This window comes from Pseudomonas sp. UBA5706, from assembly GCF_002419965.1.
Classification (GTDB): domain Bacteria; phylum Pseudomonadota; class Gammaproteobacteria; order Pseudomonadales; family Pseudomonadaceae; genus Aquipseudomonas.
In genome coordinates, this window is the sequence record NZ_DIHC01000007.1 from 1 (window position 1) to 229,592 (window position 229,592).

At 60.2% G+C, this 229,592-nt stretch carries 213 protein-coding genes, 7 tRNA genes, 2 pseudogenes and 1 riboswitch (1 of these 223 running past the window's edge); of the genes and pseudogenes, 87 read left to right on the plus strand and 135 right to left on the minus strand.

Features of this window, described 5'->3' with window-relative positions:
- Positions 1-368 precede the first annotated feature (368 nt).
- The 33 genes and pseudogenes from B3I26_RS03415 to B3I26_RS03575 all read right to left on the minus strand — a co-directional run bounded on the left by B3I26_RS03415 (position 369) and on the right by B3I26_RS03575 (position 30,595).
- Positions 369-1,220, minus strand: coding sequence for a DUF2242 domain-containing protein (locus tag B3I26_RS03415; RefSeq protein WP_296255087.1), 852 nt, complete (start codon positions 1,218-1,220; stop codon positions 369-371).
- A 254-nt stretch (positions 1,221-1,474) separates the two neighbouring features.
- Complete coding sequence (aroA, locus tag B3I26_RS03420; RefSeq protein WP_296255089.1) at positions 1,475-2,740, minus strand: 3-phosphoshikimate 1-carboxyvinyltransferase; 1,266 nt, start codon at positions 2,738-2,740, stop codon at positions 1,475-1,477.
- A 112-nt stretch (positions 2,741-2,852) separates the two neighbouring features.
- Entirely contained in the window at positions 2,853-3,806 is a 954-nt protein-coding gene (locus B3I26_RS03425) for an NAD-dependent epimerase/dehydratase family protein (RefSeq protein ID WP_296255090.1), read from the minus strand.
- A 139-nt stretch (positions 3,807-3,945) separates the two neighbouring features.
- Positions 3,946-4,022 (minus strand) — tRNA-Asp (locus B3I26_RS03430).
- Between the two features lie 129 nt (positions 4,023-4,151).
- Positions 4,152-4,228 (minus strand) — tRNA-Asp (locus B3I26_RS03435).
- Between the two features lie 72 nt (positions 4,229-4,300).
- Positions 4,301-4,376: transfer RNA gene (locus B3I26_RS03440), tRNA-Val, on the minus strand.
- A 186-nt stretch (positions 4,377-4,562) separates the two neighbouring features.
- Positions 4,563-5,327, minus strand: coding sequence for an SDR family oxidoreductase (locus B3I26_RS03445; RefSeq protein WP_296255092.1), 765 nt, complete (start codon positions 5,325-5,327; stop codon positions 4,563-4,565).
- Between the two features lie 24 nt (positions 5,328-5,351).
- Complete coding sequence (locus B3I26_RS03450; protein ID WP_296255093.1) at positions 5,352-6,563, minus strand: O-succinylhomoserine sulfhydrylase; 1,212 nt, start codon at positions 6,561-6,563, stop codon at positions 5,352-5,354.
- A gap of 21 nt (positions 6,564-6,584) precedes the next feature.
- Positions 6,585-8,093: an amidophosphoribosyltransferase gene (gene purF, locus B3I26_RS03455; RefSeq protein ID WP_110950616.1), complete on the minus strand. Its 1,509-nt coding sequence runs from the start codon at positions 8,091-8,093 to the stop codon at positions 6,585-6,587.
- 12 nt (positions 8,094-8,105) lie between these two features.
- A complete protein-coding gene (locus B3I26_RS03460; protein WP_296255096.1) occupies positions 8,106-8,693 on the minus strand; it encodes a CvpA family protein in 588 nt (195 codons plus the stop codon).
- Between the two features lie 236 nt (positions 8,694-8,929).
- Positions 8,930-9,619 (minus strand): SPOR domain-containing protein, encoded by a 690-nt coding sequence (locus tag B3I26_RS03465; RefSeq protein WP_296255098.1) that lies wholly within the window; start codon positions 9,617-9,619, stop codon positions 8,930-8,932.
- A pseudogene (gene folC, locus B3I26_RS03470) lies at positions 9,603-10,909 on the minus strand (bifunctional tetrahydrofolate synthase/dihydrofolate synthase). Before folC ends, B3I26_RS03465 begins: the two are co-directional and overlap by 17 nt.
- A complete protein-coding gene (gene accD / locus B3I26_RS03475; RefSeq protein ID WP_296255520.1) occupies positions 10,906-11,826 on the minus strand; it encodes an acetyl-CoA carboxylase, carboxyltransferase subunit beta in 921 nt (306 codons plus the stop codon). The pseudogene folC and the gene accD overlap by 4 nt, the downstream one beginning before the upstream one ends.
- Before the next feature lie 298 nt (positions 11,827-12,124).
- A complete protein-coding gene (locus tag B3I26_RS03480) occupies positions 12,125-12,745 on the minus strand; it encodes a phosphoribosylanthranilate isomerase (RefSeq protein WP_296255099.1) in 621 nt (206 codons plus the stop codon).
- A 59-nt stretch (positions 12,746-12,804) separates the two neighbouring features.
- A complete protein-coding gene (gene truA, locus B3I26_RS03485) occupies positions 12,805-13,629 on the minus strand; it encodes a tRNA pseudouridine(38-40) synthase TruA (protein WP_296255522.1) in 825 nt (274 codons plus the stop codon).
- 264 nt (positions 13,630-13,893) lie between these two features.
- Complete coding sequence (locus tag B3I26_RS03490; RefSeq protein WP_296255100.1) at positions 13,894-16,668, minus strand: FimV/HubP family polar landmark protein; 2,775 nt, start codon at positions 16,666-16,668, stop codon at positions 13,894-13,896.
- Positions 16,669-16,784: 116 nt separating this feature from the next.
- The gene (locus B3I26_RS03495) at positions 16,785-17,795 is read right to left on the minus strand and encodes an aspartate-semialdehyde dehydrogenase (RefSeq protein ID WP_296255101.1); all 1,011 of its coding nucleotides are present in this window, start codon (positions 17,793-17,795) and stop codon (positions 16,785-16,787) included.
- Between the two features lie 100 nt (positions 17,796-17,895).
- The gene (locus tag B3I26_RS03500) at positions 17,896-18,459 is read right to left on the minus strand and encodes a DUF1285 domain-containing protein (protein WP_296255103.1); all 564 of its coding nucleotides are present in this window, start codon (positions 18,457-18,459) and stop codon (positions 17,896-17,898) included.
- 10 nt (positions 18,460-18,469) lie between these two features.
- Positions 18,470-19,075, minus strand: coding sequence for a DUF4823 domain-containing protein (locus tag B3I26_RS03505; protein WP_296255104.1), 606 nt, complete (start codon positions 19,073-19,075; stop codon positions 18,470-18,472).
- Between the two features lie 182 nt (positions 19,076-19,257).
- A complete protein-coding gene (locus B3I26_RS03510; protein ID WP_296255106.1) occupies positions 19,258-19,926 on the minus strand; it encodes a TetR/AcrR family transcriptional regulator in 669 nt (222 codons plus the stop codon).
- Positions 19,927-20,333: 407 nt separating this feature from the next.
- A complete protein-coding gene (locus B3I26_RS03515) occupies positions 20,334-21,119 on the minus strand; it encodes a TatD family hydrolase (RefSeq protein WP_296255108.1) in 786 nt (261 codons plus the stop codon).
- A 15-nt stretch (positions 21,120-21,134) separates the two neighbouring features.
- Positions 21,135-21,491 carry a PilZ domain-containing protein gene (locus B3I26_RS03520; RefSeq protein WP_037011754.1) on the minus strand — a complete coding sequence of 119 codons (357 nt, stop codon included), beginning with the start codon at positions 21,489-21,491 and terminating at the stop codon, positions 21,135-21,137.
- 42 nt (positions 21,492-21,533) lie between these two features.
- Positions 21,534-22,520, minus strand: coding sequence for a DNA polymerase III subunit delta' (locus B3I26_RS03525; protein WP_296255112.1), 987 nt, complete (start codon positions 22,518-22,520; stop codon positions 21,534-21,536).
- A complete protein-coding gene (gene tmk, locus B3I26_RS03530; protein WP_296255115.1) occupies positions 22,513-23,157 on the minus strand; it encodes a dTMP kinase in 645 nt (214 codons plus the stop codon). The genes B3I26_RS03525 and tmk overlap by 8 nt, the downstream gene beginning before the upstream one ends.
- A 19-nt stretch (positions 23,158-23,176) precedes the next feature.
- A complete protein-coding gene (gene mltG, locus B3I26_RS03535; RefSeq protein ID WP_296255116.1) occupies positions 23,177-24,445 on the minus strand; it encodes an endolytic transglycosylase MltG in 1,269 nt (422 codons plus the stop codon).
- A 3-nt stretch (positions 24,446-24,448) separates the two neighbouring features.
- The gene (pabC, locus tag B3I26_RS03540; protein ID WP_296255117.1) at positions 24,449-25,267 is read right to left on the minus strand and encodes an aminodeoxychorismate lyase; all 819 of its coding nucleotides are present in this window, start codon (positions 25,265-25,267) and stop codon (positions 24,449-24,451) included.
- On the minus strand, positions 25,264-26,508 hold the full coding sequence (gene fabF, locus B3I26_RS03545; protein ID WP_296255119.1) for a beta-ketoacyl-ACP synthase II: 1,245 nt from the start codon (positions 26,506-26,508) through the stop codon (positions 25,264-25,266). Before fabF (B3I26_RS03545) ends, pabC begins: the two co-directional genes overlap by 4 nt.
- 106 nt (positions 26,509-26,614) lie before the next feature.
- Positions 26,615-26,851 carry an acyl carrier protein gene (gene acpP / locus B3I26_RS03550; protein WP_007253394.1) on the minus strand — a complete coding sequence of 79 codons (237 nt, stop codon included), beginning with the start codon at positions 26,849-26,851 and terminating at the stop codon, positions 26,615-26,617.
- A 185-nt stretch (positions 26,852-27,036) separates the two neighbouring features.
- A complete protein-coding gene (gene fabG, locus B3I26_RS03555) occupies positions 27,037-27,777 on the minus strand; it encodes a 3-oxoacyl-ACP reductase FabG (protein ID WP_296255524.1) in 741 nt (246 codons plus the stop codon).
- Between the two features lie 10 nt (positions 27,778-27,787).
- Complete coding sequence (gene fabD / locus B3I26_RS03560) at positions 27,788-28,726, minus strand: ACP S-malonyltransferase (protein WP_296255123.1); 939 nt, start codon at positions 28,724-28,726, stop codon at positions 27,788-27,790.
- A gap of 133 nt (positions 28,727-28,859) precedes the next feature.
- Positions 28,860-29,867 (minus strand): phosphate acyltransferase PlsX, encoded by a 1,008-nt coding sequence (plsX, locus tag B3I26_RS03565; protein WP_296255124.1) that lies wholly within the window; start codon positions 29,865-29,867, stop codon positions 28,860-28,862.
- Positions 29,868-29,871: 4 nt separating this feature from the next.
- A complete protein-coding gene (rpmF, locus tag B3I26_RS03570; protein ID WP_003179396.1) occupies positions 29,872-30,054 on the minus strand; it encodes a 50S ribosomal protein L32 in 183 nt (60 codons plus the stop codon).
- A gap of 13 nt (positions 30,055-30,067) precedes the next feature.
- Positions 30,068-30,595, minus strand: coding sequence for a YceD family protein (locus tag B3I26_RS03575; protein WP_110950850.1), 528 nt, complete (start codon positions 30,593-30,595; stop codon positions 30,068-30,070).
- 106 nt (positions 30,596-30,701) lie between these two features.
- Here B3I26_RS03575 and B3I26_RS03580 point away from each other — a divergent pair, with 106 nt between their 5' ends.
- A complete protein-coding gene (locus tag B3I26_RS03580; RefSeq protein WP_296255125.1) occupies positions 30,702-31,280 on the plus strand; it encodes a Maf family protein in 579 nt (192 codons plus the stop codon).
- Positions 31,281-31,345: 65 nt separating this feature from the next.
- Here B3I26_RS03580 and sppA read toward each other — a convergent pair whose 3' ends face one another.
- Genes sppA through rluC form a run of 3 tightly spaced genes read right to left on the minus strand, consistent with a single transcriptional unit; the run spans position 31,346 to position 33,975 of the window.
- Positions 31,346-32,338: a signal peptide peptidase SppA gene (sppA, locus tag B3I26_RS03585; RefSeq protein ID WP_296255127.1), complete on the minus strand. Its 993-nt coding sequence runs from the start codon at positions 32,336-32,338 to the stop codon at positions 31,346-31,348.
- A 7-nt stretch (positions 32,339-32,345) separates the two neighbouring features.
- Positions 32,346-33,026 (minus strand): HAD-IA family hydrolase, encoded by a 681-nt coding sequence (locus B3I26_RS03590; RefSeq protein WP_296255129.1) that lies wholly within the window; start codon positions 33,024-33,026, stop codon positions 32,346-32,348.
- Positions 33,016-33,975, minus strand: a complete 960-nt coding sequence (gene rluC, locus B3I26_RS03595) for a 23S rRNA pseudouridine(955/2504/2580) synthase RluC (protein WP_296255130.1) — start codon at positions 33,973-33,975, stop codon at positions 33,016-33,018. The genes B3I26_RS03590 and rluC overlap by 11 nt, the downstream gene beginning before the upstream one ends.
- Positions 33,976-34,691: 716 nt before the next feature.
- Here rluC and rne point away from each other — a divergent pair.
- Positions 34,692-37,916 carry a ribonuclease E gene (gene rne, locus B3I26_RS03600; protein WP_296255132.1) on the plus strand — a complete coding sequence of 1,075 codons (3,225 nt, stop codon included), beginning with the start codon at positions 34,692-34,694 and terminating at the stop codon, positions 37,914-37,916.
- A gap of 82 nt (positions 37,917-37,998) precedes the next feature.
- Here the strand turns inward: rne and B3I26_RS03605 are convergent, their stop codons facing one another.
- From B3I26_RS03605 to B3I26_RS03640, 8 genes are all read right to left on the minus strand, one after another.
- A complete protein-coding gene (locus B3I26_RS03605; protein WP_296255134.1) occupies positions 37,999-38,592 on the minus strand; it encodes a nucleotidyltransferase family protein in 594 nt (197 codons plus the stop codon).
- A 62-nt stretch (positions 38,593-38,654) separates the two neighbouring features.
- Positions 38,655-39,674, minus strand: coding sequence for a UDP-N-acetylmuramate dehydrogenase (murB, locus tag B3I26_RS03610; protein ID WP_296255135.1), 1,020 nt, complete (start codon positions 39,672-39,674; stop codon positions 38,655-38,657).
- A gap of 46 nt (positions 39,675-39,720) precedes the next feature.
- On the minus strand, positions 39,721-40,485 hold the full coding sequence (gene kdsB / locus B3I26_RS03615) for a 3-deoxy-manno-octulosonate cytidylyltransferase (protein WP_296255136.1): 765 nt from the start codon (positions 40,483-40,485) through the stop codon (positions 39,721-39,723).
- Positions 40,482-40,667, minus strand: coding sequence for a Trm112 family protein (locus B3I26_RS03620; RefSeq protein ID WP_003174668.1), 186 nt, complete (start codon positions 40,665-40,667; stop codon positions 40,482-40,484). Before B3I26_RS03620 ends, kdsB begins: the two co-directional genes overlap by 4 nt.
- Positions 40,668-40,684: 17 nt before the next feature.
- Positions 40,685-41,680 (minus strand): tetraacyldisaccharide 4'-kinase, encoded by a 996-nt coding sequence (gene lpxK, locus B3I26_RS03625; RefSeq protein ID WP_296255137.1) that lies wholly within the window; start codon positions 41,678-41,680, stop codon positions 40,685-40,687.
- Positions 41,680-42,111, minus strand: a complete 432-nt coding sequence (locus tag B3I26_RS03630; protein ID WP_296255139.1) for an ExbD/TolR family protein — start codon at positions 42,109-42,111, stop codon at positions 41,680-41,682. The genes lpxK and B3I26_RS03630 overlap by 1 nt, the downstream gene beginning before the upstream one ends.
- Positions 42,108-42,782, minus strand: a complete 675-nt coding sequence (locus tag B3I26_RS03635; RefSeq protein ID WP_296255141.1) for a MotA/TolQ/ExbB proton channel family protein — start codon at positions 42,780-42,782, stop codon at positions 42,108-42,110. Before B3I26_RS03635 ends, B3I26_RS03630 begins: the two co-directional genes overlap by 4 nt.
- 93 nt (positions 42,783-42,875) lie before the next feature.
- Positions 42,876-45,092 (minus strand): DNA internalization-related competence protein ComEC/Rec2, encoded by a 2,217-nt coding sequence (locus tag B3I26_RS03640; protein WP_296255143.1) that lies wholly within the window; start codon positions 45,090-45,092, stop codon positions 42,876-42,878.
- Between the two features lie 154 nt (positions 45,093-45,246).
- Here B3I26_RS03640 and B3I26_RS03645 point away from each other — a divergent pair, with 154 nt between their 5' ends.
- The gene (locus tag B3I26_RS03645) at positions 45,247-45,768 is read left to right on the plus strand and encodes a DUF2062 domain-containing protein (protein ID WP_296255144.1); all 522 of its coding nucleotides are present in this window, start codon (positions 45,247-45,249) and stop codon (positions 45,766-45,768) included.
- 106 nt (positions 45,769-45,874) lie between these two features.
- Here the strand turns inward: B3I26_RS03645 and B3I26_RS03650 are convergent, their stop codons facing one another.
- The 3 genes from B3I26_RS03650 to B3I26_RS03660 all read right to left on the minus strand — a co-directional run bounded on the left by B3I26_RS03650 (position 45,875) and on the right by B3I26_RS03660 (position 48,032).
- Positions 45,875-46,654, minus strand: a complete 780-nt coding sequence (locus tag B3I26_RS03650; protein WP_296255146.1) for an ABC transporter permease — start codon at positions 46,652-46,654, stop codon at positions 45,875-45,877.
- Positions 46,651-47,583, minus strand: a complete 933-nt coding sequence (locus tag B3I26_RS03655; protein ID WP_296255147.1) for an ABC transporter ATP-binding protein — start codon at positions 47,581-47,583, stop codon at positions 46,651-46,653. The genes B3I26_RS03650 and B3I26_RS03655 overlap by 4 nt, the downstream gene beginning before the upstream one ends.
- A 299-nt stretch (positions 47,584-47,882) precedes the next feature.
- On the minus strand, positions 47,883-48,032 hold the full coding sequence (locus B3I26_RS03660) for a hypothetical protein (protein WP_296255148.1): 150 nt from the start codon (positions 48,030-48,032) through the stop codon (positions 47,883-47,885).
- A gap of 15 nt (positions 48,033-48,047) precedes the next feature.
- Between B3I26_RS03660 and B3I26_RS03665 the strand changes: the two genes are divergently transcribed.
- The 3 genes from B3I26_RS03665 to B3I26_RS03675 all read left to right on the plus strand — a co-directional run bounded on the left by B3I26_RS03665 (position 48,048) and on the right by B3I26_RS03675 (position 51,419).
- Positions 48,048-50,492: an acyl-CoA dehydrogenase gene (locus B3I26_RS03665; protein WP_296255150.1), complete on the plus strand. Its 2,445-nt coding sequence runs from the start codon at positions 48,048-48,050 to the stop codon at positions 50,490-50,492.
- Positions 50,493-50,684: 192 nt separating this feature from the next.
- Complete coding sequence (locus B3I26_RS03670; RefSeq protein WP_296255151.1) at positions 50,685-50,900, plus strand: hypothetical protein; 216 nt, start codon at positions 50,685-50,687, stop codon at positions 50,898-50,900.
- A gap of 108 nt (positions 50,901-51,008) precedes the next feature.
- Positions 51,009-51,419 (plus strand): PA2817 family protein, encoded by a 411-nt coding sequence (locus tag B3I26_RS03675; RefSeq protein WP_296255152.1) that lies wholly within the window; start codon positions 51,009-51,011, stop codon positions 51,417-51,419.
- A gap of 103 nt (positions 51,420-51,522) precedes the next feature.
- Here the strand turns inward: B3I26_RS03675 and B3I26_RS03680 are convergent, their stop codons facing one another.
- Positions 51,523-52,545 (minus strand): ABC transporter substrate-binding protein, encoded by a 1,023-nt coding sequence (locus B3I26_RS03680; protein WP_409522077.1) that lies wholly within the window; start codon positions 52,543-52,545, stop codon positions 51,523-51,525.
- A 288-nt stretch (positions 52,546-52,833) separates the two neighbouring features.
- On the opposite strand from B3I26_RS03680, the gene B3I26_RS03685 reads away from it, so the two are divergent.
- Positions 52,834-53,922: an LLM class flavin-dependent oxidoreductase gene (locus tag B3I26_RS03685; protein ID WP_296255154.1), complete on the plus strand. Its 1,089-nt coding sequence runs from the start codon at positions 52,834-52,836 to the stop codon at positions 53,920-53,922.
- A gap of 217 nt (positions 53,923-54,139) precedes the next feature.
- Here B3I26_RS03685 and B3I26_RS03690 read toward each other — a convergent pair whose 3' ends face one another.
- Both B3I26_RS03690 and B3I26_RS03695 read right to left on the minus strand, forming a co-directional pair.
- Complete coding sequence (locus B3I26_RS03690) at positions 54,140-54,940, minus strand: class II aldolase/adducin family protein (RefSeq protein ID WP_296255155.1); 801 nt, start codon at positions 54,938-54,940, stop codon at positions 54,140-54,142.
- 122 nt (positions 54,941-55,062) lie between these two features.
- Entirely contained in the window at positions 55,063-55,968 is a 906-nt protein-coding gene (locus tag B3I26_RS03695; RefSeq protein WP_296255156.1) for a LysR family transcriptional regulator, read from the minus strand.
- A gap of 202 nt (positions 55,969-56,170) precedes the next feature.
- Here B3I26_RS03695 and B3I26_RS03700 point away from each other — a divergent pair, with 202 nt between their 5' ends.
- From B3I26_RS03700 to B3I26_RS03730, 7 genes are all read left to right on the plus strand, one after another.
- Positions 56,171-56,776 (plus strand): cysteine dioxygenase, encoded by a 606-nt coding sequence (locus tag B3I26_RS03700; protein ID WP_296255158.1) that lies wholly within the window; start codon positions 56,171-56,173, stop codon positions 56,774-56,776.
- Positions 56,776-58,356, plus strand: coding sequence for a rhodanese-related sulfurtransferase (locus B3I26_RS03705; RefSeq protein WP_296255159.1), 1,581 nt, complete (start codon positions 56,776-56,778; stop codon positions 58,354-58,356). The genes B3I26_RS03700 and B3I26_RS03705 overlap by 1 nt, the downstream gene beginning before the upstream one ends.
- Before the next feature lie 281 nt (positions 58,357-58,637).
- Entirely contained in the window at positions 58,638-59,648 is a 1,011-nt protein-coding gene (locus tag B3I26_RS03710) for an ABC transporter substrate-binding protein (protein ID WP_296255160.1), read from the plus strand.
- 24 nt (positions 59,649-59,672) lie between these two features.
- Positions 59,673-61,010 (plus strand): LLM class flavin-dependent oxidoreductase, encoded by a 1,338-nt coding sequence (locus tag B3I26_RS03715; protein WP_296255161.1) that lies wholly within the window; start codon positions 59,673-59,675, stop codon positions 61,008-61,010.
- A 194-nt stretch (positions 61,011-61,204) separates the two neighbouring features.
- On the plus strand, positions 61,205-65,293 hold the full coding sequence (locus B3I26_RS03720) for a DEAD/DEAH box helicase (protein ID WP_296255163.1): 4,089 nt from the start codon (positions 61,205-61,207) through the stop codon (positions 65,291-65,293).
- Positions 65,294-65,635: 342 nt separating this feature from the next.
- Positions 65,636-66,835, plus strand: coding sequence for a phosphotransferase (locus B3I26_RS03725; protein WP_296255165.1), 1,200 nt, complete (start codon positions 65,636-65,638; stop codon positions 66,833-66,835).
- A gap of 4 nt (positions 66,836-66,839) precedes the next feature.
- The gene (locus tag B3I26_RS03730; RefSeq protein WP_296255166.1) at positions 66,840-67,223 is read left to right on the plus strand and encodes a nuclear transport factor 2 family protein; all 384 of its coding nucleotides are present in this window, start codon (positions 66,840-66,842) and stop codon (positions 67,221-67,223) included.
- 37 nt (positions 67,224-67,260) lie between these two features.
- Here B3I26_RS03730 and B3I26_RS03735 read toward each other — a convergent pair whose 3' ends face one another.
- The 4 genes from B3I26_RS03735 to B3I26_RS03750 are packed head-to-tail and all read right to left on the minus strand — an operon-like array spanning position 67,261 to position 72,519.
- Entirely contained in the window at positions 67,261-68,583 is a 1,323-nt protein-coding gene (locus tag B3I26_RS03735; protein ID WP_296255167.1) for an MFS transporter, read from the minus strand.
- On the minus strand, positions 68,567-70,309 hold the full coding sequence (locus tag B3I26_RS03740) for an FAD-dependent oxidoreductase (protein WP_296255169.1): 1,743 nt from the start codon (positions 70,307-70,309) through the stop codon (positions 68,567-68,569). Before B3I26_RS03740 ends, B3I26_RS03735 begins: the two co-directional genes overlap by 17 nt.
- Entirely contained in the window at positions 70,306-71,115 is an 810-nt protein-coding gene (locus tag B3I26_RS03745; RefSeq protein WP_296255171.1) for an SDR family NAD(P)-dependent oxidoreductase, read from the minus strand. The genes B3I26_RS03740 and B3I26_RS03745 overlap by 4 nt, the downstream gene beginning before the upstream one ends.
- A gap of 42 nt (positions 71,116-71,157) precedes the next feature.
- Positions 71,158-72,519 (minus strand): DUF1329 domain-containing protein, encoded by a 1,362-nt coding sequence (locus B3I26_RS03750; RefSeq protein WP_296255172.1) that lies wholly within the window; start codon positions 72,517-72,519, stop codon positions 71,158-71,160.
- Positions 72,520-72,722: 203 nt separating this feature from the next.
- On the opposite strand from B3I26_RS03750, the gene B3I26_RS03755 reads away from it, so the two are divergent.
- Positions 72,723-73,547 (plus strand): tyrosine-protein phosphatase, encoded by an 825-nt coding sequence (locus tag B3I26_RS03755; RefSeq protein WP_296255174.1) that lies wholly within the window; start codon positions 72,723-72,725, stop codon positions 73,545-73,547.
- Here the strand turns inward: B3I26_RS03755 and B3I26_RS03760 are convergent.
- The 5 genes from B3I26_RS03760 to B3I26_RS03780 all read right to left on the minus strand — a co-directional run bounded on the left by B3I26_RS03760 (position 73,531) and on the right by B3I26_RS03780 (position 74,876).
- Positions 73,531-74,166, minus strand: coding sequence for a TetR/AcrR family transcriptional regulator (locus B3I26_RS03760; RefSeq protein ID WP_296255176.1), 636 nt, complete (start codon positions 74,164-74,166; stop codon positions 73,531-73,533). The two genes, B3I26_RS03755 and B3I26_RS03760, sit on opposite strands and share 17 nt — an antisense overlap.
- A gap of 286 nt (positions 74,167-74,452) precedes the next feature.
- Positions 74,453-74,528 (minus strand) — tRNA-Gly (locus B3I26_RS03765).
- A 4-nt stretch (positions 74,529-74,532) separates the two neighbouring features.
- Positions 74,533-74,608: transfer RNA gene (locus B3I26_RS03770), tRNA-Glu, on the minus strand.
- A 114-nt stretch (positions 74,609-74,722) separates the two neighbouring features.
- Positions 74,723-74,798: transfer RNA gene (locus B3I26_RS03775), tRNA-Gly, on the minus strand.
- 2 nt (positions 74,799-74,800) lie between these two features.
- Positions 74,801-74,876 (minus strand) — tRNA-Glu (locus tag B3I26_RS03780).
- A 264-nt stretch (positions 74,877-75,140) separates the two neighbouring features.
- Here B3I26_RS03780 and B3I26_RS03785 point away from each other — a divergent pair.
- Positions 75,141-75,914, plus strand: a complete 774-nt coding sequence (locus tag B3I26_RS03785; protein ID WP_296255178.1) for a hypothetical protein — start codon at positions 75,141-75,143, stop codon at positions 75,912-75,914.
- 106 nt (positions 75,915-76,020) lie between these two features.
- Here B3I26_RS03785 and B3I26_RS03790 read toward each other — a convergent pair whose 3' ends face one another.
- Both B3I26_RS03790 and B3I26_RS03795 read right to left on the minus strand, forming a co-directional pair.
- Positions 76,021-76,503 (minus strand): GAF domain-containing protein, encoded by a 483-nt coding sequence (locus tag B3I26_RS03790; protein WP_296255180.1) that lies wholly within the window; start codon positions 76,501-76,503, stop codon positions 76,021-76,023.
- The gene (locus tag B3I26_RS03795; RefSeq protein WP_296255182.1) at positions 76,500-77,393 is read right to left on the minus strand and encodes an ATP-binding protein; all 894 of its coding nucleotides are present in this window, start codon (positions 77,391-77,393) and stop codon (positions 76,500-76,502) included. The genes B3I26_RS03790 and B3I26_RS03795 overlap by 4 nt, the downstream gene beginning before the upstream one ends.
- A gap of 102 nt (positions 77,394-77,495) precedes the next feature.
- Here B3I26_RS03795 and B3I26_RS03800 point away from each other — a divergent pair, with 102 nt between their 5' ends.
- Positions 77,496-79,820: a hybrid sensor histidine kinase/response regulator gene (locus tag B3I26_RS03800; protein WP_296255184.1), complete on the plus strand. Its 2,325-nt coding sequence runs from the start codon at positions 77,496-77,498 to the stop codon at positions 79,818-79,820.
- 58 nt (positions 79,821-79,878) lie between these two features.
- Here the strand turns inward: B3I26_RS03800 and B3I26_RS03805 are convergent, their stop codons facing one another.
- Positions 79,879-80,364, minus strand: a complete 486-nt coding sequence (locus tag B3I26_RS03805) for a glutathione peroxidase (protein WP_296255186.1) — start codon at positions 80,362-80,364, stop codon at positions 79,879-79,881.
- A gap of 86 nt (positions 80,365-80,450) precedes the next feature.
- Complete coding sequence (gene msrB / locus B3I26_RS03810) at positions 80,451-80,849, minus strand: peptide-methionine (R)-S-oxide reductase MsrB (protein WP_296255188.1); 399 nt, start codon at positions 80,847-80,849, stop codon at positions 80,451-80,453.
- A 193-nt stretch (positions 80,850-81,042) separates the two neighbouring features.
- On the opposite strand from msrB, the gene B3I26_RS03815 reads away from it, so the two are divergent.
- Both B3I26_RS03815 and htpX read left to right on the plus strand, forming a co-directional pair.
- Positions 81,043-82,254 (plus strand): pyridoxal phosphate-dependent aminotransferase, encoded by a 1,212-nt coding sequence (locus B3I26_RS03815; RefSeq protein ID WP_296255190.1) that lies wholly within the window; start codon positions 81,043-81,045, stop codon positions 82,252-82,254.
- 263 nt (positions 82,255-82,517) lie between these two features.
- Positions 82,518-83,405 carry a protease HtpX gene (htpX, locus tag B3I26_RS03820; protein WP_296255191.1) on the plus strand — a complete coding sequence of 296 codons (888 nt, stop codon included), beginning with the start codon at positions 82,518-82,520 and terminating at the stop codon, positions 83,403-83,405.
- Positions 83,406-83,516: 111 nt separating this feature from the next.
- Here the strand turns inward: htpX and B3I26_RS03825 are convergent, their stop codons facing one another.
- The gene (locus B3I26_RS03825; RefSeq protein ID WP_296255193.1) at positions 83,517-84,173 is read right to left on the minus strand and encodes a thiopurine S-methyltransferase; all 657 of its coding nucleotides are present in this window, start codon (positions 84,171-84,173) and stop codon (positions 83,517-83,519) included.
- 104 nt (positions 84,174-84,277) lie between these two features.
- Between B3I26_RS03825 and B3I26_RS03830 the strand changes: the two genes are divergently transcribed.
- Positions 84,278-85,045 (plus strand): DODA-type extradiol aromatic ring-opening family dioxygenase, encoded by a 768-nt coding sequence (locus B3I26_RS03830; protein ID WP_296255527.1) that lies wholly within the window; start codon positions 84,278-84,280, stop codon positions 85,043-85,045.
- Positions 85,046-85,557: 512 nt separating this feature from the next.
- Here B3I26_RS03830 and B3I26_RS03835 read toward each other — a convergent pair.
- Together B3I26_RS03835 and B3I26_RS03840 are read right to left on the minus strand one after the other, a co-directional pair.
- Entirely contained in the window at positions 85,558-87,234 is a 1,677-nt protein-coding gene (locus B3I26_RS03835) for a DEAD/DEAH box helicase (protein WP_296255195.1), read from the minus strand.
- 418 nt (positions 87,235-87,652) lie between these two features.
- Positions 87,653-88,408: a spermidine synthase gene (locus tag B3I26_RS03840; RefSeq protein ID WP_296255197.1), complete on the minus strand. Its 756-nt coding sequence runs from the start codon at positions 88,406-88,408 to the stop codon at positions 87,653-87,655.
- Positions 88,409-88,534: 126 nt separating this feature from the next.
- Between B3I26_RS03840 and B3I26_RS03845 the strand changes: the two genes are divergently transcribed.
- Positions 88,535-89,881, plus strand: a complete 1,347-nt coding sequence (locus B3I26_RS03845; protein ID WP_296255198.1) for a class II 3-deoxy-7-phosphoheptulonate synthase — start codon at positions 88,535-88,537, stop codon at positions 89,879-89,881.
- 90 nt (positions 89,882-89,971) lie between these two features.
- On the opposite strand, the gene B3I26_RS03850 is transcribed toward B3I26_RS03845, so the two are convergent.
- Positions 89,972-91,213, minus strand: a complete 1,242-nt coding sequence (locus B3I26_RS03850) for a winged helix-turn-helix domain-containing protein (protein WP_296255200.1) — start codon at positions 91,211-91,213, stop codon at positions 89,972-89,974.
- Positions 91,214-91,400: 187 nt separating this feature from the next.
- On the minus strand, positions 91,401-91,634 hold the full coding sequence (locus B3I26_RS03855; RefSeq protein WP_296255529.1) for a DUF1127 domain-containing protein: 234 nt from the start codon (positions 91,632-91,634) through the stop codon (positions 91,401-91,403).
- Between the two features lie 98 nt (positions 91,635-91,732).
- Here B3I26_RS03855 and B3I26_RS03860 point away from each other — a divergent pair, with 98 nt between their 5' ends.
- On the plus strand, positions 91,733-92,587 hold the full coding sequence (locus tag B3I26_RS03860; protein WP_296255202.1) for a LysR substrate-binding domain-containing protein: 855 nt from the start codon (positions 91,733-91,735) through the stop codon (positions 92,585-92,587).
- Between the two features lie 6 nt (positions 92,588-92,593).
- On the opposite strand, the gene B3I26_RS03865 is transcribed toward B3I26_RS03860, so the two are convergent.
- Complete coding sequence (locus B3I26_RS03865; protein ID WP_296255531.1) at positions 92,594-93,325, minus strand: sulfite exporter TauE/SafE family protein; 732 nt, start codon at positions 93,323-93,325, stop codon at positions 92,594-92,596.
- 261 nt (positions 93,326-93,586) lie between these two features.
- Here B3I26_RS03865 and B3I26_RS03870 point away from each other — a divergent pair, with 261 nt between their 5' ends.
- The 3 genes from B3I26_RS03870 to B3I26_RS03880 all read left to right on the plus strand — a co-directional run bounded on the left by B3I26_RS03870 (position 93,587) and on the right by B3I26_RS03880 (position 95,884).
- Positions 93,587-94,060 carry a MarR family winged helix-turn-helix transcriptional regulator gene (locus B3I26_RS03870; RefSeq protein ID WP_296255204.1) on the plus strand — a complete coding sequence of 158 codons (474 nt, stop codon included), beginning with the start codon at positions 93,587-93,589 and terminating at the stop codon, positions 94,058-94,060.
- A gap of 341 nt (positions 94,061-94,401) precedes the next feature.
- Complete coding sequence (locus B3I26_RS03875; RefSeq protein ID WP_296255206.1) at positions 94,402-94,821, plus strand: organic hydroperoxide resistance protein; 420 nt, start codon at positions 94,402-94,404, stop codon at positions 94,819-94,821.
- 43 nt (positions 94,822-94,864) lie between these two features.
- Complete coding sequence (locus tag B3I26_RS03880; RefSeq protein WP_296255207.1) at positions 94,865-95,884, plus strand: alpha/beta hydrolase; 1,020 nt, start codon at positions 94,865-94,867, stop codon at positions 95,882-95,884.
- Positions 95,885-96,063: 179 nt separating this feature from the next.
- Here B3I26_RS03880 and B3I26_RS03885 read toward each other — a convergent pair whose 3' ends face one another.
- Both B3I26_RS03885 and earP read right to left on the minus strand, forming a co-directional pair.
- Positions 96,064-96,633, minus strand: a complete 570-nt coding sequence (locus B3I26_RS03885; RefSeq protein WP_296255209.1) for an elongation factor P — start codon at positions 96,631-96,633, stop codon at positions 96,064-96,066.
- A gap of 87 nt (positions 96,634-96,720) precedes the next feature.
- Entirely contained in the window at positions 96,721-97,854 is a 1,134-nt protein-coding gene (gene earP / locus B3I26_RS03890; RefSeq protein ID WP_296255211.1) for an elongation factor P maturation arginine rhamnosyltransferase EarP, read from the minus strand.
- A gap of 116 nt (positions 97,855-97,970) precedes the next feature.
- On the opposite strand from earP, the gene B3I26_RS03895 reads away from it, so the two are divergent.
- The 12 genes from B3I26_RS03895 (at position 97,971) to B3I26_RS03950 (ending at position 109,433) form a co-directional block, all read left to right on the plus strand.
- Positions 97,971-98,366, plus strand: coding sequence for a hypothetical protein (locus B3I26_RS03895; protein ID WP_296255213.1), 396 nt, complete (start codon positions 97,971-97,973; stop codon positions 98,364-98,366).
- A 27-nt stretch (positions 98,367-98,393) separates the two neighbouring features.
- Positions 98,394-98,876, plus strand: a complete 483-nt coding sequence (locus tag B3I26_RS03900) for a GreA/GreB family elongation factor (RefSeq protein ID WP_296255214.1) — start codon at positions 98,394-98,396, stop codon at positions 98,874-98,876.
- Between the two features lie 121 nt (positions 98,877-98,997).
- Positions 98,998-99,204 (plus strand): hypothetical protein, encoded by a 207-nt coding sequence (locus tag B3I26_RS03905; protein ID WP_296255215.1) that lies wholly within the window; start codon positions 98,998-99,000, stop codon positions 99,202-99,204.
- Between the two features lie 173 nt (positions 99,205-99,377).
- Positions 99,378-99,866 (plus strand): DUF1003 domain-containing protein, encoded by a 489-nt coding sequence (locus B3I26_RS03910; RefSeq protein ID WP_296255533.1) that lies wholly within the window; start codon positions 99,378-99,380, stop codon positions 99,864-99,866.
- A gap of 359 nt (positions 99,867-100,225) precedes the next feature.
- Positions 100,226-101,029 carry a 2,5-didehydrogluconate reductase DkgB gene (gene dkgB, locus B3I26_RS03915; protein WP_296255217.1) on the plus strand — a complete coding sequence of 268 codons (804 nt, stop codon included), beginning with the start codon at positions 100,226-100,228 and terminating at the stop codon, positions 101,027-101,029.
- 510 nt (positions 101,030-101,539) lie between these two features.
- On the plus strand, positions 101,540-102,277 hold the full coding sequence (locus B3I26_RS03920; protein ID WP_296255219.1) for a FadR/GntR family transcriptional regulator: 738 nt from the start codon (positions 101,540-101,542) through the stop codon (positions 102,275-102,277).
- Positions 102,274-103,281, plus strand: coding sequence for an ABC transporter ATP-binding protein (locus tag B3I26_RS03925; RefSeq protein WP_296255221.1), 1,008 nt, complete (start codon positions 102,274-102,276; stop codon positions 103,279-103,281). The genes B3I26_RS03920 and B3I26_RS03925 overlap by 4 nt, the downstream gene beginning before the upstream one ends.
- Positions 103,278-104,399 (plus strand): ABC transporter ATP-binding protein, encoded by a 1,122-nt coding sequence (locus tag B3I26_RS03930; protein WP_296255223.1) that lies wholly within the window; start codon positions 103,278-103,280, stop codon positions 104,397-104,399. The genes B3I26_RS03925 and B3I26_RS03930 overlap by 4 nt, the downstream gene beginning before the upstream one ends.
- Positions 104,396-105,895, plus strand: coding sequence for an ABC transporter substrate-binding protein (locus B3I26_RS03935; protein ID WP_296255225.1), 1,500 nt, complete (start codon positions 104,396-104,398; stop codon positions 105,893-105,895). Before B3I26_RS03930 ends, B3I26_RS03935 begins: the two co-directional genes overlap by 4 nt.
- A gap of 43 nt (positions 105,896-105,938) precedes the next feature.
- Positions 105,939-106,883, plus strand: a complete 945-nt coding sequence (locus tag B3I26_RS03940) for an ABC transporter permease (protein ID WP_296255227.1) — start codon at positions 105,939-105,941, stop codon at positions 106,881-106,883.
- A complete protein-coding gene (locus B3I26_RS03945) occupies positions 106,883-107,767 on the plus strand; it encodes an ABC transporter permease (RefSeq protein ID WP_296255228.1) in 885 nt (294 codons plus the stop codon). The genes B3I26_RS03940 and B3I26_RS03945 overlap by 1 nt, the downstream gene beginning before the upstream one ends.
- 70 nt (positions 107,768-107,837) lie before the next feature.
- Positions 107,838-109,433: a gamma-glutamyltransferase family protein gene (locus tag B3I26_RS03950; protein WP_296255230.1), complete on the plus strand. Its 1,596-nt coding sequence runs from the start codon at positions 107,838-107,840 to the stop codon at positions 109,431-109,433.
- Positions 109,434-109,564: 131 nt separating this feature from the next.
- Here B3I26_RS03950 and B3I26_RS03955 read toward each other — a convergent pair whose 3' ends face one another.
- The 3 genes from B3I26_RS03955 to B3I26_RS03965 all read right to left on the minus strand — a co-directional run bounded on the left by B3I26_RS03955 (position 109,565) and on the right by B3I26_RS03965 (position 111,823).
- On the minus strand, positions 109,565-109,903 hold the full coding sequence (locus B3I26_RS03955; protein WP_296255231.1) for a DUF202 domain-containing protein: 339 nt from the start codon (positions 109,901-109,903) through the stop codon (positions 109,565-109,567).
- The gene (locus tag B3I26_RS03960; protein WP_296255233.1) at positions 109,900-110,319 is read right to left on the minus strand and encodes a YidH family protein; all 420 of its coding nucleotides are present in this window, start codon (positions 110,317-110,319) and stop codon (positions 109,900-109,902) included. Before B3I26_RS03960 ends, B3I26_RS03955 begins: the two co-directional genes overlap by 4 nt.
- Before the next feature lie 190 nt (positions 110,320-110,509).
- Positions 110,510-111,823, minus strand: a complete 1,314-nt coding sequence (locus B3I26_RS03965; protein WP_296255235.1) for an L-fuconate dehydratase — start codon at positions 111,821-111,823, stop codon at positions 110,510-110,512.
- Positions 111,824-111,954: 131 nt separating this feature from the next.
- Between B3I26_RS03965 and B3I26_RS03970 the strand changes: the two genes are divergently transcribed.
- The 4 genes from B3I26_RS03970 to B3I26_RS03985 all read left to right on the plus strand — a co-directional run bounded on the left by B3I26_RS03970 (position 111,955) and on the right by B3I26_RS03985 (position 117,954).
- Positions 111,955-112,890, plus strand: a complete 936-nt coding sequence (locus B3I26_RS03970) for a LysR family transcriptional regulator (protein WP_296255237.1) — start codon at positions 111,955-111,957, stop codon at positions 112,888-112,890.
- Positions 112,891-113,091: 201 nt separating this feature from the next.
- Positions 113,092-114,645 carry a UxaA family hydrolase gene (locus B3I26_RS03975; protein WP_296255238.1) on the plus strand — a complete coding sequence of 518 codons (1,554 nt, stop codon included), beginning with the start codon at positions 113,092-113,094 and terminating at the stop codon, positions 114,643-114,645.
- Positions 114,646-114,765: 120 nt separating this feature from the next.
- A complete protein-coding gene (locus tag B3I26_RS03980) occupies positions 114,766-116,100 on the plus strand; it encodes an MFS transporter (protein WP_296255240.1) in 1,335 nt (444 codons plus the stop codon).
- 378 nt (positions 116,101-116,478) lie between these two features.
- Complete coding sequence (locus B3I26_RS03985; protein WP_296255241.1) at positions 116,479-117,954, plus strand: sensor domain-containing diguanylate cyclase; 1,476 nt, start codon at positions 116,479-116,481, stop codon at positions 117,952-117,954.
- Positions 117,955-117,994: 40 nt separating this feature from the next.
- On the opposite strand, the gene B3I26_RS03990 is transcribed toward B3I26_RS03985, so the two are convergent.
- The 3 genes from B3I26_RS03990 to B3I26_RS04000 all read right to left on the minus strand — a co-directional run bounded on the left by B3I26_RS03990 (position 117,995) and on the right by B3I26_RS04000 (position 119,407).
- Entirely contained in the window at positions 117,995-118,147 is a 153-nt protein-coding gene (locus B3I26_RS03990) for a hypothetical protein (RefSeq protein WP_296255243.1), read from the minus strand.
- Positions 118,148-118,149: 2 nt separating this feature from the next.
- Positions 118,150-118,761 (minus strand): DeoR/GlpR family DNA-binding transcription regulator, encoded by a 612-nt coding sequence (locus B3I26_RS03995; protein ID WP_296255245.1) that lies wholly within the window; start codon positions 118,759-118,761, stop codon positions 118,150-118,152.
- A gap of 112 nt (positions 118,762-118,873) precedes the next feature.
- Positions 118,874-119,407, minus strand: coding sequence for a GNAT family N-acetyltransferase (locus tag B3I26_RS04000; RefSeq protein WP_296255247.1), 534 nt, complete (start codon positions 119,405-119,407; stop codon positions 118,874-118,876).
- Positions 119,408-119,528: 121 nt separating this feature from the next.
- Here B3I26_RS04000 and B3I26_RS04005 point away from each other — a divergent pair, with 121 nt between their 5' ends.
- Complete coding sequence (locus tag B3I26_RS04005) at positions 119,529-120,323, plus strand: SDR family NAD(P)-dependent oxidoreductase (protein WP_296255249.1); 795 nt, start codon at positions 119,529-119,531, stop codon at positions 120,321-120,323.
- 144 nt (positions 120,324-120,467) lie between these two features.
- Here the strand turns inward: B3I26_RS04005 and B3I26_RS04010 are convergent, their stop codons facing one another.
- The 3 genes from B3I26_RS04010 to B3I26_RS04020 all read right to left on the minus strand — a co-directional run bounded on the left by B3I26_RS04010 (position 120,468) and on the right by B3I26_RS04020 (position 124,022).
- The gene (locus B3I26_RS04010; RefSeq protein WP_296255251.1) at positions 120,468-121,757 is read right to left on the minus strand and encodes a serine/threonine transporter; all 1,290 of its coding nucleotides are present in this window, start codon (positions 121,755-121,757) and stop codon (positions 120,468-120,470) included.
- A 262-nt stretch (positions 121,758-122,019) separates the two neighbouring features.
- Positions 122,020-123,345: an ATP-binding protein gene (locus B3I26_RS04015; protein WP_296255253.1), complete on the minus strand. Its 1,326-nt coding sequence runs from the start codon at positions 123,343-123,345 to the stop codon at positions 122,020-122,022.
- On the minus strand, positions 123,342-124,022 hold the full coding sequence (locus tag B3I26_RS04020) for a response regulator (RefSeq protein ID WP_296255255.1): 681 nt from the start codon (positions 124,020-124,022) through the stop codon (positions 123,342-123,344). Before B3I26_RS04020 ends, B3I26_RS04015 begins: the two co-directional genes overlap by 4 nt.
- A gap of 218 nt (positions 124,023-124,240) precedes the next feature.
- Here B3I26_RS04020 and dsbD point away from each other — a divergent pair, with 218 nt between their 5' ends.
- From dsbD to B3I26_RS04040, 4 genes are all read left to right on the plus strand, one after another.
- Positions 124,241-125,971 (plus strand): protein-disulfide reductase DsbD, encoded by a 1,731-nt coding sequence (gene dsbD / locus B3I26_RS04025; protein ID WP_296255257.1) that lies wholly within the window; start codon positions 124,241-124,243, stop codon positions 125,969-125,971.
- Entirely contained in the window at positions 125,971-126,837 is an 867-nt protein-coding gene (locus B3I26_RS04030) for a TlpA family protein disulfide reductase (protein WP_296255260.1), read from the plus strand. Before dsbD ends, B3I26_RS04030 begins: the two co-directional genes overlap by 1 nt.
- Complete coding sequence (gene dsbG, locus B3I26_RS04035; RefSeq protein ID WP_409522032.1) at positions 126,834-127,601, plus strand: thiol:disulfide interchange protein DsbG; 768 nt, start codon at positions 126,834-126,836, stop codon at positions 127,599-127,601. Before B3I26_RS04030 ends, dsbG begins: the two co-directional genes overlap by 4 nt.
- A gap of 195 nt (positions 127,602-127,796) precedes the next feature.
- Entirely contained in the window at positions 127,797-128,363 is a 567-nt protein-coding gene (locus B3I26_RS04040; protein ID WP_296255262.1) for a TetR/AcrR family transcriptional regulator, read from the plus strand.
- Between the two features lie 44 nt (positions 128,364-128,407).
- On the opposite strand, the gene fabF (B3I26_RS04045) is transcribed toward B3I26_RS04040, so the two are convergent.
- The 16 genes from fabF (B3I26_RS04045) to mtnA all read right to left on the minus strand — a co-directional run bounded on the left by fabF (B3I26_RS04045) (position 128,408) and on the right by mtnA (position 149,564).
- A complete protein-coding gene (gene fabF, locus B3I26_RS04045) occupies positions 128,408-129,682 on the minus strand; it encodes a beta-ketoacyl-ACP synthase II (RefSeq protein WP_296255264.1) in 1,275 nt (424 codons plus the stop codon).
- Complete coding sequence (locus B3I26_RS04050; protein ID WP_296255266.1) at positions 129,679-130,530, minus strand: SDR family NAD(P)-dependent oxidoreductase; 852 nt, start codon at positions 130,528-130,530, stop codon at positions 129,679-129,681. Before B3I26_RS04050 ends, fabF (B3I26_RS04045) begins: the two co-directional genes overlap by 4 nt.
- 179 nt (positions 130,531-130,709) lie before the next feature.
- On the minus strand, positions 130,710-131,039 hold the full coding sequence (locus B3I26_RS04055; RefSeq protein WP_296255269.1) for a ComEA family DNA-binding protein: 330 nt from the start codon (positions 131,037-131,039) through the stop codon (positions 130,710-130,712).
- A gap of 186 nt (positions 131,040-131,225) precedes the next feature.
- Positions 131,226-133,220, minus strand: coding sequence for a polysaccharide biosynthesis protein (locus B3I26_RS04060; RefSeq protein ID WP_296255272.1), 1,995 nt, complete (start codon positions 133,218-133,220; stop codon positions 131,226-131,228).
- Positions 133,221-133,319: 99 nt separating this feature from the next.
- Complete coding sequence (locus B3I26_RS04065; RefSeq protein ID WP_296255273.1) at positions 133,320-134,336, minus strand: MraY family glycosyltransferase; 1,017 nt, start codon at positions 134,334-134,336, stop codon at positions 133,320-133,322.
- A gap of 115 nt (positions 134,337-134,451) precedes the next feature.
- Positions 134,452-135,825, minus strand: coding sequence for a phosphomannomutase (locus B3I26_RS04070; protein ID WP_296255275.1), 1,374 nt, complete (start codon positions 135,823-135,825; stop codon positions 134,452-134,454).
- Between the two features lie 448 nt (positions 135,826-136,273).
- Positions 136,274-136,513, minus strand: a complete 240-nt coding sequence (locus B3I26_RS04075) for a LapA family protein (protein ID WP_296255277.1) — start codon at positions 136,511-136,513, stop codon at positions 136,274-136,276.
- An 18-nt stretch (positions 136,514-136,531) separates the two neighbouring features.
- Positions 136,532-136,831: an integration host factor subunit beta gene (gene ihfB / locus B3I26_RS04080; protein WP_296255280.1), complete on the minus strand. Its 300-nt coding sequence runs from the start codon at positions 136,829-136,831 to the stop codon at positions 136,532-136,534.
- Between the two features lie 260 nt (positions 136,832-137,091).
- Positions 137,092-138,786, minus strand: a complete 1,695-nt coding sequence (gene rpsA / locus B3I26_RS04085) for a 30S ribosomal protein S1 (protein ID WP_296255283.1) — start codon at positions 138,784-138,786, stop codon at positions 137,092-137,094.
- Between the two features lie 121 nt (positions 138,787-138,907).
- The gene (gene cmk, locus B3I26_RS04090) at positions 138,908-139,597 is read right to left on the minus strand and encodes a (d)CMP kinase (RefSeq protein ID WP_296255286.1); all 690 of its coding nucleotides are present in this window, start codon (positions 139,595-139,597) and stop codon (positions 138,908-138,910) included.
- Positions 139,594-141,828 (minus strand): bifunctional prephenate dehydrogenase/3-phosphoshikimate 1-carboxyvinyltransferase, encoded by a 2,235-nt coding sequence (locus B3I26_RS04095; RefSeq protein ID WP_296255287.1) that lies wholly within the window; start codon positions 141,826-141,828, stop codon positions 139,594-139,596. The genes cmk and B3I26_RS04095 overlap by 4 nt, the downstream gene beginning before the upstream one ends.
- 13 nt (positions 141,829-141,841) lie before the next feature.
- Positions 141,842-142,954 carry a histidinol-phosphate transaminase gene (gene hisC, locus B3I26_RS04100; RefSeq protein ID WP_296255291.1) on the minus strand — a complete coding sequence of 371 codons (1,113 nt, stop codon included), beginning with the start codon at positions 142,952-142,954 and terminating at the stop codon, positions 141,842-141,844.
- Positions 142,955-143,088: 134 nt separating this feature from the next.
- A complete protein-coding gene (pheA, locus tag B3I26_RS04105) occupies positions 143,089-144,183 on the minus strand; it encodes a prephenate dehydratase (RefSeq protein WP_296255293.1) in 1,095 nt (364 codons plus the stop codon).
- Complete coding sequence (serC, locus tag B3I26_RS04110; RefSeq protein WP_296255294.1) at positions 144,183-145,268, minus strand: 3-phosphoserine/phosphohydroxythreonine transaminase; 1,086 nt, start codon at positions 145,266-145,268, stop codon at positions 144,183-144,185. Before serC ends, pheA begins: the two co-directional genes overlap by 1 nt.
- Before the next feature lie 118 nt (positions 145,269-145,386).
- A complete protein-coding gene (gene gyrA, locus B3I26_RS04115) occupies positions 145,387-148,182 on the minus strand; it encodes a DNA gyrase subunit A (RefSeq protein WP_296255296.1) in 2,796 nt (931 codons plus the stop codon).
- A gap of 305 nt (positions 148,183-148,487) precedes the next feature.
- Positions 148,488-149,564 carry an S-methyl-5-thioribose-1-phosphate isomerase gene (gene mtnA, locus B3I26_RS04120; RefSeq protein WP_296255299.1) on the minus strand — a complete coding sequence of 359 codons (1,077 nt, stop codon included), beginning with the start codon at positions 149,562-149,564 and terminating at the stop codon, positions 148,488-148,490.
- 227 nt (positions 149,565-149,791) lie between these two features.
- Between mtnA and B3I26_RS04125 the strand changes: the two genes are divergently transcribed.
- From B3I26_RS04125 to B3I26_RS04140, 4 genes are all read left to right on the plus strand, one after another.
- Entirely contained in the window at positions 149,792-151,120 is a 1,329-nt protein-coding gene (locus B3I26_RS04125) for a TRZ/ATZ family hydrolase (protein ID WP_296255301.1), read from the plus strand.
- Between the two features lie 107 nt (positions 151,121-151,227).
- On the plus strand, positions 151,228-151,926 hold the full coding sequence (gene ubiG / locus B3I26_RS04130) for a bifunctional 2-polyprenyl-6-hydroxyphenol methylase/3-demethylubiquinol 3-O-methyltransferase UbiG (RefSeq protein WP_296255304.1): 699 nt from the start codon (positions 151,228-151,230) through the stop codon (positions 151,924-151,926).
- A gap of 3 nt (positions 151,927-151,929) precedes the next feature.
- Positions 151,930-152,601 carry an N-acetylmuramic acid 6-phosphate phosphatase MupP gene (gene mupP, locus B3I26_RS04135; RefSeq protein ID WP_296255306.1) on the plus strand — a complete coding sequence of 224 codons (672 nt, stop codon included), beginning with the start codon at positions 151,930-151,932 and terminating at the stop codon, positions 152,599-152,601.
- A 130-nt stretch (positions 152,602-152,731) separates the two neighbouring features.
- The gene (locus tag B3I26_RS04140) at positions 152,732-153,478 is read left to right on the plus strand and encodes a YciK family oxidoreductase (RefSeq protein WP_296255308.1); all 747 of its coding nucleotides are present in this window, start codon (positions 152,732-152,734) and stop codon (positions 153,476-153,478) included.
- Positions 153,479-153,728: 250 nt separating this feature from the next.
- On the opposite strand, the gene B3I26_RS04145 is transcribed toward B3I26_RS04140, so the two are convergent.
- The 7 genes from B3I26_RS04145 to B3I26_RS04175 form a co-directional block, all read right to left on the minus strand.
- Complete coding sequence (locus B3I26_RS04145) at positions 153,729-154,526, minus strand: TenA family transcriptional regulator (protein WP_296255310.1); 798 nt, start codon at positions 154,524-154,526, stop codon at positions 153,729-153,731.
- Between the two features lie 35 nt (positions 154,527-154,561).
- Complete coding sequence (locus B3I26_RS04150; RefSeq protein ID WP_296255313.1) at positions 154,562-157,021, minus strand: EAL domain-containing protein; 2,460 nt, start codon at positions 157,019-157,021, stop codon at positions 154,562-154,564.
- A 267-nt stretch (positions 157,022-157,288) separates the two neighbouring features.
- Positions 157,289-159,193 carry an ABC transporter ATP-binding protein gene (locus B3I26_RS04155; RefSeq protein ID WP_296255316.1) on the minus strand — a complete coding sequence of 635 codons (1,905 nt, stop codon included), beginning with the start codon at positions 159,191-159,193 and terminating at the stop codon, positions 157,289-157,291.
- Positions 159,123-159,725, minus strand: a complete 603-nt coding sequence (locus B3I26_RS04160; RefSeq protein WP_296255537.1) for a DsbA family protein — start codon at positions 159,723-159,725, stop codon at positions 159,123-159,125. The genes B3I26_RS04155 and B3I26_RS04160 overlap by 71 nt, the downstream gene beginning before the upstream one ends.
- Positions 159,726-159,761: 36 nt before the next feature.
- The gene (locus B3I26_RS04165) at positions 159,762-160,748 is read right to left on the minus strand and encodes a rhodanese-related sulfurtransferase (RefSeq protein ID WP_296255319.1); all 987 of its coding nucleotides are present in this window, start codon (positions 160,746-160,748) and stop codon (positions 159,762-159,764) included.
- A 329-nt stretch (positions 160,749-161,077) separates the two neighbouring features.
- A complete protein-coding gene (locus B3I26_RS04170; RefSeq protein ID WP_296255322.1) occupies positions 161,078-161,374 on the minus strand; it encodes a BolA family protein in 297 nt (98 codons plus the stop codon).
- Positions 161,375-161,393: 19 nt separating this feature from the next.
- Positions 161,394-161,927 (minus strand): DUF2059 domain-containing protein, encoded by a 534-nt coding sequence (locus B3I26_RS04175; RefSeq protein ID WP_296255324.1) that lies wholly within the window; start codon positions 161,925-161,927, stop codon positions 161,394-161,396.
- Between the two features lie 261 nt (positions 161,928-162,188).
- Between B3I26_RS04175 and B3I26_RS04180 the strand changes: the two genes are divergently transcribed.
- The 3 genes from B3I26_RS04180 (at position 162,189) to B3I26_RS04190 (ending at position 164,692) form a co-directional block, all read left to right on the plus strand.
- On the plus strand, positions 162,189-163,583 hold the full coding sequence (locus B3I26_RS04180) for a class II fumarate hydratase (RefSeq protein ID WP_296255327.1): 1,395 nt from the start codon (positions 162,189-162,191) through the stop codon (positions 163,581-163,583).
- A complete protein-coding gene (locus B3I26_RS04185; protein ID WP_296255331.1) occupies positions 163,576-164,190 on the plus strand; it encodes an NAD(P)H-dependent oxidoreductase in 615 nt (204 codons plus the stop codon). The genes B3I26_RS04180 and B3I26_RS04185 overlap by 8 nt, the downstream gene beginning before the upstream one ends.
- Positions 164,191-164,470: 280 nt before the next feature.
- Complete coding sequence (locus tag B3I26_RS04190; protein WP_296255334.1) at positions 164,471-164,692, plus strand: DUF6316 family protein; 222 nt, start codon at positions 164,471-164,473, stop codon at positions 164,690-164,692.
- Between the two features lie 15 nt (positions 164,693-164,707).
- Here the strand turns inward: B3I26_RS04190 and B3I26_RS04195 are convergent, their stop codons facing one another.
- Together B3I26_RS04195 and B3I26_RS04200 are read right to left on the minus strand one after the other, a co-directional pair.
- Entirely contained in the window at positions 164,708-165,298 is a 591-nt protein-coding gene (locus B3I26_RS04195; protein WP_296255336.1) for a tRNA-uridine aminocarboxypropyltransferase, read from the minus strand.
- Between the two features lie 11 nt (positions 165,299-165,309).
- Positions 165,310-166,203 (minus strand): LysR family transcriptional regulator, encoded by an 894-nt coding sequence (locus tag B3I26_RS04200; RefSeq protein WP_296255339.1) that lies wholly within the window; start codon positions 166,201-166,203, stop codon positions 165,310-165,312.
- 265 nt (positions 166,204-166,468) lie between these two features.
- Between B3I26_RS04200 and speB the strand changes: the two genes are divergently transcribed.
- The 3 genes from speB (at position 166,469) to B3I26_RS04215 (ending at position 169,572) form a co-directional block, all read left to right on the plus strand.
- A complete protein-coding gene (gene speB, locus B3I26_RS04205) occupies positions 166,469-167,419 on the plus strand; it encodes an agmatinase (RefSeq protein WP_296255342.1) in 951 nt (316 codons plus the stop codon).
- 222 nt (positions 167,420-167,641) lie between these two features.
- Entirely contained in the window at positions 167,642-169,021 is a 1,380-nt protein-coding gene (locus tag B3I26_RS04210; protein WP_296255343.1) for a sodium:solute symporter, read from the plus strand.
- A gap of 260 nt (positions 169,022-169,281) precedes the next feature.
- On the plus strand, positions 169,282-169,572 hold the full coding sequence (locus B3I26_RS04215; protein ID WP_296255346.1) for a hypothetical protein: 291 nt from the start codon (positions 169,282-169,284) through the stop codon (positions 169,570-169,572).
- A 154-nt stretch (positions 169,573-169,726) separates the two neighbouring features.
- Here B3I26_RS04215 and B3I26_RS04220 read toward each other — a convergent pair whose 3' ends face one another.
- The 3 genes from B3I26_RS04220 to rmuC form a co-directional block, all read right to left on the minus strand.
- A complete protein-coding gene (locus B3I26_RS04220) occupies positions 169,727-169,849 on the minus strand; it encodes a PA1414 family protein (RefSeq protein ID WP_296255348.1) in 123 nt (40 codons plus the stop codon).
- A gap of 194 nt (positions 169,850-170,043) precedes the next feature.
- Positions 170,044-171,492 (minus strand): NCS1 family nucleobase:cation symporter-1, encoded by a 1,449-nt coding sequence (locus B3I26_RS04225; protein ID WP_296255351.1) that lies wholly within the window; start codon positions 171,490-171,492, stop codon positions 170,044-170,046.
- A 401-nt stretch (positions 171,493-171,893) separates the two neighbouring features.
- Positions 171,894-173,258, minus strand: coding sequence for a DNA recombination protein RmuC (gene rmuC / locus B3I26_RS04230; protein WP_296255539.1), 1,365 nt, complete (start codon positions 173,256-173,258; stop codon positions 171,894-171,896).
- A gap of 698 nt (positions 173,259-173,956) precedes the next feature.
- On the opposite strand from rmuC, the gene B3I26_RS04235 reads away from it, so the two are divergent.
- The 4 genes from B3I26_RS04235 to B3I26_RS04250 all read left to right on the plus strand — a co-directional run bounded on the left by B3I26_RS04235 (position 173,957) and on the right by B3I26_RS04250 (position 176,703).
- Positions 173,957-174,178: a hypothetical protein gene (locus B3I26_RS04235; RefSeq protein ID WP_296255353.1), complete on the plus strand. Its 222-nt coding sequence runs from the start codon at positions 173,957-173,959 to the stop codon at positions 174,176-174,178.
- An 87-nt stretch (positions 174,179-174,265) separates the two neighbouring features.
- Positions 174,266-174,490, plus strand: coding sequence for a hypothetical protein (locus B3I26_RS04240; RefSeq protein WP_296255541.1), 225 nt, complete (start codon positions 174,266-174,268; stop codon positions 174,488-174,490).
- A 276-nt stretch (positions 174,491-174,766) separates the two neighbouring features.
- On the plus strand, positions 174,767-175,258 hold the full coding sequence (locus tag B3I26_RS04245) for a hypothetical protein (RefSeq protein WP_296255356.1): 492 nt from the start codon (positions 174,767-174,769) through the stop codon (positions 175,256-175,258).
- A 140-nt stretch (positions 175,259-175,398) separates the two neighbouring features.
- Positions 175,399-176,703 carry an OmpP1/FadL family transporter gene (locus B3I26_RS04250; protein ID WP_296255357.1) on the plus strand — a complete coding sequence of 435 codons (1,305 nt, stop codon included), beginning with the start codon at positions 175,399-175,401 and terminating at the stop codon, positions 176,701-176,703.
- 201 nt (positions 176,704-176,904) lie between these two features.
- Here B3I26_RS04250 and B3I26_RS04255 read toward each other — a convergent pair whose 3' ends face one another.
- The 10 genes from B3I26_RS04255 to cobO all read right to left on the minus strand — a co-directional run bounded on the left by B3I26_RS04255 (position 176,905) and on the right by cobO (position 185,832).
- Positions 176,905-177,636, minus strand: coding sequence for an adenosylcobinamide-GDP ribazoletransferase (locus B3I26_RS04255; RefSeq protein WP_296255359.1), 732 nt, complete (start codon positions 177,634-177,636; stop codon positions 176,905-176,907).
- The gene (gene cobC, locus B3I26_RS04260) at positions 177,637-178,209 is read right to left on the minus strand and encodes an alpha-ribazole phosphatase family protein (RefSeq protein WP_296255360.1); all 573 of its coding nucleotides are present in this window, start codon (positions 178,207-178,209) and stop codon (positions 177,637-177,639) included. It lies immediately after the preceding gene.
- Positions 178,206-179,258, minus strand: a complete 1,053-nt coding sequence (gene cobT / locus B3I26_RS04265; protein ID WP_296255364.1) for a nicotinate-nucleotide--dimethylbenzimidazole phosphoribosyltransferase — start codon at positions 179,256-179,258, stop codon at positions 178,206-178,208. The genes cobC and cobT overlap by 4 nt, the downstream gene beginning before the upstream one ends.
- Positions 179,255-179,776 carry a bifunctional adenosylcobinamide kinase/adenosylcobinamide-phosphate guanylyltransferase gene (gene cobU, locus B3I26_RS04270; RefSeq protein ID WP_296255366.1) on the minus strand — a complete coding sequence of 174 codons (522 nt, stop codon included), beginning with the start codon at positions 179,774-179,776 and terminating at the stop codon, positions 179,255-179,257. Before cobU ends, cobT begins: the two co-directional genes overlap by 4 nt.
- Positions 179,776-181,254, minus strand: coding sequence for a cobyric acid synthase (locus B3I26_RS04275; RefSeq protein WP_296255368.1), 1,479 nt, complete (start codon positions 181,252-181,254; stop codon positions 179,776-179,778). Before B3I26_RS04275 ends, cobU begins: the two co-directional genes overlap by 1 nt.
- A complete protein-coding gene (cobD, locus tag B3I26_RS04280; protein WP_296255371.1) occupies positions 181,251-182,255 on the minus strand; it encodes a threonine-phosphate decarboxylase CobD in 1,005 nt (334 codons plus the stop codon). The genes B3I26_RS04275 and cobD overlap by 4 nt, the downstream gene beginning before the upstream one ends.
- Positions 182,248-183,156: an adenosylcobinamide-phosphate synthase CbiB gene (gene cbiB / locus B3I26_RS04285; RefSeq protein WP_296255373.1), complete on the minus strand. Its 909-nt coding sequence runs from the start codon at positions 183,154-183,156 to the stop codon at positions 182,248-182,250. The genes cobD and cbiB overlap by 8 nt, the downstream gene beginning before the upstream one ends.
- Entirely contained in the window at positions 183,153-183,803 is a 651-nt protein-coding gene (gene bluB / locus B3I26_RS04290; protein ID WP_296255376.1) for a 5,6-dimethylbenzimidazole synthase, read from the minus strand. Before bluB ends, cbiB begins: the two co-directional genes overlap by 4 nt.
- A gap of 111 nt (positions 183,804-183,914) precedes the next feature.
- Positions 183,915-185,210, minus strand: a complete 1,296-nt coding sequence (locus B3I26_RS04295; RefSeq protein WP_296255378.1) for a cobyrinate a,c-diamide synthase — start codon at positions 185,208-185,210, stop codon at positions 183,915-183,917.
- A 10-nt stretch (positions 185,211-185,220) separates the two neighbouring features.
- Positions 185,221-185,832, minus strand: a complete 612-nt coding sequence (gene cobO, locus B3I26_RS04300; protein ID WP_296255381.1) for a cob(I)yrinic acid a,c-diamide adenosyltransferase — start codon at positions 185,830-185,832, stop codon at positions 185,221-185,223.
- Between the two features lie 103 nt (positions 185,833-185,935).
- A riboswitch (cobalamin riboswitch) is annotated at positions 185,936-186,154 on the minus strand.
- A 121-nt stretch (positions 186,155-186,275) separates the two neighbouring features.
- Between cobO and B3I26_RS04305 the strand changes: the two are divergent.
- Positions 186,276-186,566: pseudogene (locus B3I26_RS04305) on the plus strand (sorbosone dehydrogenase family protein); the annotation flags it as partial.
- Positions 186,567-186,697: 131 nt separating this feature from the next.
- Here the strand turns inward: B3I26_RS04305 and B3I26_RS04310 are convergent.
- The 6 genes from B3I26_RS04310 to B3I26_RS04335 all read right to left on the minus strand — a co-directional run bounded on the left by B3I26_RS04310 (position 186,698) and on the right by B3I26_RS04335 (position 192,117).
- A complete protein-coding gene (locus B3I26_RS04310; protein WP_296255384.1) occupies positions 186,698-187,234 on the minus strand; it encodes an NlpC/P60 family protein in 537 nt (178 codons plus the stop codon).
- Between the two features lie 148 nt (positions 187,235-187,382).
- Positions 187,383-188,069, minus strand: a complete 687-nt coding sequence (locus tag B3I26_RS04315; RefSeq protein WP_296255387.1) for a C40 family peptidase — start codon at positions 188,067-188,069, stop codon at positions 187,383-187,385.
- Between the two features lie 75 nt (positions 188,070-188,144).
- The gene (locus tag B3I26_RS04320; RefSeq protein WP_296255390.1) at positions 188,145-188,921 is read right to left on the minus strand and encodes an NAD-dependent deacylase; all 777 of its coding nucleotides are present in this window, start codon (positions 188,919-188,921) and stop codon (positions 188,145-188,147) included.
- Positions 188,918-189,622: a DnaA regulatory inactivator Hda gene (hda, locus tag B3I26_RS04325; protein ID WP_296255392.1), complete on the minus strand. Its 705-nt coding sequence runs from the start codon at positions 189,620-189,622 to the stop codon at positions 188,918-188,920. The genes B3I26_RS04320 and hda overlap by 4 nt, the downstream gene beginning before the upstream one ends.
- A 304-nt stretch (positions 189,623-189,926) precedes the next feature.
- Positions 189,927-191,000: an AI-2E family transporter gene (locus tag B3I26_RS04330; RefSeq protein ID WP_296255395.1), complete on the minus strand. Its 1,074-nt coding sequence runs from the start codon at positions 190,998-191,000 to the stop codon at positions 189,927-189,929.
- Between the two features lie 55 nt (positions 191,001-191,055).
- Complete coding sequence (locus tag B3I26_RS04335) at positions 191,056-192,117, minus strand: DUF2066 domain-containing protein (RefSeq protein ID WP_296255397.1); 1,062 nt, start codon at positions 192,115-192,117, stop codon at positions 191,056-191,058.
- A gap of 311 nt (positions 192,118-192,428) precedes the next feature.
- Between B3I26_RS04335 and purM the strand changes: the two genes are divergently transcribed.
- From purM to B3I26_RS04355, 4 genes are all read left to right on the plus strand, one after another.
- The gene (gene purM, locus B3I26_RS04340) at positions 192,429-193,487 is read left to right on the plus strand and encodes a phosphoribosylformylglycinamidine cyclo-ligase (protein WP_296255399.1); all 1,059 of its coding nucleotides are present in this window, start codon (positions 192,429-192,431) and stop codon (positions 193,485-193,487) included.
- Entirely contained in the window at positions 193,487-194,164 is a 678-nt protein-coding gene (gene purN, locus B3I26_RS04345; protein WP_296255402.1) for a phosphoribosylglycinamide formyltransferase, read from the plus strand. The genes purM and purN overlap by 1 nt, the downstream gene beginning before the upstream one ends.
- A 20-nt stretch (positions 194,165-194,184) precedes the next feature.
- Entirely contained in the window at positions 194,185-194,898 is a 714-nt protein-coding gene (locus B3I26_RS04350; protein ID WP_296255404.1) for a DUF3108 domain-containing protein, read from the plus strand.
- A gap of 437 nt (positions 194,899-195,335) precedes the next feature.
- The gene (locus B3I26_RS04355; protein WP_133749978.1) at positions 195,336-195,524 is read left to right on the plus strand and encodes a hypothetical protein; all 189 of its coding nucleotides are present in this window, start codon (positions 195,336-195,338) and stop codon (positions 195,522-195,524) included.
- A gap of 55 nt (positions 195,525-195,579) precedes the next feature.
- Here the strand turns inward: B3I26_RS04355 and B3I26_RS04360 are convergent, their stop codons facing one another.
- The 7 genes from B3I26_RS04360 to B3I26_RS04390 form a co-directional block, all read right to left on the minus strand.
- Positions 195,580-196,122 (minus strand): DUF2058 domain-containing protein, encoded by a 543-nt coding sequence (locus tag B3I26_RS04360; RefSeq protein ID WP_296255410.1) that lies wholly within the window; start codon positions 196,120-196,122, stop codon positions 195,580-195,582.
- Between the two features lie 26 nt (positions 196,123-196,148).
- On the minus strand, positions 196,149-196,982 hold the full coding sequence (gene mazG / locus B3I26_RS04365) for a nucleoside triphosphate pyrophosphohydrolase (RefSeq protein ID WP_296255412.1): 834 nt from the start codon (positions 196,980-196,982) through the stop codon (positions 196,149-196,151).
- Positions 196,983-197,079: 97 nt separating this feature from the next.
- Positions 197,080-199,323, minus strand: a complete 2,244-nt coding sequence (relA, locus tag B3I26_RS04370) for a GTP diphosphokinase (protein WP_296255415.1) — start codon at positions 199,321-199,323, stop codon at positions 197,080-197,082.
- A 161-nt stretch (positions 199,324-199,484) separates the two neighbouring features.
- Entirely contained in the window at positions 199,485-200,840 is a 1,356-nt protein-coding gene (gene rlmD / locus B3I26_RS04375) for a 23S rRNA (uracil(1939)-C(5))-methyltransferase RlmD (protein WP_296255417.1), read from the minus strand.
- Positions 200,840-201,742: a cysteine synthase CysM gene (gene cysM, locus B3I26_RS04380; protein WP_296255418.1), complete on the minus strand. Its 903-nt coding sequence runs from the start codon at positions 201,740-201,742 to the stop codon at positions 200,840-200,842. Before cysM ends, rlmD begins: the two co-directional genes overlap by 1 nt.
- A 223-nt stretch (positions 201,743-201,965) precedes the next feature.
- Positions 201,966-203,351 (minus strand): sensor histidine kinase, encoded by a 1,386-nt coding sequence (locus B3I26_RS04385; RefSeq protein WP_296255420.1) that lies wholly within the window; start codon positions 203,349-203,351, stop codon positions 201,966-201,968.
- 4 nt (positions 203,352-203,355) lie between these two features.
- Positions 203,356-204,048 carry a response regulator transcription factor gene (locus B3I26_RS04390; protein ID WP_296255422.1) on the minus strand — a complete coding sequence of 231 codons (693 nt, stop codon included), beginning with the start codon at positions 204,046-204,048 and terminating at the stop codon, positions 203,356-203,358.
- Between B3I26_RS04390 and B3I26_RS04395 the strand changes: the two genes are divergently transcribed.
- The 5 genes from B3I26_RS04395 to B3I26_RS04415 all read left to right on the plus strand — a co-directional run bounded on the left by B3I26_RS04395 (position 203,953) and on the right by B3I26_RS04415 (position 209,240).
- Complete coding sequence (locus B3I26_RS04395; protein WP_296255545.1) at positions 203,953-204,210, plus strand: hypothetical protein; 258 nt, start codon at positions 203,953-203,955, stop codon at positions 204,208-204,210. The genes B3I26_RS04390 and B3I26_RS04395 overlap by 96 nt on opposite strands.
- Before the next feature lie 150 nt (positions 204,211-204,360).
- Positions 204,361-207,114, plus strand: a complete 2,754-nt coding sequence (locus tag B3I26_RS04400) for a response regulator (RefSeq protein WP_296255423.1) — start codon at positions 204,361-204,363, stop codon at positions 207,112-207,114.
- Between the two features lie 181 nt (positions 207,115-207,295).
- Positions 207,296-208,279 (plus strand): 2-hydroxyacid dehydrogenase, encoded by a 984-nt coding sequence (locus tag B3I26_RS04405; RefSeq protein ID WP_296255425.1) that lies wholly within the window; start codon positions 207,296-207,298, stop codon positions 208,277-208,279.
- A gap of 122 nt (positions 208,280-208,401) precedes the next feature.
- The gene (locus tag B3I26_RS04410) at positions 208,402-208,839 is read left to right on the plus strand and encodes a hypothetical protein (RefSeq protein ID WP_296255427.1); all 438 of its coding nucleotides are present in this window, start codon (positions 208,402-208,404) and stop codon (positions 208,837-208,839) included.
- Entirely contained in the window at positions 208,836-209,240 is a 405-nt protein-coding gene (locus tag B3I26_RS04415; protein WP_296255429.1) for an META domain-containing protein, read from the plus strand. The genes B3I26_RS04410 and B3I26_RS04415 overlap by 4 nt, the downstream gene beginning before the upstream one ends.
- Positions 209,241-209,327: 87 nt before the next feature.
- On the opposite strand, the gene B3I26_RS04420 is transcribed toward B3I26_RS04415, so the two are convergent.
- Positions 209,328-209,795, minus strand: a complete 468-nt coding sequence (locus tag B3I26_RS04420) for a TlpA family protein disulfide reductase (protein WP_296255462.1) — start codon at positions 209,793-209,795, stop codon at positions 209,328-209,330.
- 101 nt (positions 209,796-209,896) lie between these two features.
- Between B3I26_RS04420 and arsC the strand changes: the two genes are divergently transcribed.
- From arsC to B3I26_RS04500, 16 genes are all read left to right on the plus strand, one after another.
- On the plus strand, positions 209,897-210,250 hold the full coding sequence (gene arsC / locus B3I26_RS04425) for an arsenate reductase (glutaredoxin) (protein WP_296255464.1): 354 nt from the start codon (positions 209,897-209,899) through the stop codon (positions 210,248-210,250).
- Positions 210,247-210,852: an NAD(P)H:quinone oxidoreductase gene (gene wrbA / locus B3I26_RS04430; RefSeq protein WP_296255465.1), complete on the plus strand. Its 606-nt coding sequence runs from the start codon at positions 210,247-210,249 to the stop codon at positions 210,850-210,852. The genes arsC and wrbA overlap by 4 nt, the downstream gene beginning before the upstream one ends.
- 140 nt (positions 210,853-210,992) lie before the next feature.
- Positions 210,993-211,664, plus strand: a complete 672-nt coding sequence (locus B3I26_RS04435; protein WP_296255466.1) for a DNA-3-methyladenine glycosylase I — start codon at positions 210,993-210,995, stop codon at positions 211,662-211,664.
- A 92-nt stretch (positions 211,665-211,756) separates the two neighbouring features.
- Positions 211,757-212,440, plus strand: a complete 684-nt coding sequence (locus B3I26_RS04440) for a GntR family transcriptional regulator (protein WP_296255467.1) — start codon at positions 211,757-211,759, stop codon at positions 212,438-212,440.
- A 223-nt stretch (positions 212,441-212,663) separates the two neighbouring features.
- On the plus strand, positions 212,664-213,614 hold the full coding sequence (locus B3I26_RS04445) for a 4-hydroxyproline epimerase (RefSeq protein ID WP_296255470.1): 951 nt from the start codon (positions 212,664-212,666) through the stop codon (positions 213,612-213,614).
- Positions 213,611-214,732 (plus strand): NAD(P)/FAD-dependent oxidoreductase, encoded by a 1,122-nt coding sequence (locus tag B3I26_RS04450; RefSeq protein ID WP_296255473.1) that lies wholly within the window; start codon positions 213,611-213,613, stop codon positions 214,730-214,732. Before B3I26_RS04445 ends, B3I26_RS04450 begins: the two co-directional genes overlap by 4 nt.
- Positions 214,733-214,736: 4 nt before the next feature.
- On the plus strand, positions 214,737-214,973 hold the full coding sequence (locus B3I26_RS04455) for a (2Fe-2S)-binding protein (protein ID WP_296255475.1): 237 nt from the start codon (positions 214,737-214,739) through the stop codon (positions 214,971-214,973).
- The gene (locus B3I26_RS04460; protein WP_296255477.1) at positions 214,970-216,229 is read left to right on the plus strand and encodes an NAD(P)/FAD-dependent oxidoreductase; all 1,260 of its coding nucleotides are present in this window, start codon (positions 214,970-214,972) and stop codon (positions 216,227-216,229) included. Before B3I26_RS04455 ends, B3I26_RS04460 begins: the two co-directional genes overlap by 4 nt.
- Positions 216,230-216,476: 247 nt before the next feature.
- Positions 216,477-217,226 carry an AraC family transcriptional regulator gene (locus tag B3I26_RS04465; protein WP_296255479.1) on the plus strand — a complete coding sequence of 250 codons (750 nt, stop codon included), beginning with the start codon at positions 216,477-216,479 and terminating at the stop codon, positions 217,224-217,226.
- A gap of 391 nt (positions 217,227-217,617) precedes the next feature.
- A complete protein-coding gene (locus B3I26_RS04470; protein WP_296255481.1) occupies positions 217,618-218,436 on the plus strand; it encodes a transporter substrate-binding domain-containing protein in 819 nt (272 codons plus the stop codon).
- Positions 218,437-218,581: 145 nt separating this feature from the next.
- Positions 218,582-220,354 carry an aconitase family protein gene (locus B3I26_RS04475; protein WP_296255483.1) on the plus strand — a complete coding sequence of 591 codons (1,773 nt, stop codon included), beginning with the start codon at positions 218,582-218,584 and terminating at the stop codon, positions 220,352-220,354.
- Entirely contained in the window at positions 220,347-221,012 is a 666-nt protein-coding gene (locus tag B3I26_RS04480) for an amino acid ABC transporter permease (protein ID WP_296255486.1), read from the plus strand. The genes B3I26_RS04475 and B3I26_RS04480 overlap by 8 nt, the downstream gene beginning before the upstream one ends.
- Before the next feature lie 9 nt (positions 221,013-221,021).
- A complete protein-coding gene (locus B3I26_RS04485) occupies positions 221,022-221,672 on the plus strand; it encodes an amino acid ABC transporter permease (RefSeq protein WP_296255489.1) in 651 nt (216 codons plus the stop codon).
- Positions 221,665-222,387: an amino acid ABC transporter ATP-binding protein gene (locus B3I26_RS04490; RefSeq protein ID WP_296255492.1), complete on the plus strand. Its 723-nt coding sequence runs from the start codon at positions 221,665-221,667 to the stop codon at positions 222,385-222,387. Before B3I26_RS04485 ends, B3I26_RS04490 begins: the two co-directional genes overlap by 8 nt.
- Before the next feature lie 125 nt (positions 222,388-222,512).
- A complete protein-coding gene (locus tag B3I26_RS04495; RefSeq protein WP_296255494.1) occupies positions 222,513-223,550 on the plus strand; it encodes a trans-3-hydroxy-L-proline dehydratase in 1,038 nt (345 codons plus the stop codon).
- A gap of 291 nt (positions 223,551-223,841) precedes the next feature.
- Positions 223,842-224,759, plus strand: coding sequence for a dihydrodipicolinate synthase family protein (locus tag B3I26_RS04500; protein ID WP_296255495.1), 918 nt, complete (start codon positions 223,842-223,844; stop codon positions 224,757-224,759).
- A 123-nt stretch (positions 224,760-224,882) separates the two neighbouring features.
- Here the strand turns inward: B3I26_RS04500 and ttcA are convergent, their stop codons facing one another.
- A complete protein-coding gene (gene ttcA / locus B3I26_RS04505; protein WP_296255498.1) occupies positions 224,883-225,707 on the minus strand; it encodes a tRNA 2-thiocytidine(32) synthetase TtcA in 825 nt (274 codons plus the stop codon).
- A 298-nt stretch (positions 225,708-226,005) separates the two neighbouring features.
- Here ttcA and B3I26_RS04510 point away from each other — a divergent pair, with 298 nt between their 5' ends.
- The gene (locus tag B3I26_RS04510) at positions 226,006-226,500 is read left to right on the plus strand and encodes a SprT family zinc-dependent metalloprotease (protein WP_296255501.1); all 495 of its coding nucleotides are present in this window, start codon (positions 226,006-226,008) and stop codon (positions 226,498-226,500) included.
- A 165-nt stretch (positions 226,501-226,665) separates the two neighbouring features.
- Here the strand turns inward: B3I26_RS04510 and B3I26_RS04515 are convergent, their stop codons facing one another.
- Together B3I26_RS04515 and B3I26_RS04520 are read right to left on the minus strand one after the other, a co-directional pair.
- The gene (locus tag B3I26_RS04515; RefSeq protein ID WP_296255502.1) at positions 226,666-228,000 is read right to left on the minus strand and encodes a dicarboxylate/amino acid:cation symporter; all 1,335 of its coding nucleotides are present in this window, start codon (positions 227,998-228,000) and stop codon (positions 226,666-226,668) included.
- 445 nt (positions 228,001-228,445) lie between these two features.
- A protein-coding gene (locus B3I26_RS04520) for an ATP-binding protein (RefSeq protein ID WP_296255504.1) crosses the window boundary here: on the minus strand, positions 228,446-229,592 show its 3' portion. The gene runs 197 nt beyond the window's last position; the window shows 1,147 of its 1,344 coding nt (coding positions 198-1,344); the start codon falls outside the window, past its right edge — the gene reads right to left on this strand; its stop codon occupies positions 228,446-228,448.

Consider the following 229,592-nt stretch of genomic DNA (forward strand, 5'->3'; position numbering starts at 1 on the left):
GGCCGCCGGCCGCGCAAACTTGTGACCATGATTCTGGCCGTGGGTACGCAGACCCACGGCTACTGATTCTGGTCCTGGCCGCCAACCTCTCGCTTTTGACTCTGGCCTTAGGCCGCCAACCTCTATGGCTGTTGATCCTGGCCATAGGTCCGCAAACCTATAGCTTTGATTCTGGCCACAGGCCGGTAAACCTCCATGGCTTCTGATTCTGGCCGCAGGCCGTGGGAGCAAGCTTGCTCGCGATCTGGCGCGAAGCGGCAGCAAAACCTGAGACTTGGTGTATCAGAAAGAAGGCGATTCAAATTCCGCTGCCGCTTCTTTCAGCACAGAGGCGAAATCGCGAATCACCCGACTTGCGTACGCCCATATCACTGCGCAGGCGTGACCTCAGGCGCAGTTGTCGGGGTGGTTTCTGATTCAGCGGCTGGAGTCGGTGCCGGAGCAGAATCTGCAGGGGCAGCAGACTCGGTTTTTACCGGTTCCGGTTCGGCAGGCGCTGGCATTGGCTCACTGCTTTGCTCGGTCGTCGGTGTAGTCGGTGTAGTCGGTGTCGCCAATGGCGCCGCAGCCGGTGTAACAGCAGGCATCTCGGCGGGCTTTTGCTCTGTCGAAGCAGCTGCCTTGGCGGGCGCCGGCTCGGGCATACCTAGATCCGTCTTCGGCTTTTCTTTGATGTGCGCAGCCTTCTTCACCTCGGGCGGCAGGAAATTCTCCACCAGCGCAAAGAAGCGGTCATAGAACTTGGAAGATGCCACCGTTTCACTGGCCACCTTGACCATGGAGTCGTCCGTCGAGCCGATAGGCATCGACACCGAGCCCAGGACACCAACCCCCAGGCTGGCCGAGTTATTCACTTTTTTCAGCGCATAGCGATCCTGCAATGCGTTGGCGAACATGGTGGTTTTGCCATTGGCACTGCCATCAGCAGCGCACACCACGTTAAAGCTGATTTCCATGTGGGTTTCGCCGGTTTGCTGGAAACTCTTGTGACCGGCGATCGACTTCGGATCGCTGCTGGTGATGATGTAGCCTTGACTCAGCAATGCCCGGCGGCCAGCCTCGCAGGTGGCCGCGTCGGAGACAGGGTAGTTACGTGAGAAGGTCCCAGCGTCGTCAAAGTTTTCGTGCTCGTAGACTGTCTGCTTCTTGGACGAGCAGCCTGCGGCAGCCAGCAAGGCGAGCGCCCAGCATGCGGTACGAAAGCTTAGTAATTTAGGCATCAAACATCCCGGGGATAAAGGTCGACAGAACAGTGGACCGAAGAAAACGCCGGTAAGTCTGCTACAAGCCTTAAATAGGATCAACGCAGAGTTTGCAACCACATGGATACATCAGGTTTTTCACGCACATTCGACCGAGCATAGAGCGCGCCTGACGGGCGTTTGCAGCTCGGTCGCTGACCTTGAAGCACGACGCTGTGGCGTCATCGAGTGGCGGCAAGAATCGACTGACGGTCGTCTCCTGCAAGACGGCGTCAGACTCCGCCATGCTCCAGGCGCACCCCGAGGAACTCCAGCGCGCGCCAATAACCCGGATAGGTCTTGCCAACGCAGTCGGGGTCCTGAATACGCACGCCAGAGACCTTCAGACCAGCCAATGCAAAGCACATGGCGATGCGGTGGTCGGAGTGAGTATCGATCAGCGCGTGACTGCTGGTGCCCGCCAGCCCGGGATCGGATGCCACCAGCAGGTCATCGCCCTCTACCGTCGCAAGACCTGCACGCACCTGATTCAAGCCGTCATGGAGCGCCTGAACCCGATCGCACTCCTTGACCCGCAGATTGGCCAGGTCAACGAAGCGCACCGGCGTTTCATTGAAGGCCGACAGCACCGCCAGCGTCGGGATCGCATCCTGCATTTGCGAGCCGTTAATCAGCGCGGGCATGTTCGGAAACTGCGCGATGATTTCCATCGCCCTGGCATCGGGCTGGGTGAAGGTTTCAGACGCGACGCCAAGATCGATCTTGCCAGCGGTAAGCGCCTCTGCAGCCCACAGGTAGGTGGCCGCGGAAGCATCCGGTTCGATGTGATAATCACAGGCGGTGTAGCCCGTCGGGGAAACGCGCCACAACGCTTCGTCGACAATTTCTACCTGGGCGCCAAAGGCACGCATGCAGGCGAGGGTCAAATCAATATAACCACGTGCACCGATTTCCTTGCCCGTGAGCGCGACTTCGATGGGGGCATCACCACAGGCAGCGACCATGAGCAGAGCAGAAACGTACTGGCTGGATAGGCCGCCGTCGATTTCAAAGCGCGCGGCCTTGATCGAGCCGGTGCCCTGAATGATCACTGGCGGGCATCCGCTGGCGCTCTCGGCGCTCAGGCCGCCTTGGCGCAGGGATTCGAGCAGAGGACCGATCGGACGCTTTTGCATGTAGTGGTCGCCGTCCAGGGTGACCGTGCCATTAACCGTAGCGACCGCCGCTGTCAGAAAACGCACGGCGGTCCCGGCGTTGCCCAGGAACAACGGCCCTTCAGGGGCCTGCAGGCTGCCGCTGCTGGTGACCACGAAACTGGTGTCGTCCGGCTCATCGATGATGACGCCCATTTGCCGAAGGGCATTGGACATATGGCGGGTGTCGTCGCTTTTCAAGGCACCACGCAAATGGCTGGTGCCCTTTGCCAGAGCCGCCAGCAGCAACGCACGGTTGGTAATCGACTTGGAGCCCGGTGGCGCGACATGCCCCGTCAACGGTATACCCGGTGGGATCACAGTGATGGTTTGGTTCATGCCCATGGTCCAGCTCTCCAAATTCGAAATCAGCGCCGCTTCAACAAGCCGCCAATCATGGCATTTATCGTCACGATCTGCAGCAGCGCATTGCTTTGCCTCGTGGCAAAGTCAGCGGCTACGAGCGCTTCTGGCGACCGATCCGGTACTGGTTGCCGACCCTAACCAACGATTGCAGGGTATCGACGTCTGGCTGATAACCCAGCACACGCCGTGCCTTGGCGCAATCCACCGTCAACGAACCACACAACTGCGTGTATAGATCGCCTTTGCCGACCCATCTAAGCAGCGCTGCCAACAGCAACGGCGGCACCGGCACCGACCAGCGTCGCTTCTGCATCCCCTGGGCCAGCGCTGCGAGTATCTGATCGGTCGAGACGTCCATGCCGTCGCTGGCTAAAAACAACTGCCCGGCCGCGGCGGGGTGTTGCGCCGCCAACGAAATCAGTGACGCCAGGTTCTCCACCGAGACGATACTGCGGGCATTGCGCACCAGGGCGAAAGGATTGGGAATACCCTTGTCGACCACCTTGAGCAGGGTCCTGAAGTTGCCCGGCGCATCGGCTCCGTAGACAAGCGGCGGGCGGATGATCACCAGCTGCATGCCCGAAATGTGCAGCAGCGCTTTCAGCCCCTCCTCTGCCTCCAGCTTCGACCGCGCGTAAGCGGCGGCCGGTGCAGGCACGGAGTCCTCGGTGAAGCGCTGTTGCGCCGATTCGTTGCCATTGACCCCTATGGAGCTAACAAAGACAAAACGTCTAACGCCAGCTGCCAGCGCCAGACGCGCCAGTTGTAACGTGGCGTCGCGGTTTACCGCTCGGTACAGGTCGGGCGAGTCACCTTGCTTGTTCAGCACATGGGCCCGGCCCGCCAGGTGCACGATGCAATCGATATCGCGCAGGCTCTCGCTGATTGACGGGGCATCGGTGAAGTCTCTCGCCTGATAATCAACCCCGGCAATTGCCCCACCCCCGCTTCTGGAAATGCCCCGAACCTCATGCGCCTGACTGACGAGCCGCTCGCACAGCCGTGTGCCGATGAAGCCAGTGGCTCCCGTGACAAGAATCCGCATGACTCGCTCCCCGTGATTTGGCCAAATGATAAAGCGCACACTGCGCCTGAGGACGGCGGTTTTTCGCAGGCAAAAAAAAACGACCCTAAGGTCGCTTTTTTTGTCGCTTCAAGGAGTTCAAGGGCCTTGAAGCTATGTATGGCGCAGCGGACGGGACTCGAACCCGCGACCCCCGGCGTGACAGGCCGGTATTCTAACCGACTGAACTACCGCTGCGTGTCGCACAGATTTGCACCTGTTTAACTCTTTTGAAACAAACTTCGAATGCCTGTTTCGTATAACACTGATCGATCGCTGGAATGCTTTCAATCTAACATCGGATTGCAAAACCCGATCTGGAAAATATGGCGCAGCGGACGGGACTCGAACCCGCGACCCCCGGCGTGACAGGCCGGTATTCTAACCGACTGAACTACCGCTGCGCAGTGGTGGACTTGCGTCCTGCTGAATCTCAGTAGCCTTCAGCGTGCATTACAACTTGAAGCGCTCAACGATGGTGGGTGATGACGGGATCGAACCGCCGACATTCTGCTTGTAAGGCAGACGCTCTCCCGGCTGAGCTAATCACCCTTTGCTTCGCTGAGGCCGCGAAATTTACGCAGGTGCCGAACCTAAGTCAATAGCCTGCTTGAAGTTTTTTTAAAAAAGCCGTTTTTAGCGGGAAGCTGCAAGCTACAAGGCAGGAACGAAAAAGCGAGCCATAAGGCTCGCTCTGTGTGTCACTTGCTGCTGGCAACTTGACGCTCGCAGCTGGGTTTACTCGACGTAGATCATCCTCTTGCTCATGCCGCCGTCGACCACAAATTCCTGTCCAGTGACGAAGCCGGCGTTCTTCGATAGCAGCCAGGCCACGATAGCGGCAACGTCTTCGACAACCCCTACCCTGCCCGTCGGGTGCTGCGCATGATCGGCGTCGGACAAGGGTTCGGTTCGACGCTGAGAAGGGTCGCGAGCGTCAATCCAGCCGGGGCTCACGGCGTTCACACGCACCTGCGGCCCAAGGCTAATCGCCAGCGCATGAGTCAGCGCCAGAAGCCCGCCCTTGCTGGCGGCATAGGCTTCAGTGTCGGGCTCGGACTGCCGCGCCCGGGTCGAACTCAAATTGACGATGCTGCCGCCGTGCGCACGCAAATAGGGTGCGCAATGCTTGGCCAGCAGCATGGGCCCGCTGAGGTTGACCGCCAGCACACGGTTCCAATGCGCCAGATCGAGGCTCTCCAGCACCGTATGATGAGGATCGGTCACCGCGGCATTGCAGACCAGCGCGTCCAGACGGCCGAACATGCCGAGTACTTCCGCAACGCCGCTGGAAACCTGCCCTTCATTGGACACGTCCATGGCGATGAAAGAAGCGTTTTCCCCCAGCACTCCGGCAACCACTTCACCGCGCTGGCGGTCCACATCGGTCAAAACCACTTGCCAGCCTTCGGTAATCAGCCAGGCAGCGATGCCCAGCCCGATCCCCCGCGCAGCGCCGGTCACCAGCGCAACGCGGCCGTTGTGCACACCGACAGCGTCCATCACCCACTCATTCACAGGCAATGCTCACAATGCGGCCAGGCCACGCGCCAGATCGGCCTTGAGATCGGCAATGTCCTCCAGCCCCACCGCAACCCGGATCAGGCTATCGCGGATACCGGCCGCCTCACGCTCCTGTGGCGAAAGGCGTCCGTGGGACGTAGTGCCCGGATGCGTAATGGTGGTCTTGGTATCACCCAGGTTGGCAGTGATGGAGATCAGTCGAGTGGCATCGATAAAGCGCCATGCGCCATCCTTGCCGCCCTTGACCTCGAAGCTGACCACCGCGCCAAAGGCCTTTTGCTGCCGCTTGGCCAGATCGTGCTGCGGGTGGCTTTGCAAACCGGCGTAATGCACTTTCTCGATGCCATCCTGGTGCTCGAGCCATTGCGCCAGTTCAAGGGCGTTCTGGCAGTGGGCGCGCATGCGGATGTTCAGGGTTTCGAGGCCCTTGAGGAACAGCCAGGCATTGAACGGGCTGAGGCTTGGACCAGCAGTACGCAGAAAGCCGACGACTTCCTTCATCTGCTCGCTGCGACCCACCACCACACCGCCCATGGCGCGACCCTGGCCGTCGATAAACTTGGTCGCTGAATGCACGACCACATCGGCTCCCATGCGCAGCGGTTGCTGCAGCGCCGGGGTACAGAAGCAATTGTCGACCACCAGCATCGCACCCTTGGCGTGAGCGATCTCGGCCAGCGCGGCGATATCGACCAGCTCGGCCAGTGGATTGGAAGGCGACTCGACGAATAGCAGTTTGGTATTGGGCTTGATCGCCGCATCCCAACCCGACAACTCGGCCAGGGCAACGTAGTCGACCTGCACGCCAAATCGCTTGAAGTATTTCTCGAACAGGCTGATGGTCGAGCCGAACACACTTTTTGACACCAGCACGTGATCGCCGGCGCTGCATAGGCTCATCACGGTCGCCAGGATCGCCGACATACCGGTAGACGTCGCTACGGCCTGCTCGCCTCCCTCCAGCGCCGCGATACGCTCTTCGAATGCGTGCACGGTCGGGTTGGTGTAGCGCGAATAGACGTTACCCGGCTGCTCGCCGGCAAACGTGGCAGCCGCATCAGCCGCCGTGCGGAACACGTAACTGGAGGTGAAAAACAGTGGATCGCTGTGTTCGCTCTCCGGCGTACGGTGCTGGCCGGCGCGCACGGCGAGGGTGTCGAAACCCACGCCATCCAGGTCGCTGTCCAGTCGACCGGCATCCCATTGCTGAGTCATGCCGCCTACTCCTTGTCTGAATTAGTTGTTGTACAGATCGATGATCGCACTGACGGCCTGAGTCTTGACCTTGGAGGCATCATTGCGCGCCTGCTCGATCTTGTTCAGGTAATGCTCGTCGATATCACCGGTCACGTACTTGCCGTCGAAGACCGAGCAATCGAAGTTGTCGATCTTGATCTTTTTGCTGCCGCTGACCGCCTCGATCAGGTCGTTCAGATCCTGATAGACCAGCCAGTCGGCACCGATAAGGTCGGCCACGTCCTGAGTGGAGCGGTTGTGAGCGATCAGCTCGTGAGCACTCGGCATGTCGATGCCGTAGACGTTAGGAAAGCGTACGGCCGGAGCCGCGGAACAGAAATATACATTTTTGGCGCCAGCTTCGCGGGCCATCTGGATGATCTGCTTGCAGGTGGTGCCGCGCACGATGGAGTCGTCGACCAGCATTACGTTCTTGCCACGGAACTCAAGCTCGATGGCATTGAGCTTCTGGCGCACGGATTTTTTCCGCGCAGCCTGCCCCGGCATGATGAAAGTACGACCGATGTAGCGGTTCTTGACGAAACCTTCGCGGAACTTGACGCCCAGATGGTTGGCCAGTTCGAGGGCCGCTGTGCGGCTGGTGTCCGGAATTGGAATGACCACGTCGATGTCATGATCAGGACGCTCGCGCAGGATTTTGTCGGCGAGCTTCTCACCCATGCGCAGACGCGCCTTGTACACCGAAATGCCGTCGATGATCGAATCCGGGCGCGCCAGGTAGACGTGTTCGAAGATGCAAGGGGCATACTTCGGGTTGGCGGCGCACTGGCGGGTATGCAGCTTGCCGTCTTCGGTGATGTACACCGCTTCGCCAGGCGCAAGGTCGCGAATCAAGGTGAAACCCAGCACGTCCAGGGAGACGCTTTCGGAGGCAATCATGTACTCGACGCCTTCGTCGGTATGACGCTGCCCGAAGACGATCGGACGAATCGCATCCGGGTCGCGGAAACCGACGATGCCGTAACCGGTGATCATCGCCACCACCGCGTAGCCACCACGGCAACGGTTATGCACGTCGGTGACGGCCGCGAAAATGTCCTCTTCGGTTGGCTGCAGCTTGCCGCGCACCGCCAGTTCGTGGGCGAAGACATTGAGCAACACTTCCGAGTCGGAATTGGTGTTCACATGGCGCAAATCAGATTCGTAGATCTCCTTGGCCAGTTGCTCGACGTTGGTCAGGTTGCCGTTGTGCGCCAGAGTGATGCCGTATGGCGAGTTGACGTAGAACGGCTGGGCCTCGGCGGATGTGGAACTGCCCGCTGTTGGATAACGCACGTGACCAATGCCCATGTGCCCGACCAGACGCTGCATATGGCGCTGATGGAACACATCACGGACCAGACCGTTGTCCTTGCGCAGGAATAGGCGGCCGTCATGGCTGGTTACGATACCGGCAGCGTCCTGGCCGCGGTGCTGGAGGACGGTAAGCGCGTCATACAGCGCCTGATTGACGTTCGACTTGCCGACGATACCGACGATGCCACACATGCGACACAACCCCTACTTAGTGGAACTGGATTTACCGACCCCATCCTGCGGCGTCACCGACGGCAGGAGATGATCCTTGAACGGGATATCAACGGGTACGCTGATCCCGCTGGCGAGCCACTTGCTGGACATCCCGAGAATCAGGTTTTTCGACCAGTCAGCGACCATTACGAACTGCGGCAGCAATCGGGACTGCTGCCACCATTGATCCTGTTGTACCGGGCCCAGGCTCAACAGCCCTACCGCAACGACAACCAGCAGCCCCCCCCGCGCGGCACCGAAGACCATGCCCAGAAAACGATCGGTCCCGGACAGCCCGGTGACGCGAATCAGTTCCCCGATAAGAAAGTTGACCATGGCGCCAACCAACAGCGTGGCGACGAAAAGAATGGTGCAGCCCGCAATCACGCGCGCCGAAGGTGTTTCGATGTAGTTGACCAGGTACTGGGCCAGCGAACCGCCAAACATCCAGGCGACGGCACCTGCGATGATCCACGTCAGCAAGGACAGCGCTTCTTTGACGAAGCCGCGCTTGAGACTGATCAAAGCGGAGATGGCGACGATCGCGACGATCGCCCAGTCAACCGGAGTAAATGACACGTTGCAGCCTACAGACTGTTAAGGCGGCGCATTTTAGCAGAGCGCTGGCCCGGCGGTAAGCAGGGATTGTGCCTGAGCGGCAATTAAGGCGAACGACTGTGAGTGCGGGGATCCAGCAGGTCTTGGCGGGAAAAATGATGTTCGACCCTCTGGCCGCATAGCCTGCAAGCGGTAGCATCATCACAATCGCCACCGCCGGCAGGCCGTGCTGCAGAAATGGAGTCAGCGGCTGCGCACTATTTACGCTCCGGCTGGAAGCGCACGACGATGCCTTTGAGTTTCTGCTGCTTGTCGAGCTGGTCGCGCAGCCGGTCGGCCTCTGCGCGCTCGATCAGCGGACCAACGAACACCCGGTTTACCCCGTCCGAGCTACGGATATAGGCGTTGTAGCCCTGGGTGCGCAGAGTTTTCTGCAAGGCGTCGGCATTTGCTCGGTTCGATAGGCTAGCCAGTTGCACCGCCCAGGTAATCGACAGGCCGTTGGCGTCCACACGGTTCGTATCGGTTGCCAACGCCGGAGGCGTCGAGGCCGTGGTCGGCTTTGCCGGAGCGGGTGCAGGTGCGACAGGCGCGGGTTTGGCGGGTACCTGGGTAGCCCTGGCTTGGGACGCCGGTGCCGCAGGCTTGACAGGTGCGGGGGCGATTGGCATCGACGGCGGCTGCTGGTTGACCGGCTGAGCGGGCTGCGTCAGCTCTTCGTCGGTCGGAACCGGCTCTTGCGGCAGCGGTTGCTGCTCGGGCACCGCCACCGGATCGACCTTGATCTGCGAAACGGCGGGCGCTTGCGGAGCGGCAGGCGCGTCCACCCGTACATGGCGTGCTTCGTCCTGACGCGAAAAGAGCATCGGCAGGAAGATTACCGCAATGGCGACCAGTACCAGGGCACCAACCATGCGCTGCTTGTACGCCTTATCCAGCAAAGCCATGTGTCACTTCCTCCGTGACGCGCCAGCAAGCCATTCCAGGGCCTCGGCTACGCAATAAAAAGATCCGAACAGAACGATTTCGTCGTCGGATGTCGCCTGAGCGCATTGGGCTTCGAGCGCCAGCGCAACACTGGGGTAGGACGTCACGGCTGCACCAAGGTTCTGCAAGCCTTGGGCAATCTCTTTTTCGGAGCGACTGCGCGGGGTCGGCAACGGCGCGACTGCCCAATGGCTGAAGCAATCGCGCAGCTCATTCAAAACGCCTTCCAGATCTTTGTCATTGAGCAGACCGAACACCGCCAGCCGTTGACCGCTGACTGGGCGCTGATGCAGCCGCTGCGCCAAAAACGCCGCCGCGTGGGGGTTGTGACCCACATCCAGCAGGATATGCAGCGGCTTGCCATGCCATTCGAACGTTCGGCGATCCAGCCGTCCGGTCACGCGAGTGTCCAGCAGCGCCTGACGCACCGATGCTTCCCGCCAGGGCAGATCCAGCTGCAGATAGGCCTGAAGAGCCAGCGCCGCATTCTGCATCGGCAAATCCAGCAACGGCAGGTCGCGCAACTCGACACGCGCGCCAGCACAGTCGGTGCCGAACCAGCTCCAGTCGTTGGAACCAATGATCAAGTCGAAGTCAGCGCCGCGCAGCGAGAGAGGACAATTCAACGCACGGGCCTGATCCAGCAACGGCTGCGGCGGGTCGATGTCGCCACATAAGGCCGGCCGACCCTCGCGGAAAATACCGGCCTTCTCGATGGCGACCGATTCGCGGGTATCGCCCAGCCAGTCCGCGTGATCGACTCCGACGCTGGTTACCAGCGCCAGGTCAGCATCGATCAGGTTCACCGCATCCAGACGTCCTCCAAGCCCGACCTCCAGCACCACTGCATCCAGCGCAGCCTGCTCGAACAGCCAGAACGCTGCCAGCGTGCCCATTTCAAAATAGGTCAGGGAAATCTCGCCACGGGCCTTCTCGATGACTTCGAACGCCTTGCACAACTGCTCGTCGGTGGCTTCGACACCCCGTACCTGCACCCGCTCGTTATAACGAACCAGATGCGGTGAGCTGTAGACACCGACCCTGAGGCCATGCGCCTGCAGCAAAGCAGCGATGAACGCACAGGTCGAGCCCTTGCCGTTGGTGCCGGTAACCGTGATCACCCGTGGCGCAGGGCGTCGCAGCCCGATCTGCGACGCAACCTGTCGCGACCGATCCAGGCCCATGTCGATGGCCGAAGGATGCAGTTGCTCCAGGTAGCTGAGCCAATCGCTCAGGGAGCGTGCGGTCATATGTTGGCCGGAGCAGGTGGGACCACGATCGGCTCGACGTTCGGCGCGACGAACTTAGGGGTTGGCTGGCCCATCATCTGTGCCAGCAGGTTACCCAGGCGCTGACGCAGTTGCTGACGATGGATGATCATGTCGATCGCGCCGTGATCCAGCAGGAACTCACTGCGCTGGAAACCTTCCGGCAGCTTTTCGCGGACGGTCTGCTCAATCACGCGCGGACCGGCAAAGCCGATCAGAGCTTTGGGTTCAGCAACGATCACATCGCCCAACATAGCCAGACTGGCCGAAACACCGCCATAAACCGGGTCGGTCAGTACGGAAATGAACGGTAGGCCTTCTTCACGCAGCCGTGCCAGCACCGCCGAGGTCTTGGCCATCTGCATCAGGGAGATCAGCGCTTCCTGCATCCGCGCACCGCCGGAAGCTGCGAAGCAGATCATCGGGCAGCGCTTTTCCAGCGCGTAATTGGCCGCCTGAACGAAGCGCTCGCCGACAATGGCGCCCATGGAACCGCCCATGAACGAGAACTCGAACGCGCTGCACACCACTGGCATGCCAAGCAACGTACCGCTCATGGAAATCAAGGCGTCTTTCTCACCGGTCTGCTTCTGCGACGCCGTCAGGCGATCCTTGTATTTCTTGCTATCGCGAAATTTCAGGCGGTCGACCGGCTCAAGGTCAGCACCGAGTTCCTGCCGGCCTTCTGCGTCCAGGAAGATATTGAGGCGCGCCCGCGCGCCGATGCGCATGTGATGGTTGCACTTGGGACAGACGTCCAGGGTCTTTTCCAGTTCTGGCCGATAAAGGACCGCCTCGCAAGACGGGCACTTGTGCCAGAGGCCTTCAGGTACCGAGCTTTTCTTGACCTCGGAACGCATGATCGAAGGGATCAGTTTGTCTACCAACCAGTTGCTCATGCTGTCTTTCTCCAGTACCGGTGGCCAGAACGCGATGGCGATCAATGCCACGCGCATGCCTTTAAACTAAATTCATGTGCATTGCCGTCAGTCGCCCGCAACGATCGGCGCCTACGCCTGACCTGCTGCCGCGACAGTTGCTCGACACTGCCCTCGACTTTTTGCAGCGAGACGTCCTTGCGTCGTCGCCTGCTAAATTTTGGTGATTCACACACCCGCAAAATGCAGTCGCAGGGTAGTGGACGGCGACCGCCTGCCTGCCGTCACATCGACGGTGCAAGCGGCTGGAAAAACACGCTCAGGCCCCGTGAACCGCGCTCATGAATGCACGAATCTTGTCGTGATCCTTAAGCCCTTTGGACCTTTCCACGCCACCACTGACATCTACGGCGTATGGCCGTACCTGCGCAATCGCCTGGGACACGTTAGCTGAGGTGAGGCCACCGGCCAGAATGATCGGTTTGCTCAGCTGTTTTGGAATCAGGGCCCAGTCGAAAGTTTCACCCGTGCCGCCGGGAGTGCCTGCCACATAGGTATCGAGAAGAATGCCGCAGGCTTTGTCGTAGCGGGCGAAGCTGGCGGCAATGTCGTCACCGGCCCGCACCCGCAGCGCTTTGACCCAGGGACGCTGAAAGCCCTCGCACTGCTGCGGGGTTTCATCGCCGTGAAACTGGATCAGGTCCAGCGGCACGATGTCGAGCAACGCCTTGAGAACTTCCCGCTCGGCGTTAACGAACAGCCCGACAGTGCTCACGAACGGCGGTAACTGGGCAACGATGGCCTGGGCCTGCTCGATGGTGACGGCGCGGGGGCTTTTGGGGTAGAACACGAAGCCTATGGCGTCGGCTCCCGCATCGACAGCGGCCAGCGCATCTTCTATGCAGGTAATCCCGCAGATCTTGCTGCGAACGGCTGACATGTAGTGCATACCTCAAGCCTGGCGAAAGTCACGGATGGTAGCAAATGCTGTTCCGGGCGTCAGCCGCCAAGTTCCGTGAAACCCGTAAGAAAATGCGGTCCGACATAGCGCGCCGGCAACGGGAATTCATCGCGGTACTCAACCTGCACCAGATAAAGGCCGAACGGGTGCGCGGTCACCCCGCCCGTGCGCCGAACCCGGCTCTCCAGCACCTCGCTAGCCCACTCTACAGGCCGCTCCTCTGCCCCAATGGTCATCAGGACCCCGGCGATGTTGCGCACCATGTGGTGCAGGAAGGCATTGGCGCGGATGTCGATGACGATCATTTTGCCGTGGCGGGTAACGCGCAGGTGGTGGATGTGTTTGATCGGTGACTTGGCCTGGCACTGGCCGGCACGAAATGCGCTGAAGTCGTGGGTCCCGACCAGATAGTCCGCCGCCAGTGCCATACGTTCAACATCGAGCGGCCGGTGATTCCAGGTAACTTCCTGCCCAAGATGCGCCGGGCGGATCGGGTCGTTGTAGATCACGTAACGGTAACGCCGGGCGATGGCCTTGAAACGCGCGTGGAAATGCGCGGGCATGACCTTGGCCCAGGTCACGCTGATGTCGTGGGGCAGATTGATATTGGCACCCATGGTCCAGGCTTTCATGGTACGGACAGCCTGGGTATCAAAATGCACGACCTGGCCGCAGGCATGCACGCCCGCGTCGGTACGCCCGGCGCACATCAGCGACACCGGTGAATCGGCAACCCTGGACAAGGCATTTTCCAGGGTTTCCTGAACCGTCAGGACGCCGGTGGACTGGCGCTGCCAGCCGCTGTAACGTGAGCCTTTGTATTCCACGCCCAGTGCGATCCTGGAAAAACCTTCGGCGGCCATTTCGGTCGCCGCTGTCTCTGCCCCGGTGTCTGTAATTGCCAAGTGCTTAAAGCCTGTCGATATGCGCGAGGGCGGCCATTATACGGATGGCGACAAAAGACGCCATTGGCAAAGTCCGACGCCGCTCCGGCAGACCGATTCCGGTAGCAGCCAGGCCGGCTGGAAGCCGCAACCATAAGGGCGCTGCAACATGCCTCACGGTTAAATCGCCAGAAATGAAAACGACCGCCGAAGCGGTCGTTTCAATACGCCATCAAGCTCGGTTCAAACCAGCCTTGACAGCATGTCGCGTGCTTGTGTTTTCTGCCCGTCGTCACCTTCGGCCACGACCTCTCCAAGAATGTCGCGCGCGCCATCGGCGTCGCCCATCTCGATATAAGCCCGAGCCAGATCCAGCTTGGTGGCCGCCTCATCGGTGCCCGACAGAAAGTCGAACTCCGGCTCATCGTCGGCCAGCAGCGCATCGTCTTCGGTAAAGGTGGGCTCATTATCGAACGGTTTGGCGATCGGCGGCTGTTCCAGGCTTTGCGACAGACGTTCAAGCTCGGCATTTACGTCATCGATCTCGGAGGCAAATGCGTCGGAAGCCTGGTCGGTTTCAATCTCATCGGCCAGGGACAGGTCGAAATCGTCCGGCAGTTCCAGATCGTCGTCACGAGTTGGCGTGCCAATGGGCGAAGCCCCAGCCTGCTGGCTTGGTTCGTCTTCCAGTCCCAGCAGATAATCATCTTCAGCCTTCAGGGCTGGCTGATCTTCCGCAAGATTCAGGTCAAAATCCGCGAGGTCGTCCGGCCGGGCATTATTGGCCTCGGTTTGCTCACGCAGAATCGCGTCGAAGTCCAGATCATCGGCTGTTGCCCCACCGAACGGCGCATCCAGATCAAGATCGTCGAGACCGGCATCGTCCCGCGGCGCGCTGTGATCCTTCACCTCAGCCGGCGATGCAGCTTCCAGATCATCAAGACTCAGATCGAAAGCGGTGTCGAAGTCATCAGGTTCTTCGGCTACGGGATCAGCCGCAGGCTTCGGCTCAGGTTCGACAACCGGCTCAGGCTCGGACGTATCGGTCAGCAAATCTTCAACGTACTTCGCATCCATTTGCGCTGCCAAAGCCGCCGCAGCCGCTACACCCGCAGCCGCCGCGGCAGCCGTTGCCATCGCCGGATAACGGGATTTGAGCTGCTCGACTTCAGCGTGGTTCTTTCCCGTGGCCACCAGTTGCCGCTCCTGCGCCACGAAAGCCTCCTGGTTACCTTGCTGAGCATAGATTTCCATGAGCTTGAGGCGCAATTCGCTGCGCTGCGGCTCCAGCTTGACCGCTTCTTCGAGCAACGCTACTGCTTGGTTGATGCGGCCATAAGCAATATGAATTTCAGCCTGCACCAACACGTCAGCCGGACGTTCTCGAGCCGGCTCGATGATCACGGCCGACAGCGGTGCCGGCTTTGCGGCAGGCGGCGGGACCTCCAGGCCCTCGAAACTGCTTTCAGGGAGGTCCATGTCGGAGGTGAAGTCGGACTCTTCCGACAGCGCCCGCGCCATTTGCCGATGCCGTTCAGCCTCCAGAATTGCGTTGCGACGACGCACCAGGAGCAAGCCCAGCAACAACAGGATCAGCAGAGCGCCACCACCGATCAGCCCCAGGAGTGTCGGGTTTGCGAGAATCTTGTCCAGTGTGTTCCGGTCATCCGCCGGGGTGGCGGCATCGGGCTGTATGGCCAGCGGCTGGTCAGGGGTTGCCCCGGTAACCTTGGCACCATCGACCGGCAGCGCGTCCTCCGGAGCGATTTCATCGGGCGGCTTGCCCGCGGCGTCGGGAGCGCCCACGGGCGGTACGATTTGCGCCCCCATGGCCGGGTTCGCTGCATTGTTCGGGTTGGTGACGCTGTTGGGGCTAACGGCACTGTTGGCATCATCGACCGGCGGCGGGACGGCAACTCCGGCGGCCTGCATTTTGGCCAACTGATTGTTCTTTAGCTCGATCAGCCGTTGCAGTTTGTCCAGTTGACTCTGCAGGTCGCCCATGCGGCTTTTCAGCTCGGCATTGTCACGACGGGTGCTGTCCAGACTTTCCTGCGCCACCGCCAGCTTATTGCTGAGTTCGGCATCACCGGCCGCCCCCTTTGCGCCCGGCTGGTTGGCCGACACCAGGCTCAGGTTATCCTTGGCGTCGATCTGGGCGGGCGCAGCGCCCGTGCGATCGCGGCGGGTGGCATCTATCTGACGGGTGCCCGACGGCAGGCGGCGACCTTCACGCCAGGCGCGATTCTGTTCGGCCACCTCGGCCACCGCGCGCGGCTGCGGCGTGGCGCTGGCTTCTTGCGGCGATGGCAGGCGCAACACCTGGCCTTTCTTCAGACGATTGATGTTGCCGCCGATGAACGCATCCGGGTTGAGCGCCTGAATCGCCAGCATGGTCTGCTGGACCGTGCCGCCGTTACGCACGCGCTGGGCAATTTCCCACAGCGTGTCGTTGTTGGCGGTAGTGTATTGGGTGACCTTCGGCTCCTGGGGTACTGCAGGAGCAGGAGCAGTAGGTGGAGTGGCAGGTGCTTCGGCGACAGGTGCCTGGGCAGGTGCCGCAGCGGGCGCCGTGGACGGCAACTGCGCGGTGGCGGCAGCGGCTGCCTGGGGCGACACTTTTGGTGGATCGAGCAACAGACTGTATTCACGCAGCACACGGCCACTTGGCCAGAGCACCTGCACGAGAAATTTTACATAGGGATCACGGATAGGCTTGCTGGAGGTGATGCGCAGAACGCTTTTGCCGCCGGGATTGACCACAGGAGTGAAGGTCAGATCATCCAGAACCGCCGTTCGCCCCACGCCCGCTTGTGCGAACTCGGCGGAGCTGGCCAGGCTAGGAACGACCTGCGCAGCGTTGAGGTCCTGCACCTGCGTGAGTTCGATCTCGGCGAGCAACGGCTGATTCAGGCTCGACTTGACGGTCAAACCACCGAGGCCAAGCGCCTGTGCCATCCCCGATGACAGCGCCGAAGCTGCAGCGATTGCTAAAACCAGTTTCCGAACCTGAACCATAGCCCATCCCTTGTTTAAAATTTCCCCGGCGACCGAGAAGATAAAGCCTGCTAGGGCGTAGGGCGTTTATAAACGCCGCAGCTAGAATGATTCTTTAAATTGTTGGCAAGTATCTTTTACGCAACATCTTTTATCAACAATTCAGCGACCTGCACAGCGTTCAACGCCGCGCCCTTGCGAACGTTGTCTGACGTCACCCAAAAGTTCAGCTCGCAGGCGTCGTCGACACCGGCACGCATCCGTCCTACATAAACAGCGTCCTGCCCTACCGCGTCGCCCACCGGTGTCGGGTAATCGTCGGCTTCCACCCGATCAATACCGTGAGCGGCATCCAGCACAGCTGTGACAGCGGCGAGGTCCACCGGGGCCAGTGTCTGCACCGACACACTTAAGCTATCGCCGAAAAACACCGGCACCTGGATACAGCTCGCGCCGACCTTGATTAAAGGCAGCGACAGCAACTCGCGCAACTCGCTGACCATACGTTTTTCCAGTGGTACATGCCCCTGCGCATCCGGAGTGCCTACTTGAGCGAGCACATTAAACGCCATTTGCCTATCAAAAACGCGTGGTTCCAAAGGACGTACATTGAGCAACTCGGCAGTCTGCCGAGCCAGCTCGGTCACACCTTCGCGACCCAGACTTGAAACCGCCATGCACGCTGTAACGCTGACACGCTGTATGTCCAGCAGTTCACGCAACGGGCCCAAAACCATCGCCAGCGCCGTCGCACCCGGGCTTGGGCAGGCCACTTGATACGGTTTAGGGAGGCTGGTCAGGCGCGCGCCATTGACTTCCGGAACGAGATTGGGCGCCTGTTCGACCGGCAGACCAGCGGACAGATCGATGACCGCGCAGCCGGCGGCGGTCGCGCGCGTCGCGTAGCTGCGCGTGACGGCCGGACCTGCCGCGAAGAAAGCGATTTGCGCCTTGCTGAAGTCAAACGCGTCGACTTCACGCACACGCACGTTCTTGCCGCGATAGGCGACCGAACTGCCAGCGGATTCTGCACTGGCCAGCAGGTGCAGTTCACCGATGGGGAAATCGCGCTCTTCAAGGATCTGGACGATGGTTTCGCCGACAGTACCGGTGGCGCCGATCACGGCGATATCAAAGGACTGGCTCATGCAAAAACCTCAGCAAAATCGGGGGTCGGCACTTTAACCGCGGGATAAGAGCCAGGCAATCAACCTGGCTGAATCAGGCAGGCGAGCGCATTGAATCGAATCAGGGCTCAACGTCTATCGGAAAAAACTCACCGTGGCTCCAGACACCCAGCCAGCGTTGCCCGTCAATTTCGCAGGGGACAGCCATATCAACCAACTGATAGAAGACGTTGCGATGGAGCAGCGCCTCCAGGTTGTTGCGCACATGAACGTACGGGGCAGGTTCCTGGGTAGCGGAATCGATGCTGATCCGCAGAGGATGCTCGGCACTGGCTTCTATCACCTCTTCGACGTTGGTAGTGAAGCGAAGCACCTGGGACTCGCCCTCGCCTTCTGCCTCCAGCAGCACCGCCACAAATGGCGCATCGTCGACCGTGATCCCGACTTTTTCCACCGGGGTGATCAGGAAGTAATCATCGCCCTCCCGACGGATGATGCTGGAGAACAGCCGCACCATCGGTTTGCGACCGATGGGCGTGCCCAGGTAAAACCAGGTGCCATCGCGGGCGATACGCATGTCGATATCGCCGCAGAAATCAGGGTTCCACAGATGCACAGGTGGCAAACCCTTGCCGGTCTTGGGGAGTTGCGCCAACAAGTCATTGGCTTTACCCGGACCACTCATACGCTGCTCCTTAACGGGCCTCAACGCCCAACAAACTGCGAGCGTAATCCTCCATGGGCGGACCTAGCAAATCTTCGGGCCGGGTGTCATGCAGGGTGAGCAGCCCCCCGCGGCTGTGAATGCGCGCGGTGTCGATCAGATAGCGGGTATTGGTTTCGATCAACATCAGTTGAATGACGCCGCTGTCGACACCCAGCCGGTCGACCGCCTCCTGATCGGACCAATCGTCAAAGCTGCCGATGCGGTCGTCCGCCTTGGCAAACCGGGTATAGAGCAGATAATGCGCGCCGGCGGCCCGGGCTTCGGTCATCGCTTCGTCCAGGCCTTCCGGCGAACGGGCACGGCGGACCATCGGAAAGTATTCGATGAAGCCGTTAAAGGCCTCCTCGGCAACGACATTGGGACGTGGATAGGCGCCACCGGGCGGCGCGAAAGCGCCTTGCGCGATAAAGATGAAGGAATCGGGCTGCAGACGGAAATTGTTAATCCGCCGCGTGGAACTGTGATCCAGTAGACCTGCGTCACTGAGCTCGTCATGAGCGCCCTGTGCAAGATCGCTGACGTGCATGCAGCCACTGAGTGCCAACAACGTCAGCAGTAAAACCAGGCTACGCATTATTTCCTCCAAGGTCCGGCGACGGAAAACCGGCGAATGGCGGTGTAATGCAGCTTTTGCGCCATGTCGCACATCTGGAGATAAACACCGATCAGGCCATCATGAGCGGGCGTTATTCGCGCAGGGGGGATGTTAAGGCGTTGGCGAAGCCCGAAAGGCATTCGCCAGGACATGCAAAGGAATCAGTCCGAGGTCTCGGAGGTTTCAGGCTTGAGATCGTGACCCGCTTCAGGATCGCGCTTGCGTTTGTTGCCCATGCGCACGCCAATGTCCATGAGGAACTGAAAGAAGCCCTCCTGATCTTCCAGCACGTTGCTCCAGAATGGCGAGTGGTAGAGCGCCACTGCGCCGTGCACCAACGCCCAAGCGGCGCAGTAATGGAAGTACGGCGGCACATCCTCCAGCTTGCCTTCGCTGATTCGGCCCTTGATCAGCAGGGTCAAGTGTTCGAAGTTCGAGGCGCGGATCTTGTGCAGTTGCTCGACCATCTCAGGGACCTGATTGCCTTTGACCACCTTCTCTTCCAGCCGATCGAACAGGCGATAACGCTGCGGATCACGCATGCGAAATTCAAAGTACGCGCGCGAGAGCGCTTCCTTGTCCTTGTCGACGTCGGCAGAGTGAAGCAGCTCGTTCAAATCCCGCTCGTAATCGAGCATCAGGCGCAGATAGATTTCCGCCTTGGATTTGAAGTGCTTATAGATCGTGCCTTTGCCGATACCCACGGCATCAGCAATCATCTCGACGGTGACACTGTCTTCACCCTGTTCGAGAAACAGCTTTAACGCGGTATCGAGAATTTCCTGCTCACGGCGACGAAACTCACGGACCTTACGAGGTTCTTTGTGCATGGGAAGAGGCTATGGGTTCAAAAGTCGAAGTGACACATTATGCCTAAGTCGCCGACAATTGCACGAATCATCCAACCCTGTTCACGCACAAGACCCAATCAACCCGATTATTCACATTTTCGACCCGGATTAACATTCTGGTACGGCTGTAAACGCGTCGGTCATGTATTGAGGTATCAGCAGAAGGACGGGTATTCCAAAACTGTTTAAAAAACGTACAGCGACTGCTGGACGTCAGGCGAATATGACCAATACTTAACTTCGCTGATACGGCATCTCCCCCAAGTGCCGGCATCGGTAAAGACACCAACGGACAGTGTGTCTTTGTTTTACTCCTAATGGTCTTAACCCGGATTCACCCCCCCAGAACCCGGGTTTTTTTTGCCCGCGATTTCGTTGGCCAAGTGTCAGCTTTTGACCCGGGCGAGCGGAAACAGCCGCTTGAAGTTTTCCGTCGTCTGCTCGGCAAAGCGCTCGTAGCTCTCGCCACGCAGCACCGCCAGGAACTCAGCCACTTCGCGTACGTACTGTGGCAGATTGGGTTTGCCACGATAGGGAATAGGCGCCAGATACGGCGAGTCGGTCTCGACCAGAAGGCGGTCCGCCGGAACCTTGCTTGCGACATCGCGCAGCGCGTCGGCGTTGCGGAAGGTCACGATGCCGGACAGCGAAATATAGAAACCCAGGTCCAGGGCAGCCTTGGCCATCTCCCAATCTTCAGTGAAGCAATGCAGTACCCCCGCCTGCGGCAGCGCCGCTGCGCGCAGCAACTCGAGCGTGTCTGCCTTCGCTCCACGGGTGTGAACGATTACCGGTTTGCCCGTGCTGCTGGCCGCTTGCAGATGCAAACGAAACGATGCTTGCTGCAGCTCAGCCGCCTCCGGCTCGTAGTGGTAATCCAGGCCCGTTTCACCGATCGCGACCACACACGGATGATTCAGCTCGCCAAGCAGCCAGCCTAGCGCAGGCGCTTCACCCGGCTTGAGATCCAGTGGGTGAATGCCAACGGAGCAGTCAACGTCTTCATAGCGGTCGGCCAGCGCTCTCACCGCGTTCGCGTTGTCGGCGCTGACACCGATGCACAAAAAATGACCCACTCCCCGTCCGCGCGCAGCGTCCAGAGCTGCGTCCAGAGAGCCTGCGTGTTCAGTGAGGTCAAGACGATCGAGGTGACAATGGGAATCTACGAGCATGGGAACCGGAGCAACTTACATTGTGTGGGTCGGACGGTCGGACTTCAGAGCACCGGCCAGATAGTTTTCAATCATGTTGCGAGCGGTATTGTCGCCGTCGTTGAACTGCACGCCGACGCCCGCAGCACGGTTACCCTGAGCACCTTTGGGAGTAATCCAGGTGACCTTGCCCGCAACCGGGATCTTTTCGGGCTCATCCATCAGGTTGAGCAGCATGAACACCTCATCGCCGAGCTTGTAGCTTTTGCTGGTCGGGATGAACAGGCCGCCATTCTTGATGAACGGCATGTAGGCAGCATAAAGGACAGACTTGTCCTTGATGGTCAGTGACAGGATGCCGTTACGTGGGCCCGGGCTAAGGGGGACGCTCATCTCAACTTCCTCGTGGATACTGATGTCATGCAGGTGGCCAGTCTAACCCTGTCCGGTCAGCGATGCCCACTGCACCAATAATGCTTCGAGCAACAAAACACGATTCAGGTTCGCCTTGGACAGTACCTTCTGGCGCTGCATGAGCACCCAGTCCTGCATGGCCAACACCTTTCTTTGCGGCGATTTCTGCGCCAGGTACTGCAATACCTTGCGCATGTCAGCCAGCCCCAGTCCGCTTTCATCGTTGGTGAGCTGGTAGCGCAGAATGAGATTGGACCAGTCACAAAACCAATCGAAAAGCAGCAACAGCGCAATGTCTTTCCAGCCCTCGGCCAACTGGGTAGGCGACTGCTGACCCTTAAGCAGCTTCTTGACGCCCTCCACGACCAGCGCTCGCTGCTCACGGACGCCTTGAGCCTGGAGACCGATCGCAGCCAATGGCGATCCGGCCGCCAGAGTCAGAAGCTCGGCGCGCTCATCCTCGGTGCACTCGGGCAGCGCGCCAGCAAGCCAAGCCACACTCATCGCTTCGCTCGGCAGTGGGCAGGCCTGCTGCACGCAACGGCTCTTGATGGTGGGCAGCAGCCGGCTGGGCTGGTGGCTGACCAACAACAGAACAGTGTTACCGGAAGGCTCTTCGAGGCTTTTCAGCAAAGCGTTGGCAGCGTTGATATTCATCGACTCGACAGGCTCGATCAGTACCACCTTGCGCCCCCCCATCTGCGCGGTCTGCACCACGAAACTGACCAGATCGCGAACCTGATCAACCTTGATCGCCTTATCGGCTTCTTCCGGTTCCAATATGTAGTTGTCGGGGTGACTGCCAGCGGTCAATAGCGAGCACGACTTGCACCGCCCGCATGCTTCAAGCCCTTGTGGCTGCTGGCACAGCAGCAGGTACATCAGGCGTTCGGCCAGCGCCCGCTTACCAATCCCCGCAGGCCCATGCAGCAGATAGGCGTGGGCATGCTGAGTGCGACCGGCTAATTGCTGCCAGAGGCTCGCCTGCCAGGGATAAGCCTCAGCCATGCCGGCGGTCCGCCAGCCGTTGCATCAGTTCCGGCACCAACAGGTCGAGGTTCGCTTGCACCTGATCCAGCGGCAAGGCAGCCTCCACAAGACGATAGCGTTCGGGCGTTGCTGCGGCTCGACTCAAATAGGTATTTCGTACTGCGTCGAAGAACATACGGCCTTCCTGCTCGAAGCGATCCAGACGACCACGGGCGCTGGCCCTGGCCAGGCCGATTTCTACGGGCAGGTCGAACACCAGCGTCAGATCCGGGCGCAGGTCTGCCTGGACGAACGACTCGAGCATGGCAATACGTTCGATCGAAAGACCGCGGCCGCCCCCTTGGTAAGCGTATGTGGCGTCAGTAAACCTGTCGCACAAAACCACCGCGCCTCGGGCCAGCGCCGGGCGGATCACCCTCGCCAAGTGCTGGGCACGGGCGGCGAACACCAGCAACAATTCGGTATCGGCGTCCATCGTTTCATCACTGGGTGCCAGCAGCAATTCACGAATGCGCTCGGCCAGAGGCGTGCCACCCGGCTCGCGGGTCATCACCACATCGACGCCATGGCTGCGCAGGCGCTCGGCCAGGTATTCGCGGTTGGTACTTTTACCGGCACCTTCCGGACCTTCCAGGGTAATAAACAAACCAGTCACAGACAGTCCTTCATTAGATTCATTGCGGGCTCGAATCGTCTTTTTCGGCCTTACCGCTGGCCTCGGAGGATGGCTCGACGCCTGCTTTTTCAGGTGCAGGCTTGGCAGCTTCAGGCTTTGCCGCGCCCGATGGCTCAGGCTCCGGCTGCTCACCAGACCTCTTAGGCTCGGAAGCATCCTGCTCTGGCGCTTTCAGCTCCGGCGCTGACTCATCGATCCTCGGCACTGGATCGACTCCCGGCGTCGGCACCGTGACGGGCGCGGGGCTTGAACGATAGTCGGCCCGGCGCGTGAGCTGGAACTGCTTGACCGCCGCATTGTGTGCGTCCAGATCGGCGGAAAACACATGGCTGCCATCGCCACGCGCCACGAAATACAGGCTGTTGCCCGGCATCGGATTCATCGCCGCGTGAATGGCTTCACGCCCGACCATGGCGATCGGGGTAGGCGGCAGCCCGGAGATCACGTAGGTGTTGTAGGGCGTTGCCTCTTTCAGAAAAGCCCGGGTGATCTTGCCGTTGTAACGTTCGCCCAGACCGTAGATGACCGTCGGGTCGGTCTGCAGCAACATGCCTTGCTGCAGGCGTCGTACAAAGACCCCTGCGATCTGCCCGCGCTCCTGCGGCACACCGGTTTCCTTTTCCACCAGCGAAGCCATGATCAGCGCCTGATACGGGTCGACATAGGGTACATCGGCGGCGCGCTTGTTCCATTCATCCTGCAGCACCTCATCCAGCCGGTTGTACGCCTGCTTGAGCAACTCGACGTCGGTCATGCCGCGCACGTAGCGATAGGTATCAGGGAAAAAGCGCCCTTCAGGGAAAACGTTCGGATGACCGATCCTGGCCATTAGCTCGCTATCACTGAGGTTGACAAGGGTCTGTTCCAACTTCGCCTGCTTGCCCAATGCGGCACGAACCTGCCGGAAATTCCAGCCCTCGACCAGCGTCAGGCTGTATTGCACGACCTCGCCTTTCTCCCACAGAGCCAATAAAGATCTGGCATTCATCCCTGGCGTCATGCGGTATTCGCCACTGTGCAGGGACTGGCCGGAAAGGTTGAAGCGCCAATACAGACGCAGCCAGAAGGCATCCTTGATCACACCCTCTAACTGCAGGCGGTTGAGTACGCCGGTAGGCGATGCGCCCGATGGCACGTCGAGCATTTGCTCCTGGTTCAGCTTAAGGGGCTGGCGCAGCGCGTTACTTTGCTGCCAGAAAGCCAGACCCAGTAGCAGTCCTGCCAGAACCACGCCCGTTTCCAGCAAGACAAATAATTTTCGGATCACGAATCAGATATCCAGAAGCTGGCGAACAAGGTTTTGCAGTTTACGGGTGACGGGGCCAACCGGCCAGTTCAGTTGCTCGAGCGCGCGCACCGGCCAGATGCCGTAAACGCTGTTGCAGACGAAGACCTCCTCGGCTCGCTGCAAATCTGACATGCGCAGCTCCAGCGCGCGTACCGGCATGTTCATCTGCTCGGCCATGTCCAGCAGTTCAGCGCGCATGACGCCTTCCACGCCGCAACGGCTCAGGTCCGGGGTCAGCAACATGCCGCCCTTGACCAGAAACAGGTTGCTGTAGACAGCTTCGACCAAGCGACCCGTGGTGTCGCGCATGAGGCCCTCGGCGTATTCAGGATCACTCCACTCACTGCGTGCGACCACCTGCTCCAGTCGATTGAGATGCTTGAGGCCAGCGAGCAGCGGTTGCTCGGCAAGGCGCGTACGACACGGGAAAAGGCGAATGCCCTGTACGGAATTGGCGGGCGGATACGCGGGCAGCGGGCTGGCCTGCAGAATGCGCCGGGCCGGGGCGCCGGGGGTTGGCGCGTAACCACGCTGGCCGTCGCCACGGGTGACAATCAGCTTCATCACCCCTTCGCCCAACTGCGCCGCAAACGCCCGGCACTCGCGTTCGATCAGTGGCAGCTCCAACGCCAGCGCCAGACGGTTGCCGCCTGACGCCAGACGTTGCAGATGACGCTCGAACAACAACGGCACGCCAGTCTTGACCAGAATGGTCTCGAAGAGGCCGTCACCGTAGGCCAGCCCCCGATCTGTCAAGGACAGGGAGTCGGCCGGCGCGCCATCGATCCAGCTCAGGGTCATTCCGCGAACCGGCGGAACACCAGCGAGCCATTGGTGCCGCCAAATCCGAACGAGTTGGACACCACGACATCGATGGGCATGTTGCGCGGCTCGTGGGGCACGAAGTCGAGGTCGCATCCTTCGCTAGGCTCATCGAGGTTGATCGTCGGTGGCGCGACCTGACCGTTGATTGCCAGCACGCTGAAGATCGCTTCAATGGCACCGGCCGCGCCCAGCAGGTGACCGGTCATGGACTTGGTTGAGCTGACCGCCAGTTTATAGGCATGCTCGCCGAACACCGACTTAATCGCGCGGACTTCCGCCAGATCGCCTGCCGGGGTCGAGGTGCCGTGAGCGTTGATGTACTGGACCTCTTCGGGACGCACCTTGGCGTCGCGCAACGCATTGGTGATACAGCGCGCAGCACCGGCGCCGTCCTCCGGTGGAGAGGTCATGTGGAAGGCATCGCCGCTCATGCCGAAACCGATCAGCTCGGCGTAAATGGTCGCACCGCGCGCTCTGGCGTGCTCCAGCTCTTCGAGCACCAGCGCGCCAGCGCCGTCGGACAGCACGAAACCATCACGGCCCTTGTCCCACGGACGGCTGGCACGGGTCGGTTCGTCATTGCGGGTCGACAGCGCGCGGGATGCGCCGAACCCCCCCATGCCCAGACCGCAGGCCGCCATTTCGGCGCCACCGGCGATCATCACATCGGCTTCGTCATAAGCGATGTTGCGTGCGGCCATGCCAATACAGTGCGTACTCGTGGTACAGGCGGTGGTGATCGCATAGTTGGGCCCCTGTGCGCCCAGATGGATCGACAGGAAGCCGGAAATCATGTTGATGATCGAACCCGGCACGAAGAACGGGGAGATCTTGCCTGGCCCCTGCTCGTGCAGCAGTCGGCTGGTGTTTTCGATGTTGGTCAGGCCACCGATACCCGAGCCCATGGCGACGCCGATGCGCTCGCGATTGGCATCCGTGATCTCGATGCCGGCATTGCGTACCGCCTGAAAGCTGGCTGCCAGCCCGTACTGAATGAACAGATCCAGACGCCGCGCCTCTTTGGGCGACAGGTAATCCTCGACCTTGAATCCTTTGACCGAACCGCCAAAGCGAGTCGTGTAAGCCGAAAGGTCCGTGTGTTCGATAAGGCCAATGCCACTCCGGCCAGCCAGAATGCCTTGCCAGGTGCTGGGCACATCATTGCCCAGTGGCGTCAGCATACCCATACCGGTGACCACGACGCGTCTACGCGACACAGGACTCTCCTTTTTTCTATTGACGAAACGCTGCCCTGTTAAAGAAAAAACCGCACGCCTGAGGCAGTGCGGTTTTTCCATGACAGCGAGCAACGATTACAAAAGCTTACGCCTGATGGGCAGTAACGTAATCGATAGCAGCTTGAACGGTGGTGATTTTTTCAGCTTCTTCGTCAGGAATTTCGGTTTCGAATTCCTCTTCTAGAGCCATCACCAGCTCAACGGTGTCAAGGGAGTCGGCACCCAGGTCTTCAACGAAAGAAGCGGTGTTGACCACTTCCTCTTGCTTGACGCCAAGTTGCTCGGCAACGATTTTCTTGACGCGCTCTTCGATGGTGCTCATACCGTGTTTTAACTCCTAGTGGACAAATTCAGGCAGCTGGCCGATGGGTAAGTGTATAGAAGAGGTTTTGCGCATTTCAAGCTAAACGCAATTCCCGCAACGCCCATCACCCTCTGCCCATTAATAGATTTCAGCTTTATAACGGATTTTAGACAGCCCGTATGACATTTTTTCGATACGGGAAGTCACATGTACATGCCGCCGTTGACGGGGATTGTAGCCCCGGTAACGTAGCCTGCACCTTCGGAGGCAAGAAAAGCGACCACGTGCGCGATCTCTTCGGCCTGCCCCAGTCGGCCCAGAGGAATCTGCGCCGTCAGGGAATCACGTTGTGCTTCTGGTAGCTCACGGGTCATATCGGTGTCGATAAAACCGGGCGTTACCGAGTTCACGGTCACTGCCCGCGAACCGACCTCGCGCGCCAGCGCGCGACTGAAACCTTCCAGACCCGCTTTCGCGGCGGCATAGTTTACTTGACCAGCGTTACCCATGGCACCCACTACCGAACCAATGCTGATGATCCGGCCCCAACGCGCCTTGGTCATTCCGCGCAGAACGCCCTTGGTCAAGCGATACAGACTGCTCAGGTTGGTGTTGATCACGTCATGCCACTCGTCATCCTTCATGCGCAGCATCAGGTTGTCACGAGTGATGCCAGCGTTATTGACCAGGATCAACGGCGCGCCAACACGCTCGGTAATCTGCGCCAGCGCGGCGCTGACGGATTCGTCGCTGCCGACATCCAGCGCCAGACCGAAGCCTTCCACACCGTTTTCCTTGAAGTAGGCGGTGATTTTCTCGGCACCGGCCTCGGACGTTGCCGTGCCCACGACGACTGCGCCGTTACGACCCAGTTCCAGAGCGATAGCCCGGCCGATGCCACGGCTCGCGCCGGTGACCAGTGCAACTTTACCCTGACTCATGATGTTCTCCTTATCAGGCCAGCGCCGCACGGGTGGCGGCGAAAGCTTCCGGGGTATTGAGGTTATGAGTGACCACGCCGTCGGCGCAACGCTTGTTCAGACCAGCCAGTACCTTGCCTGGGCCGCACTCGACCAACTGCAAAGCGCTGTTGGCAGCCAGGGTCTGGACCGACTCCACCCAGCGCACCGGCTTGTACAGCTGCTGCAGCAAATCACTTTTAAGGGTGTCCAGGTCCGAGACCACGCTGGCGCTGACGTTCTGCACCAGCGGGATTTGCGGCGTCTGCCAGTCGATGGCGGCAATGGACTCGGCAAAACGTTCGGCAGCCGGTCGCATCAGCTCACAGTGCGAAGGAACACTGACCGGTAGCGGCAGTGCACGCTTGGCGCCCTTGGCCTTGCATACTTCGATTGCACGATCGACCGCAGCCTTGGCACCGGCGATGACTACCTGCCCTGGCGAGTTGAAGTTGACCGCGCTAACCACTTCGTCCTGAGCGGCTTCAGCGCAAGCTGCAATGACGTCAGCATCTTCCAGACCGAGAATCGCTGCCATCGCACCCTGCCCCGCAGGCACGGCTTGCTGCATCAACTGTCCGCGACGCTCCACCAGCCTGACCGCATCAGTCAGCAACAGGCTACCAGCGGCAACCAGTGCGCTGTATTCACCCAGGCTGTGGCCAGCGACAAAGGCCGGACGCGCGCCACCCTCTGCCTGCCAAAGGCGCCACAGGGCGATTGAAGCGGTCAGGATGGCCGGCTGGGTTTTGTCGGTCTGGTTAAGGCTTTCTTCCGGGCCCTGCTGGGTCAGCGCCCATAGGTCATAACCCAAAGCGTCGGAGGCTTCTTTGAATGTGTCCAGGATCGATGGAAACTGCGCGCCCAACTCGGCCAGCATGCCGAGGGACTGCGAGCCTTGGCCCGGAAAGACGAATGCGACGGAAGCAGACATTGACAAGCCCCTGATTATTGTCGTCAAAAAATACGTTCGGCAATGCCGAACGCGAGATAATTCAAAGTGTTGCGGATGGTGGTCAGTAGGATGACCCTGCAGTCACAGGGGTCACATTCTAGCGCAAGACACTCTAAAGCAACGCCTCCAACCGGCCATGAAGGCGCTCTGGCAGATTCTCCTGTATTTCGATGAGAGCACGCTGGATCGCACTCTGGAATCCCTGCGCGCCTGCCGAGCCATGACTCTTGACCACGATACCCTGCAAGCCGAGAAAACTCGCCCCGTTATGCCGCGCCGGCGCCAGATCGGCCTTGAGCCGCTTGAGCAGCGGCATCGCCAGCGCACCGACTACCCTGGACAGCATATTCTGCTGGAACAGGAGTTCGATTCGCTCACCGATCATGGTCGCCAGACCTTCGCTTGACTTGAGCAGGATATTGCCCACGAATCCATCGCAGACCACCACATCCGCTTCGCCGCGATACAGCCCATCGCCCTCCACGAAGCCGATGTAATTAAGACCTGGCGCCGCCTGCAGCAAGCTGGAAGCCAGCTTGACCTGCTGATTGCCCTTAATATCTTCGGTGCCGACGTTGAGTAATGCGACCTTTGGCCGCGTCACCCCCAGCGCTTCCGCGGCGACCGAGCCCATCACCGCGAATTGATAGAGGTTCTCCGCGCTGCAATCGACGTTGGCTCCCAAGTCCAACAGTTGGCAATAGCCACGCTGAGTAGGGATAGCGGCCACCATTGCAGGTCGATCAATGCCGGGCAGGGTCTTGAGCACGAAACGCGACAGCGCCATTAACGCGCCGGTATTGCCGGCACTCACACAGGCCTGAGCCTCGCCTTCGGCCAACAGACGCAACGCCACGCGCATGGAAGAGTCTGGCTTGCCACGCAACGCCTGAGCCGGCCGGTCTTCCATGCTGATGACTTCACTGGCATTGGCGACAAGCAGGCGCGACCGATCGACACCGGAATGGCGTTCGATGAGCTCTTCGAGAAGGGAAGCTTGACCGACGAGGGTCAGATGAAGCGAGGGCGTAGCGAGCAGGCAGGCAATGCTGGCCTGAACAATGCTGCGGGGACCGAAGTCCCCGCCCATTGCGTCGATCGCGATGACCGGAGCGGACAAGAAATTACTCGTCAGCGCCCTTGTCGATCACTTTACGGCCACGGTATACGCCTTCTGGCGACACGTGGTGACGCAGGTGAACTTCACCAGTGGTTTTTTCTACAGACAGAGTGCTAGCCTCGAGAGCGTCGTGCGAACGGCGCATGTCACGGGCAGAGCGGGATTTTTTGTTCTGCTGAACAGCCATAATTGATTAACTCCTAAACGTTTGGGTCACGCTTTAACTGCGCCAATACACTGAACGGGTTGGACCGCGTTACCTCGTCCACGCTCGGTTCGGGCTCATCGGCGCCCGCCGGCTGCTGGCATTCTTTCGGATCATGAACAGGCACGATGGGCAAGGCGAGCAGAAGCTCCTCCTCAATCAACGCCTTCAGATCCAATGGATCTTCGCCGAGTTCCAGCACGTCATAGCCTTGCGGCAACGACTGGGTATTTGCACCCTCCTTCACCACGGCGTAACTGCATTCGCTGTGGATCGGCAGGGTGACCAGCTCAAGACAACGCTGGCAAACCATTTTGACTTCGACGTCGATTTCGCTGTGGATAACCACGGCGCGTCGCTCGTCTTTCTCAAAAACGAATTTCGCCTGCACTGTACCGAGATTGTCAGCAAGCGGGTCGCAGAGTCTCTCCAAATCAGCCAGCAGCAGCTCTCCCTGAAGAGTAGTGCCACGATCAGCTAATTTGCGCGGGTCAACGTGAGGTGGAATCGGGTCATTCAACATAGGCGCAGCATTCTAGGGACGACCCCGGCGGCTGTCAAAGGAAATTCAGGGCTGTTCGCAGGCTGACCCGCTGATTACACTCGACTTTCACGTTTCGGAGAACCCCATGCTGCCTTTGCTCCTCGCCTCAAGCTCGCCTTATCGCCGGGAATTGCTCGGTCGACTGCGCCTGCCGTTCGTCTGCGCGTCGCCAGACATTGATGAAAGCCACCGCCTGAACGAGGCAGCCCCGGCCCTGGTGAAGCGTCTTGCCAAGGAAAAAGCCATGGCCTTGGCGGAGCAGTTTCCCAACCACCTGATCATTGGCTCCGACCAGGTTGCGGTGCTGGGTGAACAGATTCTCGGCAAGCCCCATACCTTCGAGCGCGCCTTGCAACAACTCAGCGCCAGCAGCGGCAAGAGCGTAAGTTTTTTGGCGGGCATTGCGCTGTACAACAGCCACACTGGCGATTGCCAGGTCGATTGCGTGCCCTTCACCGTGCACATGCGCACGCTGGATCAGGCGTGCATCCGCCGTTACCTGGATGCCGAACAGCCCTATGATTGCGCTGGCAGCTTCAAGGCCGAAGGGCTGGGGGTTAGCCTGTTTCGCAGCACCGAGGGGCCTGACGCCACTAGCCTGATCGGTCTTCCTTTAATAACACTGGTGGATATGCTGAAGGCAGAAGGTGTGGACGTGCCGTAACTTGCTCATGAGACCATAAAAAAACCCGACCAATGGCCGGGTTTATTATTAAGCGGGAACGTAAATCAGCGTAGAGACGGCCCATTGAAGCCTGCCCACATGGCGATCTGCTCGGCGACACTGGAGCCCAGCTTTTTGGAGAAGCGATCGAACGGCGACTCCTGCACGGTGTAGTCGACCATCTCTTTCTCGCCAATCACGTCGCGAGCTACAGAGCTGGCGCTACCCAATCCATCGACCAGGCCCAGCGCTACTGCCTGCTCGCCGGTCCACACCAGACCGGAAAAAAGCTCCGGATGATCCTTATCCTTCAGACGGTCGCCGCGACCGGCCTTTACACTGGCAATGAATTGCTTGTGGGTCGTGTCCAGCACGTTTTGCCAGAACGCCGTTTCATCAGGCTTCGGAGGCTGGAACGGGTCAAGAAACGCCTTGTGCTCACCCGACGTATAAGTGCGACGATCGACACCCAGCTTCTCCATGGTGCCCACGAAACCGAAACCGGCTGCGGTGACGCCAATGGAGCCCACCAGGCTCGCCTTGTCGGCATAGATCTGATCGGCAGCGCTGGCGATATAGTAAGCACCAGAAGCGCCTAGATCGGTAATGACCGCATACACCTTGATATCCGGTTTCTTCGCGCGCAAACGGCGAATCTCATCGTAAATGTAACCGGACTGAACAGGACTGCCACCCGGGCTATTAATACGCAGGATCACGCCCTTGGTTTTCTCGTCATCGAACGCTGCACGCAAACTGCCGACAATGTTATCGGCGCTCGCCGCCTCGGTGTCCGCAATCATGCCCTTGACTTCGATCAACGCTGTGTGACTGGCCTTGCGCGAAGCGCTTTTGCCGAAGTCCATCAGCGGCGAGAACATCACCAGCGCCGCAAACAAATAGATAAAGGTCAGGGCTTTGAAAAAAATCCCCCAGCGACGGGAGCGACGATGCTCTTGAACATTGGCCAGCAGCGTTTTTTCCAGCAACGTCCAGCTTTTTGCGTTACCTGCGTCCTCGCGCTCCTGCGAAGACGGTGACTTCCATTCATCCGACATAGATCAATTACCCCAACAACGAAGATTCGGCAGTACGCACATCCAGCCATGTACGCAGTTCGGAAAAATGCTCGATCGCCAGCCGCGGCTCGTATTGCAATAGAGAGTCCAGCGCCTGGGCACCGTAACCCACAGCCACCGAATCCATGCCTGCATTGCGCGCCATCAGCAGATCGAACGAGGCATCGCCGATCATCAGCGCCTTTTGCGGCGCAACACCACAGTGCTGCAGGATTTCATTAAGCATCAGCGGGTCTGGCTTGCTGGCGGTTTCATCGGCAGCACGAGTAGCGTCGAAATAATCGATCCAGCCGTGAGCATTAAGCACGCGATCCAGCCCGCGTCGAGCCTTGCCGGTTGCCACCGCCATGCGATAGCCCTGGGCACGAAACGCCTCCAGCGACTCCAACACACCATCGAACAGTGCCGAGGGCTCTGCATCCATGGACATGTAGCTGTCGACATAGTGCTGGCGAAAATCTATCAGGTCATTGCTCGTGATATCCGGGTAGAGCGTACGAATCGCCTCAGGTAGTCCCAGACCGATAATGCCTTTGATAGCAAGATCGTCGCATACGGGGCGCCCGGCAAGCCTGGCGGCCTGGTGCATCGCATCGACGATACGACCAATGGAATCGGACAGCGTGCCATCCCAATCGAATATCAGCAATTGGTAATCAGGGCGCACTCAACAGTCGCTCCACGGTCTTGGCCCACATCTCATCGACGGGCGCTTCCAGTTTCAGCTCGCCACCATCAGGCAGCGGCACGGTCAGGGCATAAGCGTGCAGGAATAGCCGTTTGCCACCCAGGTCGCGAATTTCGCGAGTGAAGTCTTCATCGCCGTATTTGCTGTCACCGGCGATGCTATGGCCAGCGTGCAATGCGTGCACACGAATCTGATGGGTACGCCCGGTGATCGGACGCGCCTCCACCATGGTCGCGAAATCGCCGAAGCGGCGCAGCACCTTGAACAGGGTCAGCGCTTCCTTGCCTTCTTCATTGACTTCGACCATGCGCTCGCCAGAGCGCAGGTTGCTCTTGAGCAGTGGCGCGCGAACCTGCTTCTGCGAGGTCGGCCAGTTGCCACGAACCAGCGCCATGTAACGCTTGTCGACGCCATCGCCGCGCAATTGCTCGTGCAGATGACGCAGCATGCTGCGTTTCTTGGCGATCATCAGCAGACCGGAGGTATCGCGGTCCAGGCGGTGGACCAGCTCCAGCTCTTTTGCGTCCGGACGCAACTGACGAAAGGCTTCGATGACACCGAAACTCAGGCCACTGCCGCCATGAACCGCGATACCCGCGGGTTTGTTGAGCACAATCAGGCCTTTGTCTTCATGCACGATGGCTGCCTCCAGACGCTGCAGCAAGCCTTGGGCGACTGGCACAGGCTCGTCCCGCTCAGGCACCCGGACAGGTGGAACGCGCACGATGTCGCCAGCCTGAAGCTTGTACTCGGGCTTGATCCGCCCTTTGTTCACACGCACCTCGCCTTTGCGCAATATGCGGTAAATCAAGGTCTTGGGAACGCCCTTGAGGTACGTGATCAGAAAATTATCGATGCGTTGACCGGCAAGTTCCGGCGCAACCTCTACCAGCTGAACGCCGGGGGTTGGGGGGGTGATATTCGTCATGGCGCAAATCATAACAATTTTTTATGGATTTGAAGCACTTAATGATTGCTGCTATAGTCGCGAACGCCGCCAAAAGCGGCCTGGGCAGAGGATAAACGGTATGACAGCCGGCCCTGACCAACGCAATTCACGAGGGCGCGAGGCCGTCCTACGAGGCTTTCGGTGACAACGGAAGATCAGTGAGCGTAACGAGCGCAGGTGACATGAGGCCTGAAACAAGCCCGATCGCAGAGTGAATCACTCGCCATCGAGGCCCACGTTCAAGGCCAGTTCACAAAGTGCAGTCGCTGGCGATCGCTCCGGGCGAATGTTTCGGAAACCACGCCTTAATTTGAGCCATGAGGCGCGAACTTCCCACCGAAGCTCGCGTAAATGCAAACCCGCTGCGGATTCAGCGCGCGGCAGCACCCGAATTATCAGGGATACGTGTGGGGTGGAGACGCACAACCGTCGGACTGTGTAGCAAAAGGTTTTATTCAAGACGCTTCATATCGTCCGCTACCGATGGTTGATTCCTCCTCCTGACAAAGCTTTTGCTGACAGGGTGTCATTTGTCACCACAGCAAGCAGGAAACGTCGTCGCGACTACGGCCCCGCTGGCCGGATATCGCTAGACACTGGAGTGTCCAAGCACTCCTGACGCGCCCTGACACCGACCGTGAGAAGTCGTGTGTGCCGAACGCCGTTTCCGGCAGCCCGGAAACCGACGGTACTACATGAAAAGAATGCTGATTAACGCAACTCAACCCGAAGAGTTGCGTGTTGCGCTGGTAGACGGCCAGCGCCTATACGACCTGGACATCGAATCCGGGGCCCGCGAGCAGAAGAAGGCCAACATCTATAAAGGCCGGATTACGCGTATCGAGCCGAGCCTTGAAGCGGCCTTCGTCGACTTCGGCTCCGAGCGCCATGGTTTTCTGCCGCTGAAAGAAATCTCCCGCGAATACTTCAAGAAATCCCCGGAAGGTCGCGTCAATATCAAGGACGTCCTGAGCGAAGGCCAGGAAGTCATCGTCCAGGTCGAGAAAGAAGAGCGTGGCAACAAGGGCGCAGCCCTGACCACCTTCATCAGCCTGGCCGGTCGTTACCTGGTGCTGATGCCGAACAATCCGCGCGCCGGCGGCATCTCCCGGCGCATCGAAGGCGAAGAGCGCAACGAACTGCGTGAAGCGCTCAATGGCCTGATCGCCCCGGCGGACATGGGCCTGATCGTGCGCACTGCCGGCCTTGGCCGCAGCAGCGAAGAAATGCAGTGGGACCTCGATTACCTGCTGCAACTGTGGACCGCCATCAAGGAAGCGTCCCTGGATCGCGCTGCTCCGTTCCTGATCTACCAGGAAAGCAACGTCATCATTCGCGCCATCCGCGACTACCTGCGCCAGGACATCGGCGAAGTGCTGATCGACAGCGTCGAAGCCCAGGAAGAAGCCCTGACCTTCATCCGCCAGGTAATGCCGCAGTACGCCAGCAAGATCAAGCTCTACGAAGACAGCGTTCCGCTGTTCAACCGCTTCCAGATCGAAAGCCAGATCGAAACCGCCTTCCAGCGTGTGGTCGAACTGCCTTCCGGTGGTTCCATCGTCATCGATCCGACCGAAGCCCTGGTGTCCATCGACATCAACTCGGCGCGCGCCACCAAAGGCAGCGACATCGAAGAGACCGCGCTGCAGACCAACCTTGAAGCGGCTGAGGAAATCGCCCGTCAATTGCGTCTGCGTGACATCGGCGGCCTGATCGTCATCGACTTCATCGACATGACTCCTGCCAAGAACCAGCGCGCGGTGGAAGAGAAAGTCCGCGAAAGCCTGGAAGCTGACCGCGCCCGCGTGCAGGTGGGTCGCATTTCACGCTTCGGCCTGCTGGAAATGTCCCGTCAACGCCTGCGCCCCTCCTTGGGCGAGAGCAGCGGCATTGTCTGCCCGCGTTGCAACGGTACCGGGATCATCCGTGACGTCGAGTCGCTGTCGCTGGCGATCCTGCGCCTGATCGAAGAAGAAGCCCTGAAAGACCGCACCGCTGAAGTACGCGCTCAGGTGCCGATCCCGGTCGCCGCATTCCTGCTCAACGAAAAACGCAACTCGATCACCAAGATCGAACTGCGCACTCGTGCACGTATCATCATTCTGCCGAACGATCACCTCGAAACGCCGCATTTCGAAGTGCAGCGTCTGCGCGATGACAGCCCGGAAGCCCACAGCCTGCAGTCCAGCTACGAAATCGCCGCGGCCGCAGCCGAAGTCGAAGAAGTGCAGCCAGCTGCCGCCACCCGCACCCTGGTTCGCCAGGAAGCTGCAGTCAAGACCGCCCCTGCACGCGCCAACGCTCCAGTACCGACCGAAATCGCCGCCGCACCGGTGGCACCGGCGCCTGTGGCCCATGAGCCAAGCCTGTTCAAAGGACTGGTTAAATCCTTGGTCAGCCTGTTCGCGACCAAGGAGGAGCCTATCGCCCCGGCCGTCGTGGTTGAGAAACCGGCCGCCGAGCGCCCTGCCCGCAACGAAGAGCGTCGCAACGGTCGCCAGCAGAGCCGCAGCCGTAACGGTCGCCGCGATGAAGAGCGCAAGCCACGTGAAGAGCGTGCACCGCGTGAAGAACGTGCTGCCCGTGAACCACGTGAAAACCGTGACGAAACGGTTGCGCCGCGCGAAGAGCGTCCGGCACGTGCCGAACGCGCCCCTCGCGCTGGCCGTGAGGATCGCAAGCCTCGCGAAGAACGCGTACGTGAACTGCGCGAACCACTGGACGCGGCTCCGGCTGTCAATGTGCCTCGTGAAGAACGTCCAGAGCGCGCACCGCGTGAAGAACGCCAGCCGCGTCCACCACGTGAAGAACGTCAACCACGTGCCGAACAGGTTGCAGCCATCGCCGATGACGAAACACTGCTGAACAACGAAGAGCAGCAGGATGACAATCAGGAGCATGCCGAAGGTGATCGTCCTCGTCGTCGTTCCCGTGGGCAGCGTCGTCGCAGCAACCGCCGTGAACGCCAGCGTGATGCCAACGGTGACGTCATCGAAGGCGCGGAAGGTGAAGATGCGCAAGAGGCTCTGGAACCGTCGAACGAAGGTGCTAGCAGCGAAGGTAGCAGCGTAGAGATCGCAGCGGGCGTAGCTGTCACTGCTGCTGTCGCGCATACCGCGATCAGCGCCCCTGCAGAAGCTGACGCTAATCGTCAGGCCGAGCGCGCCACCGCATCGATCGATGCCCCTGCACCGGAAGCAGCCCCTGCCGAAACGGCTGAAACGCCAGTGGTACAAACACCGGTCGAGACGCCGGCCGTCGAGAGCCCGGTTGCGGAAGAGCAAGCTGCCACCACCCAACGTTCGGTTATGCCGGAGGTTGAGGTGGCGCAGTTTGACGCTTCTCTGAGCCCGTTCGAGCGTCAGGTGAAAGCTGCAGCCGAAGCTGAGCAAACCGACGTCCCGGCTGCGGAACAGGCGCCTGTTGTCGTTGAGGCTCCAACTGCCACTCACGCTCCTGTAGAAGTACCAGCTCCAGCTGCCGTAGCCGAAGCGCCATTAGCGTCTACAGAAACGCCGAAAGCTGCTGAGCCGGTTGCAGAGCCAGTCGCCGAACATCCGGTGGTGAAAACTCCGGTCGTCGAGGCACCTGCCCAGACTGCCGCGCCGGAAATCGTCGCAGCCCCGGTGGCGCTCGAAGCTGCTGCGGCCCCAGCGCCAGAGACGATTGAAAAGCCTGCCCAGCCAAAAGCCAGCAACGGTCGCGCGCCGAACGACCCTCGTGAGGTTCGCCGCCGTCGACTGGAGGCCGAGCGCTTGCAGAAAGAAGCGCAAGCCAACACCGCCACACCGCCAGAGTTCGACACCCCCGTCGCCACTCACGCCCCGGTCGCCGACGAGTCTGTCGCGCCGGTGCAGCATGCGGTTGCCGAGCACGCTGAAAAAGTCGAAGAGAACCAAGAGCCTAAGCCTCTTTCGTAATCTTCGGTAAATGAAAAGCCCCACCTGTGTGAGCAGGTGGGGCTTTTTTATGCCTGTCAGATGCTGTGCACGACGTCAGTGGCTAAGGCTTGAAATTCAAAGCCGATGGCACGTCCACATCCCACAACACGCCGGGGTCGACAACCATGATTTCTTTCACCGCGGCCCCTTGGAATAGGCGCTTCGCACCCTTCTCTCCCGCCAGGCCCATCAGTGCAGGACCGAATCGGCGACCAAACCCGACGGGATGTCCGAATTGCCCACGATGCACAGGCACGCTGATCGCGTCAGGCTCAATAGAGTCGGCCACGCGTTTGAGTGTATCCACATGAATAAAAGGCATGTCGCCTAGCACGATCAGCCAACCACTCTGGTCGGGCTCCGCCGAAACGGCAGTCGCAATACTGTCGCCCATGCCTGGCGAACCCAGCACCACCACCTTGCAGCCATGACGCAAGCCAAGCTCTGCAACGCTGGAGTAATGAGGACGCGTCAACAGCACGATCTTGTCGACCACCGGATGCACACTAAGCAGAACATGTTCGAGCACCGAGCGCTCGACGCCGTCACGCCCCGTGCATTGCGCCAGGAGCTTGTTGCAATGAGCACCTGCCACGCTTCGATAGCGGCTTCCCTGACCGGCGGCGAGGACAATGGCGCATAGGGTCTGACTCATGCTCTGCCTCTATTCGGGATCGTTCTTACGGCGCAGCGGCAAAGGCGACATTTTACAGCCGCTCAGTAGAGGTTAGGTTCCATTTCCAGCGAGACCCCGAAACGTTCGGAAATATCGACTTGAATCCGTTTTGCCAGGTTGAGCAAGTCACGCCCGGACGCTCCGCCGTAATTGACCAACACCAGCGACTGCTGCGCGTGGACACCGGCATCGCCGTCACGAAAACCCTTCCAGCCGGCCTGCTCGATGAGCCATCCCGCAGCCAGCTTCACCTGGCCGTCGGCTTGCGGATAAGCCACCACGCCGGGATAGGTTTCTCGGATGCGGGCTGCGACGTCGGCTGACACCAAGGGATTTTTGAAAAAACTACCGGCATTGCCCAGCACCGCTGGATCGGGCAGTTTCTCGCCGCGAATGGCGCAGATCGCCCGGCTGACGTGGATCGGCGTCGGCTCCTTGATCCCCTGCTGTTCAAGGCGCTGACGCACCGGACCGTAATCCAGCTTTAGGTGTGCGGTGAAGCTCAAACGAAAGCGCACTCGCAGGATCAGCCAGCGGCCAATCGAATGCTTGAACACGCTGTCGCGATAGCCGAAGGCACAGTCGGCCAGGGAAAACTCCCGCGTTTCACCGGTCTGTCGATCCAGCGCAATCAGGCTGTCGAAGACATCCTTCAACTCGACGCCATAAGCGCCGATATTCTGCATCGGTGCAGCGCCGACGGTACCTGGGATCAGGCTGAGGTTTTCCAGTCCCGACAATCCCCGCGCCAACATGTCCTGTACGAATGGATGCCAAGGCTCGCCGGCCTCCGCTTCGACGACCGCCATGCTGCAGTCTTCGCGGATGATGCGAATGCCACGACTGGCCATGCGTAGCACCAGCGCGTCGATGTCCTGAGTGAGCAGCAGGTTGCTGCCGCCGCCGATCACCAGCACCTCGACCTCGTGCTCCGCCGCATAGGCCAGAGCCTCTCGGACGTCCGCGTCGGTGTGGGCCTCGGCGAACAACCGAGCGCGTACATTCACACCGAAGGTATTGAACGGCTGGAGCGAAACGTGGGGTTGGACCTGCAGGCTCATGGGAGAACCTGCGCGAAAACGATGTGAATCCAGAGAGCCATGGCGTTCAGGCCTCCAGCAAGCGCCGGACGCGCTCCAGGTCTTCAGCGGTGTCGACACCGGCCGGTGGGGCTTCCAGTGCATCGGCGACGTGAATTCGTACGCCATGCCATAGGGCACGCAGCTGTTCGAGGTTCTCGGTGTTTTCCAGTGAGCATGGGCCCCAGCTGACGAAGTCATGCAGGAAACCGGCGCGATAGGCGTAGATGCCGATATGCCGCCGATATGGCACGCCTTCGGGCAACTGATCGCGGCTTTTGGCCAGGGCATCTCGCGCCCACGGCAGCGGTGCGCGGCTGAAGGTCAGGGCCAGACCATTGATGTCCGAGCTGACCTTGACCACGTTGGGGTTGAATAACGCGGTGACGTCGTCGATAGGCTCGGCCAATGTGGACATTCGTGCTTCAGGGTGCAAGGCCAGATTATCGGCCACTTGATCAATCACCGCTGGCGGAATCATCGGCTCGTCGCCTTGCACGTTAACCACGATGGCGTCATGGGCCAACCCTAGCAGCGACGCGACTTCGGCCAGACGATCGGTGCCGGAGTTGTGGTCGTCACGGGTCATCAGCACGTCGGCGCCGAACGCCTGGCAGGCCTTGACGATGCGCTGATCATCAGTGGCCACCACAACGCGCTGGGCACTGCTCTTGCGTGCCTGTTCCCAGACGTGCTGGATCATCGGCTTGCCGGCGATGGTTTCCAGCGGCTTGCCTGGAAAGCGGCTGGAGCCATAGCGTGCAGGGATGACGACGGTGAACGCTGCTGTCATTTGTCCAGACGCTCGTCAGTGGTCAGGGTGCGCGCTTCGCTTTCCAGCATCACTGGAATGCCGTCGCGAATTGGATAAGCCAAGCCTGCGCCTTTGCTGATCAGCTCGGTTTTGTCGGCGCTGAGCTTGAGCGGACCTTTGCAGATCGGGCAAGCGAGAATGTCGAGCAATTTGGTGTCCATAAAAAATCCTGAGCGAGTCATGGCAGAAGCCGGGTTAACTGCGAATCGAACCAACTGACGAACGCCGCGGACGGCACGGCCTCAACGGCCAGGTACCACCAGTCGGGCGCCGCGAAGGAGGTGCATTTTACGGCGTCTTTTTCGGTCATGACCAACGGCAGGGTCGGCGTGAACGCTAACGCCGATGCGCTGAACTGGGCATGATCGGCGAACGCATGGGGAACAGGCCGCCAGTGTAGTCCTTCGAGGGTGTTGAAGAAACGTTGCGGATTACCGATTCCAGCCACTGCATGCAGCGCCTGCCCGGCCGGAAAATAACTCACGGGTTGACGCTCGCCAGTGAGCACGTTCACCAGCGCAGCGGGCTGTAATGTGAAGGCGTAACCATCGTCGCGGTCTTTGCTGGCGCCGTTGTACAGCAGGGCATCTACGCTGCGCAGGCGCTCTACGGGCTCGCGCAACGGCCCGGCAGGCAGGCATCGGCGATTTCCCAGTCCTCGGGCGGCGTCGATCAGCACCAGCTCCAGGTCCCGGGCGAGGCGATAGTGCTGCAGGCCATCGTCAGACAGAATCAGATCCAGTGGCTCTTCGGCCAGCAGCGCGCGCACGGCCTGGGAACGATCAGGATCGATCATCAGCGGCACCCCGGTGCGCTTGACGATCAACAGGGGCTCGTCACCGGCCTGATCGGCGCTTTGCCGTGCCAGCACGCGCCACGGCAGGCTTGGCGGCTCGGCGCCATAGCCGCGACTGACCACGCCGACCCGCAGGCCCTGCTTGCGACAATGTTCGATCATCCACAGGATCAGCGGCGTCTTTCCGGTGCCGCCAACCGTGATGTTGCCGACGACGATGACCGGCACCGGAGCTCGGTAGATAGTGCCCTGCCCGGCAACGAAACGCGCCCGCTTGCCCATGACCACGCGGCGATACAAGGCTTCCGCCGGCCGCAACAGCGTCAGCGCCGGATGGCCGTTGTACCAGGCGTCAAGCAAGCGGTCAGTCAGTGCCATCAGTTAGCCGATGCGGCCTCGACGGTGGTCATGCGCAAATGGGCGAAACCCAGCTTGCCCGCGGCATCCATCGCCGTGATCACGGCCTGGTGCGGGGTCTTGCCGTCGGCGCTGATGGATAATGGCAGGCTGGTGTCGCCAGCCGACTCTTTCTGCAGCGCGTCGATCAGGGTTTGCAGCTTGCTGTCGCCCAGCAGCGTGTTGTTTACCGAGTAGACGCCGTCGGCATCGATGGTGATGTCCAAGTGCTTTTTATCGACATCGTCGGCCGAGGCCCCTGTTACCGCTTGCGGCAGATCCACCCGCAGCTGGGTCTCGCGGGTAAAGGTGGTGGTCACCACGAAGAACAGCAACAGAATGAACACCACGTCGATCAGCGACACCAGATTGATGTCGATGGTCTCCCGTGGTTTGCGACGACGGAATTTCACTTCTTGCGACCCTCGCCCCGGGCGGCGGCCTTGAGGTCAGGCTTGGCGTCGGTCAGGTCGACATCGCGATCGCCCTGCACGACTTCTACAAGCTTGATCGCTTCCTGTTCCATGCCAACCACCAGTTCGTCGACGCGGCTTTGCAGGTAACGATGGAAGAAGATGGTCGGAATGGCGACGGTCAGGCCCGACGCGGTACAGATCAGCGCCTTGGCGATACCGCCAGCCAGCATGCCTGCGTTGCCGGTCATGCCGGTGCTGGTGAACGAGCTGAAGATGTCGATCATGCCCAGCACGGTGCCCAGCAGCCCCAGCAGCGGTGCCATTGCGGCGATGGTGCCGAGCGCAGGCAGGTAGCGTTCCAGTTCGTGGATGACTCGCGCCGCGGCCTCTTCAATGCACTCTTTCATGATTTCGCGACCATGACGGGAGTTGGCCAGGCCTGCAGCAAGGATTTCACCCAACGGCGAATCGGCGCGCAGTTCCTTGAGTTTGTCGCTGCTCAGTTGCTTGTCCTGAATCCAGCGCCACACCTGGCCGAGCAGATGCGGTGGCGTGATGCGGCTGGCGCGCAGGGTCCATAGACGCTCGATTATGATCCCGACGGCGGCGATGGAACTCAAAATGATCGGCAGCATCATCCAGCCACCCGATTTGACCAGCTCCCACACAGCGACCACCCCCCGTAAAAAAGTGGCGCTACTCTAACATACGGTCGGCGCCTCGCATCGCCGACTCGTCAACGCCGATGAATAACCGCCCTTTCATTCGCGCCAGAAGCGGCGCACGGCGCGCTCGCTGCGCACTTCGCCGAACGTCCCTAATTGCAAGGTAATGGCGCCGACTTCGGCACTGTCGTGCACCTCCAGGTCCAGCCAGCGATAACGCGACATGACCAGCGGATGCGGATGGCCGAACGCGTTGTTGCGGCCCCGGGAAATCAGCACCCCACGAGGAGAAACGGCCTGCAGGAATCGCTTCGACGATGAGCTACGGCTACCGTGATGGGGCGACTGCAACCAATGGGCGCGCACGTCGAACCCCTGCTCCAGCATTGCGCGCTCGGCGTGGACGTCGATGTCACCGGTCAACAACAGACGCTCGCCGCCCGCGTCGACACTCAGCACGCATGACGCCTGGTTGCCTGGCGCGGCATCCTCCCAGATCCAGGTGGCGAAGGTCACTTGGTCCCACGTCCAGGTCTCGCCATTTCGACACCGCTGCACCGCCAATGCTGGCGGCATTCGCTCGGTATCACCGCCCAGGACCCGCGTCACCGGTAACGCCTGCCGGATCGCTGACGCCCCTCCGGCATGGTCGGCATCGGCGTGGCTGAGCAGCATGAGGTCCAACTGCCTGACGCCTGCGCGACGAATCGCCGGCAGTACCACGCGCTCGCCAATGTCAAAATCGCCGAAGCGCGGACCGGCGTCATACAGCAGTGTGTGATCGCGGGTACGCAGCAGGATTGCCAGGCCCTGGCCCACGTCCAGTTGCAGCACCTCGACTTCGCCCAAGGGGATATTTTTTTGCGGTGCGAACACGCACAGCAGCAGCATCGGCCAACCCAGCGGGCGCAACGGCACGCCAGTGGGCAGCAATAACATGAGCGTGCCGAGCAGGCTCAGCGGCCAAACCCAGGCCGGCACGGCAGGGCCGGTCCACGCGGGGACGAAGCCCGCCATGACGCTTAGAAAGTGGAACAGACCATGCATCGAACCGCCGGCAAGCCAGAGCAATGTTTCGCCAATGGGAGCCAGTGCCAGCAAAAGCGTGCCGAACAGCGCCAGCGGCAGGATGAAGACGCTGACCCAGGGCACCGCGATCAAATTCACCAGTGGGCCGCTCAGGCTGACGGGCAGGCTCAGTGCCAGCAGTACCGGCAGCAACCCCAGTGCGATCAGCCATTGCGCCCGCGTCCAACTGCGCAGCCAGCTCCAGGCGCCCAGGCGGGCGCTGAAAATCAGCATCAGAATCGCCACCGCGCCGAAGGACAGCCAGAAACCCGGACGCAGGGTAATCAGGGGTTCGGCGACCAGCACCAGATTCAGCGCGATCAACAACGGCATAACCACGCCAAGATGGCGAAAACGTACGCGCCAGAGAAGTACCAGCCCAAGCATCACACAGGCACGCTGCACCGGCACTTCAAACCCGGCGAGAAAGCCGTAAGCCAATGCGCCGCTCAACGCCAGCGCGCACGCACAGGGCAGCCAGGGCAGCCACCGCGGCCAAAGGCCCCAGCGTGCCAATCCCGCGACCAAGCCATAGAGCAGACCGGCGAGCAGACCAATGTGGGTGCCGGAAATCACCAGGAGATGCACGGTCCCGGTGTCCTGTAACACCTGCCAATCAGCAGGACTCAAGCCCGAATCATCACCCAGCACCAGCGCCGTCAGCCCGCCTTCATACCCCTGTGCGTCGACAGCCAATATGCGTTGCCGGATCCGCTCACGCCAAGGCTGTTCGGCCGGTTTGAGCAATTGCCCGTCGACCACCGTACCCGTTGCACCGATACGTTGCGCCAGCAGCCAGGCTTCATAATCGAAGGCGCCGGGATTGACCAAGCCGCCCGGGCGCTTGAGCTTGACCGCCAGGCGCCAGTGCTCGCCACTGCTCAGCGTCGGGCCGCCATACCAGGCAATGCGCATCCGCTGGGGCAAGCGGGTGCGACGCGAGACCGGGTCTTGCAGCTGAAAACGCACCACACCGTTGACGTTTTGAGGCAAGCCCACGACCTTGCCTTCAAGCCAAAGCGTCTTACCGTCGAATCGTTCGGGCAGGCGGTCGTCCAATGCGGACTTGGCCGACACACAGGCCCAGGTCAACCCGAACAGGAACAACGCCAGCGGGTAGCTGCGAAACGGCAGCAGCATCAGCGCGACCACCGGCATCATCAGCATCAACCAGACCGGCGGCAATACCGGCAAAAAGCGCATGGCCAGCATTCCCAGTGCAAGCGCCACCATCCCTGTGCGCATGAGACTTCCCTTATCGACCGATGAAATTCACCCTCATGACTTAGCGCATTGATCGGGGCGCGCATTTATTAATTGTCACAATGTCTGAATTTCCATCCGCGCCTATCCATGCATACTTGCCCGAACTCCCCGCCCAAAGCCCCGGATTTCCTGTATGCCACGTCACCTGATCAAGCGATACATGCCCGATCCGAAGCGCATCAGGGAACATAAATCCTTACGTTTTCTCGGCACACTGCTGCACGACCCCAACCTGTGGCACCTCAATCGTCGTTCGGTGGCCAGGGCCATGGGCATCGGTCTGTTCGCAGCCCTGATGCCGATGCCCTTGCAGATGTTGTTGGCCGCTCTTCTGGCGATCCGGGTGCGCGCCAATATGCCGATTGCCGTGAGCCTATGCTGGCTGACCAACCCGCTAACCATGCCGCCGGTGTTCTATTGCACCTACAAACTCGGCGCGTTGCTGATGGGCGTGCCACCGCGCGCCTTTGCGCAGGAGCTGAATTGGGACTGGATCAGCGGACAGCTGGCGACGCTGTGGCAGCCGCTTCTGCTGGGCTCGGTGGTTGCGGGCGTTGTGCTGGGCCTGGTGGGATATTTTGGAACAATGGCGTACTGGCGCTGGTGGGTGGGGCGGCAGTGGAAAGCGCGCAGGCAAGCTCGCAAGCGCTTGTAAAGGTCGGCTTGCCGACGATGCGTCCTGGTCACCGTCAACAAGCCGGACTGTGCTACAGCTCATGCGGCGCGCCGGACATCGAGCAGGCCGCAGTCGGTGCGTTCGGCTATTGCCGCATGCCGCGCCCGCTGACCAACAACCGTGCGCAGCCCAAATACAGGACGATGGTCGCGATGACCATGAACGCCAAGGCTACGCTGATCTTGATATCCGATACGCCCAGAATGCCGAATCGGAAGGCGTTCACCATGTGCAGCACCGGGTTGGCCAGCGACACGGTCTGCCAGAACGGCGGCAGCAGGTTGATCGAGTAAAACACCCCGCCCAGATAGGTCAGCGGCGTCAACACGAAGGTCGGGATGATCGAGATGTCGTCGAAATTACGTGCAAACACGGCGTTGATGAAGCCCAGCAGCGAGAAGATCGTCGCCGTCAACACCACCACCACAATGGTGACGCCCAAATGATGAACCTGCAGATCAGTGAAAAACATCGACAGGAGGGTAACGATGACCCCTACCATCAAGCCGCGCAGCATGCCGCCCAAGGCGTAACCGATCAAGATCGTGTGCGGGGATACCGGCGAAACCATCAGTTCCTCCACCGAACGTTGGAACTTGGCACCGAAGAAGCTGGACACCACGTTGCCGTAGGAGTTGGTGATGACCGACATCATGATCAGCCCCGGCACGATGTACTGCATGTAGGTGAAACCACCCATGTCGCCAATCTGCCGGCCAATCAGGTTGCCGAAGATCACGAAGTACAGAACCATGGTGATCGCCGGCGGCAGCAGGGTCTGCGGCCAGATCCGCACGAAACGGCGGACTTCACGGTAGACAATGGTATTCAAGGCGACCAGGTTGGGGCGCAGTTCCGAACTCATATCGCCACCTTCGCCAGATTTTTCTCGACCAGGCCCACGAACAACTCCTCAAGCCGATTGGTTTTATTGCGCAGGCTTAGCACCTGAACGTTCTGCAGCGCCAGTTGTGCGAACAGCGCGGTGATGCCAATGGTCTTATCGACCTGCACTTCCAGCGTGTGCTCATCTACCAGCCGTGACGGGTAGCCTGCCAGCTGCGGCGCGCTGTGCATCGGATCTTTCAGGTCCAGCAAGAAGGTCTCGACGTACAGCTTGTTGAGCAGGGTCTTCATGCCGGTGTTTTCGATGATGGTGCCGTGATCGATGATGCCGATATTGCGGCACAGCTGCTCAGCCTCTTCCAGATAGTGCGTGGTGAGGATGATGGTGATGCCCTTCTCGTTCAGCTCGGTGAGAAAGGTCCACATCGAACGGCGCAGTTCGATATCAACGCCTGCGGTCGGTTCGTCGAGGATCAACAGGCGCGGCTCGTGGATGAGTGCGCGGGCGATCATCAAACGCCGCTTCATGCCGCCGGACAACGAACGCGACGGCACATCGCGTTTGTCCCACAACCCCAACTGGGTCAGGTACTGCTCGGCGCGCTCCTTGGCGATCTTTGGCGGGATGCCGTAGTAGCCCGCCTGCGTCACGACGATGTCGAAGGTCTTCTCGAACTGGTTGAAGTTGAATTCCTGGGGCACCACGCCGATCGAGCGCTTGAGCTGCGCAGGATTGCGATCCAGGTCATGACCGAAGATGTTCACCGTGCCCGTGGTTTTGTTGACCAGGGTCGAAATGATCCCGATGGTGGTGGATTTGCCGGCACCGTTGGGGCCGAGCAAAGCGAAGAAATCACCCTCGGCGACGTCCAGATCGATGCCCTTGAGGGCCTGGAAACCGTTGCCGTAGGTCTTGGTTAGCTGCCGGATGGACAAAGCTGAACTCATGACTGAAAACACACCAATAATGAAAGAAGGGAAAAGACAAATACAAAGTCGGGCAGTCGCACTGACCTATCACGCAAACCGCTATTGCCGAAACGATCCGTTGCAAGCGGCGAAGAGGAACAATGTTGCGTGCCAGCGCCGTGCAAGTACAGCGAGTTCTATTGATAGTCGTTATTAATCTAACGCGGTCAGCGCCGTTCTCGTTCGACCGCAGCGTATCGCGAATGTTGAAGGAATATCATGCTGCTTGATTTGCATGCGCTGGCGGCGCTTGCAGGCATATACCTGCGGTCCGCAGTCTAACCCGACAGCAGCGCCCGGGGGTATTCGAGCCACATGTAAAAGCGCATCGGCCAGCGCTCGAACTCCTCCACAGCCACGGGGTCACTATCGATGCGCGGGCCAGAGCGGCTGCTCGCGATGTCGATGGCGTTCAATTTCGCCATCATCCTGGAGGGATTCTTATGCTGGTGTTGTGGATCGTGGTTTTGGTAATCGGCGTGGCCTGGCTGGCCCATCGGCGCGTTGCCGCTTTTCCTGCCTTGGGCATCGTGGCGGTGTACCTGCTGGCGATGGGTACGTTCAGTCATGCCCATGGCTGGATGATCATCCCGTGGCTGCTGTGGCTGTCCGTTGCGCTGCCCCTGGCCTTGCCTGATCTGCGGCGCAAATATTTCAGCACGCCGATGTTCGCCTGGTTTCAGAAAGTGCTGCCGCCGATGTCCGCTACCGAGCGCGATGCCATCGATGCAGGCACGGTGTGGTGGGACGGCGAACTGTTCAGCGGTCGGCCCAATTGGGACACCCTGCTTGCCTACCCGAAGAGCCAACTGACCGAGGAAGAACAAGCCTTTATCGACGGGCCGACCAATGAACTTTGCGCGCTGGTCAGCGACTGGGAAATCGGTCAGGCCATGGACCTTCCACCCCAAGCCTGGGCACACATCAAGGAACACGGCTTTTTCGCCCTGATCATTCCCAAGGAATACGGCGGCAAGGGTTTTTCAGCCTACGCCCACTCCCAGGTGGCGATGAAACTGGCGACCCGCAGCGGCGACCTCGCCTCCACCGTGATGGTGCCCAACTCTCTGGGCCCTGCTGAGCTGTTGCTGCATTACGGCACCGACGCGCAACGCAACCATTACCTGCCGCGCCTGGCACGTGGGGACGATATCCCCTGCTTTGCCCTTACCGGACCACTGGCGGGTTCGGATGCCGGTGCAATGCCTGACACCGGTATTATCTGCAAGGGCCAGTGGCAGGGCGAAGAAGTCATCGGCCTGCGCCTGAATTGGGAAAAGCGCTACATCACCCTTGGCCCGGTCGCGACCCTGCTCGGCCTGGCCTTTAAGGCGTTCGACCCTGAGCATCTGTTAGGCGAGCAGGAAGACCTGGGCATCAGCCTGGCGCTGATCCCGACCGACACGCCCGGCGTGGAAATCGGTCGTCGTCACCTGCCGTTGGGGGCGGCCTTCATGAACGGCCCCAACGCTGGCAAGGACGTGTTCATCCCTCTGGACTACCTGATCGGGGGTCAGGACATGCTGGGCAAGGGCTGGATGATGCTGATGAATTGCCTGTCAGTGGGTCGTTCGATTTCCCTTCCGGCGGTCGGCACCGGCGCCGCCAAATACACCAGTCTGGTGACCGGCCAGTACACCCGGATTCGCGAACAATTCAACGTACCGCTGGCCGCTTTCGAAGGCATTCAGGAGTCCTTGGCACGCATTGGCGGCAACGCTTGGTTGATGGACAGCGCTCGAATGTTGACGGCCAATGCCGTGGACCTGGGCGAGAAACCCTCGGTGTTGTCGGCGATTTTGAAATACCACCTCACCGAACGTGGTCGCGAGTGCATCACCCACGCGATGGATGTGCACGGCGGCAAGGGCATCATCATGGGCCCGAACAATTATCTGGGTCGTTCGTGGCAAGGCGCGCCGATCTTCATTACGGTCGAAGGCGCGAACATTCTGTCGCGCAACCTAATGATCTTCGGTCAAGGCGCCATCCGCTGCCATCCCTTCGTGCTGAAGGAAATGGCCTTGGCGGGACGTGAGGATCATGACCGCGCGGTGGTTGAGTTCGATGACCTGCTGCTGCAACACATCGGCTTTGCGGTGCGCAACGCGGCCAGCACACTGGTTCTCAACCTGGGGCTCGGTCATTTCGAACGCATGCCAGGGGACAGCCTGAGCCAGGGCTATTTCCGCGCGCTCAACCGTCAGGCGGCGGCTTTCGCCATGCTCGCCGACTTGAGCATGATGCTGCTGGGCGGCGAACTGAAACGCCGCGAGCGACTGTCGGCCCGGCTTGGCGATGTGTTGAGCCATCTGTACCTGGCGTCAGCGGCCCTCAAGCGTTTCCATGATCTTGACTATCCCGAAGCACTGATTCCGCTGTTTCGCTGGTCCATGGAGGAGGCGCTCGGCGAGTCGGAGCGCGCATTGGACGAACTGCTCACCAACTTCCCGAACCGGATTTTCGGCACTCTGCTGCGGGTCATCGTGTTCCCGCTGGGCCGTCGGCACAAAGGCCCGTCGGATGCGCTGGATGCCCAGGTTGCGGAAATCATCGGCCACAGCAAGGGCGACCCGGCACTGGAGTCGGTGCTCACGGGCTGCTATCGCCCGACCTCGGCAAGCGATCCGGTGGGCGCGCTGCAGCATGCAGCGGATCTGCTGGGTGATGCCAAGGCCCTGCATACCAAGCTGCATCAGGGCATCAAGAGCGGTCAGGTGAAGGCCACTGGAGGCGAGCACCTGATCGATGCGGCGCTCAATGCAGGCGTGCTTCAGCCGGCCGAGGCCGAGAAATTACGCACCGCCGAAGCGGCGCGACGCAAAGTGATCGATGTCGATGATTTTGATAAACAGGCATTGACCGCCACTGAAGGCAAGATTCGCTGACGGACGACAGCAGCACCTGTGCAACAGTAAGGCCAGTCGGCGACAGTGCCCGCAAGGACGCCACCGCCGGCAAGCCGTGCTGCTACAGGTAAAACGACGCTCGCACCCTCCAATACCGCTCTAGCGTGCACATCCGCCGAAGACTGTCCTACACTCCCTGATAACAACAAGAAAACACCAAGGGGACGCATCATGATCGACCAACGCATGACTCACCGCTGCCTGCTCGCTGAAATTGCCTCGGGGGAAAATCGTTACAGTGGCAAACCTGCCCAGACTCTGCAGACTCTGTTGCTCATCGGTTTCGTCACGCGCCAACCCTGCCCTGACTACAGCTGCGGCCTGGCCTTCACTCAGTTGGCCTTGACCGAGGCCGGGCATCGTTATCTGGCCGGTTTATGGCATTGAGCTGACGCGGCGAGCGCGACGGCCATCACCGCAGTCCTCATTGGGGTATCGGTGCCCTGCTCCGGGATCTATACTCTCGCGCCTGTTTTTGTCTCTAAGGACTTCATCATGGCCGACGCCAATCTCGACCGCACTCTCAACCTGCTAACGCACCTGCGCGGCATTCTGGTCGCGCTGGGTGAAGCCGAACAGGTGCCCGAAGAAAGTCACTCGCTGTTCCTGGAACGTTATGACGAGCTGATCGAGCTGCTGCCACGCGAACCGATCGAAAGCCAGTACCTGGGTCAGGACCTGCTGTGCCAGGTTATCCAGCGCTACCCGCAGATCGCCCATCTAGTGCCGCGCGACCTGCTCTGGTACTTCGGCGGCGACTGCCTGCACTTCATGCCCGACGAAGAAATCGACCTGTACACCGCGCTGGAGGAGCGCCGTTTCGAGGCCCAGGAGAACGAAGAACCGTTCGATTGGGATCAAGAGAAGCAGTTGCTGGCCATGGGGCAGGATGAGCCGCGACATTGATCCAGCGATGCCTGGCTCTGCGCTGAACCTGCACGACGCGCCGGCGGCAGCGATGTTAACGGCGCCACCGCAAGGCGGCACAAGCCAGTAAGCCCAGCAGTGGCTACTTCAACAACACCCCGTGCGCACTCGGGAATACCTCTCTATCCACCAGCCCTGAAACCTGTACCGCCTGCGGGAATATTTTCTTCGCCACGAACAGGTCATCGACCCCTTGCAACGCCGTGACGTCTGACGCCTCGACGGGCTGCAGCGACTCCACCCCCCAACCCTGCAAGCGCTGCGACACCGGCAAGGGCACGGTGTTGGCGCTGGAAAACACTTGGGCGTACTGCTCCGGATTGGCCTTGGCCCAGTCAAACGCCTTGGCCAGACGCTGCAGGACATCGTTGAGGGCCTGACGCTTGAGCGGGTCTGCCAGCGCCTCGTCCGACGCGGTTATAAAGGTCAGCCCCGTATTAATCCCCTCCCCGCTCAACAACAGCCGTGCGCCATTTTCCTCGGCGAACGCCTGATAGATGCCGAAGGTCGCCCAGGCGTCGATTTTGCCTGCGTGGAAGGCCGACAATGCATCGGTCGGCATGACGAAGCCAATATTGACCTCGGATTCCTTGACACCGGCATCTTCCAGCGCGCGAATCAGCAGGTACTGCGAGATGCTGCCCCGAGCCGAAGAAATCGAAACGCTACGGCCTTTGAGATCAGCCACGGTTCTGATGTCCGACTCAGGCGGCACCAGAATCCCGACGCTGCGTCCCTGACCGCGGCGCACGGCGACGATGCGCAGTGGCGTGCCTCCGGTCGCGGCCGCAAGTACCGGTGTATCACCAGCAGGGGCCAGATCCACCGCTCCGGCCCGTAACGCTTCGAATAGCGGCGCCGCGCCCTGGAAGTTGGCCCATTGGACCTGGTAGGGAATACCCTCCAAGGCTTTGGACGCGTCGACCACCGTGCGTAACCCCTTGGCCTGGTCACCGAGGATCAGCGTGACCTTCGACCAATCGACCGCCTCAGCGGCTGACACCTGTTGATTGCCCGTGTTATCGCAGCCGACCAGCGTCAGCGTGGTGAACCACAACAAAGCAGCGACACTCTGACGAGCCAAATTGCGACTGATAGAACCCATGCGCCGACATCCTTGTAGAACCCGTTGGAAAGCAGAAACGAACCCGCTCAAATAGCGCGCCCAAAGATGGGACTCATCCTAAGCGCATAAAAAAGCCTCGTGAAATGCCCAGTGGAAATAAGCTAATACTCAGCTTATTTGATATTTTTATCTTTTTTAATGCGTTGTTTTTATAATTAGCTTAGCGCCAGATCGAATTTCACAGCGCCGCGCCATACCCCTATGTTGCTGACAGGTCTCGGGCGACAGCCCGCGCTTCTTCGGTCCATAAAAGACAAGGTATTGCCCATGAGCGTTGAATTCATCGGTTACATCGCCACCCAGCCTTTCTCGGAAATTCACCCACGCAGTGGTCAGACGGTCCAACCTGAATACGTTGAAAAGGTCGCGCGTGCCCATGAAGAAGCCGGTTTTGATCGCGCGCTGGTGGCTTATCATTCCAACAGTCCGGACAGCGCATTCATTGCCGCCCATGCGGTCAGCGTGACCACGAAATTGAAGTTTCTGATCGCCCACCGTCCGGGTTTCATTTCGCCGACCGTAGCGGCCCGTCAATTCGCCACGCTGGACGTATTCAGTGGCGGGCGTACCGCCGTGCACATCATTACCGGCGGCGACGACCAAGAGCTGCGGGCCGACGGCAGCTTCATCGGCAAGGACGAACGCTATGCCCGTACCGACGAATATTTAAGCGTGGTACGTCAGGAATGGACGGCGCAAAAGCCGTTCGATCATCACGGCACCTATTACCAGGTCCAAGGCGCGCATTCACTGGTCAAATCGCCCCAGCAGCCACACATTCCGCTGTACTTCGGCGGCGCATCACAGGCGGCCATCGAGGTCGCGGGCAAGCACGCCGATGTGTATGCCTTGTGGGGTGAAACCTATGAGCAGGTCAGGGATATCGTCAAACAGGTTCGCGCCGAAGCGGCCAAGCATGGGCGCACGGTACGTTTCAGCCTGTCACTGCGGCCGATTCTGGCCGAGACCGAAGAACTGGCCTGGGCCCGCGCCGAGAACATTCTGGAGCGTGCCAAGGCGCTGGCGCAGGCGTCCGGAATTCCGCGTCGGGAACCCGCCAACGAGGGCTCCAAGCGTTTGCTTGCGGCGGCGGCCCAAGGGACACGTCTGGACAAACGTCTTTGGACAGGCATCGCCGGGCTGCTGGGCGCCAAAGGCAACTCGACCTCGCTGGTAGGCACTGCCGAGCAAGTGGCCGAGGCGTTGCTCGACTATTACGACCTGGGGATTACCACCTTTCTGATTCGGGGTTTCGACCCGTTGGAAGATGCGATCGATTACGGCAAGCAGCTTATCCCCTTGACCCGAGAACGGGTGGCCAGACGCGAGCGGGAAAGAAGTGAGAAAGTGGCCTGAGCAACGCAGCAATGGCAGCTAACGCTTTCGATTCTGGCCAACGGTCGTAGGTGCAAGCTTGCCTGTGACCTGCCGGGAACCGGCAACAAACCAGACACCTTGAATATGTGAGGCAAAAAGCATGCGGGATTTGCTGGTGCGGCGCGGCAGATCACGAGCCAGCGCGCGCCTGCGCCCTCCGGGCAGTAGCCAGATCGTGATCCGCTGAAAACGGTCTCTATTGCTGATACCCGGTGCCCTGCCGGTCCAGCTCGCGGATCAACGCATTCCAGTGCCGGGTCACGCCCGGCCCGGTGCCGCTTTTGAAGACCTTGGCCTGTTCTTCGACTTTGCTCACCACTTCCTGCGGCGGAAAGATCAGTTCGGCGTTGCCTGCCGCTTGCGCGGCGATCTGGATGTTGCAGGCGTATTCCAGGTTGTGCAGCAATTGAAAAGCGTGCTCCACGCTAAGCCCCGCAGTGAGCAGGCCATGGTTGCGCAGGATCATCACATGCTTGTCGCCCAGATCCGCCACCAGCCGCTCGCGCTCACCCAGGTCTTGGGCGATGCCTTCATAACCGTGATAGGCCACGCGCCCTGAAAAACCGAGGGAATGCTGAGAGATCAGGAGCAGGCCGTTCTTCTGCGCCGACACCGCGACGCCATCGCGGGTATGCGTGTGCAGCACGGCTTGCAGGTCGGGTCGCGCTGCGTGAATGGCGCTGTGGATGACGTAGCCTGCATGGTTGATGCCCAGGCCGGTCGGGTCGTCGACGAGGGTGCCGTCGATGTCGACCTTGACCAGGTTGGACGCCGTGATTTCGTCGAACAGCAGCCCGAAGGCGTTGATCAGGAAGTGCTCTTCAGGGCCGGGCACGCGTGCCGAAAAGTGAGTGTAGATGTGGTCGGTCCAGCGCTTGTGCGCAGCGATGCGGTAGGCCGCTGCAAGCTTGACCCGTACCTCCCACTCTTCGGGGCTGACTCGATCACGCACATCGCTGGAACTGGTTTGAACGGGCAAAGCACTGACATGGCTCATGCATGACTCCCTGTGGGTGGTGACTAGACGTGTCAAGGGAGCCTATGCGCGTCGGAAAACGTTTAACAATCACATTTTCTTCTAAGCTAATTATCAATATTTTTCATTTCCACAGGGCCGGTTCACGCCGCCTGCCGCGCCTGCTTCAACGCATTGGCCACCAACGCACCGAAGCAAGCGACAGGAGCCTGGAGGTTGCCGAGAAACCGGGGATAGATCAGCCACAGATCCATCACCGGCTTGAAGTCCTTAAGAGGCACTATCGCCAGCAGTTCGCGGTGCGCGCTGCGCTCGAACAACGGACGCGGCACCAGACCCAGGCCCATGCCGTCAGCCACCAGCCCCAACTGCAGTTCAGTGCCAAAGGTTTCCAGATTAACCTTCATGCCCAGGCCTTGATCGGCCAGCGTACGCTGCAAGCCGGCCCGGAAGCCGCAGCCGTCCGGGTTCAGCACGAAGCCTTGGTCGTAACATTCAGCCAGCTTGATAGTTTTCTTCGGCAACCGGTCTTTTGCACAGACCACCACCAGCTCCATCTTGCCGATGGACTGACCAATGATGCCTTCGGGAAAAATCTTGCCGGCCGGGAATAATGCCGCCGCGGCATCGAGCTCGCCGTTTTCGATCTTGCCGATCAGATGACTGCCCCAGCCCGTGACCACCTGCGCCCGCAGATCTGGAAACTCCCCACGCAAGTGCTTTAGCGCATCGAGGAGCACCACATCACCTATGGTTTGCGGCACTCCCAGGCGCAGCAGGCCGCTGGGCGGGGTATCGCTCGCCACCAGTTCACGTAGCGAGTCCATTTCCCGCAGGATGGCCAAGCACTTCTGATAGACCTGCAGTCCCATCGCTGTGGGCTTGAGCGGCTTGGTATTGCGGTCGAACAATTCGACGCCCAATGCTTGCTCGAAATTCTGCACGCGGCGGGTAATCGCCGGCTGCGTCAGGTCCAGTGACTCGGCCGCGTGGCTGATCGACTGGCAGCGAATCACCGCCACGAAGGCATCGATTTCATCAATTTTCATTCGGTTCGCACATGGAAAAAGAGGGACAAGATAGGCAAAAAGCATAATTCCAAAACCGCTGGCTGGATACCCCGGTCACCTGCCCGAACGTTATGAAATGCGTTTTCGTTATAACCTAATCATCAATAAATAGCATATTAACTGCCGCCACTATGCTTATATTCATTTATCGAATCTGCCTTGGCGTTGATACGGAATGGACATGACCTCACCCCGACACCCTGAAAGACTCCGGGCTTTCATCGGCGCATTGGCCGAATTGATCGACAGCCATCCGCGCGAAGGTGATCTGCTGCATCGCGGGGGCAAATTGCTGGGGCAACTGGTGCGCTACGACGACTGGCTGCCCGAGCAATATGCCATCGCCGACGCTGCCCGATATCAGCAGTTTCTGCTGCACGCCGATTCGCGCCAGCGCTTCTCGATCGTCAGCTTTGTCTGGGGACCGGGGCAACGAACGCCTATTCACGATCATCGCGTCTGGGGACTGATCGGCATGTTGCGCGGCGCCGAGTATTCCCAAGGCTTTGCCCGAAGTGCTGACGGTCGCCTGGAGCCGGAAGGGGCAGCCGTGCGCCTTGAGCCCGGGCACGTCGAAGCGCTGTCACCGAGCAGCAATGACATCCATCAGGTCAGCAACGCCTACGATGACCAGGTATCGATCAGCATTCATGTCTACGGTGCCAATATCGGCGCGGTGGAGCGTGCCGTTTATCAACCCGACGGCAGCGAAAAACGATTCATCTCCGGCTATTCGAACGCCTACCTCCCGAACATCTGGGACCTGTCCAAAGAGAACCAAGCCTAATGACTCAAAGCACACGATCATTCGCCGATATTCGCAACGCGTTGCTGGCCGGTGAGGAAGTGGCTTTGGTGGACGTGCGTGAAGAAGCGCCGTTCGCCGAAGCCCACCCGCTGTTCGCTGCCAATATCCCGCTGTCGAAACTGGAGCTGGAAGTGCTGTCGCGCATCCCCCGCCGCGATACCGCCATCACGCTTTATGACAACGGCGAGGGCCTGGTTCAGCCAGCGCTGGCGCGCCTTGCGGATCTGGGTTACAGCGACGTCAAGGCGCTCGAAGGTGGCTTGCAGGGCTGGCGTGAGGCAGGTGGTGAACTGTTCATCGACGTCAACGTGCCGAGCAAGGCGTTTGGTGAGCTGGTGGAACACCATCGCCATACCCCGTCGCTGGCCGCCGAGGACGTAAAGCAACTGCTCGACAGCAAAGCCGATGTCGTGGTGCTCGACGCCCGGCGCTTCGACGAATACCAGACCATGAGTATTCCCACCGGCGTCAGCGTCCCCGGCGCCGAACTGGTATTGCGTGCCCGTGAGCTGGCGCCCGACCCCAAGACGCGCATCATCGTCAACTGCGCAGGCCGCACGCGCAGCATCATCGGCACGCAGTCATTGGTTAACGCCGGCCTGCCCAACCCGATCTGCGCCTTGCGCAATGGCACCATCGGCTGGTTGCTGGCAGGCCAGACGCTGGACCATGGCCAGGCGCGGCGCTTCCCTGCCGTCAGCGACAAGACGCTGGCGATTGCTCGTGCCGATGCCCGGAACGTGGCTGACAAGGCCGGAGTGAAACGCGGCAAGCGCAACGACCTGCATGCCTGGCAGGCCGAGACGACGCGCACCACATACCTGTTCGATGTGCGTACGCCGGAGGAGTTCGAAGCCGGCCATTTGCCCGGGGCTCGCTCAACACCAGGCGGCCAGTTGGTGCAGGAAACCGATCATTACGCCAGCGTGCGCGGCGCGCGGATTGCCTTGGCCGACGATGATGGGGTGCGGGCCAATATGTCAGCCTCGTGGTTGGCGCAGCTGGGTTGGGAAGTGTTTGTGCTTGACGACCTGCGGCGCCAGGACTTCAGCGAAAAAGGCCCATGGAATGCGCCCACGCCAACGCCGTGGCAAGTGGAGGAAATCAGCGCCGATACGCTGCGTCACTGGCAACAGCACGGCAGTGTGGCGGTTCTGGATTTCACCACCAGCGCCAACTACGTGAAGCAGCATATTCCCGGTGCCTGGTGGACCCTGCGCGCGGACCTGTCCAGCGCCTTGCGCAAAATCCCCGCCGCCGAGCAGTACGTGCTGACGTGTGGTAGCAGCAAGCTGGCGCGGCTGGCAGTGCCGGAAGTGGAGGCGCTGACGGGCAAACCGGTGTTTCTGCTCAAGGACGGCACGGCCAGCTGGATCGACGCCGGGTTGGCGCTGGAAAGCGGCGAAACCCACCTGGCCTCCCCGCGCATCGATCGCTACCGCCGTCCCTATGAAGGCACCGACGCCCCACGCGAAGCGATGCAGGCGTATCTGGACTGGGAGTTTGGGCTGGTGAAACAACTGGCTCGAGACGGCACCCACGGGTTCAACGTGATCTAGCCATTGCAGTACCAACTCATGGCTGCGCGGCGTGCAGACCGTGGCGACTGCAGATACGTCTGCGGCTGCCAGCCGCGTAGCCCTATCACACAAGGCGGCACAGCGGATTAGATGCAATAAATTCATATTATAGATTATTAAAAATTATTTATTAACATAATTAGCATATAACCAAAAGATACTTCTGCTGCGTTCCGTATAGGCTTAAGGTCATAAACCTAGGCCGCCCCCTCGCCAGGTGGAGGCCATGAATCCAATGTCCTAGCCTGGAGACACGCGTCATGTCTGCCCCATTTTTCAAACCGCTTCGCGTCAAGCATCTGCTGCTGGGCGCAGTGCTGGCGTTGTCGTTCGGTCAATACAGCCACGCAGCCCAAACGCTGCAACCACTGCTGGTCGCCAACCAGAAATCGGCGCTTAAGGTCTTGCTTGAGGTCTCCGGCGAATTGAAAGACGCGCCCTACGAGATCAAGTTCTCCGAATTCCCATCCGCCTCCCCACTGGGTGAAGCGTTGAACGCAGGCGCTGTCGATGTCGGCGCGCTAGGGGATGCACCGTATGTGTTTGCCTTGGGCGCTGGCGCTTCGCTTAAGGTGATCAGTATCACTCACATCAGTGGCCGCTATACCACGGCGCTGATCGTGCGCAATGATTCGCCGATCAAGTCGGTGGCCGATCTCAAAGGCAAGCGAATCGTGACAGGCCGTGGCTCGATCGGTCATTACTTGGCCATCCGCGCGCTCAACGAAGCCGGCCTTACCACCGGCGATGTGAAGTTCGTTTATCTACTGCCGAGCGAATCGCGCCTGATCCTCGACAACGGCGACGCGGACGCCTGGGCCACCTGGGCGCCTTACACCACCGTTGCGACCCAAAGCGGCGCACGCATCCTGCCTAACGGGCCGGACCTGCTGACCAACCACTCCTACCTCGCCGCGACCAGCAAGGCGATCGCCGAGAAACGTGCACAACTGGATGACTTCGTCGTACGCCTGGACCGCGCCTATCGCTGGGTCAACGCCCATCCCAAGGAGTATGCCGCTGCCCAGGCCAAGGTCACCGGCCTGCCCCTTGAGGTGCATCTGGAGGTCAACCGTGACACTAAAATGGAGCGCGTGAGCATTGATGACAGCGTGGTGAAAGGTCTGCAGAACACCGCCGATATCTACGAACGCGAAGGCATCCTCAACAAGCATGTCGATGTCTCCCATGGCTTCGATCCGCAGTTCAATGCCATCCGCCTGGCCGCCGAGCAAGCGGCAGTGACGTCCGACTCACAAGCTGCGCGCTAAGCGACCGACCCAGGAGAGCGACCCATGAGCACACCCCGTCAACTCAAACTCGGCGCCATGGTCCACGGCGTCGGCCACGGCTGGGGTGAATGGCGCCACCCGCAGGCGCAGGCCGATGCCAGCACCAACTTTGAATGGTACAAGGAGCAGGCGCGGTTGGCCGAAGCCGCAAAGTTCGACTTCGTGTTCATTGCCGACAGCCTGCACATCCATGAGAAATCCAGCCCGCATTACCTCAACCGTTTCGAACCGCTGACAATACTCTCGGCGCTGGCAGCCACGACCTCGAAGATCGGCTTGGTGGCGACCGTCACGGTCAGCTACACCGAACCCTTTCAGGTCGCACGCCAGCTTTCCTCGCTGGATCACATCAGCGGCGGCCGCGCGGGCTGGAATATCGTCACGTCCTGGCTCAGCGGCACGGCGGAGAATTTCAGCAAAGCAGAACACCCGCCCCATGCCGTGCGCTATCGCATCGCCAAGGAGCACGTGGCGACCGTCAAAGGGTTGTGGGACTCCTGGGAAGACGACGCCTTCACCCGCAACAAGCAGACCGGCGAATTCTTCGATCGCGACAAGCTGCACCCGCTGAACCACAGGGGCGAGTTCTTTCAGGTCAAGGGGCCACTGAATATCGCCCGCTCCCGCCAAGGCCAGCCGGTGCTGTTCCAGGCTGGCACTTCGGAGGATGGACGTAACTTTGCAGCTGAATATTCCGATGCGATTTTCGTCCACGCTGAATCGTTCGAAGAATCCAAAGCCTACTACGCGGACCTCAAGCGTCGGGCCGAGGGCCTGGGTCGCAACCCGGATGAGCTGTCGATCCTGCCAGGCATTCGCCCCATCGTTGGCCGCAATGTCGAGGAAGTGGAGCACCGTTATCAGCAAGCTGTGGCGCTGGTGAGCATCGAGGATGCCATCGTCGCACTGGGTCGCCCGTTCAACGACCATGACTTCTCCCGGTATCCGCTGGACGAGCCGTTTCCAGAGTTGGGCGACCTGGGCGCCAATAGCCAGAAAGGCGGCTCGGACCGCATCAAGCGCCACGCGCGGGACAATGCTTTGACCCTGCGTCAGGTGGCACTGGATTTCTCGCGCCCGCGTCGTGAGTTCGTCGGCACACCCCAGCAGGTGGCCGATCAGATTCAGCATTGGTTCGAGAACGGCGCCAGCGATGGTTTCATCATCAATTCACTGCTGCCCGACGGCCTGAAATACTTCACCGAACTGGTAATACCGGTGCTGCAGCAGCGTGGATTGCAGCGCGCGGGGTATGCCGGCTCGACCTTGCGCGAGCACTTCGGCCTGGCGTATCCGGTCAACCGTTACACCGCCGCCAGAGAGGCTGATGTCGAGGCCTAGCAGCGGCCGACAGTGAAGTCGACGTCGCACAACAACGTGATGCTGCAGGGAGTGGAAAGCGCCGCTGGCGGTGAGCAAGGTGCGCGGATGCCACATCGGAGGTCGACAGGTCGGCTGCTCTGGTGAAAAATGCGCCTTTTGCCGCGGCACGAGACGTTCTCGTGCCGACTGGCTGAACGCGCCATGAGGTCAAAATGCTCACCCAGTCAACCGCTCCCGACCGCTTGCCCGATCACTGCATGGCGGTCCTGTACGGCCTGGTGACGTCGGTTCCCGGCAAGGGCAAGACCTCGCTGCTCAAACTGCTGCACACGATGGGCGTTGGTTACACCAATGAAAAATTGCTGGACACCGACTCCTTGGCTGCGCTTCTGGAGTCGCTGCAGGCAGATGGGTGGATCACGCTGGAAGAACGGCCCGAGGGCACATATTTCTGTGTCGCGCCCCAGCGACGTAACCGGGTGCTGCTGAGCCTGCTGCTGTCGGCGGAGGGTGAGCACTGGCTGCATGAGATCAAGACTGCCCTGCCCCCGCTCAGCGAATGGCAAACCCCGTCCCGGTCGCGAATCTTGCAGGACCTATGGCTTAGTTTACTCAGCGGCGAGCTGGGCGGGCTGGCGCGTGCGCTGCGCATGGCAAGCTCGCTTTTCACCCACTCGCAATCGCCGATCGAACACCCCATGGGCCTGCTGCAGGCCGACCCGGCGGGCCTTGAGGTTTTCGCTCGTCTGGAAGATGACGTGCGCGTGTTGCTGGTGGAGGACCACCTCAATCTGCTCAACATCCTGCTCGGCCCCGCCGGCCACAGTTACCCGCTGGCGCTGCGCGAGATGGAGGCTCGGCCACACCGGGCACTGGCGATGGAGGTATCGCTTCAAGCCTTGTGGCGCGGCGACTGGGGCACCCTTGAGCACATCGAGGTAGAGGAGCTGGGTTTACTGCAACACACCTTCCATTTGCTGCTGCGAGGCCAGGTCAGGGAGACGCTGGTGATGCTGCGCGGCTGGCTCGCCGAGACGCGCAAGCTCACCAAAAAACGCAGAATTGACCTGCCTGCTGTGCTGAACGGTTTTTACTGCCTGGCGCTGATCGCCGAAAACGACCCCAAGCACCGGGCATCGCTCAAGCAAGCCATCGCCTTGGGCGAGAAGGAACGCTACGGCCGTGCCTATGAGGTTTTTGCTTATCTGCTGCAACAGCTGCAAGGTGAGAAGTCTTCGCTCTCGTCCTCCTTTCTACCCGCCACATTAAATGGCCTGGACGGCTTGATGCTGGCCCTGGCCCTGTATTGGTTGGATGCGCCTCAAGTACGCCAGGAAAAATGGCGCACCCTCTTGCAGGATTACCGTGATCAATTGGCTCGGGATCACTACCTCTGGCTGGCGGCAGAGTTCGACGCGTTGCTCGCCGTGCAATTCGGTCAGCCCCGGCAATATGCCGACGTGCATCAGCGCGCTGGACTGCAGCCACTGGTCGCACTTTGTCACCGGCAGGAAGCCTGGGAGCATGCCCTCAACGCGTTAAGCCAACTCAGGCCTGGCAAGGTGCCGACCACCCCCCTGACCGAGGAGAAAAATACCCGACTGGCCTGGACCCTTCTGCTCACCGATTACTGGAAAAAGGTCGAGCCTCGCGAGCAGAAGCGCAATGCAAAGGGCCAGTGGAGCAAGGGACGCACGGTGGCGCTCAAGCGTCTGGTGGAGGACGGCGATTTGATGGATTTCCTCTGCGAGCAGGATCGGCAAACGATCAGCGCCATCCAGGTCAGCTATCACTACAGCAGCCCCGAGTACGAACTGCCCGCCGTCCACGCCCTGCCCCGGCTGGTCGGCCACCCTGCGCTCTACTGGCAGGACGCGCCGGACGTGCGTATCGATCTGCAAGCGGGCCAGGCCGCGCTGCACCTGCAGGCCCACGCTGAGCAGATTCGTGTGCACCTTGAACCTGAAGGCCTGCTCGACGCCGACGAGACCTATGTACACAAGGAGACCCCGACTCGCCTGCTGGTCTACCCGGTCAGCCGGGAGCTGCGCAAGATTGCAGAAATCGTCGGCCACGGCCTGAACGTTCCGACCTCGGCAAAGGCGCAGTTGATCGAGGCCGTCAGCGCCATCGCCCCGCTTTTGCCTATCCACTCGGACATTCCTGAACTCACCGGGCATCTGGACCGCGAGCCCGCCGACACTCGTTTGTATGCGCATTTGCTGCCTCTGGCTGAAGGGGTGCGCCTGCAATTGCTAGTGCGTCCCCTGGCGGATGGCAGCTGGTTCCGCCCGGGACAGGGCGCGGAAAATCTGCTGGGCGAGCGCGACGGCAAAGCATTGCAGGTCTGCCGCGATCTGGCCGCTGAACGACACGCCCTGCAACAGGTATTGCAGAGTTGCCCAGGGCTCGCCTACGCCGACATGGACGGCCAGGAATGGCAGCTGGACCAGCCGCAGCATGCCCTGCAACTGCTCAGTGAATTGCATGCACTGGACGGCGCGCAACTGCACTGCATCTGGCCGGAAGGCGAACGCATGCGGATCAACGCGCGTCCCGGCCTAACCCAGCTCAGGCTCGGGCTTCGCCAGCAAGGCGACTGGTTCGTGCTGCAAGGGAATATCACCCTGGACGACGGCAAGGTCATGCAGCTCAAGGAATTGATGGCGTTGCTTAACGCAAGCCCCGGACGCTTTCTGAGACTCAACGAACGTGATTGGCTGGCGCTGGACGACAGCCTGCGCAAGCGCCTCGATGAACTGGCGCACCTGGCCGACCGAATCAGCGACGAAGGACTGCGCCTGAGCCCGCTCACCTCGCCGCTGCTCGCCAGCCTGGCAGAGGAAGTGGGGCAATTCGACGCCGACGCAAGCTGGCAGGCGCACCTCGACAAGCTACAGTCGTTGCGCCATTACCAACCGCAGGTGCCCGCCACGCTGCAAGCTGAGCTGCGCGATTACCAACACGATGGCTTCGTCTGGCTGTCGCGCCTTGCCCATTGGGGCGTCGGCGCCTGCCTGGCGGACGACATGGGCCTGGGCAAGACCGTACAGACCCTGGCCGTACTGCTGCAACGCGCCAGCCTGGGCCCACAACTGGTCGTGGCGCCGACGTCGGTCACGCTCAATTGGCAAGCCGAAAGCGCGCGCTTTGCTCCGGTTCTGAAGCTGCGGCTCTACCAACAGCAGCGCAGCTTGAGTGAGCTGGGCCCTGGCGATCTGGTCGTGGTCAGCTATGGTCTGCTGCAACTCGACACCGCAGCCTTCACCGAGCAACACTGGACCAGCGTGGTGCTGGACGAAGCGCAAGCGATCAAGAATGCACAGACCAAACGCTCCCAGACCGTCATGGCGCTGCAGGCTGACTTTCGCATGGTCGCCACCGGAACGCCGCTGGAGAATCATCTGGGCGAGTTGTGGAATCTGTTCCGGTTTATCAACCCGGGCCTGCTGGGCAGCCAGGAAGGCTTCGCCGCCCGCTTCGCAACGCCCATCGAGCAAGGCGACGTGGCGGCGCGCCGAGCCCTCAAGGCACTGATCCAGCCGTTTATCCTGCGTCGCCTGAAAAGCCAGGTGCTCGCAGAATTGCCGGCGCGCACCGAGATCACCTACAAGGTGCCGCTGTCGGATGAGGAAGCCCACCAGTACGAAGCCCTGCGCCAGCAGGCAGTAGATACGCTCTCGCGACTCGATCCGCAGCAAGGAAAATCGATGCAGGTGCTGGCGGAGATCACTCGACTGCGACGCTTCTGCTGCCACCCCTCCCTCGTTTTGCCAGGCTCGACGCTGCAGAGCAGCAAGTTGCAGGCGTTCTCGGAAATCGTCGGTGAACTGCTGGAAAACCGGCACAAGGCGCTGGTCTTCAGCCAATTCGTCGACCATTTGAACATCGTCCGCGCCTGGCTCGACCAGCAGGGCATCGCGTATCAATACCTCGACGGCGCGACGCCCGCCAAGGAACGGCTGAACCGGGTCAATGCCTTTCAAGCCGGGGTCGGCGACATCTTCCTGATCAGCCTCAAGGCCGGCGGCAGCGGACTCAACCTGACGGCTGCGGACTATGTGATTCACCTGGACCCCTGGTGGAACCCGGCGGTTGAAGATCAAGCCAGTGACCGTGCGCATCGCATGGGTCAACGACGGCCCGTGACGATCTACCGATTGGTGACTGAAAACAGCATCGAAGAGCAGATCGTCGGCTTGCACGGCCGTAAACGCGACCTGGCCGACAGCCTGCTGGACGGTGGGGAAATCAGCGCGAAACTGGATGCCGATGCACTGCTGGAACTGCTCAAGGGTTAGAGGCCAGCCCAACGCACCCAGCCCCCCCGGACCTTGTGCAAGGCATTTATGCCAGAGCAGGAATCAAAAGGGCACGCCGTCCGACCAGGTCCAAACGTCGGCTTAATGGACATCGCCCGTTAGAGCCCCGATTCCCTCGGAATAAGGGGCTATAAGTCGTCACCGCAGCGATCGCTAATCACCACCGCACGCGCTGGCGCGTTTGACTCTTGGTCAAACAACTCAAGGGGTTACGGGCCGATTTTATCTTGTTGGGCGCCGGGCGCTGGCTGACACTCAGGGGCGGTTCCGGGTTTCAGGCCCGGATCACTGCTCCTTCGCCGAACAGAGATAATTAAAACAATGACCAATATCCAAACTTCGCTGGCAGAGCGTTTGTACCCTGCAAGAGTTGGCAGACTGCCACGCCACCTGGACGATGTTACCCCGCAATGGCTCACAGGACTGTTGGCCAATCGCTACCCGGGCATCGTGGTCCATGACTTCAAGACGGTCGAGGTGCGTAATGGGCATACGACCAAATTGCGCCTTGCCCTGGAACTGAACGATGTCGGCGTCGCTGCTGGGATTGCGCGGCATGTCTGCCTCAAATCCAATTGGTCGGAAGGCTTCGAAAGTGGCGAGATTTGTGAGTTGGAAGCTCGCTTCTATCACTTCGTGCGCGGCCAGCTGCATGTGCCCGTTGCCCAATCGTATTTTTCCGACTGGGACGGCGACGGCGGCGGTCGCGGCGTGGTGATGATGGAAGACCTGGCCTTGGCTCCCGGCGAGTTTGGTCACAGCACCCACCACCTTGGCATCGACGGGGTCGCCGCAGGCCTGGAGTCGCTGGCGACGCTGCATGCGGCGCATTGGAACAGCCCTCAATTGAAAGCGCAGAGCTGGTTGTCTGCATCGATGGCGCACCCGGTGGATTACGACCAGTTTCTGCGCATGTACAACTACATGAGATTGAACCTGCGCAAAGCCGAATATCAGGCGATTTTGCCGCGATGGATGTACGACACACCCGAACTGTTCTCCCACGCATTCGATGAACTGAGCGCCTTCGAGCTGGAGCAAAAGCAACCTATTTGCCTGGTGCACGGCGATTCGCATCAGGGCAACAGCTTTTTGCGGCATAACGGCGAGCGCGTGTGGCTGGACTGGCAGTTAGTGCGCAAAGGTACGCCTTGGCGTGACATCGCTTATTTCATGCTCGGCGCGTTGACCATTGACGAGCGGCGCAGCAGCGCCTGGGATCTGGTCAGGGTCTACCGGGAAAAACTGATCAGCCTCGGCGCTGAAGGTGTCCTGAATCAGGATGCCGCATGGGAACAGTTCCGTCGGTGGCCCCTCTACGGGATGCAAGCGTGGCTGGCCAATGTCGATGAGTGGGGCCAACAGAACGGGGTCGAAATCGTCGACCGTTTCTTTACCGCAGCCGAAGATTTTGAGTCGGTGAAGCTGCTGACCCTGGGCAAAAAGCCGCGGCGCACGCCAAGGCTTGGGGAAGACGCGCGGCAGGTGGTTGCGCATTTGCAGCATTTATTGGAGGACTGAGGCGATGGACACCACCACTCTCGAAGCGAATAAAGCCTTGGTGCGCCGCTATTCACAGGCCGTGATGGACGGCGACATGGACACACTGCTGGCGTTACAACATGCCGACGTCAAATGGTGGGTACTGGGTCGTGGCGATCTCAGCCGCGAGGCCTTCAACAATGCCGTGCGCAATGGGCTGTTAAGCGCGAAGAAACGCGTAGTGGTCATCACCGGGCTGACGGCCGAAGGCGATCGCGTGGCCTATGAGGCGCAGGGTGAGATGACGTTCGAAGACCGGGTGTATCGCAACACCTACCACAACCTGTTGATCATCCGTGACGGGCTGATCGTGGAGGGTCGTGAGTACATGGACACCTTGGCGTCGACCCAGGCGCGCCTGCGCTGAAAACCGCGACGCGCTTGGTGCGCCCTTTAACCCTGACTCAGCCGATAGACACCGCTTGCGCGCCCTCGGTTTGTGGGCGCTGCGGTTGTTTATCCGCCACCCACACCGGATAGCGCCCCATCGCCAATAGCAGCAACGCGCCCATGGCGAACCCGACCATGCAGAACGTCAGCATCGCGTGGTAGGAGCCTGTTCTCTCGAACAAGGCGCCGAACAGCAACGGCGAAATCGTGCTGCCGATGGCGGTAAAGCTCATGTGCAGGGCAAAGATCCGGCTGTAGTCGCGCAAGCCAAAGTAGCGCGCCATCAGATAAGACGCCACGTCCATCTCCGCACCCGCCCCCAGCCCGGCAAACACACATGCCAGAATCAGCAGCGGGATGCGCGCGCCCACGGCGATAAACAGCAGGCAACCGACCGCGGGCAGCATCAATACGAAGAACGCCACGCCCGGCGCCCATAACCGGTCCACCAGATAACCGATGAACAAACGCCCGACGATCAGCGACATGCCGAACGCTCCGAAGACGCTGGCTGCCTCGGCGGCGGACAAGCCGCTGTCGCGCATCAGCGGCACAGCATTGGTGATCATCCCCATCATCCCGAGCACAGCCAGAAAGAACGCGCAGTTAGCGATCCAGAAGCGCGCCGATCGCAGCGCTTCACGCAAGCTCAAACCACTCACCTGTCGCGTTTGCGGCGCGTCGGCCAGTGCACTCGACCGGGCTGTCGGAACCGGGACCGACGCACGCATCCATAGCAGCGACAGGGGCAGCGTGATCAGCAGCGGCAACAGTGCAAGTCCCCAGAACCAGGCGCGCCAGCCCCACTGGCTGATCGCCCAACTCAATAACGAGGGCAAGATCAGCGCAGTCAGCCCGGTACCGCAGAGGATGACCGCCAGCGCCAGCCCTCGATTTTTCTCAAACCAGAGGCACGTCAACTGCGTCCAGGTGACGTGCAGCGTGCCCACGCCAGCGAACGCCAGTAACGCAAACCCCAGGTTCAGTTGCCAAAGATGACCGGTATTGAACGTCATCATGACGTACGCCAGCGCAAGCGCCAGCAGGGAGCCGAGGGTGATTGGCCGCAGGCCGTATCGTTTGTTCAGCCAGCCTGCCAGCTGGAAAGCCAGCACGGAACTGGCGTACTGAAACGCCGCAGCGGACTGAATCTCGCCGCGTGACCAGCCAAACGCTTCTTGCAGCGGCAGCACCAAGGTGCCAAAGGCATAGATCGGCGCAACGCCCACGGAGGTCGCAATGCCGATCAACGAGAGAATCAGCACCCGCCAGCCCTGTGCGAACTCGGTCCAGTCGACCGCAAGCGACACCTTGGGTTTATCAGCGAACGTGGCCATCGAGCGACTCCCTTTCTTGTGATTGCGACGCTGGCTCAGCGGATGCGGCCTTGTCGTGCGACGCCAGATACATGGCCGCCAGATAACCGAAGGTCAGGCTCAAGGTGTTGTTCGCGCCATTGCCCGGTGCACGGCCTCGCCATAATGAGTTCATGTCCAGCCCGACTGCATGCAGGCCCGGTATCGGCCGATCATCGGCGTCGAGCACTCGGGCGTTCTGGTCGATGCGCAGACCGACGGTGGTGGTCGAATCACCGGGAAAAATCTTCACTGCGTAAAACGGCGCGTGACCGAGTACGCCCAGGCAGGGATTGGGGCGATGCGCCGGATCACCGAGCGGCAGATCGCCCTTGTCACGACCGCGATGAAAATCGTCATCCACGCCCGCTAACGCCTGCGCATTAAAGCGGGTCACGCTTGCCTGCAAGTTATCGGGGTTGACACCCATGCGCACCGCGAGGGCTTGCAGCGTCGGCGCGGTCAGGATGTAACCCTCACCTATCAAGCGCTGGAGCCCCCAACCGCCGGGACGCACCAGCCCCAGGCCGTATTTCTTGATGAAGCGGTGATCACAAATCAAGTGCGCGGGCACCGAGCCGGTGCGGTGCATGGGTTCAACCAGATTGGTCGCCGCTTCGTTGCCGAACCGCCGGCCGTGTTGATTGACGGCGATGCATCCCGGCTTGCCCCTATCCAGGTACAGGTGCGGAAACTTGCGCACCTTGCCATTGGCTTGACGTAGCACCGATACCACGACCCACCCGGCATTGCTCAGGTTCTCCCCATCGAAGCGACCTCCGGCCCGTTGAGCGTGCTGCAGGCCGTCGCCGGTATTGCCTTCGGGCACCAGCGAAACGTGATGCTCGGCAAACGGGAAATATTCCCGACGCATCACCTCATTGGCCGAAAACCCGCCTGTGGCCAGCACCACTGCGCGTCGCGCGCGTATCTCGATAGGCCTTCCCTCGCGCAGCGCCACGACACCCTTGATGGCCCCACCTTCATTGATCAACTCCAGCATTGGCGTGTCTTTGCACAACGTCACGCCGGCATCCACTGCTGATTGCAACAGCCTCGCAGCCATCGCATTACCCATGGTCAAGCGCGTGCCACGTGGATGACGTAGCCGGTCGAAAGCAAAGCGCAACGCCAGCCGCGCGATGTGCCTGAAGGATTTGAATGACTGGGTGAAACGGGCGATATGCGGCATGTCGGCAATTGAGAACATCATCCCGCCCGGCGCGTTGAACTCCTTGAGCGGCGGCCTCAAAAGCGCAAACCAATCTCCCAGCTCACGCCCGTCGAACTCGACCGGGCACAGCAATCGCCCCTCGCTCGAAGCCCCTTGCAATTGTGGATGCCAATCGGCAAAGCCGCGCTGCACGGCGAACTGCACCTGCGTATGAGCGTGCAGGTAATCGACCATGCGTGGCGCGGCATCGATAAATGCGCGCAATAAATCCTTGCGCACGGTCGGCCCTACCACCGCCTCGGCATACTGCAACGCTAACTGCGGGTCATCCTCAAGCCCGGCCTCGGCGGCAAGGCGGTTACAGGGCACCCAAATGCCGCCGCCGGAAAGCGCCGTGGTGCCGCCGAAGTACTCGGTTTTTTCCAGCAGCAGCACGCGCAACCCCTGAGTGGCGGCAACCACCGCAGCGGTGAGCCCCGCGCCGCCTGAGCCAATCACCACCACATCGGTTTCAATTGCATTGGGGTCGCTCATGACATCGACTCCTCACCGACGGCACGCAGATTCGCCTCGGCGTAATGCGGCTGGCAGCTGTTTTTCCCGCCATTGATTTCGATGCATTCACCGGTGATGTAACCCGACTCGTCCGAGGCCAGAAACGCCGTCAACGCGGCAATGTCTTCGGGCGTACCCAAGCGCGGGGTGAGCACGTAATGGCTGGCGATCGCCAGGATATCCGGGGCCGTGGCGCGCATCGCCGGCGTGACGATGACCCCCGGCGCGATGGCATTGCAGCGCACACCCTGGCGACCATATTGGGCGGCGATATAACGGGTCATATTGATGATGGCCGCCTTGCTGGTGCCATAGGCGATGCGCACCCTGTCACCGCGCAAGCCCGAGCCGGACGCGGTGTTGATGATCGAACCGCCTCCGGTCTCCATCATGCGCGCGATGGCGAATCGACAACTGAGCATGTAGCCGGTCAGGTTCACGTCGAGCGTTTTCTGCCAGACCTCCAGCGGGATCTCCAGCAGGTTCAGGTCTTGTCCATGTGTGGCAGGGTCGGTGACGGCGGTGTTGTTGTGCAGGATGTCGAGCCTGCCGAAATGCTGCACCGTCCGATCGACCATGGCCTCGATGCTCGCGCCGTCGGCCGCATCGAACCAGACGGCCAGGCCGTTATCGCCCAGCGCGGCCGCCGCCCGTTCGGCGGCCTGCAGATTGATATCGGCGCACACCACCTTCGCACCTTCACTTGCCAGTCGCAGGGCCGTTGCCGAACCAATCCCCCCGCCGCCACCGGTGACGATCGCCACCTTGCCTTCAAGTCGTTTCATCGTAGGTCCTCATGCGTTCCAGTTTCGTCGGTCAGGTGCGGCTCAACGCTGGGTCACCCTGCCAACGATGGCTTCAGGGTTCATCTGCACGTTGGGTGGCGCTTGTGTGACGAAGGTCATGCTGCCGATGAGGAAGTCATTGATGACGCCGTACATGTTCTTGTTGAAGTCGAAAATGGCGTTCTTCGTCGCGTAAGGAATGTCCTTGTCGTAGATTTGCACCCCGGCCATGTACATCGTCCGGTACAGGTGATCCTGCTGATCCCAGGCGTCATACAGCCCGGCGCCGAAGGTGTCTTCGTCGATGTAGTAGCGACGCTTGCTATAGACGTGCCGCATACCCGGCTTGAGGGTCGCCTCCACGACATAAACGCGGTGCAACTCCCAGCGCTCGACTGCGGGGTTGACATGGTTTTTCATGAATTGCTCGGACGGCTTGATCCCGAAGTACCATTTGTAGGCGTTGTAGGGGATGTACATTTCCTGGCGGCCTACCAGTTTGAAATCGAAACGGTCCTGGCTGCCGCAGAACATCTGCAGTTCGTCGAACAGGGTCACGCCGCCCTGGCTTGCCACGGGCGTGTCATAGGCAAACTCCGGTGCCAGCTTGACCCGTCGTTGGCCCGGAGAATAGCTCCAGGCACGGCGTGGTTTCTGGGTCGGGTCGAGGAAATCGGAAATCCCGCTCATCTCACCTGCACGACGCGCAGGCTCCGTATTGACCGTCCATACCCGGGTGTAGATGCCGGGGTCTCGATCACTGAGTTGAGTCTGGTAGTAAGGGGATTCTTCGTAGCCCTCCTGCTGCGCGGCCTTGGTGACGCCACCGTTGGAATCAACGATCCAGCTGGTGTGGCGGTCCGCCATGCCGGTAGGGCCGGTCTTGTAGCGCAGCAACTGGTTCCACATCATTTCATTGCCGGTCCTGGCGATCGGGAACGGCAATCCTCCGCGACATGCCGTATCCACCGACAGACCGCCATTGTTGGTATTGCAGCCGGTGGCGTTGCGCACGGTGGCCTTGAGCACGTCTTGCGGATAGGCCGCTGTGCGATGGCTAGGGTAGACATCCATATACCAGGTGTCCGGGTATTTGCTGAGCAAGAGCTTTTGTCCTGCGCTCAACTTGTCGGCATATTGCCCGACATTCTTCGCGGTAATCCGAAAGAGCGGCTTTTCATCACGGAAGGGATCGGTCCAGAAACTGCCCGGCTTGTAGTCTGCAGGCGAGGTGCGTAGGCCGCCTTCATAGGGCGGAATCGTGCCTTGGGCGTTACCTGCCTTAATGGCGCCAAATTCGGTCAGGGTGGTGCCCAGTTGTTTCGCTTCGTCAGGGGATACGGCGGCAACAGCGAACGTTGACGCACTGCTCAAGGCAATACACAAGGCAAGGGGAAATCTCATAAGACAGGCTCCGTTTATTGGATTTATAAGGAGTTTTATCTGCGCAGGATGCAGTTGCATCGCCAGCTAACTTAGCCAATAAACGTCACCGCGACCGTTCAAGCGTTTTACCAACGGTGAAACGAATACAGCCTGATGGGCCTTCTCTTGACGGCGCTCGGCGGTCATCTTCAGGCTGTCTGCTCAATCAGGAATCATCAGCGATGGACACTCCCTGCAACCGCACTCAATCGAACGCCCGCCCAGTCCAAACGCTGCACCTGTCTGGCACCGACAACTTCCGCAGCCTCAAGGGCATGCCGACCAGCAGTGGGCAATGGATCGCAGAACACGCGCTGTTGCGTTCGGACCAGTTGCATCAGCTGGATGCAGGCGCCTGGCGGACACTGGAGCGCCTCGGCGTAAAAACGGTGTGCGACCTGCGCAGCGCGGGCGAGCGTCAGCGCTATCCCAATCGCCTGCCTGAGCAAGGGCCGCGCCAGTTAGTACTCGAGGTGATCGCCGACGTGCGCGCCGAGCCGGGGTTTGTCGAACGACTGGCGGAAAACCCCAGCGTTGAGAATGCCGAAAACATGATGCTGGATATCTACCGCCGGTTTCCGTCCATGCTCGCGCCGCACCTGCCTGCTTTATTCGGGTTATTCGAGTCAGGCGATGTGCCGGTGTTGATCCATTGCGCGGCGGGCAAGGACCGCACGGGATTCGCCGTGGCCATGCTGCTGCACGCCTTTGGTGTGTCGCAGGCAGACATTATCGATGACTACCGGCTCTCTGGACGGCGCTTCGATGACCTTGATGCGCTGCGTCAGGAGGCTATGGCCCATGGCGTCTTCCGGTTGGCAAAGCAACCGGTCAGCGAGCTCGCCATGGATGCAGTACTGGATGCGCGACCTGCCTACCTGATGGCGGCGTTCGACGCCATCCAGCGCCAGTACGGCTCAGTGAATCGATACCTGCAGGAGCATGCCGGTCTCGATGAAGACGGCCTGAGAAAATTGCGAGCGCGCTGGCTTACGCCGCCGGGCTAGAGATACTGGCCAGAATGAAGTCCGCAGAATAGCGGCGCCAGGTCGCCAAGCCCTCAGCCGACGTGGTGTCCATGCCCGCCAGCGCTGAGGTTGAGTACCCGTTGGTGAACCAGCCGGTGGTCAACAGCGCCGCGGCGGCGAGAAATAATCGGGGCTCGATGCCCGGCTTGAAATCCCCGGATTCGGCTCCACGCTGTAATATCTTGCCCGCCTTGTCGATCATCAAGGGCGTCGATTCCAGAAAACGATTGCGTGGCGTGTCATGTCCGCCGTGATAACGAATACCCTCCTGGGCCAGCTTGCCCAGCAGCGGGTCGTTACAGTACTGATCGAAAAACTGGTTGAGCACCGCGCGCAAGGCCTCTGGAGGGGTGAGGTGGTCAATCTCAAGGCGTGCCAGCTCGGCATGTATGCCCTGCGAGGTTTCGTCGAGTACGGCAACGAACAAGCCTTCCTTGGAGCCGTAATAGTGATAGACCAATTGCTTGGTGACCCCGACTTCCTTGGCGATGTCTTCCACCCTTGCGCCCGCTAACCCTTTGGCAGAGAACTCTTCGCGGGCTGCCGCCAGTACCCGGTTCATGGTGTTGCGCTTGCCCGATTCAACGGTTTTTTTCATTTTATTATTCTCGGTGAACACAGTGACTGCGGTGTTATTAACCGAAAAAACCAAGCGCGTCACTCTGTTTGGGGAGCCCTGCTGATTCAGACACCGGTTCCGGCACAGGCCGCCGTCGACAAGAATACCCCGATAGCCAGGCGATGCTTGAGGCACTTAAAACGTGAGGGAGATAAGAGCACTTGAAAGCGTGGATTTCGAGAGATTTGGCCGAAACAAAAAAAAGGACCCGAAGGTCCTTTTTTCGACGTCCACAGAGTCCAGTTGAACTCCGCAGCGCAATATTTGGAGCGGGAAACGAGACTCGAACTCGCGACCCCGACCTTGGCAAGGTCGTGCTCTACCAACTGAGCTATTCCCGCAATATGGCGTCCCCTAGGGGACTCGAACCCCTGTTACCGCCGTGAAAGGGCGGTGTCCTAGGCCACTAGACGAAGGGGACACTGCCTGAAACACCATGGTGTGTGTTCCAGTTCCAGAAACACATCCAAAGATGCTTCCTGGTTTCACTCAGCCTTACTTCAGGTCAAAGCCCATGAGCAAAGCTGCTTAAAATTGGAGCGGGAAACGAGACTCGAACTCGCGACCCCGACCTTGGCAAGGTCGTGCTCTACCAACTGAGCTATTCCCGCAATGGCGTCCCCTAGGGGACTCGAACCCCTGTTACCGCCGTGAAAGGGCGGTGTCCTAGGCCACTAGACGAAGGGGACACGCTACAACATTCACTCCCTGCCACGCTTCGCTGTGTGCTTTACGCTGCAAGTGGCGCGCATTCTATGGATGGTTTGAAGGGTCGTCAACCCCCCAATGAAAATTTATTCAAATCAATGACTTCGCCCTCTAATTCCGCCATTGATGGCCGATACCGATGCAGGTCAAAGCGCTTCTATATAGAGTGACACGACCAGCGCCCTTTCCGTGCCAGTGCATAGCCACTACACTCGGCGCAAAATTAACTGATCGAGGTTTGTACGGTGACCCCACTTATTATCACCCTGTTGGTTGTAGCAGGCATCGTACTCCTGATCGCAATCGGCTATCTCAATCACGTTGCCGAAGCCAGGAAAGTGGAGCGCGCACGCACGCTGGTCGAGCTCAATGATCGTCTGCGCCGTTGCAGCGAGTTGTCGGAGACCTTCCCTGGCCAGTTGATGACCCCGGCACTCAAGCTGCTGCTGTTGCGCCTGGAGCTGAACGTTATCAAGCGCCTGGTTGCGCTTGAGAGAAGAAACAATCCCGCCGTACAGGAACGCGCAACCGAACTCGAAGCGCTGCTCGCTCAGGGTGACAACATTCAGGTCAACAATCCGCCCAGCCCGATCCAGACCGAAGCCAAGGCCAAGGACGTGCGCTTTCTGCTGGAGGCGATGCATGGCCAGGTGACCCGCGCGGCCCATGACGGTTTTCTGCAGGCTGCCGAAGCCAAGCACTGGGTTCGCGAGATCCGCAATCTGCTGGTGCTGCTGCACATCGAGTTCTTCAACAATCTGGGCCAGCAGGCGCTCAACCAGCAACAGCCCGGTCAGGCACGGCTGGCTTTTGAACGAGGCGTTCAATACCTGAAGAACCAGGCCGAACCTGCGCCGTGGAAGACTCATCTACAAGCCATGGAGCGTCAATTGGCGCGGGCCAATGCCATGGTGCTGGATACCATCGCCCCGACCGAAGACGACAACAACGAACTGACTGAAGGCCTGAAAGTGGTCGAAGCGGACGCCGAATGGAAGAAAAAAGCCATCTACGATTGATGGCTTCTGCACTGCTCCGGTCTGTGCACCTGTAGCGGCACGGCCTGTCGGCAAGTCGGGCCGCTGCAGGTGATCGCGATCAAGCGAGCGCCCACCCTGCGTTATCTCAGCAATCGGTGGCCTTGAGAAAAATCTGCGCCAATGCCTCTATCCCCGCCTGATCCGCTTCGCTGAAACGCGCAAGACTCGGACTGTCCAGGTCCAGCACGCCGATCAAACGACCTTCCTTGACCAATGGGACCACCAGTTCGCTATTGGACGCGCTGTCGCAGGCGATGTGGCCCGGGAACGCGTGCACATCCAAAACGCGCTGGGTTTCGCGGCGCTGGGCCGCCGTGCCGCAAACGCCCTTGCCGAATGGAATGCGCACGCAGGCGATCTGTCCCTGAAACGGCCCCAGCACCAGTTCGTCGTCGCGATTTAGGTAGAACCCGGCCCAGTTGAGGTCATCGAGCTGAGTGTAAAGAAACGCTGAAAACTGCGCTGCGTTGGCGATGAAGTCGCGCTCGTGCGCCAGCAACGACTCAAGCTGTGCGGCCAGCAGGCGATAACCATCAAGGCCCTGACCTGCGGCTTGCAAATCGATCATGGTTGCTGCTCCAGCATTTTCAAACCCACCCAGTAACGAGCGAACTGATACGCACAGCGACCGTTGCGGTTGCCGCGCCCGGTTGCCCAACGCACCGCGAGGATGTCGAAAGCCGGATCACGCTGCCACTGTAAACCTGCCTTGCCGGCCAGCTCACCGACCCAGTGCTCCACGACCTCCAGAAAGTGCTCCTGCGTGAAGGGGTAGAAGGACAGCCACAGACCGAAACGGTCAGACAGGGCGATCTTGTCCTCGACCGCCTCGCTTGGATGGATCTCGCCGTCGTCGCCGCGCTGCCAGTGGGCGTTGTCGCTTTCCTTTTCCGGCACCAGATGACGGCGGTTTGAGGTGGCGTACAACAGCACATTGTCCGGGGCCTGCTCCAGCGAGCCGTCGAGCACGCTTTTGAGCACGCGGTAATCGCCTTCGCCCGAATCGAATGACAGGTCGTCGCAAAACAGCACGAAGCGTTGCGGCAACTTTTGCAATTGCTCGACCACCCGCGGCAGGTCGCCCAGATGATCGCGTTCGATCTCGATCAGCCGAAGCCCGGCCTTGGCGTGCTCAGCCAGCAATGCCCGAACCAAGGACGATTTGCCGGTGCCGCGCGACCCCCAGAGCAAAGCATGATTGGCAGGCAGGCCATCGATGAACTGCTGGGTGTTGCGCCCCAATTGAGCACGCTGTTGATCGACACCGATCAGGTCGGACAGGCGCATGTCCAGGGTCACCTCCAAGGGCATCAAATAACCGACGCGCCCTTCGCGTACCCAGCGTGCGGCCAGCGATTTGTCCCAGTCCACCGGCTCACGCAGGGCGGGCAAAAGGGGCTCAAGTCGCGCCAGTACCGACTCGGCGCGTTCCAGAAATGCGTTCAATCGGGAATCCACGATTTCTCCTTGATTTAACTGGTTAAAGCCGGTGTGCGATCAGCTATGCTTGGCCGGCGATGGACACAAGAAGTGCCAGTGCCCCACGGATCAAGCGCCCTTATGGATATTCGAATCACCCACCGACTGTCGTACAAACAGGCCCGTTTGACCGTGCTGCTCGGTTTCCTGTTAGGGACCCTGTTCAGCCTGGTGCAAATTGCGATCGATTATGCCAGCGAAGACGCCTCGATCGATCGTGAAATTCGCTCTTTGCTGCAAATCAGTCACAACCCGGCCTCCCGGATCGCCTACAACATTGATGCCGAGCTCGCGCAGGAACTGACATCGGGCCTGCTGCACTCCCCCGCCGTGGTCGGCGCGCGAATGGTCGACAACAATAACGTGCTGCTTGCCGCCGTGTCGCGCCCGCGGGTGGAAAGTCCGTACCGCATGCTCAGCGACTCGATGTTCGGCAAAAGCCGTCAGTTCGTGGACGTCCTGCACCTGGACCATATGCCCAATGAAGCCATCGGCATGCTGCAACTGGACGTCGATACCTTTGCCTTCGGCAGCCATTTCCTGCAGCGTGCCCAAATCACCCTGCTCAGCGGCTTTTTCCGCAGCCTGGTATTTGCCGGGATTCTCATGGGCCTGTTTTACCTGACACTGACCAAGCCCCTGACCGACGTGATTCGAGCACTGTCGGCCCGAGATTCGAGCAGCTCTGCGCAGGCGCCGCTGCCCTGCCCGCGCAGGCATGAAAACGATGAGATCGGCGTGCTGGTTCAGGTCGCCAATCAGCAGTTCGATAACGTCGCTTGCGAATTCGGTCGCCGCCGCGATGCTGAAAACCGCCTGACCGAGCACCTCAACGAGCTGGAAAACGTGGTGCACGCCCGGACCCAGGAACTGCAGGCCAGCAATGCCCGGCTCAGCCAGTCCAACGAAGAGCTGCAGATCGCACGCAGCACGGCACTGGATATGGCCCATGCCCGATCAGCGTTTCTGGCGCATATGAGTCACGAGATCCGCACACCGCTCAACGGGCTACTGGGCATGCTCGCGCTGTCGCTGGATGGGCCGCTCAGTGCCGAACAGCGTCAGCAACTGTCCATCGCTCACGACTCGGGCAAGGTGCTGGTCGAACTGCTCAACGATATCCTTGACCTGTCTAAATTCGACGCCGGGCAACTGGAGCTCGAGCGTATCCCGTTCGATCTGGCCACCTTGATCGAGGACACCGCTAACCTGTTGTCGCAGAACGCCGCGCCCAGCGTCGAACTGACCTGCCTGATCGATCCGCGCTTTCCCGCGCTGGTGCTGGGCGACCCGACGCGGGTAAGGCAGATCGTCAGCAACCTGCTGTCCAACGCGCTCAAGTTTACCCGGGCCGGGCGTGTCGACCTTCGGCTAAGCCTGCACGACGACAAGGTGCGCATCGAGGTGTGCGACACCGGCATCGGTATTGCCCAGGATGCCCAGGCGAAAATCTTCCAACCGTTTACCCAAGCCGAAGCGGCCATCACCCGCCAGTACGGCGGCACCGGGTTGGGCCTGACACTGACGCACAACCTGTGCGAGGCGATGAACGGGCAGTTGAACATCGAGTCCACGCCGGGCGTCGGCAGCCGTTTCTACGCAGACCTGCCGCTGCCTGTCCACACGCCGGCTCCGGTCTGGCCGGCGCTCAAGGGTAGCGTAGTGGTAGTCAGTGCCAAGGGCAGCGGGCTGTCGGAGATGCTCAGCCGATTGCTCCCGGAATGGGGCATCGACTGTCGGCATTGTTCAATCAACGACCCGCAGCCGGCTATCCAGCCTGACCTGCTGATCACCGACTGCCCCGAGTGCCTGGCCGGCATCCGTCCTGCTTCGCGCATGCCTATCCTGCTGGTAACGGCCTACGGCAACTTCATGCCTGGCGAACAGGTGCTCGCACTGGCACCGGTGCACCAACAGGCGCGACCGATGTCACGCAGTGTCCTGCATCAGGTGCTCAAGGGTATCCTGAAAATCGACGGCGCTCACGGCAATGCCAGGCTGCCGGGCGTGGAGCCGACGGCCCACCGGGCGAGGATCCTGTTGGTGGAAGACAACCCGGTGAACCAACTGGTGGCCAAAGGCATGCTCAGCAAACTGGGCTGTGAGGTGGTGGTCAGCAGTCACGGTGCCGAGGCGTTGCAGCAGTTGGAACGTAGCCGTTTCGACTTGGTATTGATGGACTGCAACATGCCCGTGATGGACGGGTACGAAGCCACCCGACTGATCCGTCAGAGCGGCAAATGGCCCGACCTGCCGATCATCGCCCTGACGGCCAACGCCATGCCCGAAGAACGCGAACACTGCAAGCAGGCGGGGATGAACGACTATCTGGCCAAACCGTTTCATCGGGAAGAATTGGTCAGCCTGTTGGACCAGTGGACGGCAGCGACAAGCGTCAGGTCCTAGGCTACAAGCGAATTGGCGTCGCAGGCTTGCCGCTGGCGATTGAAATTTGCCGATACCGTTACTTGAGCAACGCTTCGATATCCGACTTCAGGTCCTGCGGCTTGGTCAACGGCGCATAGCGCTTGATCAGCGAGCCATCTTTGCCAATAAGGAATTTGGTGAAGTTCCACTTGATGCGTTCCGATCCCAGCAAGCCGGGGGCCTGTTTCTTCAACTGCACGAACAACGGATGGGCGTCGCTGCCGTTGACATCGATCTTTTTGAACAACGGGAAGCTCACCCCGTAGTTCAACTCACAAAACTCGGAAATCGCGCTCTCGTTGCCCGGTTCCTGCTTGCCAAACTGGTTGCACGGAAAGCCCAACACCACCAAGCCGCGGTCCTTGTAGCTCTGCCACAGCTCTTCGAGACCTTTGTATTGAGGGGTGAAGCCACACCTGCTCGCGGTGTTGACCACCAATACCGCCTTGCCAGCGTAGTCAGCGAGGGTCTTTTGCTCGCCCTTGATGGTTTGCACCGGAATGTTCAGAAGATTTTCGCTCATGGCGATGCCTCGGGAAGGATCAAGTCGGCAAATTAGCGCGCCGTCGACTGGCGCGCCATTCAATTGAACGCGGTGATGGCGACGCATCAGGCCTGGCGAGGCACCAGGTCCAGGCACACGGAGTTGATGCAGTAGCGCAAGCCCGTTGGTGGTGGACCATCCGGGAAGACGTGTCCCAGGTGAGCATCGCACTTGGCGCAGACGACTTCGGTGCGAATCATGCCATGGCTGACGTCGCGCACCTCAACCACCGCACTGCCCTCGATGGGCGCATAGAAGCTTGGCCAGCCGCAACCTGAATCGAACTTGGTGGTGGAATCGAACAGTGCCTCATTGCAGCAGATGCAGTGATACACACCATCGGTTTTGGTGCTGTTGTACTTGCCGGTGAAGGGTCGCTCGGTGGCCTTGAGGCGACAAACGTTGTACTGCTCGGGATCGAGCATCTGCTTCCATTCTTCGAGGGTTTTTTCCAGCTTTTCCACGGGTACACCTCCACAACTGAAAAAGCCCGAACTGTGTCTTTTCCACGGATCGGGTGGCACGTATGATTGCGCCTTCGTTAGACGCCAGTCTGTCACCCGCGTTTCTCGCATACAAACCCATTTTGATGGCGTTGTACTCAGCGGTCCGTCTTTTCAGCACACGGCGGATCGTCCATTTTCGGGATCAATCACCATGCAGTTCAGCAAATCGAACAAGCTCGCCAACGTCTGTTACGACATTCGCGGGCCCGTGCTCAAGCACGCCAAGCGCCTGGAAGAGGAAGGCCATCGCATCCTCAAGCTGAACATCGGCAACCCGGCGCCATTCGGTTTCGAGGCGCCGGACGAAATCCTGCAGGATGTGATCCGCAACCTGCCTACCGCACAGGGCTACAGCGACTCCAAGGGCCTGTTCAGCGCGCGCAAGGCGGTGATGCAGTACTACCAGCAAAAGCAGGTCGAAGGTGTCGGCATCGAAGACATCTATTTGGGCAACGGCGTTTCCGAACTGATCGTGATGTCGATGCAGGCGCTGCTTAACAACGGTGACGAAGTGCTGGTGCCAGCGCCCGACTATCCGCTGTGGACGGCCGCCGTGGCGCTGTCCGGCGGTAGTCCGGTGCACTATCTGTGTGACGAACAGGCCAACTGGTGGCCGGACCTGAACGACATCAAGGCCAGGATCACCCCGAACACCAAGGCCATGGTGATCATCAATCCGAACAACCCGACCGGCGCCGTGTACTCCAAAGAGGTGCTGCTGGGCATGCTGGAAATCGCTCGCCAGCACAACCTGGTGGTTTTCTCCGACGAGATCTACGACAAGATCCTGTACGACGACGCGGTGCACCTCTGCACCGCGTCGCTGGCCCCGGATCTGCTCTGCCTGACCTTCAACGGCCTGTCCAAATCCTACCGCGTGGCAGGCTTCCGCTCTGGCTGGGTGGCCATTTCCGGCCCCAAACACAACGCCCAGAGCTACATCGAAGGCATCGACATCCTGGCCAACATGCGCCTGTGCGCCAACGTACCGAGCCAGCACGCGATTCAGACCGCCCTGGGCGGCTACCAGAGCATCAACGACCTGATCCTGCCGCCGGGCCGTCTGCTGGAACAACGCAACCGCACCTGGGAATTGCTCAACGACATCCCGGGCGTCAGTTGCGTGAAACCGATGGGAGCGCTCTATGCTTTCCCGCGGATCGACCCGAAAATCTGCCCGATTCATAACGACGAGAAATTCGCCCTGGATCTGCTGTTATCCGAAAAGCTGCTGATCGTTCAGGGCACGGCCTTCAACTGGCCGTGGCCGGACCATTTCCGCGTAGTGACCCTACCGCGGGTGGACGATCTGGAGCAGGCGATCGGCCGGATCGGCAATTTCCTGAAGACGTACAGGCAGTAATGCTGCTTGCTGTAGCAGCACGGCTTGCTGGCGGTGGCGTATTAGAAATCGTCACCGCCGGCGAAACGGGCTGCCGCAGCCACTGGGCCATCGTTCGAATCCCCCGTCATCACTCCGCCTCGCCGCCCCGCCCAGCCTGATTAATCACTTCGACCACGCAAAACGACACAGTTTGAAATAGTCGCCCGGTTGAATACCCACCGACATCACCTTATATACCCCGCAACACGTTACACATTCTTCACGAGGAGAACTTCCACACCATGATGCGCATCTTGCTGTTTTTGGCCACTAACCTTGCGGTCGTGCTGATTGCCAGCATCACCTTGAGCCTGTTTGGCTTCAATGGGTTCATGGCGGCCAACGGGGTTGATCTCAACCTCAATCAGCTGCTGATTTTCTGCGCCATATTCGGTTTCGCCGGCTCGCTGTTCTCGCTGTTCATCTCCAAGTGGATGGCAAAGATGAGCACCGGTACCCAGATCATCACTCAACCCCGTACCCGCCATGAGCAGTGGCTGCTGCACACAGTAGAACAACTGTCCCGCGAGGCAGGCATAAAGATGCCGGAAGTCGGGATCTTCCCGGCGTACGAGGCCAACGCATTCGCTACCGGCTGGAACAAGAATGACGCGCTGGTGGCTGTCAGCCAGGGCCTGCTGGAGCGTTTCTCGCCCGATGAGGTGAAAGCGGTTCTGGCCCACGAGATTGGCCACGTTGCCAACGGTGACATGGTTACCCTGGCGCTGGTCCAGGGCGTGGTGAACACCTTCGTCATGTTCTTCGCCCGAATCGTCGGCAACTTCGTCGATAAGGTGATTTTCAAGAACGAAGAAGGCCGGGGCATTGCGTTCTACATTGCGACCATTTTTGCCGAGATCGTGCTGGGCTTTCTCGCGAGCGCCATCGTCATGTGGTTTTCGCGCAAGCGCGAATACCGTGCCGACGACGCCGGTGCTCGTCTGGCTGGAACCGGAGCGATGATCAGTGCCCTGCAACGCCTGCGCTCGGAACAGGGCGTTCCGGTGCAGATGCCCGAAAGCCTGACGGCTTTCGGCATTAATGGCGGTCTGAAGCATGGCCTGGCAGGGCTGTTCATGAGCCATCCGCCGCTGGAAGAACGTATCGAGGCGCTGCGCCGTCGCGGTTGATACTGCAAGGGTGTCAAAAGTAGGGCGACGTCGGTCGCCCTTTTCTTTGTCTGAAAAACCTACGTGGTGACTAATCGATCTTGCTACTGAAAGCGGTCGCCAGGATCAACGTCAACGTCGAAACATACGATAAGCGCCCTCCATCAGGCGTACAGCCCCAGCCTTTTTGAATTTCGCGCTCTGCTCAAGCACGTCCCATTCACCCGCTTTTCTCAGTCGCCACTGCACAGACAACAACTGATGTACCTCATCTTCATCCACTGAAAAAGGGGGCCCGGCGACTTCCGTTTGTTCGTACTCCAATGTAATCAACAGCCCGCAGGCGTCCTCGGCCATCAACTGGTTGAGCTGTTCGACATACTGCCAGCGCATTTCCGGGGGCAATGCGATCAACGCCGCCCGGTCATAGAAAGCGCTGCATTCGCCAATGTCACGGGCCTTGAGCGCGAAGAAATCACCACACCAGATCTCGCAGGCCTCATGGCGGTAGACCTGGAAGCTGCCACGCTCCTCGATAGAGGGCGTCAAGCCACTTTCGCTAAACCACGCAGCGACGGCCTTTTCTGAAAGCTCAACGCCAACCACCTGCAGACCTTGACGCAGAAGCCAGTGCAGGTCGATGGTTTTGCCGCACAAGGGTACGAACACCCGCGCACCCGGTTGCACCTTCAACTCGGGCCACTGCACCACCAGATACGGATTCACCTCTGATTGATTGAAGCCGATCTGATTGATCGCCCATCGCTCGTGCCAAAACTCTGGCTCCATAAAAACTCCTGATATTTCGATTAAAGGGCACGAAAACTTATATTAGATTACGATCAATGATCTGCCTGATCATGACTCGTATCTTAATGCTCAGGACAACCAACATGTTCCCCAGCCTGTTCATATCTCATGGCTCACCGATGCTCGCGCTGGAACCCGGCCCGAGTGGCCCTGCACTGGCACATCTGGCCGCCGAACTGCCTCGACCGAAGGCGATCGTGATCGTTTCGGCGCACTGGGAGAGTAATGAGCTGCTGGTCAACGGCAACCCGCAGCCGGAAACCTGGCACGACTTCGGCGGCTTCCCCGCAGCGCTGTTTGCCGTCCAATACCCTGCGCCGGGCGAACCGGACATGACACGACGTGTGATGGAACTGCTGGCAGTTGCCGAGCTGCCCGCCCGCACGGATAGCCGCCGGCCTTTCGACCACGGGGTTTGGGTGCCACTTTCCTTGATGTACCCCACTGCCGATATTCCAATCGTGCAGATTTCGCTGCCGTCGGGCATGGGGCCTGCCTTGCAGACACGTGTAGGTCATGCACTGCGCAGCTTGCGCGAGGAAGACGTGTTGATCATCGGCTCCGGCAGTATCACCCACAACCTGCGTGAGCTGGACTGGCACGCCGGGCCGGAAAGCGTCGAGCCGTGGGCGCTGGCATTTCGCAACTGGATGGTTGAGAAACTTGCCGCTGACGACGAGCAGGCTCTGCACGACTATCGCCGCCAAGCGCCGCAAGCCGCACGCAATCATCCGTCCGACGAGCATCTGGCGCCGCTGTACTTCGCGCGTGGTGCCGGTGGCACGTTCAGCGTGGCGCACCAGGGTTTCACCATGGGCGCACTGGGGATGGACATTTACCGTTTTGGTTGAGCGGGGATGCGGCTGAGGCTCATAGCCACTCTACCAGCGGCTTGAAGCGCTGCAATATCGGGTTATCGCAGCATCGTTAACCATGCCTCATGCGCACGGCAATGTCCCGACCCTAAGCCGGATGACGCAAGGAGTGCGATATTCAAGAGAGACAAAAAAGATCCGTTCGATGACGACTGACCTTTTTTCAAAAAAAGGCTTCCCAATGGCTCCGGCTCATGGGCGGGGTGGACGAAATCCCGCGAACCCGAGCCGGTGCGTATCACCAAACCCAACGCTTTTCGACCATCATCCTTTTTTTCAACTTACCTGCAATGTGATCGGTTCAAGGGCATGGGTAGCAACTCTCGTCTTGTCAGATCGCTTCAGTTTTTCTCTCTCTTGCAGGCTCGCGCCGACAGGTTTACAAAAGCTCGCTAGGGTCTTAGCTCAATAAACAACCAAATCCCGGCCAAAAAAAATCCCCGAGCCAGTCGGGGATTTTTTTGTTCAGACGATCAACTCAACGCCGATCAGTCTTCGCGGTAGCGACGCAGTTTCAGCTGCTTACCGGCAACGCGGGTGTCTTTCAACTTAGCCAGCAGACGCTCGAGGCCATCTTCCGGCAATTCGACGAGACTGAAGCTATCACGTACCTGGATGCGACCGATGGCCTCACGAGCCAGACCGCCTTCGTTGAGGATCGCGCCCAGCAGGTTCTTGGCAGCGATGCCGTCGCGAGCACCCAGCGCGGTACGGCAGCGAGCGCGACCTTCAGCCAGCGGCATCGGTGCGCGACGCTCACGGTCACCACGATCAGGACGGTCACCCGATGGACGATCGGCACGATCGCCACGTGGTGCGCTGTTCGGTACCAGTGGACGTTCCTTTTCGATGGCCGCCAGGGTCAGTGCCTGACCATTCGTAGCCTTGCGCAGCAGCGCAGCAGCCAATGCACGCGGGGTGCAACCGATGTCGGCAGTCAGACGATCCAGCAGATCACCGTGGCTGGCTTCGGCATCGGCCACCAGCGGCGCGAGGCTATTGGTCAGCTTCTTGATGCGTGCGTCGAGAACGGCTTGCGAGTCCGGCAGGCGAACTTCAGCCACCTTCTGACCGGTCACGCGCTCGATCACCTGCAGCATGCGGCGCTCGCGCGGCGTCACCAGCAGCAGCGCACGACCTTCGCGACCGGCACGACCGGTACGGCCGATACGGTGAACGTAGGATTCAGGGTCGTAAGGCATGTCCACGTTGAACACGTGGGTGATACGCGGAACGTCCAGACCACGGGCAGCGACGTCAGTTGCGACCACGATGTCCAGACGGCCATCCTTGAGCGAGTCGATGACGCGCTCACGCTGGTTTTGTGCGATGTCGCCGTTCAGCGCAGCGGCCTTGTAGCCTTTGGCTTCCAGCGCGCTTGCCAGGTCCAGGGTGGCCTGCTTGGTCCGGACGAACATGATCAGGGCGTCGAAATCTTCGACTTCCAGCAGGCTCAGAACGGCAGAGGTTTTCTGGTCAGCGTGAACCAGCAGGTGAGCCTGCTCGATCGCAGTGACGGTCTGGGTCTTGGTCTGGATCTTGACGTGCTGCGGATCACGCAGATGGCGCTCGGCAATCGCCCGGATCGACTGCGGCAAGGTGGCCGAGAACAAAACGGTCTGACGGGTTGCTGGCAGTGCCTTGAAGATGACTTCAAGGTCGTCCATGAAACCAAGCTTGAGCATTTCGTCGGCTTCGTCGAGAACCAGATGGTTCACGGTCGCCAGGACTTTTTCGTCACGACGCAGGTGGTCGCACAGACGGCCTGGGGTGGCGACGACGATCTGCGCGCCGTTACGGATGGCTTTCAGCTGCGGGCCCATGGGCGCGCCGCCGTAGACAGCCACGACGGTAACGCCTGGCATTTGCTTGGCGTAGGTTTCGAAAGCAGTTGCGACTTGCAACGCCAACTCACGAGTTGGCGCCAGGATCAAGGCTTGCGGCTCGCGTTTGGTTGGGTCGATGCGGTGCAGGATCGGCAGGGCGAACGCGGCGGTTTTACCGGTACCGGTCTGCGCCTGGCCAATCATGTCCTGGCCAGCCATGATGATCGGGATCGACTGCTGCTGAATAGCAGAAGGCTCCTCGTAACCAGTCGCGGCGACGGCTGCAAGAATATTTGGATTAAGATTAAAAGCGGCGAAGCCGCCGGTTTCCTGGGTCATGGGTCTGCCTCTGAGTGCATCCGCAAAGACCCATGCTTCAAAGCTGCGCGTGCCGTGTAAGACCCTAGAGTCACCCTGGCTGCTTTGTCGGCGGGGATTTGCGAAAACGTATTGATGAATGGATCGTCAAGGGTGGTTCGTTTGGGAACCAGCTTGCGAAGAAGGCTTCGCAAACCCATACCGTGACGAGGGCCCTATGAAAGGCCGGCGCGCACTATACCGGAATTGCTGGAAAAAGTGAGGCTTTTTTTCAGTTAAAGAACACCTTACGCCCTTCTGATATCGCCTTTGCGCAAACCTGTGGCGCAGTTTATCGCTCAACAGCCCGGGTTTACCGGCGACAGGAGCTTAAACGATTCACCCGAAGAGTCATCCAGCGTGCCGGTCATTCCACCCCAGGACACGTCAAAAGTGCGGCTCAGGTCGCGGGGCGCAGGGTCTTTATCAGTGGCATCAGCGAGTAACCCAACTGCGGCGCGAGCTGTTCGGCACGCTGGATCAGCGCCTGCATGTCCAGGGTCTGCTCGAGATCGGCGGGCACGATGAGGATCACATTGCCCTCCTTCACCGGCAGCTCCCAATAATGGCGATGATAAAGCCCGCGTAGCAGCGCTGCACCGAGCGGCTTGCCATCGTCCGAGGCCCACTGGTTGATGATCAGCCAGCCGCCCGGGTTCAGGCGCTGCTGGCACCTCTCCAGAAACCCCCACGCCAGATGCCCCACGGCGGGGCCGGTATCGGTATACAGATCGACGAAGATCAGATCGGCGTCTTCGGCCGTCGGCAGCAAGTCCAGCGCATCGCCGATGCGCACGTACAGCCGCGGATCGTCCGTCAGCCCCATGTATTCCATGGCCAGGCGCGGCACGTCGGGGCGAAGTTCGATGGCTTCTACGTCGTCCAGCGGCAGGAACTTGAGGCAGGCCTGGGTCAGCGTGCCTGCGCCAAGCCCCATGAACAGGGCGCTTTCGGGGGCCGCATGGCACAGCGCGCCGATCAGCATGGCGCGGGTATAGTCGTACTCCAGCCACGCCGGGTCGGCCGTGAACGTGCAGCTTTGCTCGATGGCATCGCCGAATTCCAGAAAGCGGTAGTCGTCCACTTCCAGCACGCGGATCATGCCGAAGTCATCGTGAACTTCAGCCAGCACGCGCTCTACACGCTCCTCGGTCATTACGGCTCTCTTGATAAGCAACATTTGGGCGTGCAGATTGTCGGCGATGCAGCCCCGGCAGGTCACGCAAATTATCCGGATGAGCTGCTACCATGACCGCCCGATTGCCCTGACCTAGAGTTCACAATGAGCCAACCCTGGAGCCCCGAAAGCTGGCGCAGCCTGCCTATCCAGCAACAACCCCGGTACCCCGACGCTGAACATGTAAGGCGTGTCGAACAGACCCTGGCCAGCTATCCGCCACTGGTATTTGCCGGCGAGGCCCGCGAGCTGCGTCGCCAGTTCGCCGAGGTCACCCAGGGGCGGGCGTTCCTGTTGCAAGGTGGCGATTGCGCCGAGAGCTTCTTCGAGTTCTCCGCGGCGAAAATCCGCGACACCTTCAAGGTGCTGCTGCAAATGGCGATCGTCATGACCTTCGCGGCGGGCTGCCCGGTGGTCAAGGTCGGGCGCATGGCCGGCCAGTTCGCCAAGCCGCGCTCCGCCGATGACGAAACCGTGGACGGCGTGACCCTGCCGGCGTATCGCGGCGATATCGTCAACGGCATCGGTTTTGACGAGAAAAGCCGCGTGCCAGACCCTGATCGTCTGCTGCAGGCCTATCATCAGTCCACTGCGACCCTGAACCTGCTGCGCGCGTTCGCCCAGGGCGGTTTTGCCGATCTGCATCAAGTGCATAAGTGGAACCTGGATTTCATTGCTGGCTCCGCCCTTTCAGAGAAATACAGTCACCTGGCCGACCGCATCGATGAAACCCTGGCATTCATGCGCGCCTGTGGCATGGACACCTCGCCGCAGCTGCGCGAGACCAGCTTCTTTACCGCCCACGAAGCCCTGCTGCTCAGTTACGAAGAAGCGTTCGTGCGCCGCGACAGCCTGACCAACGACTTCTACGACTGCTCGGCGCACATGCTGTGGATCGGCGACCGCACACGTCAGCTGGACGGCGCCCATGTCGAGTTTCTGCGCGGGGTGAAAAACCCGATCGGCGTGAAGGTCGGCCCAAGCATGAATACCGACGATCTGATTCGGCTGATCGACATCCTCAACCCCGAAAACGACCCGGGGCGCCTGAACCTGATCGCGCGGATGGGTGCCACCAAGGTCGGCGAACACTTGCCGGGCCTGATTCGTGCGGTGGAACGCGAAGGCAAGAAGGTGCTGTGGAGTTCCGACCCGATGCACGGCAACACGATCAAGGCCAGCAGCGGCTACAAGACCCGCGACTTTGCGCAGATTCTGGGCGAGGTCAAGCAGTTCTTCCAGGTGCATCAGGCCGAAGGGACCTATGCGGGCGGTATTCACATCGAGATGACCGGGCAGAACGTCACTGAATGCATCGGTGGCGCGCGTCCAATTACCGAAGACGGCCTGTCGGACCGTTACCACACCCACTGTGATCCACGGATGAACGCCGATCAGTCCCTAGAACTGGCGTTTTTGATTGCGGAGACGTTGAAGCAGGTACGCCGCTGAAACGGCAACAGCCCGGCTTGCCGGCGATGGTTCTGCACAGCGCCACCGCCGGCAGGCCGTGCTGCTCCAGCAGATTCAGTGCAGGACGCGTCATCGCTGCTCAACCTGGACAAACGCCACCCGCAGCCGCGCCGCACTGGCACGCTGACAGTTGATCAGGACGTGCGGCAACCCTAGCCAATCCGCCAACTGGCGCAGGTTGGCGGCCAACGCGTGAATGCCTTCTTCGTCCAACCCGGGTTCTTCTTCATGCACGGCATGCACCGCCAGCCGCCCGGCCGCCCGCTCGGCACGCAGATCAATTCGCGCAGCAATACGCTCGTGGTGCAGAAACGGCAGTACGTAGTAGCCGTAAATCCGTTTGTGGGCCGGGGTGTAGATTTCGAGGCGGTAGTGAAAATCGAACAGGCGTTCCGTGCGCGCCCGCTCCCAGATCAGCGAATCGAAGGGCGACAACAAGGCACTGGTGCTGACCTTCCGCGGGGCGCTTAATGCAGGCAGGGCAAACGCAGGTTGTTTCCAGCCTTGCACTTGAATCCGCTCGATAACGCCCTGCTCCTGCAACTCGGCCAGGCCTGCCCTGGCTGACGTCGGGTCTTGGCGGAAGTAATCGCGAATATCCTTCTCGGTGCCGACACCCAAGGCCTTGACCGCGTGCAGCAGCAGATCGCGCTGGGCATCGGCTTCAGCCAGTTCGGGGTGATTGAGGATGGCAGAGGGCAATACCCGCTCAGGCAAGTCGTACAGGCGCTCGAAGCCTCGGCGCCCGGCGACGGTGACCTCACCGGCTGCAAACAGCCATTCCAGGGCCATCTTTTCCGCACTCCAGTCCCACCAGGGCCCCGCGCGTTCCTGACGGGTGTTGAGCGTGCCCGCACCCAGCGCTCCTTGCTCACGAACGGCCTGCAGCACGCGAGCAATCGTCGACTGCTGCTCGCGACCGAACCGGGCCATCTGCTGATAGATGCCTTGCCCGCAGGATGCCCGCTGCATGCGCCAACGCATCAGCGGATACAACTGAATCGGCAGTAATGACGCCTCATGCCCCCAGTATTCAAAAAGTTTGCGCTGGCGCCCCTGGCTCCACGCCGCCTGGTCCAGCAGTTTTTGCGGGTAGTTGCCCAGGCGTGAATACAGCGGCAGGTAGTGCGAACGCACCAGCGCGTTGACCGAATCTATCTGCACTACCCCGAGGCGCTCGATCAGTTGCGTGACATGGCGGGAGGTAATCGTCGCAGGCGGCTGACGACCATGGAACCCTTGGGCCGAGAGCGCCAGACGACGGGCCTGCTCGATGGGTATTTTTTGTTGGACGGGCAGTTCTGCGGGCATTCAGGCGCTCCTGTTCGAACCGCAAAACTACCTGATCCCACCCCGCTTTTGTAGCGTCACGGCTTGCCAGCAGTAACGATCCAACACACGCTGGCAGCGGCAAGCCGAACTGCAGCGTCGACGGTTTTGACTGAACACCTTCAGGCATTACGCCCAATCTTTAATCCCTGGCACTAGAGCATCAATCTCAATGTTTCATCGGGTCGTCCCAGAAAGGACGCTCGATCTCCTGGGTGACATCGGCGCGGCTCAAGCCAATGTCTTTAAGCGCGTCATCGCTCAGACTGGCAAGCTCGATGCGCTGGTGGTACAGCTTGCACCACCGGGCAATGCGTGAGGCGACCGAATGCCAGGCACGCTCCAGGGGCGAGTTACGGGATAGGGTTTTCAGCACCAGCACATAACCTTTTTGATCTTTCATCATCCGGTCCTCCACGTGGGGATGGCCAGATTCTGTGTCTGGGGATAAGATCAATCAAACGAATGTTTCTTATGCAATGCATCTGGGAGATTGATGCAATGGCTACCTATCCAAGTATCGACAGCGAGCTGTTGCGCACCTTTGTCGCCATCGCCGATCAAGGCGGTTTCACCAAGGCGGGCGAAATCGTCAATCGCACGCAATCTGCCGTCAGCATGCAGATGAAGCGGCTCGAAGACGACGTGGTCAAGCGTCCCCTGTTCCAGAAGGATGGCCGCGTACTGAACCTCACTGCCGAAGGGCAGGTGCTGCTGGGTTACGCGCGGCGCATCCTCAAACTGCACAGCGAGGTGTTCAACACCCTGCGCGAGCCGCACATGGTCGGCACCGTGAAGATCGGTACACCGGACGATTACGTGATGCGCTTTCTGCCGGGCATTCTCTCGCGTTTCGCCCAGGCGTATCCGTTGATCCAGATCGAGGTGCATTGCGAATCATCGGCGCAGTTGCTGCACCGCCAGGATCTGGACCTGAGCATTGTCACTCGCGAGCCCGGCAAGGAAATCGGCCAGATCCTGCGCCAAGAGCGCTTTGTGTGGGCTGAGGCCGCCGGCTTCTGCCCACACGAACAAACGCCGATTCCCCTGGCAATGTTCAACAACGACTGCTTTTGTCGATTGTGGGCCTGCAACGCGCTGGATGCATCGGGACGCGAATACCGCACCGCGTACACCAGCGCCAGCCTGGCGGCGATCATGGCCGTGGTCAGCGCAGGGCTGGCCGTCACCGCGCAACTTGAAAGCCTGATCACCGCGGATTTGCGCATTCTCGGTGAAGCTCAGGGGTTGCCGCCGCTGCCTTCGGCGAGCATCGTGCTGCTGCGCAACCCGAACAATCCGTCGCCGATCACTGAATGCCTGGCCGATCACATCGCCGAAGGCTTCAAACTTTGAGGATAATCAGACCCTGAAGCACAACATGACGGCGCAGAGCACCAGGAATACGCAAAATAGCGAACGCAGCACACGCTCCGGCATGCTATGGGCCAGCGCCACGCCCCAACTGATGCTGGCCAGGCCGCCGATCGCCAGCGGGATGCCCATTCGCCAGTCAACGTGGCCGTGCAATGCGTAGGTGGTCAGAGTGATCACCGTGGCGGGGGCCGCCAGCGCCAAGGCCAGCCCCTGGGCCGCCACTTGGGTCGCGCCGAAGATACCGGTCAGAATCGGCGTAGCGATCACCCCGCCGCCCACGCCGAACATGCCCGCCGTCAATCCGGACCCCAGGCCCAGTACCCACAGCCATTTGCCGTGCCGCAGTTCGGCACCGACATTGCCTCTATGCCAGTACATCTGCACCAGGTTGAACAGCGTCAGCACGATGAGGAATCCCACGAACCCCAGGCGCATGCTCTGAGGATCGATCCGCACCGCCCACAATGAGGTGAGCCAGGAAACGGTGAAGCTTGGCACGATCAGCAGCATGGCGTTGCGCACGGAAATCCGGTTGCGTTGGTTGTAGCGCCATAACGCCAACAGCACATTAGGCAATACCATCAGCAGCGCCGTGCCTTGGGCCAGTTGCTGATCCAGGCCGAACAGCACGCCCAGTGCAGGAATTGCCACCAGCCCGCCGCCTATTCCGAACAACCCGCCCAGGGTGCCCATGGCCGCGCCAAGCAGCAGATACATCACGACATCAACAGTCACACCCGGCCCTCTATTGGATTCTGGGCGCATGCTACGCAGTAAGGCCATGTGAGGAAATCCACAAGCGTGCGATATCGTTAACGAAGCATGATGTGATGATCCACGATTCGTGCATCATTCTCTCCCGGCTACCGGACTGAACGTCATAGGCAAAATCGCACTCACCGATTGCAGAAATTATCTAGTGCGTTAAAGATTGCGACACTAACTTAGCGCTTACTGCACATCGAATGAGGACGTCCCATGAATGCCAACGAAAGTTCCACAACGGCTGGCGCTGGCAGTTGCGAGAATCTACTGCTGGATAACCAGCTGTGTTTTGCGCTGTACTCCACGTCATTGATGATGACCAAGGTGTACAAACCGCTGCTACAGGAACTCAACCTGACCTATCCGCAGTACCTGGCGATGCTGGTGTTGTGGGAAGGCGACGGTCTGACTGTCGGAGAGGTCAGCACCCGTTTGTTAACCGACCCTGGCTCCCTCACGCCGCTGCTTAAGCGCCTGGAAACCGAGGGCCTGATCAGTCGCACCCGTAGCAAGGAAGACGAGCGCGTGGTACTGCTGCATCTGACCAAACAGGGCAAGGTTCTGCACCAAAAGGCCCAGCGCATTCCGCAATGCATCCTGGCGGCGAGCGGCATCACGGTTGAACAGCTAAAAGCGCTGCAAAAAGACCTGCTCGGGCTACGTGGGAGTCTGCACGATAGCCTCTGACGCCTCTTCTCTTCGTCCGGGCCAGCCTTGTTGCTGGCCTTTTTGTTTCGGTGGTCAGACCTTCCTCACTGATTGGAAACGGCCTGCGATCGCTACCGCTGACACGCCAGCCGCTCCAGATAACCACGTGGAAGCGATGCACCCTCAAAGTTTTTAGCCATTAAATTCAACAGGTTGAATTCTCTACCACGCTTGATCGGAAGCAGTTTCAAAAATTCCTTTAAAATTTACCTTGCGCACTAAACATTAGCGCAGTACATTTTATCTCACTTGCTTAGCGCGCAAATATTTAGCGCTGAGCCGAAGTAGATCCAGCCACCATCATCAAGCGAGGAAATATCATGCAAGCTCTCTATACCGCAGTCGCAACCGCAACCGGTGGCCGTGATGGCCGCGCTGTTTCAAGCGACAGTATTCTCGACGTGAAACTGGCGACCCCAAAAGCACTGGGCGGCGCAGGTGGTGAAGCGACCAACCCTGAACAACTGTTCGCGGCGGGCTACTCGGCCTGCTTCATCGGCGCACTGAAATTCGTCGCCAGCCAAAAAAAGCGCAGCATCCCGGCCGACACGTCGGTCACAGCGCATGTCGGCATCGGCCAGATTCCAGGCGGATTCGGTCTGGACATCGACCTGAACATCAACCTGCCGGGTCTTGATCAAGCCGAGGCTCAAGCGCTGGTCGATGCCGCTCATCAGGCCTGCCCTTACTCCAACGCCACCCGCGGCAACGTTGACGTGCGCCTGCACGTAACCGTTTAACGAGGACGGCAAACCCACTGCGCCTAAGGCCAAGGAAGAGAACATGAACACACTCGGCAAGATTCTGGCAGGCTCGCTTCTCGCTCTGTCCATCGGCAACGCTTTCGCAGCAACCGACAGCGGCGTTGAGCACAACACCCAAGCGTTTCTGGATGCCCTGAATTCAGGCTCTGGTAAACCCATCGAGCAACTTTCGCCTACCGATGCACGGGCCGTGCTGGCAGGTGCTCAGGCAGGGGTCAAGTTGACGCTGCCCAAAGCCGAAGTCAGCCAGAAGACCATTTCGGTAGACGGCCAGAGCATCAGCCTGACCATCGTCCGCCCGGCGGGCGTTAAAGGCACCTTGCCGGTGTTCATGTACTTCCATGGCGGCGGCTGGGTGCTGGGCGATTACCCGACCCACGAGCGTCTGGTGCGCGATTTGGTGGAGGGTTCAGGCGCGGTCGCGGTGTTCGTCAACTACACCCCTTCCCCGGAAGCGCATTACCCGACGGCGATCAACCAGGCCTATGCGGCGACCCGATGGGTGGCCGAGCATGGCAAGCAGATCAATGTCGACGGCAAGCGCCTGGCGGTGGTGGGCAACAGCGTCGGCGGCAATATGGCGGCGGTCGTCAGCCTGATGGCCAAAGACAAAGGCACCCCGGCCATTCGCTATCAGGTCCTGCTGTGGCCGGTAACCGATGCCAACTTCGATACCGGCTCGTATGAGCAGTTCGCCGAGGGTCACTTCCTCACCCGCAATATGATGAAGTGGTTCTGGGACAACTACACCACCGATCCGAAGCAACGCGCCGAGATCTACGCTTCGCCGTTGCGCGCCACGATCGATCAATTGAAGGGCCTGCCGCCTGCGTTGGTGCAGACTGCCGGTGCCGATGTCCTGCGCGACGAAGGTGAAGCGTACGCACGCAAACTGGATCAGGCAGGCGTGCCGGTAACTGCGGTTCGCTACAACGGCATGATCCATGACTACGGGCTGTTGAACGTGGTCAGCCAGGTGCCTGAAGTTCGATCGGCGCTGGCGCAGGCTTCTCAGCAACTGCAAGCTCATCTTAAGTAAGCGCTTAGCCCTTTGGCGGTCCGGCTTCGCGGTGGTGACGACCTCAAGATCACCAGCCTCAGCAAGCCGGATTGCCACAGTGATTCGCCAGCTTCATGGGCGGCGTACAGAAATGCCACCCGCAAAAAAGCCCGACTCAATGGTCGGGCTTTTTGTACCTGGCGTTACAGCAGCAGTGCTTATTTAGCACGGCCTTTGTAGGAACCGCCTTCACGAGTGTCGATCTCGATCTTGTCACCGATTTCGATGAAGTCAGCCACCTGCAATTCAGTACCGTTGCTCAGCTTGGCAGGCTTCATGACCTTACCCGACGTGTCGCCACGCGCCGAACCTTCGGTGTAGTCGACGACGCGCACGATGGTTGTCGGCAGCTCTACGGACACCAGACGATCTTCGAAGAACACAGCTTCGCAGACGTCGGTCATGCCTTCTTCAACGAAAGGCAGAACGGCCTCGATGTCTTCAGCGTTCAGCTCGTACATGGTGTAGTCGGTGGTGTCCATGAACGTGTAGGTGTCACCGCTGATGAAAGACAGGGTGGCTTCCTTACGGTCCAGGATCACGTCGTCCAGCTTGTCATCGGCGCTGTAGACGATTTCGGTCTTGTAACCGGTCAGCAGGTTTTTCAGCTTGGTCTTCATGATCGCGCTGTTACGGCCCGACTTGGTGAATTCAGCCTTTTGAACCAGCCAAGGATCGTTTTCCAGCTTGATCACGGTACCGGGTTTCAGCTCTTTACCAGTTTTCATTACGAGTATCCGAATTTGGATTGAAGTACTTACTAAGCCCTGTACGAAAAGCCACTTTTCGTACAGGGCTTACTACAAGGCCGCATATCATATCCAATTCCGATGAAACTGTACCAGCGCAGTCGTCAGATCATCCTGCAAGGCGCGTTCCAGACACCAGCGTTCGGCGTGGCTGGCCAGTTCATCAAGGTGTGACTCCAGCGCGCTCCAGCTTTGCGTCATGTCTTGTCCTGCATTCCAGCTACGCCAGACCTCGGTCAGTGCCTGCCCGGCTGCGTCTGAAAGTCCTGCCAGATACAACTCCAGAAAGGCATCGAGCTTAGCCCAGTGAGCATCGTCATCCTGCTCGTAAATGTGCCAGATCAGCGGACGACCGGCCCATTGCGCGCGCACGAACGAGTCTTCGCCACGAACCACGTTGAAAGCGCAGCACCACAGTAAAAGGTCGTAATCTTCCTGACGCACGAACGGCAGCACCTGAATCGTCAGCGCGCCGCGCACGTGCACCGCCCCGGCCCGTAAACCCTCTACGTCAAGCCAGCGCTCGACATCGCCAATGACACGTCCCTCAGGCACGAGCAGGTGAGTGAGTTCTGCACCCTGCGCCAGATATGCCAGCCACGAGGCCAACCCGGCGTGTTCGTAGGCGAATAAGGAAATCAGGCGTGCGCCAGGTTGTGGATAAATGCTCAGGTCGGCGAGAAACGCCTGTCGTGCAGAAAGGTTGCGCTCAAAGGCGTGGCGTCGGTCGATCAGTCCCGCTTCGCGCAGCAAGCCGCCGGTTGAAGTCCTGAACCCCGGAAAGAAGAAGAACTTTTTAACACCGCTCGATTGCAGCGACGGCAGGCCATGGCACCCGGTGACCCATTCCTCTGCGCTGAGGTATTCCAGGTTCAGCCACAACGGGCGGGGGTTGCGCGCTTGAACGGCTTCTATATACACCGCAGGCAGGTGGCAGGCGAAGGCTTCGACGACCACATCGGCAGGCTTGGCCGGTTGCCAGTCTTCAGGCCAGAAACACACCTGAACGCCGTCATGCCACTGCTGTTCGGCCTGCGCATCGGCGCCGGGGCACAAGCGCGCGAAGGCCGACAGATCGTCGATCCAAAGGCGCACACTTATGCCATGTTCGGCGACCAGTTGTCGGGCCAGGCGAAAGGTCACGCCCACGTCACCGAAGTTATCCACGACGGTGCAGAAAATATCCCAAGAGGCTTTCATCGGGGCTCCCTGAGGATGGTCAAAAAAGCGGATTGTCCGTCATAACGGCGCTGAATCACCAGCCCTGGTCGTGCGACAATCGCAGCCATCGACACTGTGCAAGCCTGGAGTCTGCCATGTACGTCAAACATCGCGAATTGTCCGTCACGCTACGCCCCCTGAAACTGGCGTTGTCCATTGCCGCGGGCATCTGGCTGGGATGCCTGGCTGTGGTACTCACCGGCTGGTTGGTTTACAAGGCGCTGCCGGCCGAACAGACCCAGGCCCTGAATAACGCCGCTGCGCAATTGATCGCCCCGCCGACAGGCAAAGCAAAGCCTGAGAGTGATAACCCGATGTTTGATCAGTACCGGCAGATTCTGCGTGACAGCGAGACCCGTCAGGCTCAGGAAGCCGAACAGGCCGACCGGCAGCGCAGTTTCAACGGGCCCAAATGCCAATTCTGGATGCAGCAGAACCAAACCGCGCCCAGCGAAAAAAGCCGCGCCGCGATCTACCAGTTCTGCGGATGATCAATTTTGCACAGACATGCCGTTCCCATGAATAAGCAACAGGTCCTGCAACGGATCATCGAAAAACTCGACATCGACCTGGACGTCGCCATTCGTGCCGCGCAAACCGCCTATGAGACCGCGACCCACGAAGAAAACATCGCCGAGAACAAGTACGACACGCTGGGCCTGGAAGCTTCCTATCTGGCGGCCGGCCAAGCGCGTCGGGTGGAAGAGATTCGTCAGTCGCTGGCCCTCTATCAGCAACTGCTCCCCAAACCGTTCGATGAGGCGCGCGGCATTCAGTCAGGAGATCTGATCGTCCTTGAGTCGGGCAAGGGCGTGGCGCAGCACCTGTTTCTCGGCCCGGATGCGGCGGGCCTGAAGGTTCATCTCGACGATACTTTGATCACGGTCATCACCCCACGCGCGCCCTTGGGGCAGAACCTGCTTGGCAAGTTCGAAGGCGATCAGCTGCAGATCAGCGTCAACGGCAGCCGACAAACTTTCGCGATCACGCGCGTACTGTGATCCGTTGATCATTTGCAGGGTTGAAGGGCCCGACTTTTTGTGGGTAAGGTGCACGGTCGCATAAAAAAGGTAAACCCGGAATATGGAGCCGGGCACACGGATTTAACCAAGGAGATAATTCATGACGAACGTCATTACCTTCCCTGACGCCCATGAACGTGATCGCCTCAAATCCAGTGACAACAAAGGATTGAGATACCTGAACACGAAAGAGCGACAACTGATCGATTGCCTGCGGCTGACCAGCCACGCAGGCCGCCAGTACGTGTACGACTACGCCAATATCATGCACCGCTCCAAGCCGTTGTATCCCGAGCAGGAGAATTGACCGCTCAACTATCAGTCGTCGCACATTTGCCGCAGCTCAGCACAAAGCCTGCGGACGCGGGCCTATAGTGGGTCGACGTCTTTAATCTGCGAGAACGCCTCATGCCTGCTGTCGCCCCTGAAACCACTGCCACCGACACAACCGCACCCGTCAAGCCTGCGAAAGTCGATCACATGCGCTTTCATAAGCTCCATGCGCATCTGGCGCCCACTTTTGGCAGCGACGCCTTTGCCCTGAAGGCCGAAGCCTTCGCGCGCTTTTTCGGCACACCGACCTTTCTCGGCGCACAAACCCTGCTCGTGCTGCTATGGGTAGGTGCCAACCTGAGCGGGCTGGTGACCTTCGACCTCTACCCTTTCATCCTCCTGAATCTAGCGTTCAGCCTGCAATCGGCCTATGCCGCGCCGCTCATTCTGCTGGCCCAGACCCGTCAGGCCGCGCGGGACAAGGCCACTTCCGATGCCGACGCACAACATCGCGAAGCCTTGGCAGTGGCCAACGAAGAGCGCATGGCAAGTGCCGCGCAAAACACCGCACAGATGCTTGAGCTGCTGGAACAGAACACCCGCCTGACCGAAATGACCAAGGTCCTGACGGAACGCGTCGAAGCGCTGACCGCCGACATGCACAAGCATTTCGTGAAGAAGGACGGGCACTCCTGAACAACGGACGACATCCATTGGTGGAGTCTGGATACGGACGGCGAAGCTCGGGCGTCTGGAGGTTTTTTCGCGAATCAATTCGCTCCTGCAGCGGTATCGCCTGACGATCACTCGTTGACGAATTTGCCACCATGGCCAGACCGGGCCGCGTATCCCCTGACGGCGCAGTTACTTTGTGGGAGCGAATTCACGCGCGATGGCGCCAGCCTTAATCCAACTGAACGAACAATCACTGCAATCGCTCTACCCTCCAGCGCTACTTGGTATTCACGGTCAAAATTCCGATTGGTTCCCATTTTCTTGCGGACCCGAGCGCAATGAGCGGCCGAATATTTTCAACCTGCATACTGGAGTACTTAATGACTGTTCCTGCATTTGGTCTTGGCACCTTCCGTTTGAAGGATCAGGTCGTCATCGACTCGGTCAGCAACGGCCTGGAACTGGGCTACCGAGTCATCGACACCGCGCAGATCTATGGCAACGAAGCCGAGGTCGGCACAGCCATCGAAGACAGCGGCGTGCCGCGCGACCAGCTGTTCATTACCACCAAGATCTGGACCGACAACTTCGCCCCCGACAAGCTGATTCCAAGCCTGAAGGAAAGCCTGTCTAAGCTTAAAACCGACTACGTGGACCTGACGCTGATCCATTGGCCGTCACCGGGCGGCAAGGTGCCGGTGGCGCAATTCATGGGTGCCCTGCTGGAGGCTAAGCAGCAAGGCCTGACGCGCGAAATCGGGGTATCGAACTTCACCATCGCGTTGCTGAAGGAAGCCATTGAGGCGGTGGGCGCCGAAAACATCGCCACCAACCAGATCGAGTTGCATCCCTATCTGCAAAATCGCGTTGTTGCCGATTTCGCCAGCCAGCAAGGGATCAAAATCACCTCGTACATGACCCTGGCGGTGGGCGAGGTGCTCAAAGACCCGGTGATTGAGGCGATTGCCAAGCGCCACAATGCGACCCCGGCGCAGGTCACTCTGGCCTGGGCGATGCAGTTGGGCTACTCGGTGATCCCGTCGTCGACCAAGCGCGCCAATCTGGAAAGCAACCTCAAGGCGGTGGACCTGACGCTCAGCGACGAAGACATGACGCAAATCGCCGCACTCGATCGCGCCCATCGCTTGACCAGCCCGGCCAACCTGGCGCCGCAGTGGGATTGAGCCCCACGCCTGGGCTTTAACTCTGGCCGGACGCCGTGGGCGTTCGGCTTGCCGACGATCTGCCGAGAACCGCCATCTAACCCGAAAACGCGCAGGGTCTGACAGCGCAAGTTGGATGGTGCTGCAACGGTGCCCGGCCGATCGCTGGCAAGGTAGTGGGTTGCCCCGGCAGCCAGGCGCTGCATACAGAGCCAACGGTGATTAGACGCTTAGGCTACGCGCGACGCACCGTAACCATGCACCCGAACTAGAAACAGGCACCCCGGTAACATCCTGCAAAAATTGGTTCACCTCTTCCCCGAACCAATCCTGCGCATCGCCGCGAACCAACCTTCCGAACCTTTGGCAATTGGCCCGCCCTTGGCGCTCGTTGGCCTCACGTCATGATGTTTGCGCGCATGATGGCCGAACCAATTTCAATTGGCATCGCAATTGCAGCCTCTTTGATAACACCCTCGCCGTCCGACGCCTCGAGCGGCCTTCTGCTTTCATCTGTCACGAGAGACCACGATGGAAAGGTTCGAGACTGAAGCGCTCCACGACAATTCGTCGAAAATGGCCCTGGATGCCTTACGTCAGATGGTCGCGCAACAAGCGGCATTTCCCCAGCGGGCATTGCCCACCGAACGTGAACTGGCGGTGGATTTCGGTGTAAGTCGCCGAGCCATTCGCCGGGCTCTGTCGGTGCTTGAGGCCGAAGGGCAGATCTGGCGTCGCCAAGGCAAAGGCACCTTCGTCGGCCCGACACCACCCAGCGCATCGATGAGTTTTGCCAAACTGTCCAGCCGGACCAATTTCAGTGAGGTCATGGAAGCGCGCCTGTATCTGGAACCCGCACTGGCGTCTTTAGCAGCGCTGCGGGCCAACGGTGAGCAAATGGCGATCCTGCGCCGCCTGACCGAACGCACTACTCGCCAGCAGCATGCCACCGAGATCGACGCCGAAGGCATCGAGTTGTGGGACAGCGCGCTGCACCGTGGTATTGCCGAAGCGGCGGGCAACCGGCTGATGCTGGACATCTTCGAAATGCTCGATGCCATTCGCCTCGACCCCACGTGGCGTGACCTGCGTCAGCGCGCGCGCAATGCCGACCGTCTGGACACCTACAGCCACGATCACGACGACATCGTCAGTGCCATTGAAACCCGCGATCCGGTCAAGGCCGCTACTGCCATGCGTGGCCATTTACGCGCCCTGCAGCAGGCACTGGACCACGTCATTCAACAAGACCTCGAGGCCAGCGTATGAGTGACATCCCTCACAATCAGCCCCACGTCGTACTGAGCGTGAGCGACCTGACCGTGCGCTTCAAGGATGCCCCGGCCAACGTGGTCGACGGCGTTTCGTTCTCCATCCAGCCAGGCAAGACACTGGCCATCGTCGGCGAATCCGGCTGCGGCAAGAGCGTGACCTCCATGGCGCTCATGGGCCTGCTACCGGACACCGCCAGGGTCCAGGCCAGCACCTCGAGCCTGCTGGATGAACCGCTGCTGGGCATGTCCGATGAACGCCTGCTCGATGTGCGCGGCAACCGCATGGCAATGATTTTTCAAGAGCCGATGACCTCGCTCAACCCGGTGTTCACCATCGGCGAGCAGATCGCCGAAAGCGTGATCCGTCATCAGGGCCTGTCCGCCAGTGCCGCACGGCAGCGCGCGCTGCAGATGCTGGAAAAGGTCCGCGTGCCCGATGCCCTGCAGCGTCTGGACGCCTACCCCCATGAACTGTCCGGCGGCATGCGCCAACGCGCAATGATCGCCATGGCGCTGGCCAACGACCCAGCATTGATCATCGCCGACGAGCCCACGACGGCGCTGGACGTGACCATCCAGGCGCAGATTCTCTCGCTGGTGGCCAGCCTGCAGGCCGAGACCGGCACCTCGATGATCCTTATTACCCACGACCTGGGTGTGGTGGCGGAAGTCGCCGATGAGGTGATGGTGATGTATGCCGGACGTGTCGTGGAAAGCGGTTCGGTGAAGACCCTGTTCGACGACCCGCAACACCCTTACACCATCGGCCTGATGGGTTCGATGCCGTCGGTGGGGCCGCGGGAAGGCCGTCTGGCGACGATCAATGGCCGTGTGCCGACGCCCGCGGAAATGCCCAGTGGCTGCCGCTTCGCCAGTCGCTGTCCGTTCGTCATTGCAGCCTGTCGCGAAGCCCGCCCGCCGCTGCTGGAAATCTCCGAGGGGCACTTCGCGGCGTGCATTCGTGCGCCACTGGAACAGCATCTGGGAGTCAGCGCATGAACACGCCTGTCAGCACCATCGTCGATGCGGACACCTTGGAAAGTCCGATTCTGCAAAGCATCGCCGTCAGCAAGCATTTCCACAGCGAAGCCGGACTTTTTCAGCGCAAGAAGCCACCGGTGCAGGCCGTCAATGAGGTCTCACTGGCGGTACGGCGCGGCGAGACACTGGCGCTGGTGGGGGAATCAGGTTCCGGTAAATCGACCCTGGGCCGCGTACTGCTGAACCTGCTCAAACCCACCGCCGGTGATGTGATTTACGAAGGCCGCAACCTGGGCAACCTGCCCGCCGACAAGCTGCGTCAGGTTAGGCGTGATCTGCAGATCATCTTTCAGGACCCGTTCGCTTCGCTGAATCCGCGCATGAGCGTGGAGTCGATTATCGGCGAGCCGATCTGGCTGCACCGCGACGATTCGCGCAGCACACGGCAGGACAAGGTCGCCGAGCTGCTGCGCACCGTTGGTCTGGCGCCTGAGCATGGCAGCCGCTTCCCCCATGAATTTTCCGGTGGCCAGCGTCAGCGCATCGGGATCGCCCGCGCCCTGGCCTCCGAACCTCGGCTGATTCTCGGCGACGAGCCGGTCTCGGCGCTGGACGTGTCGGTGCAGGCGCAAGTGGTCAACCTGCTTGAGGACCTTAAGCATCAGTTCGGCCTGACGCTGCTGATCGTGGCCCATGGGCTGGCAGTGATACGTCACATGAGTGATCGGGTGGCGGTGATGTACCTTGGAGAAATCGTCGAGCTGGCGCCGGTCAACGCGCTGTTCGAAACCCCGTTTCATCCTTATACACAAGCGCTGATGGCCGCGGTGCCGGTCAGCCATCCTGACCTGCGACGCCCTCGTCCGCTGCTGGGCGGCGACATGCCGAGCCCAAGCAAGCCGCCGTCAGGCTGCCGTTTTCACACCCGCTGCCCTCACGCCAAGGTGCTATGTCGCGAACTTAAACCCGCCTTCGAGACCGTCGAGCCGGGGCGTCAGGTCGCCTGCCACTACTGGCGCGAAATCGCCAATGCCGGTGCTGGCTCACTAATCGTACCCACGCCCAGCGCCGCCTACAGCCAGCGCCTGAACCTGTTCAAAAGCCATCAAGCCCTTTCTCTGGAGAGTCAGCCATGAAGTTCGCCCCACTGATGACAACCGCGTTGTTGCTGCTCGCTGCGAACTCGGCGTTTGCCGACACCACGCTGCGCATCGGCATTCAGGACGATCCCGACGTGTTGGACCCGCATCGCTCGCGCACCTACTCGGGACGCCTGGTGTACACCGCCCTGTGCGACAAGCTGGTGGACGTCAGCCCCGACCTGACCTACGTGCCGCAACTGGCCACGGCGTGGAACTGGAGCGAGGACGGCAAAACCCTGACCATGACCCTGCGCGAGGGCGTGACCTTCCACGACGGCGATGTCTTTGACGCCGCCGCCGTAAAGTTCAATCTTGACCGCGCCCGCACCCTGCCCGACTCGCTGCGCAAGAGCGAATTGGCGTCGGTGGAAAGCGTTGAGGTCATCGATGCCAAAACCGTGGCGATCAAGGTCAAGCAAGCCGACGCCACGCTGATTTCGCAACTGTCGGACCGTGCCGGAATGATGCTCGCGCCCAAGGCAGCGGCCAGCGACTTCAGCGCCAAACCGGTGTGTTCAGGACCGTACAAATTTGTCCAGCGCGTGCAGCAGGACCGTATCGTTCTGGAACGCTTCGACAATTACTGGAACAAGCAGGCCTACCACTTCGACAAGGTGATTTTCCTGCCGATTCCCGACACTTCGGTGCGCCTGGCCAACCTGCGCTCGGGTGACTTGGACATCATCGAACGAGTGGCGCCCACCGACGTAAAAACCGCCAAGGCCGACAGCCACGTTCAGGTGTTCAGTACACCCGGGCTGGGCTACATGCAACTGATGTACAACGTCGGCAATGGCGACAAGGCCAACAATCCGCTGGGCAAGGACAAGCGCGTACGCAAGGCCTTCGAACTGGCGATCGACCGCGATGCGCTCAATCAGGTGGTGTTCGAAGGGCTGTATGCGCCCAGCGCGCAACCCTTCCCGAAAAACAGCCCGTATTACGACAAAGACCTGCCGGTTCCTGCCCGAGATGTCGAAGCGAGCAAGAAGCTGCTGGCTGAAGCAGGGGTGAAAACCCCTGTCAGCGTCGAGCTGAAAGTCGCCAATAACCCCATCGCGCAGCAGGTCGGCCAGATTCTCCAGGCAATGACCGAGGAAGCGGGCTTCAAGGTCAATCTGATCGCGACTGAATACGCCACGCTGCTCAACGAACAACAGGCCGGCAACTTCCAGATCAGCATGAATGCCTGGTCGGGCCGACCCGACCCGGATGGCGACATTCATCAGTTCGTGACGTGCAAGGGCGGCCAGAACGACGGCCACTTCTGCGATCCGAAACTCGACGGGTTGCTGAACAAGGCGCGTACCGTGAACGATCAAGCGCAGCGTCAGGCCCTGTACTTCGAAGCCTTGCGTGTCCTCGCCGATGACGTGCCGACCAGCTATCTGTATTTCGATCCGCGCATCATCGCCATGCGCAGCAACCTGACGGGCTTCGTGCCTAATCCCGATGGTCTGATCCGTCTGAATAACGTTGCCTTCAAATGATCACCGGCGTTGTGGTTAACCGTTGCGGCCACGAGGAATCGTCATGCTGACTTTCATCCTGCGACGCCTGATCAGTGCGCTCCCGACGCTGATTCTGGTTTCGTTGTTCGTCTTCACCCTGCAGAAGCTGTTGCCGGGCGATCCGGTGCAGGCCATGGCCGGAGAGGAACGTGATCCGGCTGTCATGGAGTACCTGCGCGAGAAGTACCGGCTCAACGATCCTCTGCCGGTGCAGTACGTGCATTGGGTGGGCAATGTGCTGCAAGGCGATTTCGGCACTTCGCTGCGCACCGAGCAACCGGTGACCACGCTGTTGGCGTCGAAGTTGCCGGTAACGATCGAACTGGCTGTGCTGGCGTTGATCATCGCCCTGGTGATCGGTATTCCCACCGGAGTGATTTCGGCGGTGCGCAAGGGCACGGCGACCGATTACGCGGCCAACGTATTCGCGCTGTCGGGCATCTCCATTCCGCACTTCTGGCTGGGCATTCTGCTGATCATGATCTTCGCCGTGAAACTGCAGTGGCTGCCCGCCTCCGGCTTCGTGCCGCTGGGCGAAGACGTCGGGCAGAACCTCAAGACCCTGATCCTCCCGGCTTTCGTGCTGGGCGCAGGGCTGTCCGGGGTGCTGATGCGCCACACGCGCAGCGCCATGCTCGAAGTGCTAAGGGCCGACTACGTGAGGACGGCACGGGCCAAGGGGTTGTTCCCGCGTACGGTGATTCTCAAGCACGCGCTGCGTAACGCACTGATGCCCATCGTCACCCTGACCACCCTGCTGTTCGGTGAGTTGCTCGGCGGTGCGGTGCTCACCGAGCAAGTGTTCAGCATTCCCGGTTTCGGCAAGATGATCGTCGACGCGGTGTTCAACCGCGATTACGCCGTGGTGCAAGGGGTGGTGCTGTGCGTGGCCATTGGTTTCCTGTTGCTGAACCTGCTGGCCGACGTGCTGTATCGCCTGATTAACCCGCGCCTGAGGACTGCCTGATGAGCTCGATTGCCGTCAATCCTGCGTTACCCGTCAAGGACTCATTGAAACCACGTATGCGCTCGCCGTTCGTGAGGAAATTCCTCGCCAACAAGGGCGCGGTGGTCGGTGCAGTGGTGCTGGTCGCGTTCATTCTCGCCGCGCTGCTGGCGCCGTGGATTGCGCCTCACGACCCGCTCAAGGCCAATTTCCTCGCGGTGCGCAAAGCCCCGTCGATGATGTACTGGCTGGGCACCGACGAACTGGGTCGCGACCTGTTTTCCCGCCTGCTCTGGGGCGCGCGCAGCTCGTTGCTGGCCGGTGGCGTGTCCGTTGCCATCGCGATGGTCATCGGCGTACCGCTGGGCCTGTTGGCCGGCTATTTCGGCGGCAAGCTGGACGCTGTGATCTCGCGCATCATGGAGGCGCTGCTGTCGTGCCCGTTTCTTGTGTTGGCCATCGCGCTCGGGGCGTTTCTCGGCCCGAGCCTGACCAACGCGATGATCGCCATCGGCCTGTCGGCGATGCCCATATTCTCCCGGCTGACCCGCGGTCAGGTGCTGGCGATCCGCCACGAGGATTACCTGGAAGGCGCCCGGGCCATCGGCCTGCCGGACCGCTGGATTATCCTGCGTTACGTCTTGCCCAACGTATTATCGCCACTGGTGGTCCAAGCCACGCTGACCATTGCCTCGGCGATTCTGGCCGAAGCCAGCCTCTCGTTCCTGGGCCTGGGCCAACAGCCGCCCTCGCCGTCCTGGGGCTCGATGCTCAACACTGCGAAAAACTTCATGGAGCAGGCGCCCTGGATGTCCATCGCGCCGGGCGTGGCGATCTACATCACGGTGCTGTGCTTCAACCTGCTGGGCGATGGGCTGCGTGATGCCCTCGATCCAAAAAGCTGACGCCGATACTGACTGAAAAAACCGATCTGCTTCTTTTTTAAAATTGATCAACTGCCCAAGAGATAACCTCATGTTCGATGATCTGGATTACAGCCAACCTTACGCCTCCGCCCGCTCGCCGGTGATGGGCAACAACATGGTCGCCTGCTCGCAACCGCTGGCCGCTCAGGCCGGGCTTGACATGCTGCGCCGTGGCGGCAATGCCGTGGATGCCGCGATCGCTGCGGCCATGGTGCTGACCGTGGTTGAGCCGACGGGCTGTGGCATCGGCAGCGATGCCTTCGCCATTGTCTGGGACGGCAAACAGCTGCAAGGCCTGAATGCCTCGGGGCGCTCGCCGCAAGCCTGGACCCCGGAGCATTTCGCCGGGCAGACCGAAATGCCCCAGCGCGGCTGGGGTGCGGTGACCGTTCCCGGCGCTGTGTCGGCCTGGGTCGCACTGTCCGAGCGCTACGGCAAACTGCCGTTCGCCACCCTCGCCGAGCCCGCCATCGGCTACGCTCGTGATGGCTATCAGGTCACGCCGATCATCGCCGAGCTGTGGCGTCGTGGTGCAGCATTGCTGAAGGATCAACCGGGCTTTGCCGAGTGCTTCCTGCAGGGCGGCAAGGCGCCGAAAGCCGGGGAGAAGGTCAAGCTTGCAGATCATGCCAAGACCCTGGAGCTGATCGCCGAGACCAAGGGTGAGTCGTTTTATCGTGGCGAGCTGGCCCAGCAGATCATTGCCCATGCCCATATCAATGGCAGCGTCATGAGCCTGGACGACCTGGCAAATCACAGCGTCGACTGGATCGACACCCTGTCCGTGCCCTACGCCGGGGCCGTGGTTCACGAGCTGCCGCCCAATGGCCAGGGCATTGCCACGCTGGCTGGCCTGACCATGCTTGAAGCACTGGGCGTAGGCGAGCATCCGGTGGACAGCGTCGAGACCGTACACCCGGTGCTGGAAGCCATGAAACTGGCGCTGGCCGACCTCAACCAGCACGTCGCCGATAACGAGCACATGCGCGTGGCTTCCGAGCATCTGCTGGACCCGACCTACCTCAAGGAACGCGCCGCCCTGGTCACCGAACAGGCCGCCGATCCGCTGCACGGCTCGCCCAAGGCAGGCGGCACGGTGTACCTCTCGGCCGCCGACGAGAGCGGCATGATGGTCTCGTTCATCCAGTCCAACTATATGGGCTTCGGCTCCGGGGTGGTGGTGCCGGGCACTGGCATCAGCCTGCAAAACCGCGGCGCAGGCTTCAGCCTCGACCCTGAACACGTCAATACCGTCGCACCGGGCAAGCGCCCTTTCCACACCATCATTCCGGGCTTCGTGATGAACGCCGACGGCACGCCCTTGATGTCATTCGGCTTGATGGGCGGCCCGATGCAGGCTCAGGGTCATCTGCAAATGATGATGCGCATCCTGCGCTACAAACAGAACCCTCAAGCTGCCGCCGACGCTCCGCGCTGGCGCCTGGAAGCGGGTCTGAAAGTTGCGGTGGAGCGCTCGTTCGATCGTCTGGTGATCGAAGAACTGCGCGCCAAAGGGCACGAAGTGGAGATCGAGGACCCCAGCGGCGTGTTCGCTTTCGGCGGCGCGCAGATCATCCAGCGTACGGCTGACGGTTACGTAGGCGGAACCGACCCGCGCAAGGACGGGATCGTCGCGGCTTATTGATCAAAGCGCCCGACGGGTTGCCGCGAGCATGGGAAACCTTCCCGTGCTAGCGCCGGGTGAAGTGAAGTTCGGCTTGCTGCCGGTGGCGTCCTGAAGTCGCTGCCGCTGGCAACCCGGACATAGCCCATCGTTCACCTCGACAACACCGCATAAATCCCCACCCCACTGAGCACCATCACCGTGCCGCCCAATACCACGACCTCACGAAATGGCGCGGGAATGCGCTCCTGTTTCAGGCCCTTGGTGCTTTTTCGATAACGCGCATTGAGGGCGAGCTGGATGAGCAGCCCCGCGATCAGTGACAGACTGACCGGCAGCAGCGCGATGAGACCGTAGTGGGGGATCCAGCGCAGGAAAATCGTGCACACCACCAGCAGTGTCATCAACGTGCGCCGCCAGGCCAGCAGGGTGCGCTCCGGTTGCAGTCCTGGATCGTCATGCGCCAGGGCGCGGATTACGCGATGGCTCATGCCGCGCCGTAAATAAGAAAGACGATCAAACCCGCTGCCACCAGCGCTCCACCCAGCGACAGGATCGGCACCAGCACTGGCAAGGGCAGCGGCTTGCGCAGACGCATCGCTCGCTCGACCTTCAGCCAGCGCAGGCAGGCACTGGCGCTGACCAGCATCGCCAATATCAGCAGCGACAACGCCACGGCACGCCGTAAGCCAGGGCTGAAGACATCGCCCGTGAACGCTTCGACGGCGATGCCGCCGGCCAGAAACGCCAACGCCGTGCGAATCCATGCCAGAAAGGTTCGCTCGTTGGCCAGGGTAAATCGCGGGTCAGGTTCGCAGCCGCCGCCCAGCAGGGATGTGGACAGGCGATCGCGCTCAAAGGAGGTAATGGCCGCAGGGCTGACGTTGCCGGGTTCCGAAGAATTCATGTCGCACCGTGGTCGGGTAGATAACCGTGATCATACCGGTCATAGCCCCGGAAGGCCCGCGTTGGCAGCGACATTGGTATGTCCGTGGGCGCAGCGGATCGGCCCCCGCCCATGATTGGCGACGAGGCTTGCCGACGGTTTCGACGTTAAGCACGCCCGCGCCGCCAAGCCGTACCGATGAAGAAACAGATCAGTGACGGTTAGCCAGCTCCACCCAGACCGCCCCGTTTGGATACTGATACCGGTCCAGCGTTTGGGCCGTCATCTCGATACTGTAGCCCGGCCGTTTGGGCGGCATGTAGCGTCCACGGCGGATCACCACCGGGTCGAGAAAATGCTCATGCAAATGGTCGACGTATTCCAGCACACGGTTTTCCAGCGAACCGGACACCGCAATGTAGTCGAACAGCGAGATGTTCTGCACGTATTCGCACAGGCCCACCCCGCCGCCGTGGGGGCAGACCGGCACGTTGAATTTGGCCGCCATCAGCAACACGATCAGTACCTCGTTCAAGCCCCCCAGGCGCGCGGCGTCGATCTGGCAGAAGTCCAGTGCTCCGGCCTGGAACATCTGCTTGAACATCACCCGGTTGTGGCAGTGCTCGCCGGCTGCGACCCCGATTGGCGCGATGCGCTGGCGAATGGTGGCGTGGCCAAGAATGTCATCCGGGTGGGTCGGCTCCTCGATCCACCAAGGCTCGAATGCCGCCAGCCTGCGCATGTTGCTGATCGACTCATCCACACTCCAGACCTGATTGGCGTCCATCATCAATGTGCGTTCCCAACCCAGCTCATCGCGCAGGATTGCCGCGCGGTGCAGGTCCTCTTCGATGTCCGAACCGATCTTCTGCTTGATATGGGTCCAGCCATCAGCGATGGCTTGGCGGGCCAGGCGGCGCATTTTTTCTTCCGAATAGCCCAGCCAGCCCGGTGCCGTGGTGTAGCCCGGATACCCTTCGGCGAGCATGTGTGCTTCGCGCCTGGCTTTGCCCGGCTCCTGCCGACGCAACAGGGCAATGGCTTCTTGCGGGGTGATGGCGTCGGTGACGTAACTGAAATCCAGGCATTTCACCAGTTGCTCTGGGGTCATGTCGGCCAACAGCTTCCAGACCGGCTTGCCCTGGACTTTGGCCCACAGGTCCCAGACGGCGTTGACCAGGGCGGCGGTCGCCAGATGAATCACGCCCTTTTCCGGCCCCAGCCAGCGCAGTTGGCTGTCGCCAGCAGTAACGTCGTGCCAGAAAGCGCCCATGTCGGCAGTGATCGCTTCCAGGCTCAAGCCCACCACCCGGGGCGCCAGCGACTGGATGGCGGCCACGCATATCTCGTTGCCCCGTCCGATGGTGAACGTCAGGCCGTGACCTTCGAGGCCGTCAGGGGAATCGGTGTGCAGCACGACGTAAGCGGCCGAGTAGTCCGGCGCGCTGTTCATTGCATCGGAGCCGTCGAGGGACAGCGAGGTGGGGAAGCGGATGTCGCGGATGGACACGGAGGTGATCTGCATGGCGCACTCTTGTCATTTTTAAACAGTGGGATTGGCTGTGCTGCTACAGCCAATGGCTCAGGGATCGACTGTAGGACGGTCAGCGATACAGGCATAATCGAAAGATCCTAACGACCAATATTAAATTCGATATGTCAGACCTTCCCGAAACATTCTCCACACTGAAAATTTCCAGCCGCCAGATCGCGCTGCTCAATGCGCTCGGCGAGCTGGGCAATCTGCGCAAGGCTGCGACAGCGATTCACACCAGTCAGCCAGCGGCCAGCCTGCTGTTGCAGCAACTGGAAGCGCGTCTGGGCGTGCAACTGTTCGAACGCCTGCCTCGGGGCATGCAGCCGACGTTGTTTGGCGAAGTGATGATTCGTTACGCCAAGGGCGCGCTGCACGAGTTCGAATACGCCCAAGCACAGATCGCAGAACTGGCGCGCGGGGCGACCGGCATGGTGCGTATCGGCACGGTAATGGGCCCGGTGCCCACCCTGCTGAGCGGTGGCGTTTTAGCGTTCAAGGCGCAGCATCCCAAGGTGCGAGTGTCGATTGAGGTCGGCACCAGCGACACCTTGCTGCCAGCGTTGATTCGCGGAGACTTCGACCTGGTGCTGGGTCGCCTGCCTGATCAACTGGACAGTCAGGGACTGGACATTCAGTTGTTCGAACAGGGCGAGCGTATGCGCATCATTGCTCGCCCCGGCCATCCGCTGACGCAGCAGGCAACCCCGGCATTGGAGGATCTGGCACCGCTGACCTGGATCCTGCACCCGCCGGGCAGCCCGATGCGCCGTCAGGTGGAATATGCCCTGCAGGCCGCCCAGTTGATCCAGCCGCTGGACATCCTCGAAACCAGTTCGATACTGGCGACCACGGCGATGCTGGAGTCCTCCGACATGATCGCTGTGGTGCCCAATGATGTCGCCGAACATTACGCCCGCCACGCAATGGTTGCGGTGCTGCCGGTGGAGTTGCCGTTGGCGATGGCCAACCTGGGGTTGATGACGTCCAGGGCCAGGCCCATGTCGGCGGCCGTTAAGGCCTTGACGGGGTTTCTCAAGCTGCAGATCGGCGAATGAGTTGATAACCGCTTGTTATCAATCAATCGAAACCTTTCATTGGGAAATTATCGGTACGCTTCATAGAGTGATTCACCACCGGGCGCTGCCAGCCGCCCCTGCACAATAAGAATCTGGCTGCCTGTAACAGTGTCGCTCCCACCCTTGGGAGCCGTGTGTCACACACATGCCGACGCAGGTGGCAACCGTTTGAGAGGCCGCATGGAACTCATCGCCAAGACACCGGCGTTCGACAGCAACGCCCTGGTCATACGCCTTAATCCCCTCGACAACGTTCTCGTTGCCCGCCAGGCATTGAGCGCAGGCACGCGGCTGGCGGAGGAAGGCATCAACGTGCTCCAGGACATCCCCTCCGGGCACAAGGTCGCAACCGTGCGCGTCGAACAAGGCCAGCCGCTGCGCCGTTACGGTCAGATCATCGGCTTCGCTTCGCAGCCCATCGAAGCCGGGCAGCATGTGCATGTGCAAAACGTCGAGATGTCGGATTTTTCCCGCGATTACGCCTTTGGCGTTGATGTCCACGAAACGCCGAAGACCGAAGCGTTCTTTCAGGGCATCGTGCGCGCCGACGGCCGGGTCGCCACGCGCAACTACATCGGGATTCTCACCTCGGTGAACTGCTCGGCGACCGTGGCACGGGCAATTTCCGACCACTTCCGTCGCGATATCCATCCCGAAGCGCTGGCCGATTACCCTCATGTCGACGGCGTCGTCGCGTTGACCCACGGCTCAGGCTGCGCCATCGATTCCAAGGGCGAAGCCATCGACCTGCTGCGCCGCACCTTGGCAGGTTACGCGGTGCATCCGAACTTCGCCGCCGTGCTGGTAGTGGGCCTGGGCTGCGAGACCAACCAGATTCAGGAGCTGCTCGACAGCCACGGCCTGAGGGCTGGCAACCATTTGCGCGCTTTTACCATTCAAGGCACCGGCGGCACCTCGAAAACCATTGCCAGCGGCATCGAGCAGGTCAAATCCCTGCTGCCTATGGCCAACCGGATCAAGCGCGAGACCGTCAGCGCCCGGCACCTGATCGTCGGCCTGCAATGCGGCGGCTCCGACGGCTATTCGGGCATTACCGCCAACCCGGCCTTGGGCAACGCGGTGGATCGCCTGGTGGCAGCGGGCGGCACGGCGATCCTGTCGGAAACCCCGGAAATCTATGGCGCCGAACATTTGCTGACCCGGCGCGCGGTCAGTCGCGCGGTGGGCGAGAAACTGGTGCAGCGCATTCACTGGTGGGAAGACTACTGCCGACGGATGAATGCCGAACTGAACAACAACCCGTCGGCGGGCAACAAGGCCGGCGGTCTGACAACGATTCTGGAAAAGTCCCTTGGCGCCGTTGCCAAGGCAGGCTCGACCAACCTGATGGGGGTGTACGAATACGCCGAAGCGGTGCGTGCGCAAGGTTTGGTGTTCATGGACACCCCCGGTTACGACCCGGTGTCCGCCACCGGCCAGGTCGCGGGCGGCGCCAACCTGATCGCCTTTACCACCGGACGTGGCTCAGCCTACGGCTGCGCGCCCACACCGTCGATCAAGCTGGCCACCAATAATCGCGTGTTCGAATTCCAGCAGGAAGACATGGACGTGAACTGCGGCGGCATCGCCGACGGCACCACCACCATCGAGGAGCGCGGCGGCTTTATCTTCCAAATGATGCTGGATATCGCATCAGGTGCGCGCAGCAAGAGCGAGCAACACGGCTACGGACAGAACGAGTTCGTGCCCTGGCAGATCGGCGCCATTACCTGAGCGATCGATCAAGCGTCGTTTCGGAACCTGTGTTTTGCACAAGTGCGGGATCAGAAAATCCTGCCCACTCGTGATCCGGTTCGGCAGTCAGCAACCTTAACAACAATAAAAAAGGTGCCTATGAAATCGCTCAAGACCTACCAAACGATCACGGTCGTCTTTTTGATGCTGTTCGGGATCGTCAACTACCTGGACCGCAGCGCGCTGTCCATCGCCAATACCACCATTCAGCAAGACCTGCAGATCAGCCCTTCGCAAATGGGCATTCTGCTGTCGGCGTTTTCCCTGGCGTACGCTTTTGCCCAATTGCCAATGGGCATGATCATCGACAAGCTTGGCAGCAAGATCGCCTTGGGCGGGGCATTGCTGGTGTGGTCCGTCGCGCAGACCGCATCGGGATTCATTAACGGTTTCAGCAGCTTTTTCGCCTTGCGGGTGTTGCTGGGCATTGGCGAGGCGCCGATGTTCCCGTCAGCGGCGAAAACCCTGAATGAATGGTTCGAAGAACATGAGCGCGGCACGCCCACCGGGATCGTCTGGTCGGCGACCTGTATCGGGCCGTGCCTGGCCCCCCCGCTGCTGACGCTGTTCATGGTCAACTTCAGCTGGCGCGGTATGTTCATCATTACCGGCGTGCTTGGCGTTGTTTTGGCACTGTGCTGGCTGATGTTCTACAAAAGCCGCGCGCAGTATCTCAAAGCGCTTGCGGCCAGAGGCGAACGACCGCCTGGCCAAGCGCCCGTCGTGGACGCCGGCGCCGTGCAACGGCAGGGGTCGTTCTTTGCCGGTTGGCTGGACCTGTTCAAACACCGCAGCACGTGGGGAACCTTTCTGGGTTTCATGGGCGTGATCTATATGCTCTGGCTGCACCTGACGTGGCTGCCGGGCTACTTCCAGCGCGAGCATGGGCTGGACCCCTACTCCACTGCCTGGGTGGTGTCTTTCGCTTATGTATTTGGTGCCGTTGGCACCGTCGCAGCGGGGCGCATTTGCGATCGACTGGTCAAGCGTGGCGTCGGCGTGCTCAACAGTCGCAAATACACCGTGATCGGCGGGCTGGTGTTCGCCGCCGTGTTCACCCTGCCGTTGACCTTCGTCACCAGCCTCGGCGCCTGCATCGCCCTGCTCTGCCTGGCGCTGTTAGGCATCAACCTGTCCAGCGCCACGGCCTGGATGGTGGTCAATACAGTCGTCGACACCAAGCGCGTGGCATCGCTGGGCTCGATTCAGAATTTTGGCGGTTACATCGCAGGCTCCGTCGCGCCGATCGTCACCGGGTTCAGCGTGCAGTATTCCGGGACCTTCGCCACGGCTTTTGCAGTCAGCGCCATCGTTGCGCTGCTCTCGGCGGTGGCTTACCTGGTGCTCCTCAAGGCACCGATTCCCACGCACACTCAAGCGTCGGACAACAGCTGGCAGCCGCAGCGCGATGAGGTGCAAGGACGGCATGTCTGATCATCCGGCCAGCCTCGGCAGCCGCTGCAAGCCTTTAGTTGAACTCAGTCACCCCGGCAGGGCACCTGCGGCTGATCCTCATCGGCCGTACGTTGCCCACGAGCGCACGCGCCTGGCTTTAGCGACGCGATATTTCCCGCCGCCTGCCTGCAGGCTGTGCAAGACTGCGGGTCTGGCACGCAGCCAACGATTTTTCCTTCAAAATCCCCTACTTGTCCTACGCTGTGTGTCAGACGGTCGCTGTTGCGATACCGTGTGCCACGATGCATGGAGCGTTCGTCACATCGGTTTGTCTTAAATCGTGGACTCCAGCGAGGGCAAGGCTTGAGACAAGTAGAAGGGACGGTCTTTGACGCCAGGAACCGGCGTTTAAAACGCATGCCTGTGCTATGGCTGGCGGGATTCTTTACCGTCCTGGTGTGTTTTTCCATCACCAGTATTACCTTGTGGCAGTTGCGCCAGAGCCGCAACCACGAACTGGACATCGCCGAGACGACGGTAGCGAACCTGTCGCGGTCCATGGCGCAGCAGGCGGGCGCCACCTTCGATCAGGCTGACATTCCGGTAGCGGGCATCGTCGAGCGCCTGTCCTACGACGGCTTCGGTGCAGCGACCAGTTCGCGCATGCACGACTTCCTGCGTGTCACGGCTGCCAGCGTCGAGCAGGTTCAGGGGCTGTTCATCTATGACAAGGACGGCAACTGGGCGGCAACGTCAATGAGCTATATGCCGCCCAACAGCAACAACGCAGACCGCGACTACTTCCAGTTCCACAAGACCACCAACAGCATGCTGCCGCACATCGGCCAAGCCATTCGCAGCCGCACCACCGGAGAGTGGATCATCCCGCTATCACGCCGGGTCAACGATTCGGCGGGGCATTTCGCCGGCGTGGTGCTGGCCACCATCGAGCTTGCGTATTTCGACCGCTTCTTCGACCGCTTCTCCATCGGCAAACACGGCGTGTTGACGTTGGCGATGGCTGACGGCACCGTGTTGGCCCGTCGCCCAACCCTGGAAAACATCCGCGGCGTCTCGATCGCTGACGGCCAATTGTTTCGCACCTACATCAAGGAGCGGTTCGAAGGCACGGCGACCGTCCGATCGGTTCTGGACCAGGAAGTCCGTCTCTATGGCTATAAGCGCCTGGAACGTTATCCATTGCTGGTGGCTGCCGGGTTGTCGCAACAAGAGGTGCTCGATGAATGGCGGCAATACGCCTGGCGATCACTGGCGATCATCGTATGCGTGGTGGTCGCCAATCTGTTGTTCGGCGTGTTGCTGTTCCAGCAGATCCGCTTTGGCCTGAACGCCGAATCACAACTGCGCATCGCCAGCCACTCTCTGGAGAAATTGGCATTGCAGGACAGCCTTACCGGGCTTGCCAACCGCCGCCATTTTCAGGAAATCATCGGGCTTGAATTCCTTAACGGCCAGACCAATCTGCATCCGTTGAGCCTGATCATGATCGATATCGACTTCTTCAAAAGCTACAACGACAACTACGGGCATGTGGCCGGCGACAAATGCATTGTTGCCGTGGCCGAATGCATCCGCAGCAACCTTAACCGCACCGGCGATCTGGCGGTGCGGTATGGCGGCGAAGAAATGGTTGTGTTTCTGCCCTACAGCGAAGTACAGGGCGCTTATGTTCTGGCCGAGAAAATCCGCCTGGCGGTGCTTGCACGGGACATCGAACACAAAGGCAATCCGGAGGGCGTCGTCAGCATCAGTCTGGGCGTCTATGGCTGTGCAGCCCACGCATGCCCCACTATGGAATCATTCGTCGAACGCGCGGACATTGCGCTGTACACAGCTAAGCGCGAGGGGCGCAATCGAACGGTGATGGGGTGAGGAAGCTGGACCGGGCACCCGCAGCGCTAGGCAAGGACAATCAAACGCCCTGTGCCACCACGATCTGCGCCACCTTGCCGCGAAACAGATCCAGCCGGTCCGCCGGCGCATCATGCTCGACCACCAGCGCGCCGACCTCCTTACACGCTGCAACCTGATAATGCGCGATGCTCGCCAGTTTTTGGTTGATCACCGCTACCGCCACCTGCCCACCGCCCGCTTGAATTCGGCCACGTCCATGTCGAATGCGGTCACACCCTTGACCGCATCCAGTGCGCAGGCACCGAGAAAACTCAGGTCAAAATTGAAGTGCGCCAGTTGTTGAATGGTCGTGAAGCCGTAAGTGCTCCCGGCCACAGGCCTGAGGCGGCCGCCCAGCAGAATGACCTCGACCTGCGGCAATTTCATCAGTTCGACCGCGAGCAACGGCGCGTTGGTCGTGACTGTCAGCGTCATTTGCGGATCGATAGCCTGCGCGATGGCCAGGTTGGTCGAGCCGCCATCGATGAAGACATGCTGCCCTGCACTGATAAGCCCCGCGGCTGCAACGCCCCGCGAGCGTTTGCGGCCTGGCTCGTGCTCGATGCGTGCCGTGATCGGCCCATCGGAGGCGTGGGAAATGGCGCCGCCATACACCCGCTTGCACATCCCGGCAGACGCCAGCGCACCCAGGTCACGGCGGATCGAATGCTCGGACACGTTGAACTCAGCCGCAAGATCCGCCGCGATTACCCGGCCATGCACGATCAGTCGCTCGGTGATCAGACGCTGGCGCTCGCCGGGAAATGCTTCGGGACTGGCAGACATAAAGGCCTCGAAATCAAGCTGAATCGCTCATAAACGAGCAGGATCAGGGGGGCTGGTTTATGACGATGTCAAACGCGTACTTCTTGGCTGATGCTCGCAGACAAAAGCCAGTTCAGAGTTGCTTTCCAAACAGCGCGTTCTGGTGCACCTCGTTCTGCAGTGCATAAGCCGGCGAGCCGAGGTGCGCGTAGCCCTGCTTCGGATAAAACGCCAAGGCTCGCTGGTTGCCGACCCACACCGTCGCCCACAGCATCGATGCCCGTTGCGCGCGGGCTTGTTGTTCAGCCAACGCCAGCAATCGCCAGCCGATCCCACATCCTGTAAAGCGTTCCTGGACATAAAGCCGTTGCAGTTCTGCTGCCTCAGGGTCCAGAAGCATGGGATGGTCGGCTTGGGTGCTCAGTTGAGCGAAACCCACCAGGTGCCTTTTGGATTCGGCAACGATCAACCATGTATTGCCGCGGCTGATGAGCCTGGAAATGGCATCGGGGGAAAACGACTCCAGCACCTCGCGGGCCAGCACCTCGCGAATGCCTTCGGTGGCGTAGGTATCGAGAAAAACCTGCATGCCCAGCACCGCAATGCGCAGGGCATCGTCGGTGGTAGCCCCGCGCAGGGAGAACGGGAGCGGGTCGCTGGTGCTCATTGCCTTGCATCCTTAAGGAGAGTGAATAGTTGCCGAAGCAGAATACCCGATGCGCATTGACCTGAACCCAGGCTGATTTGTGCACTCCATCTTTCTTTCGACCCTAACGGAGATATCCCACATGAAAATCGATTTGACCGGCAAAACCGCTCTGGTGACGGGCTCGACGCTGGGTATCGGCTACGCCATCGCCAAGGGCTTAGCCGAAGCGGGAGCCGAGGTGGTCGTCAATGGTCGCAAGCAGGAGGCGGTAGACAACGCGGTCACGCGACTTAAAGCCCAGGTGCCAGGCGCACGACTGCGTGGCGTTGCCACTGACGTCGGTACTGCCGAGGGTTGTGGGGAGTTGGTCAAGGCCCTGCCGCAGGTCGATATCCTGATCAATAACGTCGGTATCTATGGCCCGCAGGACTTCTTCGACACCCCGGACGACGTCTGGCAGCGCTTTTTCGACGTCAACGTCATGTCCGGCGTACGTCTTTCCCGTGCCTACGCCGACGACATGGCCAAGCGAGGCTGGGGCCGCATCGTATTCATCTCGTCGGAATCAGCGCTGAACATTCCGGCCGACATGATCCATTACGGGTTCACCAAGACTTCCAACCTGTCGATCTCCCGAGGCTTGGCCAAACGTCTGGCTGGCACTGGGGTCACGGTTAACGCCGTGCTGCCAGGCCCTACCCTGTCTGAAGGCATGACCGACATGTTGAAGGAGCACGTGCAGGAATCCGGCAAGTCCCTGGAGGCATGCGCCGCAGACTTCGTCATGGAAAATCGTCCGAGTTCGATCATTCAGCGCGCGGCGAGCATCGAGGAAGTGGCGAACATGGTGGTTTACGCGTCGTCGAAACAGGCGTCGGCCACCAGTGGTGCCGCGCTGCGGGTGGACGGTGGCGTGGTCGATACCATCGCCTGATGCCTGGCAAAACCCCTTGCCCCATAAAATCGCCGCCGCCGACAGGCTCTATGGGTGCAGGCGTCCGCACCCAGGCAGATGGCGAGGCAGTGAGAAGTCCATGGCGGCGATCGATGCGTGCGCGCAGGATCGCCGCCACGGCCCTTACGACATGAGCGAATACAGCAGTGCTGAAATCGAGATCAGACCGATCGCTACCACGAACACGTTGGACAGCTTGCCAGCGTATTGATGCATCGCCGGTACCTTGCGCACGGCGTACATCGGCATCAGGAACAGCAATGCCGCGATGACCGGCCCACCCAGTGTTTCGATCATGCCGAGGATGCTTGGGTTAAGGGTCGCGACCAGCCAGCAGACCACCAGCATGAAACCTGCCGTCAGGCGATCCAGTGCTCGTGGCGACGGACGACGGCCGCTCTTGATCACCAGTCCTTTAAGGCCCTCACTGGCGCCGATGTAGTGGCCCAGGAACGATTTAGTGATGGCCACGAAAGCAATCAGCGGCGCTGCAAAGGCGATGGTCGGGTTGCTGAAGTGATTGGCCAGATAGGACAGTATCGACAGGTTCTGCGCCTTCGCCTCGGCCAGTTGCTCGGGCGACAGAGTCAGCACGCAACTGAAGACGAAGAACAGCACCATGACCACCATCAGGCCATGGGCGCGAGCCAGGATTTGCGAGCTGCGCTGCTCGGCGTGTTCACCGTACTGGCGCTTCTGATCGACCGCAAAGGCGGAAATGATCGGCGAATGGTTGAACGAAAACACCATTACCGGAATGGCCAGCCACAGGGTGCGCAACAGCGTCGGCGGCGCGGGCAGCGTGGTAGCAGTAGCAAGAATGCCGCCGCTCCAGTGGGGAATCAGGAACACCGCCAAAAACAGCAAGGCGACAATGAACGGGTACACCATCAGGCTCATGGCCTTGACAATGATCCGCTCGCCACAACGCACCACGGCCAGCAGGCCGAGGATCAGCACGAAGGCCAGCACTGCCCGTGGTGGCGGCTGCACGTGCAACTGGTGTTCGAGGAAGCTGCCGACCGTGTTGGTCAGCGCCACGCTGTAGATCAACAGGATCGGGAACACCGCAAAGAAGTACAACAGCGTGATCAGGGCACCGGCCGTCTTGCCGAAATGCTGCTCGACCACCTCGGTAATGTCCGCGCCTTCACGACCGGACAACACGAAGCGGGTCAGGCCGCGGTGTGCGTAGAACGTCATGGGAAACGCCAGCACTGCCAGGATCAGCAACGGCCAGAAGCCGCCGATGCCTGCATTGATCGGCAGGAACAGCGTACCTGCGCCGATGGCGGTGCCAAACAACCCCAGCATCCAGGTGGTGTCCTGGCGTTGCCATTGAGTCGTGCTCCTCGTCGCGTTCGCGGGCGCGCCGTCGAGGGGTTGCTCGACGCTATTAGCCTGATCATTCATCCGGTCGATTCTCCGTTGCCGGTGATAGCTACAAGGTCAAAAGCGCGTCGAAAAACTCGGCAGTCAGCGCCCTTGACCGGTTCTCTACAGGGAAAGGGGCGCGATTGTCAGGGATTGGCGAGCAGAATCAAAGAGTTGTCGGAGAGATGGTCGATTTTCAGCGTTTTCCGATGAGTGATTGCGACAGGATCACGCAGTTGGACTGCATTGTCTGACGTTCCAAATGGCCGCCGCGTGAAAACCGCGCTAGCGCGTGTTTCGGTCACCGAGCCACGCGCAACGGCATGCTCAATTCCACTCTCAATCCATCGCTGCGACTGTCAAACTTCAGCGAGCAGTCACACCGCTGCACGATGGCCTGCACGATTGCCAGGCCCAAGCCCGCGCCAGGGCTTTTGCCATTGCGCCAGAAACGCTGGGTCAATTTGTCCAGATCCGGCTCGGGAATCCCCGGGCCATAATCGCGCACCCGGAAATGCGCCTGCCCATCGAACGTCTCCAGACTCAATTCCACCCGCGCATCGGTCTGGGTGTGACGCAGCGCGTTGTCCAACAGGTTGCGCAACGCCGCAACCGCGAGCGCCGCAGGCATTTCCACCGCTGCTGCGGACAACTGCGCAGGCAGAATCAACTCGATACGCTGGTCGTCGCCACGATTGGCGTCGTGAATCGCCAACCTGGCGACCTTCTCGGCATCGCATTGCACACCGTCGTCGAACGACAGGCTGCCCTCCACCCGCGCCAGCAACAGCAGTTGTTCCAGGGTTCGATGCATGCGATCGGCGCCCTCCTCCGCATGGGCCAGCGCCTTGTCGCGCTTGTCCCCCTCGGTCATGCGCGCCACCTGCAGATGAGTCTTGATGGCTGTCAGTGGGCTGCGCAATTCGTGAGCGGCATCGCCTGTGAGCCTGCGTTCGCGTTCAAGGGTCTGGGCGATGCGCTGGAACAACTGATTCTGGCTTTTGAGCAACGGCTGCAATTCGCTGGGCAGATGAGGCACATCCAGCGGCTCGACCGAATCGGCGCTGTGTCGATTCAATGCATCACGCATGCGGTTAAGCGGCGCCAAGCCTCGGCCAATTCCGAACCACACCAGAATCAGGCTGCCGAACAGGGCGAACAGCACCGGCAGCGACGCAGCGAGCAACACCGAGTGGCCCAACACGTCACGCTCTATCTGCCGGTCTGCGGTACTCACGCGCACATTGCCGTGCATCATGGTGTACACACGCCAGTGTTCGCCGTTGATCATCTGGTCGACGAACCCGCTAGAGTCAGCCTTCAACGGTTCTGCGGGCGAGCTTTCGGTGCGTGCCAGCACCTGGCCGCGCAAGGAACTGAGCTGGCAGGCCATGCCGTTCGGGATGCTCAGCTCGTCGGCGTGCAGGGTGTTGCCGTCGCCGTCGCTGGGCATTTGCATTTGCTCCAGCAGCCCGGCCACCATGCGCGCAGACGCCTCCAGGCGCTGGTCGAGAGATTCCATCATCTGCGTGCGCAGGTCGCGCAGCATCCAGGCGGCGGCGAGCACCCAGATCACGATGAACGCCGAGCCCAGCGTCAGGCTCAGGCGCGCTCTGAGGCTCATCATCGATGTTGCTCCGGGTCACCGGCAGGCCCCAGCCGATAACCGAGGCCACGCACGGTTTCTATGATGCGACCTCCCAGTTTGCGTCGCAGGTGATGGATATGGACATTCAAGGCGTTGCTCTCGACCTCGTCGCCGAAGCCGTAGACGCAGTCCTTGAGCTGCTCGCTGGACAGCACCCGACCGCTGTTGTTGAGCAGTGCCTGCAGCAACGCCTGCTCGCGGCGCGACAGATCCACTGCCTGTCCTGCCAGGCGGGTCTCCCGGCTGCTGGGGTCGTATGTCAGCAGGCCGTGCTCGATCACATTGACGCTGCGCCCGGCCATGCGCCTGACCAGCGTATGCAGCCGCGCACTCAGCTCGCGCAGGTCAAAGGGTTTGAGCAGGTAATCATCGGCGCCCGCTTGCAGCCCATCGACGCGATCAGTGACCGTGTCGCGGGCGGTGAGGATCAGCACCGGAATATGAATGCCTTGCTGACGCAACTGGCGCAGCAGTTTTAGACCGTCTTCATCCGGCAACCCGAGGTCCAGCACCATGACATCGAAATGCGCGGCCGAGAGCATTGCCCGTGCAGCCGACGCGGTGGCCACGCGGTCCACGGTCAGGCCTTGAGCGTCCAGGCCTGCAGCGATCCCGCTGGCAATCAGGTCGTCGTCTTCACAGAGCAATACGTGCATGGCGGCCTCGAAAAAAAGGCGAGTGAAGCAGGTTAGGATTAAGGGTGGATTATGCACGATCCGAACTCGGCGCACGGCTAGGGATCACAGGACTGTCAAGCCTAGGCTCCCACCGTTCGGCAGAAGCAACCGGTTGCGCTCGGTAAGTGTTGCAGGTTAATCGGACCTTAATCACCGAGCCTCACCCTCGCCGCATCAATGAGTGGCTGGGATTGGGCATGCGCAGGTTGTGGGTTCTGATGTTTCTTGTGTTTCCGCTGCTGGCGCAAGCGCTGCCGGGTGGCGATCTGTTCAAAAAGCCGGATTTTCTGCCGGTCGGGCAGGCCTTCATGTTCAGCTCGGAGCGTCTGCAATCCGGCGAGACCCGGCTGTACTGGCAAATCGCTGAGGGTTATTACCTGTATCAGAAACGCCTTAAGTTCGACGGCCTGGGCGACGATCAGCAACCGTCTCTGCCCGCCGGAGAAGCCCACAACGACGAGTATTTCGGCGAACAGCAGGTGTATCGCCAAGGCCTGGAGCTGCTACTTCCCGCGTCGGCCAGCGGACAGGTCACGGTGGGCTGGCAAGGCTGCGCCGACGCGGGCCTGTGCTATCCGCCACAAACCCGAGTTATCGCTGTGGGCGACGGCGTGCAGGTCATCGCCGCCCAAGCGCCCGATCAGGCGCTGGCCAGCACCCTGCAAGTGCGCTCGCCGGGCTGGAGTCTGCTGATCTTCTTCGGGTTGGGCCTGTTGCTGGCCTTCACCCCCTGCTCGCTGCCGATGCTGCCGATTCTCGCTGGGGTCGTGGTGGGCAGTGGCGCACGGCTGCGCCGCAGTTTCGCCTTGGCGGGCGCCTACGTATTGAGCATGGCGCTGGTGTATGCGGGGCTTGGGGTCGTCGCGGCACTGTTGGGCGGCAATCTGCAATCGACCATGCAGCAGCCCTGGTTGCTGGGCAGTTTCGCGGGCCTGTTCGTGATCCTCTCTCTGCCAATGTTCGGTTTCTTCGAGCTGCAATTGCCAGGTTTTCTGCGTGATCGTCTGCACCGTGCCGGTGGTCAGCGCCCGGGCGGCAGCCTGATAGACGCCGGGGTGCTCGGTGCTGCATCGGGACTGATGGTCGGTCCCTGCATGACAGCCCCTCTGGCGGGCGCACTGCTTTACATCGCGCAAACCGGCAACGCCGCGCATGGCGCACTGGCGCTGTTCGTCATGGGCCTGGGCATGGGCTTGCCGCTGTTGCTGCTGGTGACGATCGGCAATCGCTTGCTGCCCAAACCCGGCGCGTGGATGGATCTGGTCAAGGGCATCTTCGGTTTTCTGCTGCTGGGCACCGCGCTGGTCATGGTCCGTCCGTTGCTGCCTGAAAGCCTGTGGCTTGCGCTGCTTGGCGGCTTGCTATTGATCGTCGCCCTCAATGCCGTGATGCACACGCGAGCACTGAAGCGCGCGGCGCCGATCGCCGGGCCCGCGGGCCTGATTCTCGGGTTGTGGGGCGTGATGCTGCTGGTCGGCGCGGCGGGTGGGGCGGCCGATCCCTGGCAGCCGTTGCAGGTCTACCGCGCATCGCACTCCCTAGCCAACAGCGGCAGCCAGGACGCCTTCACCACACTCCAGGCCCCTGCCGCGCTGGACCGGGAATTGGCCGCGGCACGCGCTGCAGGCCAGTGGGTGCTGGTGGACTACTACGCCGATTGGTGCGTCTCCTGCAAAATCATGGAACAGAACGTTTTCGGCAAAACCGAGGTGCTGCAAGCGCTGCGCGGCGTGCGTCTGCTGCGTCTGAACGTAACCGCCGACAATGCCGCCAGTCGCGACCTTCTCAAGCGCTATGAGGTGCCCGGTCCGCCGACGTTGCTGTGGTTCGGCCCTGACGGCGGCGAGCGCCGTGAGCGTCGCATCACCGGCGACCTCAACGACACGCAGTTTCTCGCGCAGTGGCAAGCCACACGGGAGCGCGGCTGATGCTCAGTTTCTCCGTGGGCCCGTTCGCGCTGGCGATCAGTCATGCACTGTTGTTCGCCGCGCTGCTGTTCGCCACGCTGATCGGCTGGCTGACCGGCCGTCGACAAAGGATCAATCCCGAGCGCGCGTTGTTTGGTCTGTTCTTGCTGGGACTGCTGGTCTCCAGGCTGGCATTCGCGATCGCCTACCGGGAGCAATATCAGACCAACCCCACGAGCATCATTGACATCCGCGACGGCGGTTTTCTGGCCTGGCCGGGCGTTGTTGCAGTGGTGCTTGGCGCCGCGCTGTGCGCCTGGAAACGACCGACCTTGCGTGCGCCGCTGGGCGTGGGCGTTGTCGGTGGGCTACTGTTTTGGTGGCTTGCCGGCCTGGCGGTGAGCGCCCGCCATAATGACGCGCACCTGCCAGAGCTGACATTGCTCGACGCCGCAGGCCAGGCCGTGCCGCTGGAAAACTTCCGAGGCAAGAGGCTGGTGGTCAACCTCTGGGCCACTTGGTGCCCGCCCTGTCGCCGCGAGATGCCAATGCTGCAAGCTGCGCAGCAGGCCAATAGCGATGTGGTGTTCATGTTCGTCAATCAGGCAGAAAGTCCTCGTGAGGTAGCGACTTTCTTAGCACGTCAGGGTCTGCATCTGAATAACGTGTTGTTCGACAGCAATGGCGAATTTGCTCGGCAGGTCGGCTCATCCGCGCTGCCGACCACCCTTTTCTACGACTCCGACGGACGCTTGTCGGCAAGTCACCTGGGCGGGCTGTCCGCCGCCAGCCTGAAGCGTTATCTGGATGATCCTGGCCTGGATCGGGTGAGCCCTTCGGCGACGCCTCCACCTTCAAGCCCTTCTTTTACAAGGAACACTCAATGAAATTCATGCGGCCATCCCTCCTGAGCGCCATCTGCCTGTTAAGCGTGCACAGCGCACTGCTGCAGGCTGAAGAATTGCCAGTGCCGATCCAGGCATTGGAGGCCAAGGGTGCCACCATCAAGGGCTCTTTCGACGCCCCAGGCGGGCTGAAGGGCTACGCTGCCGAGTACCAGAAACAGGCAATGGCGTTGTACCTGACCCCCGATGGCAAGCACGTGCTGGCAGGCAATCTGTTCGATGAAAAAGGCGAGGACCTCAGCCAGGCGCCACTGCAAAAGCTGGTCGTTGAGCCCCTGACCCAGCAAATGTGGAGTCAGATGCAGAGCAGCACCTGGATCGCTGACGGGGCCATGACGGCGCCGAAGATCATCTACCTGTTCAGCGACGCCAACTGCCCGTACTGCAACATGTTCTGGGAACAGGCCCGGCCTTGGGTCAAGTCCGGCAAGGTCCAGTTGCGGCACATCATGGTCGGCGTGATTCGTGAAGACAGCGCCGCCAAAGCCGCGACCCTGCTGGCCGACGTCAACCCGGAACTGGCCTTGCAAAAACATGAGCAAGCGGGCAAGAGCAGCACGCTCAAGGCCATGTCCAACATCCCCAAGGATATACAGGCCAAGCTCGACACGAACATGAAATTGATGGACGAGATGGGCCTGTCGGCAACGCCAGCGATTTTTTACAAGGATGAGAACGGCCACGTGCAGCAACAGCAGGGCGCACCGCGGCCGGAGGTCTTGGCGAAGATGATGGGGCCGAAGTAATCCGCAATCAGCGGCCCTCCATGGCAGCGCGGCCGTCGGGGCTCAGCACCCTTCATCGAAACGCCATCGATGGTCCTAACCTGTGACCGTCTGACCAATGGCGACCGCTCTATAAATACGGATACTGCATCGGTATCTCATCCGTGTAAAAATGTCGATCACCATGTCAAGAGCCAAAGTCGGGAGGCTCGTTCAATGCGTTACGCCGAAGATCACAAATCCCAAACTCATCAGCGCATCCTCAACGAAGCTGCCGCACGCTTTCGTCGTGATGGCATCGGCGCGACCGGGTTGCAGCCGCTGATGAAGGCGCTGGGTCTGACCCACGGTGGTTTTTACGCCCATTTCAAGTCCAAGGATGACTTGGTGGAAAAGTCCCTACGCCGCGCCGTTGACCAACTGGACGAGGCCAGGGCGGCAAGGTTGTCTGAGACGGTTTCGGCCGCGACCTTCATCGACATGTACCTGGCAACCGAACACTTCAAAGAGCCGGAAAAAGGCTGCCCGCTGCCGACCATGTCTTCCGAGCTGGGTCAACGCGGTCAGCCCAGCGAAATCACCGACGAGTTGATCAACCGCATGCTTTACACCCTGCAGGCGGGTATGTCGGCGGGGCAAGAAGCCAGCGACAAGAGCGTGATGATCATGTCGGGCCTGGTGGGTGCCATGGTCCTCGCCCGCGGAGCCAAAGATCCGCAACTGGCCGAACGCATTCTGCAAACCACCCGCGATCAGCTCAAGCAGCAAATCGCCGAGGCCTGAGCCGGACAGGCCCCCAGCAGTCAGGCAGGGGCCATCGTCGCGGGTCATGATAGCCAGCGTCGGAACAGTACGCTGGCGTTGACGCCGCCAAAGCCGAAGCCGTTGGACAGCGCATACTCGATGGTCATGGGACGGGCTTTGCCGTGGACAATATCGATGCCTTGCGCTGCTTCGTCCGGGTTTTCCAGATTGAGCGTCACCGGCGCGATCTGGTCATGAATGGCCAACGCCGTGAAAATCGCTTCGATGCCACCAGCGGCGCCTAGAAGGTGCCCGGTCGCCGACTTGGTCGAAGTCACCGCGACGCGATTCCGATCCCCGAAAATGGCTTCGATCGCCGCCATCTCCCCTTTGTCACCCACCTGAGTGGAGGTCGCGTGGGCGTTAACGTGTTGGATATCAGAAGGTTTGATACCCGCCTGGCGAATCGCCGCCTGCATGGCCCGTTGGGCACCGCTGCCGTCTTCCGGGCCAGCGGTGAGGTGATAGGCATCGGCGCTGGTACCGTACCCCACCAGTTCGACGATGGGTTGGGCTCCGCGCGCCAACGCGTGCTCCAGGGTTTCGATCACGATGATGCCCGCGCCCTCGCCCATGACGAATCCGTCGCGATCACGGTCGAACGGCCGGGAAGCGCGCTCCGGGGCCTCGTTGAAGCCGCTGGACAGAGCGCGCGCCGCGGCGAAGCCACCCAGCGCCACCCGGTCAACACAGGCCTCGGCGCCGCCGCAAATGGCCACATCGGCCTCACCGGCACGAATCATTCGCGCTGCATCACCAATTGCCTGCACCCCCGCCGCACACGCGGTGACCGGTGCGCCGAGCGGGCCTTTGAAGCCATGCTGGATGGACACATGCCCTGCCGCCAGGTTGACCAGAAACGAGGGAATGGTGAACGGTGACAGGCGGCGCGGACCGCGCGAATCAGTGGTTCGTACTGCCTCGGCAATGGACACGAAACCGCCGATCCCTGAGCCGATGATGGTTGCGGTACGTTCACGCTGCTCATCGGTCGATGGCCTCCAGCCCGCCTGGGACACGGCCTGTTGAGCCGCCGCCAGGGCGAACAGGATAAAGCGGTCCATCTTTTTTTGCTCTTTGGGTGGCGCCGCGGCATCGGCATCGAATCCTGCTTCGGGATCATCCTCCAGCAACGGCACAATCCCGCCAACCTTGCCCGGCAGATCAGCCACCGTTTCTTCGGGGAGCCTGACGATACCCGAGCGCCCTTCGAGCAAGCGGCGCCAGACTGCTTCGACACCGGTGCCCAACGGCGTAACCAGGCCCATTCCCGTCACTACGATGCGGCATTCGCTCATGCATTCACCTTTTCAACTTTCGAGACGTTTACAGACGCAGGCTCAAGCGTCTGAATGTTGTAGCGCGCCGCGGCGTGCCGCAGGGAAAGGTTCGGCCCTAAGGCCAGGCGTGCGTTGACGAACGCATCCCAGTCTGCAGCGTTGGCCAGCGACGGAATGGTCACACCTTCCTGCTGATCGAAACCGACCAGCGCCGCATCGACCATCTCGTTCACATCCATCACCATCTCCGGCGGTAAGGCGTTAACGTCCATGCCTGCACGTTCCCAGATTTCGGTCCGGGTCGCACCTGGCAGCACGGCCTGGATCTGGATGCCTTTCTCACCGATTTCAGCATTCAGTGACTGGGTCAGGCTCAATACATACGCCTTGCTCGCGGTGTATACCGCGTTGAAACGCTCCGGAATCATCGGCACCACCGAGGCGATGTTCACTATCGCGCCATGACCACGATCAAGAAACCCGGCTGCCGCCGCTGAGGCCAGATGGGTCAGGGCGACGATATTCAGCTGGATCAGGCGATCCACTTCCCCCAGGTCCGCTTCGGCCAGCAAGCTGCTGGAGGCCACGCCCGCGTTGTTCACCAGCAAGGTGATCGAAGCATCGCCACGCAGGCGTCGCTCCACGGCCGCGAGGTCCGCTGGCTGAGTCAGATCGGCCTTCAGCACTTCGACCCTGGCTGAAGTTTTACTGCGCAGTTCGGTGGCAAGCGCTTCCAGCCGAGCATGATCACGAGCCACCAGCAGCAGGTCGAAACCGCGTTTGGCCAAGCGATCCGCATAGGTCGCGCCGATGCCCGAAGAGGCGCCGGTGATCAGGGCTGTTCCCTGAGTGAGGGCGGTGTTCATGAGTCGTTCTCCGTGGACAGTGAAATGGTGGCAAAAGATTACACTCATAATCTAAAAATCATATGTCGACCGACATTTGTAACTCCAAGCGCTTGTCGCGACGGTTGCCGTCACTTTCTCGCGCACGCCGGACAAAAAAAGACCGATCAATGATCGGTCTTTGTGACGCCGTGGTTCGCTCAATCGATTGCGAGTCTGTCGCGGTTCTTGTCCAGTATTGCCTTGCCGATTCCCTTGACCTCGATCAATTCGTCAACCGAACTGAACGCTCCGTTCTCGCCACGATAGGCAACAATCGCCTCCGCTTTCGCCGCACCGATACCCGACAATTCCTTTTGCAGGGTTTCGGCGCTGGCGGTATTCAGATTGACCTTGCTGCCCTGCCCGGCAGGTGCGACGGCGGCTGATGCAGCTGGCGCTTGGGCTGGTGTGGCGGGCGCAGCATTGATCGCGACCGAAGTGCTGGCCAGCAGACCGAAGATCAGGGACGACAGATAGGAAATACGCATGTTTAACGCTCCATGACATCGTGAGTTGGGAAGCAGCATTCCAAAGCTGCTTCCCAAACCTAGACGATGATGACGGAGGGTCAACGCAAGGATAGGTGACTGAATGTGTGCGCTTGGCCAGACCCGTAGATATAGGCGTCCGGCGCTATCATCGGACCCAGGGGACTGCGTAAGCGAAGGTTTCAGCTAAGGTTCGTGGCGGCGTTGCTGGTGAATCCAGTCGACGATATCGCCTTCTGGCGCATAGCCACTGACGGTATCACCCAGTATCTGGCGAACCTTGGCGTAGTCATCTTCTTCCAGCGCCATAAGCAGCAGCGAAAGGCTTTGCTTGAACACGTCCCACGACAGATGGTCTTCCTGAGCACTCATGATCATCGGGTGGCTCGTCACTGCGACGTTGTCGCCGATCAGCAACTCCTCATAGAGCTTCTCGCCGGGTCGCAACCCGGTGAATTCGATGGAAATGTCACCGTGAGGATTCTTCTCGGATCGAATGCTCAGGCCCGACAGATGAACCATCTTCTCGGCCAATTCGATGATTCTTACCGGTTCACCCATGTCGAGCACGAACACATCACCGCCCTGCCCCATGGAACCTGCCTGGATAACCAATTGCGCAGCTTCCGGGATGGTCATGAAATAGCGAGTGATCTTGGGGTGGGTCACGGTCAACGGACCGCCGTTTTTGATCTGCTGGTGGAACAGCGGGATCACTGAACCTGACGACCCCAATACATTGCCGAAGCGGACCATGATGAATCGGGTTTTGTTGACCTGATGCACGTTGGCTCGATCGCCGAACATCACGGGCGCGGTTTCCCGGCTCAAGGCCTGAAGGATCAGTTCGGCCAGGCGCTTGGTACTGCCCATGATATTGGTCGGGCGCACCGCTTTGTCGGTGGAAATCAACACGAAGTTCGACACACCCGCCTGCAACGCCGCCTGCGCCGCATTGAGAGTGCCGATCACGTTGTTGAAAACACCTTCGGCAATGTTGTGTTCCACCATCGGGACATGCTTGTACGCCGCGGCGTGATAAACCGTGTCGACCTGCCAGGTTTTCATGACGTCCAGCAGCTTGGCGTGGTTGCGCACCGAGCCGAGAATCGGCAACACCTTGACCTTCAAGGATTCCCGGGCAATCCGCCGCTCCAGTTCGCACAGGATGGAGTAAAGATTGAACTCGCTGTGATCGAGCAACAACAAGGTGGTCGGCTTGAGCAGGACGATTTGTCGGCACAGCTCCGAACCGATCGAGCCGCCAGCGCCGGTCACCAATACGCATTTGGTTCGGATGCAGTGCTCAAGCAACTCCTCCTGCGCTGGTACCGCGTCGCGACCCAGCAGGTCGGCGATGTCTACTTCCTGGAGGTCATCGACCTTCACCCGACCGGCCGCCAGATCCGAAAAATTCGGCACGCTGCGCACGTGAAGCGGGAAACCCTCAAGGAAGCCGAGAATTTCCCGACGCCGTGCTCTGGCCGAGGATGGTATCGCCAGCAGAATTTCCTGCGCGCCCGTCGCATCGATCATCTGCTGGATGTGCTTGGGTTTGTAGACCTGTAAACCAGAAATGACCCGATTGGAGATCGAATCATCATCATCGATAAAGGCGACAGGTCGCATCGAGCGCCCCATGCGCAGTGCTGCCACCAGTTGGTTGCCCGCTGCCCCTGCTCCGTAGATCGCGACTTTGGGCAGGCCATCGTCACGAGTTGCGAAGGGCACGTGCTGAGCGGCGGAAAACCAGTCGCCGAGGAAGTACTGACGCATGGCCAGCCGTAAACCGCCGATCATTACCAGGCTAAGCCACCAGTAATTGAACATCACCGAGCGCGGCACCACATGCTGATGGTTACTGTAAAGGTAAACCACGACGCCCAGGATAAGCGCAGAGAGGCTCACTGCCTTGATGATCGCTACCAACGCGTCGTTGCCGAAATAGCGCATGACCGCACGGTACATGCCGATACGGATGAACAAAGGGATGGCGATGACGGGAGCGCTGATGAACAACCAGGTATGGGTTTCAAGCGGATTGATGAGGTCGTCGATGCCCAGGCGGACAACGAACGCCATCCACAGTGCGAACCAGACCAGACAAACGTCTGTACCGACCTGAATTATTCGTTTCTGGCGACGCGGCAACGCCAGCAATATAGCGCGCGACTTTTCCATGCATCCCTTGAGCACGAGTTCGATCTCCTATTGACCTGAGACACGGGCTTTTGATCCCGGCTGTAAGCAAGATTTGGTCCCTTTCGACAGCATGAGCATTCAGCTGCGTTCAAGTTCTCCCGCTTTGAAAGCAAACGCCAGGATCACCAACGGGGTGTAGGCGACGATGACGCCGATCGCGCCATCAAGACCGAACTGCGTGACACCAATAGCGACCGGCAATAGCCAAAACAGGTTGATTACACCGACTGCGGACGTCACTGGAAGGTGCTTGCCATATCTTCGCGACGCGAACTGGTAGGCATGGCTTCTATGAGCCTCATAGATCTTGTCTCCTCGGACGAGGCGACGGATGAGGGTAACTGTAGCGTCTACGATGAAAACACCGAGAAGGATAAGCCATACCCACAGTAACTGCGAGGAAATCCACGCAGCCTGCAGCGAGAAAACGCCGAGAATGATGCCTAAAAAACCGCTTCCGGCGTCTCCCATGAAAATTTTGGCAGGCGGAAAGTTCCAGATAAAAAAACCGAGCACTGCAGCTGCCAGCAACAAGGGTTGCCAGATCAGCTCATAATGGCCTCCCAGCCCATAGATCAGCGCCGCACCGACGCAAACACACACCGCTTCAACGCTGGCGAGTCCATCGATACCGTCCATGAAGTTGTACAGGTTCAGCAGCCACACCAGATACACGACCGCCCACACGTGGCCCAGCCAGCCGATGTCCAGGCTAGCGCCAAAGAGCGTGATCGGTGGTAGCCCCTGTAGCCAGAACAATGCCCAGAATGCCGAGCAAAAGTGGCCTAAAAGCCGCCAGCGCGCGGCGACATGACCATGATCATCAACGAACCCCAACGCGGCGATACCCAGTCCCGCGCCACCCAAGGCAACAAATATTGGCAGGGCCACAGCCCCTTGGCCAAACATCAGCATCAGCCCCAGAAGATAGCTCACGACGATCGCTACCCCGCCGCCGCGCGGGGTCGGAACGCAATGGGAGCTTCTGCCGTTGGGAATATCCAGCAGACTCTTGTGCAAGGCGTAACGTCGAAGCCAGAAAGTCAAAGCAAAGGAAAAACCGATTACCGCAACCGCCAACCACCAGTGAGTCATTTTTGTTCCGTCATGAAAATGGTCGGCTGTCGTTCTTCAGCTACCGGAATGTCGCATGAAATGTGTTAAGCCGCAGTCCCGAGCACCTTCGTGCTCAGGACATGCCGCGTCTTGGTTAACCGGCTTTGAGCAATTGCTCGATTTCCTTGACCTTGGCCTCGACCAGGTGTGGGTCGCGACGGCTTTCAACGTTCAGTCGCAGCAAAGGCTCGGTGTTCGAGCCGCGCAGATTGAAACGCCATTCAGGGAATTCAAGGCTGATGCCGTCGGTCTTGTCGATAGTCGAGCAAATCGGCGTGTAGTGCTCCAGTACCTTGCTCAGGACAGCCTTAACGTCGTCGACCTTATAGTTGATTTCGCCGCTGCAAGGGTAGGCAGCCATACGTTCATCAACCAACTGTGAGAAGGACTTGCCGGATACCGACATCAGCGCAGTAACCAGGAGCCATGGAATCATGCCACTGTCGCAGTAAGCGAAATCGCGGAAGTAGTGATGCGCGCTCATTTCGCCGCCGTAGACCGCGTCCTCGTTGCGCATCCGCTCCTTGATAAACGCATGACCAGTCTTGCACAGCACCGGAGTGCCGCCTGCCTGGTTAACCTGATCAATAGTGTTCCAGGTCAGTCGCGGGTCGTGAATGATCTTCGAGCCGGGGTGTTGCTTGAGCAGCATCTCCGCCAGCAGGCCCACCAGGTAATAGCCCTCGACGAAGCGCCCTTTCTCATCGAAGAAGAAGCATCGATCGAAGTCGCCGTCCCACGCCAGGCCCAGGTCGCATTGATGTTTGATCAACGCATCGCGGGTGATGCTACGGTTCTCGGGAAGCAGCGGGTTAGGCACGCCATTGGGGAAATTACCATCCGGTTCGGCGTTAATGATGACCCACTCGAACGGCAGTCGGGACTTGATCGCGTCGAGCGCGGGACTCACAGCACCGTTGCCCGGGTCAGCGAGGATTTTTAGAGGCTTAAGTTGGGCATCTTTGACATAACTCAGCAAGTGCTCGATATAGGCTGATTTGTCTGGCGCTGCCTCAATGCCGCCTGACTGCGAGGCAACGGCGCCGAAGTCGCCGCTATCGACTCGCTGGCGGATGGCGTCCAGCCCCGTGTCGCCACTGATCGGGCGCGATTCGCGCTGGACCAGTTTCATGCCGTTGTAGCCTTTTGGATTATGACTGGCCGTGACCATTACCCCGCCGTCAGCCTTGTAGTGGCTCGTGGCGAAGTACACCTCTTCAGTGCCGCACAGACCAATGTCGATGACATCGGCACCGGCGTCCTGAATACCTTTGATCAATTCTCGTGCAAGCTCCGGGCTTTCAAGACGCATGTCTCTGCCGACCACGATATTTTTTGCACCCAGTTCGACCACCATAGAGCGCCCAATTCGATAAGCGATATCGTTGTTCAGATCATTAGGGACTTGACCACGGATGTCGTAGGCCTTGAAACAGCGGGTCTGGATAACGGGATAGTCGGGATTCATGTGTAAAAAACCTATGCGACGAAAAAACCCGGAGGTTCCTCTGTTCAGTATGAAGCAGCCACCCTTGCGGCTGCACGCTACCCTCGCGCATAACAGCTTGAGGCGAGGGTTAGGCAGTAAAAATCAGGTTTTGTTAATCGCTCAGGTGTAATTATTTAAAAACATTGGAAACACCGTCATGCCCGATGCCAGTCATCAGCTTGAGCTGATGATGCCTGAGCGAAAGTAATTCTATCTAGATAAACGCCCTGTAGATAAACGCCGCAGCTTAACCGTGCTGAATGTAGGGTTCAGCCGATAAGGTTTACGAAATTTATCGGGCGCACTCGCAAGGCGTAACGCGGAGCCGCAATCGAGGGAACTGGCGCACGCAGATTACAAGAACCGGTAAGCCGGCCAGCTAGCTGCGCCTGCTGGAAGGATTCAACGACGCCAAAGATCCCGGCACTCAGGCCAGACGCGATGGCTTTGGCTTCCTGCGAAACCTTGCAATCCAGGCCAGCACAGGGCCTATCAGCATCCCGACCAACAGCGCCAGGATTACCGGCACCGCCACCGAAAGTTCGGGTGCAGACCAGCCAAAAAACACCAACGCCACGGGCTGCTGGTTTTCTAGCGTAAAAACCACCGTCGCTATCACGATCAGCAGGACGATGATAAAAAATATGAGACGTTTAACGTTCCGCATCGAGTACTCCTCTAACGGCTATTGGAACTCCTCCTCCTCCTCTTCGTTCACCCGATCACGCAGCTCTTTGCCGGGTTTGAAGTGGGGGACGAATTTTCCATCAAGACTTACGGACTCCCCGGTTTTGGGATTGCGGCCCAGGCGAGGTTCGCGATAATGCAGGGAGAAACTGCCAAAGCCCCGTATTTCAATACGGTCGCCAGTGGCAAGAGATTGCGACATCTGCTCAAGCATGGTCTTGATGGCCAACTCCACATCCTTGGATGAGAGCAGTCCTTGATGGGTGACAATTCGTTCGATCAACTCCGACTTCGTCATATTTTTCCCTTCTTTTTCAAGCAGCTAGGTAAAGCGCTTCGAAGGTTTTAGCATGACCTGAGATATTTGAACAGCCCATGTTTCCACTTATGTAAAAGGCGTTTTCAGGCGACACACCTTTACCGCATACAGCCCTTGTGATTCGGGCTCTGGAGCCTGCGACCAATTCCAGCCACTGAAGATGCCCAATGCTATACACCAACTCTTCACCCACAAAAAAGGGCGACCGAAGTCGCCCTTTTTTAATAGTCAGACAGAACTTAGTTCTGCTTTTCCATTTGAGCGCGCAACAGATCACCCAGAGTGGTAGGACCAGCAGCAATGTCAGAGGTGGTTGGCTTCTCGCGCAGGCTCTGAATCGCTTCTTTCTCGTCTTCGACGTCCTTGGACTTGATAGACAAGCTGATCACACGGCTCTTACGGTCAACGCTGATGATCTTGGCTTCGATCTCTTCGCCTTCTTTCAGAACGTTACGCGCGTCTTCAACGCGGTCACGGCTGATTTCAGAGGCTTTGAGGGTGGCTTCGATGTCGTCGGCAAGAGTGATGATAGCGCCTTTAGCGTCAACTTCTTTAACGGTACCGCGAACGATAGCGCCTTTGTCATTGACAGTGACGTACTCGGAGAACGGATCGCTTTCCAGCTGCTTGATGCCCAGCGAGATACGCTCACGCTCTGGATCAACAGACAGGATCACGGTGTCGAGCTCGTCGCCCTTCTTGAAACGACGCACGGCTTCTTCGCCCACTTCGTTCCACGAGATGTCCGACAGGTGGACCAGACCGTCGATGCCGCCATCCAGACCAATGAAGATACCGAAATCGGTGATCGACTTGATGGTGCCGGAGATCTTGTCGCCCTTGTTGAACTGGCCAGAGAAGTCTTCCCATGGGTTCGACTTGCACTGTTTGATACCCAGGGAAATACGACGGCGCTCTTCGTCGATGTCCAGAACCATGACTTCCACTTCGTCGCCAACCTGAACGACTTTCGATGGGTGGATGTTCTTGTTGGTCCAGTCCATTTCGGAAACGTGTACCAGGCCTTCCACGCCTTCTTCCAGCTCTGCGAAGCAGCCGTAGTCGGTCAGGTTGGTAACACGCGCGGTTACGCGAGTGCCTTCTGGGTAACGTGCCTTGATAGCAACCCATGGATCTTCACCCAGTTGCTTCAGGCCCAGGGAAACACGATTGCGCTCGCGATCATACTTCAGGACTTTAACATCGATCTCATCGCCAACATTGACGATTTCCGATGGATGCTTGATACGCTTCCAGGCCATGTCGGTGATGTGCAGCAGGCCATCGACGCCACCCAGATCGACGAATGCGCCGTAATCGGTGAGGTTCTTGACGATACCTTTGACTTGCTGACCTTCCTGCAGGGATTCCAGCAGAGCTTCGCGCTCGGCGCTGTTCTCGGCTTCCAGGACGCTGCGACGGGAAACGACAACGTTGTTGCGCTTCTGGTCCAGCTTGATGACCTTGAATTCCAGCTCTTTGCCTTCCAGGTGCGTAGTATCGCGCACTGGACGGACGTCAACCAGAGAACCTGGCAGGAACGCACGGATGCCGTTAACGTCGACAGTGAAGCCGCCTTTAACCTTACCGTTGATAACGCCCTTGACCACTTCTTCAGCTGCGAAAGCCGCTTCCAGAACGATCCAGCACTCTGCACGCTTGGCTTTTTCGCGGGACAGCTTGGTTTCACCAAAGCCGTCTTCTACCGCGTCCAGCGCGACGTGTACTTCGTCGCCGATGTTGATGGTCAGCTCGCCGGCGTCGTTGTGGAACTGCTCCAGCGGGATGAGGCCTTCAGACTTCAAACCAGCGTGAACGGTGACCCAACCGGCCTGGTAATCGATATCAACGATGATAGCGGTGATGATCGAACCGGCCTGCAGGTTTAGGGTCTTTAGGCTTTCTTCGAAAAGTTCAGCAAAGCTTTCGCTCATTTTAATTCCTGTTGATAAAGGCGAAGAATACGCCTATCTGCCACGCTCCAGACAACGTGGGTTTCGTTCATATGAAAGAAAGCCTGCGGGACTATGACTGGTCTCCCACATGGCTTTCTGGTCATCCGGCAAGATCGCGAAGTGCGACCTCACTCAGGATGCATTGCAGTACCTGCTCGACGGACAATTCGGTGGAATCCAGCTGGATAGCGTCATGCGCCGGTTTGAGCGGTGCTACCGCTCGCTGGGTGTCACGCTCGTCGCGGACGCGTATCTCATCTAGCAGACTCGGCAGACTAACATCGTCGCCCTTGGCCTTCAACTGCAAATATCGACGCCGGGCACGCTCCTCGACACTGGCGGTCAGAAAAATCTTCAACGGTGCCGAGGGAAACACCACGGTGCCCATGTCGCGGCCATCGGCAATCAGCCCGGGAAACTCCTGGAATGCGCGCTGGCGCTGCAGCAGCGCCTCACGCACCACTGGCAATGAAGCCACCTGCGACGCACCGCTGCCAATTTGCTCGTTGCGAATCGCCAGCGTCACTTCTTCGCCTTCCAGAATGATGCGCTGACCGTGATCCCCGGTCGCCGCCTCGAATTGCACGTCCAGATGCGCGGCCAGAAGCTTGAGCGCCTCTTCATTGGTCAGGTCGACGCCGTGGTTGCGGGCAGCGAACGCCAATAGACGGTACAGCGCCCCGGAATCCAGCAGACACCAACCCAGACGTTTGGCCAGCATGCCGGCTACCGTCCCCTTCCCTGAACCGCTTGGTCCGTCGATCGTAATGACCGGAGCTTGAACTTTCACGATTGCCCCTCTTGCGCTACACGAATACCCACCTGGCTACACAGCGCCAGGAAATTGGGAAAAGAAGTCGCAACATTGGCGCAGTCCCGGATACGGATCGGGGCCGACGCGCGCAACGACGCGATACTGAAAGCCATGGCGATACGATGATCCCCATGACTGTTGACTTCGCCACCGCCGATATTACCGCCGTCGATAATGAGGCCATCGGCAGTCGGTTCAACCTTGACACCCAGTATGGCCAAACCATCGGCCATGGCCTGCAGGCGATCGGACTCCTTGACACGCAATTCCTGTGCCCCGCGCAGCACGGTACGCCCGTCAGCACACGCGGCAGCCACGAACAATACCGGAAACTCGTCGATGGCCAGCGGCACAAGCGCTTCGGGTATCACGATACCTTTGAGTTTCGCGTGACGAACACGCAGCTCGGCAACTGGCTCGCCCCCCACTTCGCGCAGGTTCTGCACGGAAATGTCTGCCCCCATCAGGCGCAGGATGTCGATGACGCCGGTGCGGGTCGGGTTGACGCCGACATGCTCGAGCACCAGATCGGAGCCCTCTGCAATCGATGCCGCCACCAGGAAAAAGGCTGCCGATGAGATATCGGCCGGCACTTCAATACGGGTAGCGGTCAGCGTTGCACCCGATTTAACCGTGGCCGTTGCACCGTTGCCCGATACCGGATAGCCAAATCCGCGCAACATGCGTTCGGTGTGATCGCGTGTCGGGGCAGGTTCAGTGACAGTTGTCACACCTTCGGCATACAGGCCGGCAAGCAGCAGGCAGGATTTGACCTGGGCGCTGGCCATCGGCATCACATAACCGATGCCATGCAGCGGCTTGCCTGCGCGAATGGTCAGCGGCGGATGACCGTCGGCAGCGGTCTCGACCACAGCACCCATTTGACGCAAGGGCTCGGCTACCCGCGCCATCGGGCGCTTGGACAACGACGCATCACCAGTGAGAACGCTGTCGAAACGCTGCCCTGCCAGCAGACCTGACAACAAGCGCATCGAAGTCGCCGAATTACCCAGGTAGATCGGGCCGGGAGCGGGTTTAAGACCGTAAAGACCGACGCCATGGATGGTCAGGCGACCATGATGCGGACCTTCGATGACCACGCCCATGTCCCGGAACGCTTGCAGCGTAGCCAGCGCGTCCTCACCTTCAAGGAAGCCATCGACCTCGGTCGTGCCTTCGGCGATGGAGCCAAGCATGATCGAGCGATGCGAAATGGACTTGTCGCCCGGCACGCGAATTTGGCCGCGCACGCTGCCACCCGGTTCAGCGCTGAACGCCAGCTCACCGACGGCAACGGGCTCAACGTAGGCACGTCGAGCGAGTATCTTGCCGAAATGCTCGCGGGCCACCCGGGCGCGGGTGAAAACACCAAGAAGCTGGTGACCGTCGCCTGCATCCACTGCATCACGCAATGCGTCGAGATCGTGGCGGAAGGTATCCAGCGTGCGCAGCACGGCCTCGCGATTGGCGAGAAAGATGTCATGCCACATCACTGGATCGCTGCCGGCAATTCGGGTGAAGTCACGAAAACCGCCCGCCGCATAACGGAAGATGTCGAGGTTTTCATTGCGCTTGGCCAGTGAATCCACCAAGCCAAAGGCCAACAGATGCGGCAGATGGCTGGTCGCCGCCAGCACTTCGTCGTGGCGCTCGACCTGCATGTGCTCAACGTCGGCTCCCAGCTCGGACCACATCAGGTCAACCAGGGCCAAAGCCGCGGGATCGGTGCCGGGCAACGGCGTCAGAATCACTTTGTGTCGGCGGAACAACGTCGCGTTGGAGGCCTCGACTCCGCTTTGCTCGGACCCGGCGATCGGGTGGCCCGGCACGAAACGCGCAGGCATCACGCCAAACGCGTCACGCGCTGCGCGCACGACATTGCCCTTGGCGCTGCCTACGTCGGTCAATACAGCATTACCGAGGTCGAGCGTAGCGAGCACGCCCAGCAGTCTTTCCATGGCCAGGATCGGCACCGCCAGTTGAATGACATCGGCGCCGGTGCAGGCAACAGCGAGATCGGCTTCACAGCGGTCCACTACACCCAGCTCGACAGCCAGCCTGCGCGACTGAGGGTCAAGATCGACACCCACTACCTCGCGACACAGACCGCTTTCTTTCAGCCCCTTGGCGAACGAGCCTCCGATCAGGCCGAGACCAACCACCACCAGGCGGCCGATCCTGGGCGCAACGGATCGCACTGCCCTCATATCAGGTATGGCATCAACCACGCGCCAGAACCTTGCTCAAGGCTTCGAGGAAGCGGCTGTTTTCAGCAGGCAGGCCAATACTTACACGCAAGTGATTGGGCATGCCGTAACCGGCAACCGGACGCACAATCACCCCCTCGCTCAACAGTCCCTGGTAAACCGATGCGGCCTCACGGCCGACGTCGACGGCGATGAAGTTGGCTTTGGAAGCAATCCACTGCAGCCCCAACTCACGCAGACCCTGCTCAAGCTGCTGCATACCTGCTTCGTTCAGCTCGCGGCTTTGGGTGACGAACTGCGCATCATCAAGCGCCGCGCAGGCGGCCACCAGGGCCAGGCTGTTAACGTTGAAGGGCTGACGCACGCGGTTCAACACATCGGCCACCACCGCCGAAGACAGCGCGTAGCCCACCCTTAGCGATGCCAGCCCATAGGCCTTGGAGAATGTGCGCGAGACAAGCAGGTTCGGGTATTGGCCGAGGAAATTCAGGCCGTCTGGCAAATCGGCACCTTCGGCGTATTCGATGTAGGCCTCATCGAGGACCACCAGCACGTCTTCCGGCACATCGGCGAGGAACGCGGCCAGCGCCTGCGGGCCGAACCAGGTGCCGGTGGGGTTATTCGGGTTGGCGATGAAGACAACGCGAGTGTTGCTGTCGATCGCGGCAAGCATGGCAGGCAGGTCGTGCCCCCAATCCTTGGCCTTGGCCACGCGCGCGTCGGCGCCCACGGCCTGGGTAACGATCGGATAGATGGCGAATGCGTGTTCGCTGAATACTGCATTCAGGCCAGGAGCGAGATAGGCCCGGGCAACAATCTCAAGAATGTCGTTGGAACCATTGCCCAGTGTCACCTGAGTAGGCTCTACGCCACACCGGCGGGACAGCAACTGCTTGAGCTCAAAGCCATTGCCGTCTGGATAGCGGGTCAGTTCCGCCAACGCGTCACGAATTGCCGCCAGCGCCTTCGGACTCCCGCCCAGCGGGTTTTCGTTGCTGGCCAGCTTGATGATGCGAGCCGGGTCGATATCCAGCTCACGCGCCAACTCGTCCACCGGCTTGCCGGGAACGTAAGGCGATAGTTTTTGCACGCCGGCCTGGGCCAGCGCGAGGAAGTCGCCGCTCATGTACCGCTTTACCTCTTCTAGGACAACTGCAGGCTTAGACGCTGCAGCCGTCCGGCTTGCTGGCGGCGACGTACTTGACATCGCTGCCGCGGACAAGCCGGACTGCTACAGGATCTGCGATGTAATCGACACCGCTAGAGAACTGCTTTCGGATAGGAACCCAGCACCTTGAGCGCCACGGCCTCCTGACTGATCCGCTCCAGCACCGCCTTGATCAACGGATCCCGGTGATGGCCGACGAAATCGATAAAGAACACGTAGGTCCATTTACCACTGCGCGAAGGGCGCGTTTCGATGCGGGTCAGGTCGATACCGTTCTCGTGGAAAGGCCCCAGCAATTCGTGCAATGCGCCAGGCTTGTTGCTCATCGACACGATGATCGAGGTCTTGTCATCGCCGGTCGGCGGCACTTCCTGGTTACCGATCATCAAAAAGCGTGTCGAGTTGTCTGGACGATCCTCGATCTTCTCGGCAATACGCAGCAGGCCATACAGGCCCGCCGCCATGTCACCGGCGATGGCGGCAGAGCTCCACTCGCCCTTCACACGCTTGGCGGCTTCGGCGTTGCTGGACACCGCCACGCGTTCGACGTTGGGGTAATGAGCGTCCAGCCATTTGCGGCACTGGGCCAGCGACTGGGCGTGGGAGTAAATGCGGCTGATGCTGTCAGTTTTGGTATTTTCGCCCACCAGCAAATGGTGGTGAATACGCAGTTCGACCTCGCCGCAGATGACCATGTCATGCTCGAGGAAGCTGTCCAGGGTGTGGTTGACCGCACCCTCGGTGGAGTTTTCTACTGGAACCACGCCGAAGTTGACCGCGCCGGCGGCCACTTCGCGGAACACTTCGTCGATGGCAGCCATCGGCTTGCTGATCACTGCATGGCCGAAATGCTTGAGCGCTGCCGCCTGGGTGAAGGTGCCTTCAGGGCCGAGGTAGGCGACCTTGAGCGGCTGTTCCAGCGCCAGGCACGACGACATGATTTCGCGGAACAAACGCGCCATTTCCTCGTTGCTCAGCGGGCCTCGATTGCGCTCCATGACGCGCTTGAGCACGGCGGCTTCGCGCTCAGGACGATAGAACACCGGTTCCTCGCCCTCCGCAAGACTGGCCATTTTTACCCGCGCCACTTCCTGCGCGCAGCGTGCCCGTTCGCTGATCAGTTCCAGGACCTTTTCGTCCAGGCTGTCGATGCGTACGCGCAGCGCCTTGAGCTCTTGTTCAGACATTAGCCATGTTCCTTCTCAAATTCGGCCATGTAGGCCACCAGCGCTTCAACTGCTTCCAAACCCAGAGCGTTGTAGATCGAAGCACGCATGCCGCCGACCGACCGATGGCCTTTAAGGTTGAGCAAACCACGCTCATCGGCACCGGCCAGGAAAGTCTTGTCAAGACGCTCGTCAGCCAGCCGGAACGGCACGTTCATCCACGAGCGGGCGTTGTGGCTGATCGGGTTGGAATAAAACTCGCTGTTGTCGATAAAGCCATAGAGGCGCTCTTTCTTGGCGCGGTTGCGTTGTTCCATGGCCTCGACGCCGCCTTGTTCCCTGAGCCACTCGAAGACCAGACCCGACAAATACCAGGAGTATGTGGCTGGCGTGTTGTACATCGAGTCGTTATCGGCCGAGACCTTATAGTCAAGCATGGTAGGACAACTGCTGCGCGCACGACCGAGCAGGTCTTCACGCACAATCACGACCACCAGCCCGCTAGGGCCGATGTTCTTCTGTGCGCCAGCGTAGATCAGACCAAACTGCGAGACATCGATTGGGCGCGACAGAATGTCCGAAGACATGTCGACCACCAACGGTACGTCACCGGTCTGCGGTACCCAGTCGAACTGCAAGCCGCCAATGGTTTCGTTGGAGGCGTAGTGGACGTAAGCCGCGTTTTGGGTCAGCTTCCATTCGTTCTGCCCCGGGATCGCCAGGTAGTCGAAAGGCTTGGCACTGGCCGCGACGTTGACATTGCCGAAACGGCGGGCTTCTTCAATGGCCTTTTTCGACCAGATGCCGGTTTCGACGTAATCGGCCGTGCCATTTTCCGGCAGCAGGTTCAGCGGAATTTCCGCAAACTGCTGGCTAGCACCACCTTGCAGAAAAAGAATTTTGTAGTGGGACGGAACGGACAGCAGCTCGCGCAGATCTTGCTCCGCCTTCCTGGCGATGGCCGTGTAATCGTCGCTGCGATGACTCATCTCCATCACTGACAAGCCTTTGCCGTGCCAGTCGAGCATCTCGGCCTGGGCGCGTTGCAAAACAGCATCAGGAAGCGCGGCAGGACCGGCGCAGAAGTTAAAGGCTCGCTTGCTCATATCCACCCTCGTCAACTCGTTGAATTCGAAACGGCTGCAGCCGACAGGCCCTTCGGCGCGGCTGCAGTTCTGGCCAAAGCCAAGAGGGCCCGTGAAGGGCCCTCAAAAACAACGTTTATCAGTCTTGCGGTTCTTCTTCGTCAGCGCCGGCATCGGCTTGCAGTTCGTTGGCCGATTCGTCGGAGTCGGAGAGGTTTGCAACCTCACCTTCCAGTTCTTCGCCATCGAGCACTACGCCTTCCAGCTCTTCGCCTTCGACTTCCGACGGCTCCTGAACCCGCTCCAGACCGACCAGCTTCTCGTCCTTGGCCAGCTTGATCAAGGTGACGCCCTGCGTGTTGCGGCCCAGACTGGATACTTCGCTGACGCGGGTACGCACCAGCGTGCCCTGGTCGGAAATAAGCATGATCTCCTCGCCGTCCTGCACCTGAACCGCGCCGACCAGACGGCCGTTACGCTCGTTGCTGACCATGGCGATGACGCCCTGACCGCCGCGCTTGTATTCAGGGAACTCGGTGATCGCGGTACGCTTGCCATAACCACGCTCGGAAGCAGTGAGGATCTGGCTGCCTTCTTCCGGAATCAGCATCGAAATCAGCTTCTGTCCCTCGGCCAGGCGCATGCCTCGCACACCACGGGCAGTACGACCCATGGCACGGACGTCGGATTCCTTGAAGCGGGTGACCTTGCCGCCGTCGGAGAACAGCATGATTTCCTGCTCGCCATCGGTAATGGCTGCGGAGATCAGGATGTCGCCTTCGTCCAGTTCCAGCGCGATCAGACCGACGCTGCGTTGACGGCTGAAGGCTACCAGCGGGGTCTTCTTGACGGTGCCATTGGCAGTGGACATGAAGATGAACGGGGCCTTCTTCTTGTCGGCAGCCTTGATCCGCGCTTTGCGCTCTTCTTCGGTCTCGTTGCTGTTCTCGATGTCTTCGACATCGACTTCCACGCCTTCAACCTCTTCTTCGTCAGCCCGCTTGCGCATGGCTTCCAGATCGACCGGCAGCATCGTGGTGATGTATTCGCCTTCACTCAGCGGCAACAGGTTGACCAGCGGACGACCACGGGCGGCGCGGGACGCTTCCGGAATTTCGTAGGTCTTGAGCCAGTAAACCTTGCCCTTGCTGGAGAACATCAGCAGCGTGGTGTGGCTGTTGGCGACCAGCAGATGAGCGATGTAGTCCTCATCCTTGACGCCGGTGGCCGACTTGCCTTTACCGCCGCGACGTTGAGCCTGGTACACGGCCAGCGGTTGAGTCTTGGCATACCCACCGTGGGAGATGGTCACGACACGCTCTTCTTCCGGGATCATGTCACCCAGGGTCAGATCCAGACGCGCATCGAGGATTTCGGTACGCCGCACGTCACCGTATTCGGCGCGAATCAGTTCCAGTTCTTCGCGAATGACTTCCATCAAGCGCGTTGAACTGTTGAGAATGCGGATCAGCTCGCCGATCTGGGTCAGGATTTCCTGATACTCGGTCAGCAGTTTTTCGTGTTCCAGACCGGTCAGGCGGTGCAGACGCAGTTCCAGGATCGCTTGAGCCTGTTCCGGCGACAGGAAATACTTGCCGTCACGCAGGCCATATTGCGGATCGAGGTTTTCCGGACGGGACGATTCGGCGCCTGCGCGCTCGACCATCTCCACGACGGCGCTCGACTCCCACGGCGTGTTGATCAGACCTTCCTTGGCCTCTGCCGGGGTCGGCGAAGCCTTGATCAGTTCGATCACCGGGTCGATGTTCGACAAGGCAACGGCCTGACCTTCGAGGATGTGACCGCGCTCACGGGCCTTGCGCAGTTCGAAGACGGTACGACGGGTAACCACTTCGCGGCGGTGGCGAATGAAAGCTTCCAGCAGATCCTTGAGGTTGAGGATCCGTGGGCGACCGTCGATCAGCGCAACGATGTTGATGCCGAACACGCTCTGCAACTGAGTCTGGGCGTAGAGGTTGTTAAGGATGACCTCGGGCACCTCGCCACGACGCAGTTCGATGACCACGCGCATGCCGTCCTTGTCGGACTCGTCACGCAATTCGGTGATGCCTTCGAGCTTTTTCTCTTTCACCAGCTCGGCGATCTTTTCGATCAGCCGCGCCTTGTTCAGTTGATACGGCAGCTCGGTAATTACGATCTGCTGGCGACCGCCGACCTTGTCAATGTCTTCGACCATGGAACGGGCGCGCATGTAAATGCGGCCACGACCGGTCTTGTAGGCTTCGACGATACCGGCACGGCCGTTGATGATGCCCGCTGTCGGGAAATCAGGGCCGGGAATGTATTGCATCAACTCGTCGACGGTCAGGTCGCCGTTGTCGATCAGGGCCAGGCAACCGTCGATGATTTCACCGAGGTTATGCGGCGGAATGTTGGTCGCCATCCCCACGGCGATACCACTGGAACCGTTGACCAGCAGGTTGGGGATACGCGTCGGCATGACTGCCGGGATCTGCTCGGTGCCGTCGTAGTTGGGCACCCAATCGACGGTTTCCTTGTGCAGGTCCGCCAGCAACTCGTGGGCCAGCTTGGTCATGCGCACTTCGGTGTATCGCATGGCGGCTGCGTTATCGCCGTCTACGGAACCGAAGTTGCCCTGGCCATCTACCAGCAGGTAGCGCAGGGAGAAGGGTTGAGCCATACGCACGATGGTGTCGTAGACAGCTGTGTCGCCATGCGGGTGGTACTTACCGATGACGTCACCGACCACACGAGCGGATTTCTTGTACGGCTTGTTCCAGTCGTTACCCAGTTCGCTCATTGCAAACAGTACACGCCGGTGCACGGGCTTCAAGCCGTCACGTGCATCGGGCAGAGCTCGTCCGACGATGACGCTCATCGCGTAGTCGAGGTAGGACTGCTTCAGCTCGTCTTCGATATTGACCGGGAGGATTTCTTTGGCCAGTTCGCCCATGAGAAGCCTGATTCCTTTTTCTGGTGAAACCTCGCGCATCCATCCGGGATGAGCGAAGCTCGCCGCCGCCGGCGATTGCCTGGCAGCGACTTACGACAAATCAGCGATTTAAGCCAGGGATTTGCGCAGTAAAGAAGGCTGCATTGCGCCCCCTTGGAAACCGCCGGATGTTACCACAATCGCGGTCAGGCACGAAGCATTTGAGAGCGCTGAAAACGAGCCATTTCGCCACTAGCGGCCTGTAGTGCGCCTACAGGGCCCCGTAGCGCTCACCCCGCCGGATGGTAGCGCCTGTTGCACAGAGCTCAATGCAAGCGTTTACGGCACATCAGCTGGGCCATTTTTGCCGTGTCGGGGCGTTCGACGATGCCTTTCTCGGTCACGATGACATCGATCAGGTCAGCCGGCGTCACATCGAATACCGGATTAAAAGCGCTGACACCCGCGCCCAGCCTGCGGCCTGCCACTTCCAGCAATTCGCTATCCTGGCGCTCTTCAATGGGAATCTCCTCGCCGCTGGCCAGGTTCATGTCGATCGTCGAACTGGGCGCCACCACCATGAACCGAACGCCATGATGCATGGCCGCAACAGCCAGTTGGTAGGTGCCGATCTTGTTCGCCACATCTCCATTGGCGGTGATGCGGTCCGCGCCGACGATGACCCAGGTGATGCCCTTGGTCTTCATCAGGTGCGCGGCCGCCGAGTCCGCCGTGACCGTCACCGGAATGCCTTCGCTGGCCAGTTCCCAGGCCGTCAGACGCGAGCCTTGCAGCCAGGGTCGGGTTTCGTCGGCATATACGCGCTCGATCATGCCGTCTATATAAGCTGCGCGAACCACCCCCAGTGCCGTACCGAAGCCGCCGGTGGCAAGGGCACCGGCGTTGCAGTGAGTGAGCACCGTTTGCAGGTTGCCCTGATGTTTGCGGATCGAATCCACTCCCAGTTGCGCCATGGTCAGGTTGGCTTCGCGGTCGCTGAGATGGATCGCCACTGCCTCGGCCTCCATCGCTGCGCGAGGGTCTTCATGGTCCTTGAGCCGATACAGGCGCCCGCGCATGCGGTTCAGCGCCCAGAACAGATTGACGGCTGTGGGCCGTGTGTTGACCAGCAGATCGAAATCTTCCTCCAGCGCCATCTGCCAATCGCCACCCAGGGCGTAACGTTCAAAGACCGCCAGCACCAAGCCATACGCCGCAGCAATGCCGATGGCCGGCGCGCCACGCACGGTCATGGTTCGGATAGCCTCGGCCACGCCTTCGGCACTGTCGAAGGCCTGCCAGGTCTGCTCGAATGGCAGGACGCGCTGATCCAGCAGATACAGCGTGCCGTCCTGCCAATCGATGGCCTTTACCTTCTCTGCCGCCAGTAGTCGATCACGCATTGCACACCCCACATGATGAAATTTCGAAGATCGGGGCGCTCGGTACGTTCCAATCGTTTGTAGTGATCGAACCTTAGCGTTCACGAGCATGCTCGCTCCCACAATTGATATCGGCGCAAGCAGTCAAATGGCCAGCAGCTGAAAAAGCCGCCGATTATAGCGAGCCGCCCGCCGAGGCGCTCGGGTATACTTCGCCCTCCCGTAAAAGCCCCTGGATGCCCGTCCTCATGCCCCACTCCGCTGCCCCGCTCGACCTTCTGCTGCTGCCGGACTGGCTGGTGCCGGTCGAACCCGCCGGGGTAGTACTGCAGCAACACGGCATCGGGATTCGGGACGGGGTGATCGCGTACATTGGCCCCAAGGCAGAGGCTCTGCGGAAAAATGCTCTGCAGGTCCGAGAACTGCCAGGCATGCTGCTCAGTCCGGGCCTGATCAACGCCCACGGGCATGCGGCGATGACGCTGTTCCGCGGCCTGGCCGATGATCTGCCGTTGATGACCTGGCTTGAGGACCATATCTGGCCCGCCGAGAGCAAATGGGTCGATGAGGACTTCGTGCGCGACGGCACCGATATTGCCATCGCAGAGCAACTCAAGGGCGGCATCACCTGTTTCTCTGATATGTATTTCTTTCCGAAAATCGCCTGCGAACGCGTGCACAACAGCGGCATTCGCGCACAAATCACCGTGCCAGTGCTGGACTTCCCGATACCCGGGGCGCGTAACGCCGACGAATCCCTGCACATCGGCGTCGAATTGTTCAACGACCTGGCTCATCACGACCGGATCACAATTGCCATGGGACCACACGCGCCCTACACCGTCAGCGACGAAAATCTGGAAAAGATCCGGGTCATCGCCGACGAGCTGGACGCGGCGATTCACATGCATGTCCATGAAACTGCATTTGAAGTGAGTGAAGCGGTCCAGCAGCGTCAGGAACGCCCGCTCGCGCGGCTGCACCGGCTGGGCCTGCTGGGTCCGCGCTTTCAGGCCGTGCACATGACCCAGATCAGCGATGATGACCTGGCGATGCTGGTAGAAACCAACTCAAGCGTCATTCATTGCCCGGAATCGAACCTGAAGCTGGCCAGTGGTTTTTGCCCGGTCGAACGGCTTTGGCAAGCAGGAGTCAATGTCGCGATAGGCACCGACGGAGCGGCCAGCAACAACGATCTGGACTTGCTCGGCGAAACACGCACTGCTGCGTTACTGGCAAAGGCCGTGGCTGGCTCGGCGACCGCACTGGACGCACACCGCGCGCTGCGCATGGCAACGCTCAACGGCGCACGAGCCTTGGGCATCGAGCACCTCACCGGTTCGCTGGAAATCGGCAAGGCAGCAGACATGGTCGCATTCGACCTGTCGGGACTGGCGCAACAGCCCATTTACGATTCGGTTTCGCAGCTTATCTACGCCAGCGGCCGTGACTGCGTGCAGCACGTCTGGGTCGCAGGTAAACAACTGCTGCAGGACAAGCGCCTGACGCGAATGGATGAAGAAGCGTTAATCAGGACCGCCAAAGCCTGGGGCAATCGCATCGCCGCCAAGGCCTGACGGACCAGCCTGAGTCGAGAGCGTCGTACACCAGCGCCACGTTTTTGCACGATCACGGCCAGACGCCGCGATCTGGCACCGAATTTCAAGTTTTAGAGGAATCACAGATGAGCAACGTCGACAACGCCGAAATCGCCAAATTCGAGGCCCTGGCCCATCGCTGGTGGGATCGCAATAGCGAATTCAAACCGCTGCACGATATCAATCCGCTGCGGGTGAACTGGATTGACGAGCGCGTCAGTCTGGCGGGCAAGAAGGTGCTCGACGTTGGTTGCGGGGGCGGCATTCTCAGCGAGGCGATGGCCCTGCGCGGCGCCACCGTGACCGGGATCGACATGGGTGAAGCACCCTTGGCCGTGGCGCAACTGCATCAGCTGGAGTCGGGAGTCAGCGTCGAATATCGCCAGATCACGGCCGAAGCCCTGGCCGAAGAGATGCCCGAGCAGTTCGATGTCGTGACCTGCCTGGAAATGCTTGAGCACGTACCCGATCCGTCGTCCGTGATTCGCGCCTGCTACGCGATGGTCAAGCCGGGTGGCCAGGTTTTTTTCTCTACCATTAACCGCAATCCGAAGGCTTATCTGTTCGCGATCATCGGTGCCGAATACATCATGAACCTGCTGCCGCGCGGGACCCATGACTTCAAGAAGTTCATTCGTCCGTCCGAGCTTGGCGCCTGGAGCCGCAGCGCGGGGCTGCAGGTCAAGGACATTATCGGCCTGACCTACAACCCGCTGACCAAACACTACAAGCTGGCCTCCGATGTCGACGTCAACTACATGATCCAGACGCTCAAGGGGGCCTGAATCATGCGCTTGAAAGCAGTTCTATTCGACATGGACGGCACGCTGCTCGATACCGCACCGGACTTCATCGCCATCTGTCAGGCGATGCTGATCGAACGCGGCTTTGCACCGGTCGCCGACAAACTGATCCGTGATGAAATCTCCGGCGGCGCCAAGGCCATGGTCTCGGCAGCGTTCGCGATGTCGCCGAACGAGCCGCAATTCGAGACATTGCGCCTGGAGTTTCTGGAGCGTTACCAGAAAGACTGCGCCGTCCATAGCAGGCTGTTCGAGGGCATGGAGCAGCTGTTGACGGACATCGAAAAGGCGAAGCTCATCTGGGGCGTGGTCACTAACAAGCCGGTGCGTTTCGCGCAGCCGATCATGGAACAGTTGGGCCTGGCCGAACGCTCGGCACTCCTGATCTGCCCGGATCATGTGAGCAAAAGCAAACCTGACCCCGAACCGCTGCTGCTTGCCTGCAAGATGCTCGATCTGGACCCGGCCAGCGTGCTGTTCGTGGGTGATGATCTGCGCGATATCGAGTCGGGCCGCGGTGCAGGCACCAGGACTGCCGCCGTGCGCTACGGCTACATTCACCCTCACGACAACCCCGATCACTGGGGCGCGGACGTAGTCGTGGATCATCCGCTGGATCTACGGCGGGTGCTGGATAACGCGCTGTGCAGTTGCTGAGCGTTGCACGCCCCCGTCGGCAGTAAAGCTTGCCAGTTTTGAAATCGCCGCCACCAGCACGCCGGACTGCTATATAGGTCTGGGCGTGTCACCTGCCGAACATCTAACATCGCAAGGACAAGAGAGCCCCATGTTCAATTACTCTGCCCACCCCGAGCTACTCAAAGACCGTGTCATTCTGGTCACCGGCGCAGGACGCGGCATTGGGGCTGCCGCTGCCCGTACTTATGCTGCACATGGCGCAACGGTAGTGCTGCTGGGTAAGACCGAGTCCAACCTGGCCCTCATTTACGACGAGATCAATGCCGCAGGTCATCCGCAACCGGTGGTCATACCCTTTGACCTGGAAACCGCCTTGCCCCCTCAGTACGCCTCATTGGCGGCAATGATCGAGGCCCAATTCGGACACCTTGATGGCCTGCTGCACAACGCGTCGATCATCGGTCCGCGCACGCCGATCGAAGCGATATCCGGTGAGCATTTCATGCAGGTGATGCACGTCAACGTCAACGCGACGTTCATGCTCACGACGACCTTGCTGCCGCTGCTCAAACAGTCCGCGGATGCCTCGGTGGTGTTCACGTCCAGCAGCGTCGGGCGCAAGGGTCGAGCTTGCTGGGGGGCTTATGCGGTTTCCAAATTCGCCACCGAGGGGCTGATGCAGACCCTGGCCGATGAGCTGGGAAGTGGTGCGAACGTGCGCGCCAACAGCATTAACCCCGGCGGCACCCGAACCGAAATGCGCGCCCAGGCATACCCGGCGGAAAATCCGCTGAACAACCCGACGCCTGAAGAAATCATGCCCATTTACCTGTACCTGATGGGCCCGGACAGCGCAGGCACCAATGGCCAGGCGCTTGATGCGCAGAAGAAGTGATGGGTGCCGTTGCACTGTGCAGCACCGGATCGATCAGGTGTGCAGGTTCGGCGGGGAAGAGTGTCTGGTCGTGTTGAGCAACGCAGACCGGGAGTCAGTCGACGGGCAGGCGAAAGCCCGCTGCACGCGAGACTGAAATCGGTTTGCGGACCTGTGGATAGCCGCTCAAATTGACCATCAGCCAAGGCTGCTCAGCGCTACTGCCGGGGGAATCCCCCGACAGTCTTGTACGTCGTGCCGGCTGATCGCCTCAGGCGTGAGCCGCGTAACGCTGCTCGCGCGATGGGCCATTCGCTTCCTGCGGCTGCTCCAGCGCCATGCACCGTTCCAGGAACAGGTACATATAGTCGTAGCTTTTACAGACAGCCGCTTTCAGGTCTGTCTGCAATTGCTTGCTAGGGTTGTTCCCGGCCAGTGTGCAAATGATTTCAAGGGCTTCCCAAGGGTGGGAATCATCGTATTGCGCGTGCATCTTCAGCCATTTCATGGCGCGCTTGCGCGTCTCCGGCGGGAACAAATCTGCGTATGTTTCTTGCGAACATACGACAGCAGACCATTCGCCGGTCGCCCCTTCAATGGCATAGTTGGTCGCTGCGATCGCCACCACCAGCGGCTCGGACGACGAGCTCTGCCAGCACCAATGATGCAGTGCGTGCAATTCCGGGGGGACCTGCTGCGCTTGCAGATCTTCCAGCGTAACCCCGTGGGCCGCGCTCCAGTTGACCCAATAATCGGCATGATTGAGTTCGACCCGAATATTGCGCATCAGCCAGCGCCGCGCCATGTCTTCACCCGGATGACGGGCAAAGCGGGTTTTGGTCAGGTTATGCGCCATATACACCGCAAACTGTTCAACGACAGGCCATCCGCCAATCAGATACTGGCGCATGGTCCTGGCACTGAGCTGGCCGTCGCGCATACGTTGATAAAGTTCATGCCCTACCACGCGAGCCTTGGCTTGACTGCAATCTTCGATCAATTGCTGGGCCCAAGCGGGGTAACTGCTGGCATCCATCAGCGGACCGGTTCTAGTGAACATATCGATCACCGTGTAGCTCCTTATGTTGTGTTGCATCGGGTTGTTCAGCGAAAAGTCCCGGGTGCGCTGAACAACATTGGGGTCTGCCTCGCGGGGCGTGCGTGCAGGCATTCACAGGTGAATAATTGCGGTCGCTCGATGATATACCCCTGAGCGTAGTCCACACCGATTTCCATTAGCGCCTGCTCTATATGGGCGTTTTCGACGAACTCGGCGATCGTCTTTTTGCCCATGACATGCCCGATATGGTTGATTACTTCTACCATCGCCCGGTTGACCGGATCGTCGAGCATATCTTTTACGAAGCTGCCATCTATCTTGAGGAAATCCACAGGCAAATGTTTCAAGTATGCGAAAGACGACATGCCTGCACAGAAGTCATCCAGCGAAAAACGGCACCCCAGACTTTTGAGCTCGTTAATGAACCGAATTGCACTGCCTAAATTGGCGATCGCACTGGTTTCGGTGATCTCGAAACAGATAAGTTCAGGGGGAATTGCATAGATCTGGAACTGCTGTCGCAAGTACTCCAGGAAGGCGTCATCGCCGATGCTGGTGCCAGACAGGTTGATGGCGCACACCGCCATCGGACCATGATTGGCGTGTAGGCATTCGGCAATGACCTTGAACACACTCTGCACCACCCACCGATCCAGGGTCGTCATCATCCCGTAACGCTCGGCGGCAGGAATGAAGCTGTCTGGCAGGATCATGCGACCGGACTCGTCACGCAGACGCAGGAGGATCTCGACGTGACCGCCCCCTACGCCGGCATCCCGATTGAGCGGTGCGATTTCCTGGGAATACAGCGAGAAACGGTTGTCTTCAAGTGCCATGTGCAAGCGTTGAATCCAGGCCATTTCGCCGAAGCGGGTGGACAATTCCGAGTCATCGTCATGATAAACCTGCACGCGGTTGCGGCCCTTTTCCTTGGCCATATAGCAGGCCATGTCCGCCGAACGCAAGGACGCCTCCAAGGTCGTCGGCGTGTTGGAAATGTGCACCAGGCCAATACTGACGGTGGTCACGAACGGTCGGCTTTTCCAGACGAAATGCAGGCTCTCGACCGTCATCCGCAAACCTTCGGCAATCGCCTCAGCCGTTTCTGCAGAGCAGTGTTCCAGGAGAATCCCGAATTCATCGCCGCCCAGGCGCGCCAGGGTGTCGCCCTCGCGAATGCCTTGCTGCAGCAGCGCGCAGATGTGTCTGAGCAACTCGTCGCCGGCCGCGTGACCGCTGGTGTCGTTCACCAGCTTGAACTGGTCCAGATCCAGAAACATGACCGAATGACGTCCAGCCTGATGCACCAGGCCGCTGAGCGCCAGTTCCAGCCGATATTCGAACTCGCGACGGTTGGCCAGGCCGGTCAGGGCGTCATGGGTCGCCTGCCAGGAAAGATTGGCGATGTATTGGCGCTCTTGGGTCATGTCATGCAGCACCAGCACCGCGCCGCTGACCTCACCCTCGGTGCGGATCGGCGAGCCCACCAGCGCCACCGACACCGTACTGCCATCCAGTCGTTGAATCAGCTTGGCGTTTTCGCTGCCCCCGGCCAGCTTGCCGCTGAGGATGCGCTCGATCAGCGTCGAGCTGTCTTTCTGGTCGTTTTCATCGAGCAGGTTGAACAGCGCGGCGAGCGGCAAACCTGCGGCCTGTCCGGCTTTCCAGTGGGTCAATTGCTCAGCTGCAGGGTTCATGTAGGCGATCGAGCCGTCCACATCGGTAGTGATAACCCCGTCGCCTATAGATTCCAGGGTGATCTGCGCCCGTTCCTTCTCGGTTTGCAGCGCCAGCGCAAAAGCGTGCCGCTGTTCGAGTAATTTATGAGTGCGCAACAGCGCCAGCAGTATCAGCAACATGGCCGTGATCAGATTCACCACAACCAGAATGCGCAGGATCACCCGAGAGCCGGCCCCGAGCGCATCACTGAACGCCATGGCCGCGGGGGTGACGCCTTCATTGATGGAGGTAATGCGCTGCCGCCAGGCCAGGACGTCAGCATGGGTGGCGCTGCCTTCGGTGATGCGCACATGCATCTGCCGGGCAACGTCGTCCAGTTCCACGAGATAGTCATCACCGATCTTCCACAAGTCGATGGCTCTTTTCAGGTAGCTGAAATGACGAAAATTCAAATACAGCCAGATGATGCCCTGGGCATCGGCCGCATCGTTCCCACCTTGCAAAATGGCTGCTTTGGCACGAGCGATATCCGGTTTGGGTTGATCCATCGCCAAGCGCAGATCATGTCCGCCTTGAGGGATGGCGATAGCGTGCTGGTACTTCTGGTAATTGATCTCGTCGCGGCTGTTGGCGTAGAGGTTGAGGTAGTAGATGGCGTCCTTCTGGCCCTTGGACCAAAGGCTCTCCCCGCCGACGTAGCTGCGCACCGCAGACATCATGGAAAGGCTGACGCAGCCAACCAGCGCCTGTAATAACAATACAGCGATAAATGGCCAGACGATGCCCACCAACCTGGGCTTCTCGAGGATCCGCTTTTGCTTCATGGTGTCCCTTTTATCAGCACTGCCAGATACTTACTCCCGGTTTCAGGCAATTTTCCTGAACAAGGAACTCGGCTAATTCCACGATGCAGCGGGGTGCTTCTCTTACTTTCGTGCCGCTCACAGAATGACACACTCCGGAGCGGAGACGTAAATATGACGCTTTTAACACATTTGCTGAACACGGGAGTGAGCATAGCCTAAGAATTGACGTGTTCCACTGGCGATACGCCATTTGAGACTTGGTGTGCAAAAAACCGACAAGCTGTATCAGATCTGTTGCAGGTGGCCATAAAGACGGGCGTAAAGGCCGCCATCGGCAATGAGCTGCTGATGATCACCGTCTTCGGCGATGCTGCCACCATCGAAGACCAGAACGCGATCAGCTTGCTTCACTGCAGACAGCCGATGGGCAATGATCAACGTGGTTCGACCACTGAGAAAACGATTTAACGCTTGATGCAAGTTGTATTCGGTGGCCGCATCCAGAGCCGAGGTGGCCTCGTCGAGAATCACCACCTTGGGATCGGCCAGCACCATTCGCGCAATTGCCAGCCGCTGACGCTGGCCGCCGGACAACCGCACACCGGAACGTCCGACGACGCTGTCCAGCCCCTGCGGCAAGGCGCGAATCGTTGCGTCCAGCTGGGCGATCTGCAATGCCTGCCAGCAGGCTGCATCGGTTCGCTCGCGGCCCATGGAAAGGTTGGCGCGGACGGTGTCGTTGAATAGCGCGGGATGCTGCAGCACTACGGCGACGTGTTCGCGCACGGTCTGCAGGCCAATTTCTTCCAGGCTCGCTCCGCCGAAGCGAATGCTTCCGGCCCTGGCGCTGTAAAGGCCAAGTAACAGCTGCACCAGCGTGCTCTTGCCACCGCCGCTGGCGCCGACGATCGCCACCTTCTCGCCCGGAGTGATGGACAGGTCAAGGTGATCGAGCACCAACTCCTCGTTGTAACCAAAGCACAGGCCACGCACCTCAATACTGACGGTTTCCCGACCCACGAACGGATTGGCACCGCCCGGGTACTGCGGCTCGTCGGTGCGGGCAAGCAACTCGTTAATCCGGGTCAGGGCACCGCCCGCTGCATAGAACGCATATTGCAGGTTCAGCAATTGCTCAACCGGGCCGATCATGAACCAGAGGTAGCTGAATACCGCGAGCATATGGCCGATGGACAGGTCGGAAAACAACACCGTCAACATCGCAGCGGCGCGAAAGATATCGATGCCGAACTGGAACAGCAGCCCACTGGCGCGCCCCGAGGCATCGCTTTTCCACTGTGAGGAAACGGCATAATCCCGCACTTCCCTGGCCCGACCGCCGAGCAGCCCGAGAAAGTAACCCTGACGGTTACCGGCACGGATTTCCTGGATCGCATCCAGGGTTTCAGTCAGCGCCTGAGTGAATCGCGAGGTGCTGTCGTTTTCCAGTTTCTTAAGGTGCTTGACGCGCTTGCCCAGCTTGACCGTGGCATAGATCACCAGCGGGTTGAACAGCAGGATCAGCAATGCCAGTTGCCAGTGCATCCACACCAGAATCGCCGCCGTGCCGGTCAGCGTCAGCATCGCTACCAGAAACTTGCTCAGGGTTTCGCCAACGAACTTGTCCAGCGTGTCCAGATCGGTGACCAAATGCGCGGTAACCGTACCGCTGCCAAGGCTTTCGTATTCACCCAGGGAAATCCGCTTGAGCCGTTCGATCAGCCGTATGCGGATGCGATAGACGATGTCCTTTGCCTGTCTCGCGAACAGACGCGCCTGTACTACGTTGAACACTAACGCACCCAGCCGCAGACACAAGGTAGCCACCAGCATCAGCCCGATATAGCCCACTGGCTTATGCAGGTTGTCGGGTAGAAGGTTGTTCATGAACAGCAACGCCGAGTTGCCTTTGCCCAGCAACACCTCGTCAACCAACAACGGCAGCAGTAACGGGATGGGCACCGAGCACATCACCGCCAGCACAGCGACGCTGTTGGCAATCCATAGGGATTTTCGGTGGCGCAGGGCAAGTTTGCGAATCTGCGCCCAGTCCAGGCGATCGACCTTGGCCAGTGGATAGTCGGCGGGCACTTTGCCTGAGTCTTCTCTATCGACGCGATCAGGCACTGGCTGCGCGCTCCAGCCAACGGCCGAGCAACGGTGCCAGTTCTTCCAGAGGCTGATAGCCATTGGTCAATAACGCCAACTGACCCTTGCGCTCGGCGAGCAGCGTGGGAAAGCCGGCGATACCCAGGTCCTGAACCCAGGAAAAGTCCGAGGCGGTGGCGGCGTGCTGCTCAGCACTGTCGAAGGCTTCAGCGAACTCGATACGCGGCAAGCCGGCGTTCTCGGCCAGCTCGGCCAACACCGCGGCGCTGGTGGTATCGCGACCCTGCAGGTAGAAAGCCTGCTGAATTTCCTTGACCAGTTTCCAGGCAATGTCCGGCGCCAGACTGCGCGCAGCGACGATGGCGCGGCAGGCGGGCTCGGTGTCGTAGACGAACCCGTCAGGCAGGGCGCCTTCAAATCTGAACGACTGCCCCGTGGTGCCCTGCACCGCATGCCAGTGTTCGAGGATATAGCGCCTGGTGGTCGGCTCCAGTGCAGCACCGCTGCCGGTACGCAGCCCGCCCACCACCAGATGCAACGGCAGGCCCGCCACCCTCGCCTGCTCGACCAGTGCGTCGGCCACCGAAGCAAAGCCCCAGCACCATGAACACATCGGGTCCATCACATAGAGCAAGCGAGCGTCCATGATTCAAGCCTCAGAGGTCTGGGTTTCTTCAGCCTGTCGCCTGTCGGATTGGCCATCGAGCAAGCGATAGTTACGACCAATCGGATGGGGTTGATTGCGCGCCTTGGCCAGTTCGATCTGCTTCTGCCGATCGATAGCACTGCGGCGGGTCTTCTCGCTTAGCGAATCCCAGCAGTGCGGGCAGCTGACGCCTGGCGAGTAGTGCTCGCTTGCACGATCTTCAGCGCTGATCGGAGTGCGGCAGGCGTGACATTGATCGTAGTCGCCTTCGCTCAGGTCATGGCGCACGGTCACGCGATTGTCGAATACGAAGCAGTCCCCGCGCCACTGGCTTTCTGCCTGAGGCACTTCTTCCAGATACTTGAGAATGCCACCCTTGAGGTGGTAAACCTCTTTGAAACCTTCGCCAAGCATGTAGCTGGAGGCCTTTTCACAGCGAATGCCACCGGTGCAGAACATCGCGACCTTCTTGTGCCTGGCCGGATCGAAGTTAGCCTTGATGTATTCGGGAAACTCGCGAAAGCTCGTGGTCTTGGGGTCGATAGCGCCTTCGAAGGTACCGATGGAAACTTCGTAATCGTTACGGGTATCGATCAGCAGCACTTCCGGATCGGCGATCAACGCGTTCCAGTCCTGAGGCTCGACATAGGTACCGACGGCCTTGTTCGGGTCAACGCCTTCAACGCCCAGGGTCACGATCTCTTTCTTGAGCTTGACCTTGGTGCGATAGAACGGCTGCTCGTCGCAGTACGACTCCTTGTGATCGATGTCGTCCATGCGTGGGTCGTTCTTGAGCCACGCCATGAGTCCATCGATACCTTCGCGGCTGCCGGACACAGTGCCGTTGATACCTTCTTCGGCGATCAGCAGCGTGCCTTTGATACCGTTGTCGACCATAGCGTTGAGCAACGGCTCTCGCAGTTCGATGTAGTCTGAAAGGGTGACGAATTTGTACAGCGCCGCGACGACGATGGGGGCGGTTTGGGTCATGTTGCGTCTCCAGGTGGTGACCCTCGCAAAGGGCCTACCGGATGAATGATTCAGGTCAAAGCGTGCCAGCCCGGCAACGCGGCGCGGATTCTAGCAAATATCGGCGGCTGGCAGACAGAGGGGGTGATCGGCGGAAATTTGATCCAGGTCAAATGGGGCAACCAACAGACCCTAATGTCGAGGCATCAAGCTGCGGGCGCGAATTCATTCGCGATTGGTCCGTAAGAACCGAGCCGGTTCTAAGCCCTGAAGTAGCGTCGCGAATAATGCGCCCCCACAGGGGAACGTATCCATTCAGCAAACGAGGCGGACCAGAGCGTCGCTCCTAATCAGTCATGCCCCCCGGCACAGGTCGGCGAATCAGGGGCAGCGCCCAGTTTCGACCACTCTTGCGGGGTATAGGTATGCAGCGCCAAGGCATGAAACTCACCCATCAGGCCACCCAGCAGGCCATAGACCTTCTGGTGACGCTTGACGGCGTTGAGGCCAGCGAACTGGTCGCTGACCACCACGGCCTTGTAGTGAGTGTCGGTGCCGCGACTGTGCATGTGGCTTTCGTTGAGCACTTGCAGGTACTCGGGCTGAAAGACCGTCAACGCGGATTCGATTCGCTGTTGCATGCTCATGTCTGGCTTCACCTATGGCTTACGGCTTCTTGGCAGGCGCTGGCGGGGCAACCTTGGCGCCAGCCGGAGCGAGTTCGCTGGTCATGGAGGCTAGCAGCTTGTTGACCACTGGCACTGCAGCTTGCAGTTTGTCCTGAGTCATCTGGAACGACTGCTGGCTGATCTGCGGCATCTTCGCCTGGACTTTCTTGCCCAGCGGAGACTGGTAGAAGGCCACCAGGTCTTTGAGCTCTTGCTCGCTGAAGTTATCGGTGTACAGCTTGACCATGTCCGGTTGCAGCTTGTCCCAGCCAATGACCTTGTCCAGAGCGGCGTTGGCCTGCGCCTGGTATTTTTCCAGCACGGCGTTTTTGGACTCTGGCGCTTTGGTTTCGGCGAAACGCTGGGCGAACATTTGCTGCGCTTGCATGTAAATCGGCGCACCCAACTGATCGGCGTGAGCCAGTTTGAGGAAGGCTACAGCGCTGGCATCGTGGCTGGCGGTGGCGGCGAGGGCCTGGCCGCTGGCACACACCAGAGCGACCGCAGCACAGATGGCACGAAGACGGGTCATCGAGTTTCCTTATCTAGCAGGCGAGGCTGAACCCCAAGGCCGCACATTCTGCGCCCCTTTTCGTCCTGCGCTCAACCCCCGGCGCTACCGACGGTCAAATCGCCGTCAGACGACCAGCCCCTTCCATAAAGGTTGCACACGCAGACCCGGCTTTTCGTCGCACGTTTAGCGCGCATCTTCGTGCCGCACAGCCATTATCGGGAACCGAAACTGCGTGCCGGGTACTAAACTGCGCCATTCGACCCTTAAGGAGTGATTCCAGTGAGCCGTACCGAAACCGACAGTATAGGTCCGATCGAAGTCCCTGAAGACGCTTACTGGGGGGCACAAACTCAACGTTCGCTGATCAACTTTGACATCGGACAGGAGCGCATGCCGCTGCCGGTGCTGCATGCGTTGGCCCTGATCAAAAAGGCGGCCGCGAGGGTCAATGACCGCAACGGCGATTTGCCCGCCGATATCGCCCGACTCATCGAACAGTCCGCAAACGAAGTGCTCAGTGGCAAACTGGATGAGCAGTTCCCGCTCGTGGTCTGGCAAACGGGTAGCGGGACGCAAAGCAACATGAACGTCAACGAAGTGATCGCCGGACGCGGTAATGAACTGGCCGGCAAGGGACGCGGTGGTAAATCGCCGGTCCACCCCAATGATCACGTCAACCGCTCGCAAAGCTCCAACGACTGCTTCCCCACCGCCATGCACATCGCCGCTGCTCAGGCCGTCAAGGAACAACTGCTGCCCGCCATCGCCGAACTGTCCGCAGGCCTCGCCGAACAGTCGTCGCGCCACATGAAGCTGGTCAAGACCGGCCGTACGCACATGATGGACGCCACGCCGATCACCTTTGGCCAGGAGCTGTCGGCTTACGTCGCGCAACTGGATTATGCCGAAAAGAGCATTCGTGCGGCCCTCCCCGCCGTCTGCGAGCTGGCTCAGGGCGGCACGGCGGTCGGCACCGGGCTGAACTCACCCCATGGTTTCGCCGAAGCCGTGGCCGCCGAACTGGCAGCTTTATCCGGCCTGCCGTTCGTGACTGCGCCGAATAAATTCGCGGCGCTGGCCGGGCATGAGCCGCTGACGGCGCTTTCAGGCGCACTGAAGACATTGGCAGTGGCCCTGATGAAAATCGCCAACGATCTGCGCCTTCTGGGTTCGGGTCCGCGTGCAGGTCTGGCGGAGGTCAAGCTGCCGGCCAACGAACCGGGCAGTTCGATCATGCCCGGCAAGGTCAACCCGACGCAGTGCGAAGCATTGTCCATGCTGGCCTGTCAGGTCATGGGAAACGACACGACCATTTCTTTCGCCGCGAGCCAGGGCCATTTGCAACTGAACGTGTTCAAGCCGGTGATCATTCACAATCTGCTGCAGTCGATTCGTCTGCTGGGCGACGGCTGTCGCAATTTTAACGAGCACTGCATTGCGGGTATGGAACCGGACGCCGAGAAAATGGCCGAGCACCTGGAACGCGGCCTGATGCTGGTCACTGCACTCAACCCGCACATCGGCTATGACAAATCGGCGCAGATTGCCAAAAAGGCTTACAGCGAAGGCCTGAGCCTGCGCGAAGCGGCCTTGCAGCTGGGCTTGCTGACCGACGCCGAGTTCGATGCCTGGGTTCGTCCCGAGAAAATGCTGGGGGCCGGCAGCAATGGCTGAGCCGATCAGCGGCGCCACCCCATTGGAAGGGTATGGCAAACGCATTCTGATGGTCATCGGTTCGCCGAAGTCCATCAGCCTCTGCCACGCGCTGGGTGAAGCCTATGCCCAGGGCGCGCGCAGTCAGGGCCATGTGGTGCGAGTGCTGAAACTTAGTGAACTGGAATTTGACCCGGTGCTGCGCGGCGGCTACGAATCAGGCCACATGCTTGAGCACGATCTGCTGGAGGCCCAGCGGGAAATCCACTGGGCCCAGCATCTGGTGTTCGTTTACCCAGTGTGGTGGGGCGGTTTGCCGAGCCTGCTCAGCGGTTTCTTCGATCGCGTGTTCATGCCGGGTTTCGCCTTCAAGGCCCACGGGCGCCATCATCCTTCCAACGAACTGCTCAAAGGCAGGACCGCGGAATTGCTGGTGACGCTGGACACGCCTTCGCGCTATTTCCGCTGGGTGTTCAAGGCGCCGGCCCATCGACAAATGAAAAGAACGATCCTGGATTTCTGTGGCATCAAGACCAAGCGCCTGACTGAGTTTTCCCCGGTGCGCACCTCGACCGAAGAACAGCGTCAGCAGTGGATTCATCAGGCCGAGGCGTTGGGAAAGAAGTGACTGGATAGCGGCAGTCTGATTGCCTGGCTGGCTGGGCTCTACTTGAGTCTGGCTTCTGCAGGCTACGCAGAATCAGCCCCTGCATCGGGCACAGAAGCCCCGACAGCTTACTCCATAGGCCGGACTAGCCCGATTACCGGTCGCTCACTCGTTGGAGTAAAGTATCGAACGCCCAGCCAACTTTTCCGTCTCACGCTGTGAAATCGTTTTCTGGCTGCTGTTCCAACGGGTTTAGCTGTCCTGAATCGTTCCCTCTAAACTCTCGCAACCGGAGAAGGCAATGTTAAGCAAGCGTGAGCAAGACCGTCATACCGCCGTGCATTTTCGTAGCGACCGCGTCTCCCGTATCAATGGCCTGTACTTTTTCAGCACCCGCGAAAATACCCTGGAAGGACCCTTCTACACCAAGGAAGATGCTGCACGAGAGACCGACGCGTATATCCGGCGCATGCAGCCAGGCAAGGTTTTTTCGGACGAACCACCGACGTCGCTGAACGGCTGAGGCCGGCTATGAGTTTCATGAATGGTTGCGGCGAAACGTTTCCTCCCCCATCGCCGTAATCTGCCCCTCGATCAAGGCATCGAAGGGCCGTAGCAACGCCTCAAAGCAACGATCCGGCTCAAGTGTCTGCAACGCATGGGTGATCGCCTCCAGCGTCGATAAAGCACCCGGTCCCGGTGCCTTGCGCAGTCGATAGCGGGATGTTGGCGCGTTTTCCAAAGTGACTTTAGGCAACGCTGCCAGCCGTGGATTGAGGTGCAGCAACTTACGCGCCTTGCGCCAGGTGCCGTCCGGGACTACCAGCAACGTCGGCGTGTCATCCTTACGTTGCGGACCGAGCGCGGTCGCCTCCTCCCCCGGGAACAATAACCTTGCCTGGTAACCGGGCACGTCCAGCCAGTGCGCCAGATCCTCGAACACCTCACCCACCACCCGTTGCGCGTTGCTCAGTCCCAGCGCGGCCAGTCGGGCGGTGTTCAGCGCGTGATTGGCCTCGCTGGGATGCTGCAGAATCAGGACGCGGGTGCGGCTGTCGAGCCGAGGAATCAGGTTGCACAGGCAGTGGTCTTGCGGTCGATGACACTGTTCGCAGCGGGCACGCGCCATGGCCAGCCCTCCTAGAGCGGGTTGAGTTGAGCTTTAAGCAAGTCACGGAAGGTCTGAATCAGCGGTTCACGGCTGCGACCGCGCCGCAGAATCATCGAGAACGGCGCCTGGTAGCCGAACGTGGCAGGCAACAGCACCCGCAGATGCCCAGAGTCCACCCAGGATTGCGCGTAGTGCTCAGGCAAATACCCGATATAGGCCCCTGAAAGCACCAGAATCAATTGCGCCTCCATACTCTCCACAGTTGCCGCACTGTGCTTGAACCCGTGCCGCGCCAGTTCCGCCTGACTCCAGTAACCCCGACCGACCATGCGTTGCTGGGTGATCACCGGAGCAGGGATACGGCGCTCGACGAACAGCGGATGGCGATTGCTGCAGTACAACCAGTGCTGCTCGCGATACAACGGCTGATACAGCAGCCCGTTCATGCGGGTGGAGAACGAGCCAATGGCCAGGTCCAGGCGGTTGTCCAGCACGCCGAGCTGCAGTTCGTAAGGACTCATGACCGAAAGATGCAGATGCACCGCCGGGTGTTCTTCGCTGTAGGCGCCGATCACTTCGGCGAACGGCAGCGCGCGGTCGCTCACGGTCGAATCCAGCACTCCGAGGTTCAACGTGCCGCGTAACTCGCCCTTCAGCGCGGCGGCGTACAGCTCAAAGCCCTCCAGCTCGCCGAGCAGGCGCAAGGTTTCCTGATGAAACAGCTCGCCCTTGCTAGTCAGGCTGAAGCCGCCACGGCCTCGGTGGCATAACACGATGCCCAATGCCGACTCCAGCTGACTCATGTAGGTACTGATCGCCGAGGTCGACAGGTTCAGCTCCTGCTGGGCGCTGGCGAAGCCCTGATGACGAACCACGCAGACGAAGATACGTAACAGTTTCAGATCAGGTAATGCGTTGGCCATGAAGACACCGGTAAGAATCATACGATCGAGTCGGATTGCTGCCGTCTGCTGGTGCTGCCAGAGATCGGCCGCGCACCGTCATCAACGTTCCAGGAGCGCGAAACCCTGGCGCACGTCCGCAATGCGCGGCAGCTTAACCTGATTTTTGCGTTACTTCAGAAATCTCTGAACTAAGTATTTTGCTCCAGCGATTGTTCGCAGCCCGTGCGGTTTGCAGAATCCGCCCACGACTACAACTATTAATAACCACCGATGAGGCAATCCCGTGGACAAGATTTTCCACCAACCATTGGGCGGTAACGAAATGCCGCGCTTCGCCGGCATCGCAACCATGATGCGTCTGCCGCACCTGCAATCGGCCGCGGGACTTGATGCGGCCTTTATTGGCGTGCCGCTGGACATCGGCACATCGCTGCGGGCCGGGACCCGTTTCGGACCGCGTGAAATCCGCGCCGAATCGGTGATGATTCGCCCCTACAACATGGCCACCGGTGCTGCGCCATTCGACTCGCTGTCGGTTGCCGACATCGGCGACGTAGCCATCAACACTTTCAACCTGCTGGACGCGGTGCGCATCATCGAGCAGGCGTACGACGGCTTCCTCGAACATGGCATCATCCCGCTGACCTTGGGGGGTGACCACACCATCACCCTGCCGATCCTGCGCGCCATCCACAAGAAACACGGCAAGGTGGGTTTGGTGCACATCGACGCCCACGCTGACGTCAACGATCACATGTTCGGGGAGAAAATCGCCCATGGCACCACCTTCCGCCGAGCGGTGGAAGAAGGCCTGCTGGATTGTGATCGCGTGGTGCAGATCGGTTTGCGTGCCCAGGGCTACACCGCCGAGGACTTCAACTGGAGCCGCAAACAGGGCTTTCGTGTGGTGCAGGCCGAAGAGTGCTGGCACAAGTCGCTGGCCCCGCTTATGGCTGAAGTACGCGAGAAAGTTGGCGGTGGCCCGGTCTATCTGAGCTTCGATATCGACGGCATCGATCCGGCCTGGGCACCTGGCACGGGAACCCCGGAAATCGGTGGGCTGACGACCATCCAAGCCATCGAAATCATTCGTGGCTGTCAAGGCCTGGACCTGATCGGCTGCGACCTGGTAGAGGTTTCGCCGCCCTACGACACCACCGGCAATACCTCGCTGCTAGGCGCCAACCTGCTCTACGAAATGCTTTGCGTGCTGCCAGGGGTCGCCCACCGCTAAAACGCGACGGCCGCACACATTGAAGCAGCACGGTTTGCCTGAGGTCTCGACCCCGCAGACGTCATTGCTGGCAAGCCGAACTGCTTGAGGGCCGCGCGCAGCCACGCAATCTCGACCACAGCTATTGCTCAAATACCCATAAGCCTTCACTGCTGAGTGCCTGCGTCACGTCAGCCGGATGATGCGCGACCCACTATAAAAACAATGATCGGAGACATTTGCATGGCTTTAGATATTTTCGTTGTGCTGATCTACGCAGCCGGCATGCTGGTGCTGGGCTGGTACGGCATGCGCAAGGCCAAGACCCACGAGGATTACCTGGTCGCCGGGCGCAACCTGGGCCCCAGCCTTTACATGGGCACCATGGCCGCCACCGTGCTGGGCGGCGCCTCCACTGTCGGTACCGTGCGCCTGGGTTATGTTCACGGTATTTCCGGCTTCTGGCTCTGTGCCGCGCTGGGCGCGGGAATCATTGCGCTGAACCTGTTTCTGGCCAAGCCACTGCTTAAGCTGCGCATCTTCACCGTCACCCAAATCCTCGAAAAACGCTATAACTCGATGGCCCGCCAGGCCAGTGCGGTGATCATGCTTGCCTATGCGCTAATGATCGGCGTGACCTCGATCCTGGCCATCGGCACTGTGATGCAGGTGCTCTTCGACCTGCCATTCTGGGTGTCGGTGTTGCTGGGCGGAGGCGTGGTCGTGGTGTACTCCACCATCGGCGGCATGTGGTCGCTGACTCTCACCGACATCGTGCAGTTTGTGATCAAGACTGTCGGCCTGATGTTCATCCTGCTGCCGATCTGCCTGTATCGCGTGGGTGGCTGGGATCAACTCGTTGCCAAGCTGCCAGCCTCAAGCTTCAACTGGACGACCATCGGCTGGGACACCATCATCACCTACTTCCTGATCTACTTTTTCGGCATTCTCATCGGCCAGGACATCTGGCAGCGCGTGTTCACCGCGCGCACTGAAAAAGTTGCGCAGTACGCAGGATCCATCGCGGGCGTCTACTGCATCATCTACGGCTTGGCATGCGCGCTGATTGGCATGGCCGCACATGTGTTGCTGCCGGATCTGTCTAACGTCAACACCGCTTTCGCCGCCATCGTCAAGGCTTCACTGCCGGACGGGATACGCGGCCTGGTGATCGCCGCCGCCCTGGCCGCGATGATGTCGACCGCCAGCGCCGGATTGCTCGCTGCCTCGACCACCCTCACCGAAGACCTGCTGCCAAAACTGCGCGGCGGCAAGCAGTCGAGCCTGGGCATCAACCGTCTGTTTACGGCCCTGACCGGCATCATCGTACTGGCCATCGCTTTGGTGGTGAACGATGTGATCAGCGCCCTGACCCTGGCGTATAACCTGCTGGTGGGCGGGATGTTGATTCCGTTGATCGGCGCCATCTACTGGAAGCGCGCTACCACGGCTGGCGCCATTACCAGCATGGGCCTGGGCTTCGCCACAGCGCTACTGTTCATGTTTAAGGATGGCCTGGATGCCAACACGCCAATCTACTACAGCCTGTCGATCGGTCTGGTGAGCTTCGTGCTGGTCAGCCTGTTCTCGCCACGCCCCGCTGTTGTAGCCAGCGTCGCCTGAGTGAATTCGAGCGAGCCGAACCCTTGTGAACCGAATCGCGGGGCGCCTTAGGGCGCCCCTTTAATGTGTACGGTTACAAAATTTCATCTTGGAGCATGGAGTCTTCCACCCCCAACCTAGACTAGCCTTAACGAAACAACACCGTGGCAAAGGGCCTGAACGGGGATGCCGGGTGCGAATCCGCACCAGGGTGTCAGACCGCAACCCTCTGTATATGAAGTCGGGGTGAGTTTCGAACGCATCATAAGCAGAGGCTTTTCATGGACCGCAACGAAATCCAGCAGCACGTGATCGACGAACTGGGAAAGATCCTGGTCGATAAGTCGGTGATTCAAGAACAGGACGATGTGATGGTCCGCGAGCTCTTTCTCGACAGCGATGACTTCGCTGTTTTCTTTGCCGATTTGCAGAGCGACTTCGACATCGCCCTGCCCAACCGGATCAAGACCGATCTTTCCCATATGCCGGACAACCCGGACTACAGCCAGCTAACGCTAGGGGGTCTGGTCGATTTGATTCTGGTGCAAATGAAAACCAGGAAACATCACTAAACGCGGATGTGTTGGGTTTTCACAAAGAATGAGGATGCAGATGAAGTGGCACCCTGCTCGACCGCAGGGTTCTCAAACGGGGTGGGTGTCCCCAGTGAAGCGGGCTATCGGGCGATAGCCCCGCTATTTATCGAGTCCAGAACGAGCGCTTGTCTCACCGGCGTGGGCGACGCTCGTCATCATTGGTGCGCACCGGAATTGGCTGCAGCTTCGGAGGTTCGATCAAGCCTAGCGCAACACCTACATCGTGAAGCCATTCTTGCCATTTGCTATTCATATAACGCCCCCTTCAGGGAAATGCCGGCAGCCAACTTCTGATCCGCTTAACGCAATCATAGTGCTGAATTGCACTTTACGCCTGCTACGCGAAGTCGCAGCAGGAAATTTGCCTATTCTTTACGTTGTGACAGACCACTGCGGCAAATGCCAGACTCCGGGCGACCAACGGCATGCCGTCACCTGCTCTCCCTGTTAGGTCACCACTGCTGGCAGCGCAGCACTCTCATGGGCCTGGCGGCGGCGGGCGAACATGAAGAACAGCGCCCCACCCAGAAAGCAGCCAGTGAACCAGGCAAAATTGGCCATCGGCTGCAACGCTGGAACGAAGGTGATCGCAATACCTACCAGCGTCGCGAGAACCAGCGCCCTAACGGCCGTGTAATTAACCCCGCCAGCGTACCAATAGCGGCCACTCGGACCATCGTTGAACAGGGAGTCAACGTCGATCTGTTGCTTCTTGATCACGTAGTAATCCACCAGCAGGATGCCGAATAGCGGGCCGATAAATGCCGCCAGGACATCGAGGGTGTAATGGATGACTGCCGGGTTATTGAACAGGTTCCAAGGCGTGATGAAGATCGAGGCCACTGCCGCGATCATTCCGCCCATGCGCCAACTGATCCTGCTCGGCGCGACGTTGGCAAAGTCGAACGCTGGGGAGACGAAGTTCGCGACGATATTGATACCGATGGTTGCGGTCACGAAGGCGAATGCGCCCAGCAGGACCGCCACGCTGTTGTCGATACGCGCGACTGTAGCGATCGGGTCATGCAGCATTTCGCCAAACACCGGCAAGGTGCCGGAAACGATAACCACGGTCACCAGCGAGAACGCCAGGAAGTTGATCGGCAACCCCCAGAAGTTGCCCCGTCGCACCTCGGACATGCTTCGGCAGTAGCGACTGAAGTCACCGAAATTCAGGGTGGGACCCGAGAAATAGGAAACCACCAGCGCGGTCGCCATGATCACCTGTGAAAACGCTTCCCATCCGGTCAGCGATTTCTCGGACAAGGTAAAGCTGATATTGGCCCATCCTGCTTTCCAGACAATCCAGCCCGCCAGCAGGAACATCACCGCGTAGACCACCGGCCCGGCCCAATCGATGAACCGCCGAATCGAATCCATCCCGGTCCAGAACACAGCTGCCTGCACCAGCCAGAGGACCAGGAATCCGAACCAGCCAAGGTATGACAAGCCTGCAAAATGTGGATCGGCGTACACCGACATTTGTGGGAAGAATCGCAGCACCACGATGATCAGCGCACTGGAAGCCAGGTAGGTCTGCACGCCATACCAGGCGACCGCAATCAGCCCGCGGATCACTGCTGGAATGTTCGCACCGAAGACGCCGAACGCGAGTCGGCAGATCACCGGGTAAGGTACTGCCGCCTGCTGACTGGGCTTGGCCAGCAGATTGGCAATTACCTGGACGATGCAGATGCCCATCAATAGCGCGATCAACACTTGCCAACTTGCCAGCCCTAATGCAAACAGGCTGGCCGCGAAAACATACCCGCCGACGCTGTGTACGTCGCTCATCCAGAACGCAAAAATGTTGTACCACGTCCACGTCTGCGGCACGGGTCCCAGGTCCTTGTTATATAGACGAGGGCTGTACCCTTTGGGCATTGGCTCGGTCATCGTGTGTCTCCCTGAGAGGACGTACAGGCTCCCGAATGGTCAGGTTCAGCGTACTGTGTACGGGAGCGGGCTTGGTTTGTATACGAACCAAGAAGCAGAATGCGTGCCAGCTGCTTTGTAAGGAATATGGAATGGCGCAGAATAGCGGTTTTAGAAGAGGTCCCAGCTCGGAATAAAGTGCTGCAATACCAACGGAAACGAAGCAATAACCGCCCGATGACAGTGCAGCCTTGCTTGATGGCGGTGCATTTTCGCGAGGAACTTTAAACAGCCAATATTCTTGTATACACGAACCCGATTTGTTTTTGATGGAGATGATGCTCTGCAGCAGTCCGATTTTTGGCCACGGCACCTTGGACGCCACTGGCAGCCCGCACTGCCAGAGATCAGCGCCTGGTTACTTAGTCTGGCAGCTGCACCAATCCCTCTTCGTCGGTCATCGCTCGCTCCAGCAAATCGGGCGGCAGGTGCTTGCTCGCCCGAGCGCCGAGCAGCTTAAGTTGTTCACTGCGGCTAACCAGATTCCCACGGCCTTCCACCAGTTTGTTACGCGCCGCACCATAGGCCTTGTCGAGTTGCTGCAAGCGGTTACCGACCTCATCCAGATCCTGAATGAACAACACAAACTTGTCATACAGCCAGCCTGCGCGCTCGGCAATCTCACGGGCGTTCTGGCTTTGCCGCTCCTGTTTCCACAGGCTGTCGATCACACGTAGCGTCGCGAGCAACGTGGTCGGGCTGACGATCACGATATTGCGGTCGAACGCGTCCTGAAACATATTCGGTTCCGCCTGCAACGCCGCCGAAAAAGCCGCCTCGATGGGCACGAACAGCAGCACGAAATCCAGGCTGTGCAAGCCCTCAAGCCGCTTGTAGTCCTTGCCGGACAGGCCTTTGACATGATTACGCAGCGACACCACGTGCTGTTTGAGAGCAACCTGCGCGATCACATCGTCGTCGGCCGACACGTATTGCTGATACGCCGTGAGGCTGACTTTGGCGTCAACCACCACTTGCTTGTCGCCAGGCAACATGATCAGCACGTCAGGCTGGAAGCGTTCGCCGTCAGGGCCTTTCAAGCTGACCTGGGTCTGGTATTCGCGCCCTTTCTCAAGGCCGGCATGCTCCAGTACCCGCTCGAGAATCAACTCGCCCCAATTGCCCTGGGTTTTCTGCCCCTTGAGCGCCCGAGTCAGGTTGGTGGCCTCGTCGCTCAGGCGCTGATTGAGCAACTGCAGCCGCTCCAGTTCCTTACCCAGCGAGAAACGCTCGCGGGCCTCCTGCTGATAGCTTTCTTCGACGCGCTTTTCGAATGACTGAATGCGTTCTTTCAACGGGTTGAGCAACTGGCCAAGTTGCTGTTGGCTGGTCTCGGCGAAGCGCTGCTCGCGCTCGTCGAAGATCTTCCCGGCCAGTTCGGCAAATTGCGCCCTGAGTTCATCGCGCGACCCTTGCAAGTCACTCAGGCGTTGCTGATGGCTTTCCTGCTGCTCACGCAGCTCAGCGTTCAGAGAAGCACACTGCGCGTCCAGGTGGCGTAGCTCTGACTCTTTAAGGGCTCGCTCCTGAGCCAAGTGCTCCTGTTGCTGGCGAGCGCCTTCATGCTGTTGACGCAAAAGGTCGACTTCCTTTCGCAGTGCCGCAAGATCCGCCTGCTTGACCGCGTTGGCCTGGCTCAAATCGCTGATTTCATCCCGGCAGGCATCGAGCTGTGCATTCAAACCGTCCTGGGCCATCTGCGCATTGCTCAAGCGTTCGTCAAGCAGTGCAGCGTCCGCCTCGCGCCGGGCAACCCGACGCTGCAGTTGCCACGCTAATACCAGCAACGGTAATGCCGCCGCCCCCACTCCCAGCAGCAGGCTGGTGAGGTCAAAAGCCATAAAATTTCCCCACTTACGATCAATGCTCACGGCATTATGCGCAGAACCCATGCTGACGTCAGATTCGGTTTGAGAATCAAATAAAAAAGAAGACCACTCGGCAGCGGCCTCGCAAAGGCGCGCAATAGAGCGAGTACCCGGGACAATCCACAGAACCTGTGGATAACTCAGTGGACAACGTCCTTTGAACCCCCGCAAACGTAGATAGAATGGGGCCTGCGCTTAAACTGACGATTTTTTCACCAACGAAAAAAAGCGATGCTTTTCATTGACTTAATAAATCGCTGCTTGAAATCAACCTGTTAGGAGCGAATATGACAGTGAGATGGCAGGTAAGCGCTTTAATGTGCACAAGTCCATTTCCATTCGCTATAAGCACTTGCCAAAACCACAACAGGCATTCATCTGCAGTCGATCACTGCACATTCAAATCACTACTTGCATGCACTCCCCGGATCAGTTAGCATCGCCGCCGTTAGTACCAAGCTGAAAGTCAATTCTGATCGAACAAATTCCTCAATCCCTGACTGCCTACAAGCGCAAGGACTGAAAAAAGGAATCGATCACCTCGATGGTTTCCAGACATGACCTCGCACGACCTGCCGAAAGATCGGAGGGTGCAGCAGTCATCATGGCCTGCTCAAACCAGCCTGCAAATTGATCAGGATCTTCACCCCGAGCACCGAACCTTTGCTCCTGTTGTGTTGCCTGCCCTCCTAAGTACCTACCGGTCAGCCCAGCGCCACACGATAACCGCGCTTCAACTGGCTGCTTTTGTTCCAGACAGGTTCTACGCCCTGCCCTGACTCGCATTCGAGCATCGGCCCGCGTTAACTGGAACGTTTTTATTTTGCACGCCTCTATTGCGTGTCGATTCAGGAAACACCATGACCATGACTACACATACCCAGACCCAGGATGCAATCCGCACCCTTACCAACGCCTTCGCTCCAATGAACTGCCTGATCATGGCAGCCCGCAAAGGCTGCTTCAGCTTTACCATCGTCAACGAACACGGCATCGCCCGTCACAGTGAGCGCCTGTATCCCGATCAGTACTCCAGCGCCGTACCGCTGCAGGCTGTGATCGACCGCACACGGCAGGCACTAATCGCCTGAGACCGTTCGTCGGTTAATCGAAAGCGTGCCAAAGCCCTGCTCTCAAAAAGCGGGGCTTTTTTTGTGCCTGTTTTTCATATGAAAAAGCATTGAGCCTGCTATCTCCATGCGTGTTCGCGAGCGGGGAAGACAAGAAATATCCTAAAAACAGCCTTTTACACTGTGAATATGAGACTACGCTTGAACTCAAGCGGTCCGAGCCGCTTCCGGTGGACCCGGATTCAGCTGCTGCCAAGCGCCAGGGTCCTCCGGCTCATATAATCCTGCGAGGGCGTTATGGGCATCGCTGCCAGTGAGCTGCGCCGTTATGTGATCCGTCCCACGCTGAGCTATCTGGGCTGTCAGCACTCGGGAGCGGATTCTTTTTTGCTTGCCGTGGCCGCCAGCCAGTCAGCGCTGGGCGCCGAGCTAGATAGCCAACGCGGACACGGCCTTTATGGTATTTCCGACTCGCTGCATTATCGGCTGTGGGACAGTTATCTGGCCAAGGATCCTGATCTTGCAAGCCTGGTCAGAGGGCTCGCGAGCCAGCATGCTTTCCTTACCGGGCCGGACCTGGAGCTCACCGTTAACCTGCGTTACGCCACGGCGATTGCCTGGATGATGGTCCAAGCCAGCCGTTTAACGCTGCCCGCGGAGGATGACGTGCAGGGGATGGCGCGAATCTGGCGCAGGATATTTCAGCCCCGTGGGCAGCTGCAGGATTTCGTCAGCGCGTGGCAAACCTCGGTTCGCCCCCTGTATCAAGCCGAATCAACCATTTTGTGACCCATCAGTTTCACTGAAGATCGCCGCACGTTTGCCTGGATTGTCCTACAACATCTGCTCTAAATCGCTTGATCCAGGCTATGGCGCGTGATGAAAAATATTGGTAATTTCCGCGCGGTGATCAACAAGGAGTTCTAACAATGAAAAAAACAATGATCAAATCCAGCCTCAGCATCGCCATCACGCTTGCCTCCACCCAAATCTTCGCATCGGGTTTTGCCCTCAATGAGCAAAGTATCAGCGGCATGGGAACCGGTTTTGCGGGCCGCTCCTCGTCCGTCGATGATGCCAGCATCGTTTATGGCAACCCGGCCGGCATGTCGCGCCTCAAGCGCCAACAAGTCACCGTTGGTGTGGCGGCAATCGACGCTTCGACTGACATCAAGGACACCAGCGGCAGAAGCGTCGGCACCAACAAAGGCGATATGGTTCCGTTCACCGCCGTGCCGATGGGTTTCTACGTCAAGCCTATCGACGACCAATGGGCATTCGGCCTGGGTGTCTACGCGCCGTTCGGTTTGGTGACCGATTATGAAAGCAGTTTCCAGGGCCGCAATTTCGGCAGCAAGAGCCTGGTCAAGGTCGTCACTTTCCAGCCAACGGTGAGTTATGCGTTCAATGACAAAGTGTCGATTGGTTTCGGTCCGACCATCAACCGCATTTCCGGCGTACTGGAATCGGCACTGAACGTCAGCGCCCAAACGCTGCCGCTCACAGGCCGTACATCAGGGGACGGGCGCGTTCAGGTCAAAGGCGACGACGTAGGTTATGGCTTCAACGCCGGTATCCTGGTTCAAGCGACCGACACCACCAGTGTGGGCCTGACTTATCACTCCAAGGTCACTTATAAGCTCGAGGGCCATACTGAAGTCACGCCAGGTGCAGGTGTTCCGGCTCCGATCCTGGGCGCGGGTCGTTATGATGGCAAGCTTAGCCTTGACACCCCTGAATCCGTTGACTTCTCGGTCACCCAGAAGATGACCGATGACTGGAAGCTGTACGCAGGTGCAACCTGGACTCGCTGGAGCCGCTTGCAAGACATCACTGTCAAGAACTCGGGCGTGACCCGCGCGGGTGGCGGAGCAGCCCCGGCACTGCTGACCAACATCAGCGAAGAACAGAACTGGCATGACGTCTGGGCTTATGCAATCGGTACGTCGTACCAGGTGAACAAGCAATGGGTACTGCGTACCGGCCTGTCGTTCGATCAGTCGCCAACCAACAATGAAAACCGCTCGCCGCGCATCCCGACGGGCGACCGCACCATCTTCAGCCTGGGCGCCGGCTATAGCCCGACTGACGACATCACCATTGACGTGGCGTACTCCTACCTGAAGGAAGAAGACATCAAGGTTCGCGACTCGAACGCCTTGGGCCAGTCCTACAACGCGAAGTATGAAAACAGTGCCAACGGTTTCGGCTTGGGCCTGACTTACCGCTTCTGATGTTGTTGGCAGGACAGGCAGAACACCTGTCCGTCATACAGAAAACCCCGCAGTCGGCGACGGCTGCGGGGTTTTTCGTTTTTCCAGTCGACCGGCCAAGAGCAGAAGACTAACAAAGCGCGTGAATGCTCAAGCCCCACAGGGTGTTCGCGCACCGGCCCGTACAGGCCATCTGCGTTACAGAAGCAAAAGCGCTCATGTTCAAATCAGGGCCAATGTGACCACCACCACCATTTCCAGCAACTCCAGCATCGCCCCAGCGGTGTCGCCGGTGCTCCCGCGTAAACGCTGCATCATCAAACGGCGAAGCCAGAAAAATCCCGCGACAGCGACCAGCAATGCCGATACCCCCGCCCAGCCCGACAGCAGCACGCAACCAACCGCCGTCACGCCCAGCACCTGCACGCCCGGTGTACGCGGCAGATGGTCGGCAAGAGACTGTCCCAAGCCACCAGCACGCACGTAAGGCGTATTGAGGAACAACCCCAGCATTGCCGCGCGACCGATGACGGGCGCCAGCAGCAGAGCGCCACTGTGATGCCCATCGAGCAGTGCCACGATTGCCGTGAATTTCAGCAACAGGACGATCACCACGGTCACGACGGCAATCGGTCCGCTGCGCGGGTCCTTCATGATGGTCAGGGTGCGCTCGCGGTCACCGAACCCGCCAAGCCAGGCATCGGCACTGTCGGCCAGGCCATCCAAATGCAGTCCGCCGCTGAGCAGCACCCAGGCCGCCAGCAACAGCGCGGCATGCAGTAACTGCGGTGCACCGGCGAGCACGAGGTCCAGCGCCATCAAGATCGAACCGAACAGCACGCCCACCAACGGATAAAACAGCAGCGAGCGTCCTAGTGCATCGGGTGCGGGGATTCCCGGCAACCGAACCGGCAGGCTGCTGAGAAATTGCAGGGCGATCCAGAATGGCAGCATTTATACCTCCGTCAGTGCGCATCCGGCATTGACATCAAGCCCGAACAAGCCGCCATGACCGACCACCACCTGCAGCAGTTGCTCGCGGGGTAAACCGCGAGCCTGAGCAAGCAGCAGGCGCATGACACCACCATGACTGATCAGCAGAATTCGCTCGCCATCGTGGGCCTGATGCAGGCGCAGGACAGCGCCGCGCACACGCTCGGAAAACGCCAGCACCGGCTCTCCGTTAGGCGGCGTGAAGGAGTAGGGATTGTCCCAGAACAACCCCAGCCCTTCAGGGTCGGCCTCCATCAGTTGCGCAGTGCCGACGCCCTCCCAATCGCCGAAATGCAGCTCCTGCAAATCGGGCTCAAGGCTCATCGGCAGCGACAACTGCGACGACAGTTCCCCGGCAAAACGCGCACAACGCTGCAACGGCGAGCTGACAATGCGATCCCAGCCAAAAGGACTGGCCACCGCTTCACGCATCTGCTGCCAACCGAGAGGGGTCAAGGCGTCGTCCAGGCTGCCGCGCAAACCGCCACCGCGCTCGGTTTCGCCATGGCGCAGCAGGTCCAGGCGCAAGGTCATGCCGGGCGATCGGCAACCGCCGCCTCGGCGAAGGTCGCCATGCCGTTGTGCAACTCACAGGCCAGACGTAAAAGCGGCACCGCCAGCGCAGCACCACTGCCTTCCCCTAGCCGCAGCCCTAACTCCAGCAACGGTTCGGCCTCCAGCGTTTCCAGGACGTGACGATGACCGGGCTCGGCACCTCGATGGCCGAAGAACAGCCATGGGCGACAAGAAGGGTTAAGCCGCACAGCGACCAGCGCGGCAACCGTGCAGATAAAGCCGTCGACCAAGGCTGCGATGCCCTCTTGGGCGCAGGCCAGATAAGCGCCCACCAGCGCGGCCACTTCAAACCCGCCCAACGCCCTCAGGCTGCCCAACGCCTCACCGGCTTGAGCCGCATGCAGTTGCAGCGCCTGCTCGATGACCCGCGCCTTGTGGTTGATGCCCTGCGCATCCAGCCCCGTACCCGGACCGACCAGCAACGACGCTGGGCAGTTCAGCAATGAACAGGCGACCGCGCTGGCTACGGTCGTGTTACCGATGCCCATTTCGCCGCCGACGAACAGCTCGGTGCCTGCCGCCTTAGCCCGCAAGACGCTGTCGCGACCGCCCGCCAGAGCGTCCTCCAGTTGCGCCTGGGTCATGGCCGGCGCTTGGGCGAAATTGGTGGTACCGGCTCCGAGATTCAGGTGCCGCACTCCCGGAAGGTTCAGCGGCGAAACGGTGCCAAGGTCGACCACGTCCAGCTGGGCCGAAAGCTGTTTGGCCAACACGCTGATGGCCGCCCCACCCATAATGAAGTTGTGCAGCATCTGCCCGGTGACTTCCTGGGGGTACGCCGAAACACCTTCAGCAACCACCCCATGATCGCCGGCGAACATCGCGATCCAGACGTTATCGACCTTGGGTTTGACCCGACCTTGCAGACCGGCCAACTGTACCGCGACGGCTTCCAACTGGCCCAACGATCCGGTGGGCTTGGTCAATTGCTGCTGCCGGGCCAACGCTTGCTCGCGGGTGTTCTGATTGATTTCACGTGCAGCGCCGAGCCACCAGGCGTGGGTCATAGGGGGGATCCTTTGAGAGTCATGGGCAGGCCGGCGACGGTGAGCACAACGCGCTGGCACCGTTGGGCAAGGGCCTGATGCAACCAGCCGGCCTCATCGACGTAACGACGGGTCAGCTCGCCGAGGGGCACTACACCCAACCCGGTTTCGTTGCTGACGAAAATGATTTGGCCGGGCAACTGCGCCAGGCCATCGAGTAACGCATCACGCTCCTGCGCCAGCCGCTGCGGATCGTCCAGCATCAACAGGTTGGTCAACCAAAGGGTCAGGCAGTCCACCAGCAGGCAGCGGTCGGGCCCTGCGTTTTCCTTTAATACACGGGCTAGCGCGAGGGGTTCCTCGACCAGCCCCCACGTGTCCGGACGACGCTGACGATGCAGCGCCACCCGTTGGCTCATCTCACCATCGAGAGGCTGACTGGTGGCGACATAAATGACATCCAGCGCGCTTTCGACAGCCAGCGTTTCCGCCAGCCGGCTCTTGCCAGAGCGCGCACCCCCGAGGATCAATTGCTGCATCACGCAGGCTCCAGTCCGCAAAGTTCACGCAATAACCGGCCGTCCAGGTGCTGCTCTACCAGATCAGCCAACCGTTCGATATCGCGCTCGCGCAAGGCGTGATAGTCGACCTGCTGCACATCCTGCAACCCAGCCCATCGCAGCAAAGCGCCGCTGGACGCCGGGCGCTCGAACAACCCATGCAGATAAGTACCCAGCACTTGACCATCGGCACTTTGCGCACCATCACACCGACCGTCGCTGAGCTGCACGAGCGGGTGTTCCAGTGCTGGCCCCGTGGTGACGCCTGCGTGAATCTCGTAGCCCATGACGTCAGCCTCTTCCAGTGTCAATCGGCCGCGCACATTACGCAGCTGTTTCTCTTGGGCAAGCACCGTACTAATTGCCAACAGCCCCAGCCCGGGACTCGAACCGGCAGCGCCCTCAAGGCCTAGCGGGTCGTGCAGCTCGTTTCCCAGCATTTGCAGCCCGCCACAGATGCCCAGCACCTTGCCACCGTAACGCAAGTGTCGACTGATGGCAGTGTCCCAACCGTGGTTGCGCAGAAAGGTCAGATCACTGCGCACGCTTTTCGAACCCGGCAAGATAATCAGGTCGGCGGACGGGATCGGCTGGCCCGGCCCGATGAATTGCAGATTGACCTGCGGATGCAGGCGCAGCGGGTCGAAGTCGGTGTGGTTACTGATGCGCGGCAGCACCGGCACCACTACATTGAGAACCTGCGCGGCCTTGTCGGTTTGGCGCTGATCGAGGCCGTCTTCAGCCTCCAGGTGCAGGTCCGTCACGTAGGGCAAAACGCCCACCACCGGTTTGCCGGTGCGCTGTTCCAGCCAGTCCAAACCCGGCTGCAGCAACGCGATGTCACCGCGAAAACGGTTAATGATGAACCCCTTCACCCGTGCCTGTTCGCTGGGCGAAAGCAAGTCCAGGGTGCCAACCAAATGCGCGAAAACGCCACCCCGATTGATATCCGCCACCAGCAATACCGGGCAATCCACCGCCTCGGCAAAGCCCATATTCGCGATGTCGCCCGCGCGCAGATTGATTTCCGCCGGCGATCCCGCGCCCTCCACCATCACCACCGGCCAGCCCGCGCTGAGCCGTCGATGGGAGGCAAGCACCGCCTGCATGGCGATGGCCTTGTAGTCATGATAAGCGACGGCATTCATGGTGGTCACCGCGCGACCATGGATGATCACCTGCGCGCCGGTATCGCTGTTGGGTTTGAGCAGCACCGGATTCATGTCGGAGTGCGGCTCTAGGCCGCAGGCCTGGGCCTGCACGGCTTGGGCGCGACCGATCTCGCCACCGTCGGCGGTCACCGCACTGTTGAGCGCCATGTTCTGCGGCTTGAACGGCACCGTGCGCACGCCCTGGCGCGTCAGCCAGCGACACAGCGCGGTCACCAGCGTGCTTTTACCCGCGTCCGAGGTGGTGCCTTGGACCATCAGGGTTTTACCGGTGCGAGGAGTGTTCATGTACGCTCCTGGGAAAATTCGCTCAGCGCCCGCTCCAAGCGTTGCCAGTCGGCCTCGTCGCGCGGCAGGCCCAAGCGCAGGCTGTTGTTGTGCGCCGCGTTATTCACAAAGATGCGTAGCAGGATGCCGCGCCGAGCGCAGAACTCGTGCAGTTCGACCGCTCGGGAGGTGACCAGCCATTGGAATAGCGCGCAGCCGCCTTGGGGGGCGAAGCCATAGCGGGTCAGCAACGCCACCAGACGCTCGCTGGCCGCTTGCGTGCGCACACGCTGCTCATGGTGGCCTTGTGCATCGTCAAGGCACGCCTGACCGAGAATGCGTGTGGGACCGCTGACTGACCAGGGGCCGATCTGTCGAGCCAGCACCTTGAGAAAACGCGACTCGGCCAGTACGAACCCCAGCCGCACCCCCGCCAGGCCGAAGAACTTGCCGAACGAACGCAACACGATCAGGCCAGGACGCTGGGTTTCGGCGGCGAGGCTCAGGTGCGGGGTGTTGTCCATGAATGCCTCATCCACCACCAGCCAACCGCCGCGCTGGGCCAGTCGTGTATGCCATTCCAGCAGGCGTTCGGGGGTCAGGCTAAGCCCGGTGGGATTGTTCGGGTTGACCACCACCAGCACGTCGAGGGTATCGATAAAACGCTCGACTTCATGCTCCAGCACTTCACGGACCAGAAAGCCATTACTGCGCCAGGCTTCGGCGTGCTCGGCGTAGCATGGCGACAACACGCCAACCTTGCCCGCCTGACGCAACCGCGGCAACGCCTGGATCGCCGCCTGGGAACCGGCCACCGCAAGCAGATGGGCTGCCCCGTAATACAGCCGGGCCGCGCTTTCCAGCCCGTCATCGGTTTCCGGCAGGCGCGCCCACGCCGACTCAGGAATCGGCGGAATCGGCCACGACCAGGGCGAGATGCCGCTGGACAGGTCGAGCCACTGTGCCGGCTCGATGCCATATTTGGCCGCCACTTCGCGCAGCCGACCGCCGTGTTCAAGCATAGAATTCAGTTCCCAGGCACAGGATCAGCAGCCAAAGCCATACGCCGCGCTGCACCAGCTGCCATCCACGATCGATGGAATCGGCGTCGGCAGGTGCGCCTTCGCCCAGTAGTGGACGTTGATGCAGTTCGCCGTGATAAATCGCCGCGCCGCCCAACTCAACGCCCAAGGCGCCCGCGCCGGCAGCCATCACCGGCCCTGCGTTCGGGCTGTCCCACTTCGGCGCCTGTGTGTGCCAGCAGCGCAAGGCCAGTCTGGTTTTGCCCAGCAGCGCGTAAGTCAATGCGACTAGACGTGCGGGAATGTAGTTCAGCAGATCGTCGATTTTCGCCGCTGCCCAGCCGAAACGCTCGAAGCGCTCGTTACGATAGCCCCACATGGCGTCCAGCGTATTGCTCAGGCGATACAGCACCACACCCGGCGCACCCAGCACGACAAACCAGAAGATCGCGGCAAAGACCGCATCGCTGCCATTCTCCAGCACCGATTCGGTGGCGGCGCGAGCGACGTCCGTAGCATCCAGCTCCGAGGTCTGGCGACTGACCAGGTAACCGACCCGACGGCGGGCCTCTTCCAGATTTTCGCTGCGCAAGGCCTGCGTCACCGGCTCGACATGCTCCCCCAGGCTGCGCAGGCCCAGCGCGCAATAGAGCGCGGCCACTTCCACCAGCCAGCCGACGTAAGGCAGCCAGCTGAAGAACGTCACCAGCAGGGTCAGCGGAATGACCGCAATAAACCAGGCCGTGACGCCGTGGCTGCGCCAGCCGCGACCGCCGCCGTTGAAACGCTGCTCAATGCGCTCGGCATATCGGCCAAACGCCACCAATGGGTGGTTTCGTTTTGGCTCGCCGAGCAGCGCGTCGAGCGCAACCCCGGCGACGCTCAATAACGCCACACTCATGAACTCACTCCCCATGTGTTCTCAAAGACCAGTTCGTGCAAGGGACGCGCCTGCGCCCAGCCTTCCAGTACCAGCATCGGCGCCGGATAGAACGCCTTGACCGGTCCCAGGCAGAGGATTGCCAAGGGTTTCGAGCCAGTGGGCATTTGCAGCAGATCGGCCAGCGCCCGAGGCTCGAACAACGACACCCAGCCCATCCCCAGCCCCTCGGCGCGAGCGGCCAGCCATAGGTTCTGGATGGCGCAGGACAAGGACGCCATGTCCATTTCCGGCAAGGTCCGACGACCGAAGATGTGTTTCTCTCGGTCGTCCATCAATGCCGCGACCAGCACCTCGGCACAATCGTTAATGCCTTCGACCTTGAGCGTCATGAAGTCGTCGGCACGCTCGCCCAGCGCTTCGGCGGTGCGGATTCGCTCCTCTTCCACCAGCACCTGAATCTGCCCGCGCAATGGCCGGTCAGTAATGCGAATGAAGCGCCACGGCTGCATCAGGCCGACGCTGGGCGCCTGATGCGCGGCTTCCAGCAAGCGTGCGAGCACCTCGGGCACCACCGAGCCGCCGCAGAAGTGCCGCATGTCCCGGCGCTCGGCGATGGCCCGGTAAACCGCAGCGCGCTCGTCCTCGCTGAAGGAGTGGTCAGTCATGTGCTGGCCGTCCGAATGCGCGTTCTGCATCTGCCTGGCCTACGGTAGCGGCTTGGAGACGCCAGCGCTGGCACGCCATGCAGCTACCAATCATCCCCCATGCAACTGTATTCATGGCAAAAACAGCGCCGCCGTCGCTTGGGGATTGGAAGGGAAATAAAAGTGCACGTAGGACGCAGTCAGGCGACGGTCGCGATACACCGCTTCGGCGCCGCGTCCACCGTTCGGGCTGACGCCGCGGGCAATGGGCGTCAGTTCAGTGCTGGTCAGCGAGTGATGATAGGTATGGCCGCGCAACGAGCCCTCCGGCAACTCCACCGTTTGCAAAGCCAGGGCCGCCAGACGCTTCTGCATTACCGCTTCACCCGTCAGCAGGCCCGCCAGTTTGGCGCGCTGGCCGTCGACATCGGTCAGGGCGTCAAGCAGATAGAGCATCCCGCCGCACTCGGCCAGCAGCGGCTTGCCTGCCGCGTGGTGGGCGCGGATCGCCTGTAGCATGGCGCTGTTCTGGCCCAGCGCCACGTGGTGCAGTTCGGGATAGCCGCCAGGTAGATAAAGGCTATGTGCGTCAGGCAATTGCTGGTCGCGGATAGGCGAGAAAAACACCAGCTCGGCGCCCATGTCCCGCAACAAGTCCAGGCTGGCGCCGTAGGTGAAAGCGAACGCTTCGTCGCGAGCGACGGCAATGCGCACGCCTTCGAGCAAAGGCTCCACCGGTACGCTGTCTGGTGCTTCGAAGCAAACCACAGGCGGCAACGTTGCATCGCAAGTGCTGGCCAGTGACGCTGCGGCGGCGTCGAGACGAGCGTCCAGATCATTCAGCTCACTGGCCTGCACCAGCCCCAAATGGCGACTTGGCAACTCGATCCCGGTTTCCCGAGACAACGCGCCGTACCAGCGCAAGCCTTCGGTCAGGCTGCCTTGGAGCAACTGCGCATGGCGCACCGTGCCGACCCGGTTGGCCAGCACCCCGGCAAAGGGCAGATCAGGCTGATAACGCGCCAGGCCCAACGCCAGGGCACCGAAGGTCTGGGCCATGGCGGTGCCGTCGATCACGCCCAGTACCGGCACGCCAAAACGCCGCGCCAGATCGGCACTCGACGGCGTACCGTCGAACAGCCCCATGACGCCTTCGATCAGGATCAGGTCGGCATCGATCGCAGCTTCCCACAGCAGGCGACGGCTCTCGTTTTCGCCAACCATCCACATGTCTAACTGATAGACAGGGTGGCCGCTGGCACGCTCTAGAATCATCGGGTCAAGGAAGTCCGGCCCGCATTTGAAGACACGCACCTTGCGCCCCTGATTGCGATGCAGACGGGCCAGCGCCGCCGTGACCGTAGTCTTGCCCTGGCCGGAAGCAGGCGCGGCGATCAATACCGCCGGGCAGTGTCGGGGCTGGTTCATGAACGGTCACTCACAATTCGATGCCCTTTTGCGCCTTGATCCCGGCCTGAAACGCGTGCTTGACCACGCCGATCTCGGAAACGGTATCGGACAGGTCGATCAGTTCCTGCTTCGCGCCACGCCCGGTGATGACCACGTGTTGCATCGGCGGGCGAGCCTGCAGGTCGCTGAGCACTTGCTCAAGGTCGAGGTAGCCGTGCTTGAGGGCAATGTTGAGTTCGTCGAGGATCACCAGACCGATCTCGGGATCGCGCAGCAACGCCTGGGCCACCGTCCAGGCAGCTTCGGCGGCCGCGATGTCGCGCTGCCGGTCCTGGGTTTCCCAGGTGAAACCCTCGCCCATGACGTGATAATGCACCTGCTGCGGAAAACGGCGGAAGAACAGCTCCTCCCCCGTGGCGTTGCGACCCTTGATGAATTGCACCACGCCGCACTGCATACCGTGGCCCATGGCTCGCGCGAGCATGCCGAACGCCGAGCTGCTTTTGCCCTTGCCGTTGCCGGTCAAGACCAGCAGCAGCCCACATTCGTTGGGCGCGCTGGCGATGCGTTCGTCCATCACTGCCTTCTTGCGCAGCATGCGCGCCAGGTGGCGTTCGTCACGTTCGGGGGATTCGCTCATCGGGCTCTCCGCTTGAGGGCAGGTCTGGCAAACGGAAGGCAAAGACTGACAGCAGGCGCCGGGAGCCATGGCCCGAGCCCGCGCAGAGCATCGCCCTCCGTGATGCTGTTGAATGGATCAGGCCGGTCTCCGGACTCATGAGCTGCTACTCAAGCCGCGCGCCTTCCCATGTCCGAGGAACACAGTGGCATCGTGCGGGGCCTTGACTCATTTACCGTTGCGGAGGCAGTGCCGGAATTGCTCGCAAATGCGCGCGCACCGGCTTCCCTGTTTCACCCTTGGAGCGACCGGGGTCGCGGGCACCTGAAACAAGGGGCGAAGGTTAGTGGGTTGCCCCAACAGCGTCAATCGAAGCAGCCATCGTTCTGCTATTGAACCGACACCTTCGAGCGCCCTCTACTCTTAAACATGCGACGCATGACTGCCAGGAAGGGAGTTAGGACATGCTCAAGCTAAAACCCCAGGTCGCAGCACTGGTATTGCTCGCCGGCGGGCTCGCAGCGTGTGGCGAAACATCAAGCCTGCAGGTCTCGGATGGCATGGGCCCCTCGCCCCGACTGCCGGAACCCAACAAGACCCTGGTTCCCACCGTCAATATCGCCCCGGCAGTCGGCTGGCCAGCAGGGGCCAGACCCACCGCAGCGCCTGGCACGCAAGTCGCCGCCTTCGCCGAAGACCTCGACCACCCGCGCTGGCTCTATGTGTTGCCCAATGGCGATGTACTGGTGGCCGATGACGTCAGCAACACGATCTGGCGGGTGACGGCGACGCGGACAGTGCAGGCAACCCGCCAATGAGCAACGCAGCCAGGCTGGGTGTTCGCTGGCAAACAGCGAACACCCAAACTGTGTCGCAATCTGGTCGGTTACTGCTTCGCCAGATTCGACGGTTGAATCACGCGTTTGGCGTTGAGCCACGCTTTTTGCCAGTACGGCTTATCCAGGCTGTCGAGTTTCACCGTGCCGCCCGTCGCCGGAGCATGCACGAAGCGCCCTTCGCCGACATAGATCCCGGCATGACTCACATTCGAACCGCCACCGGTGGCGAAGAACACCAAATCGCCAGTTTGCAGCTGGTTTCGATCAATATCCGGGCCTCGCAGGCGAATCATGTCGCGGGTCGAACGAGGCAAGACAATTCCCGCCGCGCCCTGATACACGTAACCGATCAGGCCACTGCAGTCGAAACCCGAATCCGGCGTGTTGCCACCCCAGCGATAAGGGGTGCCCACCAGCCCGATCGCACGCAACAGCACGTCGTCAGCCAGCGGAGAGGTAAATTGAGAGGGAGCAGCGACCACAGGCCGATAGAAGACCTTGGGTGGGGCGGGCGGTGGAGTGCTTGAACAAGCCGCCAGCAACATAGCCAATGATATAACAGCCAGGCGAACCGAGATCGACATAACCACAACAACCTTCCTAGGATGCGGCTTACTCTGCCGGAAGCCGGAAAAACGCGCAATCAGGCGTCCCCGATTGCGCGCTCAAGACAGGGAAATATTGCCGTCCAGGAACGGCCGCGTCGCCGAGAAGGCAACGCCTCCCTTACTACTACCGGTGTTGGCGCTTGATTGTAGTCGAAGTCATAGCAGTCGTTGTTTCCGGAACCTGGGAAGGTGCCATGGCCAACGCACGCTTGGCTTCAATGAAGGTCCGGGCCCAGTATGCATCGTCAAGGCTGTCGACACGCACACCACCGCTGCGGCGGCTGCTGGAGTGGATGAACTGATCATCGCCCAGATAGATACCCGCATGGCTGACACGACCACGGCCCGCGGTGCTGAAGAACAGCAGGTCGCCTGGCTTGAGGTCATTGCGTTTGATCAGCGGGGCATCAATGTTGATCATCTCGCGTGACGAGCGTGGCAGGCTCATCCCGGCTTCTTCACGGAACAGGTAGCCGATAAAGCCACTGCAATCGAAACCGGAAGTGGTCGAGGTGCCGCCGAACCGGTAACGGGTGCCGATCAGCGATTTACCACGTTCCAGGATGCTGTCAGCCAACACTGGAAGACGGTACGGCTTGGCGTCTGCAAACTGAGCCAGTTCGTCTTCGGTGGCGATTTCGTCGTCCAGAACGGAAGCCGAATAAACCGCTCGCTTGGCGGTCTGAGCGGTGACAGAGTCCTTGAATTGCGGATTCTGCGACAGCTGTTGCGACGCTGGCATCTGGGCCGCGCAGCCGAACAGCAGCGTTACGAGTGCGAGAGGCACGAGGGGTGCGAAGCGATTTAGCATGGGCACGACCGTGGCGAAGGTGTTAAGAAGCCGCGACTATGCCCTCTATCGTCATCATTTGCAAATTCAATCGAATCAAATGTGACTTAGCAGGTCCTCCATCACATCTAAGGCTCTACACCTCAGAAATGCGTCCATGTGAATGGAGTGATCTGTCAACGTGGGATTTATCTCGGCAGTAAAGCCTCCCATCACCCGCGTGCGCAGCATTGGCTCGTGGATATAAGGGAAACTGGCGGTAGTCCCGATACTGAGTACTGCATCAAAACCCTTCGCCATCTGCGCATCCAGCACATTCAATGCCATTTCCGGCAACATCTCCTGAAACAAGACGACCGGCGGTCTGAGCACCCCGTGGCAGTGCGCGCACAAAGGCGGCAAGGGACGCTGCAGGTACTCGCTCAACCTAGGATCCTCCATGCCGCAGGATTGGCAATAAAGCGGTGCCAACTGGCCATGAATTTCGATCAGGCGCTCAGGTGGGCTGCCCGCAGCGCGATGATAGCCGTCGACATTCTGCGTCAACACCCAGCATCCGGGCTTGCGCCGCTGAAGCTGAGCGATAGCGTAGTGCGCTGCGTTGGGCTGACCGGCCAGGCACGCGCTGCTTAATTGGGCAATGTATTTCCAGCACAGCGCAGGGTCTCGCCGCAGCATCGGCCCGGACAGGGCCATCTCGATCGGTAGCCCGTCGTCGGTGTGTCCGTTGTACAGGCCGCCAACGCCGCGATAGGTGGGCAGCCCCGAATCCGCCGAAAGCCCGGCACCTGTGATAATCAGAATGCGCGTGGCGTGGCGCAAGGCGGCGGCGGTCTGCAGCACCAATGCAGGTTCGACCCCATTGTCCCTCACCAGCCCAGCGTCTCTTTAAGGAAAGGAATCGTCAGCTTGCGCTGGGCCTGCAGCGAGGCTTGGTCGAGTTCTTCAAGCAGGTCGAACAATGCACTCATACTGCGCTTGCCGCGGGTCAGGATGAAATGGCCGACGTCATCCGTCAGGTGCAGACCCCGGCGCGAGGCGCGCAATTGCAAAGCACGGAGTTTTTCTTCGTCGGACAGCAGGCGCATCTGGAACACCAGCGCCATGGTCAGTCGCGATTTGAGGTCCGCCAGTTTGACCGGCAACTCCCGAGGAGAACACGACGCCGCGATCAGCAAGCGACGGCCGCTGTCACGCAGGCGATTGAACAGGTGAAACAACGCCTCTTCCCATTCCGGCTTGCCGACGACCGCTTGTAGATCGTCCAGACATACCAGTTCGTATTGCTCCAGATGATCGAACAACTCGACGCCTTCATCGATGACATCAGCCATGGGCAGGTAAACAGCAGGCTCGCCCATCTGCTCGAAGCGCAGGCAGGCAGCTTGCAAAAGATGGGTGCGCCCTACGCCGTGCTTGCCCCAGAGATAAATGAGGCTTTCAGTCCAGCCGGCGTCGGCTTCGCACAGGCGCTCGACATAGCCGAGTGCAGCGGCATTGGCGCCTGGATAGTAATTAATGAAGGTGGCGTCGTCACGCAGACGCACACTCAGGGGCAGCTGAACTGGTTTCATGCTGGCTGAACGGTTCAATGACGAACCGCCAAGGGCCTCTGTGTAAAGTGCCCAAAGTCTATACCCGCAAGGCGGACCGCACAATGTGTCAGAGGGCCTGCAAAATCAACGGCTTGCGTCTGGCACGTGCCAGGCCCCGGATCGTGGACGATCGGCAGGCATAAAAAAGGCGTTTGAGCCTGGTGTGCTCAAACGCCTGGACCTGGGCAGCGGCATGCCTTGCCAACGGCTGCAGCGGGGTCGGCGGCGACCCCGCCGCCCGGTCCGCCGCGCACGGCCCCGGCGAATCCGTCAGCGGCATCCGCTACAGGTCTGGATCTTCCAACCCACCGTAGATATCCGATTCCTTGTACAAATCATTAACGTGGCGCACCAGCACCATGATGACCGCGGCTACCGGCAGCGCTAACAGGATCCCGGTGAAGCCGAACAGCTCGCCGCCCGCCAGGATCGCGAAGATGACTGCCACCGGATGCAGACCGATGCGATCGCCCACCAGCAATGGCGTCAGCACCATGCCTTCCAGCGCCTGCCCGACCAGGAACACCGCGACGATTCCCAACATCGGATACAGGTCGCCGCCGAACTGGAAGAAGCCCGCCAGAATCGCCGAGCCGATACCGATCACGAAGCCCATATAAGGCACGATGGCCGCCAGACCCGCGATAACACCGATCAGCAGCCCCAGCTCGAGGCCGACCAGCATCAAGCCCGCGGCGTAAATCACCCCCAGCGCCACCATCACCAGTAACTGACCGCGGATGAAAGCGCCCAGCACTTCATGGCACTCATGGGCCAGCGCGACGATTTTCTTTTCGCGGTGACGCGGCAGCAGGCTACGCACCTTGGCCATCATCACGTCCCAGTCGCGCAGCAGGTAGAAACAGACCACCGGGATCAACACCAGATTGGTAAGCCAGCCGATCAAGGCAAGGGTCGAAGTGGTCGCCTGCGCCAGAATAATGCCGACGATATCGCCGGTCTGCCCCATATGTTCGGAGATCGCGGCCTTGACCTTGTCGAATTTCCAGAAGCCATCCGACAGTCCCAGCTTGGCCTGGGTCCACGGCAACGCGGTATGCTGCAGCCAATCGAGAATTTGCGGTGCGAGTTCGTACAGTCGGTACAGCTGTTTGACCAGCATCGGCACCAGCACCAGCATCAACCCGAGGAAAATCAGGGTGAAAATCACGAATACCGTGACCACACTCAAGGTGCGCGACATCTTGAGCTTTTCCAGCCGATCCGCCAGCGGATCGCCCATATACGCCAACAGCAACGCCACCAGAAACGGCGTGAGGATGGCGTGCAACAGCCAGACGAACAGGCACAGCAGGAGGATCCCGCCAAGCCAGAACCAACGACGCGTATCAGTCATTACTGCCCCTTGAACCGTATATGGAATGCTTTACGCAACGCCGTTATGAACCCGATTACCAACGAAAGTGCAGCGTCTGTGCTGCAACGGGTGCAGGGACAGTACCAGGCACGGCGCCCGCCGCAGGCGCTTGTCCGGCATCGACCGGCGCTGCGGCGTCTTCACCGGCTGGCACTTCCTGTAACCTGGCCAGCGACAACTGCGAACGCAGTTGGTCGGTACTACCGCTGACCTCGAACACCACGCGATCACCATCGACCGACTTGAGGCGACCTCCGAAGGGTTCCAACAGGCGCCCCAATTGGGCATAGCGCTCCAGATTCATGCCTTGCACTTGGAACGCCATGCTCGACGATGCACCAGGCTTAACCACGAAACGCGGGGCAAGGCGCTGGCTCACCGACAGCAGCACGGCATCGGCCAGTTCAGCGGAGCTGGCGCCGGTCGCAGTACCCTGCTCCATCTTGTCTCCCAGCCACAAGTGCCATTTGCCCTGCCAATGGCCGCCATTTTCCTGAGCGTGTACAGCGAGAATGGCGTCCGAACCATAGCGCTCGGAGGCCTGCTTGAGCGGCGCGACGTCGCTGCCGTCCAGCGTCTTGGCATTACCGATGCCCTGCTCGCCCAGGTCCGCCAGCGGTAGACGCAGTGGCAAGCCACGGTGCTGTGCCGCTCGGCGCAGAGGCTCGGCGCTCGACTGACCGTCACCCACCAGATTGGCGCCATCGGTTGCATCATTCAGCCACCAGGTCATGATTACCGGGCGGTTCGAGCCCCACAACGACAAGCCGGCCTGACGCAGCGCGCGCTCGGTGCTCGCCGGGTCGAAATCCACCTGCAGCGACTCGGGCGGACCGGCGTCATAACCGTACTGACTGATGATTTGCTGCGGGTCCTTACGCACCTCCGCAAGGCCCGGACCTTGGGCGGCCTTCGGGTCGCCGGTCAGACGAATGACCATGGTTTCCAGCGCGGCCTGGGTGGCACGGGCTTTCTCGTCCGCGGTCTGCCCGCTGACTGGCTCGCGCACCTGATAGAGATTGTTCACCGTCTCGGCCAAGGCCGGGAGGCTCATGAGGGACAGACAACCTGCGAGCAGGCAGTTTTTGAGGCGCATAAAAATTCCCACGAAACAAAAAACGCAGCGTGTTGATGGCTGCATGAAAATGACCGGTCCGACTCAGACCGCAACTCGGCCCGAATCGCTCACTCGGCAGAGGAAGTTACACCTTTTATCAGCCCCGACGAACGGAACGGTGCCGTGGGACCAGGTTATTTTTTCTTCATCATGCTTCTGCCCGTCGGCCCAAGGATGGCCGCTTGGGCCCAACCCTGATAAAATCGCGCGCCTTCGCAGACCGGCGATGACACGGCCACGCGCCGTCCCTAATCGGTCGTTATCCCGAATCCCCCCTAAAGGCCTGGATCATGAGCAAGCAACCCTCCCTGAGCTACAAAGACGCCGGTGTAGACATCGACGCCGGTGAAGCATTGGTCGAACGCATCAAGAGCGTCGCCAAGCGCACCAAACGCCCGGAAGTGATGGGGGGCCTGGGAGGCTTCGGCGCGCTGTGCGAAATTCCGGCTGGCTACAAGCAGCCTGTGCTGGTTTCCGGCACTGACGGGGTCGGCACCAAGCTGCGCCTGGCATTGAACCTGAACAAGCACGACAGTATCGGCATCGACCTGGTTGCCATGTGCGTCAACGATCTAGTGGTCTGCGGTGCCGAACCGCTGTTTTTCCTGGACTACTACGCCACCGGCAAGCTGAACGTCGATACCGCTGCCCAGGTCGTGACCGGCATCGGCGCGGGTTGCGAGCTGGCCGGCTGCTCGCTGGTGGGCGGCGAAACCGCTGAAATGCCAGGCATGTATGAAGGCGAAGACTACGACCTGGCCGGCTTCTGCGTTGGCGTAGTGGAAAAGGCCGAGATCATCGACGGCTCGACAGTGGCCGCTGGCGATGCGCTGATCGCCCTGCCGTCTTCCGGTCCACACTCCAACGGCTACTCGCTGATCCGCAAGATCATCGAAGTCTCCGGTGCCGACATCCAAACCATCCAGCTGGACGGCAAGCCGCTGACCGATCTGTTGATGGCGCCAACCCGCATCTACGTCAAGCAACTGCTCAAGCTGATCAAGGACACCGGCGCGGTCAAGGCCATGGCCCACATCACCGGCGGCGGCCTGCTGGACAACATCCCTCGCGTACTGCCTGAAGGCGCTCAAGCGGTGGTCGACGTGGCGAGCTGGACCCGTCCTGCGGTGTTCGATTGGCTGCAAGCGCAGGGCAATGTCGACGAACACGAAATGCACCGCGTTCTGAACTGCGGTGTCGGCATGGTCATCTGCGTCGCCCAGGAGCACGTCGAAGCTTCGCTAAAAGCCCTGCGTGATGCAGGCGAGCAGCCTTGGGTCATCGGCCAGATCGGTACCGCTGCAGAAGGCGCTGCACAAGTCGAGCTGAAGAACGTCAAGGCACACTGATGCATGCGGTCTTGAAGCCTGACACGCGGCAACCTTGCGATGTCGTGGTGCTGCTGTCAGGCACCGGCGGTAATCTGCAGGCAATGATCGACAGCTTGCAGGACGGTACAAGTCCGGTACGCATTCGCGCGGTTATCTCCAACCGCGCCGACGCCTACGGACTCGAGCGCGCGAGGAGCGCAGGCATCGAAACCGGCGTTCTCGATCACCAGGCCTATGACGGTCGCGAGGCCTTCGATAAGGCGCTGATCGAACTCATCGACGCGTTCGCACCCACGCTGGTGGTACTCGCCGGTTTCATGCGCATTCTCACGCCTGGCTTCGTGCGTCATTACCACGGTCGCCTGTTGAACATTCACCCTTCCCTGCTTCCCCTGTATAAAGGCTTGCACACGCATCAACGTGTGCTGGAGGCCGGCGATGCAGAACACGGCTGTAGCGTGCACTTCGTCACCGAGGAACTCGATGGGGGGCCTCTGGTCGTACAGGCAGTTGTGTCGGTAGAGTTGCACGACACGCCTGAGACATTGGCACGCAGGGTTCACGCCCAGGAGCACCTGATTTACCCGCTGGCAATCCGCTGGTTCGCCGAAGGCCGTCTGGTCCTGGGCGAACAGGGCGCATTACTGAACGGCCAGCCACTGGGCCCCCGCGGCCAAGTGATTCCGGCCATTTAATTTAATAGACAGGAGATATTATGCGTCGCGCTTTGCTCTTCGCTTTCGCTCTGTTCGCACTTCCTGCGGTCAATGCGGCAGACCTTCAACCTTTCTCCGCCAGCTACACCGCTGATTATAAACAGCTGCCTGTGGGCGGTAGCGCCACGCGCAGCCTGGAAAAGAACGCCAACGGCACCTGGGCCCTGAGCTTCAAGGCATCGATGATGATCGCCAGCCTGACCGAAGTCAGCACGCTGAAGGTCGATAAGGATCAACTACTGCCGCAGACCTATCACTTCGAGCGTGGTGGCCTGGGCAAGACCAAGACGGTGGATCTGGTGTTCGACTGGTCTACCAAATTCATTACCGGCACCGACCGTAACGATGCGGTGAAAATCCCGCTAAACACGGGGGTTCTGGACAAATCCACCTACCAGTTGGCACTGCAGCATGATGTCGCTGCTGGCAAAAAGAGCATGACCTATCAGGTCGTCGACGGCGACGAGGTCGATACCTACGACTTCCGCGTACTGGGCACCGAAAAGGTTGCCACCAAGGTGGGTTCGATCGACGCAGTCAAGGTGGAGCGGGTGCGTGATCCGACCCAGAACAAGCGTATTACCGTGATGTGGTTCGCCAAGGACTACGACTACCTGCTGGTGCGCTTGCAGCAGGTCGAAACTGACGGCAAGGAATACAACATCATGCTGCAGGATGGCACGGTGGATGGTAAGTCGGTCAAGGGCAGTTGATTCGGGCTTTACCTTCATTAAGAACCCCGTCGATTGGCGGGGTTTTTTGTGGGCAGCAGGAAAGCGTAGAGATCGGTGCTTTAGTTGACGTCCGCCCGTGAGTGGCTGTGGCCGTGATATCAAGAAACCTTGCGGACGAGATCGGTGGCACGACGGTAGTGAATACGGGTGTCAGGACCCGCCCCACGGGAGGGCGCGCAGTGTTCATCCCCCGCTTCCACATGAGGCTAATGTCTCAACATGAAAATTTCTTCACACCCTTCAAACGAGTGCGACAAAACGACGCATAGCGAGCAAAAACAGTCAGTTAGCCACTGTTGCTTAATTGGTAAATGACTCTTTCCCAAATCGATCATTTACTTAGCCTGCTAACAAATTTTATAAAGAAGCCACTGCGACGTCCTGCCGCAGATCTCAAAGAGTCAGGAGTTTTCACTATGACGGTTACTGTTACTGAACGCGACGACGCCCACATCTCCCACGAAGCCATCGCCGATGGCATCCAAATCTGGGATGTCCGCCAGCAGGATCAACTGGTCGGGATGTTTCATCATGAATCGGACGCACAGCGTTACGCAGCAGAGCTTGCGGAACTGGAAGCCAGGAAGGCCGCGAGCAACTCGTAATCACGAATCGCGATAAAACAAAACCCGCCAAGGCGGGTTTTGTTTTTTGCGGGGTTTACCACATCAAATCATCAGGAATCTTGTAGGCCGCATACGGATCATCGCCATCGGGCTCTTCGGTCGGTTCACTGAGCATCACGATCCGCCGCGGATCGCGCTCTTGAACCTTCAGCGCTGCCTCTCGCGGGATCACCTCGTACGTACCACCGTGGTGCACGATCGCCAACGAACCGTTACTCAGCTTACTGCGCATCAGCGAGTTCACCGACAGCCGCTTGACCTTCTTGTCATCGACGAAGTTGTAATAATCCTCGGTGGTCAGCTTCGGCAAGCGCGTCGCTTCGATCAATTGTTTGACCTGCGCGGTTCGGGCTTTCTGCTCGGCCTTTTCCTGTTGCTGGCGATTCAACTCCTGGTCGCGCCTGGCCTTTTCCACCATGGCTTCCTGGGCGGCACGCTGGGCGGCATCGTCGGCAGTCGCCTGGCCTTTATGCACCAGGCGTTGTTCTTTCTGCTTGGTCTTGGCGACCTGCTTGGCCTGCTTCTCGTTGACCAGACCTGCCTTGAGCAACTGGTCACGAAGGGAAATACCCGCCATCTGTCTTCTCTCTCTAAATAGTCGACTCAACCGCAGTTGGGCGCATGTTTTTCCTGACGCTTGGCTTCGCCCCAGAGCGCATCCATCTCTTGAAGGCTGCAATCTTCGATGGGGCGGCCGGTATCGCGCAAGACCTGTTCGATAAAACGAAAGCGCCGCTCGAACTTACCGTTAGCGGCGCGCAGGGCATTTTCCGGATCCACCTTCAAATGGCGGGCCAGATTAACCACTACGAACAACAGGTCACCGATCTCTTCGTGAATGCCCGCGCTGTCGTTGTCGGCCATCGCTTCAAGGACTTCGCCCAGCTCTTCACGCACCTTATCAATGACCGGCAGCGCTTCTGGCCAGTCGAAACCCACCTGCGCCGCGCGCTTCTGCAACTTGGCCGCGCGGGACAATGCTGGCAGTACATTTGGCACATCATCGAGCAGGGACAGTTGCTCCGGGACATGCGCCCTCTCGGCGCGCTCCTGGGCCTTTATCTCCTCCCAACGATGTTTAACCTGATCCTCCGAGAGGCGCGGCGTTTCCAGCGGCGCGTACAGATCACCCGTAGGAAACACATGAGGATGGCGACGAATCAGTTTGCGCGTGATGCCATCGACCACGCCATCGAACTCGAATCGCCCTTCTTCCCGCGCCAGTTGGCAGTAATAGACCACCTGAAACAGCAGATCGCCCAGCTCGCCGCGCAGGTCATCGAAATCCCCACGCTCGATAGCATCGGCGACTTCATAGGCTTCTTCAAGGGTATGCGGCACGATGGTGGCGTAGTTCTGCTTCACGTCCCACGGACAGCCGTACTGCGGATCGCGCAGACGGGCCATGAGGTTGAGCAGATCTTCTAGCTTGTACATTCGCGAATCTCTTCTCTCACAGCCATAAGCCGCAAGCCCCAAGTTGCAAGCAGTCCCTAGGCAACTTGCAGCTTGGCGCTTGAAGCTCCTGGCTGTTTTATGGCGTCCGGTTACGCCGGGTTTCGATGATGTTCGGCAACTGGGAAATCCGTCCCAGCAGACGCCCCAGCGCATCCAGCCCCGGAATCTCGATGGTCAGCGACATCAATGCCGTGTTGTCTTCCTTGTTGGAGCGGGTGTTGACCGCCAGCACGTTGATGCGCTCGTTGAGCAGCACTTGAGACACGTCGCGCAGCAGGCCGGAACGGTCGTAGGCGCGGATGATGATGTCCACCGGATAGGTGAGCACCGGCACCGGCCCCCAACTGACCTGGATGATGCGCTCGGGTTCGCGTCCGCCCAGCTGCAATACAGACGCACAGTCCTGGCGGTGGATGCTCACGCCGCGACCCTGGGTGATGTAGCCGACGATGGCATCGCCCGGCAACGGCTGGCAGCAACCCGCCATCTGCGTCATCAGGTTGCCGACGCCCTGGATCTGAATGTCGCCACGCTTGCCCGGTTTATAACCCGTCGCCTTGCGCGGAATCAGCTCCAGCTGTTCGTTGCCGCGCTCCGGTTCGACCAGTTGCTGTGCCAGATTGACCAGTTGCGCCAAGCGCAGATCGCCAGCGCCAAGGGCGGCGAACATGTCTTCGGCGATCTTCATGTTGGCCTTTTCCGCCAACTTGTCAAAATCCACCTGCGGCAACGCCAGACGCGCCAGTTCGCGCTCAAGCAGCACCTTGCCGGCTGCGACGTTCTGATCGCGGGCCTGCAGCTTGAACCAGTGAACGATCTTCGCCCGCGCCCGCGAGGTGGTGATGTAGCCCAGGTTCGAGTTCAGCCAGTCGCGGCTCGGCGTGCCGTGCTTGCTGGTGATGATCTCGACCTGCTCACCGGTCTGCAGGCTGTAGTTGAGCGGCACGATGCGCCCGTTGATCTTGGCGCCACGGCAGTTATGACCGATCTCAGTGTGCACGCGATAGGCGAAGTCCAGCGGTGTGGCGCCTTTGGGCAGGTCGATGGCATGACCATCGGGAGTAAACACATAGACCCGATCCGGTTCGATATCGACCCGCAGCTGCTCGGCCAGACCACCAATGTCGCCAAGCTCTTCGTGCCACTCCAGCACCTGACGCAGCCAGGAGATTTTCTCCTCGTAGTGGTTGGAACCGGATTTGACGTCGGTGCCCTTGTAACGCCAATGCGCGCAGACGCCAAGCTCGGCCTCTTCATGCATGGCGTGGGTGCGGATCTGCACCTCCAGCACCTTGCCTTCCGGACCGATCACTGCGGTGTGCAACGAGCGATAGCCGTTTTCCTTGGGGTTGGCGATGTAGTCGTCGAACTCCTTGGGAATGTGCCGCCAGAGGGTGTGGACGATGCCCAATGCGGTGTAGCAGTCGCGCATTTCCGGCACCAGCACGCGAACGGCACGAACGTCGTAAATCTGGCTGAACTCAAGACCCTTGCGCTGCATTTTGCGCCAGATCGAATAGATGTGTTTGGCACGACCGCTGATATCGGCCGTGACTCCTGTGGCCAGCAGTTCGTTTTCCAGCTGCGACATAACATCGGTGATGAAGCGTTCGCGATCGAGGCGACGCTCATGCAGCAACTTGGCGATCTGCTTGTATTGCTCAGGCTCCAGATAGCGGAAGGACAGGTCCTCCAGCTCCCACTTGATGTGGCCGATACCAAGACGATGGGCCAGCGGTGCATAGATGTCGAAGACCTCCCGGGCGACCCGGTTGCGCTTTTCGTCATCGGTATTCTTCACCGCGCGGATGGCGCATGTGCGCTCGGCGAGCTTGATCAGCGCGACGCGCACGTCATCGACCATGGCCACCAGCATCTTGCGCAGGTTTTCCACCTGAGCCTGAGTGCCGAGCACCAGCGACTGCCGCGGGCTGAGGCTGGCACTGATTGCCGCCATGCGCAGCACGCCGTCGATCAGCTTGGTGACGGTTGGGCCAAAACGCTGGCCGACGTCGGACAGAGGAATCTTGCCTTCACGCACCGCGCGGTAAAGCACGGCGGCGATCAGTGAATCCTGGTCGAGTTTGAGGTCGGCCAGGATTTCAGCGATTTCCAGGCCCGTCTGGAAACTCGACGTGCCTTCCGCCCAGAGATTCTTGGCGGCGTTGTCCTGTTGCTCGGCTTGCCGGGCGAATTCACAGGCTTCTTTCAACGCCTGTCGATCCACTGCGAGGTCGACGCTGACCACATGATCAAGCCATGCGTCGAGGTTGATACTGCCGTCTGTGTTTATCGGCTGGTGTGCTCTCACCTGTACCATGTTGCTTACCTTCCCTACGGCGCGATGAAATGCGCCATCAGTCGCCGGCCTTCTTCAGCGCATGCTCCTTGCGGGCCTTGCAAGGTCTCGCATGCGCGGGCCAGTCGGATTAGACGAGACTCCGTGTGAAGCACCGATTCAACTCCTTGAACTCTGTTGCCTCACTTACTCGCTTCAAATAACGCCATCGCCTCGACATGCGCTGTCTGCGGAAACATATCGAGAATTCCGGCACGTTTTAAACAGTAGCCCTGCCTGATCAATTCGGCTGTGTCGCGGGCCAGCGTTGCCGGGTTGCACGACACATACACCAATCGTTCGGCGCCCAGTTTCCTGAGTTTGCCGACCACCTCGAACGCCCCGTCACGCGGAGGATCGAGCAGTACCGCGGAAAAACCTTCCGCCACCCAGGACGCCTTGTCCAGCGGCTGCGACAGATCCGCCCGATGAAACTGCACATTATGCAAACCATTACTCATTGCGTTGGCGGTCGCGCGCCGGACCATGATCTCGACGCCCTCCACTGCCACCACCTCGCGGGCGATTTGTGCCAGCGGTAAAGCGAAGTTACCAAGCCCGCAGAACAAGTCCAGCACTCGTTCATCGGGACGGGGCGCAAGCCACGAAAGTGCCTGTTCGACCATCGCCGTATTGACCTGTGCGTTGACCTGCACGAAGTCGCCGGGACGATACGCCAGCTCCAGATTCCAGGGCTCCAGGCCGTAACCCAGTTGCGCCGAAGCGTCCGTCGCCTGCGGCTCACCCTCACCCTGCAGCCAAAGCTGAGCGTCATGGATGATGCAGAAGGCTTCAAGGATGGCGAGATCGCGGTCGGCCAGCGGCGCGGTGTGGCGTAGCAGAACCGCATTGGCCGAACCGCTGAACAACTCGACGTGCCCCAGCGCCTGCGGCTTGCTAAGACCGGCGAGCATGGCGGGCAACGCGGTCATGATCGGCTGCAGGGCCTGTACCAGCACCGGGCATTCTTCAATGGCGACGATGTCCTGACTCGACGCCGCCCGAAAGCCCACATCCAGCCGTTTGCCTTTGGCATCCCAGCGTACGGCGATGCGCGCCCGTCGGCGGTACGCGTATTCGTCACCGGTCAGAGGGGCAGCCCACTCTTCGGGTTCGACTCCGGCGACGCGACTCAACTGCTCGGCGAGCATGCGCTGTTTCAGGGCAAGCTGCTCCTGGCGAGGCATCTGCTGCACGCTGCAACCGCCGCAACGGCCGAAATGCTTGCAAGGGGCGGGGCGGCGCAGGGCGCTGGCCTGAAATACTCGCTCGGTGCGCGCCTCGACCACCTTGCCGTGGGCACCCAACACCCGCGCTTCGACGTCTTCGCCCGCCAGACTGCCGCTGACAAACCAGGTGCGGCCGTCCACGAAGCCAATGCCACGACCGTCGTTGGCCAGCCGCTCGATATTCAAACGTTGCTTTTTACCGGTGGGGACCTGCGTTGTCCGGGTGCCGCCGCTGGGCTGGAAACGCAGGCCTGTTTCACGCTTGGCCATCAGTTGGGCGCATCGTAGACACCCGTCGACAGGTAACGGTCGCCACGGTCACAGATGATCGCAACCATGACCGCATTCTCCACCTCCTGGGACAGTCGTAACATGCCGGCCACGGCGCCGCCCGAGGACACGCCACAGAAGATGCCTTCCTCGCGAGCCAGACGACGCATCACGTCCTCGGCTTCGTCCTGGGCCATGTCCATGATGCGGTCAACGCGGTCCGCCTGATAGATTTTCGGCAGGTATTCATGGGGCCAGCGCCGGATACCCGGAATTGCCGAGCCGTCCATGGGCTGCAGGCCGACGATGCGAATCTCTGGATTCTGCTCCTTGAGAAAGCGTGAGGTGCCCATGATGGTGCCGGTGGTGCCCATGGAACTGACGAAATGGGTGATGGTGCCGGCGGTCTGCCGCCAGATTTCCGGGCCGGTGCCGACGTAATGCGCTTGGGGGTTATCGCCGTTGGCGAACTGATCCAGCACCTTGCCACGACCTTCGGCCTGCATGCGTTCGGCCAAGTCACGCGCACCTTCCATGCCTTCCTCTTTGCTGACCAGAATCAGCTCGGCGCCATAGGCGGTCATCGCGGCCTTGCGTTCTGCACTGGAGTTGTCGGGCATGATAAGAATCATTCGATAACCCTTGATTGCCGCAGCCATGGCCAGGGCAATGCCGGTGTTGCCGGACGTCGCTTCGATCAGGGTGTCGCCCTGGTGGATCTGGCCGCGCAGTTCGGCACGGGTAATCATCGACAGCGCCGGTCGGTCTTTCACTGAGCCGGCCGGATTGTTGCCTTCAAGCTTGAGCAGCAGCGTATTGCTGGTATTCCCCGCCATGCGTTGCAGACGCACCAGCGGGGTGTTGCCGACGCAATCGGCGATGGTTTGATACTGCAGGGTCATGGCGTGTTCGCGATCCGGACGTGCGGGGGTCGCCTATCATACCGGCAATCGCCCCAAGCCCATATCACGCAAAGTGAGGTGCATAGGGCAAAAAGGAATAAGAGGGCTCTTTTCTGCTTGATCACTGTGGTGATGCGACTTGCTGGCAGGAGTGGGCGATCGGTCGCGATGCCGATTGCAAACAGTTCGCTAACGCCGGGAAGCACTGATACGGGCAAGGGTCTCATCCGCCGACACCCGCTTCGGCATCCCTGGCAGGCAACCGCATGATCATCCGCAACCCTTGATGGGTGTTCTCGGCCCACATGTCGCCGCCCTGCAAGCGCAGGGAGTTGCGGGCAATGCTCAGGCCCAGACCGAAGCCGCCGTCACCGGGCCGCGCTCCGTCGAGACGGATGAAAGGGGCGAAGATGTGTTCCAGATCACTGTCATCGACGCCGCCACCCTGATCCTCCAGCCACAGCAACCAGTCGGCGCCATCGCGCCGACCGTCCAGGCGCAATACGCCGTTGGGTGGAGAATGACGAATCGCATTACGCAGAATATTTTCCAGCGCCTGGGCCAGGGTATTCAGATGGCCACGCACCCAGCAACCGCTGTCCAGATCACAAACGAATTGGCGGGTCGGCCAGCAGCTCTCGAAACTGGCGTTGTCCACCAGCATGTCCCACAACGCCAGCACCTGAATGTCTTCATCGGGCAGCTTTTCCCGCTCGGCGTCGAGCCACGCCAGGTGCAGGGTGTCATCAACCAGCCGGCGCATGCCCTCCACTTCCCGGCTCAAGCGCTCGCGCAACTGCGGCAGGTTCTGTTCGCTGTCACACGCTACGCGCAGGCGGCTCAAGGGCGTGCGCAGCTCGTGGGACAGATCGCGCAGCAACTGCTGCTGGATCTGCACCGTCGATTGCAGGCGTGCGGCCATGTGGTCGAATGCGCGATTGAGCTCGCCCAGCTCATCCTGGCGCGAGGTCATCTGCGGGGACAGCCGACTGGACAGACGATCGGCGCGCCAGGCGTTGGCCTGCTCGCGCAACTGGTTGAGCGGACGAATCAGCAGCCGATACAACCCTACGCAGAGCAACAGGGTGAACAGCGCCGGTATCAGGACATTAGTCAGCATTTGCCAGATGAAGGCGTGCTGTCCCGGCTTGAAGCGTTCAGGCAGTTCGATGATCAGGCTGCCGGCACTCGGTTGGCCGGGGAAAGGGATCTTCAACCACGGCGCGGTCTTTTGCCGTCTGCTCATGGGCCAATCTACGCCGCGCATGAACGTCAGCCGCTGCATCTGCCGGGCATCCAGCGGCACGCTGCCCAGGGATTGCAGGTCGCTGCCGATGACGCCCACCCAGCCGCTTTCATGCTGGCGCACGTCAAACAGCCATGCATCGACGCCCTTCTCGCTCCCGACATTCCAGGCCTGCCCGGCCTCGGCGGCGTAGCGGTTGAGCACGCGCCGTGCCTCAGGTGACAGAAAGGCATTCTGCGTTTCGAGGTAGCGCCCCCAGTACCAACTGAGCCAAATCATCAGCAGGCAAAAACCCACCAGCAGGACGGCCAGTTTCCAGAACAGCGAGTGCCTGCCCGGCAAGCGGGAACGTGACTCATGCACTCGATCAGGCATCCGCTTGCGCTGCCGTCAGCGCATAACCCTTGCCCCACACCGTGCGCAATTCATGTGCTTCATAGCCGATGGCCTTGAGTTTGCGGCGAATCTGGCTGACGTGCATGTCCAGGCTACGGTCGTGCCGGGAATAACCACGTTGCAAGACATGCTGATACAGGAACGGTTTGCTCAGGACATCCTCCAGGTTGCGCCAAAGGGTCTCCAGCAGGCGGTACTCGCTGCGGGTCAGCTGCGCGGCCCCGCCAGCAAAGCTGACATCACACAGGACCTCGTCGAACGTTAGTTTGTCAGCGCCCGGATCGTCGGTGTTGCGGGCAATCGGCACTTGTGCGCTGCCGTTGAATCGCCGCTCCAGCTCCACCCGCCGCAGAATGGCTTCGATACGCACCCGCAGCTCATCGACACTAAAGGGCTTGGGCAGGTAGTCATCGGCACCGTTGCGAAAACCGGTGATGCGATCGGCCTCGGCACCCAGCGCCGACATCAGGATGACCGGTATCGAGTGTCGGCGACGCAGGTGGGTAAGGACGTCCAGCCCGTTCATGCCAGGTAGCAGTATGTCCATGAGCACTACGTCGAAGGACTGTTGCTGGGCACGGGCAAGGCCTTCTGCGCCGTTCTGGCACCAGGTGACGTGAAAGCCGCAACGATCCAGCTGATCATGGACAAACGCACCCAACACGGGATCGTCCTCGATCGCGAGTATGCTTGGACGGTGGATGATGGCGGGATTCATTGGCGTCTGCGATTGATTCTCAAGGCGGCGATTATTCAAGATTGCCGGCTCGGGGGCAATGACGATGATCCGACTGAGGTGCAGGTATCTTCGCTGACTGCCATTTAGCCGGGATGACACCTGCGCAAGTGGCTACACTGCGCACATTAATCAACGGCTGTTGCGCAAATAACGAGGCAACCCTGGCGCAGGCCTTGCTGCACTTATGCAGCTATGTTGAAGAGTCGGGCCTGTGACGAGATTGCTGGAGAGAAAAGTGTGCTGACCAAACTGGGCATCAAAGGCCGCGTATTGCTGCTGACCCTGCTGCCGACCTGCCTGATGGCCGGGTTACTGGGCGGCTATTTCACTTGGATGCAGCTCTCGGAGCTACAAACCCAGCTGCTCAAGCGCGGTGAAATGATCGCCAACGAACTGGCGCCCTTATCCGCGGCGGCGCTGGCCAATCGCGACAAGGCCATGCTAGAGCGCATCGGCGGCCAGGTGCTGGAGCAGGCCGACGTACGCGCGGTGTCGTTTCTTGACAACGACCGTGTGCTGTTGGCCCACGCCGGTCCGACCATGATCAATCAGGCACCGGTCGGTAACAGCACGCACATGTTGCAGCGTTCCGATAACGACGCTACGCGCTACCTGATGCCGGTCTTCGGGCGCAATCGGCACCTGACCGGCGCGGTCGTTCCCGAAGAAGCCGACCGCCTGCTCGGTTGGGTCGATCTGGAACTGTCCCACAGCGGCACCCTGCTGCGCGGCTACCGTAGCCTGTTCGCCAGCATGCTGCTGATCATTGCCGGGCTGGGCCTGACCGCCATGCTCGCACTGCGCATGAGCCGTACCATCAACGGGCCGATCACCCAGATCAAACACGTGGTTGCGCAGCTAAAGGATGGCAACCTGGAGGCGCGCCTGCCGCCGATGGGCAGCAACGAGCTGGACGAACTCGGCTCGGGCATCAACCGCATGGCCGCGACCCTGCAGAACGCCCAGGAAGAACTGCAGCACAGCATCGAGCAGGCGACCGAAGACGTTAGGCAGAATCTGGAAACCATCGAGATTCAGAACATCGAGCTGGATCTGGCGCGCAAGGAAGCGCTGGAAGCCAGCCGCATCAAGTCCGAGTTTCTGGCCAACATGAGCCACGAAATCCGCACGCCGCTCAACGGAATCCTTGGCTTCACCCATTTGCTGCAAAAAAGCGAGCTGACACCCCGCCAGTACGATTATCTGGGCACCATCGAAAAGTCAGCCGATAACCTGTTGAGCATCATCAACGAAATTCTCGACTTTTCGAAAATCGAGGCTGGCAAACTGGTGCTGGACGCCATCCCGTTCAACCTGCGCGACCTGCTGCAGGACACCCTGACCATCCTCGCTCCCGCCGCCCACGCCAAGCAACTGGAGCTGGTGAGTCTGGTTTACCGCGACACACCGCTGTCACTGGTGGGCGACCCGCTGCGGCTCAAGCAAATCCTCACCAATCTGGTGAGCAACGCCATCAAGTTCACCCGCGAGGGCACCATCGTTGCCCGGGCCATGCTCGAAGACGAACAGGACGACAAGGTTCAGTTACGCATCAGCGTGCAGGACACCGGCATCGGGCTGTCGAGCCAGGACGTGCGCGCACTGTTCCAGGCGTTCAGCCAGGCGGACAACTCGCTGTCGCGGCATTCCGGCGGCACGGGCCTGGGCCTGGTGATTTCCAAGCGCCTGATCGAACAGATGGGCGGCGAAATCGGTGTGCAAAGCACACCCGGTGAAGGTTCGGAATTCTGGGTCAGCCTGGCCCTGCCCAAGACCCGCGACGACCTGGAGGATCTGCCGGCGCCGCCGTTGATGGGCCGCCGGGTGGCGGTGCTGGAGCATCACGACCTGGCGCGTCAGGCACTGGAACATCAGCTGGAAGACTGCGGCCTGCAGCCAATGGTGTTCAACAATCTGGAAAACCTCATCAACGGTGTGACCGTGGTCCACCAGACGCCCCATGCCATCGACATGGCGGTGCTTGGAGTGACCGCCCACCAATTGCCTCCCGAGCGTCTGCGTCAGCAGATCTGGGACCTGGAAAACCTCGATTGCAAGGTGCTGGTCCTGTGCCCGACCACCGAGCAGGCGCTGTACCAGGCCTCGGTGCCGGATGCCTACAGTCAGTTGCAGGCAAAACCTGCGTGTACTCGCAAACTGCGGCGCGCGCTGTCCGAGCTGATCAGCCCCAAACAGCTGCGCAACGAAGCCCCGGAGCCTGTTTCCAGCCGCCCTCCGCGCCTTCTGTGCGTGGACGACAACCCCGCCAACCTGTTGCTGGTGCAGACGCTGCTCGAAGACATGGGCGCCCAGGTACTGGCGGTGGACAGCGGTTATGCGGCGGTCCAGGCCGTGCAGGACGAGACATTCGACCTGGTGCTGATGGACGTACAGATGCCCGGCATGGACGGGCGTCAGGCCACCGAAGCGATTCGCAGCTGGGAAATCGAGCGCCACGCCACGTCGCTGCCGATCGTCGCCCTCACTGCCCACGCAATGGCCAACGAAAAACGCGCATTGCTGCAAAGCGGCATGGACGACTACCTGACCAAGCCGATCAGCGAACGGCAATTGGCCCAGGTGGTATTGAAATGGACCGGTCTGGCCCTGCGCAATCAGGCCCCTGAGCGGCATCACGAAATCAGCCACGGCGGCGTCAACCTGCAGGTGCTCGACCATGATGAAGGTTTACGCCTGGCTGCGGGCAAGGCCGACCTGGCCGCCGACATGCTGGCCATGCTCCTGGCTTCGCTGGACACCGACCGCGATGCGATCCGTACGGCCCGCGAAGTTCACGATCATGTCGCGTTGATCGAGCGCGTTCACCGCCTGCACGGCGCTACCCGTTACTGCGGAGTGCCGCAGTTGCGCGCAGCCTGCCAGCGCAGCGAAACCCTGCTCAAACAGGACTCCCCGGAAAGCGAGAAGGCGCTGGACGATCTGGAGAAGGCGATCACCCGGCTGGAGATCGAGGCGCGGGTGACCGCTTGACCCGGGTCAATGGCCTCTTGAGTTGCGCTGTGCAAAATCCTGCATAGCGGTCCGGCTTGTCGGCGGTGACGAACCTGACATCGCAACCGTCGGCAAGCCTGGCGACTACACCGCCGGACCTACCCAAGATGACTGCCCATCACCAAAAACGGTGGGGCCTGAGGTTTATAAAGGAAAAACCATGCGTACCCTCCTCTTCAGCAGCCAGATCTACGACCGCGACAGTTTCACCGCTGCGCATAGCCACCCTGGCATCGACCTGCATTTCCAACCCGCGCGATTGACTCTCGATACGGTGGTGCTGGCCGACGGCTGTGCGGTGGTGTGCGCCTTCATCAATGACGATCTCAGCGCGCCGATCCTTGAACGTCTGGCTGCGGGCGGCACCCAGCTGATTGCCCTGCGCTCGGCGGGGTTTAATCACGTTGACCTGCCTGCGGCCAAGCGCTTGGGTATCAGCGTGGTCCGGGTGCCGGCCTATTCACCCCATGCCGTGGCCGAACACGCCGTGGCGTTGATCCTGTCACTCAATCGGCACCTGCACCGGGCCTGCAACCGCACGCGCGACGGCGATTTCACCTTGCACGGCCTGACCGGGTTTGACCTGGTGGGCAAGACGGTAGGAGTGGTGGGTACCGGGCAGATTGGTGCCACCTTCGCGCGAATCATGGCCGGTTTCGGCTGCCAGCTGATCGCGTATGACCCTTACCCAAATCCGCAGGTGCAAGCCCTCGGCGCGCGCTATCTGCCGCTGGAGCAACTGCTGGCCGAAGCGCAGATTATCAGCCTGCATTGCCCGCTGAATGAGTCTACCCGTCATCTGATCAACCAGGGCTCGCTGTCACGCATGCAACGCGGCGCGATGCTGATCAACACCGGGCGCGGCGCGCTGGTCGACACCCCCGCCCTGATCGATGCACTCAAGAGCGGTCAGCTGGGTTACCTGGGCCTGGATGTGTATGAAGAGGAGGCGCAACTGTTCTTCGAAGACCGCTCGGATCTGCCGCTGCAGGACGACGTGCTGGCACGGCTGCTGACCTTTCCGAATGTGGTCATCACGGCGCATCAGGCGTTCCTGACCCGCGAAGCACTGGGGGCCATTGCCCAGACCACGCTGGATAACATCGCAAGCTGGGCGGCGGGATCACCGCAAAACCTGATTTAGACAAGCGTCTCTCCCAATCCCGCAGGCCATTCATGGTCCAGCTGCCGTGACCTGCCCGACTGCCCCGGCAGCGGGAATCCGCCTTGTAAAGTGTTAGCATGCGCGCAAATTTGGAGACCCCCATGGCCGAACACGATTTTCGCTACAGCATGCTTTCCCCGCAGCACACCCTGATCGAATGCCGCAGCCTAGCGGTCGGGCGCTACCAAGTGACCGGCAACGGTGGTTCGATCAAGCCCAACGATGTGCTGCTCGTCACTGTCAAAGGCAGCAAGGAACTGCACATGCGCCTGAACGTGGAGAAGGTTCGGCATTTGATCAACCCGCCCGGCCAGTGGGTGGCGGTGGCTAACGGCCCGGCCTTCACCGAACTTGCGATCCACCAGTGGAAGGTCAACTGCAACGTGTGTGGCAAGGAGAGGGACATCGAGTTCATGGTAGACGCCAAGGATGGCAACAAAGCCCTCAAGCCTGCCGCCAGCGCGCGAATTGCCGAACTGGGATGGAAGACCGTCGGCGAGACCCACCTGTGCCCGGCCTGTGCCAGGAACGCGGCATGAAACCCCTGCTGCTGACGCTGTTGGCCGCCACCTTGTTAAGTGGTTGTGCGACCGACAGCCAAGCGCTCAAGCGTGATCACGGCTATGTGCTGGAATGGATCGGCGAACGTCCGCTGATCGATAGCAGCCATCTGACCATGACCCTGGATCACGAAGGACGCGCCTTCGGCAATGCTGGCTGCAATCATTGGTTCGCAACGTACCGGTGGGAGGGTAATGCCTTGCGCTTCGGCCCGGTGGGCAGTACGCGCAAACTGTGTGCGCCCGCGCTGATGGAACAGGAACAGCGCTTTTTGCAAGCCATGGGCAAGGTCCGGCACTGGGACCTGTCCGAGGTCGAACAGCTGCAGTTATGGCCGGCAGATGGGTTGCCCCTGAGGTTTTGGCTGGAGGAAGGCTGAGTCGCCGGAGCGCGCTTGCGGTGACGAACACGTGATAGACAGATTGCGTTCGCGGGCAAGCGCGCGCCTGCACAACAGCTCCCAGCGTCAGCCTTTGCCCTTCAACTCCGCCAGCTTTTGCGCCACACCGGCCGCAGTCTGCTCGCCCATCAGTTGCTCGCGCACCTTGCCCTTGTCGTCGATGATGTAGGTCACCGGCAGGGCTTCGCTTTTGGGCAGGTCGTATTGATCGGCCGGGTCTTGGGCCAGCACGGTGAACTTGATCCCCAGCGCATTGCTGGCGGCTTTCAGGTCTTCACCCTGCAGATTGTCGAAGTTGACCCCGAATACGCTGACTTTCTGCCCGCTCATCTGTGCGGACAACCTGTTCAACTCCGGGATTTCCGTACGGCACGGGCCACACCACTCGGCCCAGTAGTTGAGCACCAGCCAATGCTTGTCGACCCTCTCGCTGGCGACTTTCTGACCATTCTGGTCAGGCCCCAGATCGACCCCGCACCCGCTGAGCAACACACTCCCGATAAGCGCTACCACCGCTGCCAGACGCCTTGCCATGATGCTGGTTCCTTTGATTGAAAACGCGATGCGGACCTGATCTTGGTCTTTATCGAGACGCCTGTAGAATACCCGCCACTTCACGAAAGATGCGACCGCAAATGACCGATCTGACGCTTTATCACAATCCGCGCTGCTCCAAGTCCCGTGGCGCACTGGAATTGCTCGAAGCACGCGGCCTGAACCCGACCATCGTCCGCTACCTGGAAACCCCGCCCGATGCCGCGCAGTTGCGCGACCTGCTCGGCAAGCTCGGCATCGGCGCGCGTCAACTGCTGCGCACCGGCGAAGACGAGTACAAGGCCCTGAACCTGGCCGATGCCCGTCTGGGCGACGACCAATTGATCGCCGCCATGGCTGCACACCCGAAACTGATCGAACGCCCCATCCTGATCGTGGGTGATAAAGCCACGATCGGTCGTCCACCGGAAAAGATTCTGGAGATCCTGCCGTGAGCGGACCGTACATTCTGGTTCTGTTTTACAGCCGTAACGGTGCAACCGCTGAAATGGCCCGGCAGATCGCCCGCGGCATCGAAATGGGCGGCATGGAAGCGAGGTTGCGCACGGTGCCGGCGATTTCCAGCGAATGCGAAGCCGTCGCGCCGAGCATTCCGCAGAGCGGCTCGCTCTACGCCACCCTCGACGATCTAAAGAACTGCGCGGGCCTGGCGCTCGGCAGCCCGACGCGCTTCGGCAACATGGCGGCGCCGCTTAAATATTTTCTGGATGGCACCAGCAACCTGTGGCTGACCGGCGCGCTGGTGGGTAAGCCTGCGGGCGTATTTACCTCCACCGCCAGCCTGCATGGCGGCCAGGAAACCACGCTGCTGTCGATGCTGCTGCCCTTGCTGCACCACGGCATGCTGATCACCGGCCTGCCCTACAGCGAAGCGGCGCTGGTCGAGACCAGCGGCGGGGGCACGCCTTACGGCGCCAGCCACCACGCAGGGGCCGATGGCAAGCGCCCGCTGGATCCACACGAAACCACGCTGTGTCGCGCCCTGGGCCAACGCCTGGCGAAAACCGCGCTGTTGCTTGAACCTGCGCGTGGCTGAGAAGCCCAAGGGATGGACGGGCCTGTCGCGGGATGTGCCGCAGCTGATCAAACGCCCATGCGGCACATGACGATCCTGACCGCCAGCACACCTTGGCCTGCACATCGCACAGCGCATATGAATTTTTCTCTGGAGAGGGCATGCAAGACTACAAATGGCTCAATGAATACTGCCTCAACCGCTTTGGTTCCGCCGCCGCGCTCGAAGCGCGTTTGCCCACTCCCGCCACGCCTAAAAAACTCAAGGCCCTAAGCGACGACCGTTACCTGTCGACCATGGCCCTGCGGGTCTTTCGCGCAGGTCTGAAGCACAGTCTGGTGGACGCCAAATGGCCAGCCTTCGAGCAGGTGTTCTTTGGCTTCGATCCGGAAAAGGTGGTGCTGATGGGCGCCGATCATCTGGAGCGGCTGATGCAGGATGCGCGGATCATTCGCCATCTGGGCAAACTCAAAAGCGTGCCGCGCAACGCGCAACTGATTCTGGACATTGCCCAGGAACACGGAAGCTTCGGTAATTTCATCGCCGATTGGCCCGTCACCGATATCGTCGGTCTGTGGCGCTATCTGTTCAAACACGGCAACCAGATGGGCGGCCTGTCGGCACCGCGCTTCTTGCGCATGGTGGGCAAGGACACCTTCATTCCCAGCAACGATGTGGTCGCTGCGCTCAATGCCCAAAACATCGTCGACAGAGTTCCCAGCAGCCAGCGCGATCAAGCGGCAGTGCAGGCGGCGTTCAATCAGTGGCATGCCGAAAGTGGCCGCCCGCTGTGCCAGCTGTCGATGATGCTGTCATTGACGGTCAACCACTGATCTTTTTCCTCGGCCTGAGAAGCGACATCAGGTGTAACGAATCGGAGGTCGTATACAATCTCCACCACTTGCCCATTGCCTGAGTCGCTCGCGTGCCTTTCCTTCTTCCCGACGCACCCAACCTCGGTGTCGCGCCCTCTGCGTCCGAGGTCATCGCCAAACACCTGCGGGAGTCGATCATTTCGGGCCAGTTCGCCGAAGACGAGCCGATCCGTCAGGACGACATCGCCCGCGTGTTCAATGTCAGCAAGATTCCCGTCAGAGAGGCGCTCAAACGGCTTGAGGCAGAGGGGCTGGTGCAGTTCCAGCGTAACAAGGGCGCGGTGGTGACGCGCATTTCCGAGCCTGAGCTGGCGCAGATTTTCGAGGTGCGGGTGCTGCTGGAGGTGCAGGCGATTCGCCTCGCCGTCCCAAGGCTGACCCAGGCGCAGATCGATCAGGCCAGCGCCATCTGCGACGAGTTCATCGACGATGACGATATCGGGCGCTGGGCCGAGCTGAACTGGGCGTTTCACACGTGCCTGTATGAAGCGGCGCAACGGCCGTTCCTGCTGAACATGATTCGCTCGATTCACGACAAGGTGGAACGCTACCTGCGCGTGCAAATGAGCTTCGAGGAAGGCAAGGAGCGCGCCGACCAGGAGCACCGCGATATCCTCAAGGCCTGTGCCGATCGTGACGTGGAAAAAGCCGCCGAACTGATCGAGCATCACATCATCGGCGTCTGCCGCGCACTCTATGCGCACCTGCCCAACGCGGCCATCAGCGAAATCTGACCCTGCGACTGTGCCGATTTCGTCATTTCCCCAGGTGAAATCGGTCAAGACCCTGCCGAGTATTGCCGCCAATCTGATAGCACTCGGCTGCTCGGTAACACCGTTGTATCCCCTGTAGCAGCCTGGCTTGCCGGCAGCCGCGATCTTGCCTACGCCGCCGGCCAGGCGTGGCGCTGCCGGTACGGCGTCCAGATAACGATGGCCTACCACTTGGGGTGACTACATGAAGCGCATCCAGATCCTCGACTCTCACACCGGCGGTGAACCCACGCGACTGGTGCTCGACGGGTTTCCCGACCTCGGCGACGGCAGCATGGCCGAACGTCGCCAGTTGCTGGCCGATGAATTCGATGACTGGCGTGCGGCGACCGTGCTGGAGCCCCGTGGCAGCGACGTGCTGGTGGGCGCACTGCTTTGCCGGCCTGTCGATCCAGGGGCCTGTGCCGGGGTGATCTTTTTCAACAACACGGGCTATTTGGGCATGTGCGGCCACGGCACCATCGGCCTTATCGTGTCGTTGGCACATCTGGGCAAGATCGGCCCGGGCGTGCACCGCATCGAAACCCCGGTGGGCACGGTCCAGGCGACACTGCACGAAGACTGGTCGGTAAGCGTCAACAACGTGCCGTCCTATCGCTATCGCAAGCAGTTCATCGTCGATGTACCGGGGCTCGGCAACGTGACCGGCGATATCGCCTGGGGCGGCAATTGGTTCTTCCTGATTGCCGATCACGGCCTGAATGTCACTGGCGATAACCTCGATGCCCTCACCGATTACACCTGGAAGGTGCGACAGGCACTGGAAAGCCAGGGCGTTCGCGGCGACGACGGCGGCGTCATTGATCACATCGAACTGTTCGCTGACGACGACCGGGCCGACAGCCGTAACTTCGTACTGTGTCCCGGCAAAGCTTACGACCGCTCCCCCTGTGGCACCGGCACCAGCGCCAAACTGGCGTGCCTGGCGGCCGACGGCAAACTTGAACCCGGCACCCTCTGGAACCAAGCCAGCGTCATCGGCAGCCAGTTCGAAGGCAGTTTCCAATGGCAGCACGGCGAGCGGCGGATGGGCGACCGCATCGTGCCGACCATCCGCGGACGCGCCTATATCAGTGCCGAAGCCTCCTTGCTGCTGGACGATGAAGACCCGTTCGCCTGGGGCATTCGCTCGTGATCCACGGCCATGCGGCCGATGTGATCATCGTCGGCGGCGGGATTATCGGCGCTGCTTGCGCGCACGAATTGGCCGGCCATGGCCTCGATATTTTGGTGCTCGATTGCCAGCGCCCAGCCGCTACGGCGGCGGGCATGGGCCACTTGGTGGTGCTGGATCACAGTCCGGCTGAACTGGCGCTGGGCGCGTATTCGGTGTGTCTGTGGCGCGAACTGGCGTCGCAGATGCCCGACAATTGCGCAATGCGCAATAACGGCACGCTCTGGCTGGCCTGCAACGCAGAGGAAATGGCCGAGGCCGAGCGCAAGCAGACGGCGTTGAGCGAGTTCGGGCTGAGCTGCGAATTGATCACTGGCGAGGCGCTGGCACTCGCTGAACCCTGCTTGCGTGCTGGCCTGTTCGGTGCGCTGAAGGTCAATGGCGACGGCATTCTCTATGCGCCCAACGCGGCGCGGTGGTTGTTGCAGCGTCAACCCGAACGCGTGCGCCAGCAGCGAGCTCAGGTCGTCGAACTCCAGGGCAATCGTGTGCGGCTGGCCAGTGGCGAATGGTTGACGGCCACGGCGGTGGTGCTTGCCAGTGGCATTTACGCGCGGGAGTTGTGCGCGGACTTGCCGCTGCAAGCCAAGAAAGGCCATTTGCTGATCACCGACCGCTACCCGGCGCAGATCACCCATACGCTGGTCGAACTGGGCTACGTCACCAGCGCCCACCAGGGCATTGGCCCATCGGTGGCGTTCAACGTGCAGCAACGTCCGACCGGGCAGTTATTCGTGGGCTCGTCCCGGCAGTTCGATAACCATGACCCGACCATCGACGCCAGCATGCTGGGGCGGATGCTGCGCCGCGCGATGGCATTCCTGCCTGATCTGGGCGGCATGAACGGCATCCGCAGCTGGACCGGCTTTCGCTCCGCGACCCCTGACGGCCAGCCGTTGATTGGCCAGCATCCCACCACACCCGGCCTGTGGCTGGCGGTCGGTCATGAGGGCCTGGGTGTGACCACGGCCACCGGCACCGCGAAGCTGCTCGCTGCGCAGTTGGTACGCACCGCGACGCCCAGCGCATTGCAAGCGCACCTGAACGCCTACCTGCCGCAACGTTTTTTTGGAGCCTGAACCCATGCCTGAATTGAGCATCGACGGTCAGCCGTTTCGCTTCGCCCAAGGCACCACGGTCGCCGCAGCCTTGATGTCCAGCGGCGACCGTTGCAGCCGCACATCGGTCAGCGGCCAGCGTCGAGCGCCGCTGTGCGGCATGGGCATTTGTCAGGAATGCCGCGTGAACATCGACGGCTCGCGTCGGCTGGCATGCCAGACCCTCTGTCGTGATGGCATGCACGTGCAGACCCAACCATGACGCAGCATGTCGATCTATTGATCATCGGCGCCGGCCCTGCTGGCATGGCGGCAGCGCTGGTGGCTGCACCCACCGGCATCAGCATTGCCCTGCTTGACGACAACCCGCTGCCCGGCGGGCAAATCTGGCGCGATGGCCCACAGGCGCAGCTGCCGGGCGTGGCCAGCCAGGTGCGTGCTCAGCTTCAGCGTTACACCAATATCCGACTGCACAGCGCCTGCAAGGTGGTTGCCATCGCCGGGCATAGGTGCCTGTTACTGGAAGACGCTGACACCGGTTGGGTTCTGGCGTACGACACCCTCATCGTGTGCACCGGGGCGCGTGAACTGCTGCTGCCCTTCCCTGGCTGGACCTTGCCAGGCATCACCGGCGCGGGTGCGTTGCAGGCGCTGATCAAAGCGGGTTTGCCGGTGGCGGGAGAGCGCATCGTTATCGCGGGCAGCGGTCCTCTGTTGCTGGCGGCAGCCGCCACGGCCCGGAAGAATGGCGCCCATGTGGTGCGCATCGCCGAGCAGGCATCGCTGACGGCTGTAGGCGGCTTTACCGCGCGATTGTGGCAGTGGCCGAGCAAGATGCTTCAGGCGGTTGGGTTGGCCCATGGCACTTACCGGACATCGGCACATGTGCTGGATGCATCGGGGTCGGCTCGACTGGAAACGGTGCGGCTGCGGATCGGCAGTCGCACCGAGAAAATGGTCTGTGATCGGCTCGCCTGCGGTTTCGGTCTGGTGCCCAATGTGGAGATCGCTACAGCGCTGGGTTGCCGCGTCGAGCACGGCGCGATCATCGTCGACCCATGGCAAGCCACCAGCCTCGCCGACCACTACGCAGCAGGCGAATGCAGTGGTTTTGGAGGCAGCGAGCTGGCGCTGGTCGAGGGCAGAATCGCCGGGCTGGTGGCGGTCGGGCAATGGGACCAGGCGCGCAAACTGTGGCCCGAACGCAAACATTGGCAACGCTTTGCCCACTGCTTGAATCGGGCCTTCGCTCTCGGTTCGGCCCTCAAAAATCTGGCGAAGCCAGACACCCTGGTCTGCCGTTGCGAGGACGTGCCCTACGCCGATCTTGCCAACCACAGCAACTGGAACGCCGCCAAGCTCAACACCCGCTGTGGCATGGGCGCGTGTCAGGGGCGCATCTGCGCAACTGCCGCGCAAACGTTGTTCGGTTGGGAGGCACCACAGCTGCGCCCACCGTTCAGCCCTGCGCGGATTGCCACGCTGGCGTGCCTTGAGGAAAGTAACTCCGCGGTTTGACGCGACGGTCGCGTAGCGTTCGACCTGGCGTTGATTCTGTTCGGATGGCGTGGGCGCCGGCTTGCAAGTAATCGGTCGGCTCCGCCATACCGCAGTTGCAAGGTTGACAACCCCGTCGTGGCACAGGCAAGACGCCACGCAATGCGTGCAGCCGACGCCGTGCGCAAGCGCTTTCTCCACTAGGCGTTGCACGGCGAATACCGCATCATCGACCGGTCCTTGGAATGCAGTCACCTGCCCTGTGAACATGATCGAGCTGATCCCCGCCGCCCCCCTGCACAGTCTCGAACAACTGCTCGGCAACCTTGAGCGGGTGGCGCCGCTGCTGGATGCTATCCCCGGTGTAGTGTTTTTCATCAAGGATGCTCACGCGCGTTATGCGCTGGTCAATCGCACGCTGGTGCAACGCTGTGGCTTCACGCAGAAGCATCAATTGGTCGGACGCACCGCCGAGGAAGTCTTTCCGGTGCGCTTCGGGCCGTTGTACACCGCGCAGGACCGACGGGTATTGGCCGATGGCCGGCAGCTCAGCGATCAACTGGAACTGCATCTTTATTACGGCAATCAACCAATCTGGTGCCTGACTCACAAGATTGCCCTGCGCGACGGCCAGGGCACGATCATCGGCCTGGCCGGCATCTCGCGGGACCTGCAAGTCCTGCAATCGCATCCGGCCTATCAGAAGCTGGCCGAGGTCGATGCCTACATCCGCGAGCACTTTGCCCGTCCCATCACGCTTCAAGAGTTGACCGCCATCGCCGGGCTGTCCATCGCTCAGCTCGAACGCCACTGCAAACGTATCTTCCAGCTGACCCCACGGCAGATGATTCACAAAGCGCGGCTGGGCGAGGCATCACGGTTGCTGCGCGAGGACCTGTCGATCACCGACGTGGCGTTGCGTTGCGGGTACACCGACCACAGCGCGTTCAGCCGCCAGTTTCGCTCGCTGACCGGGGTCTCGCCGAGCGTATATCGTCAGTCGCAGCATGGCCTGTGAGTCTGTCCGAAGGACACAGGAACTGGCTTGCCTGCGATCTGCTGCGACGCAGGAGTACAAGCTCGCCAAGCTGTCTACTGACACGGCCGTTGCTCAGGGTTGCTAGCGCTTGGCGCCCGTTGCCTTGATCGGGGCACGCACGCAGAACGGCTAGGGGCTTGCGCCCAAAATCAAAACCGGCGCGCCCGAGCGTGCATCTATGAAGCAGCCCATGCAGTTTTGCTCCTTTATGTAACACCGCGTCCTGCACAAAATTCCGACCATGCCCATAACACACCGAGATAAAGCCCTTCAGCTCAATGGGCAAAACAGGCACGGCCCGTGCATATAAAATATCGTATACGAAATTACTTATCCGGCCGTTCCCATACCTGCATCCAACGAGGCTTCTATGAAAAAGCATGCTGTTGCAGTAGCCCTCCTCGCCGTTATGAGTTCCTCTTTTCTCAACGTGGCCTTTGCCGACAAGCTCGACGACATCATCGACTCTGGCAAACTGCGCTGCGCTGTCACCCTGGACTTCCCGCCCATGGGCTCCCGGGATGACAAGAACAACCCGGTCGGGTTCGACGTGGATTACTGCAACGATCTGGCGAAGGTGCTGGGTGTGACTGCCGAAGTGATCGAGACGCCATTCCCGGACCGGATCCCGGCGCTGGTGTCAGGGCGCGCCGACGTGATCGTGGCCTCGACCTCCGACACGCTGGAACGGGCCAAGACCGTTGCCTTGACCATCCCCTACTTCGCCTTTCAGATGGTGGTGCTGACCCGCGACAACGCCAACATCAGCAAATATGAAGACCTCAAGGGCAAGAACGTGGGTAACACCAGCGGCACCTATGAAGCCATCGCCCTGGAAAAAGACCAGAAGGCCTGGGGTTCCGGTAGCTTCCGCGCCTATCAAACGCAAAACGACACCATCCTGGCCGTCGCTCAAGGCCATATCGACGCTACCGTGGTTACCAACACCGTGGCCGCAGCGACTCTCAAATCCGGCAAGTACAAGGGCCTGAAAGTGGCGGGCAATGCCCCGTACGTCATCGATTACGTGTCACTGGCGGCCAAACGCAACGAATACGGCCTGATCCATTACCTGAACCTGTTCGTCAACCAGCAAGTCCGCACCGGCCGCTATGACGAACTCTGGAAGAAATGGGTGGGCGATGAGATCAAGCCGGCCAACCTGACCGTGCCCGGGGTTTACTACTGAGCCGAACCCCCATCCCGGGTCGTTCCCATGCTTGGCGTGGGAACGCATTCTGTGGCGCTCTGCGTCAGAAGCGGCCAACCACGCCGAGCGTGGAGCGATCAAAACGCTTGTAGAAATCCACGATGTTTCAATCCTGGAGCCCACGATGTCTGAAGTTTCATTGAACGGACGCTCTCTGGTCGCAGGCCGAGCCCAGGGCGAGTTGTTGTACGCCGATGTCGCCTTAAGCTTTTGGGGCGGGGTCGAGCCGTTCACAGGTGAGGTGATCGATCGTCATCATCCCCTCAGTGGCCAGTTCATCACCGGCAAAGTGCTGGCCATCCCGAGCGGTCGTGGCTCGTGCACCGGCAGCAGCGTGCTGCTGGAGTTGATGCTCAACGGGCACGCACCGGCAGCCCTACTGTTCGAACGGGTCGAAGACATCCTCACCCTTGGAGTGCTGGTGGCCGAGCAGATGTTTGGGTATTCGATCCCAGTGGTCAGTCTGGGCGAAAGAGGTTTCGCTGCGCTGCGCGAAGTGAAATTCCTGCGCATCGAAGAGGGCCACATCACAGCCTACGACCGCGCGCCGCCTGCCCTCCCCGATGCGAACGCGCCATCTCATACCAGCCACCTGCGCCACCCCATCGTCCTGACCGAAATGGATCAGGGTTTTATCGATGGCGCCTATGGCAAGGCCGCGCAAGTGGCGATGGAGATCATCCTGCGCATGGCCGAACTGCACGGCGCCACCGAGTTGCTGGACATCACCCAGGCGCACATCGACGGCTGCATTTATACCGGCCCCGCCAGCCTGCGCTTCGCCAGACAATTGCTGGCCTGGGGCGCTCAGGTGCGTGTGCCGACCACCCTTAATTCGATCTCGGTGGACAAGCGGCGCTGGCGGGAACTGGGCGTCGATCCTGCGCTGGGCGAGCCTTCCAGCCAGTTGGGCGATGCCTATCTGGACATGGGCGCGCGAATCAGCTTCACCTGCGCGCCTTACCTGCTCGACAGCGCGCCGGAACTGGGCGAGCAGATCGCCTGGGCCGAATCCAACGCCGTGGTTTACGCCAACAGCGTGATCGGCGCGCGCACCTTGAAATACCCCGACTATCTGGACATCTGCATCGCCCTGACTGGCCGGGCCCCAAAGATCGGTTGCCACCTGACCGAACAGCGGCAGGCAACCTTGCGCATCGATGTGCCTGAACTGGGCGAGCTGGACGACAGCTTCTACCCGCTGCTCGGGTACCACATCGGCCTGCTCTGCGGCGCCGATATTCCCGTGGTCTGCGGCCTGGAACACAAGGCGCCGACCCTTGATGACCTGAAAGCGTTCAGCGCCGCGTTCGCTACGACCTCCGCTGCGCCGATGTTTCACATGGCGGAGGTGACGCCTGAAGCCACCCGCGCCGAACTGGCCCTTAACGGACATGCGCCAGGCAAGACGCTGAGCGTCAGCGGTCTCGACCTACTACATAGCTGGCGCGAACTGAACAGCGCGCAAAGCCCGGAAGTCGACGTGGTGTCCCTGGGCAATCCGCATTTTTCCGTGAGCGAATGCGCCACCCTCGCGCGGCTCTGCCGGGGGCTGCGCAAACGCGACGGCCTGGCGATCGTCATCACGTGCGGCCGCGCCACCCTGGAGCAAGCACGACAGGCAGGACACCTCGCCATCCTGGAGACATTCGGTGTGCTGTTCGTCACTGACACCTGCTGGTGCATGCTCGGCGAACCTGTGATCCCCCCGGGCGCGCGCCACCTGATGACCAACTCCGGCAAATACGCGCATTACGCGCCCGGCCTGGTGGGCCGTCGCGTACATTTCGCCAGCCTGGCTGAATGCGTCGACAGCGCATGTACGGGCCGGGCCAGCGGACGCCTGCCGGTGTGGCTGCAGGCCGCGCAACGAGCGGAGGCGCGCACCCATGTTTGATTACAACTTTCACTGGCGAGCCGCGTTCAAGGCATTACCCGACATGCTCGACGGCGCAATCGTCACCTTTGAAACTGCGGCCCTGTCGATGATCCTCGGAGTCACCATTGCGCTATTTCTGGTGTTCATGCGCCAGGGCAAGAACCGCCTGTTGCGTGGATTCGCGGTGACCTGGATTTCCATCGCGCGCAACACGCCCTCGCTGTTTCAGGTGTACATCCTTTACTTCGGGCTGGGCTCTTTCGGGCTGCACGTCAGTTCGTGGGCGGCGCTGCTGGCCGGGATCACCCTCAACAATGCGGGTTACCTGGCGGAAAACTTCCGTGGCGGGCTCAAGGCCGTTCCGGACACCCAACTGCGCGCCGCCCGCTCGCTGGGCATGAGCGCGCCTCAGGCCTACCGCCTGATCGTCATTCCGCAGCTGATGCGCATCGTCTTCTACCCGCTGACCAACCAGATGGTCTGGGCGGTTTTGATGACGTCCATGGGCGTGGTCGTCGGTTTGAACAACGACCTGACCGGCGTCACCCAGGACTACAACGTCAAAACCTTCCGCACCTTCGAGTTCTTCGCCATGGCGGCGGTGCTCTATTACCTGATCGCCAAGCTGATCGTGGCCGTGGCGCGGCTGCTGTCCTGGCGCCTGTTCCGGTATTGAGGGATCACCATGTTCGATAGCAGTTTCAGCTGGAACGACCTGCAATTCATGCTGCAAGGGGCCTGGATCACGATTTTGCTGACGATCATTTCGATGCTCATCGGCACCCTGGCCGGGGTGGTATGCGGCATGGCCCGCGCCCTGCTGCCACGCAGTACGATCCCGCTGGCGTGGGTGCTGGATGTGTTCCGCAGTGTGCCGTTGCTGATCCAGTTCGTGCTGTTCAACGCGCTCAAAAGCATCGCCGGGGTGAACTGCAGCGCGTTCGCCGTGGCCTGCGTGGTACTGGGGCTGTACGTCACCGCGTACTGCACCGAAATCGTTCGCAGTGGCGTGCTATCGGTGCCCTTGAGCCTGCGCCGCGCCAGCCGCTCGCTGGGCCTGAGCTACTGGCAGGACCTGCGCCGGATCGTCATGCCGATGGCCACCCGGGTGGCATTTGCGGGGTGGGTCAACCTGCTGCTGTCGGTGATGAAAGACACGGCGCTGGTGATGTGGATCGGCATCGTCGAACTGCTGCGCGCCTCGCAAACCATCGTTACCCGGATTCAAGAACCGCTGCTGGTGCTGTGCATCGCAGGCCTCATTTACTACGTCATGAGTCTGGTGATCGCCCGTCTGGGTGCCCGACTGGAAACAAGGTGGCAGGAAAATGATTGAGATCGACAACGTACACAAATCATTCGGCGAGCTTGAAGTCATCAAGGGCGTGAGCCTGCAGGTGCAAAAAGGCGAGGTGGTGTCGATCATCGGCGGCTCGGGCTCGGGCAAATCGACGCTGCTGATGTGCATCAACGGCCTGGAGTCGATCAAGAGCGGCAGCATTCGCGTGGACGGGACCCAGGTGCACGCCAAGGGCACGGACATCAACAAGCTGCGGCAGAAGATCGGCATCGTCTTCCAGCAGTGGAATGCCTTCCCGCACCTGACCGTACTGGAAAACGTGATGCTAGCGCCGCGCACCGTGCTCGGCAAAAGCCAGGCCGAAGCCGAAGCGCTGGCGGTCAGGCAACTGACCCATGTGGGCCTGGGCGACAAGCTCAAGGTATTCCCCGGCAAGCTGTCCGGGGGCCAGCAACAGCGCATGGCGATTGCCAGGGCGCTTGCGATGTCGCCGGATTACATGCTGTTCGATGAGGCGACATCGGCCCTCGACCCGCAACTGGTGGGCGAAGTGCTGGACACCATGCGCATGCTGGCTGAGGACGGCATGACCATGATTCTGGTGACCCACGAAATCCGCTTCGCCCGTGATGTGTCCGACCGCGTGGCGTTTTTTTGCAACGGCCTGGTGCACGAAATCGGCACGCCGGATCAGGTCATCGGTCATCCGCAGCGTCCCGAAACCGCTGCCTTCTTGCGCTCGATCAATTAAGGCAATTTGAAAGGCGCTGTAGCCGTGGTGGGGCTTGAGCAGCACGGCTTGCCGGCGTCGGCGGGCCGGACTGCCGCAGGGTCCGCTGTTCAATCAGTCATATCTTTAACCGGAGGCTTTGCGTCATGCGCTCATCGAAAGTGATTCATGTGGTCAGTTGCCATGCCGAAGGGGAAGTCGGCGACGTGATCGTCGGCGGGGTCGCGCCGCCGCCAGGCAATACGATCTGGGAGCAGTCGCGCTGGATCGAGAAAGACAACGTGCTGCGCAATTTCATGCTCAACGAGCCCCGCGGCGGGGTGTTCCGGCACGTCAACCTGCTGGTGCCGCCCAAGCACCCTAAGGCGCACATGGGCTGGATCATCATGGAACCTGCCGACGTACCGCCCATGTCCGGCTCCAATTCGCTGTGCGTGGCAACCGTGCTGCTGGACAGCGGCATCGTACCGATGACCGAGCCGCAGACCCGCTTGATACTGGAAGCCCCGGGCGGCCTGATCGAAGCCATCGCGCAATGCCGTGACGGCAAGGTGCAGAGCGTCGAGGTGCACAACCACCCCTCGTTCGCCGATCAACTGGACGTGTGGATCGAGGTGCCGGGGCTGGGCTCGATTCAGGTCGACACGGCCTATGGCGGCGACAGCTTTGCCATCGTCGATTCGGTGAAACTGGGTTTCTCGCTGACTGCTGACGAGGCGAAGGATTTGGTAGAGACCGGCCTGAAAATCACCCAGGCCGCCAACGAACAACTGGGCTTCAACCATCCGACCAATAAGGACTGGAATCACATTTCCTTCTGCCAGATCGCCGCGCCGGTCAACTACGACGGCGGCGTGGCCAATGCCGCCAACGCGGTGGTGATCCGCCCCGGCAAAATCGATCGTTCGCCTTGCGGAACGGGCTGTTCGGCACGTCTGGCGGTGCTGAACGCCAAGGGCGTATTGAAGGTAGGGGACCGGTTTATCGGTCGTTCGATCATCGGCTCGGAATTTCACTGCAAGATCCAGAGCGAAACCGAGATTGCCGGGCGCAAGGCCATCGTGCCGAGCCTGTCAGGCCGGGCGTGGATTACCGGTACTCATCAACACTTGCTCGACCCCGGCGATCCATGGCCAGAGGGGTACAAGCTGAGCGATACCTGGCCAGTCGGGCTGAAGTTGTGAAGTTCGTTTCTGTCCCACGGGCGAAGGAGTCCAGCGTGGCACAAGCGCACGAGATGCCGTTAGCCGGCAGTACATCCTGTAAACGCGGCGTGTATCACACGGTCAGGGCCTATGGTTGACGGCCGACTCGCGCCAGATCGCTGGCGAGCCGAGCGCCTAAGGTCTGCGGCCTAGATCAAAAGCACGTCAGCATTGCGGAACCATTTACAGGGCAACACAAGGGTTTAAGCGGGCGTAATCCGCCCAAATCAAAACGTATACGAAATACTTTCACATCCAAAGGAGCATCCCATGAGCACTTCCGTTTCGTGGAGCGGCGTTTTCCCCGCCGTCACCACTCAGTTCAACGAAGACTTTTCCCTCAATCTGGAGGCCACGCACAAGGTCATCGCCAATCTGGTGCGCGATGGCGTTTCGGGGCTGGTGATTTGCGGCACGGTGGGTGAGAACACGTCGCTAAGTGTGTCGGAAAAAATCAGTCTGGTTGAAGCGGCCAAGGATGCATCCGCCGGTCGCGTGCCAGTGATTTCCGGGATCGCCGAATTCACCAGCGCCAACGCTAGCGCGGTCGCCAAGGACGTACAGAAAGCGGGTGCCGACGGGATCATGCTGATGCCAGCACTGGTGTACTCCTCCAAACCGTTCGAAACCGCTGCTCACTTTCGCACCGTGGCAGCGGCCACGGACCTGCCGATGATGGTGTACAACAACCCGCCGATCTACAGGAACGACGTCACCCCGGACATCCTGATTTCCCTGGCCGACTGCGACACCATTGTCTGTTTCAAGGATTCGTCGGGGAACACCAACCGTTTTATCGACGTACGCAATGAGGTCGGCGAGCGCTTCGTGCTGTTCGCAGGGCTGGATGACGTTTTGCTGGAAAGCGTGGCCGTGGGCGCAGTGGGCTGGGTGTCGGGCATGTCCAACGCCTTCCCGAAAGAGGGCGAAACCCTGTTCCGCCTGGCCAAGACGGGGCGATTCGCCGAAGCGATGGCGCTCTATGAGTGGTTCATGCCGCTGCTGCATCTGGACGCACGCCCGGACCTGGTGCAGTGCATCAAGCTGTGTGAAGCGATCATGCAACGTGGCAGCGCCCTGACCCGCCCACCGCGCCTGGCCCTGCCGGACAGTGACCGAGCCTATGTCGAAGGCCTGATGCAAACGGCATTGGCGAACAAGCCTGTCCTGCCGGATGTGGGGCTTTAAGCCCGATCGCAATCCGCCAAAGGAGCGCGCCTGCCCACGATTTGCGGTCTGTCAGATACACAACCGATGACTGACAGAACCGATTCGCGGGCAAGCGCGCGCCGACAGAAACGCTTTACGGCGTTAGAGGTTCACCACATTCACGAACCGCGATGCGGCGGTCTCGTCGATGCGCAGGTTGGTGAAGTCGAACAGATTGCGATCCGCCAGCTGCGACGGCACCACGTTCTGCAGGCTGCGGAAGATCATTTCCGAACGGCCCGGGGTCTTGCGATCCCACTCCTGAAGCATGTCCTTGACCACCTGACGTTGCAGGTTCTCCTGAGAACCGCACAGGTTGCAGGGGATGATCGGGAATTGCTTCATGTCCGAATAGGCCTGGATGTCCTTCTCGGCGCAGTACGCCAGCGGGCGGATGACCACATTGCGACCATCGTCGGCGCGCAGTTTCGGCGGCATGGCCTTAAGATTGCCGTTGAAGAACATGTTCAGGAAAAACGTCTCGACGATGTCGTCGCGGTGATGACCGAGGGCCATCTTTGTTGCGCCGATTTCGTCGGCGAAGGTGTACAGCGTGCCGCGACGCAGGCGAGAACACAGCGAGCAGGTGGTCTTGCCTTCCGGGATCAGCTCCTTGACCACCGAGTAGGTGTCTTTCTCGACGATGTGGTACTCGATTCCCAGTTCCTTCAGGTAGGCAGGCAGCACGTGCTCCGGGAAGCCGGGTTGCTTCTGGTCCATGTTCACAGCGACGATGTCGAACTTGATCGGCGCGACCTTCTGCAAGTGCAACAGCACGTCCAGCATGGTGTAGCTGTCCTTGCCGCCGGACAGGCAGACCATGACCTTGTCGCCCTCTTCAATCATGTTGAAATCGGCCACCGCTTCGCCAGCAAGCCGACGCAGACGCTTCTGCAGTTTGTTCTGATTGACTGAAAGGGTGCCCATGGCGCTGTAGTCCGCTCGCTGTGACGTAAGGAAAGGGGCGGTATTTTACGCATAAAGCCTGAGGCGGGTAATGCCTGTTGGTCCTGAAGATGCGCAGTAATGGCGACAGATCCTGTAGCCCCGCGGCTTGCCGGCGGTGACGTCCTGGAGATCGCCCTCAATGGCGAGCTGCGCCCCTGGGCGTGGGCTGCACCGGGAAGACCAGTGTCGTCGGCCCCTTCACGACCATTCGGCGCCTCGGGTTTCCGGCGCGTGATTGCTTTGCGGCATACTCGCCTGCTCTGGAGACCGATGAAGCATGCTCGAGCAACTCAATACCCGCGTCGAATCCTGTTATCAACAAGCCGAAGACTTTTTCAAACGCCCTTTCAAGCGTCCGCTGGTTAGCCTCAAGCTGCGCGGCCAGAAGGCCGGGGTCGCGCATCTGCACGAAAACCTGCTGCGCTTCAATCCCCAGCTGTATCGCGAGAACAGCGAGGACTTCCTGCGCCAGACGGTGCCCCATGAAGTTGCGCACCTGGTGGCCCACCAGCTGTTTGGCGACACCATCACGCCCCACGGCGAGGAATGGCAGCTAATCATGCGCGGGGTGTACGAACTGCCGCCCAATCGCTGCCACACCTACGAAATCCAGCGACGCAGCGTGACCCGTTATATCTACCGCTGCCCCTGCCCGGAGAGCGACTTCCCGTTCTCCCTGCAACGGCACAAGCTGGTGCGCAAGGGACGCCGGTATCTGTGTCGCCGGTGTCGGGAAATACTGGTGTTCAGTGGTGAGACCCGGGTGGAATGACGCGATGACAATGCCGACATCGCCCCGGTAGCCGCCAGCCATGCCGGCAAAGCGACCCCGGCTTGGCGGGACAGCGCTTTCAGATAACGAATGTCTCCCCTCCAACAAAAAACCCGCCCGGGGTTCCCACGGGCGGGTTTTTTATTTCAGCAGGGTACTCATCGATCAGGAACGGCCTACCGGCGCCGTGCCTTCGGCCACACCCAGATCGTCTTCCGGGCGGGTTTCTTCAATGGCGCGACCACCAGAGGCCAGTTCAGCCTGCATCTGAGGCACGTCCAGCTCTTTTACCCACTTGGCCACGACCAGGGTCGCCACCGCGTTACCCACCAGGTTGGTCAGGGCGCGGGCCTCGGACATGAAGCGATCGATGCCCAGGATCAGCGCCAGACCGGCCACCGGCAGATGACCTACCGCCGAGAGGGTGGCCGCCAGCACGATGAAGCCCGAGCCGGTCACGCCTGCAGCGCCTTTGGAGGACAGCAACAGCACGGCCAGCAGGGTGATTTGATGGGTGATGTCCATGTGGGTGTCAGTCGCCTGCGCGATGAACACGGCCGCCATGGTCAGGTAGATCGAGGTGCCGTCGAGGTTGAACGAGTAGCCGGTCGGGATTACCAGACCCACGACGGATTTCTTCGCGCCCAGACGTTCCATCTTCACCAGCATGCGTGGCAGCGCCGATTCAGACGAGGAAGTACCCAGCACAATCAGCAGTTCTTCGCGGATGTACTTGATCAGTTTCAGGATGCTGAAGCCGTGCGCCCGAGCGATGGAGCCCAGCACCACCAGCACGAACAGCAGGCAGGTAATGTAGAAGCACAGCATCAACTGGCCCAGCTGAACCAGCGAGCTCACACCGTAAGCACCGATGGTGAAGGCCATTGCACCCAGCGCACCCAGCGGCGCCAGCTTCATGATCATGTTGATGATGTTGAACATCACATGCGCAAAGCGATCAATGAAGTCCAGCACCGGCTTGCCGTAGGCACCCAGGCGATGCAGGGCAAAACCGAAGATCACCGAGAACATCAGGACCTGCAGGATATCGCCGTTGGCAAACGCGCCGACGATGGTGCCAGGGATCACGTTGAGCAGGAAGTTGACAACGGTCTGGTCCTTGCTCGCGGTCACGTAGGTTGCGATTTTCGAGGCGTCCAGCGTTGCCGGGTCGATGTGCATGCCAGCGCCAGGCTGCACGACGTTGACCACGATCAGGCCGATGAACAGGGAAATGGTCGACACGATTTCGAAATAGAGCAGTGCGTAGCCACCAGTTTTGCCCACGGATTTCATGCTCTGCATACCGGCGATGCCGCTGACGACGGTGCAGAAGATGATGGGGGCGATGACCATTTTGATCAGCTTGATGAACGCGTCACCAAAGGGTTTGAGCTGAACGGCGGTTTCGGGATACCAGTGACCGAGGGCAATACCGATAATGATTGCGACGATCACCTGGGCGTACAGGGATTTGTAGATTGGCTGACGAGTCGTCATTGCAGTTTCCTCAAGAGCCTCGGCCTGAATCATTCCTGATACACCGATGCCTAAAGTGCGAACCCACCTGCTCGGGGGGATTTGTTGTTGTCGAGTTGCGCGCGGCAAAGCTCTGCGCCCTGTCTCGCAAGCGCCGTGCCATCTTCTATGAATAATCCAAAAGGCCCGAACGGCATGGACTGCCTGGTTAAAAACAGTCAAAAAAGTTTGCGAGCGATGGCGGATTTCCGCCCATTATCGAAGAAATCGGCGACGGGGTGGCGGGTATCCGCCGCCATAGCGCCTCTTGTCACTTCCTGGGATCACCGTTAGAGGAAGTCGGCATGTTGGAGAAGGCAGTGTGTCAGGTGACTTAAACGCAACTTCACTGACCGCTTTCGCTGCCGTCGTAACCTCCGACGTCTCCCACGGGTTCGTCCGGCTCGGGAGATGGCGGCCAGCTAGCCTATATGGAAAATCGGATGCTGAATGCTGCACCGCCCAGGTCCGAATCGCCCAGCGTCAGTTGCGCGCCGTAGCTTTCGATGATGTCCTTGACCACTGCCAGGCCAATGCCCTGCCCCGGATTCTGCCGATCCAGCCGCTCGCCGCGCTCGAGAATCCGGGCGCGCTGGTGGAGGGGCACGCCCGGGCCGTCGTCTTCGATAAGCAGTTCATCGCCCATCACTGAAGGTCGCCAGGTCACGCGCACTACGCCTAGGCACAATCGATAGGCGTTCTCCAGCAGGTTGCCGAGCATTTCCAGCAACGCGCCCTCTTCCATCTGCACCTGACAGTCGTCCGGCAGGTCCAGCGAGACCCCGACCCGCTTGTCGCGATAGACCTTCTCCAAGGTGTTGCAGAGACTTTCGACCACCGGCTTCAAGGCCACGTGGTAGCGCACCAGCCCGCTCTTGCGCAGGCTGGCGCGCTGCAATTGGTAGCCGATCTGCTGGCTCATGCGTTCGATCTGCGATTGCAGGATCCGCGCCTGCTCCAGATCCTCGGGGCGCTTGGCGATGTTTTCGCTGACACCCTGCAACACCGCCAAGGGGGTTTTCAGGCTATGGGCCAGATCACCCAGTGAATCGCGATAGCGCGCTCGCTGCTCGCGCTCGCTGCGCAGCAGGCGGTTGAGCGAGTCGGTCAGGCGCAGCAACTCGCTGGGGTGTTCTTCGCTGAGGCTTTCCCGCGAGCCGGTTTCCACCTGGTCCAGCTCCTGGCTCATGCCTTTGAGCGATCGCAGGCTCCAGGTCAAACCCACCCACAACAGAATCAGCAACACCAGTAACGCGCCGCCGAAGCCTAGATACAGTTTGCGCCGAAGCCCGGCGATGGTTTCCTGATACTCGCGCACCGGCTGCACGGCAACGATGCTGTACGCCGCGTTACGCCCGCCCAGCAGTTTGATTTCGACGTCGTAAACGAAAAATTCCTCGCCATTGGGCTGGCGAATCTTGGCGAACTCGGTGCCCAGCCCGTCATAGCGAGGCTGGTAGTCGATCGCTTCGTCCTCGGTGGCCCGGGAACGCCACACCAGCTTGCCGGCGCGGTTATAGATATAGCCCAGCAAACGACTGTCCGGCAGGTTGAACTGCTCGCCGGGAAGCAGC

Excerpts from the sequence above, each read along its gene's own strand:
- B3I26_RS03415 (WP_296255087.1), bottom strand. The coding sequence starts at position 1,220 with ATGCCTAAATTACTAAGCTTTCGTACCGCATGCTGGGCGCTCGCCTTG.
- aroA (WP_296255089.1), bottom strand. The coding sequence starts at position 2,740 with ATGGGCATGAACCAAACCATCACTGTGATCCCACCGGGTATACCGTTG.
- B3I26_RS03425 (WP_296255090.1), bottom strand. The coding sequence starts at position 3,806 with ATGCGGATTCTTGTCACGGGAGCCACTGGCTTCATCGGCACACGGCTG.
- B3I26_RS03445 (WP_296255092.1), bottom strand. The coding sequence starts at position 5,327 with ATGGACGCTGTCGGTGTGCACAACGGCCGCGTTGCGCTGGTGACCGGC.
- B3I26_RS03450 (WP_296255093.1), bottom strand. The coding sequence starts at position 6,563 with ATGACTCAGCAATGGGATGCCGGTCGACTGGACAGCGACCTGGATGGC.
- purF (WP_110950616.1), bottom strand. The coding sequence starts at position 8,093 with ATGTGTGGCATCGTCGGTATCGTCGGCAAGTCGAACGTCAATCAGGCG.
- B3I26_RS03465 (WP_296255098.1), bottom strand. The coding sequence starts at position 9,619 with ATGGCTTTGCTGGATAAGGCGTACAAGCAGCGCATGGTTGGTGCCCTG.
- accD (WP_296255520.1), bottom strand. The coding sequence starts at position 11,826 with ATGAGCAACTGGTTGGTAGACAAACTGATCCCTTCGATCATGCGTTCC.
- B3I26_RS03480 (WP_296255099.1), bottom strand. The coding sequence starts at position 12,745 with ATGTCAGCCGTTCGCAGCAAGATCTGCGGGATTACCTGCATAGAAGAT.
- truA (WP_296255522.1), bottom strand. The coding sequence starts at position 13,629 with ATGGCCGCCGAAGGTTTTTCCAGGATCGCACTGGGCGTGGAATACAAA.
- B3I26_RS03490 (WP_296255100.1), bottom strand. The coding sequence starts at position 16,668 with ATGGTTCAGGTTCGGAAACTGGTTTTAGCAATCGCTGCAGCTTCGGCG.
- B3I26_RS03495 (WP_296255101.1), bottom strand. The coding sequence starts at position 17,795 with ATGAGCCAGTCCTTTGATATCGCCGTGATCGGCGCCACCGGTACTGTC.
- B3I26_RS03500 (WP_296255103.1), bottom strand. The coding sequence starts at position 18,459 with ATGAGTGGTCCGGGTAAAGCCAATGACTTGTTGGCGCAACTCCCCAAG.
- B3I26_RS03505 (WP_296255104.1), bottom strand. The coding sequence starts at position 19,075 with ATGCGTAGCCTGGTTTTACTGCTGACGTTGTTGGCACTCAGTGGCTGC.
- B3I26_RS03510 (WP_296255106.1), bottom strand. The coding sequence starts at position 19,926 with ATGCACAAAGAACCTCGTAAGGTCCGTGAGTTTCGTCGCCGTGAGCAG.
- B3I26_RS03515 (WP_296255108.1), bottom strand. The coding sequence starts at position 21,119 with ATGCTCGTAGATTCCCATTGTCACCTCGATCGTCTTGACCTCACTGAA.
- B3I26_RS03520 (WP_037011754.1), bottom strand. The coding sequence starts at position 21,491 with ATGAGCGTCCCCCTTAGCCCGGGCCCACGTAACGGCATCCTGTCACTG.
- B3I26_RS03525 (WP_296255112.1), bottom strand. The coding sequence starts at position 22,520 with ATGGCTGAGGCTTATCCCTGGCAGGCGAGCCTCTGGCAGCAATTAGCC.
- pabC (WP_296255117.1), bottom strand. The coding sequence starts at position 25,267 with ATGACCCTGAGCTGGATCGATGGCGCGCCGGCCGACTCCCTGTCCTTG.
- acpP (WP_007253394.1), bottom strand. The coding sequence starts at position 26,851 with ATGAGCACCATCGAAGAGCGCGTCAAGAAAATCGTTGCCGAGCAACTT.
- fabD (WP_296255123.1), bottom strand. The coding sequence starts at position 28,726 with ATGTCTGCTTCCGTCGCATTCGTCTTTCCGGGCCAAGGCTCGCAGTCC.
- rpmF (WP_003179396.1), bottom strand. The coding sequence starts at position 30,054 with ATGGCTGTTCAGCAGAACAAAAAATCCCGCTCTGCCCGTGACATGCGC.
- B3I26_RS03575 (WP_110950850.1), bottom strand. The coding sequence starts at position 30,595 with ATGTTGAATGACCCGATTCCACCTCACGTTGACCCGCGCAAATTAGCT.
- B3I26_RS03580 (WP_296255125.1), top strand. The coding sequence starts at position 30,702 with ATGCTGCCTTTGCTCCTCGCCTCAAGCTCGCCTTATCGCCGGGAATTG.
- sppA (WP_296255127.1), bottom strand. The coding sequence starts at position 32,338 with ATGTCGGATGAATGGAAGTCACCGTCTTCGCAGGAGCGCGAGGACGCA.
- rluC (WP_296255130.1), bottom strand. The coding sequence starts at position 33,975 with ATGACGAATATCACCCCCCCAACCCCCGGCGTTCAGCTGGTAGAGGTT.
- rne (WP_296255132.1), top strand. The coding sequence starts at position 34,692 with ATGAAAAGAATGCTGATTAACGCAACTCAACCCGAAGAGTTGCGTGTT.
- B3I26_RS03605 (WP_296255134.1), bottom strand. The coding sequence starts at position 38,592 with ATGAGTCAGACCCTATGCGCCATTGTCCTCGCCGCCGGTCAGGGAAGC.
- murB (WP_296255135.1), bottom strand. The coding sequence starts at position 39,674 with ATGAGCCTGCAGGTCCAACCCCACGTTTCGCTCCAGCCGTTCAATACC.
- kdsB (WP_296255136.1), bottom strand. The coding sequence starts at position 40,485 with ATGACAGCAGCGTTCACCGTCGTCATCCCTGCACGCTATGGCTCCAGC.
- B3I26_RS03620 (WP_003174668.1), bottom strand. The coding sequence starts at position 40,667 with ATGGACACCAAATTGCTCGACATTCTCGCTTGCCCGATCTGCAAAGGT.
- lpxK (WP_296255137.1), bottom strand. The coding sequence starts at position 41,680 with ATGGCACTGACTGACCGCTTGCTTGACGCCTGGTACAACGGCCATCCG.
- B3I26_RS03640 (WP_296255143.1), bottom strand. The coding sequence starts at position 45,092 with ATGCGCACAGGGATGGTGGCGCTTGCACTGGGAATGCTGGCCATGCGC.
- B3I26_RS03645 (WP_296255144.1), top strand. The coding sequence starts at position 45,247 with ATGCCACGTCACCTGATCAAGCGATACATGCCCGATCCGAAGCGCATC.
- B3I26_RS03650 (WP_296255146.1), bottom strand. The coding sequence starts at position 46,654 with ATGAGTTCGGAACTGCGCCCCAACCTGGTCGCCTTGAATACCATTGTC.
- B3I26_RS03655 (WP_296255147.1), bottom strand. The coding sequence starts at position 47,583 with ATGAGTTCAGCTTTGTCCATCCGGCAGCTAACCAAGACCTACGGCAAC.
- B3I26_RS03660 (WP_296255148.1), bottom strand. The coding sequence starts at position 48,032 with ATGATGGCGAAATTGAACGCCATCGACATCGCGAGCAGCCGCTCTGGC.
- B3I26_RS03665 (WP_296255150.1), top strand. The coding sequence starts at position 48,048 with ATGCTGGTGTTGTGGATCGTGGTTTTGGTAATCGGCGTGGCCTGGCTG.
- B3I26_RS03670 (WP_296255151.1), top strand. The coding sequence starts at position 50,685 with ATGATCGACCAACGCATGACTCACCGCTGCCTGCTCGCTGAAATTGCC.
- B3I26_RS03675 (WP_296255152.1), top strand. The coding sequence starts at position 51,009 with ATGGCCGACGCCAATCTCGACCGCACTCTCAACCTGCTAACGCACCTG.
- B3I26_RS03680 (WP_409522077.1), bottom strand. The coding sequence starts at position 52,545 with ATGGGTTCTATCAGTCGCAATTTGGCTCGTCAGAGTGTCGCTGCTTTG.
- B3I26_RS03685 (WP_296255154.1), top strand. The coding sequence starts at position 52,834 with ATGAGCGTTGAATTCATCGGTTACATCGCCACCCAGCCTTTCTCGGAA.
- B3I26_RS03690 (WP_296255155.1), bottom strand. The coding sequence starts at position 54,940 with ATGAGCCATGTCAGTGCTTTGCCCGTTCAAACCAGTTCCAGCGATGTG.
- B3I26_RS03695 (WP_296255156.1), bottom strand. The coding sequence starts at position 55,968 with ATGAAAATTGATGAAATCGATGCCTTCGTGGCGGTGATTCGCTGCCAG.
- B3I26_RS03700 (WP_296255158.1), top strand. The coding sequence starts at position 56,171 with ATGACCTCACCCCGACACCCTGAAAGACTCCGGGCTTTCATCGGCGCA.
- B3I26_RS03705 (WP_296255159.1), top strand. The coding sequence starts at position 56,776 with ATGACTCAAAGCACACGATCATTCGCCGATATTCGCAACGCGTTGCTG.
- B3I26_RS03710 (WP_296255160.1), top strand. The coding sequence starts at position 58,638 with ATGTCTGCCCCATTTTTCAAACCGCTTCGCGTCAAGCATCTGCTGCTG.
- B3I26_RS03715 (WP_296255161.1), top strand. The coding sequence starts at position 59,673 with ATGAGCACACCCCGTCAACTCAAACTCGGCGCCATGGTCCACGGCGTC.
- B3I26_RS03720 (WP_296255163.1), top strand. The coding sequence starts at position 61,205 with ATGCTCACCCAGTCAACCGCTCCCGACCGCTTGCCCGATCACTGCATG.
- B3I26_RS03725 (WP_296255165.1), top strand. The coding sequence starts at position 65,636 with ATGACCAATATCCAAACTTCGCTGGCAGAGCGTTTGTACCCTGCAAGA.
- B3I26_RS03730 (WP_296255166.1), top strand. The coding sequence starts at position 66,840 with ATGGACACCACCACTCTCGAAGCGAATAAAGCCTTGGTGCGCCGCTAT.
- B3I26_RS03735 (WP_296255167.1), bottom strand. The coding sequence starts at position 68,583 with ATGGCCACGTTCGCTGATAAACCCAAGGTGTCGCTTGCGGTCGACTGG.
- B3I26_RS03740 (WP_296255169.1), bottom strand. The coding sequence starts at position 70,309 with ATGAGCGACCCCAATGCAATTGAAACCGATGTGGTGGTGATTGGCTCA.
- B3I26_RS03745 (WP_296255171.1), bottom strand. The coding sequence starts at position 71,115 with ATGAAACGACTTGAAGGCAAGGTGGCGATCGTCACCGGTGGCGGCGGG.
- B3I26_RS03750 (WP_296255172.1), bottom strand. The coding sequence starts at position 72,519 with ATGAGATTTCCCCTTGCCTTGTGTATTGCCTTGAGCAGTGCGTCAACG.
- B3I26_RS03755 (WP_296255174.1), top strand. The coding sequence starts at position 72,723 with ATGGACACTCCCTGCAACCGCACTCAATCGAACGCCCGCCCAGTCCAA.
- B3I26_RS03760 (WP_296255176.1), bottom strand. The coding sequence starts at position 74,166 with ATGAAAAAAACCGTTGAATCGGGCAAGCGCAACACCATGAACCGGGTA.
- B3I26_RS03790 (WP_296255180.1), bottom strand. The coding sequence starts at position 76,503 with ATGATCGATTTGCAAGCCGCAGGTCAGGGCCTTGATGGTTATCGCCTG.
- B3I26_RS03800 (WP_296255184.1), top strand. The coding sequence starts at position 77,496 with ATGGATATTCGAATCACCCACCGACTGTCGTACAAACAGGCCCGTTTG.
- B3I26_RS03805 (WP_296255186.1), bottom strand. The coding sequence starts at position 80,364 with ATGAGCGAAAATCTTCTGAACATTCCGGTGCAAACCATCAAGGGCGAG.
- B3I26_RS03815 (WP_296255190.1), top strand. The coding sequence starts at position 81,043 with ATGCAGTTCAGCAAATCGAACAAGCTCGCCAACGTCTGTTACGACATT.
- htpX (WP_296255191.1), top strand. The coding sequence starts at position 82,518 with ATGATGCGCATCTTGCTGTTTTTGGCCACTAACCTTGCGGTCGTGCTG.
- B3I26_RS03825 (WP_296255193.1), bottom strand. The coding sequence starts at position 84,173 with ATGGAGCCAGAGTTTTGGCACGAGCGATGGGCGATCAATCAGATCGGC.
- B3I26_RS03830 (WP_296255527.1), top strand. The coding sequence starts at position 84,278 with ATGTTCCCCAGCCTGTTCATATCTCATGGCTCACCGATGCTCGCGCTG.
- B3I26_RS03835 (WP_296255195.1), bottom strand. The coding sequence starts at position 87,234 with ATGACCCAGGAAACCGGCGGCTTCGCCGCTTTTAATCTTAATCCAAAT.
- B3I26_RS03840 (WP_296255197.1), bottom strand. The coding sequence starts at position 88,408 with ATGACCGAGGAGCGTGTAGAGCGCGTGCTGGCTGAAGTTCACGATGAC.
- B3I26_RS03845 (WP_296255198.1), top strand. The coding sequence starts at position 88,535 with ATGAGCCAACCCTGGAGCCCCGAAAGCTGGCGCAGCCTGCCTATCCAG.
- B3I26_RS03850 (WP_296255200.1), bottom strand. The coding sequence starts at position 91,213 with ATGCCCGCAGAACTGCCCGTCCAACAAAAAATACCCATCGAGCAGGCC.
- B3I26_RS03855 (WP_296255529.1), bottom strand. The coding sequence starts at position 91,634 with ATGAAAGATCAAAAAGGTTATGTGCTGGTGCTGAAAACCCTATCCCGT.
- B3I26_RS03860 (WP_296255202.1), top strand. The coding sequence starts at position 91,733 with ATGGCTACCTATCCAAGTATCGACAGCGAGCTGTTGCGCACCTTTGTC.
- B3I26_RS03865 (WP_296255531.1), bottom strand. The coding sequence starts at position 93,325 with ATGTATCTGCTGCTTGGCGCGGCCATGGGCACCCTGGGCGGGTTGTTC.
- B3I26_RS03870 (WP_296255204.1), top strand. The coding sequence starts at position 93,587 with ATGAATGCCAACGAAAGTTCCACAACGGCTGGCGCTGGCAGTTGCGAG.
- B3I26_RS03875 (WP_296255206.1), top strand. The coding sequence starts at position 94,402 with ATGCAAGCTCTCTATACCGCAGTCGCAACCGCAACCGGTGGCCGTGAT.
- B3I26_RS03880 (WP_296255207.1), top strand. The coding sequence starts at position 94,865 with ATGAACACACTCGGCAAGATTCTGGCAGGCTCGCTTCTCGCTCTGTCC.
- B3I26_RS03885 (WP_296255209.1), bottom strand. The coding sequence starts at position 96,633 with ATGAAAACTGGTAAAGAGCTGAAACCCGGTACCGTGATCAAGCTGGAA.
- earP (WP_296255211.1), bottom strand. The coding sequence starts at position 97,854 with ATGAAAGCCTCTTGGGATATTTTCTGCACCGTCGTGGATAACTTCGGT.
- B3I26_RS03895 (WP_296255213.1), top strand. The coding sequence starts at position 97,971 with ATGTACGTCAAACATCGCGAATTGTCCGTCACGCTACGCCCCCTGAAA.
- B3I26_RS03900 (WP_296255214.1), top strand. The coding sequence starts at position 98,394 with ATGAATAAGCAACAGGTCCTGCAACGGATCATCGAAAAACTCGACATC.
- B3I26_RS03905 (WP_296255215.1), top strand. The coding sequence starts at position 98,998 with ATGACGAACGTCATTACCTTCCCTGACGCCCATGAACGTGATCGCCTC.
- B3I26_RS03910 (WP_296255533.1), top strand. The coding sequence starts at position 99,378 with ATGCGCTTTCATAAGCTCCATGCGCATCTGGCGCCCACTTTTGGCAGC.
- dkgB (WP_296255217.1), top strand. The coding sequence starts at position 100,226 with ATGACTGTTCCTGCATTTGGTCTTGGCACCTTCCGTTTGAAGGATCAG.
- B3I26_RS03920 (WP_296255219.1), top strand. The coding sequence starts at position 101,540 with ATGGAAAGGTTCGAGACTGAAGCGCTCCACGACAATTCGTCGAAAATG.
- B3I26_RS03925 (WP_296255221.1), top strand. The coding sequence starts at position 102,274 with ATGAGTGACATCCCTCACAATCAGCCCCACGTCGTACTGAGCGTGAGC.
- B3I26_RS03930 (WP_296255223.1), top strand. The coding sequence starts at position 103,278 with ATGAACACGCCTGTCAGCACCATCGTCGATGCGGACACCTTGGAAAGT.
- B3I26_RS03935 (WP_296255225.1), top strand. The coding sequence starts at position 104,396 with ATGAAGTTCGCCCCACTGATGACAACCGCGTTGTTGCTGCTCGCTGCG.
- B3I26_RS03940 (WP_296255227.1), top strand. The coding sequence starts at position 105,939 with ATGCTGACTTTCATCCTGCGACGCCTGATCAGTGCGCTCCCGACGCTG.
- B3I26_RS03945 (WP_296255228.1), top strand. The coding sequence starts at position 106,883 with ATGAGCTCGATTGCCGTCAATCCTGCGTTACCCGTCAAGGACTCATTG.
- B3I26_RS03950 (WP_296255230.1), top strand. The coding sequence starts at position 107,838 with ATGTTCGATGATCTGGATTACAGCCAACCTTACGCCTCCGCCCGCTCG.
- B3I26_RS03955 (WP_296255231.1), bottom strand. The coding sequence starts at position 109,903 with ATGAGCCATCGCGTAATCCGCGCCCTGGCGCATGACGATCCAGGACTG.
- B3I26_RS03960 (WP_296255233.1), bottom strand. The coding sequence starts at position 110,319 with ATGAATTCTTCGGAACCCGGCAACGTCAGCCCTGCGGCCATTACCTCC.
- B3I26_RS03965 (WP_296255235.1), bottom strand. The coding sequence starts at position 111,823 with ATGCAGATCACCTCCGTGTCCATCCGCGACATCCGCTTCCCCACCTCG.
- B3I26_RS03970 (WP_296255237.1), top strand. The coding sequence starts at position 111,955 with ATGTCAGACCTTCCCGAAACATTCTCCACACTGAAAATTTCCAGCCGC.
- B3I26_RS03975 (WP_296255238.1), top strand. The coding sequence starts at position 113,092 with ATGGAACTCATCGCCAAGACACCGGCGTTCGACAGCAACGCCCTGGTC.
- B3I26_RS03980 (WP_296255240.1), top strand. The coding sequence starts at position 114,766 with ATGAAATCGCTCAAGACCTACCAAACGATCACGGTCGTCTTTTTGATG.
- B3I26_RS03985 (WP_296255241.1), top strand. The coding sequence starts at position 116,479 with ATGCCTGTGCTATGGCTGGCGGGATTCTTTACCGTCCTGGTGTGTTTT.
- B3I26_RS03995 (WP_296255245.1), bottom strand. The coding sequence starts at position 118,761 with ATGTCTGCCAGTCCCGAAGCATTTCCCGGCGAGCGCCAGCGTCTGATC.
- B3I26_RS04000 (WP_296255247.1), bottom strand. The coding sequence starts at position 119,407 with ATGAGCACCAGCGACCCGCTCCCGTTCTCCCTGCGCGGGGCTACCACC.
- B3I26_RS04005 (WP_296255249.1), top strand. The coding sequence starts at position 119,529 with ATGAAAATCGATTTGACCGGCAAAACCGCTCTGGTGACGGGCTCGACG.
- B3I26_RS04010 (WP_296255251.1), bottom strand. The coding sequence starts at position 121,757 with ATGAATGATCAGGCTAATAGCGTCGAGCAACCCCTCGACGGCGCGCCC.
- B3I26_RS04015 (WP_296255253.1), bottom strand. The coding sequence starts at position 123,345 with ATGATGAGCCTCAGAGCGCGCCTGAGCCTGACGCTGGGCTCGGCGTTC.
- B3I26_RS04020 (WP_296255255.1), bottom strand. The coding sequence starts at position 124,022 with ATGCACGTATTGCTCTGTGAAGACGACGACCTGATTGCCAGCGGGATC.
- dsbD (WP_296255257.1), top strand. The coding sequence starts at position 124,241 with ATGCGCAGGTTGTGGGTTCTGATGTTTCTTGTGTTTCCGCTGCTGGCG.
- B3I26_RS04030 (WP_296255260.1), top strand. The coding sequence starts at position 125,971 with ATGCTCAGTTTCTCCGTGGGCCCGTTCGCGCTGGCGATCAGTCATGCA.
- dsbG (WP_409522032.1), top strand. The coding sequence starts at position 126,834 with ATGAAATTCATGCGGCCATCCCTCCTGAGCGCCATCTGCCTGTTAAGC.
- B3I26_RS04040 (WP_296255262.1), top strand. The coding sequence starts at position 127,797 with ATGCGTTACGCCGAAGATCACAAATCCCAAACTCATCAGCGCATCCTC.
- fabF (WP_296255264.1), bottom strand. The coding sequence starts at position 129,682 with ATGAGCGAATGCCGCATCGTAGTGACGGGAATGGGCCTGGTTACGCCG.
- B3I26_RS04050 (WP_296255266.1), bottom strand. The coding sequence starts at position 130,530 with ATGAACACCGCCCTCACTCAGGGAACAGCCCTGATCACCGGCGCCTCT.
- B3I26_RS04055 (WP_296255269.1), bottom strand. The coding sequence starts at position 131,039 with ATGCGTATTTCCTATCTGTCGTCCCTGATCTTCGGTCTGCTGGCCAGC.
- B3I26_RS04060 (WP_296255272.1), bottom strand. The coding sequence starts at position 133,220 with ATGGAAAAGTCGCGCGCTATATTGCTGGCGTTGCCGCGTCGCCAGAAA.
- B3I26_RS04065 (WP_296255273.1), bottom strand. The coding sequence starts at position 134,336 with ATGACTCACTGGTGGTTGGCGGTTGCGGTAATCGGTTTTTCCTTTGCT.
- B3I26_RS04070 (WP_296255275.1), bottom strand. The coding sequence starts at position 135,825 with ATGAATCCCGACTATCCCGTTATCCAGACCCGCTGTTTCAAGGCCTAC.
- B3I26_RS04075 (WP_296255277.1), bottom strand. The coding sequence starts at position 136,513 with ATGCGGAACGTTAAACGTCTCATATTTTTTATCATCGTCCTGCTGATC.
- ihfB (WP_296255280.1), bottom strand. The coding sequence starts at position 136,831 with ATGACGAAGTCGGAGTTGATCGAACGAATTGTCACCCATCAAGGACTG.
- rpsA (WP_296255283.1), bottom strand. The coding sequence starts at position 138,786 with ATGAGCGAAAGCTTTGCTGAACTTTTCGAAGAAAGCCTAAAGACCCTA.
- B3I26_RS04095 (WP_296255287.1), bottom strand. The coding sequence starts at position 141,828 with ATGAGGGCAGTGCGATCCGTTGCGCCCAGGATCGGCCGCCTGGTGGTG.
- hisC (WP_296255291.1), bottom strand. The coding sequence starts at position 142,954 with ATGAGCGGCGACTTCCTCGCGCTGGCCCAGGCCGGCGTGCAAAAACTA.
- pheA (WP_296255293.1), bottom strand. The coding sequence starts at position 144,183 with ATGTCTGAACAAGAGCTCAAGGCGCTGCGCGTACGCATCGACAGCCTG.
- serC (WP_296255294.1), bottom strand. The coding sequence starts at position 145,268 with ATGAGCAAGCGAGCCTTTAACTTCTGCGCCGGTCCTGCCGCGCTTCCT.
- gyrA (WP_296255296.1), bottom strand. The coding sequence starts at position 148,182 with ATGGGCGAACTGGCCAAAGAAATCCTCCCGGTCAATATCGAAGACGAG.
- mtnA (WP_296255299.1), bottom strand. The coding sequence starts at position 149,564 with ATGCGTGATCGACTACTGGCGGCAGAGAAGGTAAAGGCCATCGATTGG.
- B3I26_RS04125 (WP_296255301.1), top strand. The coding sequence starts at position 149,792 with ATGCCCCACTCCGCTGCCCCGCTCGACCTTCTGCTGCTGCCGGACTGG.
- ubiG (WP_296255304.1), top strand. The coding sequence starts at position 151,228 with ATGAGCAACGTCGACAACGCCGAAATCGCCAAATTCGAGGCCCTGGCC.
- mupP (WP_296255306.1), top strand. The coding sequence starts at position 151,930 with ATGCGCTTGAAAGCAGTTCTATTCGACATGGACGGCACGCTGCTCGAT.
- B3I26_RS04140 (WP_296255308.1), top strand. The coding sequence starts at position 152,732 with ATGTTCAATTACTCTGCCCACCCCGAGCTACTCAAAGACCGTGTCATT.
- B3I26_RS04150 (WP_296255313.1), bottom strand. The coding sequence starts at position 157,021 with ATGAAGCAAAAGCGGATCCTCGAGAAGCCCAGGTTGGTGGGCATCGTC.
- B3I26_RS04155 (WP_296255316.1), bottom strand. The coding sequence starts at position 159,193 with ATGGCTATCAGCCTCTGGAAGAACTGGCACCGTTGCTCGGCCGTTGGC.
- B3I26_RS04160 (WP_296255537.1), bottom strand. The coding sequence starts at position 159,725 with ATGTGTTCATGGTGCTGGGGCTTTGCTTCGGTGGCCGACGCACTGGTC.
- B3I26_RS04165 (WP_296255319.1), bottom strand. The coding sequence starts at position 160,748 with ATGACCCAAACCGCCCCCATCGTCGTCGCGGCGCTGTACAAATTCGTC.
- B3I26_RS04170 (WP_296255322.1), bottom strand. The coding sequence starts at position 161,374 with ATGAGCATGCAACAGCGAATCGAATCCGCGTTGACGGTCTTTCAGCCC.
- B3I26_RS04175 (WP_296255324.1), bottom strand. The coding sequence starts at position 161,927 with ATGACCCGTCTTCGTGCCATCTGTGCTGCGGTCGCTCTGGTGTGTGCC.
- B3I26_RS04185 (WP_296255331.1), top strand. The coding sequence starts at position 163,576 with ATGGCTGAGCCGATCAGCGGCGCCACCCCATTGGAAGGGTATGGCAAA.
- B3I26_RS04190 (WP_296255334.1), top strand. The coding sequence starts at position 164,471 with ATGTTAAGCAAGCGTGAGCAAGACCGTCATACCGCCGTGCATTTTCGT.
- B3I26_RS04195 (WP_296255336.1), bottom strand. The coding sequence starts at position 165,298 with ATGGCGCGTGCCCGCTGCGAACAGTGTCATCGACCGCAAGACCACTGC.
- B3I26_RS04200 (WP_296255339.1), bottom strand. The coding sequence starts at position 166,203 with ATGGCCAACGCATTACCTGATCTGAAACTGTTACGTATCTTCGTCTGC.
- B3I26_RS04210 (WP_296255343.1), top strand. The coding sequence starts at position 167,642 with ATGGCTTTAGATATTTTCGTTGTGCTGATCTACGCAGCCGGCATGCTG.
- B3I26_RS04215 (WP_296255346.1), top strand. The coding sequence starts at position 169,282 with ATGGACCGCAACGAAATCCAGCAGCACGTGATCGACGAACTGGGAAAG.
- B3I26_RS04220 (WP_296255348.1), bottom strand. The coding sequence starts at position 169,849 with ATGAATAGCAAATGGCAAGAATGGCTTCACGATGTAGGTGTTGCGCTA.
- B3I26_RS04225 (WP_296255351.1), bottom strand. The coding sequence starts at position 171,492 with ATGACCGAGCCAATGCCCAAAGGGTACAGCCCTCGTCTATATAACAAG.
- B3I26_RS04235 (WP_296255353.1), top strand. The coding sequence starts at position 173,957 with ATGACCTCGCACGACCTGCCGAAAGATCGGAGGGTGCAGCAGTCATCA.
- B3I26_RS04240 (WP_296255541.1), top strand. The coding sequence starts at position 174,266 with ATGACTACACATACCCAGACCCAGGATGCAATCCGCACCCTTACCAAC.
- B3I26_RS04245 (WP_296255356.1), top strand. The coding sequence starts at position 174,767 with ATGGGCATCGCTGCCAGTGAGCTGCGCCGTTATGTGATCCGTCCCACG.
- B3I26_RS04250 (WP_296255357.1), top strand. The coding sequence starts at position 175,399 with ATGAAAAAAACAATGATCAAATCCAGCCTCAGCATCGCCATCACGCTT.
- B3I26_RS04255 (WP_296255359.1), bottom strand. The coding sequence starts at position 177,636 with ATGCTGCCATTCTGGATCGCCCTGCAATTTCTCAGCAGCCTGCCGGTT.
- cobC (WP_296255360.1), bottom strand. The coding sequence starts at position 178,209 with ATGACCTTGCGCCTGGACCTGCTGCGCCATGGCGAAACCGAGCGCGGT.
- cobT (WP_296255364.1), bottom strand. The coding sequence starts at position 179,258 with ATGACCCACGCCTGGTGGCTCGGCGCTGCACGTGAAATCAATCAGAAC.
- cobU (WP_296255366.1), bottom strand. The coding sequence starts at position 179,776 with ATGCAGCAATTGATCCTCGGGGGTGCGCGCTCTGGCAAGAGCCGGCTG.
- B3I26_RS04275 (WP_296255368.1), bottom strand. The coding sequence starts at position 181,254 with ATGAACACTCCTCGCACCGGTAAAACCCTGATGGTCCAAGGCACCACC.
- cobD (WP_296255371.1), bottom strand. The coding sequence starts at position 182,255 with ATGCTTGAACACGGCGGTCGGCTGCGCGAAGTGGCGGCCAAATATGGC.
- cbiB (WP_296255373.1), bottom strand. The coding sequence starts at position 183,156 with ATGAGTGTGGCGTTATTGAGCGTCGCCGGGGTTGCGCTCGACGCGCTG.
- bluB (WP_296255376.1), bottom strand. The coding sequence starts at position 183,803 with ATGACTGACCACTCCTTCAGCGAGGACGAGCGCGCTGCGGTTTACCGG.
- B3I26_RS04295 (WP_296255378.1), bottom strand. The coding sequence starts at position 185,210 with ATGAACCAGCCCCGACACTGCCCGGCGGTATTGATCGCCGCGCCTGCT.
- cobO (WP_296255381.1), bottom strand. The coding sequence starts at position 185,832 with ATGAGCGAATCCCCCGAACGTGACGAACGCCACCTGGCGCGCATGCTG.
- B3I26_RS04310 (WP_296255384.1), bottom strand. The coding sequence starts at position 187,234 with ATGTCGATCTCGGTTCGCCTGGCTGTTATATCATTGGCTATGTTGCTG.
- B3I26_RS04315 (WP_296255387.1), bottom strand. The coding sequence starts at position 188,069 with ATGCTAAATCGCTTCGCACCCCTCGTGCCTCTCGCACTCGTAACGCTG.
- hda (WP_296255392.1), bottom strand. The coding sequence starts at position 189,622 with ATGAAACCAGTTCAGCTGCCCCTGAGTGTGCGTCTGCGTGACGACGCC.
- B3I26_RS04330 (WP_296255395.1), bottom strand. The coding sequence starts at position 191,000 with ATGACTGATACGCGTCGTTGGTTCTGGCTTGGCGGGATCCTCCTGCTG.
- B3I26_RS04335 (WP_296255397.1), bottom strand. The coding sequence starts at position 192,117 with ATGCGCCTCAAAAACTGCCTGCTCGCAGGTTGTCTGTCCCTCATGAGC.
- purM (WP_296255399.1), top strand. The coding sequence starts at position 192,429 with ATGAGCAAGCAACCCTCCCTGAGCTACAAAGACGCCGGTGTAGACATC.
- purN (WP_296255402.1), top strand. The coding sequence starts at position 193,487 with ATGCATGCGGTCTTGAAGCCTGACACGCGGCAACCTTGCGATGTCGTG.
- B3I26_RS04350 (WP_296255404.1), top strand. The coding sequence starts at position 194,185 with ATGCGTCGCGCTTTGCTCTTCGCTTTCGCTCTGTTCGCACTTCCTGCG.
- B3I26_RS04355 (WP_133749978.1), top strand. The coding sequence starts at position 195,336 with ATGACGGTTACTGTTACTGAACGCGACGACGCCCACATCTCCCACGAA.
- B3I26_RS04360 (WP_296255410.1), bottom strand. The coding sequence starts at position 196,122 with ATGGCGGGTATTTCCCTTCGTGACCAGTTGCTCAAGGCAGGTCTGGTC.
- mazG (WP_296255412.1), bottom strand. The coding sequence starts at position 196,982 with ATGTACAAGCTAGAAGATCTGCTCAACCTCATGGCCCGTCTGCGCGAT.
- relA (WP_296255415.1), bottom strand. The coding sequence starts at position 199,323 with ATGGTACAGGTGAGAGCACACCAGCCGATAAACACAGACGGCAGTATC.
- rlmD (WP_296255417.1), bottom strand. The coding sequence starts at position 200,840 with ATGGCCAAGCGTGAAACAGGCCTGCGTTTCCAGCCCAGCGGCGGCACC.
- cysM (WP_296255418.1), bottom strand. The coding sequence starts at position 201,742 with ATGACCCTGCAGTATCAAACCATCGCCGATTGCGTCGGCAACACCCCG.
- B3I26_RS04405 (WP_296255425.1), top strand. The coding sequence starts at position 207,296 with ATGCGTACCCTCCTCTTCAGCAGCCAGATCTACGACCGCGACAGTTTC.
- B3I26_RS04410 (WP_296255427.1), top strand. The coding sequence starts at position 208,402 with ATGGCCGAACACGATTTTCGCTACAGCATGCTTTCCCCGCAGCACACC.
- B3I26_RS04415 (WP_296255429.1), top strand. The coding sequence starts at position 208,836 with ATGAAACCCCTGCTGCTGACGCTGTTGGCCGCCACCTTGTTAAGTGGT.
- B3I26_RS04420 (WP_296255462.1), bottom strand. The coding sequence starts at position 209,795 with ATGGCAAGGCGTCTGGCAGCGGTGGTAGCGCTTATCGGGAGTGTGTTG.
- arsC (WP_296255464.1), top strand. The coding sequence starts at position 209,897 with ATGACCGATCTGACGCTTTATCACAATCCGCGCTGCTCCAAGTCCCGT.
- B3I26_RS04435 (WP_296255466.1), top strand. The coding sequence starts at position 210,993 with ATGCAAGACTACAAATGGCTCAATGAATACTGCCTCAACCGCTTTGGT.
- B3I26_RS04445 (WP_296255470.1), top strand. The coding sequence starts at position 212,664 with ATGAAGCGCATCCAGATCCTCGACTCTCACACCGGCGGTGAACCCACG.
- B3I26_RS04455 (WP_296255475.1), top strand. The coding sequence starts at position 214,737 with ATGCCTGAATTGAGCATCGACGGTCAGCCGTTTCGCTTCGCCCAAGGC.
- B3I26_RS04460 (WP_296255477.1), top strand. The coding sequence starts at position 214,970 with ATGACGCAGCATGTCGATCTATTGATCATCGGCGCCGGCCCTGCTGGC.
- B3I26_RS04465 (WP_296255479.1), top strand. The coding sequence starts at position 216,477 with ATGATCGAGCTGATCCCCGCCGCCCCCCTGCACAGTCTCGAACAACTG.
- B3I26_RS04470 (WP_296255481.1), top strand. The coding sequence starts at position 217,618 with ATGAAAAAGCATGCTGTTGCAGTAGCCCTCCTCGCCGTTATGAGTTCC.
- B3I26_RS04475 (WP_296255483.1), top strand. The coding sequence starts at position 218,582 with ATGTCTGAAGTTTCATTGAACGGACGCTCTCTGGTCGCAGGCCGAGCC.
- B3I26_RS04480 (WP_296255486.1), top strand. The coding sequence starts at position 220,347 with ATGTTTGATTACAACTTTCACTGGCGAGCCGCGTTCAAGGCATTACCC.
- B3I26_RS04485 (WP_296255489.1), top strand. The coding sequence starts at position 221,022 with ATGTTCGATAGCAGTTTCAGCTGGAACGACCTGCAATTCATGCTGCAA.
- B3I26_RS04490 (WP_296255492.1), top strand. The coding sequence starts at position 221,665 with ATGATTGAGATCGACAACGTACACAAATCATTCGGCGAGCTTGAAGTC.
- B3I26_RS04495 (WP_296255494.1), top strand. The coding sequence starts at position 222,513 with ATGCGCTCATCGAAAGTGATTCATGTGGTCAGTTGCCATGCCGAAGGG.
- B3I26_RS04500 (WP_296255495.1), top strand. The coding sequence starts at position 223,842 with ATGAGCACTTCCGTTTCGTGGAGCGGCGTTTTCCCCGCCGTCACCACT.
- ttcA (WP_296255498.1), bottom strand. The coding sequence starts at position 225,707 with ATGGGCACCCTTTCAGTCAATCAGAACAAACTGCAGAAGCGTCTGCGT.
- B3I26_RS04510 (WP_296255501.1), top strand. The coding sequence starts at position 226,006 with ATGCTCGAGCAACTCAATACCCGCGTCGAATCCTGTTATCAACAAGCC.
- B3I26_RS04515 (WP_296255502.1), bottom strand. The coding sequence starts at position 228,000 with ATGACGACTCGTCAGCCAATCTACAAATCCCTGTACGCCCAGGTGATC.